Consider the following 230,686-nt stretch of genomic DNA (forward strand, 5'->3'; position numbering starts at 1 on the left):
GGCACCAGATGTGGGGCATAAACCTGCTTCTGACCCAGCTCAAAACCTCTGCGTTCGGCATCTTAAGCCACCTCCTTGATCTTGCGGCCTATCTCTGAGGGCTTGAAGAGTTCGCCGTTCACGAGATTCAACGGCTGAACGTCGCTCCTGCCGTGGAACACGCGGTCCACCTCCAGGACGAGCTGCCCGCAGTTCAACTCCGGGACGATGACGGTCTTCGCCCCCAGGGAGGCCTGCAGCAGCTCCTCGTCCGGGAAGGGCCAGAGCGTGATGGGGCGGAAGAAGCCCGCTGCGATGCCGGCTTTGCGGGCGTCGCGCACGGCGCGCAGGGCGGACCGGGCCACACTGCCGTAGGCCACCACCACGACGTCAGCGCCGTCCATGTACTCCGCCTCGTACTCCACGATCTCGGAGCGGGCGCGGGAAACCTTGCTCATCATCCGCAGGATCTTCTTCTCGATCTCCGCGTTGTCGTTCGTCGGGAACCCCCAGTCGTTCGTCGTCAAGCCCGTCACGTGCCAGGAGTAGCCGTCGCCGAAGGAGGCCATGGGAGGGATTCCCGTCACCGGGTCCGGAAGGTAGGGCGTGAACTTCGCCGGATCGCAGGTCGGCCGGACGCGGTTCACGATCTTGACCTCCCCGGGGGCCTTCTTCACGACCTTCTCCCTCATGTGCCCCACGACCTCATCCCCCAGGATCAGGACCGGCTGACGGAAGCGTTCCGCCGCGTTGAAGGCCTTGATCGCCAGGTCGTAGCACTCCTGCACCGATGACGGCGAGTAGCAGATCGTCGCGTGGTCGCCGTGGGTGCCCCAACGCGCCTGCATCACGTCCTGCTGAGCCACCTTGGTGGGCGTCCCCGTGGAGGGACCGCCCCGCATGACGTCCACCGCCACGAGGGGAATCTCCGCAATATAGGCCAGGCCGAGGTTCTCCTGCTTCAGCGAGAAGCCGGGGCCGGAGGTGGCCGTAAGCGCCTTGGCGCCTGCGATGGAGGCTCCGATGGCGGCTGCGATCCCGGCCAGCTCGTCCTCCATCTGGATGAAGTGCCCGCCAAGCTTCGGCAGCTCTTCTGCCATCACTTCCGCGATCTCCGTCGAGGGCGTGATGGGATATCCCCCGAAGAAGTTGCACCCCGCGGCAAGGGCCCCATGGGCCAGCGCAGTGTTTCCCTGCCAGAAAGCGACGTCAGCCATTTGCCTTATCCTCCTTCACCGTGATAGCGAGATCGGGACAAATGTTCTCGCACTGACGACAGCCGATGCACTCCTCCTGCTTCGTCGCCTCCGACTTCAGGCGATCGCTGAGGCTTAAAACGGACTTGGGGCAGACCCCGATACAAAGGGAGCACCCCTTACACCACGCGTTGTTGACCTCGACCTTAAAGCGCTTCTTTTCCGCCAACAAGACACACCCCCCACTTATTTAAACGCGGGCCGCAGACCGCAGCCGCGCGCAACACCCCACTATTTTTGGATTTATATATATCATCTCTAATATATCATCCGTTCATGAAAAGCCAGCACGTCAGAAACCGATCTTGTCGTTCGCCTGAAGGGAACGCACGACGAGCAGCCCGGAGTCGGCCCCCGTCTGGACGATCGTCTTGTCCGTCACGGGCTTCCCAAAGCGATCGTAGCGGAGCGCCACCTGAGGGTGCACCACGTCTGCTCCTGTGGTACCGATGACCGCTCCCACGCTCCCGTCCGACAGCTCGACCAGCATCCCCGATGGGTAGATGCCAACGGCCAGCAACAGCACGCGCATGACCGCAGGGTCAAAGTGGGCGGCCATCGCCCCCGTCATCAGCGCGATCGCCTCGCGCCCCGGCATGGGGTCCTTATAAACGCGCTTGGCCGTCAGCGCGTCAAAGACGTCCGCTACGGCCGCGATCCTGGCCTCAATGGGGAGGTCCTTCCTGTCCAGGCTGTCGGGGTATCCTCCGCCGCCATAGCGCTCATGGTGCCCCCGGATCACCGTGAGCGTGCGCTCATCCGTCACCCCGCTCTCCACCGCCAGCTGGACGCCCAGGGCCGGGTGCTGCTTCATGACGGCGAACTCCTCGTCCGTAAGCTTTGCCGGCTTGTTCAGTATCTCGTGAGGAACCTTCGCCTTGCCCAGGTCATGCAAGATGCCCCCGATCGCCATAAACTCCGCAAACTCCGGACGATCGGGAAACATGCGATCTGCGAGAAAACTCGACAGGAGCGAGACGTTCAGGGAGTGTACGCTGGTGTACTCGTCCCAGTCCCGCACGTGCCCCAGGCAGAACATCAGCTGCGGGGCCTTCGCGATCTGGCTGGCCAGGACTCTGCCGCGGTCCGCCAGGTTTTGGACGTTCTCTGGCGTACAGTTCCCCGACTGAATCCGCTCCAGAACGTCCTCGACCTGACTCACCGTTTGGTGCGCCAGCTCGGCGTCGATGGGGGCGATGCCCGGCTTGATGCCGCGGACGAGGGACTCGATCTCCTCCCTGGTCCCCCCGCTGGGGAGGAACAGGCGAACCCTGCGGACGTTGGCGTTGCGCAGCTGCTTCTGCAGGCTGGCGATGGATGAGGCGACGCTCATCAGAGAAGTTCCCCTGGAGATGAGGATGCTTCCGGTCGCTCCGGCGATGTCGTTTGCGATCACGGCCTGTCCCTCGCAAAACTGTCCCAGGTCCTCGACGGCGACCTCTCGCACAACGCCGTCCTGTCCCGCGGCGTTACCGGGCCTTTTATTCTCTATAGCTCCCACCCTCGCTCTCCAGAACCGTGATTTTTTGGGGATTTGCCGTTTTGCCCACTACGATCATTAAGGAAACACTGATTAAGTCGTTAAGAACTGCCAACCGCATGGGCTCCCTTCAGTGCATGAAACTTCATCAGGCCGCGCGAAGCGCGTGGGGATTGGGACTGACGGCCCGTGAGCAAGGGCGAACGGCTGCCGGAAGGCTCCCCGAAGCGGGGAGCGTAGCCCCATTTTAAAACTTAAGGAAGCGCTGAAGGATACCCTCCGTTTGATGCTCCTTGATCGCTTTCAACAACTTTTGAAGATTAATCAGCGCTTCCTTAAAAAAACTAAGGACGACCTCTATCCCTGCCCCTTGTAGAGCTGGAACTTGATTCCCCTCTCGTACTCCTGCCCAAAGTCCCCGGCACGCTCCGCAGCGGGGAACTCTCCGCGCCTGAGAAACTGTTCCGTCACCAGGAAGGCACGCCCAAGCTCATTCAGGGCAAGGCGCAGCCTGAAGCGCGCGATCTCTCCCGCCTCTACGGTCCAGGGAGAGAGGCCCTCGACCTTCCGGTCGTCCCCCAGCCTCTCGCGGTAAAAGGCCCGGTCCGGCTCGATGTGGGCCCAGGGGAACAGGGAGGGCAGGCGAAACACGTGGGGCATGTCGGGATCGGTCTGGAAGGGCCACTCGAAGACGAGCTCCCGGGCGGAGTTGTCCTCCGCCATCACGGACAGGCGCAGATTGCCCCGGGCAGAGGGCTGGTTCAGCCACTCGTCCATCTCGAGCAGGATGCCGCGCCCGGACTCGATCAGCTGCATCCACGGGCGATCCAGCGCGAGGCGCGCCAGGTAGGGGCTGTAGCAGGGCAGGTCCGCGATGCGGTCTCCCGTCTCCACGCCATACGCCTGGTCGTAGGGGACGAGCAGCTTCCACTGCGCCCCGGATATCTCGATCGTCTCCGCGGAGACGGCCTCCCACACGAGGCGGTCCCGCTCCCGCTCATGGACCATGAGGATTACCGGCAGCGAGTGCTGGAGCCAATAGGCAAAATGAAGCATCTCGCCGCGGCAGACGTACCCCCGCGCCGTGCGCTCCACGCCCTCGTCCTCGTCGGAACGGATCTGAAGGCCGACGACCTTTCCCAGCCTGGGGTATGCCTCAACGGTCTCCAGGTGCGCGTTCAGCCCCGTGTCCCCGCTGCGCTGCCCGCGAAAGATCAACCCCGGCAGCTGCGCGGAAAGGCGGCTCGCCGCGTAAATTCCAATTCGATCGGCCAACTCGTTCAATAGCCTCCACCTCACCTGATATGGCGCTTTTCTAAAAAATCCGCCCCTATTTTACCCCATCGCAGACGCCCTGCCACAGGGAAAAAATGCCCCGTTCTGTTGAAGCGCCGAATATATTACATTATAATCAATTTAACCGTAAGGGCAATGCGCACCCGCGGTCGACGCGGGCTTCGGCGCACAAAAAACACAGGAGGGCCATAGCACCCGCAGGAGGACGCCTCATGGAAAAAGAACGTGCTCCACTCATAAAGGAAGGGGTCGCCAATCCCACGGACGAAACGACGGCCCAGGGGAGGATATCCGCACGCGCCGCGGCGCTGATCGCGGACCTGGCCCTCCTGCTCTGCGCCCTCCTCTGGGGGGGCAGCTTCACCGTCGTCAAGGTGCTGCTCGACCTCTACCCGCCGAACTGGCTCCTGTTCCTGCGCTTCTCCTGCGGCAGCGCCCTGCTGCTCCTCTTCTTCCACAGGCGGATCGGCAGAATGTCCCGTCAGGCGGTGGCGGGAGGCGTCGTGATCGGCGTCGCCCTGTTCGGCGCCATCCTCTGCCAGACCCTCGGGCTCCTGTTCATGGCCCCAGGCAGGCAGGCCTTTCTGGTGTCGACCTACGTGCTGTTCGTCCCGCTGCTCCTCTGGCTCTTCCGCGGCCTGTTCCCCGGATGGCACACCCTCGCGGCCACCTGCACGTGCCTCATCGGCATGGCCCTCCTCACCTCGGACCTATCGGGCCCCCTCGGCAGAGGGGAGGCCCTGACGGTCCTGTGCGCCCTGTTCTTCGCCCTTCAGATCATCGCCATCAGCCGCTATTCCGCTCAATGCGACCCCATCAGCCTCACCTTCGTGCAATTTACGGTCCTCTCGCTGCTGACGCTGGCCGCCGCGCTCCTGTTCGAGAGGCCGCTCCAGTTCCACTGGCGGCGCGGGCTGCCGGAGCTGGCCTTCGCGATCGTGTTCTGCACCTTCCTCTGCTACCTGGTGCAGATCTGCGCTCAAAGGTACACCAAGGCCAGCCACGCGGCGATCCTGATGAGCCTCGAATCCGTGTTCGGCCTGCTCTGGAGCGTCATCTTCCTGGGCGAACCCACCTCCCTCAGGATGCTGTTCGGCTGCCTTTTGATCTTCCTTTCCGTCCTGCTCGTCGAGTTGGAGCCGCTCCTGAAGCGGGGACGGTGTCCTGGCGGCCCCTCCGCTCGTCCGGATACAGCTTCGCCGCGCAGTCCATCCGCCCCTTCCTCCGGAGGACCTCAAGGACCAGGCACCTGTTCTGCGGCATCCGGTGCTGAAGGAGCGCCCGCTGCTCCCGCCGCTCCGACTCCCGCCGCACCACGCGGACGGGAACGCCCGTGAAGGGGTCCAGCCCCGTGTAGTACATGCAGGTCGCCAGGCTGCCGGGCGTGGGGATAAAATCCTGCGCCTGTTCGGGACAGAAGGAGAGCTCCGCGGCGAACTCCGCCAGCTCGATGGCCTCGTCCACGCCGGCGCCCGGATGCGACGTCATGAAGTAGGGAACGAGGTACTGCCTCTTCCCCAGCTTCCGGTTGCACTCCTCATAGAGCTCCACGAACCTGCGGTACTGTTCGACGCTCCCCTTGCGCATGACGCGCAGGACGGCGGGCGAAGCGTGCTCCGGAGCCACCTTCAGCTGGCCGCTGACGTGGTGCTCGCACAGCTCGCGCAGAAAGGCCTTCCCGTGCGCGCCGTCCAACAGCAGGTAGTCGTACCGAAGTCCGGAGCGCACGAACACCTTCTTCACGCCCGGTACGGCGCGGCACTTCCGAAGCAGCGCCAGGTAGTCCTCGTGGCTCGCGTCAAGCCGTCGGCAGGGCGTTGGAAAGAGGCACTCCTTCCCGCGGCAGACGCCGCGCTCCAGCTGGTCTTTGCAGGACGGGTGACGAAAGTTGGCCGTCGGCCCACCGACGTCGTGGATGTAGCCCTTGAAGTCCGGGAGCCTCGTCAAGGCCCGGACCTCCCGCAGGATGGACTCGTGGCTCCTGGCCTGAATGATCCGCCCCTGATGGGCGTGGATGGCGCAAAAGGCGCAGCTGCCGAAGCAGCCCCTGTGGCTCGTGACGCTGAACTTCACCTCGGCAAGCGCCGGCACCCCTCCCAGCGCGTCGTACTTCGGGTGCCACCGGCGCAGGTACGGCATGTCGTAGACGCCGTCCATCTCCGCCTCCGTCAGAGGCAGCGCGGGGGGAAGCTGGACGAGGGTCCCCTTCTCGTGCCCCTGAAGGAGCGTGCGGCCCCGCAACGCGTCCTGCTCCAGCGAGGAGAGGCGAAAGGCCTCCGCGAACTTCCGTCGGTCCCGGACGATCTCGTCCCAGGAGGGAAGCGGCACCGAGCCCGCGGGCTCCTGGCCGCGTTCAGCCACATAGCAGGTGCCCCGGACGTCCCGCACCTCCCCCACCGGGACGCCCCTCTTCAGTGCCGCCGCGATCTCCAGTAATTGCCGTTCCCCCATGCCGTAGATCAGGAGGTCCGCCTGGCTGTCCAGGAGGATGGATCGCCGCAGGGAGTCCGACCAGTAATCGTAGTGGACGAGGCGTCGGAGGCTGGCCTCGATGCCGCCGATGACCAGCGGGATGTCCCCAAAGATCCGGCGGACCTGTTGACAGTAGACGATCGTCGCGCGATCCGGCCGCAGCCCCACGGCGCCTCCCGGCGAGTAGGCGTCCGTCCGTCGGGCCTTTTTCCCTGCGGTCAGCTTTCCCAGCATGGAGTCCAGGTTCCCCGCGCCCACCAGCACCCCCAGCCGGGGGCGCCCCATGCAGGTGAAGTCCTCGTCCCCACGCCAGTTGGGCTGGGCAGCGACGCCGACCCGATACCCCTCGCGCTCCAGGAGGCGGGAGATCAGGCCGACGGCAAAGGAGGGGTGATCCACGTAGGCGTCGCCGTTCACGAACAAGAAGTCAAGCTCGCTCCACCCGCGCGCCTCCATGTCCGCGCGGCAGACAGGAAGGAAGCCCCCTCCCGCCTGCCGCTGCGTGGAACCGCCCACCGCCATTGCCCCCACCCCTTTCAAAGATTCCGGGACGGGCCGCGTCCCAACCCGCCGCCCCGAAGCAAAATCCAGGCCGATCGAGGCCCACAAAAAAGGAGGCTGGGAAACCCCAACCTCCACGTGCTGCTCAATGGTCGGGGCGAGAGGATTCGAACCTCCGACCTCTTGGACCCGAACCAAGCGCGCTAGCCAGACTGCGCTACGCCCCGAAAAGCGTCCCCGCCGCCTCGAACCGCCAAACGACCGGAACCCCTATCAACAACGGCGAGTATATTACCATCTTTCGAGGCGGACGTCAAATGCTGTCGTTGATTGGTGATCATGTCATATCAATTTGCGTCTAAAGGGAAAGAAAGGCCCCCCTGCAAGGGGGGCTGCCCCGAAGGGGCTGGGGGGTGTTGAGCCTGAGAAACAACCCCTCCGGTTCGCTGACGCGAACCACCTCCCCTTTCAGGGGAGGCAATCCGTATTAAACGCGAATTGATATCATCCCCCGCCGCGGCAGGCAGGTCTTTCGGTGATACTTTCGGATATGGAGCAGTCGCTCCTCGGCGTGGGCATCCCTGACACTCTCCGCAAGAGCGGCATCGTACAGCCAGTCCGCTAAAACCTTTGCTATAATGACGTCAAGGCTGGACGGGGGCGATGAAGACGAGCGACAAAAGTGCGGCGCATAAGGCGCAATGCAATGAAATGAACGAAATCGGAGAGAGCTCAGCGCTCTTTTACTCACCCTCCCACAGGTCCAGGGAGCAGATCGATCTGGACGTGAGCCAGGGGCGGGTCTACCCACTGGCAGACGTCCTCTTCAAATTCCTCTTCGGCAGGCCGGAGAGAGCGGAGCTTTTCCTCGACCTGCTGAACGCCCTGATGTTCCCCAATGGGGAGCGGGCCTTTACCCAGGTCGCTTTCATCGACCGGGAGTTTTCGCCCGTTCGGGCTTCGGGGAGGGGGAGCCGCCTGGACCTCGCCGCCCGGCTTGACGGCGAGCTGGTCAACCTGGAGGTCCAAATCCGCCGCGAACCGGGCTACCTGAAACGGACCCTGTATTACTGGTCTCTGCTCTACGCGACATCCCTGGAGCGTCGGGGGAAGTACCTCGACACGGTGCGCACGATCTCCCTGAACCTGCTGGACTTCGAGCTGCTCCCGGAGGAGCGGGAGTGCCGCAACAGCTACTCCATCCGCAACGACGCGAGCGGACGGCTTCTCTGCGACGACCTTCAGATCGTTTACTTTGAACTGCCGAAGGATCGCAGGGAACGGAAGGCGGGCCGACGCCCTCGGAACAGGCTGGAGCGCTGGCTGTGTTACCTGGACGGAATGCGAGGTGACGAGATGGAACGGATAGCGGCAATGGAGCCGGGAATCGGCGCGGCGCTGGATTTGGAGCGCGAATTTTTTCAGAACCGGGATCAGCGCCTGGCGTACATTGTGAACCTGATGGAGTTCTGGGACGAGGAGGACATCTCGGGCCGACGCGAGGAGGCCGCGTTGGCCAGGGGCAGGGTCGAGGGCGAGGCCAAAGGTAGGGCCGAGGGCGAGGCTAAGGGCAGGGCTGATGCGGCACGAAACCTGCTGCGGATGGGGCTTGAGCTCTCCAAAATCTCGGAGGCAACCGGCCTGTCCCTGGACGAAATAGAGGCATTGAGGGAGCGGCTGAGTTAAGGAAGCGCTGACTTGGATTGTCAAGCTAAGCGCGATAGCCCAAATCCACAGGTTGCGATGGCTTTATCGGCGCTCAAGCCCGTCGTTGTACAGGTTAAGCCGATACTGACCTTTCACCCGTCAGGTGCAGCAGAAAATGTGCAAAACCGGTTTCCGACGCACGTTAAAAACTTTGCCTGTGGTTTGGGGGATAGGCAATTAAAAAAGCCGGAATATAGTCACCTCTGGATGAAGGACGGACGGGCGGCTGTTGCGAAGAACAAGCTATAATGTTATCTCCTGCGGAAGACGTTGAGAAATTTCCTGCTCGGAGCCGGCAGGGAGAGCGCGTCGGCCTCCGGCAGCGAAGCGAGGCGCCAGTCGTCAGGGCACGGAGACGGCTCATCGAGGTCGCACGCCACCACCCAGGCGCGGACGCGGTGGACGGTGAAGGAGAAGCTCACCGCCCCCAACTCCCGCACATCGCCCTTCAGGCTCCAGCCATTCTCCCCCGTCCAGTTCCGAAAGTCCGCAGCGAAGCCCGCAGCGGTTCGGGGGAACCAGGGGACCTCCCACATGGAGGCCCACACCCCCCGGTCCGGGCGCCGGCGCAGCAGGAGGCGGTCCTGAAAGAGGGCGACCAGCCCCCAGGCCTCCTCCCGGACCACCAGGGGGCGGACGCGCGGCAGGGGACGCTCATTCACGACATCGTAACGGCGGGCGAGACACGACACCGCCAGCGGGCAGGCGCCGCAGTCCGCGCCTCGTGGGGTGCAGACCAGTGCGCCCAGGTCCATCAACGCCTGATTCAGGAGCCGTGGGCTGACGGTCCGCAGCATGTCGGACGCGAAAGCCGCGACGCGGCTGCGGAGCGGCGTACTCCCCGCAGGAGCCGCGATGTCGCAGAGGCGTGCGATGACGCGCTCCGCGTTGCCGTCGATGGCCGGCACGGGAAGGTCGTAGGCCACGCTGGCCACGGCTCCGGCCGTGTACTCCCCTATTCCGGGGTAGGTCCTGAGCTTCACTGCATCGGGGGGCGGCACCCGATAGCCCGCCTCCACCATGGACCGGGCCGCCTTCAGAAGGTTCCGACACCGGGAGTAATACCCCAGCCCCTCCCAGAGCTTCAGAACCTCGGACTCGTCCGCCCCAGCCAGAGCGGAGAGGTCCGGCCAGCGCTCCATCCAGCGCGTAAAGTAGGGGACCGCGGTGCTCATCTGGGTCTGCTGGAGCATGAACTCCGAGACGAGCACCCTGTAGGGGTCGTAACCCTCGCGCCAGGGCAGGGAGCGGGCGTGGTCCCTGAACCATGCGACGAGGGCCTTTGCGGAGAGCCCGGCGTTCACGGAGGGTTCGCCGGCAGCGGCGCAACAACTCCCCTCAGCTCGCGGGCTGGCCTCCGCGCAACCGGCAATCCCCGCCACCTCATCCCCTCCTTCGTTCAGACAGCTTGCAGAGCGGGCAAGCGCCAAAACGGCCCGCTTGAGTTTTTATTATACAGGACGGGGGCGCGCGCAGCGACCTTGCCCCTCGAAGGGAAGCTCATCCCCGCTGCGAGTCCCCCACAAATCTCTATGGACTTTATTTATGGCGGGGCGGCCGTTTTCAAGCTACACTTTTAAATGGGTTTGGTGTATAGTTAAGTCAAGGACCCGATGGTCCGCACCCTGTGACCTTGCACACTCGCCAGAAAAGACGACACGACCCGGAGGGGGATTTCTTTATAAATGAAGTGGCATAACACGAAGTTCATGCTGAGGCACATGAAGATCATCGTCGGGCTCATGACCATCCTGACTGCGGTCGCGCTCGGCTTCGTCCTCCACCTGGCCAGCGGGGTGTTCATCCCCCTGGTGATCGCGTGGTTTCTATTGCAGATCTTCCGTCCGGTCCTCAAGCTGGGGGATCAGCTCAAGCTGCCCCCTTTCCTCAAGATCGCGCTGGTGTTCGTCCTGCTGTTCTGCATGACCCTCATAGGGGTGCGCTTCGTCGCGTCTCAGGCCGTGGAATTCGGCGAGGTCTATCAGCGGTTCTACCCCGACCTCGAACCCACCATCGAAAAGTTCACCAACACCCTGATGACCCTGGGCTTCCTCCCCAACTCGCGCCCCTCCGTCCGAAGCGAAGAACAGGAGGAGGAAGACGTGCCCAGGAACACGTTCATCCTGACGGCCGCCGCCTCCGCCGACAGCGCTCCCCCCGCCCTGTCGGGGGGCAGCATCCTCATGGGGGAGTTGACGAAGAAGCTCCGCACCGATTGGACGTCCTACGTGCGCTACATCTCGGAGATGGCCATCACCCTCCTGAGCAAGCTGGTCCTCTCTCTGGTCTTCCTGATGTTCATGCTCCTCGAGGCCCCCTACGTCGTCGATAAGATCGACGAGGCCTTTCGCGGCCCCAGCGCCCGAACCGGCGAGACGGTCAAGAGCATCCTGGCGACGATCTCCTCCCAGATCAGCAGCTACCTCGGTGCGCTGACCCTCATCAGCGTCGCGACCGGGCTCTGCGCCTGGGTCATCTTGACGAGCTGCAACGTGGAGCTGGCGACTGGCTGGGCCGTGCTGACCATCCTCCTGAACTTCATTCCAACCGTCGGGTCCATCATCGCGACGGTGCCGCCGGTGGTCATGGCGATCCTCCAGTCCCCCACCAGCCTCACCATGCCGCTCCTCGTCCTCGTCCTGCTGACCGCCGTGCAGGTCTCCATCGGCAACATCCTGACCCCAAAGATCATGGGAGACCGCCTCGGCCTGAGCCCCGTCATCATCCTCCTCTCCCTCCTCCTGTGGGGCGTCATCTGGGGCATTCCGGGGGCGATCCTCTCCACCCCCATCGCCTCGATCCTTCAGATCATCTGCGCCAGCACCCACTCGCTGAAGCCCATCGCCATCCTCATGGGCAGCGGGGAGAACGCACGCAAGGCGCGAATGAAGAGTGACCGGGAGGCGGAGGCCGCCAGGCAGCAAAGGGGTGAGAAGGGCCAGGGGGAGAACGCCTGACGCAGGAAACGCCGCCCCTGACGGAGTGCCTCTACGGCCTGAAGCGGCTCCGATCGACATCCAGCCTCAAGGCCCCCTTGCGCTCAGGGATTCGAGAGCGCTTTCCCTTTCCCCTTCGGCAGGCCCCCCCACCGGCTCCGACGGGCCTCGTCGCCTGCCACACCGGGGCGGGGACTGGCAGCTTCGCCTCTCTCCATCGATGTCGCCGCGCCCTTCCTCGCCGCGGCATCCCAATAAAATCCCGCACCTCACGGCACACGCCCCAAAGGAGCACGCCCCACAGAAACAGCAGCACGTATTGCTGAACTCCCAGCACCCCGCCCAACGCATTCGTCATCTCACAACCTCCTCGCCAGACCATCCACGCCTCTGCGCGGGCTCAAGCGGTCGGTACGGCCTCTCTAACGCTCCGGCCCGTAGGCCCAACCGTGCCTTTACGTCGTTCATTATGCTACGTATTATGTAGCATAATTGGAATAAATGCAAGATCCGTTGTAAAATGACTTGCGGGGTTGAAGAGGCAGGATCGCGCTCAGGGCACGGAAGGGGATGACTGAAATGACGGAAGGAGCGGAGGCGGGCATTGGCGCCCGCATCATGGCGCGGCGGAAGGCGCTTGGGATGAAGCGCCCGGAGCTGGCGGAACGGCTTGGAGTGAAGCCCAACACGCTGTATCGCTACGAGATCGGAAGCATTGGCATCCGGGACTCCATGAAGTCCAGGATCGCAAAGGAGCTGGGGGTATCCCTGGCCTACCTGGTGTCCGGCACAGCGGAGGTGGGGCGGGAACGAGGCTCTGAGGAGACGCCGGAGCCCGTCGTCCCGCCCCAGGTATACCTCCCCATCCTGGACCAGGAGGCCTGCGCCGGGAGCGGGTTCAATTGGTCCGACGTGAGGGCCGGGGCGCGGAAGTGGATGCCCTGGCCCACGCTTGAGACGGGGGGCCCCGTCGGCCCCACCAAGCCCTACTTCGTCAAGGTCGAGGGGGACAGCATGATCGGCGCCAACATCCAGGACGGCTGCCTGATCCTGGTCAACCCCAACACCGAGGTGCGGAGCGGGGACATCGCCTACGTCCGGTGGAACGACCGGTGCTCCGTCAAGGGGATTATCTTCTATAACGACGGGCGCGTCGAGCTGCGCCCGGCCAACAAGGACTTCAGCTCCATCTGGATTCAGCGGGACGAGGTCGAGTTTCTGACGATCCTCGGCAAGGTGGTGCGCTGGCTCAACATGGGGGTGCCGAACCGCATCTTTTAGGCTTCGCTCCAGGGGGAGCGCGCCCTGAAAATTTAAAGGGCCTGCCGCCTCAAGTGCGGCAGGCCCTGATGTACGCCTGAATGCCGGCCCTAATTCCCGTCCCCGGAATCGTCGCCTCCAAAGAGCCCCAGCATGTCCGAGAGGTCCACGCTGTCCTCCTCGTTGCGCGCCTTGATGGACTCCACCTCGGTCTCCAGCTTCCTCTTGGCGTCAAGAACCTTCAACGCCTGTTCCAGGCTTTGAAATGCGGCGTCCTGATAGCCCCGATCGTAGAGCTCCATCGCCGCGTTGGTGATAAAGCCGCCCAAGAACGCCTCGAACTTCCTGGCCGTGGCAGCGGCAGCCTCGTCCCCCTCGCCCTGGTACTTGCCGGTGAACTTCTCGACCTCCCAGCTCAGCATATCCTTGCTGATCCGCGAGAGCTCGTCCAGCATCCTGTCGAACTCCGTCTTCTGCGATGTGGAGTCCACGTAGCGCTCCCTGGAGTTCACGTCGTACTGAAGGGTGAAATCGTCCTTTGTCTCGACAGACTGTCCGTCAGGAACGGCCGCCTCCGGCTTCGGCGCCTTCGTCCGCTTCCGCGTCGAGGCCGACGCTCCGGACTTTGCCTGCTTCCGCGTTTCCTTTTCAGCGCCTGCGGCGTCAAGCGCACCCTTATCCTGCTTTTTGATGATGTCCACCCCCGTGTGTCCCAGACCCGTACCCCGACTGCCTTACAGGGCGCTTATCCCGCTTCAGCGCGACGTTGGCGGCATGAAGCCGCTCCCCACCGCTCGTTGAAGTATACCAGAAAAACGAGAAACGGGGGGAAAGATTCCCCAACCCACAGGCTGCGACAGCTTTATCGGAGCTCAGGCCAGTCCTCGCACAGGCTGGCTCTCCCCTTGCACCCGTCTGGTGCGGCAGGAAACGCATGAACCCGCCTCCGCCGCACGCTAAAAAATGTGCTTGTAGTTTTCGGGATCGTCCGCCGCCTTCGTCCAAGGCCCGCCGCAGGGTCGCCCTACGCCTTGAGCAGGCGGGCCATGACCTCGTTGACCCTCCTGACGAACGACGCGGGGTCCTCCACCGGCACCCCCTCCAGGATCAGGGACTGGTCGTAGAAGATGGAGAGGAGGTCTGCAGTCTCCGGGGCCTTCTGTTTCGCCAGCTCCATCAGGCGCTTGATCAATGGATGGCCGACGTTCAGCTCCAGGACCCGCTTCTGCGCCGGAGGGGTCTGCCCCATGGCGCGCATGAGCTGCTCCATCTGAAACGAGAGCCCGTTCGCATCCCGAAGGCACGCGGGGGAGTTCGTCAAGCTCAGGGAGGGGCGCACCTCCTGAAGTCGATCGGACATCGCCGCCATCGCCTGGTCCTTCAGGGGCGCAAAATCGGCCTCCATCCCCTTGAGCTCCTCTTCGCGCCGCTCCTTCTCCTCGCCGCTCTCCGGCACATCGGCGTCGAGGCCGGCGTTCAGGAGCTTCACCGAGTCCGTTTCAGCCCCCTCCGCAAGGATGACCTCATCGACAGGGTCCGTCATCAGGAGGACCTCGAGGCCCTTCGCGGCAAAGGGCTCAAGCTTTGGGGAGGCCTTCAGCGCCGATAGGCTGCGACCGGTGAGGCAGTAGATCCCCTTCTGCTCCGGCTGCATACGCTTCCGGTACTCCTCGAGCGTCGTCGCGCCCTCCTGGGCCGTGGTGTGGAAGAGCGCCAGGTCCAGGATCGTCGCCGCGTGCTCGTGATCCTGAATGACGCCCTCCTTCAGGATGCGGCCAAAGGCGTTCCAGAACCGCTCGTACTTCTCCCGGTCGCTCTCAAGCATCTTCTTCAGCTCGCTGAACACCTTTCGCTGCGTGCTGCGGCGGATGATGCGGGTGATGGGGTCCTCCTGAAGGATCTCGCGCGAGATGTTCAGGGGGAGGTCGTCCGAGTCCACGACGCCCCTCATGAAGCGCATGTACTCCGGGATCAGCGCCTGACAGTCGTTCATGATAAAGACCCGATTGATGTAAAGGCTGATTCCGCCAGCCTTCGGGTTCATAAAGAGGTCCAGCGGAGCCTCCGCCGGGACGAAGAGCAGCCCCTTGAAGCTGGTGGCCCCCTCCGCGTTCAGGCGCATGTGCGCCAGCGGCTCCTTCCAGTCGTGGGTCAGGTGGCGGTAGAACTCGCGGTACTCCTCCTCCGTCACCTCCCCCTCCTCCCGGCGCCAGATCGCCTTTTGGGAGTTCAGGACCTCGTCCTCGACGGTTTCCTTTCCGTCCTTTTTCCGAACGACCGGCATCACGACGGGCCAGGCGATGAAGTCCGAGTACTGCCGGATGACGTCGCGGACCGTCCACTCCTCGGAGTAGTCCTTCTCGCCCTCCTTCACCGGGCGCAGCCAGAGCGTCACGGACGTCCCGCACTCGTCGCGGCTGGCGTCCGCCACCGAGAACTCCCCCTCCCCGGCGGAGTTGAAGCGGCAGGCAGCAGACTCGCCCAGTTTGCGCGTCACGACCTCAACGCGGTCCGCCGCCATGAAGGCGGAGTAGAAGCCAACCCCAAACTGTCCGATCATCCGCTCCCCCGCAGCCGAATCCTCCTTCGCCGCCGCCAGGAACTCGCGCGTTCCAGACTTTGCGATCGTCCCCAGGTAGCGGACCACCTCGTCGCGGGTCATTCCGATGCCGTTATCCGCCACGGTCAGGGTGCGCTTCTCCCTGTCCAGAATCACGCGGATCTCGCCCTTGAAGTCCGCCAGCTCGCTGTCCTTCAGCCGCTCGATACGTCGCTTGTCCAGCGCGTCGGACGCGTTCGAGATCAGCTCGCGCAGGAAGATATCCCGGTTGGAGTAGACCGAGTGGATCATCATCCTCAAAAGCTCGGCGGCCTCCGATTGAAATTGAAACGTCTCCTCAGCCATGTACGACCGTCCCCTCCGGGGCGGGGCGTCAACCCGCCGCGCCCCCATAAATCACAAAGCCGAGGACAATCTGCCCTCGGCCTCTCTCTGCAAAGCACTTCGGCGCAAACGCGAACTAGTTGGCCGCCTCTTCCTCCCCCACAGTCAGGACCTTGCGCCCGCGATAGTAGCCGCAGGCCGCGCAGGCGCGGTAGGCTTGCACCTTCTCCCCACAGCGGGGACAGCTCTGGAACTCCGGCGCGGAGAGCGCGCCAAGCCACTGGGCCTTGCGCTGTGCCGTACGGGAGTGGGATGTCTTTCTCTTCGGTGTTGCCATGTTACTACCTCCTAAGCGACCAATAATATTCTAAAGGCTCAAAACTTCTCCGTGCCGGAGGGGAAACGGTTCAGGCCTTCTCGTCCGGCGAGAAAAAGCGGAGGGCCTCAAGGCGCGGGTCCCCTTCTCCCCCAACGCAGGAACAACGCCCCTCGTTGAGGTCGGCCCCGCAGTGTGGACACAGCCCTGCGCAGTCTTCACGGCACAGGACCTTCGTCGGCAGGAGGAGCAACAGACTCTCCTCAACCTGGGGCCCTACGTCCAAGACGCGGTCAAGGTAATCGACCTCCACCGGCATAAAGCCATCATCGGACGCAAGCTCCGTGTCTCGGCCCAATTCCAGCCCACGCGAATAATAAAGATACATCAAAACGTCCGATATTTCAAGAGGCGTCTCCTTCAAACAACGCGCACAGGGGGCCGTGACCTTCGCGCTGACGGAGATGGAAACGGAGAGGAGAGAGGGTTCAAGCCACTGAGCGGTGGCACAGGCCGCCCCTCCCTCCGGCGCGTCAAAATGCTGCCCCTCGAAGTCGATCCCCTCCTCGATGGGCAGGCGCCAGCTCTCCTCCATCCGGGACTCGCAGTCGCCCCGGGGCGGCAGGGCGATCAGGCAGCGCAGCGTCTGGTTCTTCTTTTGGGCCATGTCCCAGGGCCTCCTTTCCGCAGTGCTGAAGCACGCAGACAAACGGCGCGTCCGCCGCAGGGTGTGCAGCGGACGCAGGATTTCGTCACGGGGCCGTCCTTTAAAAGGCCAGGCGCTTCGTGTCGCGGGCGATCATGAGCTCCTCGTTCGTGGGGATCACCAGGACGCGCACCCTGGAGTCGGCGGCGCTGATGTCCGCCTCCTTGCCACGAACGTCGTTCTTTTCAGGGTCGATCTTGATCCCCAGAAAGTCAAGCCCCTCGCAGACCGCGGCCCGGGTGGGGATGCTGTTCTCTCCCACGCCCGCCGTGAAGACGAGGACGTCCACTCCGCCCATGGCGGCGGCATAGGCGCCGACGAACTTCTTGATGTCGTAGTTCAACATGTTCACGGCCAACTGCGCGCGCTTGTCGCCCTTCAAGGCAGCGTCCTCCACGTCACGGAGGTCACTGCTGGTGCCGGAGATCCCCAGAAGGCCGCTCTTCTTGTTGAGCAGCATGTCGATCTCGTCCATGCCCATCTTCTCCGTCTTGGCGATGAAGGGGAGCAGCGCGGGGTCCACGTCACCGCTGCGCGTGCCCATCAGGACACCCGCAAGCGGCGTGAAGCCCATCGAGGTATCGACGGACTTGCCGCCGTTCACCGCGGTGATGGAGCTTCCGTTGCCCAGGTGGCACGTGATGATCTTCAGCTTCTCGATGGGCTGCCCCACCATCTCCGCCGCGCGGCGGGAGACGAAGTAGTGGCTCGTGCCGTGGAAGCCGTAACGGCGCACCTTGTACTTCTCATAGTAGCCGTAAGGGACGCCGTACATGAAGGCGTGCTGCGGCATGGTCTGGTGGAAGGCGGTGTCGAACACGCCCACCTGCGGGACGTTGGGCAGGGCCTCCAGGACCGCCTCGATCCCCATGATGTTGGCCGGGTTGTGCAGTGGCGCCAGGGGCACGCAGCGCTTCACGGCCTCCAGGACCTTCGCGTCGATCTTGACGGAGGACGCGAAGTCCTCGCCCCCGTGAACGATGCGGTGGCCGACAGCGGAGAGCTCGTCGAGCGAGGTGAGCACGCCGTGGCTGCTCCCCTGCAGCGTGTCCAGCACCAGCTTGATCGCGACCTTGTGGTCCGGGATGGGCGTCTGCTTGACCAGCGTTTCCAACCCCGTCTTCGTGTGCTTGATCTGGGAGCCGTCGATACCGATCCTCTCCACCAGCCCCTTGGCCAGCACGGACTCGTGGTCCATGTCGAAGAGCTGATACTTCAGGGAGGAACTGCCGCAGTTGATGACGAGAATTTTCATTTTTGCGCTACCTGCCTTTCAAAATATTGCGGGAGGGGACGCCGCGCACCCCGGCCCGTCCTCGTCCGCCCACAGACGCCGGGACCCTCCGGTCAAAGACGCCCCGAAAAAACGCGATCCTTAAGGATTATCGTTTATACTTATACCATGAAAGACATCACAGGTCCAGCCGTCGGCATCGTCGCCGAGTACAATCCGCTGCACAACGGGCACCGCCTGCACCTGGCCGCAGCCCTTGCGCGCTGCGGCGACGCGCCCTGCGTCGCGGTGCTGTCGTCCAACTTCACGCAGCGCGGCGAACCTGCCGTCGTCGACAAGTGGACCCGGACGAGGATGGCGCTCGCCTGCGGCGCGGACCTGGTGATCGAGTTGCCCTTCGTCTTCGCGGTCAGCGCCGCGCCGTTCTTCAGCGCGGGCGCCGTGGACCTCCTGGTGCGGACGCGCCTTGCGACGCACATCGCCTTCGGCATGGAGGATTCCACGCGCGACGTGAGCCCAATCCTCGACATTCTAATCCACGAACCCGCCTCTTTCAAGCAACGCCTGAAGGATGAGTTGTTCCGCGGCGCTTCCTACGCCAGGGCCGCCGCCGGGGCGCTGGAATCCCTCCTGCCGGGCAGCGGAGTGTTCCTCTCCTCCCCCAACAACCTGCTGGCGGTCTCCTACCTGCTGCGCGTTCAGGAGCTCGGCGGCTCCCTGACGCCCCTCCCCATCCAGCGGCTGGGGGCGGGACACGGAGACGCGGCCCCCGGCCCGCTGACCAGCAGCCTCGCCATCCGCGCGGCGCTTCGCCGGGGAAAAACCTCCATGGAAGATGGGGGACCGGTAGCCTCCGCCGTGCCGCGAACCTCCCTGTCCCTCCTCCGCCAGGCGAAGGAGGAGGGACGCCTCTGCGCGTCGGGCGAGGGCCTGTGGCCCATGCTGCAGGCCATTCTCATCCGCAGCGGGCCGGAGGACCTCAGAGGCTTTGACGGGATGGACGAGGGGATGGAGAACCTCTTCCTGAAGCGGAGGGCGGACTCGGCCGGCATGGAGGACTTCATGGCCCGGTGCGCGTCCGGACGCTACACGCGGGCCCGAATCCGGCGGACGGCCCTGCGCCTGCTGGCCGGCGTCGACCGTTGGTCGTGGCAGGCCGCGGCTCGGGTGGGCGTGCCCTACGCGCGGGTCCTCGGCGCAAACGAGACGGGGCGGGCCCTCCTCCGCCTGCGCGCCGCCTCATCCTCCCTGCCCCTCATCACGCGCCTGGCCGCAGCGCGGGACCCCGTCGGGCGCTTCGCCGCACGGATGGAGTTTCGGGCCTCATCGCTCTACGAGGCGCTGCTCCCCGCGCCGGACCCGCGGCACGAGGAGCGCCAGCGCCCCATCATGACGTGATACCAATTCGCGTTTAAAGAAGAGCAAGGAAGGCCCCCCTGCAAGGGGGGCTGCCCCGTAAGGGGCTGGGGGGGTGTTTTTCATAAGACGCGCCTGTCTGACATTCCCCGTCAACGCCTCCACAAGGCAATCAATTGCCTTGCTTCGGCACAGCCGACCGACACGACGCCGACCGCCTGTCGGCGTCCGTAAGTCGTGTCGTCTGACTGAGCTGTGGAAGTCCCCCGGACTTCCTTCGCCCTCAGCCGACCAACCGGCCGCCGCAATCCTCCCGAAAGATCGGCTTGCGTGAGGCCGGTCGTCTGGCCGAACCCCTCCGCCTCACTTCGTTCGGCACCTCCCCTTTCAGGGGAGGCAATCCACACTAGACGCGATTTGGTATGAGCCGTTCATGACGGCAGAAAAAGGCCGGAGGGCACCCTCAGGTGCCCCCAAAACTGCATAAGAATTTGCATAACAAAAGCCCCCGCCTTGAAGCGGGGGCTTTAGGTTTCGGTCCTCGATGGGGATAAAAAAATGGCGGAGACGTAGAGATTCGAACTCTAGGAGCATTGCTGCTCAGACGCTCTCCAAGCGCCCGCCTTCGACCACTCGGCCACGTCTCCGCAAAGCGAACACGAGGGACATTATACACGAGATGCACCCTTTATAAAAGGGGGCGGGCAACTTTTTCCAGGATCAAAAAATAGATGCGATAGATGCGGTCGAAAAGTCAATGCGTCCCTCTCCGGTCAGCCGAATTTTCAAGTCCACCCCCCGCAGCCCTCCGCTGCCGCCCGGCGCCGTCACTCCGCCCAGACGGTCACCGAGGGGAAGCGCAACCTTGAACGTCCGATGGCAAAGCGCGGCGCCAGGGCCCGCGCGACGGGCTCCGGGGACGAGGCGTTCACCCACAGCGGAGAGCCGGGCTCCCCCGGATCCATGACGAAGAGCCCCGCGTCCTCCAGGGCACGGAGGGCCTCGGCACGGTCCTCCCCCTCCGGCAGGTCGATCTGGATCATCAGCCCGACGGGCGGCAGAGCCAGCTCCGAGCGAAGCGCCAGTTCACTGCGCCAGAAGCGCTCCCAGCCTCCGGAGAGGATCGCGCGCCACTCCGCGCCGAAGCGACGGCCCTGGATCAGCACCGTCCGCCCTGCGGCCTCATCCCCGCCGCGGCGGCCGCGCCAGTAGGACTCCCACACCATGCTGAACGCCTGAAACCGCGCGCTATACTCCGGCCGGCGCAGTTCCGCGTCCAGGTCCAGCCACGCGGCAAGCCCCACGTCCAGCCGGTCGCAGAGCGCCAGCGCGCCCCGGGTCCCCAGAAGGAGGGACGGGACCTCCGGAGCCCTGATCCTCCCCTCCTCATGAAGGAGGACGGGACACTCCGGCATCAGCCTGCCGGCCATGGAGGCCAGCGCCTCAAGCCCAGGACGCCGGCCCGACCAGAGGCCTCCTCCGCAGTCCGGACAGCGTTCGGGAAGGGCCTCCCTCCGGCCGCAGCGAATGCAGCGCAGCGCCTGCCCCGAGGACTCGCTGCGCATCACGCCGCCGCAGCGGGGGCAGCGGGGCGAGTGCCCGCACTCCACGCAGAAGACCTCAGCCGCCTCCCCCCTGCGGTCCAGCATCCAGAGGACGTGCCGCCCCCGCCCCAGTTCCCTCCGCGTTCGGGCCAGGAGTGAGACGGTCAGGGGCAGGTCCCCCTCCACGCCCCGCTCCCTCCCCTTCAGGGAGCGCCGGACGTCCGCGAAGACCATCCGGTCGCGGTCCGGCAGGACCTCGCAGGCGGGGTGAGCGCGCAGGAAGGTCTTGGACGACGGCATACGACCGCCCAAGATCAGGCGCGCACCCAGCAGGGACGCGCGCCGCCCTGCGATGCTTCGGGCCGAGACGCGGGGGGCCCGCTGGGGGACGTAGGCGGGGCTCGCCTCATCGTCCACCACGACCTGTCCGGGGGCCATCGGGGCGTAGACCCCCCCGGGAGGCGCCACCACGATGCGCGCGTTGCCTGATCGGACCTCCCTCCAGGCGTCCCAGAGCTTCTTTCCTCCGGAGGAGGGCCAGAGCACGGCTTCGGCCTTCAGATGGGCCGGGAGCGACGCAAAGAAACGCCGCGCCGTCGCCGCCTCGGAGAAGAGGACCAGCGTCCGGCACGGCCGTTCCAGCGCGGCCCGGTAAAAGGCCGCGCGTTCCTCATCCCACGGGATAAAGCAGTGCTCCTCGCAAAAGGCGCTCCTTTCGGCGCCCCCCTTCCGTTCTCCGCCGAAGGGGCTGTCGAGCGTGGCCCCTTCCAAAAACTTTGCGGGGCAGGCCGTCTTCAAGACCATGCCCGTCCCGCAGAGGAAGGTCCGTCCCACCCAGCACATCAGCTCCCACAGCTCGGCGCCCAGAGGCCCCCTCTCGTCCAGCACCTCATGGACGCTGCGCAGCGCAGCCTTCGGCCTCTCGCGCGCGGGGCCCGCCACGAACCCGATGCGCTCCCCCCGCCCCACCGGGACCCTGACGCGGGAGCCGGGTTCGGGCACAAAGGGCGCCTCGTAGGTCAGGGCGTTCCACCATGGCCCGGGGACGACGACCTCGATGAGCTGCGAGGACACTTTTAAAGCTGCAGCCGCCCCGCCAGAGAGCTCCAGACGGCGTCGGCGACGTCCTCCTTCCTCCCGGACAGGAGCTCCTCATCGTCCGGAGCGATCAGGCGCAGCGCGTTCGTCTCCGAGGCAAAGCCGCTGCCGGGCGCCAGGACGTCGTTGGCCAGGATGAAGTTCAGCCCCTTGCGCTCCATCTTGGCGCGGGCGTTCCTTCGGACGTCGTCCGTCTCCGCCGCAAAGCCGATCAGGATTTGAGCCGGCCTCTTCTTCGCCCCCACCTCCGCCGCGATGTCGGGGTTCTGCACCAGGTCGAGGGACAGCGCCTCGCGCCCCTCGCGCTTCATCTTGTGCGGCTTCCGCTCCCTTGCGCGGTAATCCCCCACGGCCGCAGCCTTGACGATCACCCTGGCCCAATCGAGGTTTGCCATGACCGCATCCCTCATCTCAAGGGCGGACACGACGCGCGTCACCTCAAGCCCATACAGGGAACAGGGCGCCGGGTCAACGGGGCCCAGGATCACCCGAACCTCCGCGCCCCGATGCCAGGCGGCGCGGGCCATAGCCAAGCCCATGCGCCCCGTGCTGGGGTTGGAAATGTAGCGTACCGGGTCCAGGTATTCGTGGGTCGGCCCGGCGGTGACCAGGACGTGAACGCCCTGAAGGTCGTGGACTGGGGCCAGCGCGCGGAAGACCTCCTCCGCGATCTCGACGGGTTCGGGCATCCGTCCGGGCCCCTCCTCCCCGCAGGCGAGGGCTCCTGCCGAAGGCTCGACCACCCGCACCCCACGCCGGGCCAGGGTCGAGAGGTTCTCCTGCACCGCAACGTTCCCGTACATGTGAGCGTTCATGGCCGGGAAGACCAGCACGGGCGCCTCGGCAGCCAGAAGCGTCGCGGCCAGCAGCCCCTCCCCACGACCGTACGCCAGGTCCGACGCCGCGTCCGCCGTGCAGGGGGCGACGGCCACGGCCTCCGCCCACTCCGCCAGGCGGATGTGGGGGATGGAGGCACCCCGCTCCTCCGACAAGAGGTCCTCCTGACGCCAGACGCGCCGGCCGGAGAGGGTGGCAAGCACGAGAGGGCTGACGAAGTGCTCCGCGGCGCGCGTCATGACGACCTCCACCTCGCAGCCCTCCCTCCGCAGGCGCCGCACCAGCTCCGGGATCTTGTAGGCGGCGATGCCCCCCGTGACGCCGAGCAGCACCCTCCGGCCCCTCTTCCAGGAGGTCATTGCTCGGCCGGCTGTGACAGGATCGACGGGTCCCCCGGCGCGGGGATGCCGTTCCCCTTCTCCACCTCCAGAAGCGCCATGGAGAGGTAGCGCTCGTTCGTCATCAAATCGTTCTCGATGGTCTTGTGTTCGCCAAGCCAGCGCGCCCTCGCCGCAATGCTCGCCGTGATCTCGTACTTGTTGTCCGTCCCACACTTCTTTGCCAGGCCCTCAAGGTCGTAGAACTTCATCTTCTCACTCCACGTTCCGGGGAAAGGTCCCCTTCATATACCTTCATAAATAAAAAGCGCCAAGCGCCGATTCACCCTAAAACGTTGTGGAAAGCCATCGAGGAACGTCAAACCGGGGGGTCCTTCGGCGCTTCCCCGAATTTCAGCATGGGGCTGCGTCCCCCTCCGGGGAGATCGCCGTCGTCGTTCACTCCCGATAGCTCAGGATCAACCTCCGCAGCTCGGCCGAGGCGTCGTCGAGGTCGTCGTTGACCAGAATCCGGTCGTAAGTTCCCTCCTGCTCCATCTCCATCTCGGCGTTCGCCAGGCGGTGCCTCAGCTCATCGTCGCTCTCCGTCTGGCGATTCCGCAGGCGCCGCTCCAGCTCCTCCAGGGAGGGGGGCGCCACGAAGATGGAGATCGCGTCCGGCAGGCGGCTGCGGACCTGCTTCGCACCCTGGACGTCGATCTCAAGCAGCACGTCGTTCCCCGCGTCCAGCTCGCGCTCCACGTCCGCGCGCAGCGTCCCGTAACACGCGTCGTGTACGCGGGCGTGCTCCAGGAACAGCCCCTCCTGCACCCTTCGTTTGAAGTCCGCCTCGGAGACGAAGCGATACTCGACGCCGTCCCGCTCCCCCGGTCGCGGGCTGCGGGTCGTGCAGGAAATGGAGTAGATCAGGCCCTCCACGTCCTTCAGGGCGCGCTCGCGAAGCGTTCCCTTGCCGACGCCGCTCGGCCCGGACAGGATGAACAGCCTCCCCCGCCTCATGCCCAGCCCCCCTACTCGACGTTTTGAATCTGCTCACGGATGCGTTCGAGGCAGGACTTCGCCTCGACGACCCCCCAGCGGAACTCCGCGTCCGCCACCTTGGAGCCCATCGTGTTGACCTCCCGGTTCATCTCCTGGATCAGGAAGTCCAGCCGACGCCCCGCCAGCCCCCCTCCGTCCATCGTCTCCTGAAACCGCTCGACGTGGGCCGCCAGGCGAGCCAGCTCCTCGGAGACGTCCCACCGGTCGGAGAGAAGGGATATCTCCTGAGCGACCCGTGCCTCATCCACCTCAAGCTCAAAGTGCTCCGCCACACGCTCTATCCTCGCCCTCAGGGACTCCAGGGCCGCCGCAGCGGCGGTCCGCCAGCGCTCCTCAAGGCCTCGGACGATGTCCTCGAAGGCCTCCAGGTCCCCGGCAACGACGGAGCGCATCTTCTCCCCCTCCGTCCGCTTCATCTCCATGAGGGAATCCAGCGCGGCGCGCAGCAGGTCGTCCCAAACCTCAGGAGCCTCCTGAACTTCGGCGGCGGCCGCACCGCCCAGCTCGCAGATCCCCGGCAGGACGAGGAACGGCGTCAGGTCCGCGGGGGCCGTCAGCCCCTGCCCGCGGGCTAGGGACTGAACCCGTCGGAAGAACTGGAGCAACCCCTCCTCATCCAGCGTCGGCGTGCGAACCCCCGGAGCCCAGGCGACCTCCGCGGAGAGGCGGACCTTCCCGCGGTTCAGTCCGGCGCGCAGGATGGAGAGGAAACGCCACTCCATGGACGCAAACTCCCTGGGGAGCCGCGTCGAAAAATCCTGATACCGATGATTCACCGACGTCAGCTCAAACGTCACCGATCCCCAGGGGAAATCCCGCGAGGCGCGCCCAAATCCGGTCATGCTCAAGAACATGAAAGCCCTCCCCAAACGTCTGTCACGGCCGCGGCGCCCCCTAGAGGCCGGAGGGACGGGTGAACCAGGGGTTCCTCTCCGTCAGGAAGCGCTCGATCTCCTGCCGCAATTCCAAGAGCCCATCGCCGCGAAGGGCGCTCACCCTCACGACGTTCTCCCCCGCGTTCTCCAGCGCCGCCGCCAGCACCTCCGCCTCCGTCCGCTGAACCGCGTCCAGCTTGTTGAGCACCAGAAAGCGGGGCAGCTCATGACAGCGAATCGCCAGGAGGGTGTCGAAGATGACCTGACAGGTCTCCATCGCCCTGGCGTCGGACGCATCCAGGACCAGCAGAAGGAGCTCCGCCTCCTGAATTTCCTCGAGTGTGGCGCGGAACGCCGCCACCAGCTCCGGCGGAAGGCTGCGGATGAAGCCCACCGTGTCCGACAGGAGAAAGGCGCCGCCCCCCGGCAGCGGGATGCGGCGCACCGACGTGTCCAGGGTGGAGAAGAGGCGGTCCTGCGCGACGATGGTCCCGTCGCCCGAAAGGGCGCGCAGGAGGGTCGATTTGCCGCTGTTCGTGTACCCCACCAGCGAGACGGTGGGGAGCCCGCGCTTGCGGCGCCTGTCCCGCACGAGACGCCGCTGTCTGCGGACGTTCTCCAGCTTTTTCGCCATGTCGCGCACCTGGCGCTCCAGCCGTCGGCGGTGGCGCTCGAACTCCGTCTCGCCGGGACCACGGGTCCCGATGCCCCCTCCGGTCCTGGACATCTGCAGCCCCAGCCCCTTCAGGTGCGGGATCTCGTAGCGCGCCATGGCCATCTGGACCTGGAGGCGCGCCTCCGCCGTCAACGCGCGCCGCTCGAAGATCTTCATGATGACGAAGGGACGATCCCACACCGTCACCTTCGTCAGGGCCTCCAGGTTGGCCCTCTGCACGGGGGAGAGGGCCTCGTCGAACACGAGGTAGCGCGCCCGCAGGGAGCTGCAGAAGAGCCTCAGCTCCTCCGCCTTGCCGCGCCCCACCAGGGTCGCGGGGCTTGGCTCACCCCTGCCCTGGGCCGCGGAGCCAAGCGTCTCGATGCCCAGGGACGTAAGGAGAAGGGAGAGCTCCGCAAGGCGTTCCTCCGGACCCTCCCTCTGATCCGGGAGCGAGAGGGCCGCCACGACGGCGCCGCTCCGGCTCTCAGAGCGCTCAGGACGCCTGCGACTCAAGCGACTTCATGACGTCCGTCAGCCGCTGCATGATGACGTCCCTCCCGTCCTTTCCGGAGTAGACCTCATCCGGGAAGCGCAGCGGCTTCGCAAACGTTATCGTGATCTTGTGGGGCTTGATGAAATGCGCGCCGGTCGGCATGGCCTCATAGGCGCCGTGGATGAATACCGGCAGAATGGGCGCCCTCTCGTGGGCGGCGATCAGGGCCACGCCGCCTTCGAGAGGCTTCAGCCTGCCGTCCGGGGAACGGCCGCCCTCCGGAAAGATCAGGACGTCGCTGCCGTCCCGGTAGAGCTTCATGAACCCCCGCAGGGCACCCGCCGCCGAGGCGTTGTCCGAACGGGAGACGGGCACGGCGCCAAGGGCGCGGATGACGGTACCCAAAAACCAGGACCGAAACAGCTCCTCCTTGGCGAAGTAGCGCAGCTGCCGCTTGAAAAAACACCCCACGACCACAGGGTCCAGGTTGCTCGTGTGGTTGCAGGCGACGATCATCCTCTCGTCGGGGTCCAACGGCTCCTCCCAGCGCACGGAGCACCGGTTGTACACCCGAAGCGCCATGCGGAGCAGACCGCTGACGATCGCATAAAAAACCGGGTTCGGCTTCACTCCTCCACGTCCCCCCTTCGCACGGCATCGCGGACAAGGCCCTCGAAGCATTCCACCACTTCGTCCTCGCTCATGTCCGACGTATCCAGCAGGACGGCCCCCTCCGGCCGCCTCAGGGGAGCCGTCTCCCGGCTGCTGTCGAAGCGATCCCGCTCCCGGATCGCCGAAAGCGTCTCCTCGTAGGAGACGTCCTCCCCCTTCGCCTCCCGCTCGAGACAGCGGCGCCTGGCGCGCGCCTCGGGCGAGGCCGTCAGAAAAAACTTCAAGGGCGCATCGGGGAAGACCACGCTTCCCGCGTCGCGCCCCTCCACCACCAGGGAGCCGTACTTCGCCTGATCTCGCTGCAGGCCCAGAAGTGCAGAACGCACGCAGGGCAAGGCTGAATAGGCCGAGACGACCCGGTCGATGCGCGGCGTGCGTATCTTTCGGCTGACGTCCAGCCCGTTGAGCAGAACCCCCTCGTCGCGCAGCTCGACGCGGGCGTCGGCCAGCGCCCGCCGGACCGCGTCCTCCTCGGAGGGTTGAATCCCCGCCTCGTCAAGCAGGAGCGCCACAGCGCGGTAGATGGCGCCGGTATCGAGGTAGCGAACGCCGAGGCGACGGGCCAGCCTCCGCGCCGTGGAGCTCTTGCCGGCGCCCGCCGGACCGTCGATCGTCAGGACGTAGGTCAAGGGGCGTCCTCCCTACAGGCCCTTCATGTCCACCATCTCCTGGGCGATGCGTCCCGCGAAGTCCACCAGGTCCGCCATCAGGTCCTCGAAGTTCGTTATCCCCAGGCGCTCCAGGGGCTCCGGGAACATGTAGGTCTGAAGTCCGTCCGCCCCAAGCCCGATCCCCAACATCAGGCAGATGGAGTTCGCCACGCTGACGACGTCCAGGATCGGCTGGTACTGCAGCTTGTCCTCCGGAAGCTCGTTGGGCTTGTGGTGATAGGCCACCGCCATCTGATACGCCTCGGGCAGGTCCCAGCGCTCGGTCAGAAGGGCGCCCACCATGGCGTGATCGAACCCCAGCACGCGAAACTCCGCCTCGGGGAACGGGATGTGTTCCTCCTCGACCATCTTCACGATGAGCCCGTAGCCAAAGCGGACGTAGTCGTTCAGCACCACCTTGCCGATGTCGTGAAGGAGGCCGCCGACGTAGGCGTCCTCGGTCTGCACCTTGCCCGTCACCTGGGCGATGTAGCGCGACGCATAGGCCACCGTCAGGGAATGGCGCCACAGCTCGCCCCTGTCCAGCGCGTAGCCCGACAGGCCCTTGTCCATAACGGAGTAGACCGTTGCGGCAAGGACGATGTTGCTGACGCTCTTGTACCCCAGAAGAGCGATCGCCTCCGAGATGTTGGAGATGTTGCGGGTCATGCCGTAAGCGGCCGAGTTGGCCAGCTTCAGCACCCTCAGCACCAGCCCCTCATCCCTGGACAGGCTCTGAGCGACGTCCGACGCGTTGCTTGTGGGATCGTTCAGCTTACGCAGCGTCTCCAACACAAACTGGGGGAAGGACTTGATGTCCTTCAGCTTGCTGATAATGCGCGTCTTGATCAGTTCCTTTGAACGTTCGTCTACCTCACTCACGAACTCGTCCCCCTTGCATGCAGGTTATACTACTCCACCCTCGAATATTTTAGTGTACAGTTCGGAAAAAGACAAATCCACAAACTCACCCGGACGAAGTTTCTCAAGGACCATCTTTCCAAGCCGCCTCCGGACCAGGCGCTCCACCGAAAAGCCCGCCAGGTTCGCCATCACGCGAACCTCCCGCTTGAGCCCCTCGCCGATGACAACGGACACCCACCGCCCCTCTGGCTCCCGGTCCATGAGGGTCACGGAGATCGGGACGGCCCTCCGCCCCTCGATCTCAAATCCCCCGCGCCATCGCGCAAGCTGGCGCTCGTTGATGGGGACGTTCAGGAGCGCCTCGTACTCCTTGTGGAGCCCCTTCGAGGGGTGCATGACCTCCTGGGTGAGGGCGCCGTCGTTCGTGAGGATCAGAAGCCCCTCGCTCTCCCGGTCCAGCCGCCCCGCGGGATAGACCCGGCGCGACTTCACGGCCTCCGGGAGCAGATCGACCACCACGGGGTCGTACTTGTCGCTTACGGCGCACACCACGCCCCCCGGCTTGTTCATGACCACGTACACGGGCTCCGTCGCCTTCAGGGTTCGGCCGTCGCAGGTCACCTCGTCCACCTCGGGATCGACCTGAAAGAAGGGAGCCAGGACGATCCTGTCCCCCACCCGCACGCGCCCGGCGCGGATAACTTCCTCCGCCCGCCGGCGCGAGGCGACGCCGCAGGCGGCGAGAAATGCGTTAAGCCTCGTCCCTCTCACCTCCATCCCTCACGTCGTCCTCCCCACCCCGTCCGTCGTCGTCCAGGGGCCCCGCGCCCAGTTCGCCCAGCTCCTCCAGGCTCGGCAGGTCCGCGATCGCCTCCAGGCCGAAGACCTCGAGGAACCTCGGCGTGGTCCTGTAGAGCAGGGGGGAACCGCTGGCCTTCTTGCGCCCCGCGATGCGGATGAGCTCGTGGCCCAGGAGCGTCTCGATGACCCGCTCGGAGCGGAAGCCGCCGCGCAGCTCCTCGACCTCGCTCCGCGTGACCGGCTGGTTGTAGGCGATGATCGCGGCCGTCTCAACCGCCGCGCGGCTCAGGCGGACGCGGCCCCTCTGGGCGGTGTCCCGAAAGCGCGACAGGACCTCCGCGAAGTGGGGGTTCGTCCCCAGGACCCACCCTCCGGCCATGGCCTTCAAAACCAGCCCGTGCCCGCTCTTCAAGTGTTCGCCCAGCTCCTCGATGGCCCGCGCCAGCTCCGCGCCGGACACCTCGAAGACCCCTCTCAGCTCTGCCTCGGACACGGGCGAGGACGCCAGGAAGAGGACGGCCTCGATCTGGGCCGCCAGCACGGAGAGGCCCTCCCCGGCCTCAGGCTGCCGACCCGGCAAGGACCTTGACATCGGCGAAGAGCTCCTCCTGCTCTATGCGCACCCTGCCCATGCGGCACATCTCAAGGAGCGCCAGGAGCGTGACCACCAGCAGCTTGACCGAGTGCGCGGCGCGGCACAGGGCGCTCAGGAAGAGTGTCCCCTCCCGCGCCAGCCGACCGTCCAGCTCCGCGATTCGGTCCTCGATCAACGCCTCGTCCGGCGCCGCCTCGGCGAACCCGTCCCAGTCGGCGGCCTCCTCCTCCAGCAGGCGTTCCCGCTCGCGGCTCCGTTCACGGTCGTGGCGTTCAAAGACCCCCCACCAGACGCGGGCCAGGAAGTAGAGGTCCCCAATGTCGTATTCGAGGTCCAAAGCCTCCCCTCCTCCGTCCTCCGCCGCGCCCTGAGCGGGTCGCCTGAAGCAGCGCGACTGCTCCTCAAGCCGCCCCCACAGCCAGTGGGACGCCACACGGTAGGGGCGGTAGCGGACCAGGGTCTCCATAAGGGCCTCCTCGTCGACCTCGACCTCCTCCTCCGGCCCGGGCTCCGCGCCGGGCAGGAGGGAGCGGGTCTTGGAGAGGATGAGCCCCGCCGCCATGTAGAAGAACTCCGCGATCGTCTCGACGGAAGCGCGCTTCGTGCGCGCCAAGTACACCCCGTAGATGCGCACCAGCTGCCGCACTTTGATGCGGGACGCCTCCATCTGCCGGCTCTCCACGAGGCTGCAAAGGAGGTCCAGGGGGCCGGAGAACCCCTCGACGGAGATGTCAAAAGCCTCCATAGGCATTCCCCTGCCGGGCTACCTTGCGGGGTTCACCAGCAGCCCCATGGCGGGATAGATCGACCCCATCGTCTCCCGCGCGACGGCCTCGGCGCGGCGCGCCCCATCGGTCAGGATATCGTCCAGGAGCTTTCTGTTCCCCTCATAGCGGGCGCGGCGCTCGCGCACCGGGGCCATCATCTCCTGAATGTGCGCGTTCAGCCGCTTCTTGCAGTCGACGCAGCCGATCCCCGCCGTGCGGCAGCCCTCGGCGATCTCTTTTTTCTCCTCATCGTCGGGGTTGAAGACCTTGTGGAGGTCCCACACGGGGCAGATGTCCGGGTTCCCCGGATCCGTCCTCTTGATGCGCGCGGGGTCCGTCACCATGCCCCGAAGCTTTTGCCACATGGACTCCGCCGACTCCGATATCTGCAAGGCGTTGCCGTAGGACTTGCTCATCTTTCGCCCGTCGATGCCCGGAACCTTGGGCGTCGCCGTGAAGAGCGGCTGAGGCTCCACCAGCAGCCCCTCTCCGAAGAAGTTGTTGAAGCGCCGCACCGTCTCCCTGCTCAACTCCAGGTGCGCGCTCTGGTCCTCCCCCACCGGCACGAGGCTCGCCCTGTATAGCAGGATATCCGCCGCCATCAGTACGGGATAGCCCAGAAAGGCGTAGGTGCTCAGGTCCTTGTTCTTGATGTTGTCGATCTGCTCCTTATACGTGGGGTTGCGGTAGAGCCAGCCCAGGGGGGTGATCATCCCCAGGGCCAGAGCCAGTTCCGCGTGCTGCGGCACGTGCGACTGGACAAAGATCGGGCTCTTCTCCGGGTCCAGCCCCACCGCCAGCCAGTCCAGCAGGGCCGTGTAGCAGTACTCCCCCGTCTCCGCCGATTCAGCGTAATTGGACATCAGGGCGTGCCAGTCCGCCAAACTGTAAAAGCAATCGTACTGCTCGTCCTGCTGCAGTTTGACAAAATTGCTCAACGCCCCGGCCATGTGTCCCAGGTGCAGAGGCCCCGTGGGCCTCATCGCGCTGAAAACCCGCTTCTTCAAAACAGACCAATCCTTTCGTTCCTGTCCGTACACGTGCGGCCGGCCCTCTACCCGATCGGGGACGGGCTACCTGATTCAATCAGCGTTTGTCCGACTCCAGCATTTTATAAGCGAATGGGGGCGCTCAATCCCCTCACGTCGATCAACACCGTCTCGATGCCGCCCCCCGCGCCGATCCGTCGGGCCAGCTCCGGGAGGGAGACGCACTCCATCTCCCCATGGTCCGCGACGGCGACGGCCAGTCCTGCGCGGGTCGCGTCCATCAACTCGTGATACTTGACGTCCGCCGTGAGGTAGATATCCGCGCCCCAGGCCCCGGCGGCAGGCCAGAACTCCGCGCCCGCACCGCCGCAGAGGGCCACGTGCAGTATACTACAGTTTGCAGGCGCGTAACAGTCGAGGCGGGTCAAATTCCACGCCTCCCTGACCCTCTCGATGAAGCGGTCGAGCGCCTCCGCCTCCGGGAGGTGGCCCTTCGCCCCCAGTCCCGTGTTCAGGTCGAGGGGCGTTATCCCCATCAGGCCCAGGCGGCCGGCCAGCTCCCAGCTGACGCCCCCTTCCGCGCAGTCCCAGTTCGTGTGCGCCGCCAGGACGGCCACGTCGCGCTTGATCGCCTCCCGCACGGCGCGCCCGGGGTCGGAGTTGAGGTCCAGCTTCTTCAAGGGGCGAAACAGGAGCGGATGATGGCACAGGAGCGCCTGACACCCCTGCTCCGCTGCCGCCGCGACCGCCTCGCCGACGGGGTCAAGGGCTATGCCGACGCGGCTGACCTCCGCGTCCAGATCCCCGACCATCAAGCCCACGTTGTCCCACTCCTCAGCCAGGCTGAACGGCGCGACACGGTCCACCCGTTGCAGCAGATCGCGAACTTTCATCGCCTGTCACTCCCCTATTAAGGAAACACTGATTAAGTCGTTGAGAACTGTCAACCGCATAGACTCCCTTCAGTGCCTGAAACTTCACCAGGCCGCGCGAAGCGCGTGGGGATTGGGGCGTAGCCCCATTTTAAAATTTCAGGGAAGCGCTGAAGGATACCCCTTGTTTGATGCTCCTTGATTGCTCTCAACAACTTTTGAAGATTAATCAGCGCTTCCTTAAATTTACAGCCGCAGGGCCCGAAGTGCCGCCTTGAAGCGACTTGAAGCGAAAGGAGCTCGCGAAATCGGCCCCCACCGCCTCCGTCCTCAAGCGCGGCCCGTCCTCCCCTCGACGCTCCTTTCTGAACGACGAAACCCCGCCTCGCGGCGGGGGTTGTCATAGACCGGACGTTTTGCCGGATATTTCGTCATGGTGGGCCCACCTGGGCTCGAACCAGGAACCTTCCGGTTATGAGCCGGTGGCTCTAACCACTTGAGCTATAGGCCCGTATCTTGAAATTATAACCGTTATTCAACCCGAATGCAACCGACGGGGCAGCTGGATTCAGCCTCCCTTGCAGATTCATCCTCCGTCTCCGCCTTGACGACCTTTGCCGTCCCCTTCCCCTCGTCCAGGGCGAAATTTTCGGGGCTGATCTGTACGCAGAGCCCACAGCCTATGCACGCTGTCTGATCCAGGGAGATCTTCATTGTCCTGTCTCTCGCCTCCGTCCAAAGAGCACGCACGCCTTCCATACTCTTTACAGCCCATTTTAATATGAGCGCGCCCCTCCGTCAAACTGCGTGGAGCACACCACAGTGCACGGCCTCCCGCGCTGCGCGGGAGACGGGCGTTTTTGGGTTTTGTACAAGGGGGAAAACTTTCGCCTCTACGAAAAAACCGCCTCCCCAAATCCATTTTTTTCTGCAATAATGAGCTCCACTGAAATGAAACGGCATAGAGGGGCGGTTTTGAAATGTCCACCAATCGAAAAAGAAAACGAGGGCTCTTCCTCGCAGGGGCGCTGTACGCCGCAGCCGCGCTGCTGGTACTCCTGACCTGCTGCGTCAGGGAGGCCTGCGCGGCCAGGTGGGAGAGCCTGACCCTCTCCGACGACGTCGCAGGAGGCCTCGAGAGCCTCGACAAGTTCTGCCTCCTCCACGACCTGTCCTCAGCCGACGTCCTGTGGGCGAACAACTGCACGGTGAGCGACCTCGCTCCAGGGAAGGTGCTCTACCTTCCGAAATCCAGGACGGACGTGTTGTCCCTGTGGCAGCACCAGGGCGCTTGGCAGCCGAAAGCGCTGGTCAAGACGACGTCCGCCGCAGTCGCGGAGCGGGCGCGGGGGGCCAGCGGCGTCCCTCCCGTCTCGGCCTCGCTCAGGCCCACGCCGCCCGCCCCCCAGGCAACGGGCACAAAGCCCGCTCCACCCCCCGAAGGCGGCAAAACGTCTCCAGTCGCCCCGCAGGGCGCCCCCAACAAGGCCCCCGCACCGCCAAGCCTCAAGGACGCCGTCGCAGGGCGCCCGGCACAGGACGGCAAGCGCGAGACTCCGGCGACGGGCAAGGTGACGAAGGACAAAAACGCCGACGGCAAGGACGGAAGCGGGAAAAAGCAGGCGAAGGCCGCCCCGCTCCTCCTCCTCTCGCCGGACGGCGACTCGGGCACCGGCCCCATGAGGCTTGTGATCTCAGGCGATTCGGTCGCCATCGTGCGCCTGCCCAAGAGTGCAGCGCCCAGGACGCCATCCATGGCGGACCTGAACCGCTCGTTCCTGTTCCCCACGTTTCCGGAGACGCCCCCCTCCGAGGACGCCCATCCCTCCGTCGGCCTCCGAGGCAAAAAGATGCTTTGGCCTGTCAACGGCGCGGTCAGCTCCGGGTTCGGAAAGCGCGGCTCAAGGAAGCACGATGGAATCGACATCCCCATGCCGGCCGGCACCGTCATCCGCGTGGCGAAGGACGGCGTCGTCGCCCGGACGGGAACCAACAAAACGCCGTGCTACAGCGGGTACGGAAACTTCGTCCTCGTCAACCACGGCAACGGGCTTCAGACGCTCTACGCGCACTGCCAGAAGGTCACCGTAAAGGTCGGCCAGAAACTGCAAGAGGGTCAGATCATCGCCAACGTCGGACGCACGGGGCGCGCCACGACGAACCACCTCCACTTCGAGGTCCGCGTCAACGGCAAGCCCGTGAACCCCGTCCTCTACCTTCGCTGACGCACTGTGCAGAGCGCAGCCTGAAAACGGAAGCCCGCCCGCATTCTCCTCCCGCTGTTTCGCGGCGAAGCCCGATCACTTCTCCCCTTCGTCCGCATTCCCTGCGGGAGCGGCGCCCGATTGCGGGGGTGTCGCGTCTGCGCCCTCCGCTCCATTCGGCGCACCGACCGACAGACGCGTCACCAGGATCTGTCCGATTCGGTAGCTCTCCAGGTCCATGACCTCAAACTTATGCCCTCCGTAGGTGACGAAGTCCATGCGGTGCGGGATGCGCCGAAGCATGTACGTCATAAAGCCGCCGATCGTCTCGTAGTTCTCCTCATCGGGAAAGGCGTCGAGCCTCAGGACGTGTTTGACGTCCTCGATGGGGGTGGCCCCTTCCAGCAGCCACGACGTATCGTCCCGCTTCGTGATCTGCTCCTCCTCCCCGACGAGCCGCCCCATCAGCATCAGCATGATGTCCTGCAGCGTGATGATCCCCACGACGAGCGCGTACTCGTTCAGCACGACGGCCAGGGTCTCCCCCCTTCCCTTGAAGTGGTCCATCGCCTCCGCCAGCGTCAGCGTGTCGGGAAGGATGAGCGGCGGACGAATCTCAAGCCCGTCATCAAGGGCCAGACGCTGTCCCTTGATGACGCGCTCCAGGAGCTCCTTTGAGTCCACGTAGCCGATGATGTGATCGATGTCCTTATCGCACACCAGGTAGGTGGAGTGGGCCTCCTGGGCAATCTTGTCCTTGATGCTGATCTCGTCCTCGTGCAGGTCGAAGTAGACGATGCTCTCCCTTGCGGTCATGGCGGACGGAACCGTGCGCACGTCCAGTTCAAAGACGTTGCCGATCAGGTCCTTTTCCTGCTTGCGGAGCACCCCGGCCACCGTTCCCGCCTCCACCATGGCGTAGAGGTCGTCGGAGGTGATGTCGTCCTTCCTCTTCTCCGGGAAGCCCATCAAGCTGTAGATGGCGCTACTCACGGCGTTGAGCATACGGGCGATCGGGCCGCAGAAGAAGATGAGACGCCTCATGCCGTCGATCGTCCTGACCGAGGTCCCCTCCGGAATGGCCATGGCGATGCGCTTCGGGATCTGGTCCGCGAACACGACGAAGAAGATCGTGACCCCAAAGAAGGGGAGCGCTGAGGCGATCTGGGCACGAACGGGACCGGGGATGGCTTCGGGAAGGCGCTCCAGGATCAGGGGCGCAAAGGATGCGTCCCCCACGATGCCCGCCAGGATCGCCACGAAGTTCAGCCCGATCTGCACCGTCGTGAAAAAGAGCCCCGGCTGGTCCTGAAACGACAGGACCCTTGCGGCCTGGAGGCTGCCCTTCTCCGCAAGCGGCCGCAGCTTAACCCGGCTCGAAGCCGCCAGCGATATCTCCGACAGGGAAAGAAAAGCGCTCGCCGCAGCCAGGAGCATCACGGCAATCAATCCAAACAACATCTTTCATGCCTCCTCACTGCACGTGACAGCTCCCCACGGCTAAAGCCTGGGGCTTCCTGCTTCGCAGACCACAGCCTTTCGCAGTTGAAAGGTCTTACACAATCTCCACAGGCGTAGGAGTTCTGCAACTCCGGTTTGGGCGCGTCCCGCCCTACCAGCTCAAATTTTATACTACCGACAGGAGGCGACAGCCCTCTATCAGAATATTTTTAGCGGCATTGACATCTCTGTTGTGGTGCGTTCCACACCTTGGACAAGTCCATTCCCTGACGGACAAATCTTTCACCTCTGCGTTCTGGTACCCGCAGAAGGAACACAACTGGCTGGAGGGGTAAAACGAGTCTATCTCCACGATACGCCGCCCATACCAAGCCGCCTTATACCGCAGTTCCCGTTTCAATTCGAAGAAGGACGCATCAGCAACAGCGAGAGCGAGACGATGATTTTTCATCATACCCTTGACGTTCAGATTCTCAACGCAGATAATGGCGTTGTTTTTGATGAGTTCGGTCGTTGTCTTCTGCATTGTGTCGCGACGCTGGTTGGCAATCTTTTGGTGGAGTTTTGCCACTCGCACTCGTGCTTTGTCGCGGTTTTTGCTGCCCTTTGTTTTTCGAGTCAGCCTCCGCATCGCACGTTTCAGCCGCTTTTCCGTTTTCTTCAGATACTGCGGATTTTGGTACTTCTCTCCATTGCTGGTGACCGCCAGCTCCTTCACGCCTAAATCCACGCCGAGGGCACCGTGTGTCGCAGGCAAAGAGCGAGAGGGCACATCAGAGCAGCACAGCGAGACGTAATATTCCCCTGCCGGATTTTGAGAGATGACAGCAGAAAGGATATGCCCGAGGGGTATGCGATGTACACGGCACTTCACAAGACCGAGCTTGGGAAGCTGAACAGCGCTGTCCAGAACCTTGATATTGCTGTTCGTGCGATAAGACCTGTGGTTATCGTGCTTTCGCTTAAATTTCGGGTAGCCGCAGGGTTTTACGCCCTGTTTTACACGCCGAAAAAAATTCTTATAGGCATTATCCAGGTCTTTAAGAGCGTTTTGCAGGGAACATTTATCAGGTTCTCTGAGCCAGTCCAGACCCTGCTTAAGAACTGTGAGAGATTTGTCCTGTTGGAAGCGTGATGGGGCTTTGCCCGTCTTCTCATACGCTTCTTTGCGCTCCGCAAGGAAGTAGTTATAGACGTATCGTACACAGCCAAATGTGCGCTGTATCAAGTCTTCTTGTGCCTTATTGGGATAGAGACGAAACTTATACGCGCACTCCACGCACATTCACCACCGTTTCAGACGTTTTTCTGATTCTCGATATACTGCTTAATAACTGCCAACGGCGCCCCACCAACCGTTGATACGAAGTAGGAATTTGTCCAGAGCGTAGGGAGACGTGATTTCAACGATGGAAATTCACTTCGCAATGTATGAGAGGAAACGCCCTTGATGTGGCGCACCGCTCTATTAATCCCATATTGCGGGTCTACCTCAATCAGCAAATGGACGTGGTCGGGCATAATCTCCAATTCCAGAATGTCTGCGCTGATGCCTTCAGCAATACTATATATCAGTTCCTTCAATCTCGTTTCTATCTCACCAACCAGAACCTTACGCCTGTACTTAGGACACCAGACAACATGATATTTACAGGAATAGACAACATTCCTATTCGATTTATATTTCATGAAAAACAGTATACCAAAACGATAAAACTAATGCAAGATATTTTATGTTTTCAGCGGCTCACCCCAGCCCTGAAGGGCGGGGCTTGCGCCGCTTGTTCGGTCAAGGCCGCGGGCAGCCTGGGCTGTGCGTCGCGATGAAGTGGTCGATCAGCCGTCTGGAGATGCTGGCGGAGTTGGGAATGCCCTTCGGGATGTCCTGCGGCGCAAACCAGCCGGCCTCCCCGATCTCCACCCCGTCGGGACGCAGCTCCCCTCCCTTCCAGCGGGCCGTGAACCCCAGCATCAGCGAACACGGAAAGGGCCAGGACTGGCTGCCGAAGTAGCGGATGTCCTGCACCTCGATGGACACCTCTTCCATCACCTCGCGGGACACCGTCTCTTCCAGCGTCTCACCGGGTTCCACAAAGCCGGCAAGGACGCTGAAGCGCCCCGCAGGCATGTTCAGGTTGTGAGCCAGAAGGAGCTTCCCCTCCCGCTCGATGGCCGTGATGATCGCCGGGGAGAGCGGCGCGTAAAACGTGCGCCCGCACTCGGCGCAGCGCCGTCCCCTGTCCTTCTGACGGGGCACGAGGGGCGCGCCACAGAAGGAACAGAGGCGGACATTCCGCCACCAGCTCATGTACTGCCACGCGGCCCCCGCCCGCGCGAAGGGGCCGTCGCCGAACTTTCCCCAGACCTGGCGCAGCCCCAGCCACTCCGACCCCACCGGAGGCTGAAACGCCTCGTCCACCTCGCACCAGGGCGTCAGCTCCTGCCACGGACGGGGAAAGTCCAGCGAGCAGCGAAGCGCAGACGACGGGCGCTCCCCCGGATCGGCCAGGCCGTCCCGCGCCGCCAACACCTCGTCGCCTCGAAAGATCAGCACAGCTACTGTCCTTTTACGACGCGGACGTCCCCGACGCGCCGGGTGTACCCCTTCGAGTCGAAGTACTCCAGCACGGGAAGGATAAACTTGCGGGAGCTCTGCGTCCTGTCCCTCACGGCAGCCAGGGTCACGTTTCCGCCGATCTCCCGCAGGATGCCCAGCATGGCCCGCTCCAGCTCCGCCGTCAAGACGTAGCCCCCCGGCAGGAGGGCCAGCTCACGCGAGTTCCTGAGGCTTTGGATGAGCGCGCCGAACACAGGCTGCGAGAGCTTCATCTCGTCCCGCAGCTCGTCCAGCGTGAGGAGTTGCCACCCCTGTCGGCGGCAGATCTCCGCCAGCCTCTGGCTGTTCTTCAGAAACTCCCCCTCGCTCCTCGGGGCGAAGTCCGGCGTGCGGACCTTATTTTCGTCCAGCGTCAGGGCGCCGTCCTCGATCATCAGGGCGATCAGGGAGCGGAGCGCACGGGCGTCCGGAAGGGGAACCTGCCGCAGCGCCTCGTCCAGGGGAAGGCCCGCCTCAGCGGGGAAAGACTTCTGGTAGGCCAGGACGGCGTCCTTCAGGTCCGTCTTCAGCTCCGCGCAGCGGGCAAGCGAGAGGTAGAGCGGCTTATCCCCCTTCAGCTCCACGATCCTGCCGGAGGCGGCGAGGTTCTTCGCGATGTCGGCGCAGTTGGCGAGGGTCTCCTGCATCGCCACCGCCGCGCTCTGGGCGTCCATCGCCCTGGCGTCGTCGATGAGCCGCTCCAGGCGAACCGAGGGCGTTCCGGCGGACAGGAGTGCCCTCATCCGGGCGAGTACCCGCGCCCTCGCCTCGGCCCCTCTGGGCTTTCGGGAGTAGGGAAAGACCACGCCCCCCCCGCCAATCGTGATCAGCGGGCTGTAAAAGCGGATGATGAACCGCTGGTTCAAGGTGCAGACCACCGGCTCTTCAAGGACGAGTTGGGCAGGCTCCTCGGTCCCCGGCCGTATCTGCTTCGACTGCAAAAGCGCCACCCGCGCCAGGACCTCGGACGTCCCAATGCAGAGGTGAACGCGCTGCCAGTGCCGCAGCGGCTCGCGGACGGAGGGCAGGAGACGGATCGTGGCGTCGAAGCAGGCCGTCGGAGCGTAGATCCCCCTCTGGCAGACGACGTCGCCGCGCTCGATCTGATCCACGGCGACGTTCGTCAGGTTGGCCGCCACGCGCTGCCCCGCGCAGGCCTCGTCAACCGGATGGCCGTGGACCTGAAGGCTGCGGATCTTTCCCTGCCTCCCGGTGGGGAGCACCTCCACCTCCGTGCCGGGGCGCGCCATCCCCCGGTAGGCGGTCCCCGTGATCACCGTGCCGAAGCCGGAGATGGGGAAGGCCCGGTCGATGGGCAGGAACAGGGCACCGCTGCGGGGACGCGGCCTCACCCGATCCACCAAAGCCACGATCTCCCGCCTCAAGACGTCCAAATTGGCGCCGGACAGGGCCGAAACGGGGACGATGGGTTTTCCGTCCAGGAACGTGCCGCGCACGAACTCCTTCACGTCCTCCCGAACCAGCTCCACCATTCCCTCCTCCACCCGGTCGGCCTTCGTGATGGCGACGAGGCCGTCGTGCACTCCGAGGAGCTCCATGATGGCCAGGTGCTCCCTGGTCTGGGGCATGACCCCTTCGTCCGCAGCCACCACGAGGAGCGCCGCGTCGATACCGGAGGCCCCGGCCACCATCTGCCGGATGAAACGCTCGTGCCCCGGCACGTCGATGACGCTCACGACGCGCCCATCCTGGAGGTGCAGCGGGGCAAAGCCCAGTTCTATCGTGATCCCGCGCTTTTTCTCCTCGAGCAGACGATCGCAGTCCACCCCGGTGAGGGCGGAGATCAGGGTCGTCTTTCCATGGTCGATGTGTCCCGCCGTCCCGATGACGAGACAAATCTCCTTCTCCTCATTCACAGGCACATTCCCCCTTCCCCGCAAGCGGGCCGGCCTCCGGCTGGAGGGCTGCAAGGGCGTTCACCACGACCTCCTCGTCCCCCGGTTGGAGGGTCCTGACGTGCAGCACCAGCGCGTCGTCCCTGGCGCCGGCGATGACGGGACGCTCTCCCTCCCTCAATAGGGCCTGAAGGCGCCCCGCACCCCCCGCCGGATGTCCGCTGACGGCGACCCCCCAGCCCGCGAGAGGCTTTTCGGGGTAGGACCCTCCGCCCACGGCGTCCTCCACGGAGACCACCTCCACCTGCGCGGCAACCCGCCCCTTCAGGGCGGCGGCCAGGCCCTCGGCACGCTCCCTAAGGGTCTCCGCAGGAATCCGGATCATGGCCGGCGTCGGGATGTCGTCCAGCGCCCCGCGCCTGTAGAGGCGCAGGGTTGCCTCGAAGGCGGACAGGGTGATCTTGTCCACGCGCAGCGTCCTGAGGATGGGGTGCTTCCTCAGCCCGTTCACGACGGCACGACGTCCGGCGATGACGCCGATCTGGGGACCGCCCAACATCTTGTCCCCGGAGAAGGTGATGAGGTCCACGCCCTGCTGCAGGGAGGTCCGAACGTCCATCTCCCCCCGCAGGCCCAGCAGCTCGCCGTCAACGAGGAGGCCGCTTCCGGCGTCCTCCATGAAGACCACCCCGCGCTCATGGGCCAGCGCGGCCAGGTCCTTCCGCTCCGGGGCCGCGGTGAAGCCCTCGATGCGGAAGTTGGAGGGGTGCACCTTCAGGAGCATCGCCGTGTTCTCCCCCAGGCCGGCCCTGTAGTCCTCGATGTGCGTTCGGTTCGTCGTGCCCACCTCCACCAGCTTCGCGCCGGAGAACTCCATGATGTCCGGCACGCGGAAGGAGCCGCCGATCTCCACCAGCTCGCCCCGCGAGACGACGACCTCCCTGCCCCGGGCCAGGGCGATGAGGCAGAGGAGGACGGCCCCGGCGTTGTTGTTCACGACGAGCGCCGCCTCGGCGCCGGTCAGGTCGCAGACCAACCCCTCGACGTGGACGTTGCGCTGCCCCCGAACCCCCTGCGCCAGGTTGTACTCCAGGTTCGAGTACCCTCGCGCCGCGCGCTCCATCGCCCGCACGGCCTCCGCGGCCATGAGGGAGCGGCCCAGGTTGGTGTGGATGACCACCCCGGTCGCGTTGACGACGCGGCGCAGGTTCGGCCTCTCCGCCTCGGTCAGGGCGCCGAGGCACGCCTCCCGGATGCGCTCCGGGGAGACGTCCTCTTCCTGCCCCGTGAGCATCCGGCGCCGGACGGCCGTCAACTCGCCGTTGATGACCCGCTTCACCGTCTCCCTGCCCGCCCTCTCGATCCAGGGCCGTGCCCAATCCTGCGCCAGCAGGACGTCCATGCCAGGGATCGCCCGAAGTTTTTGCTTGATGTCCTCAACCGTCATCTTTGTCCCCACTCCTGAAACGTCTTTAAAATTCTCCCGGCGGCGCGCGCCGCCTGCTGGATAGTTTTCTTCAATCATTCTATAATATCAACCATTCTATAATAATTGAGTTCAGTGCTCAAGCTCTTATAGACGCAGGAGGATGCTCTCGATGGTCACAGTGAACGCGTTCGGTAAGTCCGGCCCGGAACCGGCCGCAATGACGAAGGAGGCGCTGGAGAAGGGGGCGGACGAGGTTCGCGTGATCGTTGACAGCCCAACGGCAGCCGCGAGCGTCAGAGATTTTTTGATCGGGGCGGGCCTCCGCGTCCAGCTCCAGGACGACGAGGGACAGCTGATCGTCGTCGGCGAGAAAAAAAAGGACGCCGCCGCCGACGGACCGAAGGGAGAGACGCCTCCTCCCACCGCGCAGGAGGCCAAGCCACTCGAAGGGTCGCCGCGCCGCGAGCCGCATCGGGCGGAAGAGCCGACTCAGACGGAGGGGCCACACCCAAAGCCCCAGGTCCCCTTCCGGCAGCCCCCAATGGAGGGAGCGCCGGGCAGCCGCCGTGGGAAACGCTCCCGCTCAAAACAGAAAAAGGAGCCGGAAGCCGTCCCCCAGAAGGGACAGGAGCTTGCCCCCCCGCGCGACGACACGTCCCTTGCCGTCCTCATCACGGGGGATACCTTCGGGCGTGGCAGCGAGGAGCTTGGAGGGGTGCTCGTGAAGAGCTTCCTGAAGACGCTGGCGGGCCTTGAGACTCCGCCGACCGTTCTGGCCCTGATGAACGGAGGGGTGAAGCTGGCCCTCTTCGACTCCTCCACCTGCGACCGCCTGAAGGACCTGGAAAGGCGGGGGACCAGGGTCCTCGTGTGCGGCACCTGCACCAATTTTTACGGCGTAACGGACAGCGTCGGCGTCGGCATCATCTCCAACATGTACGAGATCGTGGAGACGATCGCCAGGGCGGGCAGGATCCTGAGCCTCTGACCCCAAGGCGGGCTCAGGGAAAAAGGGGCTGAAGGGACCGCATCGCGAAAGGGGAGGAGAACCGTGAACTCGGATTGGAAGTCCGGGGCCGAACGGCCCGTCATGGAAGGGGACCTGCAGTACCACATCCGCTGCCGAAGGGGCGACGTGAACCGCTACGTCCTCCTTCCGGGGGACCCGGCCCGCGTCGAGGCCATCGCCCAGGGCTGGGGAAGCTCGCGTTTCATCGCCGACAACCGCGAGCACCGGACGTGGAGCGGTGAGTTGGACGGCATCCCCGTCACCGCGTGTTCCACCGGCATGGGAGGACCGTCGACCTCCATCGCGCTGGAGGAGCTGGCCGCGCTGGGGGCCGACACCTTCATTCGCGTCGGGTCCTGCGGGGCCATCCAGGAGGGAGTCGAGTGCGGCGACCTCGTCATCTGTTCGGGAGCCATGCGGCAGGACGGGACCAGCCAGGATTACATCGACCTGTCCTACCCCGCGGCGGCCAGTTACGAGGTGACCGCCGCCCTCGTGGAGTCGTGCGAGCGCCTCAAGGTGCGCTACCACGTAGGCGTCAGCTGCACGACGGCGTCCTTTTACTGCGGCCAGGCCCGGCCGGGGCTGAAGGGCTACTCCCCATCCTCCCAGGCCCATAAGGTCGAGGACCTGAACCGCGCGGGCGTCATGAACTTTGAGATGGAAGCCGCCACGGTCCTCACGCTTGCCGGACTCTACGGCCTGCGCGCGGGGGCCGTCTTCGCCGTCGTCGCCCACCGCCTGAAGGACTCGTTTCAATACGTGGGCATCGATCACAGCATCCGGGCAGCCAACGAAGCCCTGAAGGTCCTGGCCGCCTGGGACAGGGCCAAGGAGGCCAGAGGGAAGCCCTTCTGGTTCCCCGGCCTCCTGGCCTGACGGAAGGCGACGCAAGGACACAAAAGTCCCCTCAGGCCCGCGTTTCGACGGGCTCGAGGGGACCGAAGGCGGCAGGCTTTACGCGAAGTCGCGGCGCTCCTTGATGCGCGCGGCCTTTCCGCTCAACTTGCGCAGGTAGTACAGCTTCGCGCGGCGGACGCGCCCCTTGCGTTGGACCTCGATCTTATCGATGGAGGGGCAGTGCAGGGGAAAGACCCGCTCCACCCCGATTCCGCTCGATACCTTGCGCACGGTAAAGGTCTCGTCCAACCCGCCGTGCTGGCGCGCGATAACCACGCCCTCAAAGACCTGAATTCGCTCGCGGGCGCCCTCCTTGATCTTCACGTGGACGCGAAGGGTGTCGCCCGGCCGAAAATCGGGCGCAGGGTCCGCCTTAAGATAATTCTTCTGGACAAGGTTCAATACGTTCACTGGTGCTTCCTCCTAAATAAAAATCAGCGCTTTCCTAAAAATCGATCCAGTGCAATTCCCGCCCTGACCGCCAGGGGCAGCGTCTCCGCCTCCTGAGCCACCGAGGCGTAAACCGCAGGGCCTTCCGCGATCTCCCCCGCCTCCACTCCGTCGGGGAACAGAAAGAGCAGCGGCCCGTCGTGCTCGAGGCAACGGCGCTTCGCCTCCAGCGTATGAAGGCTGCCGCTTCGGGGCTGAGCCTCTACAACGACGGTCAGCGTCGGCCGTCCTTTCCCGTGGGACCGGGCCCAATCCCAAACGCGGGACAGGCTCCCCAGGACCCTGGGGACGCCGGAGGCCCCCGCCGAGAGCGCGTCGAACGAACGCCGCTCATCGGGGCGAAGGATGACGAAAAAAGGCCTCCCCAGCCCGTAAAAACGGCAGAGGGAGGAGAGGGCCTCCGCCCCTTCCGGCGTCGGCCCGTCGGCCGTGAGGAGCGCCAAGCGGGCCCCTCCGGAGAGGTAGTCCCCTATCGCCGCCCTTGCCAGGAGGTCGGGACGGCGGATCAGCGTTCGCTCCACCGCCCTGGCCCGACGCCAGGTCCGAACCTCCGCCTCGTTGCCGCTCAAAAGCACCTCCGGGACGTCCATTCCCCTCCAGGAGGCTGGCCGGGTGTAGTGCGGATGATCCAACATCCCGCGGTAAAAGGAGTCTTCCTCCACCGCCTCCCCTCGACCGACAACCCCCGGAACGAGGCGCGCCATCGCGTCGATGACAGCCATGGCGGGGATCTCGCCCCCGGTGAGGACGCAGTCGCCCACCCTCACCTCAAGGTCCACCTCGCGCTCGACAAAGCGCTCGTCAATCCCTTCATAATGACCGCAGAGGATAACGACGTGTTCCTGGCGCGAGAGCGTCTCAACGATCTCCTGGGTCAGGAGCGTCCCCTGCGGAGAGGGATACACCACACAGGCCTCACCCTCGCCGCGGGCCGCATTCAGCGCGTCCTCCAGCTGAGGCGCCGCGAGGACCATGCCCCCCGCGCCAAAGGCGTAATCGTCGATTTGACGATACCCGCCCCGACCGAACTCGCGAAGGTCCACCAAATCCACCCGCAGCAGGTTCCTTTTGACGGCGCGGCCGACGATGCTCGTCGAGAGAAAATCGCGAAAGAACTCCGGAAACGCCGTGACGATCGTTACGTGCATCAGTCCCAGAGCCCCTCGATCAAAGCGATCCTGAGACGGCCTCCCTCGAGGTCGATGTCGCGAACGAACTCCCGGACGGCAGGGATGTAGTGCAGGCCCCCTGCGGCGTCGCGTATCTCGTACAGCTCGTTGGCGCCCGTGAGGAAATCCGTCACCGTTCCCAGAGGGCGCCCCTCCAGGTCTTCGACAGCGAGGCCGATCAGGTCGTCAACCCAGAAGCTGCCCCGCGGAAGCTCGACCCGCTCCTCCCGATCGATGAGGATGGACGCCCCCACACAGGCCTCCGCCTCATCCCGCGTCGAAAGGTCTGTCCGCAGCGTGAGGAGGTTGCGTCCCTCGTCGAAGCGGACGCCGCGCACCTCGAGCGTGCGGAGGACGTTCCCTCCACGATAGAGGGCGATCGTGCTCATCGCCTGGAAGCGCTCCGGGAAGTCCGTCAGAGGGACCACCGTCAGCGCTCCCTGAAGGCCGTGCGCGGAGGCTACACGTCCGATCTGGATTTTTTCAGACGCCTGGACGCCCTTCGAGGCCGCTCTGGAAATCGTGCTTCACTACTCCTCTACGATATCGACGTCCACACGCTCGCCGGCTTTGACGGCAGCCGCTTTGGCCAAAAGCCGGATGGCGTTGATCGTGGCGCCGCGCTTTCCGATGATGCGTCCCACGTCCTCGTGGGCAACACGAATCATAACCTTGAGCCCGCTCTCCTCTTCGCCGCTCTCCACGCTGATGGCATCCGGCTGAGTGACAAGATGTCTAACGATGAACTCGACAAGTTCCTTGTAATTGACCATTGTGGCACCTCCTGTTTTTTTGCGGTGACGTGCTGAGGATGAACTCCAAAAAGTCCCTACTGGGCCTTTTTGCTCTCGAACTTCTCCCAAATGCCCTGCTTCTTCAAAAGCCCGCGCGCCGTGTCCGAGGGCAGGGCCCCGACGCTCAGCCAGTACAGAGCGCGATCCTCGTTGATGGCCACGGCCGCCGGATCGGTCATGGGGTTGTAGGTCCCGATCAGCTCGATGAACTTCCCGTCCCTAGGGGAATGGGAGTCCGCAACCACCAACCTGTAGTAAGGGGCTTTCTTTTTGCCCAAGCGCGACAAACGAATCCTCACTGCCATTACAACAAGACACCTCCTGAAAAATCTGAGGGAAGAAAACTTCCCAACGGACACCTGAAGCGATCTCTCCCTGCGGGGCAGGGCCTCAGCGAATGCCACCCATCCTGCCGAAGAGGGAGCGGAGCTTGAACTTGCTGTCCCCTGCTGCGGAAAAGGTCTTGAAGAGCTTTCGCATCTGCTCGTACTGCGCCAGCAGCTGGTTCACCATCTGCACGGACGTCCCCGAGCCCAGCGCGATCCTACGCCGGCGCGACCCCTTGATGATCCGGGGGTTACGGCGTTCAGCCGGCGTCATGGACTGGATGATCGCCTTGCTCCGACGGATGGCGGCGTTGTCCGCCTCATCGACGTTTATCCCCTTCAGGCGGCTGAAGCCGGGGATCATCTCCATCACCTTGCCGAGGGGCCCCATCTTCTCGATCTGCTGAAACTGGAGCAGAAGGGTTTCCAGCGTGAACTGCTTTCCCTTCAGGCTGTTTGCGATCTTCTGGGCGTCGCCGGCGTCCGCGGCCTGAACCTTTTCCACGAGGCCCTGGATGTCCCCCATGCCCATGATGCGCCCTGCCATCCGCCGGGAGTCAAAGACCTCGAGGGCATCCGTCCGCTCCCCCACCCCGGCGAACTTCACGGGCACGTCGGTCACCGCACGGACCGCCAGCGCGCTTCCGCCTCGGGCGTCGCCGTCGAGCTTCGTCAGGATCAGCCCCGTCAGCGCCAGGCGCTCATGGAACGCCCTCGCGACGTTGACTGCCTCCTGCCCCATCATCGCGTCCAGCACCAGGAGCTTCTCGTGGGGCGGGAGCGCCGAGGCGATGGCCGAGAGCTCCTCCATCAGTTCCTGGTCCAGGTGCAGGCGTCCCGCCGTGTCCAGCAGGATGACGTCGTTCATGCGGTCCGCCGCACGCTGTCGGGCCCCGCGCACCACTTCCAGGACGTCCGTCCCTCCGGCGTCGGGCCCGTAGAAGGCGACCCTGGCCTCCTCCGCCAGCACCCTCAGCTGGTCGACGGCCGCAGGTCGCCGCAGGTCACACGCCACGACGAGGGGATTGTGGGAACCCTGAAGCCGTCGCGCCAGCTTGACCGTCGTCGTCGTCTTTCCGCTTCCCTGAAGCCCCACCATGAGGATCACCGTGGGGGGCATCGAGGCGATGGCAAGCGGAGCGGGGTCCCCCATCAGGGAGACGAGCTCCTCGTACACCACCGTCGCGATGTGCTGCGCGGCGCTGATCGACTCGATGACGTCGAGTTGCAGCGCCCTCTCCCTTATCCTGGCGACGAGGCTGCGGGCCACCTTGAAATCGACGTCCGCCTCCAGCAGGGATTTGCGTATCTCGCGAAGCGCGGCGTCGACGTCCGCCTCCGAGAGCTTTCCCCTGCTTCGCAAACGCGAAAATGCGGCCTCCAGCTTCTCCCTCAGTGCGTCAAACATTCCCTGCTCTACTCCTTAAAGACGGAGGACGATAAAACGCTCACACGCCTCCATTCGTTTCGTTCAAGCGCAAGGCTTCGTTCCTCGCCTCAAGCTCGTGAATCCGCTCCTCCAGCCGTCGGGTCGTCTCGGAGAAGTGAAGCTCTCCCTCGATCGCCTCGAGGCGCTCCATGACGCGCCGCTCCAGGATGTGGACGGCCTGACGGCTGACCCCCAGCGAACGGGCGACCTCCGTCGGGGCCAGGTCAGCAAAGTAGAGCATCTCGTAGACGTCCCGCTGACGCTCCGTCAAAAGGGGGGAGTAAAAGTCGTAGAGCGAATTGAGATAGACCCTTCGCTCCAGGCGCTCCCCATCGTTCAAAGCGGCCACATCGCATCCACTCCTGAGCTTCGGATCGGCGGTGATACAGCACACTCCTCGAGTCGGGACTAATTATAAGGAGCCTGCGACATCTTGTCAAGCATTTTTGTTTTACGCCTGTCGTTGTTCTGTGATCATGTCATCCTAAGTAGTCAGAGAAAATGTCACCCCTCTCCGCGGAAGGCAGGTCTCAGGAAAAAGCACACGACTCACGGCGAAATGGGCCTCATTCACGGCAACCGGGACAGACGTCCCCAGCACAGGATAGGTGAAGAGATACGCCTCGACGCGCTCCGTCTTTACCGGGACAAGTATCATGACTTCAACTTTTCCCATTTTGCCGACAGTCTGAAGGAGGCTGAGAGGTCGCAGTGTGCCGTTCCGAGCAATGCGACAAAAGAAAATGAGGGCGAACCTGCAAAAACTCACACGACCGCCCCCAACCATCCCTGAAAGCGCTCTTTCAGGAAAAACGGTCACCCTGGCTCAGAGCTGCCTCAGTCCAAGGTGACTCAAAAGTGACTTTTTTCTGGCTATTGACATCATTTATACGTGAGGACGGGGTGCTACAAGGCGTCCGTAAAGCGTTCCAGGGCGTCCATGGCCCTCATGAGGCTATCCATGGCCTGGGTGCAGGCGATGCGGACGTAGCCCTCCCCGCTCTCCCCAAAGGCGTCGCCCGGCAGGAGGCCCACCCTCGCTTCCCGCAGGGCGCGCAGGGAGAACTCCTCGCTGGAGAGCCCCGTCCCGCTGATGTCCGGGAAGAGGTAGAAAGCCCCTGCCGCCGGCCGGCATCGGACGCCCTTCATCGCGTTCAGCCTGGCCTCCACCGCCCTGAGCCTGTCCCCGAAGGCGGCCCTTCGTTCCTCGACCTTCGCATCCTGCGTGTTGAGGGCGTAGGCGGCGCCCTTCTGAGCGAGCGTACACACGCCGTAGGTTCGAGAGGAGGAGAGGAGGCACATCATGGAGGCCACGTCGGGCGGCGTCATGGCGTAGCCCAGGCGCCACCCCGTCATGCAGTGGCTCTTGGACACGCCGCCGATCGTGATCGTCCTCTCCCGCATCCCCGGAAGGGAAGCGAAACAGACGTGTTCGCCGCGAAAGACCAGGGACTCGTAGATCTCGTCGCTGATCACCAGCAGGTCCCTCTCCACGGCAAAAGCCGCAATCACCTCCAGCTGCTCGCGGGAGTACACGCTGCCGGAGGGGTTTCCGGGCGAGTTGACCACGATCCCGCGCGTCCTGGACGTCACGGCCGCCCTCAGGTCCTCCGCGGTGGGGGCAAAGTTGTTCTCCTCCCTGGTGGGGACCCCGACGGGGACGCCCCCGCAGTCCCGAACCTGCACCGCGTACACCGTGAAGTAGGGCTCCAGCAGCAGGACCTCGTCGCCGGGGTCCAGCAGCGCCTCAAAGAGCAGCTGCGTCGCCTGAAGGGCCCCGTTTGCGATGACGACCTCCTCCGGGCTCAGGCTGAGGCCATGACGCCGCTCCCAGTAGCCGCACACCGCCTCGCGCAGGTCGCGAAAGCCCTGAAGCGGGGGATAGTGCGTGCTGCCCGCCCGCGCGGCCCGTGCCGCGGCATCGATGACGTCCGGCTCCGTCGTGAAGTCCGGCTCGCCGATGCTGAGGTTCAGGACGCCCTCCATCTGGGCGATGGCCCGGAACATGCGCATCATGCCAGACGGCTTAAACTTGCTGAAACGCTCCGCCACTCTCATTCAAAATCCACTTCCCTTCACAAAGGCTGCACTGCTGGAGGACCCCTCATTGTCGATGGTCCTTGATCGCTTCCAACAACTTCTTAAGGTCAATCGCACTCCCTTAGACAAAAGGGGCGGAGAAGCCCCCGCCCCAACGCAAACCGACATCCTTCGGAAAGAAAAGCGCTCCGTTATTTCTTCGCCAGGTACTCGTTGATGTTGGCGGCCGCCTTGCGTCCCTCACCCATGGCCAGAATGACGGTCGCCGCGCCGAGGACGATATCGCCGCCCGCCCAGACCTTGTCCAGGCTGGTCCTCTGCGTCTCCTCCTCGACGATGATGTTGCCGCGCTTGTTGACGTTCAGCCCTGCGGTCGTCTTCGCCATCAGGGGGTTCGACATGTTGCCCAGCGCGACGACTGCGGCGTCGATCTCCAGCACGTGCTCCGTGCCGGGCTTCACCACCGGGCTGCGGCGGCCCGACGCATCGGGCTCCCCCAGCTCGTAATCCAAGAGCTCGACCCCTGCGACGCGCCCCTTCAGGGCCCTGTCCTCCGTCTCGAGGGGAATGAAGCGGGTGGGGTTCTGCAGGAAGAGGAACTCGACGCCCTCTTCGAAGGCGTGCGCCACCTCCTCGGCGCGGGCCGGCATCTCCGCACGGGTGCGGCGGTAGATGCAGTAGACCTTCTCCGCCCCAAGGCGGTAGGCCATGCGGGCCGCGTCCATCGCGACGTTGCCGCCGCCGAAGACGGCCACGCGCTTCGCCTGATAGAGCGGGGTGTCCGCCTCCTCCGTGTCGTAGGCCTTCATCAGGTTGGCGCGGGTGAGGTACTCGTTGGCGCTGAAGACGCCGGTCAGGTTCTCTCCCTCGATGTTCAGGAACTTGGGGAGGCCTGCGCCCGTCCCGATGAACACGGCATCGTACCCATCGGTTTCGAGGAGCTGCTCCAGGGTCTCTGTGCGCCCCACAAGGAAGCTCGTCTCGAACTTCACGCCCATCTTCCTGAGGTTCTCGACCTCTTTCGCCACGATCTCCTTGGGAAGACGGAACTCAGGGATGCCGTAGACCATCACGCCGCCCTGCTTCTGAAGCGCCTCGAAGACCGTGACGTCGTGTCCCGCCCTGCGGATGTCCGCCGCCACGGTCAGCCCGGCCGGGCCGGAACCGATGACGGCGACCCTCTTGCCCGTCGGAGCAGCCGGCGTGGGGACGGTGGTCTTATTGTTGTTTCGCTCCCAGTCCGCCACGAAGCGCTCCAGGCGCCCAATGGCCACGGCCTTCTCCGTGGACTTCAGCATCTTGCCCACCGTGCAGAAGCTCTGGCACTGCTTCTCCTGGGGGCAGACGCGACCGCAGATCGCCGGAAGGAGGTTCGTCTCCTTGATGGTGTCCACGGCAGCCTTAAAATCGCCCTTCTGAATGTGCGCGATGAAGTCCGGAATGTGGACCCCCACGGGACAGCCCTTCACGCAGGGCTGATTTTTGCAGTTCAGGCAGCGCTCCGCTTCGACCCTGGCCTGCTCCTCCGTGTAGCCCAGCGCCACCTCCCCCATCTCGCGGGCCCTCTTGACCGGGTCCCGCGACGGCATCTCCTGCTGCGGGATGGCCGCCCTGTCCTTGGGGGTCAGCGTCTTGCCCTGAATCTCGCCCCAGAGTTTCTCGGCCTCCTGGGCCAACATTTCGGTCGTCTTGTGTTCCATCGTCATGCCCCCGCCTTCGCGTCCAAGCCGATGCGGCACTTGTGATACTCTTCCTGCTCCCTGGCGCGAAACGCCCCCATGCGCGTCATCATGTTGTCGAAGTCCACCTTGTAGCCGTCAAACTCCGGGCCGTCGACGCAGACGAACTTCGTCTCGCCCCCGACGGAGACGCGGCAGCCGCCGCACATGCCCGTGCCGTCGATCATGATCGTGTTCAGGGACACGGTGATGGGGACGCCGAAGGGCTTCGCGGTGGCCACGCAGAACTTCATCATGATGGGAGGCCCGATGGCGACCACCTCGTTGGGCATGTCGTGCCCGTCCTTGCCCTCGCAGATCTCCTTCAGCGGCTCGGTCACCAGGCCCTTGCGCCCGTAGGTGCCGTCGTCCGTGACGACGATCACCTCGTCCGCGATGGCCCTCATCTCGTCCTCGAAGATGACCAGGTCCTTAGAGCGGGCCCCGATGATGGTGATGACCTTGTTGCCCGCCTTCTTGTGGGCCTGCACGATGGGGTACATGGGCGCGACGCCGATGCCGCCACCCACGCAGACCACCGTCCCCACCTTCTCGATGTGGGTGGGGCTGCCGAGGGGCCCAAGGATGACGGGGATCTCGTCGCCCACCTCGAGCTGCGACAGCTTGAGCGTCGTCGCCCCCACCGTCTGGAACACGAGGGCGATCCAGCCCTCCTCCGCGTTGGCGTCCGCAATGGTCAAGGGCACCCTCTCCCCCAGGTCCCGATCGATCTGGAAGATGATAAACTGCCCCGCCTTCCGGTTCCGCGCGATCTCCGGCGCCGTCACCTTGAAGTAGTAGACGCTCTGACCCCTCTCAAGGTCATGAGAGAGCTGCCTCTTCTCCAGTATCTTATGCAAATGACCTTCCCCCTCCAAGATAATATGCACTGCTGAACTGCGAAAAGCTCCGTCGGAGCCTCCACAGCAAAGAGCTCTCTAAAAACAGGACCTGCTACGACAAAAGACAGGACGACGTCCTGCACACTATAATAATAAGCCATTCTTCCACATAAAACAAGAATCCAGATGCATTTATGCATTAAAAAGCCTTAAATTCTTGAAATTACAACAACTATTCGGGGTGTTCCAACTCGCGGCCACACCCTTTCGATCCCCCTCATTGCTTTGCCGCTGCTGTATTTCTGTTCCTAAATATGTTAAGATACGCGCAGGATGGGGCCGCGTCTCCTAGTCTGGACCCTGAACGCGGCATAGACGCTTTGAGTGCTTATGTTTCAGGAGGGGTTAACGATGAGTGAAAAGACCTTGCTGTCGCTTGCTTATGGAGCCGCGTTCCCGGAGAAGAAAGGGGCCGTCGCCTTCACGGACCTGGCTTCTCTTGCGCCCAGATTCCAGGCCGGAGATGCGTGGCTGCGCGAGAACGCGGCTGCGGGCAAAGAGGGATTCGGGTGGATGAACCTCGCCAGGCGCAACGTTGACGACGTGCAGACGATGGCGCGTTGGCTCTCCACCCGCGAGTCCGTCATTCAGGTGGGGATCGGCGGCTCCGCCCTGGGCAATCAGATGCTGCACAACGCGCTCCTGCCCCCCTTCTGGAACGAGATCCCCCAGGCCAAGCGCGGCGGTCCCCGCTTCTTCATGTCCGACAACGTAGACCCGTCGGAGAATCGCGCGATCTGGGACCTCATCGACCCAGAGAGCACGGCCGTCGTCGTCGTCAGCAAGTCGGGCAGCACGGCGGAAACGGCGTCGAACTTCCTCTTCTTCTGGGAGAAGCTGCGGGACACGCTGGGCGAGGCCGGGGCCCGTGAGCGCGTCATCGCCATCACGGACAAGGAGCAGGGCGTCCTGCGTCCCTTCGTGGACGAGACGGGCTGCAAGAGCCTGATCCTGCCAGGCGACGTGGGCGGGCGCTTCTCCGTGCTCACCTGCGTCGGCCTCCTGACGGGCTGGGCCCTCGGCATCGACGGCGCGGAGCTCCTGAAGGGCGCGGGAGAAATGGACGGACGGATCGCCGGCGCCCAGTCCGTGCTGGAGAACCCGGCCTGGGTCCTCTCCGGGCTGAACTACCTGCACATGAACGCAGGACGCGGCATCAGCGTCCTGATGCCCTATTCCGATCACCTCGAAAAGTTTGGCGAGTGGTTCGCCCAGCTGTGGGGCGAGTCCCTCGGCAAGGAGGGCAAGGGCTCCACGCCGGTTCGTGCGCTGGGCGCCATCGACCAGCACTCCCAGATCCAGCTCTACACGTCGGGGCCCGACGACAAGCTCTACACCATCCTCACCGTGGAGCAGGACAAGCGCGACATCGCCCTACCCGCCGCTCCGGAGAAGGCCCTGAAGAAGCTCTCCTACCTCTACGGAAAGTCCATGGATAAGCTGCGCAACTTCGAGGCCCAGGCCACGGCAGCCGCGCTTCACAAGGTGGGGCGCCCCGTCGCCGTGCTCTCGATCCCCGCGCTGGACGCACGCTGCTTGGGCGCGCTCATCCACTTCTACGAGTACGTGACGGCCATGACGGGGTGGTTGCTGAACGTCAACCCCTTTGACCAGCCGGGGGTCGAGCAGGGAAAGAAGTACACCTACGGCCTGATGGGTCGGGAAGGCTTCGAGGCCGACGCAGAGGAGGTCCGCACCCTCTCCGCCAGGACGACCGAGCGCGTGGCGGGCCTATAGGGGCGTCCGTCGGGCGTACTGCCGCTCAGAAGCACAAAGGACGGGGGGCCGGCGGCCCCCCGTCCTTTGTGCTCATCGATGCGGCCTAGTCTCCGCCGAGGTAAGCCCTCTTGATCTCCGGGGAATCGAGGAGTTCCTGCCCCGTGCCCGTGGTGACGATCTTCCCCGTCTCCAGCACGTAGCCTCGGCTCGCGATGGAGAGCGCCATCCGCGCGTTCTGCTCCACCAGCAGGATCGTGGAGCCGTGTTCGTTCAGGTTTCTGATGATGTCGAAGATCTGCTCCACCAGAAGGGGAGCGAGGCCCATGGAGGGCTCGTCCAGCATCAGGAGCCTGGGGCGGCTCATCAGCGCCCTGCCCATGGCCAGCATCTGCTGTTCGCCGCCGGAGAGCGTGCCCGCCACCTGGCGGCGGCGCTCCCTGAGCCGCGGAAAGAGCCCGTAGACCATCTCCAGGTCCTCCGCGACGCTGCCCCCCCCGGCCCTCATCCGAACGTAAGCTCCCATCTCCAGGTTCTCCTTCACGGTCATCTGCAGGAAGATGCGCCGCCCCTCCGGCACCTGGGCCAGTCCCCGTTCCACCACTTTATGTGGCGCGGTGTGCGCCAGGCCCTGCCCCAGGAAGGACACGCTGCCGCTTTTGGGGTGCAGCAGGCCCGATATCGTGTTCAGGGTCGTGGACTTGCCCGCGCCGTTCGCGCCGATCAGCGTGACGATCTCCCCCTCCCTCACGTCGAAGGATATCCCCTTGATCGCGTGGATGCTGCCGTAGTAGACGTGAAGGCCCTCCACCTTCAAAATGGGGTCCATGGCTACGCCCCCTCCTGCCGGCCCAGGTAGGCCTCGATAACCGCCGGATCGGACTGAATCTCCTCCGGCGTGCCCTTGGCGATAACGTGCCCGAAGTTCAACACGCAGATGCCCTCACAGATGTTCATGACCAGGTTCATGTCGTGCTCGATGAGCATGATGGCGATCTGAAACATGTCGTGTACCTTGCGGATGCTCTCCATCAACTCCACCGTCTCCGAGGGGTTCATCCCCGCCGCGGGCTCGTCCAACAGGAGAAGGGACGGGTTCGTGGCCAGCGCGCGGACGATCTCAAGCCGCCTCTGAGCGCCGTAGGGCAAAGACCCCGCCCGGACGTCCGCCATGTCCTGCATGTCGAAGATCGAGAGCAGCTTCAGGGCGCGGCGGTGAGCGGCGCGCTCCTCCCGGCGGAACTTCGGCAGGCGCAGCACGGCGCTCCACATGCCGTAGTGCATGTCGTTGTTCATGGCGACCTTCACGTTGTCCGCGACGCTGAGGTTCCCGAAGAGGCGAATGTTCTGGAACGTGCGCGCGATGCCCGCCCGGTTCACCTGCACGGTGCTCATGCTGTTGGTGTCCTGCCCGTCCAGCAGGATGGTGCCCGCCGTGGGTTGGTACACCTTCGTCAGCAGGTTGAAGACCGTGGTCTTGCCCGCGCCGTTGGGTCCGATGAGCCCGGCGATCTCCGTCCGCCCGATGGTCAGGTTGAAGTTCTCCACCGCCTTTAGCCCCCCCAGCGTGATCCCCAGGTTGACGCACTCCAGGATCGGGGCGCGGCCCGCGTCCCGGTCCGGGATCACGGCATTGGATGGGACGGGGACCAGCCGCGTCTTCCTCCGCTTAAACTGCATGTTCGTCCTCCTCCCTCGCCCGCCTCAGAAAGGGGTTGAAGCGCGTCAAAAATCCCTTCACCGCGGCGTTGTTCGTGGCCAGCATCACCGCGATCAGCACGACGGCGTAGAGCAGCATCCGGTAGTCCGCGAACTGGCGCAGCTTCTCCGGCAGGATCGTCAGGGCCGCGGCCGCGACGATGGACCCCAGGATGTTCCCCTGGCCACCCAGCACCACGAACACCAGCACCAGGATGGAGGTGTTGAAGTCAAACTTGTTGGCGACGATCGTGGAGTAGTTCATGGCGAAGAGGGCCCCTGCTGCCCCGGCCAGCGCCGCGGAGGTGACGAAGGCCATCATCTTGTAGCGCGTGATGTTGATCCCGACGCTCTCCGCCGCTATGCGGTCGTCCCGGATGGCCATGAACGCGCGTCCGGCACGGCTGTTCATCAGGTTGTACATCACAGCCAGCGCGATCATCACCAGGATGAAGCCCACCGTGAAGGTGGATATCTTCTGGATGCCACCGATGCCCATGGGCCCCGCAATGATGAGGCGTCCGCCGGGCAAAAGGCGCGTTTTGTCGCTCAGCATACTGAAGCTGATGCCGCCAGAGTCCATGCCCAGGTAAAAGTTGTTGAAGACGCTCTTGATGATCTCTCCGAACGCCAGCGTCACGATGGCCAGATAATCCCCTTTCAGCCGCAGCACGGGGATGCCGATGAGGAACCCCGCGGCGGCGGCAAAGCCCGACCCGACCAGCATGGCGACAGCCAGCCTCGCGGGGGCGAAGGGGATGAGGTTTTGCAGCATGATGGCCGAGGCGACGCCGGTGAAGGCCCCGACGGACATGAAGCCGGCGTGTCCCAGGGAGAGCTCTCCCAGGATGCCCACCACGAGGTTCAGGGCAATCGCCATGACCATGTAGGCGCAGACGGGGACCAGCATCCCCCTCATGGTGGAGCTCAGGAGCCCCGTTGCGCTCAGAATCTGCATGAAGCCGTAGGCCGCCGTGACGACGGCGTAGGTGGCGAAGATCCGCCGCGCCTCCGCCCGTTTCAGGTTGACAAACCTCTTTATCGTCATCGCGCTACACCTTCTCCTGAACCTGCACGCCGAGGAGCCCTGCCGGCTTCACCAGGAGCACCACGATCAGCACGGCGAACACCACGGCGTCCGAGAGCTGCGTCGAGATGTAGGCCTTCGCGAAGATCTCGATGACGCCCAGCAGCAGGCCTCCAAACAGGGCTCCTGGGATGGAGCCGATGCCGCCGAAGACCGCCGCCGTGAAGGCCTTGATGCCGGGCATGGAACCCGTCGTCGGCATCAGGGTCGGGTAGGCGGAGCAGAGCAGCGCCCCCGCCACGGCAGCCAGCCCCGAGCCGATGGCGAAGGTCATGGAGATCGTGGCATCGACGTTGATCCCCATCAGCTGCGCGGCCCCCTTGTCCTCCGAGCAGGCGCGCATGGCCTTGCCCATGCGGGTCCTGCCCGTAAACCAGGTCAGGGCCAGCATGATGACCACGCAGGTGACGACGGTGACGATGGTGACGTAGGAGATGGAGAGCTGCCCGCCGAAAAACTTCAGGGTCCCCTTTCCCACCACCGAGGGAAAGATCTTGGGGTTCGACGTCCAGAGCAGGAGCGCCGAGTTCTGCAGAAAGTAGCTGACGCCAATGGCCGTGATGAGCACCGCCAGGGACGGCGCCTGACGCAGGGGCTTGTAGGCCAGGCGCTCCACGACGATGCCCAGAATCGTGCAGACGAACATGGCAAGCGCCACCCCCGCCACGGCCGGAAGCTGATAACGGGCGACAGCGTAGAAGCAGACGTAAGCCCCCACCATGATGACATCTCCATGGGCGAAGTTCAGCATCTTCGCGATGCCGTACACCATGGTGTAGCCCAGGGCGATGATGGCGTAGATGCTGCCCAGGCTGATCCCGCTGATGATAAAGCTTAAAAAGATCATGAACGCACCTCTCAAAACCGAAACCGCGCAACGGCAGTCGCCGTCGCCCCCGAATCCTCTCCTCCGGCAGGGCGCGTCCAACAGGTCGGGACATGCCGGCGCACTGGACGCACCCCCCAAAAGGAGCGCGGGGAGGGCGGACACCCTCCCCCGCTGACGGTTGAGGCTAGTCGAGCCCCACGTAAGCGCCATCCTTGATGACCATGCCCTTCGGGTCCTTCGTCACCTCGCCGGCCTTGTTCCAGGTCATGTTGGTCCCCGTCAGTCCGGAGAAGGTCATGGAGGTGAACTGCTCGATCATGAGGCCGCAGAGCGTCTGGGCGTCCATGTCGGGCGTTGCCTTGGCGTTCTCAAGGGCCATCTTGAAGGCGTAGACGCAGTCATAAGCGTCGGCCGCAAACTGGTTCGGCACGTCCTTGCAACGCTTCTTATACTCCGCCACGAACTTTGCCGTGCGCTCGTCTTCCGAATCCGCGTTGAAGGGGGTCAGGAGCATCACTCCCTCGGCCAGTTTCGTGTCGAAGCCCTCCATCGTCAGAATGCCGTCCATGCCGTCCACGCCGAACCACCGGGGCGTGTACCCCATGCCGGCCGCCTGAGCCAGGATCAGGGATGCGTGCTGATAGTACATGGGGAGGAACACCAGCTCCGCTCCGTTCTTCTGCGCATCGGTGAGCTGCACGGAGAAGTCCGTGTCGTTGCCGTCCGCAAAGGTCGTGTCACTGACGACCTCGATGCCCAGCTCCTTCGCCTTGGCGACGAAGGTATCGTGGATGCCCTTGGAGTACACGTCGTCGTTCTTCCAGATGACGGCGACCTTCCGGGGCAGGCCCTTGTTGACCATGTACTGCGCGGAGGCAGAGCCCTGGTTGGGGTCCACGAAGCACATCTGAAACATGTTGTCCTTATTGGTCGTGACGGCTTTCGCGGAAGCGGAGGGCGTCAGCGCAAAGATGCGGTCGTTAAAGGTCTCTGCAGCCGTGGCCTCGCAGGGCTTTGAGGTGACGGCCCCCATGGAGAGCTGCATCCCCCAGTCCTTCAGGAGATTGTAGGCGTTCACGGCCTTCTCGGCGTCGTGGACGTCGTCCTCGTAGCGAAGCTCAAACTGCACCCCGCCCATGGCGTTGATCTCGTCCACCGCGATCTGAGCGCCGTTCTTCACCGCGTTGCCGTAGATGGCCGCGCCGCCCGTCAGGGGCGCCGTGCCGCCCAGCTTAAAGGCCTCGGCTCCAAAGGCGCAGCCCGCCGCCATGACGACGCTCAGGGCAAGGCCCGCCGCAAGGGTAAAAGCTCTCCTGGTCCTTTTTCTCATCGTTTTCCTCTCCTTAAATTCAATCTCACAGAAGTTCTATGCCGTATCCCCCTGCCCGCCAACGGCCGTTCGGCGATTCTGGGGACCTGTGGCCAAAAAAAAGGCGGCTGCCCTTCTTTAAGAGTGCAGCCGCGCGATGGAGCGTCTTGAAAAAATTTTTGGCTTCCCCTTAAGTATTCTTTTTTTCGTCCCCTACGACGACCGCCAGGACCACGGCAACGACCGATAGGACGACGGCACGCTGCCCGCAAATCATGACGATAAGGGCAAGAATGGCAAGAATAATAATGGACGCCACAAGAAGGGCGTCCACCGGGAAATCGACAACGTAACGGGAAGCGCGCGCGAAAGAGGCCGCCGCGTCACAGGAGGACGCGCCCGTAGGGCGTGACATCGCGAACTTAACGGCAAGGCTGCGGTTCATTTGCGAAACGTCCTCCTTCGCTGAAATTTTGTGACATTATAAAGTGCCGTCGGACGAATGTCAATCTGTTTTCTGAGGTTTTGTCGTTTTGCTCGTCGCCCGGTGACGGGGGCGGGCCGGTGCCCCCCCACCGCCCCGCTCCCGGAGGTGCGGGTTTCAGGAACGCCACTGAGGCGCCGCAGCGCGTTGCGCACTTCCCGTCACTTTTTCGCGTCGAAGAGGGGGAGGCACTGCCTCGCGTTCTTGAGCACGGCGTAGCTCAGGGCGCTGCGCCCCGTACGGTCCGTCCGGGACGGGTCTGCACCCGACGCGAGAAGCGTCTTCACGACCTCCGGGTTGTCGCTGGCTGCGGCCACCATCAGAGGGGTCGTGCCCCCGTCGTCCGGGACGTCCGTCGCGGCACCGGCGGCGATCAGGGCCTCCGCACACTTCGCCCCGCGCCCCTTCGCCGCGAAGTGCAGCGGGGTCCAGCCGATGAAGTCCCGCGCCCTCACGTCCGCCCCGGCCTCGAGGAGCGCCTTCACGGCCCAGTCGCTGCCCCGGAGGGAGGCGTCCATCAGGGGCGTCATCTCCCGCGCCATGCGTACGTCCACGCTGGCGCCGGCCTCGACGAGGAGGGCCAGCACCTCACGCGCGCTTTCGGGGCCCTGGACGGCGTGGGAGAGCGGCGTCATGCCGTCCCGGTCCTGAAGGGAGACGTCCGCGCCCAACCGCAGGAGCTCCTCCGCCGCCGGCAGGACGGGCGTCGCGGCGGCGACCATCAGGGCGGTCATGCCGTACCGGCTCCTTTCATCGATGGAGGCTCCGGCCTCGGCCAGAGCTCTGACGCCCTCCGGGCTCCCCTTTCGGACGGCCACCATCAGGGGCGTCAGACCGTCCCAGGTCGTCAGATTGGGGTCCGCTCCCCCCTTCAGCAGAGCCTCGAGCACCGCGGCCCTCTCCGCTTCCCCCGCCTGCCTCGCGCCGTCGCCACCCCCCGCAACCGCGATCATCAGCGGCGTGAGGTCCTGAAGGTTCCGATGGTTGGGGTCCGCCCCCAGCGACAGCAGGGCCTCGACGGCCTCCGGCCTCGCTCCGGCCCCCAGGGCGACCGTCAAAGGGGTGTCGCCCTGCGGCGTCTCGTCCCGCAGTGAGGCCCCGCGCTCCACCAGAAAGCGGATCGTCGCCGGTGACGCGCTGGCGGCCGCAAACATCAGAGGCGTCCACCCGTTCCTGTCCCTCACCGAAAGGGAGGCTCCCAGGTCCAGCAGCACCGAGGCGGCGGGCAGGTTGTCCGAGCGGCACGCCTCCATCAGCGGCGTCATCAGTCGGCTCTCCCGCAGGTCCACCTCCCCGTCGGCGGCCAGCAGCGCCAGGGCATCGGCGGAGATCAGGGGGTTCGAGGCCGCCAGAAAGAGCGCCCCACGGTTCAGGTCGTCCTCGGCCGCCAGGTCCGCCCGCCCCTGCACCAGGGCCGACAGCGCCGCCGCGTTCGCCCCCGCGGCCACGGCCCGCATCACGGGGGTCCGGCGGCTCTCGTCGCGCCGGTTCACGTCGGCCCCCGCCTCCACCAGGAGGCGCAGCACCTCCGCGTCGGGGCGCTCGCACGCCGCCTGCAGGGGGGTGACGCCCGCCTCGTTCGCCTCATCCACGGGGGCCCCCGCGTCCAACAGGAGCTCCAGGACCTGCGGATCGGCGCGGGAGGCCGCCAGCCACAGGGGCGTCCTGCCCTCCCCGTCCCGGACCCTGGCCGAGGCCCCCGCCCTCAGGAGCGCCGCGGCGACTTGAGGGGAGCCGTTCGTCGCCACAGCCAGGTGCAGGGGCGTCCTGCCCTTCTCGTCCCGGACGTCCGTCGACGCGCCTGCCGCCAGGAGCGCCTCCGCCACGGCAGGGTTGGGGTTGTACGCCGCGGCCAGCATCAGCGGGGTCAACCCCTCCAACCCCACCGAGGTGAGGGACGCGCCGTGTTTCAACAGCAACCGGACGACCTCCGGGGTCCGGGCGTACTCGGCGGCGACGTGCAGCGGTCGGCTGCCGCCGGGTAAAAGCTCGTCCGCAGAGCTCGTCCGGAGCGCCTCTTCGACCTCCACAGGCGTTCCGAACTCGCAGAGTCTCCGCCAGTCCGCCGCCAGGGCGCCGGCGGGCGCACCCACCAGGAGAGCGCACAGCAGGGACAGAGCCAGGAGGGACGTCCAGCGTCCCCTCTCAAAAAGGGAAATTTTCACGTCATAAGACCTCCTTGCAAAAATAAACGCCAAGTCTTAAAATCTTACCCCTTTTAACGCACAATTTCCTTCAAACGTGATATGCTAGGGGGGTATGCATCACGCGCAACCAAATGGAGGGGTGCGTTTTGTGGAGGGGTATTCGTTGGAGCAGAACATGGCCGACAGGGAAAAACGTCGCTGCACGAGAGTGAGATATCAATCTTCCGCGGAGTTTCAGCTGCCCCTTCTGGGGGACGTCTGGTTCGCCGCCGAGGTGCTGGACCTGAGCGTCACCGGCGTCCGGCTCCGCTTCAGCCCGCATCAGGCGGCGGGGGTCCTGAAGGAAAGCGATGTCGAATGGCAAGACGTCCGCCTCAAGTTCAAGGACGTCGAGGAGGACCTCGTCCTGAGCGGGCACTTCCTCATGGTCTACGACCGGGAGGGCGGCCTCTTCACCACGGGCCTGGAGTTCACGGACGTCACCATGGAACAGCAGTTCAAGCTCGTGATGCTCTACGCGCGGTATCGAAAGGACGCGGAGCGGTAGCGCCCGACGGCGCAGCTCCGCGCCCTTTTTCAAGGCGTCCTTCCTCACCTCAGGGGCAGGACTTGGTGCCGAACCCCGCCGAACTCGACGTCGCGGAACCTGGCCTCCAGGGCCTTGACGTCCGCGGAGGCCAGGGCCCTGGGCGAGATGTCCTCCCCCTGAAAGAACCCCACCGGCCGCACGTCGTTCTGCCTGACCTTCAGGACGACCCCGATCCCCTTGAGGATCATCAACAGGTCCTCCCCCGCACCCTCCGGGTCGTCCGTCACCCTCTGAAACACGAAGGCGACCTCCGTGCTGTGCCGGACGCTCCGCAGCATGGATTCCTCATCTTCCCAAATTTGGACCAGACAATCCTTCAATGGTTTTGAGAGGCTGCGCCCTTGCGGGTAGACCCTCGCGTTGTTGAGGATCTCGCGCCGCTGCGACGTGGGGGCGACGCTGCTCTCCAGGTCCCGCAGGTACTCCTCCGGGTCCACGGCCATCGCGGCGACGATCCGCTTCCGGATCGAGTCGGCCCGCGGCCCGCGGCTCTCCCTGAGGCGTTCCAGCGCGTAATTGCCGTACCGCCCCAGGCTGAAGCGCATGTAGAGATAATCGAAGTCCTCCGGGGCGATGCGTCCGCCCAGGAGCCGGTCGGCCTGGTTGTTCGCCGCCAGCCGGTAGGGGTCCAGCAGGGGGGAGTTCATGGCCGCGACGAGAAGCGTCATCATCAGGGCTGCCGCGACGTTGACCCGTCCGATGGCGGAGGGCCACTGGCGCATCAGGACGGCCCCCGCGTAGCCGACGCCCCATATCCCCGTCACCACCGCCAGGAACGCCGCCTGGATCCGGTCCACCGAGAGGCCGTACTGCTCCACCCGAAGCCCTAGAGAGTAGAGGCAGATCACCGTGTAGAAGGGGAGGCACAGGAGCGATATCTGCGACAGCGCGTTGACGGCCTTGCCGGTGAAGGGGCTCCGCGTTCCGTCCAGCCAGGCGGCGTTCGCCAGCAGGATCGTCCCCAGTTCCAGGAGCAGGATGAGGGAGCTGGCCTGCCCCGTGCTCCACAGCGTCCGCAGCCCCGAATAGGGCAGGCAGGCGACAAACACGACGGAGAGCAGGGAGAAGGGGGGCAGGAGCCAGGCCAGGATGGAGAGGATCCACCGCCCCAGGGAGTCGATGCCGGGGTGCTTCAGCGCGACGAATATGGAGACGGCGATCGTGAGCGTGGAGAGGGGGACGGCCACCATGGGGTGGAACAGGACGTAGGGGACGAAGTTCAGCCCCACGATGTCGAAGAGCAGGCTGGCCGTCAGCAGCAGCCCCCAGAAGACGGCCATGACGATGACGGCCTGAAAGAGCAGGAACAGGTTGCGACACAGCTGAAAGAATATCTCCGAGTAGGGCATTCTCCAGCTCCACGTGGCGATGCGGCACTGAAAGAAGGGGATCAGCAGGAAGACGGCCATGCAGGCCCGGATCACGTCCATCCTCTGAGACGGGACGAGGAAAAAGCCGTCGTTCACCGGCCAGACGGACCACAGCCGATAGGCGTAGAAGACGGCGAGCACCAGGGACAACCCCATCAGGAAGCGCCGAAGCCGCCTGCCCCAGTGCTCCTGCGCCAGCCAGAAGACGAAGGGGACGATGACCACCAGCGTCAGCGGAACGCAGAGGAAGGGGCCGCTTCGGGTGACGGAATACGCCCCCAACAGGAGGCCCTGAGCGAGCGCCGAGACGACGACCCAGAGGCAGCGTTTGCGGTCGATGCTGTTCATCGACGCCTACCGCGCGGTGTAATGATAGGTGACGCCGCGCTCCATCGGCTCCGGCAGCACGCGGGTGGAGAGGATGGCGCGGCCCTCCTCCAATTCGACCTTGTGCAGGCTCATCGGCAGGGGGAAGCGGTTGAGGTCCAGCAGGGGCTGAATCTGGGACAGGGCCTGATTCGTGATGTAGTCCGGCAGGTCGAGGCGATTGATCTTCACCTGCGGGTCCTTCAGCCACAGCTCCTTGTTCCCCACGATCTTGAGTCCGCTGTCGATCTCGATCAGAATGTCCAGCGTGACGAAGAGCACCTTCGCCATGTAATAGCCCCGGCCCTTCAGCCCCTCCGGCGCGATGGTCATGGCGACATGGCGCCAGTGGTCGTCCTCGCCGAAGGTCCTGGCCTCCAGGCTGCGGTTGATGTCGTCCTGGAGGATGCGCCCATAGGCGTAGATTCGGAGCGCGCTCCTGCACTCCACGTCGCCCGACGCCCAATTCTCCGGCGCGTTGAACTGCACGTCCAGCATACGGAACGTCAGTTTGTCCAGCCTCACGCCCTCGATCATGACGCCCGTCAGGTCCATGTACAGGTCCCGGTAGCGACCCGAGGCGTCCGGCTCTCCGTCGATGGTAAGCGTGAGCTCCTCCGGCGTGAAGCGGTTGACGTAAAAGGCCAGGAGGCGCGACGTCGGGTCCTTCGGCTCGATCCCGCCCCTGAACTCGAAATCCGACGCGGCAGCCGCGCCCTCCCACGCGAAGCACAACAGCGCGAGCGCACAAAGCCACGATTTAAAAGACGCCCTCATGATCGACGACCCCCTCAAAGATTTACGGAACCGGACGTTCCATCCCCTGTATTATAGACCATCGGAGACCATCGGACGGTCGTGGCGCGAAAGCCCCTGAAGCGACCACGCCGCGCGGGCAAAGCCAAAGAGGCGGGTCCGGGGCGATGCGCCCCGGACCCGCCTGGTCGCCTGTATTCAGCCGGCGGATGTTTACGCCTTGACGGGCACCGGGCCCATCTCCGCCATCGCCTTGTAGGTTTCGTAGCGCTCGCGCGCCTCCTGCGCGGCCTGCTCGAAGAGCTTGTCCGCGATGTCCGGGAAGCCCAGCTTCAGGGAGGCGTAGCGCACCTCGCTCATCAGGAACTCCTTGTAGTCCTTCGTCGGCGCCTTGGAGTCCAGGATGAAGGGGTTCTTACCCTCCGCGGCAAGGCTCGGATTGCAACGGTACAGGTGCCAGTAGCCCGCCTCGACGGCGTTCTTGGACTGAGCCTGGGTCTTGCCCATGCCCGCCTTGATGCCGTGGTTGATGCAGGGGGCATAGGCGATGATCAGGGAGGGCCCCTTATGGGCTTCGGCCTCCTTCAGCGCCTTGAGCAGCTGGTTCTTGTCGGCGCCCATGGCCACCTGCGCCACGTACACGTGTCCGTAGGTCATGGCCATGCGGCCCAGGTCCTTTTTGCGCACGCGCTTGCCGCTCGCAGCGAACTGCGCGATCGCCGCGGTGGGCGTGGACTTGGAGGCCTGACCGCCCGTGTTGGAGTAGACCTCGGTGTCCAGCACGAGGACGTTGATGTCCTCTCCGCTGCCCAGGACGTGATCCAGGCCGCCGTAGCCGATGTCGTAGCCCCAGCCGTCGCCGCCGAAGATCCAGACGGACTTCTTCACCAGGTAATCGTGGTACTCCGCGATCTTCGAGAACTCCGCCATGGCCTCGTCGCCGAGGTCCGCGTGCTCGTGCTCGTGACCGCCGCAGCAGCAGAACACCTCGTCCAGGAGCTCCTCCACCTTCGCCGCGGACGCCTTGGACTTCTCGCCGTCCAGGTGCGTGTCCAGCCACTCCTGAAGGACCTTCTTGTACTCCTCCGGGACGCACTCCATCTTGATCAGGCTCGTCACAGCCTCCACCAGGTAGTTCGTCTTGACGTTGACGGAGAGCTTCATGCCGTACCCGTACTCGGCGTTGTCCTCGAACAGCGAGTTCGCCCAGGCCGGGCCGCGGCCCTCGGCGTTGACCGTGTAGGGCATGTTGGGCGCGGAGCCGCCCCAGATGGAGGAGCAGCCCGTGGCGTTGGCGATGATCATGCGGTCGCCGAAGAGCTGGGTGATCAGCTTGGCGTAGGGCGTCTCGCCGCAGCCGGCGCAGGCGCCGCTGAACTCCAGGAGCGGGCGCTGGAACTGGCTGCCCTGGACGGTGAACTTGTCGACGACCTTGTCCTTGTCCGCCACGCCCTCGACGGCGTAGGTCCAGTTGTCGATCTCCCCCTCCTGAGAGGCCGTGGGCTTCATCTCGAGGGCCTTCACCGGGCAGATGTCCGCGCAGTTGCCGCAGCCCAGGCAGTCCAGGGTGTCCACCTGGATCTTGTACCGGTAGCCCGCCTCCTTGAGCGCCTTGGCCTTGGGGTCGACGGCGCCGAAGTCCTTCGGCGCGGCCTCCTGCTCGGCGGCGTCCAGGAGGAACGGCCGGATGGCCGCGTGGGGACAGACCATGGAGCACTGGTTGCACTGGATGCACTTCTCGCCGTTCCACTCCGGCACGTTGACCGCCACGCCCCGCTTCTCGTAGGCTGCGGTGCCGGAGGGGAAGCGGCCGTCCACGTACTCGCCCGTGAAGGCGCTGGCGGGCAGATCGTTGCCCTTCTGGGCGTTGATCACCTGGCATTGCCCGGTCACGAACTCCGGGATCTCGTCCGGCACACCGCGCTTCTGCACGACCTGGTCCGGCGCGGCGCTCCAGCCCTCCGGGATCTTGATCTCGATGAGGCTCTTCAGGCCCGCGTCCACGGCGTCGTGGTTCATCTTGACGACCTTCTCGCCCTTGCGGCCGTAGGTATCGACGATGGCCTGCTTCATGTACTGCACCGCGTCGTCGATGGGGATGACGTTCGCCAGCTTGAAGAACGCGGCCTGCATGATGGAGTTCGTGCGGTTGCCCAGGCCGATCTTCTGGGCCTCGTCCACGGCGTTGATGACGTAGAACTTCGCGCCCAGGTTCGCCAGCTTGCGCTTCAGGTCGGAGGGCAGGTGCTCCTCGAGGGCCTCCGGCGTCGTCCACTGCGTGTTGAGGAGGAACGTTCCGCCCTTCTTCAGGCCGGCCGTCAGGTCGTACTGGTTGACGTACTCCTGCTTGTGGCAGGCGATGAAGTCCGCGGAGTCGATGAGGTAGGTGGACTTGATGGGGGACTTGCCGAAGCGCAGGTGGGACACCGTGATGCCGCCCGACTTCTTGGAGTCGTAGTCGAAGTAGCCCTGCGCGTACATGTCGGTGTGGTCGCCGATGATCTTGATGGAGTTCTTGTTGGCGCCCACCGTGCCGTCGGAGCCGAGGCCCCAGAACTTGCAGCAGACCGTGCCCTCCGCCGCGGTGTCGATGTGGTCCTGCATCGGCAGGGAGCTGTCGTTCACGTCGTCCACGATGCCGATGGTGAAGTCGTTGCGGGGCTCGTAGAGCTTCAGGTTGTCGAACACCGTCTTGATGCAGCTCGGCGTCGTGTCCTTGGAGCCCAGGCCGTAGCGGCCGCCCACGACCTTCGGGGCGTTGGGGCCGTAGTCGAAGAACATGGAACGGACGTCCTCGTAGAGAGGGCCGCCCAGGGCGCCCGTCTCCTTGCAGCGGTCCAGCACGGCGATGGCCTTGACCGTGGAGGGGAGCGCCCGGAAGAAGTACTTCGGGGAGAACGGGCGGTAGAGGTGCACCTCGATGAGGCCCACCTTCTCGCCCCTGGCGTTCATCCAGTCCACGACCTCCTCCGTCGCCTGGCAGACGGAGCCGATGGCGACGACGACGCGCTCCGCGTCCGGCGCGCCGTAGTACTGGAACGGGTAGTACTCCCGGCCGTGGAGCTTCGACACCTGGCGCATGTACTCCGCCACCACGTCGGGCACGCGGTCGAAGTAGGGCTGCGACGCCTCCTTGGCCTGGAAGAAGATGTCCGGGTTCTGGGCCGTGCCCTTGACGAAGGGGTTCTCCGGGCGCATGGCGCGCTCGCGGAACGCCTCGATGGCGTCGTAGTCCACCAGCTTCGCCAGGTCCGCGTAGTCGTAGACGTCGATCTTCTGGATCTCGTGGGACGTGCGGAAGCCGTCGAAGAAGTTCAGCACGGGCACGCTCGTCTCGATGGCCGTCAGGTGGGCCACCGCGGCCAGGTCCGCCGCCTCCTGCACGCTGCCGGCGGCCAGCATCGTGAAGCCCGTCATGCGGCAGGTCATGACGTCGCTGTGGTCCCCGAAGATGGAGAGCGCGTGGGTCGCCAGGGCACGGGCGGAGACGTGGAACACTCCCGGCAGGAGCTCTCCCGCGATCTTGAACATGTTCGGCAGCATCAGGAGGAGCCCCTGGGACGCCGTGAAGGTGCTGGCCAGGGCGCCGGCGGAGAGCGCGCCGTGGATCGCGCCGGCCGCGCCGCCCTCGGACTGCATCTCCGTCACCTTGACGGTCTTGCCGAAGATGTTCTTGCGGCCGTGGGCCGCCCACTCGTCGATGTGCTCCGGCATGGGCGACGAGGGCGTGATCGGGTAGATCGTCGCCATCTCGGAGAACGCATAGGCGACGTGAGCGACCGCCTCGTTTCCGTCCATCGTTTTCCAGTTACGCTTCATGAAAAGATAACCCCCCTCAAAATGAATCCGACGGGAAGCCCAAAGGCTCCCTACGGCAAAGAAGACCGGCCCTCCCGCGCACTGCGCGTCGCCCGCGCCCCCTTTCGGAAGAGCCCAACGCAAAAAAATCCAGAAGGACACAATCCAAGACTTCTTCAACTCTTATTGTACTACAATCCGCGCAATTTTGAGCGCCCCCCGCGCATCCGCCGTGCCCGCGCCGCCGCGGAGAAAAATCGAGGTCCGATGCGCTGCGGCGTGCGCAAAGACGTTTTTCCGTGTAAAATTAAGGAAGTCTTTCGACAGGCGGGCTCCGCCGGGCACGCGGCGGCGCCAATTTGCAGGAAACTGCGGAAAGAAGAGGTCATGATACCATGAAGAGAGCACATTCCGTCCTGACGCTGGCGCTTCTGGCGTGCCTTGCGGCAGGCCCGGCAAGCGCGGCGACGTTCACGGTGACGACCGAGGCCGACGGCGGCCCGGGCTCCCTGCGTCAGGCCGTCGCCAGCGCCAACGCCAACGGCGAGTCCAACGTCATCAACGTCGCCCAGGGGGTCCGGACCATTCGGACCTCCTCCGAGATGCCCATCACCTCGAACCTCGAGCTCGACGGACGGGGCGTCACCATCGAGGGCAACTCCACCCGCATCTTCAACGTCTCCGGGGGCACGGTCGCCTTCCGTCGGATCACCTTCACCAAGGGTACGGCGCCCTCTCTCCAGAGCGGCGGCGCCGTGCTGGTGAGCGGGAACGCGAACGCGCAGTTCACGAACTGCACGTTCTTCGGCAACACTGCAAGCGTGGCGGGCGGCGCGGTCTGCGTGGACAGCGGCAGCCTGAACAGCACGACGTTCCAGTTCTGCACCATCGCGGGCAACAGCGCCGCCAGCGGCGGAGGCGTGGCCGTGGCGAACGGCGTGGCCAGCTTCCTGGGCGTCATCGCCGTGGGCAACCGCTCGACGGGGAGCGGCGCGGGCGACGACCTCCGCTTCGAGGGAACGGGCGCCATCTCCTCCGTGCGCTACAACGTCCTTGGGACCTCAAACGCCAGCGCCGGACCGGGAAGCCTGACGAACCAGAAAGCGGAGGACGTCTTCCTGACGGCTCCCCTCAAGCTCGAAAGCGTGAAGGACGTCCAGGTCCTGAAGCTCGCCGGCGCCTCCCCCGCGCGCGACCTGGTCCCCACCGCAGCAGCCGGCGTCGTCTCCATCGACGAGTGCGGCACGCCGCGTCCTCAGCTCGGCGGTTACGACGCGGGAGCCTTCGAGGCCACCCCGGTGGCCCTCGTCAGCGCGGACCTCACCGGGGCGCCCTACGTCCAGCTGGGGCACAGCGCGTCCTACGACGTCAGGTTCTTCCCCGTGGACGCCTCCCTGGACGGCAGCGTCCATCCGGGGGGCGTCGAATGGGTCGTTGGCGACGCCACCGTGCTCAGCGTGGACCGATACGGGCGCGTCACGGCCCTCCGCGAGGGCGTGACCACCCTGACCGCCGTCGTTCACGGCTGGACGGCCTCGGGCGCAAAGGCCTCCGCGTCGTCCCGTCCCCTCACCGTCCGGGTCGGAAGGGACGCCCCCATCGTGCTTCTCGACATGGCCCCCATCCCGGATCAGACGCTGACCCCGAACCAGGTCCGCGTCGTCACCCCGACGGTGCGGACGACACTGAACGGCGAGACCCTCGCCGTGCCCTACACGCTTCAGGTCACCTCGTCCAGCACTGCCGGCGTCGTGGACGCGGCCGTGCTGGACGGCAGGACGATCCAGCTGACGGGTCGCGCCCTGGGCACGACCTCCGTCGCCGTCACCGCCTCCGCGAACCTCAGCGGCAGCGGCTACTCCACCGCCACCACGACCAGCAGGTCGTTCGTCGTCACGGTGCGGGAGCAGAAGTCCGGGAAGGGCGGCGGCTGCAACGCGGCATCGAGCGGCCTGGCCATGGCCCTGGCAGCGGCGTTCCTCCTGAGGCGCAGGGCGTAAGGCCCCCGGTCAAAAACAGTCGGGACGGCGAGGCTGGAAGGTCAACACACCTCCCCCTCGCCGTCCCGAATTTATCCCTATCCCACACGATGGAGAAACGCTGAATGCTTACCCTTGTCTTCGCCGTCTTCGCAGCCCTGATGGCCGGATCGCTGGCTTGCGGCTACTCCATGCTCTGGGCGCTGGCCGCGGGGTTTGCCGGCTTCATGGGCGTGGGGCTGCGCCGGGGCTTCGCGCTCCCCTCGCTCCTCCGCATGGCCTGGAGGGGCGTGCGGGAGTCCCTCATCGTCGTCCGCGTCATGCTGACGATCGGGGTCCTGACGGGGCTGTGGCGCGCTGCCGGGACCTTCGCCCTCCTCACCGCCTGGGGGCTCAGGCTGCTCTCGCCCTCGACGTTCATCCTGTCGGCCTTCCTCCTCTCCTGCACCCTCTCCTACGCCCTGGGGTCCTCCTTCGCCACGGCGGGGACCCTCGGCGTGGCGCTCATGACGGTGGCCCGCAGCGGGGGCGTGAACGAGTTGGCGGCTGCGGGGGCCATCCTGTCGGGCATCTACTTCGGCGACCGGGCCTCTCCCGCCTCCTCCTGCGCCAACCTCGTCGCCGCCCTCACCTCCATGGACCTCTACGACAACGTCAAGCTCATGATGCGGACCGCGTTCCTGCCCCTCCTCCTCGCGCTCGGCCTCCACGCGTGGCTCTCCTTCAAAAACCCCATGCTGGGCGGGGAGGGCGCGGTGCTGACGTCCCTGAACCTGGACTTCCACCTCAGCCCCTGGTGCGCCCTTCCGGCCCTCGTGATGCTGGTCCTGCCCCTCTTCAAGGTCAAGGTGCTCCACTCGTTCGGCGTCAGCATCCTCTGCGCGTTCCTCTGCGCCGTCCTCCTGCAGAGGACGGGGACGGCGGGGGCCCTGCGCTTCGCCCTCATGGGCTTCCACGCGCCGGAGGGCAGCGTCCGCGCGATCTTCAACGGAGGGGGCCTCGTCTCGATGCTGGAGATCAGCGCCGCCCTCATGATATCGGGCACCTTCGCCGGAATCTTCGACGGGACGGGAATCCTGAAGGGCCTTCAGTCCCGCCTCGTGCGCGCGATGGACGCGCTGGGGGCCTACCCCGTCACCCTGACCCTGGGGACCCTGGCGAACGCCGTCTTCTGCAATCAGACCGTCGCCGTCATGATGACGGTCCACGTCGTCCGGCACCCCTACGGGGAGCGGGGCCTGCCCCCCGCGGAACTCGCCCAGGACCTCGCGAACTCCGCGGTGATCACGGCAGGGATGGTGCCCTGGTGCATCGGCTGCTCCGTGCCCCTGACGATGATGGGCGCAGGAGCGGGGGCCGTCCCCTACGCCGCCTACGTCTACCTGCTGCCCCTCTGCTACCTCCTGACCCGCCGCCGCTGGTTCAAAGGCTGAGGGCGGGGAGAGGCCCCGTCCCCTCCCCCGGCCCGATCACCAGGCCGCGACGCAGCCGTCCGTGCGCGGCTCCGTGGCTCCAACCAGCGAGCCGTCCTCCGTCCGCCAGATGCTCTGTCCCCGCCCGAAGCCGTTCGAGGACACCTCGGGCACGACCTCGTGCCCCATGGCCTCCAGGGCCTGAGCCTCCGACGCGGGGAAGCCCGGCTCCACGGCGACCTTCATCCCGCCGGTCCACTGCCAGCGCGGTGCGTCCAGCGCCTCCTGCGGGTTCATGCCGAAGTCAACGACGTTCATCACCACCTGGACGTGCCCCTGTGGCTGCATGAAGCCGCCCATCACGCCGAAGGGCCCGACGGGCCTCCCCTCCCGCGTCAGAAAGGCCGGAATGATGGTGTTGTAGGGCCGCTTGCGCCCGGCGATGACGTTGGGGTGATCCGGGTCCAGGGAGAAGCAGTGTCCGCGGTTGTTGAGCCCGATGCCCGTCCCGGGGACGACCACGCCCGAACCGAAGCCCATGTAGTTGCTCTGGATGAAGGAGACCATGCAGCCCTCGCCGTCGGCCGTCGCGAAGTACACCGTGCCGCCCGGCATGGGGTCCCCCGCGCTGCGGTCCTCGGCCCGGCCCTCGATCAGCCGGCTGCGGGCCGCGCCGTAGGCGTCTGCCAGAAGCTCCTTCACGGGGACGGGGCTGAAGCGCTGGTCCGCCACGTAGCGATGGGCGTCGGCAAACCCCAGCTTGATGGCCTCGATCTGGCGGTGGAAGGTTTCGGCGTCGTCCCGCGCCCGGAAGTCGAAGTTCTTCAGGATGCTGAGGGCCATGAGGGCGCAGATGCCCTGCCCGTTGGGCGGGATCTCCCACACGTCGTAGCCCCGGTAGCTCACGGACACGGGGTCCACCCACTCCGGCTCGAAGGCGGCGAGGTCCTCCAGGGTGTAGAAGCCGTCCGTCACCCGCGAGAAGGCCACGATCCCCGCCGCGAGCGCACCCCGGTAGAAGTCCTCCCCCCCGCTTTCGGCGATGCCCTCCAGGGTCTTCGCGTGGTCCTCCAGCCGCACCACCTCCCCCGCACGGGGCGCCCGCCCCAGGGGGCAGAAGGTGGGGAGCCAGGCGAAGAACTCCGGCGAGCGGAGGACCTTGAACCGCTCAAAGGCCCTGGCCCAGTTGAAGGCCACGTTGGCAGAAACGGCGTACCCGCCCCGAGCGTACTCGATGGAGGGGGCAAGGACCCTCGCCAGGGGCAGGCGCCCCATCCTGCGGGAGAGCTCGCACCAGACCGCTACCGCTCCGGGCACCGTAGCCGCCCCCCAGCCGTTCACGGGGTTCCTCTTCCAGCCCCGTTCCCGCCAGGCGTCCAGCGACCAGGCCAGGGGGGCGAAGCCGCTGCCGTTGATGCCATGGAGCCGACCGTCCTTCCAGACGAGGGCGAAGGCGTCGCTGCCGAGGCCGTTGCTGGTGGGCTCCACCACCGTCAGGGACGCCGCCGTGGCGATGGCGGCGTCCACGGCGTTGCCCCCCTCCTTCAGGACGGCCAGCCCCGCCTGGGCCGCAAGGGGCTGAGAGGCGGCGACCATCCCGCGGGAGCCGTAGACCACGTTACGGCGCGACGCATAGCGATAGCGCTGCGGGTCAAAGCGCAGGACGTTGGACGTACAGGACAAGGCGATCACTCCTTGGCAAAAGATAAGGAAGGAGCCCTCCGACGAAGGGCAACGGGGCCTATTGGGCTGCCAAAAGCCCCCTCAGGAGCAGCCCCATCAGGGCGGCGAAGAGGATCAGGAGCTGGGGGTAGGCCTTGAAGGGCCTGAGCCTGGAGAGCGCAAGGCAGAGGAAGGCCAGGGCGATCAGGGCCAGCCTGGGCAGCATGGCGCGGAGGGAGGAGGGTGCGGGCAGCAGGGGGCGGGCCAGCGTGCAGAAGGCAACGAACAGGAGCCCGGCCACCGCGGGGCGCAGGCCCTTTTCAAAGGCGGCGATCCGCCCCTGCGCCCTCTGGGAGGCGCGGGAGATTAGCCACAGCAGGAGGGCGATGGCCAGGAGCGGCGCCCCCACCACCGCCGCGCTGGCCCCCAGGGAGCCCCAGAACCCCGCCATGCGGTAGCCGACGAACGTCGCGGAGTTCAAGGCCACGGGGCCAGGCGTCATCTGCGCCAGAGCCACCGTCTGGCCGAACATCTCCTCCGTCAGCCACGGGTGCAGCTCCACCAGCTCTCGGTGAATGAAGGGGATCGTCGCGAGGCCACCGCCGAAGGCGCCCAGGGCCACCTTGGCAAAGACGCCCATCAAGAGCAGGACCGTGCTCATGACGCCCGCCCTCCTCCGGGGAGGAAGCGCCCGCCCAGGATCGAGACCAGCCCTCCCGCGGCCAGGGCGATGAAAGGATTGACGTCCCAGACGAACAGGAGCCCCACCGTCGTCGCGAAGGCAAGCGCCTGGGGGACGCCCTTCAGCACGGAGGAGCGGATCATCTTCCACAGGGAATTCCACACCACCACGACCACCCCCGCCGTCGCCCCAAGGAAGAAGGAGATCATCCAGGGGTTCTTCAGGTGTTCGATGATGAGGGAGGACAGGAAAAGGATGCTGAGGAACGGGGCCGTCGCCGTCCCCAGGACGGCCGTGACGGCGGCGGGAAGGCCGCCCATGGCCCTGCCCGCGACGAAGGAGAGGTTCGTGGCGATGGGGCCGGGCACCGCCGTCGCCAGGACGATCATGTCCGCGATCTCCTCGTCGGTGAACTCGCCCGTGGCCCGGACCTCGGCCTCGATCACGCCCAGCATCACGATGCCCCCGCCTATGGTAAACGCGCCGATCCGAAAGAACCTCACGTAGATGGACCACAGCCTTTTAAACATCGAAGAACCTCGCCCTCCCGAAGGCCCTGCCCCGCGGCCGGACGCCGGAGGGCCGAAAGAATTTCGTGCCGCGACGGCACCCGGCTCCGCCCCTGCCTCCCTGCAGACGGAGCCAGTATATCCCACTAAACCGTCTCCCCGTGCAGGCACCAGGACTCCGCCTCCGTGATCCGCACGTCGACGAAGCGTCCCAGGAGCGCCTCGTCGCCGGGGAAGATCACGACCTTGTCCGTGGGCGTTCGGCCCTGGAGCAGGCCCGTGCCCCGCGGCGCACGGCCGTCCGCCAGGACGCGGTACGTGCGGCCCTGGAGAGCCCGGTTGATGGAGAGCGTGATCCCGTCCTGCAGCTCGTTGAGCCGCGTCAGGCGATCGAGTCGCACCTCCTGGGGCAGGGCTCCGGGCATCGTGGCGGCCGGCGTGCCCTCCCGCTCGGAGTAGGCCGCGCTGTGCACCAGGTCGAATCGGATCTCGGAGAGCGCGCTCAGCGAGTCCTCGAAATCCTCCTCCGTCTCCCCGGGAAAGCCGACGATCAGGTCCGTGGTCAGCCCCAGCTCGGGCAGGGCCCCGCGCACCATCTCCACCTTCTCGACGAACTCCTGGCGCGCGTACCTGCGGTTCATCCTCTTCAGGACCCTGTCGCTCCCCGACTGGATGGGCAGGTTGAGCGAGGGGCACACCGCCGGCTCCTCCGCCATCACGTCCACGATGTCCCGCGTGAAGTCCTGGGGCAGGGAGGTGACGAAGCGCACCCGATCCAGCCCCGGCGTCCGCGCCACGCTCCGCAAGAGCTCCGCGAAGGTCGGCCCGCCGCTCAGGTCCCTACCGTAGCTGTTGACGTTTTGGCCCAGCAGCGTGACCTCCCGCACGCCGTCCTCCACCAGCGCCCGGACCTCGTTCAGGACGTCCGGGGCGGGGCGGGACAGGAAGCGCCCCCGCACGTAGGGCACGATGCAGTAGGTGCAGAAGTTGTCGCAGCCGTAGGCGATGGTCACGTAGGCCCGCCAGGGGTTCTCGCGGCGCGCCGTCACCTCGTCCAGCTCGAAGAACTCCCGCGGGTCCACGTCCAGCAGGTCCAGCTTCACGTCCTCCGCCACGACGCGCTCCAGCCCGTCCGGCAGCATGCCGATGTGCCGCGGCCCCGACACGAGGCGCACCCAGGGGAAGCGCGACAGCGCGCGTTTCCCCAGGCTCTGCGCGATGCAGCCCGTCAGCGCCAGGACGGGGCGGCGGCCGGCCCTCCAGGACGCCTCGTAGCGCCCCAGGTCGCTCCACACCTTCTGTTCGGCCTTGGCGCGGACGCTGCAGCCCGTGATGACCACCAGGTCCGCGTCCTCCTCCTCCGCCTCCCGCCAGCCCCGCCGCATGAGCGCCGTGCGGACCCGGTCGCTGTCGTAGACGTTCATCTGACAGCCGTAGACCTTCATGCAAAAACGATGCAAGGCCGCCTCCCGCGTCAATCCCCGTCGAAGCGGGCGAAGATGTCGTCCACCCAGCGCGCGTAGAAGTCGCTCTCGAAGAGGGCCTCGATGCGCTCCGGCGCCACGAGGCCCTGGATGCGCCCGTCGCGCAGCAGGAGGTCCAGGAAGCGTCCCTCCCCCGCCGCCGTCCTCATGGCGTTCTCCTGCACGACGGCGTAGGCCGCCTCCCGCGACAGGTTGAGCTCGTCCAGCAGGAAGGTCAGGACGCGCTGGCTGTAGACCAGCCCGCCCGTCATGTCGATGTCCTCCCTCACGCGGGCCTCGTCCACCACGAGGCCCGTGAGGATACCGGTCATGCTTCGCGCCATGAAGGCGGCGATGTTGAGGGCGTCCGGCCAGATCACGCGCTCCGCCGAGGAGTGGCTGATGTCGCGCTCGTGCCAGAGCGCCACGTTCTCCATGGCCGTCAGGGCATAGCCGCGCAGGAGGCGCGACATCCCGCAGACGCGCTCGCACTTGATGGGGTTTCGCTTGTGGGGCATGGCGCTCGACCCCTTCTGGCCCGCGCCGAAGGGCTCGAAGGCCTCCCGGACCTCCGTGCGCTGCAGGTTGCGGACCTCGAGGGCCATGCGCTCCAGGGTGCAGCCGAAGACCGCGAGGGCGTTCATCATCTCGGCGTGGCGGTCCCGCTGCAGGATCTGGTTCGAGATGCGCGCCGGCTCAAGCCCCAGCAGTTCGCACACGCGAGCCTCGAGAGCAGGGGAGCTCATCGCGTAGGTGCCCACCGCGCCCGATATCTTGCCGCTCGACACGTGCCGCTTCGCCAGCTCGAGCCGCTCGCGGTCGCGCTGCAGCTCCGCGTGCCAGTTCAGAAACTTCAGGCCCAGGGTCATCGGCTCCGCGTGGATCCCGTGGGTGCGCCCGACGCAGGGCAGGCGCTTGTAGCGGCGGGCCAGGCTCATCACCGCGCCGTCCAGCTCGTCCAGCGCCTTCAGGATGATGTCCATGGAGTCGCGCAGCATGATGGAGCTCGCCGTGTCCAGCACGTCGCTGCTCGTCATGCCCAGGTGCAGGTAGCGCCCGTTCTCGCCCACGTTTTCCGCCACGGCGCTGACGAAGGCCACGACGTCGTGCTGCGTCACCCGCTCGATCTCGTGGACGCGCTCCACGGAAAAGCGCGCGTTGGCCTCGATGTCCAAAAGCGCCTCCTCCGGGACGCGCCCCATCTCGCACCACGCCCGCGCCGCCGCAAGCTCCACCTTCAGCATCACGTTCAGGCGGTTCTCCTCAGTCCAGAGCGCGTCAACGTCCCGCTCCGCATACCGTTCGATCACTCTAAAACATCCTCCTCACAGGGGGCGCCGAATCCGCCGGGTGCCCGCCCTCCGACGCAAAGACGCGGCAGAGGACGCGCTCAGGCGTTTCATCGCGCTCCCTCAAAACTCAGGCGATGGGCTTCGCCCGGCCTCGCCTGCCCCGCGCGCTCCCCCCTCCAGCCGGCGGTACGACGGGGCGCGGCAGGGCCGCTCCGCCAGCCACCTCTCCCGGACGGCGCCGAGGAACCCGTCGTAGGCGCCGCTCTTGAAGTCGGGAAACGTGTAGTCGAAGCTCGTCCACCGTCCGAACCGGAAGCGCATCGTCACCTCGGCGTAGACGCCGTCCCGAAGCCAGATGCGGTGCGCGTGGTCCTTGGTGGAGGCCAGGACGAGGCGCGCGCCGTCCACGTAGCCGGGATCGACGTTGACGGCCCGCGGGGTCCGGCTCCGGGCCTCGACGGCGCAGGACTGACGCTTCCAGTCCGCCAGCCCTCCCGCCCCCACGAGGCCGGGGAAGCAGAGGAAGGTCCGCACGAGGCGCGGCGCGATGTCACGATAGTAGTCCGTCAAGGTGAAGGGGACAGGCTCCCCCACGAGGTCCGGCACGCCCCAGAGCTCCGACAGGGCCTCCAGGGTCCACCGCAGCCGCCCCTCGTCGCCATCGGGCCAGAGGACGCCTGCGATGCGCTTCACCGGCGGCCCGTCCCGACGATCGGCGTCAGGCATCGAGCCCGCCCCGCTCCGCTTCCGGTCCATCGGGCCGCACCTGTCCCGGCGTCAGGAGGGCCATCGTCTGGGGGCCTATGGCCTTCAGGACCTCGTCCTCCTTCTTCGGGGCGTCGGTCTTCCTGCGCCCGCGCCTCCTGGGCGCCTCCGGCTCCCCGTCGTCCTTCGTCCTCCTGCGCCGCTTGGGCTCGGCGGCCGGCGGCAGCCCCTCCACGCAGAGGTAGCCCAGGAAGCGCCCCTGCCACTCGCAGGGCCAGGACTGCCCCTTGAAGCCCTCCGGCGGGGCGTCCACGCGGCGCCACGAGGCCCCCCCGGACTCCAGGACGGTCGTCCAGCGGCGGCCCACGGCGGCCCACCAGGAGATGTCCTGCGCCTCCGCCAGGTCCCCGGTGCAGTCGTCCACGATGAAGACGTCCCGATCGACGCGGCGAAAGGTCAAGTAGCAGGGCCGTTCCCTGCCCTCCAGCTCCACGATGAACTCGTCCTTCTCAGGGAGGTCCGCCACGCTGAGCCGCTCCAGGTCCGACCCGAACGCCTCCGCCGCCGCCCGGTTCAGCTTCACGCCCGTCCGGGCGCACAGGGCAAAGGGGACGGGGGCCTCCCACCACTCCGGATACTCCGGCTCCGTCCGGCTGACGGCTTCGCTTATCGTCGCCGTGCGGGCGCCGCGCCGCTCCAGGACCAGGGCTTGGAGCACGTCCGGGTTCGGCAGGCCCTCCGGCTCCAGGGGGCGGAACAGTCCGTCCCTCGCCAGGGCCGGCAGGTCGCGCACCGGCGCCTCCGCCTTTCCCCGCTCCACGAGGAGCACCAGCTGCTCCTTCGAGAGGACGATGGGGTCCGCGCCGTCGGGCAGGTAGACGCCATAGTCCAACATCAGGCCGTACATCGCCCTGAGGAAGACCAAAAGCGGCGAGCTTCGCGACAGCGACCGAAGCCGCTCCGCCTCCGCCTCCCGCGCCGCGGTCATCGCCCCGCCTCGCCTTCCATCAGCGCCGCCGCGAACTCGGCCGGGTCAAAGGGGCTGAGGTCCTCCGGGGCCTCGCCCAGGCCGATGCAGCGCACGGGGATGCGGAGTCTGCGGGCGATGGCCAGCACCACGCCCCCCTTCGCCGTGTTGTCGTACTTCGTGAGCACGATGGAGGAGACGGGGAGGATGGAGTTGAAGGTCTCCGCCTGCGCGACGGAGTTCTGCCCCAACACCGCGTCCAGCACCAGGACCGTCTGAACCCGGTCCTCTCCCGCCTCCCGCACCAGCACCCGCTGGATCTTCCGCAGCTCTTCCATCAGGTTGTGCTTGTCGTGGAGGCGGCCCGCCGTGTCCACGATGAGGAGGTCCGCGCCCGCGCTTCGCGCGGCCTGCCAGGCGTCGAAGGCCACCGCCGCGGGGTCGCTGCCCTGTCCCTGGGCGACGACGCGCACCCCCACCCGCTCGCCCCATATCTGCAGCTGCTCCACCGCCGCCGCCCGAAAGGTGTCCGCCGCGGCCAGCACGACGCCCTTCCCCTGCCCCTTGAACTGCAGAGCCAGCTTCCCGGCCGAGGTGGTCTTGCCGCTGCCGTTGACCCCCACCATCAGGAGCACCTGGGGGGCGGGCTCCGTCTCGAAGGGCTTCCCCATCCCGGGGACGGACAGGAGCTCCGCCGTGATCCTCTCGACGAAGACGTCCCGCAACGCCTCCGGCGAAGCGATGCCGCGGGCCCGAACCTCCCCCTTCAGGGATTCCACCAGCTCCTCGGACAACTCGACCCCGACGTCCCCGGCGATCAGCCGGTCCTCCAGCTCCTCCCAGAAGGCATCGTCAAAGGAGCTCCCTGAGAACAGCCTCGCAATGCCGCCGCTCCAGCGCTCCTTGACGCCCTTCAGCCCCTCCTTCAGACGCGCAAAAAACGCCATTTAGACCTCCTCCTTCCCCTGGGTCCCATCGGGGCCGGAGCTCCGGGGACCCCGTGGCCGCCTTGGGCGATCCGGCCTGCGGCGTGGCCTCGGGCGGCGTTCTTCCTCACCACGCCGGGCCCCATCCGCCGCCGCGCTCTGGGTCGGGGCCGGGGCGTCCTGCCCTGGGCGCGGAGGGCGTTCCCCCTCCTGCCGTCGGGGGGGACGACCGCCCCTGCGTCGGGGCGCCCCCTCCTCCTCCCTGCGAGGGGCCCGCGCCACGCCGGGTCGGGCCTCCTGTTCACGCCGCCCGGGCCGACGCTCCTCCGGGGCCGGGGGCACGTCCCTCCGCCTGCCGTCCCCTCCGCGGGCGGGAGCCGGGTCGATCCGACGCCCTGCCACAGGGGAACGGCGCCCCGCGCCTCCGGGACGCGGGGGGGCCTCCTCGTCGCCCCACTCCTCGCCGCGCAGCACGGCCGCGCGGAAGTCCGGGAAGTCCGCTACGGGGATAGCGGCGACGCGCCCCGACGGGGTGCGCACCTGCACCCGTTCCGTGGCGAGGTCCACGCTCTCCAGGACGTAGTTGCCACTCTCCGTCCTGATCTTGCTCCCCGGCCCGGGAAGCCCCTTCCACAGCGCGCCGTAGGTCTCGTGTTCGTAGGCCATACAGCACATCAGCCGACCGCAGATGCCGGATATCTTGGTGGGGTTCAGCGCCAGCTTCTGCTCCTTCACCATGCGGATGCAGATGGGGGTGAAGTCGTGCAGCCAGTAGCTGCAACAGCAGGGACGCCCGCAGGGCCCGATCCCCTTGACGACGCGGGCCTCGTCCCGTACCCCGATCTGCCGCATCTCGATGCGGGTGTGGAAGTCCCGCGCCAGGTCTCGGACGTAGGCGCGGAAGTCCACGCGCTGCTCGGACGTGAAGTAGAAGAAGAGCTTCCGGCGGTCCAGCATGTACTCGACGTCCACCAGCTTCATCCGCAGCCCGTCCTGCTCCAGCAGGATCTCCCGCGCGCGGACCAGCGCGCGCTCCTCGTCGCTGCGGCAGCGGCGGTAGTTCTCCATGTCCTCCGGTCCGGCGTTCGCGACGAATTCCACCTCCTGCAGCATGGGCTCCGGACCACGCGCCTGCTCGCCGTTCTCCCCAAGGCAGGACGCGCGGTACTTCGCCTCCTGCTCCTGGGAGAGGTGACCGCCGAGGCGGCCCATCTCAAGCCCCCGGACCGTCCTCAGCAGCACCCACCCGGACTCCGTCAGGGCCTCGTCCGCTATCTCCGCCAGGCCAAGGTAGCGGAGCTTACCGAAAGTTGCCAAATAAATGCTCAAAAGGAAGTTCCTCCCTGAGTGCTAAGATCAAAAGATCGCAGAGCATGGGGACGGAGAGGTTCTTCGTCTCCGCAATCGTCCTGAGCCTGTCGAGTTTTGCGGCCTGCGGGGCGTCCCCGCGGCGCAGGGCCCAGGTCGCCCAGGACGCCAGCGCCGCAGCGACCGGCACGTCCCCACCTCGCGCCCCCTCCACCCAGGCGAGCCATTCCCCGTCGCTCGACGGGGGCGCCGCGCCCTCCGCCGCGGCGGGCGCGGCGAGCACCGTGAACCGGGCACGGCTCCTGAGGGTGGGCAGGATCACGCCGCCCTCCAGGAGGAAGAGCAGGCAGGCGTGGGAGGGAGGCTCCTCCGCCAGCTTCAGGAGGCTGTTCGCCGCTGACGGCAGCAGCTGGTCCGCGGACAGGACGACGCCCAGGCGCCGGACGGAAGCGGCGGGCTTCAGGGCAAGGTCCTGGATCAGCGCCCTGCACGCGGCGACGTCCGGCGCCCGCCCGACCTCCCCCGCCACGACCAGGTCCGGGTGCCCCTCCCGCACCGGGGAGGGGGCGTCGGGCCCGACGTTCAGCGTCAGGCGCGCAAGGCGCTCCAGGAGCGCCGGGTGCCAGGCGAGGGGCGCCGAGACGGCCCGGCAGTGGGGGACGTCCCCCGCCGCGAACTCCTCCTCCAGCGTCCGCCAGGCGCGAAGGGCCTCAAAGGGCTCCGCGCTCACATCAGGAGAGAAATCAGACAACCCTTGATCTCCTCCATCAGGGCCAGCGCCCTCGTGCGGTCCCCCTCGTAGAGGAAGGCCTCCTCCAGCTCGTCCATGGCCGCCTCCGTCCTCTCGATCGTGACGTACATCTTCTTGTCCGTCTTGCGCCAGCGCAGGTCGCGCTTGATGCGCAGCCCCTGCATGGCGCGGCGCAGGAGCTCCGTCAGCACCGAACGGTACTCCGCCAGAAGCCGCCCCGACGGAAAGACGCTCAACCGGTCGGAGATGTCGTAGAGCCGGTCAAGGAGCTGTTCCAGCTCCGACGACTCGAGCGCAGCCTCAAAGGAGTTCGCTGCGGAGACGGCGCCCGCGGGCGCAGCGTGCCGTCCGCCGCCTCCGCCCGCCCCGACGGGGGCCTTGGTCGCGGACCCGCCGCCCAGTCCCTGCTTCACCCGGAGCGAGTTCAAAGCAGCACCCCAAGGTGCCTCCGCACCCCGCGCCGGACCTCCCGCGCCACGTCCTCCGGAGCGCCCGCGGCCGGGACCTCCAGGACCCTCCGGGGCTCGCGCCGCGCGATCTCCGCATAGGCCCGCGCGACCCTCTCCATGAAGTCAAGCCCCTCGGCCTCGAAGCGGTCCCCGCCGCCCCGGTCCGCCAGGCGCTTCGCAGCCGTCCGCGGGGGGAGGTCCAGGAGGATCGTCAGGTCGGGCACCGGAAAGTCGCAGGCCGCCACCAAACGTTCCAGAAACGCCGGGTCCGCCCCGTGCCCTCCGGCCTGGTAGGCTCTGGTGGAGTCCGTGTAGCGCTCGCACAGGACGACCTGTCCCGCGGCGAGGGCCGGCAGCACGACCTCCGCCAGGTGCCCCTTCCGGTCCGCCAGAAACAGCAGGAGCTCCGTGGCCGCGTCCGGGATGCGGCCGTGCAGGATCAGGTCCCGAAGGGCCTGACCCGCCTCCCAGCCGCCCGGCTCGAACGTGCGGAGCACGGGCCGCCCCGTCTCCGCCTCCAGCCACTCGGCCAGGAGCGCGGCCTGGGTGCTCTTGCCCGAACCGTCGATGCCCTCCAGCGTAATGAAGGGGGGGCACCAGGACGTCCTGTGCAGGGCGTCGCCCGCAATCGTCGCACCCATGGGGTCAGAACCGGGCCTTGCCGGCGCCGCTCCCGTCAGAGTCCTCATCGGAGTCGTCCGTCACCGTCACCAGCCGCCGCATCAGGCCGTCCACAAAGCGGTCCGACCGGAGGACGCGAAGGCTCCCCTCCCGGATGCGGCGCTCCTTCGTCTCGCTCAGGTACTCCGTCTCCTCGGGCAGGAGCTCAGGGGGGACCCCCTCCTTCTCTCCGTCTCCGCGGCCCTGCGGCTTTTCCCTGGGGTCCTTTTTGCCGCCACCCCGGTTGATCTCCCCCGCGTCCTTTCCCTTTCCGACCTTCTTCAGGGCCGTCGCCATGGAGTCGCTGAGCAGCTCCACCACGAGTTCGTCGTTCGCGTCGAAGGCGGCGATCTCCTCCAGCATACGGTTCAGGCTGTCGATGGACTTCCAGCCGCCCTCGAGGCTCAACTGGGGCAGGGGCTGCGCGCCCCCGCCGCGGACCAGGAGCTCGCAGACGCCCGATGCGTCCTCCGGCACCTTCAGCTTGAAGCTGCGCTTCACGGGGCGCCCCCGCCAGGGCCGAAGCGTCACCGTCACCGGCAGGTCCGCGCCGGGCCGGGCCTCGGACGGCGCGTCCACCCCTTCGATGACCAGCACCCGCGGCTCCTCCGTCGCCTCGACCTCCAGCCGGAAGGCCAGGGGCATGACCGCCTCGAAGGGCTGCAGCAGAAACGCATCCATGATCTGGGCGGACTGCTTGAGGGCAACGCCGCCGACGTCCTCGTCGGAGACGAAGACGTCGCTCCGGGTCCAGCCGTTACGGACCCCCTTGCCCTCGATCCGCAGGGTTACGCTCATCGTGCCCTGCCCGACGCGCCCCCAGAGGTCCTCCAGCAGGCCCGCATAGATCGACTCCAGGAGCTTCGCGCTCAGGAACGCATCCGACACGACGCGGAAGCTGCGCTCGATGCAGTGCCCCCGATCCCGGTCCTTCAGCACCAGCGTCGCGGAGATGGAGGCGGGGAACTGCCCCGCACGGCCTCCGATGCCGGCCGCTCGGTCCTGGGTGACGGTCCCCACGACGTCCAGGGGGCTCGCCAGCTTGAAAGGAAAGGCCTGGTTCAAAACGACCTCGTGGACGTAGGCCCGCGCCGCCGGGTAGGCGGCCCTGCCGCGCTTCAGAAAGGGATGTCCGAAAGCGATGAAGCGGCCGTCCCGCGACACGGCCGTCACGGCGCCCGTCGCAGCGACGTCGACGTCGCCCCAGGCCAGCATGGCGGCGATGGAGTCCCCCGGCTTGAAGCGGAAGTCGCCCTCCGCCACCTTCAGGCGACCTCCGGAGGAACCCGGCGTCTCCGAGAGCGTCGCCCCCAGGGCACGGCCAAGCCGCCGGGCCGACCTCTGGGAGAGGCCGGAGACCGACAGGGGGGCCGCCAGCCGGGCCCTGCCCTCCGGCGCCGCTCCCGACGCGACCGCCTTCTCCCCGTGGGCGAAGATGGCGCACATGACGTCGATCGGCGTCACGAGGGCCAGCCGGTGATCGCCGAACTCCCAACCGCTCCCGACGGCCCCGATGAGCTTCCCTCGAACGTAGACGGGGGAGCCGCTCATCCCCTGGGCCAACCTCCCCGCCCGTTCATCCGAGTTCGGCAGAAAGCGGATGAGGACGACGTTCTCCACCTCCCCCTTCTGGGGGATGACGCTGACCACCTCGACGGGGATGTCCGTCGGCTGGGTCCCCTTGAGGACCGTCTTCAGGACCCCGCGCTCGCCCGGCTTCAGGGAGGCCGCGGAGAGCGTGGGGGCCTCCGGCACGAAGGGGCGCACGGCCCCCTCCCCCAGGCCGGCGGCCAGGAGAAGGATCGCAAGGGCGGCGGCTGCCCGCCGCAGGGACGTCCAGGGTAATGAACTCAACGAAAAACACCTCGATACCGGGGGAGCGCCTCCGAAAGCTGAAACCGGGTCCCTTCAGGCCGGGGCGTCCAACCGCCGCCTCAGGGGGCCCCGCAGACGCTCGCCCGAAGATGATCTAAAAAGGGCTCAAGAAAATCGCTGACGCACTCGCAAAACCGTCAGAAAGGAACCGCAGCCGCCAAATGAAGTGAGCCGACGGCGCTCCCATAAATGGAGTGACGCCCGCCCCATCGGGGGCAGGCCCCCGCCCGGCGCCCTACAGCTCCCTGCGGGCGCGAAAGCGCAGGTACTCCATGATAAAGTCGTCGATATCCCCGTCCAGCACCGCCTGGGCGTTGCCCTTTTCCAGCCCCGTCCGGTGGTCCTTCACCAGCGTGTAGGGGTGCAGGACGTAGGAGCGGATCTGGCTGCCCCACGTCGTCTCCTTCTTGTCGCCCACCACGGAGGCCAGCTCGTCCTGCCTCTCCTGAAGGGCGCGCTCGTAGAGCTTGCTCCTCAGGACGTGCATCGCCACCTGGCGGTTCATGTGCTGAGAGCGCTCGTTCTGGCACGTGACGACGATGCCCGTCGGCAGGTGGGTGATGCGGATGGCGGAGTCCGTCCGGTTGACGTACTGCCCCCCCGCGCCGCTGGCCCGGTAGGTGTCCACCTTCAGGTCCTCCGGGCGGATGTCGACGTCCACGTCGTCCGAGAACTCCGGCGTGACGAGGACCGACGCGAAGCTCGTGTGCCGGCGGTGGGCGGAGTCGAACGGCGAGATGCGCACCAGACGATGCACCCCCCGCTCCGCCTTCAGGAACCCGTAGGCGTTGTCGCCCTCCATCATCACCGTGGCACTCTTGATGCCCGCCTCCTCGTCGTTCGTCGCCTCCAGCACCGTCGCCTTGAGGCCATCGCGCTCCGCATAGCGCAGGTACATGCGCAGCAGCATCTCCGCCCAGTCCTGGGAGTCCAGCCCCCCCGACCCGGCGTGTACCGTCAGGATCGCGTTGGACGAGTCGTATTCCTCGTTCAGGAGCAGGAGCAGGCTGCTGTGCTCCATCGTGCGGCGGACCTCCGCCGCCCTTCGCTCGAACTCCCCCTGGAGCTCGGCATCCTCCGCGTCCCGCAGCATGTCCTCCAGGACGGACAGGTCGTCCATCTCGCAGCAAAGATGGCGCCAGCCTTCAATGCGCGCGTTCACGCCCGACAGGTCCTTCAGCACGGCCTCGTGCCCGTCCCGCGTCCAGAAGTCCGGCGCCGCGCTCTCCTGGGTCAGGGCCTTTGAGCGCGCCTCCAGGGCAGGCAGGTCAAAGGCTGTCCTGCAGCGTCCGCTTCAGGGCGCGCAGTTCCTCCAATACCGAAATGTTTGCAGCGATCATCCCAACAACACTCCTCCAGTCGGGCGAAGGCCCGATACTTTTCCACAGTTATATTATCATAAGCGTAACGCGAAACAGGGCCAAGGGGCAAAGTGCGCCCTAAAATTTTAAAATGGGGCTACGCCCCAATCCCCACGCGCTTCGCGCGGCCTGATGAAGTTTCAGCCACTGAAGGAAGCCCATACGGTTGACAGTTCTCAACGACTTAATCAGTGTTTCCTCAGGGAAGCGCGGGGGCAGGGACGTGCCGGACGAAGCTGCCGCCCCTCCGGCGCGGCTGAGGGACGGCAGCCCTGAGGTTCTGCGGCGGGGTCAGGCCCTGGCGCCGGCCTTTTTCTCGATGGCCTCCAGGAGGGATCGGAAGGCGCCGTTGAAGGACTCGATGCCGTCGGCCAGAAGCTTTGCGCAGATGGCCTTCCGGTCGATGCCCAGTTCCTCCAGGCGCCTCAGCCGCGCCCTGGCGCCGGCCAGGTCGTCCTCGATGGACGCGGCGGCGCGCCCATGGTCCAGGAAGGCCGTGATGGTCTTCGGGGGCACGGTGTTGACCGTATTCGGCCCGATGAGTTCCTGGACGTACTTCACGTCGGAGTAGGCGGGGTTCTTCGTCCCCGTGCTGGCCCAGAGCGGCCGCTGGACCCGTGCCCCCTTCGCCGCCAGCTCCTTCCACTCCGCACCCGCGAAGGACTCTTTCTTGAAGTGCTGATACATCATGCGGGCCCCGTCCACGGCGATCCTGCCGCAGAGGGATTCCTCCCCCTTCGCCGCCAGTTCCTTATCCACCGCCGTGTCCACGCGGCTGATGAAGACGGAGGCCACGGAGGCAGGGAACGTCGCGCTGATACAGGACCTGAGCCCACAGAGGTAGGCGTTCGCCACCCTCGCGTACTGCTCCTCCGAGAAGATCAGCGTCGCGTTGACGTTCACCCCCACGGCGGTGGCCCCCGCCACGGCCAGGATGCCCTCCGGCGTCGCCGGGATCTTGATCATAACGTTGGGGCGGCCCAGCAGTCCGAAGAGGCGCTCCGCCTCGTCCACCGTGCTGTCGGTGTCCGACGCCAGAAGGGGGTTCACCTCCAGGCTGACGTAGCCGTCCAGGCCCTGTGTCCTGTCGTAGACGGGCCGCAGGATGTCCGCGGCGGCCCCCACCTCCCGAAGCGTCAGGGCCTCGTACACCCCGGCCGCGTCCTTCCCCTGAGCGAACAGGTCCGTGATCTCCCGGTCGTAGTCCTCCGTTTTTGCGATGGCCTGCTCAAAGATCGCGGGGTTCGTCGTCACGCCGACGACGCCCTGCTCGATCCAACGTTCAAGTCCCCCGGACGCGATCAGATCCCGGCCGATCGTGTCCAGCCAGACGCTCTGCCCCAGATCATGCACCTCATGCAGCACCGTTCGAACCAATGCCTTCGCCTCCAAAATTCAAAAATAGTATCGATGGGTGATTTGATGACGACGTCGACGATTTCGGCAGCAACGACGCCCATCATTATATACTATGACGACGCCGTATGCCGGGCGCGCAGCGCGGGGCCTGTGATAAGGCGGTGCAAAAAATCCAGGGGGCTATGGGATAATAAAAAACAGAGGGCATTTGTCCCTCCGCCGAGGCCGGGCCACCTCCGGACTCAACGGCCTTTTTTACCTTTAAGACGAACGGGAGGCGCCTCCCTTGCGGAGATCGAATAAGGACCGAATGGATCAGGAGCCCTGGGCGTGGCGGGCCGGGATGGCCGCCTATCGCCTGGGCATCAACGCATTTTTCGGGGCCGGCGGCCTGAGCTGGCTCCGCCGGAAGTACAGGGGGATCGGCATCGAGGAGCGCATGGGGCGCTTCTCGGACGTGCCCGCGGGCGGTGTGTGGGTCCACGCCGTCTCCGTCGGAGAGGTGCAGTCCGCCAGCGCCGTCATCCGCCGCATGAGGGAGGAGACGGCCCGTCCCATCCTCCTCTCCACCGTCACGACGACGGGGCAGGACATGGCCCGCCGCCTGCTGGACGGGCGGGTGGACCGGATGATCTACAGCCCCTGGGACGTCGGACGCTACGTGCGGAGCGCCCTCGACGCCGTCCGGCCGGCAGCCTATGTCGCCATGGAGACGGAGCGTTGGCCTGAGATGCTGTCTCAGCTCAAGGCGCGGCGCATCCCGACGTTCCTGGCCAACGGACGCCTGTCGAGCGAGAGCTTCGCCAGGCTGAGGCGCGAGGCCCCCTTCTGGCGCGGGGTTCTGTCGTGCTTCACGCGCCTTCTGGTGCGCTTCGAGGAGGACCTCGAGAACTTCTCGGCCCTGGGCGTGCCCCGCGAGAAGATCACCGTGACGGGCGACTGCAAGGTGGACGCCCTGCTGGACCGCCTGGACGGGGCCAGGAAGGAAGTCTGGTCCGACCTGCGGCGGGGGAGCGCGCCGCTCTTCGTGGCGGGCAGCACCCACCAGGGGGAGGAGGAGGCCGTCATCTCGGCCTTCCGCATCGTGCGCCAACGGCATCCGGAGGCCCGGCTCGTCATCGTGCCGCGCCACCCGGAGCGGGCCCTCCTGGTCGTCGCCGCGGCACTGCCCTACCCGGACCTCAAGGCCGACCTCCTGTCCCGCCTCTCCGACGGGTGGGACATCGCCGTGGTCGATCGCATCGGAATCCTCTTCGACCTCTACGCGGCAGCCGACGCCGCCTTCGTCGGGGGAAGCCTGGTGCCGAAGGGCGGACAGAACCCCATCGAGCCCGCGCTGTTCGGCATCACGACCGCCCACGGCCCCAGCATGACGGACTTCCCCGACACGAAGCGAATGGACGCTTTGGGGGTTGCGCGCTGCGTGCACGGCCCCCAGGAGCTGGCCAGCGTCTGGACGGCCGCCCTCGACCCGGCGACGCGGGAGGCGGTGCGGCAGGCGTCCCGCGCCTACTTCGACACGCTGGGCGGCGCGTCGGCGCGGACCTGGGAGGTCATCCGCGAGTACGTGAAGGACGTGAAGGCTCAGTGAACGGACCCGCACGCCGTCAAGGATTGCGTCATATCGATCGCTATACCGATCAGGAGGACGAGGACAAACGATGAACACGCTTTTTGGAGCGCCGCAGGTCGAAGGGTTCAGGGCCTCTCTGGACGATCGTTCCCGCGAGGCCCTGAACGAGGCCGTCCGCCGCATCGTCGCGGCGAAGAGGCAGGGCGGGAAGGTCATGGTCGTCACGGGGAGCGGCCCCAACATTCACGAGGGGGTCACGACGCTCCTCGCGGAGCTCATCCGCGCGGGGCTGGTGGACGCGGTGTCCACCAGCTCGGCCGTCGTCTCGCACGAGATGGGCGGCGCGCTGGATCGTGTCTTTCGCGTGGACGCCGCCGCGCTTGGCCTGGAGGAACGCTTCCTGCCGAGGGGAGGCCTCTTCGAGTTCACGCGCATGACGGAGGCGGAGCTGGAGGAGCTCCGGCGAGAAATGCCGCTGGACGAGGACCTGCTGAGGCGTGGCGGGGACCTCCCCGTACACAGCGACATCATCAAGGCGGCGGGCAACATGGCCTACCCCATGGGGCTCCGAGGCGAGCGGCTGGCGGGGGAGATCATGAACCTGGCCCGGATATACGGGCTCCCCTTCGAGGAGGTCGCCGGCTGGGGATGCGACCCCATGACCATGCTGGGCGCGGCGTCACAACGCGGCGTGCCCGTGCTGGTCACCATCCCCCAGCTCATCGGCGGCGGCGCGGTGGGCATGTCCATCGGGGACAGCATTCCGATCTCCCAGCGTTCCATGCGCCTGTCCCGAATGCTGGCCGCCTGCGACGTCATCATCGAGTCCGCCGTGGCCCTGACGCAGGAGGTCCACGACGGCCCCTTCGAGTGCTACACGGGGCACGGCATCTGGGCCAGCTGGTCCGGCCAGGCCACCTACAGCCTTCGGGACAAGACGCTGGTGCGCATCGACCTGGACGAGAACCTGCGGCGCGCCGTGGAGCTGTCCCGGACGGTCCAGGAGGCCATCGACAGGGGCCTGCCCAAGACGAAGGCCGCAAGGATCCCCTTCCGCATGGAGATGTCCGCCTTTGCGCGCCACGAGGGCAGCCTGCCCATCATCGGCGACATCGGCCGCGTCTGGCCCGTGTTGGCTCACGACGCGGCGCGGGAGCTCGGCATCGATCTGAAGTTCCTCTCCTCGTCCCAGGAGACGCCGGAGGGCGCGGCGATGCGCGACTGGATCGTGCAGAACGTGCGCCCACTGGACCGAGGCAGGATGCTCGAGCGCGCGGCGGAGGAAGGGCTGCGACCGTGAGCGGCGGGACGGCGGATCGGACGAACGCCATGCGCCGGCTCGAGGCGTGCGGGGCAAGCTACACCCCCCTCACGGTGCCCCTGAGCGGGGCCGCCGCCGTCAGCGCCGTGGAGGCAGCGCGCCTTTTGCAGCGCGGGACGGACGAGGTCTTCAAAACCCTCGTCACCGTGGGGAGGAGCCACGAACACTACGTGTTCGTGGTGCCCGGAGGGCGTGAGCTGGACCTGCGCAAGGCAGCCCGCGCCGTGGGCGAGAAGTCCGTCGAGATGGTCCGATCAAAGGAGCTTCTGCCCCTCACCGGCTACGTACACGGGGGCTGCTCTCCCGTGGGGATGAAGAAAACGTTTCGGACCGTCGTGGACGCCTCGGCAGAGGGACTCGCGACGATCATCGTCAGCGCCGGAAAAATAGGCCGGATGATGGAGCTCTCGCTGGAGGACCTGCGTCGTGCCGTGGACTTCACGACGGAGGACCTGACCGCAGAACGGGCCGCTGCGCCCTCGTGACCCACCTCTAATATGGATTGCCTCCCCTGAAAGGGGAGGTGGTTCGGAGGACTGGAGGGGGTCGTTTCTCATGCTCAACGACAACCCCTCAGCCCCTACGGGGCAGCCCCCCTTCCAGGGGGGCCTGAAAAACCGGGGGCCTAAAGCGCGCCGCTTCTTTTTGCCTCCCCTGAAAGGGGAGGTGGTCCGGAGGACCGGAGGGGTCGTTTCTCATGCTCAACGACACCCCCCCTTCGGGGAAGCCTTCCGGCTGCCGTTCGCTACCGCTCACGGGCCGTCAGTCCCCCACTTCGGGGAGCCTTCCGGCAGCCGTTCACTGACGCTCACGGGCCGTCAGTCCCCCACTTCGGGGAGCCTTCCGGCAGCCGTTCACTGACGCTCACGGGCCGTCAGTCCCAGCCCCTTCGGGGCAGCCCCCCTTGCAGGGGGGCCTTTCTTGCCCTTTAGACGCAAATTGGTATTAAAACGGGAGAGGTCCTCCGGCTTTCTTCGCCAGAGGACCTCTCCCGTTTTTTCCCAAAAGTTCGTCTACGCTCGCTGCGTGCAGCGGGCCTCTAGCCGTGCAGGGCCTTGCGGCTGCGGCGCCCCCTGTCCTCCGAGTCCGCCACCTTGAAGACGGAGATGGCGTCCTTCACGTGCTGCACCAGATCGGCTTGAGCGTCCGACTCCTTCGTGGTGCTGGTGGACACGGCCGTCGTCTCGTCCATGGCCTCCGCGATCTTCTCGAGGTGCTCCAGGATCTCGGAGCTGGACTTCGTCACGTTGTCGATGCCCGCCGCGATCTCCTTGCTGGAGGCCGCCTGCTCCTCGGCCACCGCCGCGATGTTCTGGATTCGGTCGTTGGCCTTGTCGATCTGCTCCATCGCCTCGGACAGGGAGTCCTTTGCCGACGTCCCCTTCTCCATCGTCTGGCTCAGCAGCGTCGCCGTCTCGTCGCTGGCAGACTTCGTCTCCCTTGCGCTGCCCTGCAGCGTCTCGATGAGGGCCCGAACGTTCCCCGCCGCGCGGTTCGACTCCTCCGCCAGCTTCCGCACGGACTCCGCCACCACCGCAAAGCCGCGCCCCGCTTCGCCGGCGCGTGCCGCCTCGATGGCCGCGTTCAGCGCCAGGAGGTTCGTCTGGTCCGCGATGGAGGTGATGACGCCCACGAACTCGCTGATCTTGTCCACGGAATCCACCAGGTCCTGGAGCTTCTGTCCGCTCTCCTGGGTCTTCTTCTGCAGCTCGCCCATGTCCTTGATGGTGCCCTGCACCGTATCGACCGCCTTGTTCGTCACCGTCGTCATGTTGGAGATGAACTCCGCGCAGTCCGTCGCCGCCTGAGCGGAGGTCATGGACGCGGCGGACATCTCCTCCGTCCCCGCGTTGCTCTCCTGAAGCGAGGAGGAGTTATTCTCCATCAGGGCGACCGCCTTCTGCACGGCGTCCTTCACCCTGGTCGCGGAGTCCAGGCTCCTCTTGCAGTTGTCCAGGATGTCGACGGACTTCGCCGCAGCCTGGTCCGCCGTGGTCAGGACCTCGCTTACGGCCGTGCGCTGGGCCGCGATCATCTTCATGAGGGCCTCGCCCAGCGCGCCCAGCTCGTCGCGGCCGTCGTAGGGGAAGTCCTCCCGCTTCAGCGTGAGGTCGCCGCCCTCGGCCCGCGCGGTGAGGTCCACCACGATCCCGAGGGGCTTCGAGATGCCGCGGGCGATCGCCCAGGCGATGAACGCGCCGAGGACGATGGACAGGACCACCAGGGACAGGAGCAGCGTCAGGGCGCTGCTGAGGGCGCTGTAGCTCCCCATCATGAGCTCGTTGACCCTCCGGTCGGTCAGGCTGTAGATGCTCAGGGCACAGTCCTTGATCCCGCTGGCGTTCTTCAGGCAGTCCTCCATGGCGGACCGGGCTTCGCGGTACGCCTTCAGGATGCTCTCCATGTCCCCTCTGGTGGAGCGCACCAGGCCATCGTTCGAGGCCGTAAGGTCCTTCAGCCAGTCCTCGGAGGCGGAGCTTCGGAAGGCTTCGTAGTCCGCGGCCCACTTGTCGAAGTCCGTCGCCGCGCCCTCCAGAAGCGCCACATCCCGCTTGTACAGGGCATAGACGTACTGCCTGCGGAAGAGCGTCAACTTGTACCGCAGGTCCTCCGCAGTCCCCACCTCGTTCGTCTCGCTGCGGACGACGCCCGCCGCGTCGTAGGCCGTCGTCTCCGACTTCGGAGCGGAGAGCTTCTCGATGATCGTGCCTATGACCGCCGTCGTCTTTTCAAGGTCGTCCGTGAGGGAGGCCATGGCCGCCTGCTGCGAGCGCAGCGTCGTCTCGTAGGCGGCCACGCTTCTGCCGAACGCATCGATGTAGCCCTCCAGCTCGGGAAGCGTCCTGACCTGCACCGAAGTTGACGTTCCTCCCCTCAGCACCTGCATCCTCGGCTCCGACGCCACCAGATCGTTGACCTTCCTGGGATGGGCCCTCAGGGCGTCCAGGGAGCTCTTCAGTGCATCGAGGTCCTCCTTGGACTCCGAAAGGCGCAGCGCGCTCAGGTTGTTCGTCACGATCTTCAACGCGTCGTCCAGGTCGCTGATCAGGGTCGAAAGGTCCGTGAGCTTGTTCAGGTAGCGCATCTCCTCCTGCACGTGCGAGATGCTGCTCCAGCTGAAGATCGCGGCCACCGCGAACATGGAGAGCACCAGCCCGAACCCCAAAGCAAGCTTTGCAGATATCCTCAAGTTCTTCAACATTCCATAACGCTCCTTACATCAAGATATTCGCCCGGCTTCGGGCCGCCGAAGCCCGATGCCGGACGCCGTACCGCAGGGCCCCCACGCCGCAGTCACCGGACCCTGGGCGGTATTCCCTCCCTCGCCATGAGCCAGGCCAGCGCGGCGAACGTCTTGGAGTCCCTGAAGGCGCCGTCCGCCATCATTCCTGGGACCTCCCCGTAGGGGACCTCGACAGCGCTCACGTTCTCGTCCTCGTCCTGGGGCAGTCGCGAGTTCTGGAGGTCGTCGGCCAGAAACAGCGTGAGGTACTCCGTGCAGAAGCCCGGCGACGAGAAGAACCCGCCCACCTCCTGGAGCCTTCCGGGCTTCACTCCCAGCTCCTCCTGCAGCTCGCGCTCAGCGGCCACACGAGGGTCCTCCCCCGGTTCGATCAGCCCGGCGCACACCTCAAGCGTCTCCTCCCCGACCGCATAGCGGTACTGACGCGCCAGCAACACGCTGTCCCGCCCCGTCAGCGCGAGGATACCTACAGCCGACCGATGCTCCACCACCTCGCGCTCCGCCGTGCGGCCGCTCGGCATCGTCACCTCATCGACCCTCAGGTTCAGGATCCTGCCCTCGTAAATGCGCCGTCCGGACGCACGCCGCTCCTGGCCCTCCCATGAGCTCTGCGCCATTCCCGCGCCTCCCCTGCTAAAAATCTGTGCTTCAGCTTATTATACATTATGTAGAAGCCGTAGTTCGGGCTCTCCTGAGAAAAAGCTCCCGAAAAAGATCACAGGACGTCCCCCGGCGCGAGCCTCAGCCCGCGGGCCCAGTCCGTGGCCGGGACCCTGCGCTTGCCCTCCGCCTGCACCTCCTCCAGGCGCAGCGCGCCGGAGGCACAGGCCACGACGAGAGCACCGTCCTGGAGGGCCAGCACGGTTCCCGGCCCTTCGCTCCCTCCATCCGCCAGGGTGACGCGCCAGACCTTGAGGCGCTTTCCGCGGACCAGGACGAAGGCGCCGCCGGAGGCCTCGAGCGCGCGGACCTTCCTGTCCGCGCGCTCCGCGGTCTGCTGCCAGGAGAGCTCAAACTCCGACCTCTCGAGCTTCGCCGCGTAGGAGGCCGCAGCGTCGTCCTGCGGGGTGAACAGGTCGGCGAAGTCGTCTCCGGCGGACTCCAGCGCTGACAGCCCCTCCGCAGCGATCTCCGCGCCCAGGGCGCTCAGCCTGTCGTAGAGCTCCGTCGCCGTCTCCCCTACCCCGACCTCCACCGCAGCCTGACGCAGGATGGGCCCCGCGTCCATCGCGGGCGTCAGGCGAAAGACGGTCACCCCCGTCCGGGCGTCGCCGCCCATCAGCGATCGGGGAACGGGCGCCGCCCCGCGCCAGCGCGGCAGGAGGGAGGGGTGGACGTTCAGGCACCCCCAGCGCGGCGCGCTCAGGAGGGGCTCGCGGATCAGCTGGGCGAAGTCCACCACCAGGACCGCGTCGGGTGGTTCCGTCGCCAGGGCCGTCAGGAGCGGTTCGTTTTTGCCGAGGGGCCCCGTGCGCTCAAGGGGAAGGCCCAACGCCAGGGCGCGCTCCTCCACCCGCGAGGGGATCTCCGCCATGCCGCGGCCGCCCCGGGTTGGGGTCCCGGTGACCACGCGCTCAACGGGGAGGCGTCGGACGAGGGCCTCGAGGCAGCGCGCGGCAAAGGGGCCGCCGCCGATGAACCACAGCCGCACCTCAGCCCTCCTTTTTCTTCATCATCTTGCGGCGAATCGCCCCGCGCTTCAGGGGGGACAGGTAATCGATGAAGAGCTTTCCGTTCAAGTGGTCCATCTCGTGCAGAAAGGCCCGCGCGAGGAACCCCGACGCCTCGTGCACGTGGACCTCCCCCCGCACGTCCTGCGCCTCGACGCGCACCCACTCCGGGCGCCGCACCATCGCGTAGATGCCGGGGAAGCTGAGGCAGCCCTCCTCCCCTTCCTGCTCGCCCCCCTGCTCCAGAACGCGGGGGTTGATGAGGTCGTAGGCCTCCTCCTTATAATCGACAACCGCGATCTGCCGGAGCACTCCCACCTGCGGCGCGGCCAGCCCCACCCCGTCGCTGACGCGCATCACCGTGCGCATCTTGCCGACGAAGTCAGCCAGCTCGTCGTCAAAGACCGTAACCGGCTCCGCAACCTTCTTCAGCACCGGGTCGGGATACCGGCGAACCTCCAATTCAACGCCGAGGAGCTCTCCCCTCGACGGCCTCGTCTTTTCCTGAGCGATAGTCATGTACCCAATCATAACCCTTCCGCCCCTGTGTGGGGCCGGTTCTCATTATAGTATATTTAAGGAACACCATCGAACCGTGCCAGCGATTGCTCGGAAATGGGGCACTGGAACAAGCTTTCATACCAATTTGCGTCTAAAGGGAAAGAAAAGCCCCCCTGAAAGGGGGGCTGCCCCGCAGGGGCTGGAACTGACGGCCCGTGAGCAAGGGCGAACGGCTGCCGGAAGGCTCCCCGAAGGGGAGGGGTTGTCGTTGATACCAATTCGCGTTTAATATGCCTTGCCTCCCCTTTCAGGGGAGGCGAAAAGCAGAGGCGCGCTTTTGGGCCCCCTGCAAGAGGCGTTTTGTCTTGTCGCTCCACTGCGTGAGCTCAAGGGACCCTTCCCAACGTCTCCCTGACCCTGAACGCCGGTTGGTACGGGATGTCCACCCCCAGGGCGTGGACCAGGCCGACCTGGGCCGCCGCAATGTCGAACACCGCGTCCACGTAAGCTGCGTGCGTCTGAATCAAGGCCTGTTTTGCGTCGATGACGTCAACGTTAGAGCTCATCTGCAGCGCGTAGCGCTGAAGCACCATGCGATGAGCCTCACGCGCCGCAGCCATCTGCTCCTTCGCCAGCGCAAACCTCGTCTCGGACGCTCGGAGCTGGCTCGATGCCTGTCTTATCTCCTGGTCGATCTGGAAAGTCATGTCCCGAAGCGCGTACAGCATCTCCTGTGCGGCCGCCTTTGCCTTGCGCTTCTGCGCCCGGCCGGTTTGGCCGTCGTAGAGCGTCCACTGCACCTCGAGCTGCGCGTACCACTGGTCGTCCGTCGCTGAGCTGTCGTCCCGCGTCGTGTTCAAACGGCCCGACAGGGTGACGCGTGGAGCCCGTTCTCCCATCGCAGCGCGGAGGAGCTGCTTTGCGCGCTCCACGTAAAATTCGTAGGCCCGCAGTTCCGGCCGCCACGAAGCGGCCCCGTCGCCAGACGCGACATAAACGGGCGGCGTCAACGTTTCCATCGCCTCCTGCGAGAGCGCATCCTGAAGGTCCTTCAAGTTCAAGCCGACCCCGGTCGCGCGCTCAAGCGCCGCAAAGCTCATCTCGAAATCGCACTGTGCCGACGCCAGCTCCTGGCGCCCCTGCGCGATGGAAACCCTGACGCGAAGGACGTCCCCTCGCGGGACCATGCCGCCCTTGAAGAGCTTCTCCGCGTGGCCCAGGTGCTCCTCACCGAGCCGCACTGCCTCCCTCGACACCTGAACGTGTCCCCACGCCCGCAGACAGTCGTAATAGCGCAGCCGAACCTCCTTCAAGGTATCCTGATACCTGCGGATGCCCTCCGCCGCTGCGGCGGAGAGGGCCAGGCGGGCTGCCCGCGCGTTGGCCCTCAGGCTCCCTCCCGCGTAGAGCGTCTGCACGAGGTTCAGGGAGGCGTTGTAGAGCTCCCTGTCCGGCTCACTGCGGGCAATGCCGCCGACGCTCAACGTCGGGCCCAGCGCAGCGGCGCCGAGCCTTGCGTCCTCCTTCGCCTGTTTGATCCTCTCCATCGCCGCGAGGACGCTGGGGTGCCCTTCGGCGGCGAGGCGCAGAAGCCCTTCCAGCCGCTCGTCGCCAAAGCAGATGTAAGCCTCGGCGCACGGCACCTCCTGCTCTGCCGCAGGCGACGCGTGACAGAGCGCAAGCCAAAAGCACAAGGTCAAAACCGTGCGTTTCCAAGGCATATTCATGCTCTTTACCGCCTAACGCTCCCTCAGGGACTCGCTCACATACCGTTTGAAGGTGTCCAGGAAGTATTCGATGATCCGCTTCCGCCGAATTTTTATCTCGCCCGTAACGGACATGCCGGGGAGCAGCGGAACCCTTTCCTCGTCGATGACGTAATGATCCCGCGACGTCGCGATCAGCACCTGGTAGATCAGGCCCCGCTTCTCGTCTTCCTTCGCTTCCGTGGCGACGGACCTGACGACGCCGTCCAGCGTGCCGTACTTCTGAAAGCTGAAGGTCTCGACCTTCACCTCCGCCGTCTGCCCTGCGTATACGAAGCCGATATCCCGATTCTCGAGCCATACCTCGCACTCCACGCCGCTGCCTTCCGGGACGATGAGCATCAGGGGCTGTGCCGGGGTGACGACGGCGCCAAGCGTATGGATCTCAAGCTGCTGCACGATGCCGTCTATCGGCGCGGTGATTCGGCTCAGCCTGTTTTTCTCCTCCGCCTTCACCAACTCCTCTTCCACCGCCTGAAGCTGCTTCTTGTCGTCCACGATCCGCTCGACGACCTCCGCGCGCCATTCGTGTTGGGCTTTTTCCAACTCGATTTCACATTCAAAGACGGCGTTCCCGTTTCGCTCCACCTCCGCCTCCTGCGCGAGGAGGTCCTGACGCGTCTCGATCTCCTTTTGCAGGTAGTTTTGATGCTCCAGGAGCGACACCGTGCCGTCCTGCGCCAACGCCTCCATCCGCTCCCTCTGCCCGGAGACGATGGGCAGCAGCGCCGCGTACTTTTCCCGCGCCCTCTGCGCGCTGCGCAGGGCGGACCTTGCCGCCATGGTCCTCTGCTTCAATGCGCCGATCTGCGACCGAAATTCGCGCCGCCGCGTCTTTGAGAGCTCCTGCTGGTTGAGGAGGATCGCCGGGTCCCACGTCCCCCTGGGGACCTTGAAGTCTTTCCCGTCCCGTTCCGCCTCCAGCCGGGCGAGGTCCAGGCGATAGAAGTCCCTCTCCTTCCGCAGGCGCAGCATGTCGGCCTCCGCCATGACGGCATCCAGCTCGATCAGCACGTCGCCCTTGCGCACCGGCATGCCGTTTGCAGCGTTCAGCCTCCGCACGATGCCGGAGTCGTTCGCCTGAACGACCTTCGTGTACCCTGAGGGTATGACCTTGCCGGGGGCGACGGCTACCTCGTCCACGGTGCCGATGATGGACCACGCCAGAGCGGACAGGAAAAAGAGCACGATGATCCAAAGCAGGGCGCGTCCAAGGGGCGCGGGCGGCGTCTCGACGATCTCCAACGCCGCCGGGAGAAACTCCAGCTCCGTGCGGTCCCACGCTTCCCCGATGCGCTTGAGCTTCTCCTCTCGCTTCTTCAAGCCGAACACGTTTTCCGCCCTCCTTCCCAGGAGCCTTCGTCGCCCAGAAGCGCCTGCTGGCGGTAGAGGAAGCTGTACAGTCCATCCGCGTTGCCCAGAAGCTCGTCGTGCGTGCCGCGTTCAACGATGCGGCCCCGGTCCATGGCGATGATGACGTCCGCCATGCGCACCGTGGAGAGCCTGTGCGCGATGATGAAGACCGTGCGGCCCCTGCATATGTCCTGGAGGTTGTGCTGGATGATGCGCTCGGACTCATAATCCAGCGCGCTGGTGGCCTCGTCGAAGATCAGGATGCGCGGGTTCGTCATGAGCGTCCTGGCGATCGCGATGCGCTGACGCTGCCCTCCCGACAGGGAAGCGCCGCGTTCGCTCACAAGCGTGTCGTAGGCGTCGGGAAGCTCCATGATGAAGTCGTGGGCACCCGCCAGCTTCGCTGCGGCGATGATCCTGTCCAGCGGGGCGGCGGTGTCCACGACGGCGATGTTGTCCCGGATGCTGCGGTTGAACAGAAAGCTCTCCTGAAGCACGACGCCGATCTGCCGTCTCAGCCACGGCGGGTTGACCTGCGCCAGGTCCACGCCGTCCACCAGGACGCGGCCGTTGACCGGAACGTAAAAGCGCTGTACCAACTTCGTCAACGTGCTCTTGCCGGAGCCGGACCGCCCCACGATGCCCACCGTCGTCCCCGGCTCGATCACGAGGTTGACGTCATCCAGGATCGGCGGGCCGTCCATTTTGTAGCGGAATTGTACGTGATCGAACTCGATGCGGCCCCTGACGCGCCCCAGAGAGCTGCGGCCGGGCGTGCTCTCCGGCTCCGCCGGGAAGTTGAGCACCTCGCCCAGGCGCTCGATGGAGACGCGCACCTGCTGAAAATCCTGCCACAGCGTGGCAAGCCGCAGGATGGGTTCCGTCACCCGTCCGGAGAGCATCTGAAAGGCGATGAGCTGGCCGACCGTGAAGTCCCCCTTCATCACCATCCGGGCCCCAAACCAGAGGATGGCCAGCGTGGAGGTCTTCTGGATTAGCTGGGCCACGCCGCCTGCAAGGCTGCTCAGGAACCCCGCCCGAAAGGAGGCACGAACATAATTTGCCAGCATCCCCTCCCACCGGCCGTTCAACTGCGGCTCGATGGCGAGGCTTTTTACCGTTTGAATTCCCGTCACCATCTCGACGAGGTACGACTGATTCTCCGCATTGCGCTCGAATTTCCGGTTCAGCCGCTCGCGGATGGCAGGGGTCGCCATCGCGGAGAGCGCGATGAAAAACGGCAGCGCCGCAAGGGATATCAGCGTCAGCGTGGGGCTGTAGAAAAACATCACCGCGATGAAAACGATGGTGAAGATGAGGTCCAGCACGACAGTCAACGCCGTTCCCGTGATAAAGGACCGGATGGTCTCAAGCTCCCGGATGCGCGCTATGGTGCTCCCCACCGTCCGGGCCTCGAAATAGGGCAGAGGCAGCGCCAGAAGGTGCTTGAAGAGCTTCGCTCCAAGGATGACGTCCACCCTGTTCGTCGTGTGGGAGAAGACGTAGGTGCGGGTCACGTTCAACACCATCTCAAAAACGTTGATGAGGAACAGCCCGATCACGAGCACGTCCAGGGTGGAGAGCCCTTTGTGAACGAGGACCTTATCGATGATGACCTGGCTGAAAAGGGGCGTGATGAGGCCGAACGTCTGAAGGAAAAAGGAGCCGACGAACACCTCGACAAGGTGCCGCTTGAAGCGCAAGATGACGGGGAGAAACCAGCCGATGCCAAACTTCCGCCCCAGCTCCGCGAAGGAGAAGCGGCGGACCAGCGGGATGGCGTCGCCGTGCCAGACCTCTTCAAGCCGGGCGCAGTCCCAGACGAACGGCTGCTTCTCGCCGGGGCGAAGCAACATGACCCGCTTTTTGTCCTTCTTGAAATCTGCCGCGAGGAGGACGAACACCTGTCCATCGGGAAGCAGCAGGAGCGTGGGCTGAGGCATTCGGTCAAGTTTTTCGAGAGACGTCTCGATCCTCTTCGCCTTCAGCCCAAGGCTCCTTGCTGCGCGCAGCAAGGTCAGCGGAAGGGCGCCGGCGTCGCTCGCAGGAAAAGCGCGCCGCAGCCCTTCCGGGTCTGCTGGAAGGCCGGCGATCTGAGCGGCGACGGCAAGCGCCAGGAGGGCGTCGTCAAACAGCCGTAGGTTCTCCCTTTTTATCTCCTCCGGATCGCCGGCTCTATGCGTTGGGTCATGAACTTCGTCGAACATCAATTTGAGCCTCGCTGCTCTCCTTACGGTTCGCCTCCCCTGCAAGGGGAGGTGGTTCGCGTCAGCGAATCGGAGGGTTGTTTCTCACGCTCAACGACAACCCCTCAGCCCCTGCGGGGCAGCCCCCCTTGCAGGAGGCCCAGAAAAGCGCGCCCTTGCTTTGCCTCCCCTGCAAGGGGAGGTGCCGAACGAAGTGAGGCGGAGGGGTTTGCTTTTAGCCTGCTCACACCTCAAAATGCTTTTCCAGACCATTCTCCGACGCCATGGAGACGGTCAGCGCGTTCGCGTTTGTGGAAGATGCAACCGCGGAGAAGTCGATGACCTTGTCCGAGTCCGCCGAATCAAAGGCCAGGCCGGCCACGGCAACGTCCATCCGGAGCTGCGCACCTGCATAATCCTCAGGCCCCATCGCTTCACTCATCGCACTCATCGAAAGAAGGGAGGCTGGCGCAGACGCCCCAAAGTCATCGAGGGCTGCCTGAAGCTGCATGGGCGACATGAACGGCGCGCTGCCGGAGGTCCCGCTTTCCATCGCGTTGACGTCCTCCCTGGTCCACACGGTCCCGTCCGCGAACTCCACCTCGTCCAGCTTGCGGTCATCGTTAGCGTACCAATTTTGCACCAATACGCTCCCCGTTCCGTCCTTCAACGAGAACGTCACGTCGTTACCTCGGCGGATAATCTCGATATCCTCCGAAGTTATCCCCTCGCCGAACTTCAGACGGTCCGTTCCCTTATCGTCGTGATAGTACGTGCTGTTGTCGATCGTGTCGTGACCATCGCCCTTGTTGTACACATACGTGTCGCTGCCGTAGCCGCCCTCGAGGTAGTCGTCGCCCGTCCCGCCGGCAAGAACGTCGTCTCCATTCTGACCATACAAATTGTCGTTGCCGGCCTCACCGTACACCGTGTCGTCGCCATTGCCGGCATAGATCGTGTCGTCTCCGCCGCCCGCACGGATCGTCTCGTTTCCGCCGTAGTTCTCGGCCTTGCCCAGAACTTCGCCCTCGTTCGTTCCGTAGGCCACCGTACGGGACGCCACATCCTCCATGCTCCACTTCGTCCCGTCCGCGAACTCCACCTCGTCCAGCTTACAGTGATCGTTAACGTACCAATTTTGCACCAATACGCTCCCCGTTCCGTCCTTCAACGAGAACGTCACATCGTTACCCCGGCGGATAATCTCGATATCCTCCGAAGTTATCCCCTCGCCGAACTTCAGACGGTCCGTTCCCTTATCGTCGTGATAGTACGTGCTGTTGTCGATCGTGTCGTGACCATCGCCCTTGTTGTACACATACGTGTCGCTGCCGTAGCCTCCCTCGAGGTAGTCGTCGCCCGTCCCGCCGGCAAGAACGTCGTCTCCATTCTGACCATACAAATTGTCGTTGCCGGCCTCACCGTACACCGTGTCGTCGCCATTGCCGGCATAGATCGTGTCGTCTCCGCCGCCCGCACGGATCGTGTCGTTTCCGCCGTAGTTCTCGGCCTTGCCCAGAACTTCGCCCTCGTTCGTTCCGTAGGCCACCGTACGGGACGCCACATCCTCCATGCTCCACTTCGTCCCGTCCGCGAACTCCACCTCGTCCAGCTTACAGTCATCGTTAGCGTACCAATTTTGCACCAATACGCTCCCCGTTCCGTCCTTCAACGAGAACGTCACGTCGTTACCCCGGCGGATAATCTCGATATCCTCCGAAGTTATCCCCTCGCCAAACTTCAGACGGTCCGTCCCACCATCTACGGAATACGTATACTGGTTGATCGTGTCGTGACCATCGCCCTTGTTGTACACATACGTGTCGCTGCCGAGACCACCTTCGAGGTAGTCGTCGCCCGTCCCGCCGGCAAGAACGTCGTCTCCATTCTGACCATACAAATTGTCGTTGCCGGCCTCACCGTACACCGTGTCGTCGCCATTGCCGGCATAGATCGTGTCGTCTCCGCCGCCCGCACGGATCGTCTCGTTTCCGCCGAAGTTCTCGGCCTTGCCCAGAACTTCGCCCTCGTTCGTTCCGTAGGCCACCGTACGGGACGCCACATCCTCCATGCTCCACTTCGTCCCGTCCGCGAACTCCACCTCGTCCAGCTTACAGTGATCGTTAACGTACCAATTTTGCACCAATACGCTCCCCGTTCCGTCCTTCAACGAGAACGTCACATCGTTACCCCGGCGGATAATCTCGATATCCTCCGAAGTTATCCCTTCGCCAAACTTCAGACGGTCCGTTCCCTTATCGTCGTGATAGTACGTGCTGTTGTCGATCGTGTCGTGACCATCGCCCTTGTTGTACACATACGTGTCGCTGCCGTAGCCGCCCTCGAGGTAGTCGTCGCCCGTCCCGCCGGCAAGAACGTCGTCTCCATTCTGACCATACAAATTGTCGTTGCCGGCCTCACCGTACACCGTGTCGTCGCCATTGCCGGCATAGATCGTGTCGTCTCCGCCGCCCGCACGGATCGTCTCGTTTCCGCCGTAGTTCTCGGCCTTGCCCAGAACTTCGCCCTCATCCGTTCCGTAGGCCACCGTACGGGACGCCACATCCTCCATGCTCCACTTCGTCCCGTCCGCGAACTCCACCTCGTCCAGCTTACAGTGATCGTTAGCGTACCAATTTTGCACCAATACGCTCCCCGTTCCGTCCTTCAACGAGAACGTCACGTCGTTACCCCGGCGGATAATCTCGATATCCTCCGAAGTTATCCCTTCGCCGAACTTCAGACGGTCCGTCCCACCATCTACGGAATACGTATACTGGTTGATCGTGTCGTGACCATCGCCCTTGTTGTACACATACGTGTCGCTGCCGTAGCCGCCCTCGAGGTAGTCGTCACCCGCTCCGCCGACAAGGACGTCGTCTCCATTCTGACCATACAGATTGTCGTTGCCGGCCTCGCCGTATGCCTTGTCGTCGCCATTGCCGGCATAGATCGTGTCGTCTCCGCCGCCCGCACGGATCGTGTCGTGGCCTCCATAGTTCTCGACCTTGCCCAGAACTTCGCCCTCATCCGTTCCGTAGGCCACCGCACGAGACGCTACATCCTCGACGCTCCACTTCGTCCCGTCCGCGAACTCCACCTCGTCCAGTTTACAGTGATCGTTAGCGTACCAATTTTGCACCAACACGCTCCCCGTTCCGTCCTTCAACGAGAACGTCACGTCGTTACCCCGGCGGATAATCTCGATATCCTCCGAAGTTATCCCCTCGCCGAACTTCAGACGGTCCGTCCCAGCATCTACGGAATACGTATACTGGTTGATCGTGTCGTGACCATCGCCCTTGTTGTACACATACGTGTCACTGCCGTAGCCTCCCTCGAGGTAGTCGTCCCCGGCTCCGCCGGCAAGAACGTCGTCTCCATTCTGACCATACAGATTGTCGTTGCCGGCCTCACCGTACACCGTGTCGTCGCCATTGCCGGCATAAATCGTGTCGTCTCCGCCGCCCGCACGGATCGTCTCGTTTCCGCCGTAGTTCTCGGCCTTGCCCAGAACTTCGCCCTCGTTCGTTCCGTAGGCCACCGTACGGGACGCCACATCCTCCATGCTCCACTTCGTCCCGTCCGCGAACTCCACCTCGTCCAGCTTACAGTCATCGTTAGCGTACCAATTTTGCACCAATACGCTCCCCGTTCCGTCCTTCAACGAGAACGTCACGTCGTTACCACGGCGGATAATCTCGATATCCTCCGAAGTTATCCCCTCGCCGAACTTCAGACGGTCCGTTCCCTTATCGTCGTGATAGTACGTGCTGTTGTCGATCGTGTCGTGACCATCGCCCTTGTTGTACACATACGTGTCACTGCCGTAGCCGCCCTCGAGGTAGTCGTCACCCGCTCCGCCGACAAGGACGTCGTCTCCATTCTGACCATACAGATTGTCGTTGCCGGCCTCGCCATACAGATACCTCACGCCATCCCGCGTCAGGACGATGGCGCTTCCCTGCCAGGCGATCTCGCCTTCGCAGAGCTCCTTCAGCTCGGCCCCCTGCCCTTTCAGTTCAGCACCCAACTTCTGCCGAAGCTCCAAAAACTCCGCATAGGCCTTCTCGGCCCCAGTCTCCGCCGGCGTCTCCACGCTCAGTCCCAACTTGGCCCGATAGCTGGCCCGCAGTCCCGCCTCCTTCCGGCTGGTCTCCGCGGCCTGCTTCAGGTCCGTCTCCGTGTCCGCCATCATCTTTTTGAGGCCCCAAAGCTGCTCCAGCGCCATCCGCGGGTCCGTCTTCGCCGTCTCCCCAAGCCACGCAAAGGCAGGGTCCATCAGGATATCCAGCTTTCCCGGCTTCACGACGTTCCCCTCCGCGTCCTTCTCCGGCTCCGTCACCTTGTATTCCACGTGCTCGAAGAACGGCTTCAGGTGCGTCTGTGCCAGCAGCCCCGCCTCCATATCACGCACAAGGTCCGCGTAGAGCTCCTTCAGGAGCGGTGCTGCCGTGTTGTTGGGGTTCGGCCCGTCCACGCCGTTGAAGCCCTCGCCGAAGAACTGCTCCAGAAACGCCAGCTGACGCGCGTCCATCTGGCCGCCGCGGCTTCCTGGGTCCACGCCGTCCACCCCGGCCCACTTCTGGAGGAGGGACTCGAAAATCCGACCGCGCTTCGACGGGTCCTTCTCCGCCGCGTACCGCTCCACCAGCCCGCGCAGCGCTCCGCTTCCGTCGCGGACCATGGCCTGGCGCAGGTCGTGCATGTTACCGAAGCCCATCAGGTTGGGCAGCGCCGCAACGTCCTCCGGAACGTCAAGGATTTCGTCCGGGATGGAGTACATCGGAGCACTGTAGGGCAGCACCTCTGCAATCGTGCCCGTACTTCCGTCCTGCCATGTAAAACTTCCCTGATTGCGGACCGATCCGCCCGACTTCCAGAGTGCACGGTCCGCCTCGCGCGCCTGGTCCTTCAGGGCCAACACTCGTTCTTCCCACGTCAACTTCGCGAGATCGTCCTGGGACAGCGTCGGCGACGTGTCTGGGTTCACGGCCTCCGAAGCCACGTTCAGGCTCTTGATCCCCGCGTCGGCCAGGCTCGCCATCCTTCCCTCGCCCGTCAGGACCTTCAGCGAGGCGTATATCTCGTCGGAAGCGTCGATCTTGCCGTCTCCGTTGGAGTCGTACGCCCTCAGGGCGTCGAAGCCCGTGAGGGCCCTGGAACCATCCGGCAGGGTCATGACGTCGCCAAACAGCTCGCTGCCATTGTCCGCCTTGCCGTTGAAGTTCTTATCGAGCACCAGGAACGCGTCTGTCCCGTCGATCCAACGGGTAAACTCATGGAACCCGTTGGCGTTGAGGTCAAAGAACGCCGCGTTCTTCAGCTCCACTTTCCCGTCCCGATTCAGGTCCAGAACCAACGGGTCGACACGGGCAGGGGGAGTGCTGGCTCCACTCCATGGGTCTGGGAGTGGATTACATAAACAGATTGGAGAACATTTACAAGTTGGATTTAAAAAAGAAAAAGAATTAAACCCATACGAAGCTACAATTCCAAGGGCCTCAGCTCCTGCTAATCCTTTCATCGCTCCAACAGCGGCACCAAACAACACACCAAAAGGCCCAGCACTTGCACCAGCCAAACCTCCACATATGGCACCACATATAGAGCCTAGAATCCATGAAAACCGCGTTACAGAAACATCCCCCAAAACTCTTGTTGAATCACAACCACAATGAGACATCAAATCCCAACTCCTTTTTTAATGCACAATGTTTAAAATGCGAACCGAAAAATACAAGGCCATCGTGCAGCAATAAAGGTTAACGAAAAAGATTCCCATCTTGAAACTACTTCTGGCGTAAGGCAAAGCGATATTATCGTTGACACTAAGTAATAATACGCAAGCTCAACACCTAGCATTGTTAACACAGACAATATCCTTATTAGCTTCTTTCGGTGAAAAATACGTTCAAAAACAAACCCATTAAAATAATAACCTGAAATATAGCACATCGACATACCGATAAGCGTGACTAAAAAATACAAAACAAACGTCGGCGCGTTGTTTTCTTTGTAGACATATAATGCTGTAAAATATTCGAAAAAACTAATCATAATTATAAAAAAAAACGATAGCAAACGTTCTTTTGAAAAAATGACTTTATCAGTTACATTGCCTTTGTTATTCATCTTTCCTTCTCCTGTTTCCATCTTGAAAATTACCGAGGCTTATTTAAAAGAGTCTATACCCCACACAGCGCGAAACCTCCCCTCCCCCGGGCCGCTTCGCGCTGTCGTTTTCAGGAATTCGTGGTTGTTCAGGTCTGCGCGTCGCCGCGGCGTTTCCGAGTTACCCTTCCGAGTTGCAACTCTGTACCCAACTGAAGTATAAAAACGATGTATCATTATCTTATCAATGATCTAGCGTCCTATCAAGGGGGAACAAGAAGTTTTTTCTGAAAAGACACTCAAAGCATGGACATCCGTTGCAGCAGGCCCGCAGAAGGGGCATAAGGAAGCCAGCCTCCAATTACGCCGCACAGGCCGGGTCCATCAGGATGTCCAGCCTGCCAGGCTTCACAACGTTGCCCTCCGCGTCCTTCTCCGGCTCCGTCACCTTGTACTCCACGTGCTCGAAGAACGGCTTCAGGTGCGTCTGCGCCAGCAGCCCCGCCTCCATGTCACGCACGAGGTCCGCGTAGAGCTCCTTCAGGAGCGGCGCCGCCGTGTTGTTGGGGTTCGGCCCGTCCACGCCGTTGAAGCCCTCGCCGAAGAACTGCTCCAGAAACGCCAACTGACGCGCGTCCATCTGGCCACCGCGGCTCCCTGGGTCCACGCCGTCCACCCCGGCCCACTTCTGGAGAAGGGACTCGAAAATCCGACCGCGCTTCGACGGGTCCTTCTCCGCCGCGTACTGCTCCACCAGCCCACGCAGCGCACCACTTCCGTCCCGGACCATGGCCTGGCGCAGGCCGTGCATGTTACCGAAGCCCATCAGGTTGGGCAACGCCGCGACGTCCTCAGGGACGTCAAGGATTTCGTCCGGGATGGAGTACATCGGAGCACTGTAGGGCAGCACCTCCGCGATCGTGCCCGTACTTCCGTCCTGCCATGTAAAACTTCCCTGATTGCGGATCGATCCGCCCGACTCCCAGAGTGCACGGTCCGCCTCGCGCGCCTGGTCCTTCAGGGCCAGGACCCGCTCCTCCCACGTCAGCTTCGCGAGATCGTCCTGGGACAGCGTCGGCGACATGTCTGCGTTCACGGCTTCCGAGGCCACGTTCAGGCTCTTGATCCCCGCGTCGGCCAGGTTCGCCATCTTCCCCTCGCCCGTCAGGACCTTCAGCGAGGCATAGATATCGTCGGAGGCGTCGATCTTTCCGTCTCCGTTGGAGTCGTACGCCCTCAGGGCGTCGAAGCCCGTGAGGGCCAGGGACCCGTCCGGCAGGGTCATGACGTCGCCGAACAGCTCGCTGCCATTGTCCGCCTTGCCGTTGAAGTTCTTGTCCAGCACCAGAAAGGCGTCCGTCTTGTCGATCCACCGCGTAAACTCATGGAACCCGTTGGCGTTCAGGTCAAAGAACGCCGCGTTCTTCAGCTCAACCTTCCCATCCCGATTCAGGTCCAGGACCAACGGGTCGCGACGGGCGGGGACAGCTTGACTATCAGGCCACGCTCCACAACTGACAAGATATAATGCATGAGCAAATGCTAATTTGCGCTCGACAAGAATTCCTTTCGTTCGATATAAGAACGTATCTTTACTAACCTTAGAAGCGCTGTAAAGCAAATTTACGCTTGTTAATCCCCAACCTGCACCACTAACCTTCAATTCCATAAGGCCACCGATGAGGTCTGCTCCTTTGTCAATCGCTTCCCCAAGAAAGTCCCCCAGTTGTCTTAACCCGTCAACAAAGAAATCTCCTATCACTTGTTTTCACCCCTCTAACGATACTTTTTATCAATGAAACAATACACGGCGACAATAAACATCGCACCCCACATGACCAGGAATTCCCCGCAGGTTGGAATTTCGCCACTTACGGGAGCCGTTGTACCAAACAAAACAAGCATTTATATCTCCTCTCAATTTTTCAAAACTCCTCCTTCATACCTCTTCAAGTGTTACCTTCAATTACCATTCATTTTGTTTTTCAGAAGGGCCAGTACCAAGGCTTTCCTCGCCTGCCACCGACGCTCTTGAGGTATTCCGCAACCATCGTATTCCTACACATCTCGGCCATGTCGAGCGGCGTTCTCTTTTTACCTTGACTGCTTAGAGCGTTGACCTCTGCCCCGGCCTCGACCAGGGTTTTCGCCACCTTCAGGAAGTCAGCCCCGTTCCTTCCTGTGCGCGTCAGCATCTCGCTGAAGCTCTCCCATTCTCCCGAAGGCCTTTGGTCTGTCAGGATTATTCCCGTCGCCACGTGCAAAGGTGTCACACCCTCCATGCCGACGTCAGGGCTCGCCCCATGGGCTAGCAGTGCAGACACCACTCTGGACCATCCCATAGCGGCAGCGAGGTATATAGGTGTAGCACCTTCGTTGTTGCTGGCGTTGACCTCAGCTCCCGACTGAATCAACAGGAGCGCCACCTCATCATCCGATCCCAATACTGCATCATGCAGCGCCGTATTTCCCTTCTTATCCTTGATATTCGGGTCCGCTCCTGCACTGAGCAGAACCTCCAGCAGCCGTGGAATACCCTTCAAATCCCCCTGCTGGATTTGGTTACGAATTTCCCTGTCACTGTAAAGCAGCGCTGCAATGTGGAGCGGCGTCGTTCCGTCACAATTTCGGGCATTGGCCAGGCTCATATCCTCCAACAACAGAAGGTTCACGATCGCGAGCGTCTTCTCCAGAGGGCGGCCTTTCACTGGGGCGATCATGGCACAGTGCAAAGTGGTCATGTCCCCGTTAGCCCTGTGTCCGGGCTTCGCTGAGGCACGGAGCAGCAGCCGAACGACATCGGGGTCTCCCCTCCTGACGGCTATGAACAGGGGCGTCCAGCCGCTCTCGTTCTCCTGTTCCAAGTCCTGTCCGTTCTGGATCGCCGCCTCGATCTCCGCAATGTCACCGCTCTCGACCAAGGCAAAGAAGTCATCCTTGCCAATAGCGCCAAGGGCCGGCGCTGCCAAGCCCAAGAGCCAAAGGATGGACGCCACAAAAAAACACGCGCTCGCCGCAGATAACTTCCGTCGCAAGGACTTTCGCCTCCCACTTCTTCTGAATTTTCAGCCGTCGTCGTTTTGCCTGAATTTTAAAGAAGAGCGCGAAACCTCCCTTCTCCAGGTCGCTTCGCGCTGTCGATTTCAGGAATTCGTGGTTGTTCAGGTCTGCGCGTCGCCGCGGCTCTCCCGATTGTCCTTCCGAGTTCCAAGTCCCCATTACGTATTGAAACACAAAAACGATGTATTTTTATCCTATCAAGGTTGCCGGGCCGTGTCAAGAGGGGAAACAAGAAGTTTTTCTGAAAAGACGCTCAAAAACACGAAGATCAGCTGATACCAATTCGCGTTTAATATGGATTGCCTCCCCTGAAAGGGGAGGTGGCCCGAAGGGCCGGAGGGGTTTGCTTTTAGCCTGCTCACACCTCAAAATGCTTTTCCAGGCCATTCTCCGACGCCATGGAGACGGTCAGCGCGTTCGCGTTTGCGGAAGATGCAACCGCGGAGAAGTCGATGACCTTGTCCGAGTCCGCCGAATCAAAGGCCAGGCCGGCCACGGCAACGTCCATCCGGAGCTGCGCGCCTGCATAATCCTCAGGCCCCATCGCTTCACTCATCGCACTCATCGAAAGAAGGGAGGCTGGCGCAGACGCCCCAAAGTCATCGAGGGCTGCCTGAAGCTGCATGGGCGACATGAACGGCACGCTGCCGGAGGCCCCGCTTTCCATCGCGTCCACATCCTCCATGCTCCACTTCGTCCCGTCCGCGAACTCCACCTCGTCCAGCTTACGATGATCGTTATCGTACCAATTTTGCACCAATACGCTCCCCGTTCCGTCCTTCAACGAGAACGTCACGTCGTTACCCCGGCGGATAATCTCGATATCCTCCGAAGTTATCCCCTCGCCGAACTTCAGACGGTCCGTCCCCTCATCTATGGAATACGTATACTGGTTGATCGTGTCGTGACCATCGCCCTTGTTGTACACATACGTGTCGCTGCCGTAGCCTCCCTCGAGGTAATCGTCTCCGGCACCACCCACCAGGGTGTCGTCGTCGACATCGCCATACAGCCTGTCGTCACCAGCCTCGCCATACACCTTGTCGTCACCGTAGCCAGCATGAACCTCGTCGTTCCCACCGCCTGCACGGATCGTGTCGTGGCCTCCATAGTTCTCGACCTTGCCCAGAACTTCGCCCTCATCCGTTCCGTAGGCCACCGCACGGGACGCTACATCCTCCATGCTCCACTTCGTCCCGTCCGCGAACTCCACCTCGTCCAGCTTGCGGTCATCGTTAGCGTACCAATTTTGCACCAACACGCTCCCCGTTCCGTCCTTCAACGAGAACGTCACGTCGTTACCCCGGCGGATAATCTCGATATCCTCCGAAGTTATCCCCTCGCCGAACTTCAGACGGTCCGTCCCACCATCTACGGAATACGTATACTGGTTGATCGTGTCGTGACCATCGCCCTTGTTGTACACATACGTGTCGCTGCCGTAGCCTCCCTCGAGGTAGTCGTCTCCGGCACCACCCACCAGGGTGTCGTCGCCGACATCGCCATACAGCCTGTCGTCACCAGCCTCGCCATACACCTTGTCGTCACCGTAGCTAGCATAGACCTCGTCGTTCCCACCGCCTGCACGGATCGTGTCGTGGCCTCCATAGTTCTCGACCTTGCCCAGAACTTCGCCCTCATCCGTTCCGTAGGCCACCGTACGGGACGCCACATCCTCCATGCTCCACTTCGTCCCGTCCGCGAACTCCACTTCGTCCAGCTTGCGGTCATCGTTAGCGTACCAATTTTGCACCAATACGCTCCCCGTTCCGTCCTTCAACGAGAACGTCACGTCGTTACCCCGGCGGATAATCTCGATATCCTCCGAAGTTATCCCCTCGCCGAACTTCAGACGGTCCGTGTCACCATCTACGGAATACGTATACTGGTTGATCGTGTCGTGACCATCGCCCTTGTTGTACACATACGTGTCGCTGCCGTAGCCTCCCTCGAGGTAGTCGTCTCCGGCACCACCCACCAGGGTGTCGTCGCCGACATCGCCATACAGCCTGTCGTCACCAGCCTCGCCATACACCTTGTCGTCACCGTAGCTAGCATAGACCTCGTCGTTCCCACCGCCTGCACGGATCGTGTCGTGGCCTCCATAGTTCTCGACCTTGCCCAGAACTTCGCCCTCATCCGTTCCGTAGGCCACCGCACGAGACGCTACATCCTCGACGCTCCACTTCGTCCCGTCCGCGAACTCCACTTCGTCCAGCTTGCGGTCATCGTTAGCGTACCAATTTTGCACCAACACGCTCCCCGTTCCGTCCTTCAACGAGAACGTCACGTCGTTACCCCGGCGGATAATCTCGATATCCTCCGAAGTTATCCCCTCGCCGAACTTCAGACGGTCCGTGTCACCATCTACGGAATACGTATACTGGTTGATCGTGTCGTGACCATCGCCCTTGTTGTACACATACGTGTCGCTGCCGTAGCCTCCCTCGAGGTAGTCGTCTCCGGCTCCACCCACCAGGGTGTCGTCGCCGACATCGCCATACAGCCTGTCGTCACCAGCCTCGCCATACACCTTGTCGTCACCGTAGCCAGCATAGACCTCGTCGTTCCCACCGCCTGCACGGATCGTGTCGTGGCCTCCATAGTTCTCGACCTTGCCCAGAACTTCGCCCTCATCCGTTCCGTAGGCCACCGCACGAGACGCTACATCCTCGACGCTCCACTTCGTCCCGTCCGCGAACTCCACTTCGTCCAGCTTGCGGTCATCGTTAGCGTACCAATTTTGCACCAACACGCTCCCCGTTCCGTCCTTCAACGAGAACGTCACGTCGTTACCCCGGCGGATAATCTCGATATCCTCCAAAGTTATCCCCTCGCCGAACTTCAGACGGTCCGTGTCACCATCTACGGAATACGTATACTGGTTGATCGTGTCGTGACCATCGCCCTTGTTGTACACATACGTGTCGCTGCCGTAGCCTCCCTCGAGGTAGTCGTCTCCGGCACCACCCACCAGGGTGTCGTCGCCGACATCGCCATACAGCCTGTCGTCACCAGCCTCGCCATACACCTTGTCGTCACCGTAGCCAGCATAGACCTCGTCGTTCCCACCGCCCGCACGGATCGTGTCGTGGCCTCCATAGTTCTCGACCTTGCCCAGAACTTCGCCCTCATCCGTTCCGTAGGCCACCGCACGAGACGCTACATCCTCGACGCTCCACTTCGTCCCGTCCGCGAACTCCACCTCGTCCAGTTTACAGTGATCGTTAGCGTACCAATTTTGCACCAACACGCTCCCCGTTCCGTCCTTCAACGAGAACGTCACGTCGTTACCCCGGCGGATAATCTCGATATCCTCCGAAGTTATCCCCTCGCCGAACTTCAGACGGTCCGTCCCACCATCTACGGAATACGTATACTGGTTGATCGTGTCGTGACCATCGCCCTTGTTGTACACATACGTGTCGCTGCCGTAGCCTCCCTCGAGGTAATCGTCTCCGGCACCACCCACCAGGGTGTCGTCTCCGGCCTGGCCATACAGTTTGTCGTTGCCCCCTCCTCCATGAAGACGGTCGTTCCCCCGGAACTCGTGCGCCTGATTCTGACCGATCACGTCGTCCCCATCCGTATGGGCCGTTATCGCCGCCCCCTCGACCTCCTCGAGGCTCAGTTTCGTGCCGTCGCCAAACTCCACCTCGTCCAGCTTGCAGGAGTCCCTGTAGTACCAGTTCCGGACCCGCACGCTGCCGCTTCCATCCTTCAACCCGAACACCAGATCCGCTCCGTCCTTCAAAATATCGACGCTGCCCTGCTCCAGACCCTCGCCGAACTTCAGACGGTCCGTTCCCTTATCGTCGTGATAGTACGTGCTGTTGTCGATCGTGTCGTGACCATCGCCCTTGTTGTACACATACGTGTCACTGCCGTAGCCTCCCTCGAGGTAGTCGTCACCCGCTCCGCCGACAAGGACGTCGTCTCCATTCTGACCATACAGCTTGTCGTTGCCGGCCTCGCCATACAGATACCTCACGCCATCCCGCGTCAGGACGATGGCGCTTCCCTGCCAGGCGATCTCGCCTTCGCAGAGCTCCTTCAGCTCGGCCCCCTGCCCTTTCAGTTCAGCACCCAACTTCTGCCGAAGCTCCAAAAACTCCGCATAGGCCTTCTCGGCCCCAGTCTCCGCCGGCGTCTCCACGCTCAGTCCCAACTTGGCCCGATAGCTGGCTCTCAGCTCCGCCTCCTTCCGGCTGGTTTCCGCGGCCTGCTTCAAGTCCGTCTCCGTGTCCGCCATCATCTTTTTGAGGCCCCAAAGCTGCTCCAGCGCCATCCGCGGGTCCGTCTTCGCCGTCTCACCAAGCCACGCAAAGGCCGGGTCCATCAGGATGTCCACCTTACCCGGCTTCACGATATTCCCTTGCGCGTCCTTCTCCGGCTCCGTCACCTTGTACTCCACGTGCTCGAAGAACGGCTTCAGGTGCGTCTGCGCCAGCAGCCCCGCCTCCATGTCACGCACAAGGTCCGTGTAGAGCTCCTTCAGGAGCGGTGCCGCCGTGTTGTTCGGGTTCGGCCCGTCCACGCCGTTGAAGCCCTCGCCGAAGAACTGCTCCAGAAACGCCAGTTGCCGTGCGTCCATCTGGCCGCCGCGGCTTCCTGGCTCCACGCCCTCCACCCCGGCCCACTTCTGGAGGAGGGAATCGAAAATCCGCCCGCGCTTCGACGGGTCCTTCTCCGCCGCGTACTGCTCCACCAGGCCGCGCAGCGCCCCGCTCCCGTCGCGGACCATGGCCTGACGCAGGTCGTGCATGTTCCCGAAACCCATCAGGTTGGGCAACGCCGCAACGTCCTCCGGAACGTCCAGGATTTCGTCAGGGATGGAGTACATCGGAGCACTGTAGGGCAGCACCTCCGCAATCGTGCCCGTGCTTCCATCCTGCCATGTAAAACTTCCCTGATTGCGGATCGAACCACCCGACTTCCAGAGTGCACGGTCCGCCTCGCGCGCCTGGTCCTTCAGGGCCAGAACCCGCTCCTCCCACGTCAGCTTCGCGAGGTCGTCCTGGGACAGTGTCGGCGGCGTGCCTGCGTTCACGGCCTCCGAGGCCACGTTCAGGCTCTTGATCCCCGCATCGGCCAGGTTCGCCATCTTCCCCTCGCCCGTCAGAACCTTCAGCGAGGCGTAGATCTCGTCGGAGGCGTCGATCTTCCCGTCTCCGTTGGAGTCGTATGCCCTCAGGGCGTCGAAGCCCGTGAGGGCCAGGGACCCGTCCGGCAGGGTCATGACGTCGCCAAACAGTTCGCTGCCATTGTCCGCCTTGCCGTTGAAGTTCTTGTCCAACACCAGAAAGGCATCCGTCTTGTCAATCCACCGCGTAAACTCGTGGAACCCGTTGGCGTTCAGGTCGAAGAACGCCGCATTCTTCAGCTCAACCTTGCCGTCCTTATTCAGGTCCAGGACCAATGGGTCAACACGGGCAGGGGTAGCACCTGCACCACGCCAAGGAGTAGCATAATCTGGGTAAACATCGCCTCCGACAGGCGATCCTGGGCGAGGTGGAGTAGGATCAATCGGCGGAATCACCCCCGGCAAATAAGGCTTAAAATAATCTAAAAAACCATCAAGAGTTTTTGAGAAAAAGTATCCAGCCACAAACCCAACAAAATGGAAAGCAATGCCAGGATTCATTTACTAAACACTCCTTTTCATCATTTTCAGATAGGCCCTGTAAACTATACAAGTCAACATCATTTCCTCTGCAAGAAGGCTTGCCATCTCAGCGACTGATTGAGTAATCTGACCAGAAAGCACTCCTACAGTCAACAAGGGAGTTATAATAAAGGCGAAAACAAAAAACTCCACCTTTGCCCAAAGCACACTATGAAAAAAATATACTTTAAGAGTAAATAAAAATACTAAAAAAGCGAACACACTCGCGAAAATCTTTGCTCCAAATGAACTTGACGTATTGAATATTGTTTCAAACGGGCGAAAGAAGACATAAAGATGAAAAAAGAAAAATTCAATTTCATGATCGAACATTTTGTTCCACCAATACTTGATAGTCATCATCGAACATTTGACCCTTTCTGTTAAGTTAAAACACACAGCGCGAAACCTCCCTTCCTCCAGGCCGCTTCGCGCTGTCGATTTCAGGAATTCGTGGTTGTTCAGGTCTGTGCGTCGCCGCGGCGTTTCCGAGTTACCCTTCCGAGTTGCAACTCTGTACCCAACTGAATTATAAAAACGATGTATCGCTATCCTATCAATAGATATGGCGTCCTGTCAAGGGGGAACAAGAAGTTTTTTCTGAAAAGACACTCAAAGCATGGACATCCGTTGCAGTAGGCCCGCAGAAGGGGCATAAGGAAGCCAGCCTCCAATTACGCCGCAAAGGCAGGGTCCATCAGGATGTCCAGCCTGCCCGGCTTCACAACGTTGCCCTCCGCGTCCTTCTCCGGCTCCGTCACCTTGTACTCCACGTGCTCGAAGAACGGCTTCAGGTGCGTCTGTGCCAGCAGCCCCGCCTCCATGTCCCGCACGAGGTCCGCGTAGAGCTCCTTCAGGATTGGCGCTGCCGTGTTGTTGGGGTTCGGCCCGTCCACGCCGTTGAAACCCTCGCCGAAAAACTGCTCCAGAAACGCCAGCTGCCGCGCGTCCATCTGACCGCCGCGGCTTCCTGGCTCCACGCCCTCCACTCCGGCCCACTTCTGAAGGAGGGACTCGAAAATCTGTCCGCGCTTCGACGGGTCCTTCTCCGCCGCGTACTGCTCCACCAGCCCGCGCAGCGCACCGCTTCCGTCGCGGACCATGGCCTGGTGCAGGTCGTGCATGTTTCCGAACCCCATGAGGTCGGGCAACGCCGCAACGTCCTTGGGGACATCCAAATACTCTCCGGGAATGGAGTACATCGGGACGCTGTACGGCAGCACCTCCGCGATCGTGCCCGTACTCCCATCCTGCCATGTAAAACTTCCCTGATTGCGGATCGATCCGCCCGACTTCCAGAGTGCACGGTCCGCCTCGCGCGCCTGGTCCTTCAGGGCCAGCACCCGCTCCTCCCACGTCAGAGACGCCCAAGGGTCAGAGGTAGACACCGTGGACGTGTTGCCGCCGCTTCCTCCACCGTTATCGACTACCGTGACCGGGTCTTGGGACTGACCTGACGAATTGGATGGAGGCGGGCAGTTCAGGCTCTTGATCCCGGCGTCGGCCAGGCTCGCCATCTTTCCCTCGCCCGTCAGGACCTTCAACGAGGCGTAGACCTCGTCGGCGGCGTCGATCTTCCCGTCTCCGTTGGAGTCGTACGCCCTCAGGGCGTCGAAGCCCGTGAGGGCCAGGGACCCATCCGGCAGGGTCATGACGTCGCCGAACAGCTCGCTGCCATTGTCCGCCTTACCGTTGAAGTTCTTGTCCAACACCAGAAAGGCATCCGTCTTGTCGATCCACCGCGTAAACTCGTGGAACCCGTTGGCGTTCAGGTCAAAGAACGCCGCGTTCTTCAGCTCTACCTTCCCGTCACGGTTCAGGTCCAAGACTAATGGGTCACGGCGGGTGGGGGTGGCTTGAGGAGCCCGCCAATCCCTTGGAAGGCACAGACACAAAGGAGAGCATCCGCATTGAGAAAACAAAATGTGCCCGGCCCAAGTCGTTGCTGTCCCCCAAATAGATCCTAAAGCCGATCCTAAAGCACTCCCTATGACGCTTCCAACATAGCCACCTACAAATATCCCCACAGGTCCGCCTGCACTCCCGTAACTTCCTCCCAACACCTTACCTTTCCAAGCCCCCGAAACCCCTCCAGTTAGGACTCCCAATTTCCATCCTTGCCAAAGACTGGCTGACAAACCCGCACCACATCCACAATCTGCCATTCTTAGTATCCTCCCTCATCGTTTTCTTTAGTAGCAATACTTCCTCTGAAACCCCAACCACAGACAAATTTTTTAAGCTACGGCAAATACAGGCTTCAAACGATTTTGTTGCACCTGACGGGTGCTAAGCACAACGTTCGTTCGATACCAGGCAATAAGATGATCCGTCATCAGTAAGCGTGTCGTAACCTGTGGATGGGGGGAAAAACCTAAAAACAACCCCTTATTCTTTCAAAATAAAATTCAATGAAAAATACTCAAAACATATCCATCTCATTACAGCAGTACTACGCCAACACAACATCCAATCAGAAAACAATGCAGAAGTAAAAAAATCAGTGGCAAAAACAAACACAGTCCGGAGGACTATCGTATATAGCAATATATCTACAGCAATGATCAAGAAAAGCGATAACCACTTTTTCCTGGTTTGCTGAACCGGACAGCCAAAAATTCTGTACCTCAACCACAATGAACATAGCAAGGAAAGCAATGAGTTTACAAAATAAAACACAAAATATAAAACAAAAATAAAATAAATCCCCCCTTGTTGTTCCCGCATGCCCCGCATGCCTATAATGGAAAAAATTAAACTGGATAATAAAAGTGGTGTTATGGCAACAAGATTTACCATAGAATTTTGAGCCGAGTGATTGAAAATCCTCAAACATAATAAACATAGCAAAGACAAAAACGGAGCTATTAATAATATTAAAAATAAAACAAAAATAAAATAAGGTTCCCATTGCTGATACAGCAGGCCAGAAGTATAATAAATTAAACTGGCACATAAAAGATATTCTATTATCTTCCATCTCCTCAAAGAACGACTTTTTGTTCGAGCATTTTTATTTCCCTCAGAAGCAAAACACACAGCGCGAAACCTCCCTTCTCCGGGCCGCTTCGCGCTGTCGATTTCAGGAATTCGTGATTGTTCAGGTCTGCGCGTCGCCGCGGCGCTCCCATTTACCCTTCCGAGTTCCAAGTCTATATCCATGAAGCATAACAACGATGTGTTTTTATCCTATCAAGGTTGCCAGGCTGTGTCAAGAGGGGGAACAAGAAGTTTTTTCTGAAAAGACACTCAAAAACATGAACATCAGCTGAAACCAATTCGCGTTGTTTAATAGGATTACCTCCCCTGCAAGGGGAGGTGGTTCGCGTCAGCGAATCGGAGGGGTTGTTTCTCAGGCTCAACACCCCTCAGCCCCTGCGGGGCAGCCCCCCTTTCAGGGGGTCCTTTCTTGCCCTTTAGACGCAAATTGGTATGAAACAGACCCGAAGAAAGGGGATAAAGAAGCCAATCTCTAATTACGCCGCAAAGGCAGGGTCCATCAGGATGTCCAGCTTTCCCGGCTTCACGACGTTGCCCTCCGCGTCCTTCTCCGGCTCCGTCACCTTGTACTCCACGTGCTCGAAGAACGGCTTCAGGTGCGTCTGCGCCAGCAGCCCCGCCTCCATGTCCCGCACGAGGTCCGCGTAGAGCTCCTTCAGGATCGGTGCTGCCGTGTTGTTGGGGTTCGGCCCGTCCACGCCGTTGAACCCCTCGCCGAAAAACTGCTCCAGAAACGCCAGTTGCCGCGCGTCCATCTGGCTGCCGCGGCTCCCTGGCTCCACGCCCTCTACTCCGGCCCACTTCTGGAGGAGGGACTCGAAAATCTGCCCGCGCTTCGACGGGTCCTTCTCCGCCGCGTACTGCTCCACCAGCCCGCGCAGCGCCCCGCCCCCGTCGCGGACCATGGCCTGACGCAGGTCATACATATTTCCGAAGCCCATCAGGTTGGGCAACGCCGCAATGTCCTCAGGGACTTCCAAGATTTCGTCCGGGATGGAGTACATCGGGATGCGGTACGGCAACGCCTCCGCCATCGTGCCCGTGCTTCCATCCTGCCATGTAAAACTTCCCTGATTGCGGATCGAACCACCCGATTTCCAGAGCGCACGGTCCGCCTCGCGCGCCTGGTCCTTCAGGGCCAGCACCCGTTCCTCCCACGTCAGCTTCGCGAGATCGTCCTGGGACAGCGTCGGCGACATGTCTGCGTTCACGGCCTCCGAGGCCACGTTCAGGCTCTTGATCCCCGCGTCGGCCAGGCTCGCCATCTTTCCTTCGCCCGTCAGGACCTTCAACGAGGCATAGATATCGTCGGAGGCGTCGATCTTCCCGTCTCCGTTGGAATCATACGCTTTGAGGGCGTCGAAGCCCGTGAGGGCCAGGGACCCATCCGGCAGGGTCATGACGTCGCCGAACAGCTCGCTGCCATTGTCCGCCTTGCCGTTGAAGTTCTTATCGAGCACCAGAAACGCGTCCGTCTTGTCGATCCACCGCGTAAACTCATGGAACCCGTTGGCGTTCAGGTCAAAGAACGCCGCGTTCTTCAGCTCCACCTTGCCATCCCGGTTCAGGTCCAGGACCAACGGGTCGCGGCGGGTGAGGACAGCTTGACTATCAGGCCACGCTCCATATTTCTCATGATATAATAGACGGTAGAATTCCCAATTTCTTTTATCGCCCAATTCCTTCATTCGAGGCAGGGCGTCTTTATTCATTTTATAAGCCTGATGAATAAGATTTATCCCAGACAAACCCCAACTTGCCCCATTAACAACTAAATCCATAAGACCTCCAATAAAAACTTCTCCTTTATCAATAACTTCCCAAAGAAAATCCCCTAAATTTTTTAGCCCGTCAATCAAAAAAGTCCCTATCATTTACCTTCACCTCTCTAACGGATTTTTCTGTCAATATATAAAACAACGACAATAAACATCGCACCCCACATGACCAGGAATTCTCCGCAGGTTGGTATTTTGTCACCAATGGGAGTTATGGAATACATAACGAACATCGTACTTCACTCCCTTTTCTCCAGAAACACCCCAAAAATCTATCCAAGACTGCCTATCCTGAAGATAATTCGCTCACCGTTCATTTCAGAACGGCCAGTACCAAGGCTTCCACCTCTTGCCACCGACGCTCTTGAGGTATTCCGCAACCATCGTATTCCTACACATCTCGGCCATGTCGAGCGGCGTTCTCTTTTTACCTTGACTGCGTAGAGCGTTGACCTCAGCCCCGGCCTCGACCAGGGCTTTCGCCACCTTCAGGAAGTCGGTTCCATCCCTTCCCGTGCGCTTCAGCATCTCGCTGAAGCTCTCCCATTCTCCCGAAGGTCTTTGGTCTGTCAGGGTTATTCCCGTTGCCATATGTAAAGGCGTTACACCCTCCATGCGGACATTTGGATTGGCCCCACGCTCCAGCAGAGCGGACACCACCCGCGGCAGCCCCATGCCGGAAGCGAAACAAAGAGGCGTCACTCCTTCGTTGTTGCTGGCGTTGACCTCAGCTCCCGACTGAATCAACAGGAGCGCCACCTCATCATCCGATCCCAATACTGCATCATGCAGCGCCGTATTTCCTTTCTTATCCTTGATATTTGGGTCCGCACCTGCACTGAGCAGAACCTCCAGCAGCCGTGGAATATCCTTCAAATCCCCCTGCTGGATTTGGTTGCGGATTTCCCTGTCACTGCAAAGCAGCGCTGCAATGTGCAGCGACGTCGTTCCGTCACAATTCCGGGCATTGGCCAGGCTCATATCCTCCAACAACAGAAGGTTCACGATCTCAAGCGTCTTCTCCAGAGGGCAGCCCTTCATCGGGCCAATCATGGCACAGTGCAAAGCGGTCATATCCCCGTTAGCCCTGTGTCCGGGGTTCGCCGAGGCACGGAGCAGCAGGCGGACAACATCAGGGTCTCCCCTCTTGACGGCTATGAACAGGGGCGTCCACCCGTAAGAATTCTCCTGCTCAATATCCTGCCCTTTCTGAATCGCAGCCTCTATCTCCGCAATGTCGCCGCTCTCGACCAAGGTAAAAAAGTCATCCTTGCCAATAGCGCCAAGGGCCGGCGCTGCCAAGCCCAAGAGCCAAAGGATGGACGCCACAAAAAAACACGCGCTCGCTGCAGATAACTTCCGTCGCAAGGACTTTCGCCTCCCGCTTCTTCTGAATTTTTCAGCCGTTCGTCGTTTTTGCATTTTAAAAGAGAGGATAAAGAGGCTCGTATCCCCTAAGATTTTCAAAAAGGAACATCGTAATTTTCAAGAAGCCAAAACCTACCACCATCAATAAACCAGTTACTCATTGTGATTTTTCCTCCCTTTTACGAGCATCGAGTACGGCCCGGAAAAAAATGATGTTTACTATAAATAGCCACAAGACCATAGAAATATCATAAAGAAAATCCCCTTTCCGTTCGATACAAAAATAGTAAATTGCAATGGGAAGTGAAAGACAAAAAACATGACCCCAAAAAATCCCTCTTAATATAACATAGTCATTAAACAACACACCTTTAAGCAGTATTACAAAAATCAATAAAGCTAATATTGAAATTATAGCTTTATACAAAAAGTGTATTTCCCTTCCAGAGTTTAATAAAAAATGCAACATTGGAACAAGGTAAGAAAAATAGATTAAAAATAACTCTATTTTGTAGTTGAATATTTTCATCATCTTTAACCACTCCTTTATTTATAGAAAGCCAAAGCATGTATTAAAGAAAAACTCAACTTCATACTCAAATGTGCCCACACAGAATAACGCGGAACCTATTTATTATTCTAAAATGACCCTTCCTGAAAAATAATAAAGCAATATCCACCTCATTGAACCACGCCATAAAAACCTCCATTGAGAGAAAAACGCAGATATAAAAAAATCAGGGGCACAAATACGCGTAACCTCAACAACGATTTTATAAAATAAAATATCCACAACAGCGATCAAGAAAAATAACAATATTTTTTTACGGGTTTGCTGAATAGGATGACCAAACAACCCATATCTAAACCATAGTGAACAGAGCAGAGAAAGCAAAGAAGCGACTAAAAAAAACATGAAATACCACGTAAATATCAGGTAAGGATCACCCTTCACAAGTATAACGGCAGCAAAATAATCCGCTAAAGGGCATAACGTTATTCCTTTCCACCTTCTCAAAGAACGATTTTTTGTCCAAGTATTTTTATTTTCCTCAGAAGCGAAACACACAATGCGAAACCTCCCTTCTCCGGGGGCGCTTCGCGCTGTCGTTTTCAGGAATTCGTGGTTGTTCAGGTCTGCGCGTCGCCGCGGCGCTCCCGTTTGCCCTTCCGAGTTCCAAGTCTATATCCATGAAGCATAACAACGATATATTTTTATCCTATCAAGGTTGCCGGGCCGTGTCAAGAGGGGGAACAAGAAGTTGTCGTTGATTTTCTGAAAAGAAGATCAGAGGTATGAACATCGACTGAGGTTTATAAAGAAGGGCTGCCAGCTCCTGAAGGGGCACGACCGAGCAATCCCTCCGGCCCGTTGGGCCACCTCCCCTTGCAGGGGAGGCAAAGCAAGCGGCGCGTTTTTAGGACCCCAGTTTATTAGGCTCCCCGAAAGGGAGGGGTAGGGGCGGCGAGTGTTTTTCATAAGACGCGTCTGTCTGACATTCCCCGCCAACGCCTCCACAAGGCAATCCATTGCCTTGTTTCGGCACAGCCGATCAACGCAGCTCCGCAATCGCTGACGCGATTGCATAAGCTGCGTCGTCTGGCTGAACTGCGGAAGTCCCCCGGACTTCCTTCGCCCTCAGCCGACCGACACGACGTCGACCGCCTGTCGGCGTCCGTAAGTCGTGTCGTCTGGCTGAGCTTCGGAAGTCCCCCGGACTTCCTTCGCCCTCAGCCGACCGACACGACGTCGACCGCCTGTCGGCGTCCGTAAGTCGTGTCGTCTGGCTGAACCCCTCCGCCGCCTGCGGCGGCACCTCCCCTTGCAGGGGAGGCGTCGGCTGCCTCCACCATGAATTCTATCGTTGCAATATTTGTTTAATATAAAATAGCTTCCTACAGCATCGGTTGCTGTTCCAACAACACCTATACTAAAAGCTCCCGGCACTGTACCTCCAGGAATTATACCCTCACCGATAAAAGCTCCAACTACAACTCCTCCTAAAAACCCTGCTATTTTTCCCCCATAGCCATGATCCTGCATAAACAGTAGCACCACCAATGAGTAATCCAGCTAATATCCCTAATAACGTCATTTTTCCTCATCTCTTTTCTTCAAACTTATATTTAAAATGTGAACCCCTTCCGCCGAATCATAAAATGAAAGCTCGTAGTTCTAAGCTTGTCATCATACATACAGGACAAGGTAATCTCAAGTTCACCATGCCGCCAGTAAGCTATAAAATCTTTTACATCCCCCATAAATTCCAACTGAGGTCGGATATTCCCCTCTAAGGCGACATCCTCAGGGCCAATTAGGGAACTCAACTCATCCTTGGCTTTCTGATAACGATCAAACATTTCGCGCGACATTTCCTTAAATGAATCTACAATCTCGCTATAGGCAGCAAGCATTGGCTGACCATCGCGGACAGCACAACACACAACACCATCCTCCCAACGCCAATAAGGTATTCCGTGTTCAACAAAAAGTGGCTGCCCCCAGCTGTCCAGAACTTTTTCTCCTCCTATCTCAAAAAGAGGGTATACTTTGTCGTACACAGCCAACGCATCAGGTTGAACAGCTCCTGCAATGGACACGAGAACAGATAGCACTTAAAAAAAACGAACCGCTGATTTTTATCAATTCTCAATCACTTCCCTAGAGGGACTTTGAAATTCTTGTTAAATAACACAATGCTCACCACGCCCAGCTCCCGATCTTTAAAAAACATATGGTTTATTCCAAGCTTTTGGTCCCCTTTATACCAGCTTGCAATACCTCTGCTGTCACGGACAGATGTCCCAAATTTTTCTGTCAACGCCTGCAATATTTCGTTATAGCGCACTTCATAACGCTTTGTCCCCTTATGCATTTCCAAATACATTGATGCCATACATCGATCATGGTGGTACATACAATAAAAACGATAAGAGGAGTTATCGGGGAAAATATTCCAGAAGTACATGGGTTCAGCCCCCATTCGCTCAACTCCCTCCGGTTCTCCCATAACCGCATTAACCTCAGTTTCTGACAAGCCATAAAAACGGTTTATCTTTCGGTATATCTCATCGACAGAAGGGGCTTTAGGCAGTGAAAAAACTTTCCATCCCAACACAAACAAGAGCCCCGTCATAAAACTCATCAAAAAAGTTTTTCGCATCGGCATCTTCTCCTCAAACACTTATTTGCTGTTCCAAAATTTATCTTAATGTTCAGACAATACGGTCAGCTTTCCTTTAGCAATCCTAACAGCCTGGTTTTGCCAAGGTACAAAACAACAGCTGACTGATCTTCGATGTCTGTTGTCTTTGAATGCTGTAAAGATAAGCGTTCCCCATAAGACCCCTCCTGCTTGACATCCTGTCCTTCCACCGCGTAAACTCGTTCACTGATGTCTCATGAGAATGAATTGTAATGTAGTCGTCTGCATCTGTTGATTGTAAAAACACAGCCATCCAAACCGTAAACTGTCCTTCATCCAAACTCTACTGATACTATCAACCCCCTGAGCTTTTATTTCCCCCTTCTGATCTATATATCCCTCTCCCAATATGGACGCGAAACCATCCTTAAGGTAGTGATATCGTTCCAATAATTTTGAATCCATTTTTTCGACAGAATCAGCTATTTCCACATAATAAGCGATATTGATACCATCCGTCTCTGAAATATAAGAAAGTTGCCCATTCCCCCACCGCCAAATTGGAATGTCATTCTCTTCAAATATAGGTGAACCCCATGTCGACACATAAACGCTTCCCCCCGAAGAGAATAATGGAATCAGTTTCTGATAGATTTCATTTGCATTTGGCGCAAAAGCCCAACCTGTTTGAGCACAAAATATTAATAATATCATAACAATATTTCTGCTAATTTTCATTTGTCCATCCCATCCTTAGATAAAACGAAATCTTTTTCATTAACTGCAATTCCAACCCCAGCTTGCTCCGTCCCTGGTAAAATCATTCGAATAAGTCCAATTTTTTCCTCTCCCCTAGACCATACAAGAAAACCCTTGTTGTCCCTTACAGGTGTTCCCAGTTTTTTCGACAAACCTTTCAATAACACCTGATATCTTTTATCAGCTTTCTTCGCGCCATAGAAATATTCCATATAAAATACGGCTACGCATTTATTCTCTTCAAAAACACATTCAATAGAATTATCTGAGAAAAAATATTTATCTTTGTTGTCAAACTCCCAGGTATAAAAACCTGATGATGACTTTTCTCCGTGCCGTCCCATTATCCTATTAACATCTTCCAAAGAACGGGCATAAAGGCGATGCACCATTCCATAAATCACCTCTGCATTTGGGGCAGATGGAGAAAATAATTGGAAAATACCCCATAAAGCTGACGCTCCAACAAAAAGAAACAAAAGAATTTTTCGTTTTGACATCTTCAAGTCGCCCTCCCACAGAATCAAACGTCGTCTCTCATATCATCCGGTTTCATCAAAAATTCCTGTTCTCCTTCAATCAAAAGCAGGCTCTAGAGCTTCTAGTGCACCACCACCAATAACAATACTAACATCCTTCATATCGTAAAACGGCATTATTCAATCCTCCCCCGATGTTATTCAAAATTAATTATTAAAATTGACACAGAACACATACCCCACAACATGGCCCAAATCAGTTGTTCCGTAGAAACATGATAAAAAAATGATATCAATACACCCCAGAATATGCCATATAGAGTAACTACAACGAATTTTAGCCATGATGGCCAATGAGATGGCAAAAAATAATAGCGAATATAAGTAAATAGAATCCAGGAAACACTATAAAAAACAATGCCCATTCGAGCATATGGTTCCATTGGAGCATGGTGCCCTATTCCTCGGCAAGATGCGAATGAAGAAAACAACAGAATAAATCCTCGTACAAACATTTCTTCAAAGGACAGCTCTCCCAAAGATGCCCAGAAAATACGCCATAAGTCGCCCCACCTGAAGGGAATTCGATCGCCACTCATTTCAGAACGGCCAATACCAGGGCTTCTTCTTCCTGCCTCCGACGCTTTTCAGGTATTCCGCCACGATTGTATTTCCTCCCTCCTCCGCCATATCAAGCGCCGTCCCCCTTTCGCCCTTCTCAGATTGCTTCAAGTTATTTAAAGCGTTGACCTCTGCCCCGGTCTCGACCAAAGCTTTTGTCATCTTCAGAAAGTCAGTTCCATCCCTTCCTGTACGCTTCAACATCTCGCTGAAGCTCTCCCATTCTCCCGAAGGCTTGCGCCTCAAAAAGCTTATTCCTGTCGCCATGTGCAAAGGTGTCATACCCTCCGTGCGGACATTTGGATTGGCCCCACGCTCCAGCAGAGCGGACACTACCCGCGGCAGTCCCATAGCCGCGGCACCCCAAAGGGGCGTAAGTCCTTCATTATTAACAGCGTTGACGTCAGCTCCAGACTGAATCAACAGGAGCGCCACTTCCTCATCTTCCCCTAACGTCGCCTCATGCAGCGCCGTATTTCCTTCCTTATTCTTGATATTCGGATCCGCTCCTACGCTGAACAGAACCTCCAGCAGTCGTGGAATATCCTTCAAATCCCCCTGCTGGATTTGGTTACGGATTTCCCTGTCACTGTAAAGCAGCGCTGCAATGTGGAGCGGCGTCGTTCCATCACGATTCCGGGCATTGGCCAGGCTCATATCCTCCAACAACAGAAGGTTCACGATCTCCAGCGTCTTCTCCAGAGGGCGGCCTTTCGCTAGGGCGATCATGGCACAGTGCAAAGTGGTCATGTCCCCGTTAGCCCTGTGTCCGGGCTTCGCTGAGGCACGGAGCAGCAGCCGAACGACATCGGGGTCTCCCCTCCTGATGGCCATGAACAGGGGCGTCCAGCCGCTCTCGTTCTCCTGTTCCAAGTCCTGTCCGTTCCGGATCACCGCCTCGATCTCCGCAATGTCGCCGCTCTCGACCAAGGCAAAGAAGTCATCCCTCCCCATAGCGCCAAGGGCCGGCACTGCCAAGCCCAACGACAAAAGGAAGGACGCCACAAAAAAACACGCGCTCGCCGCAGATAACTTCCGTCGCAAGGACTTTCGCCTCCCACTTCTTCTGAATTTTTCAGCCGTTCGTCGTTTTGCCTGAATTTTAAAGAAGAGCGCGAACCCTCCCTTCCTCCGGGTCGCTTCGCGCTGTCGATTTCAGGAATTCGTGGTTGTTCAGGTCTGCGCGTCGTGACGGCGCTCCCGTTTGCCCTTCCGAGTTCCAAGTCTATATCCATGAAGCACAAAAACGATGTATTTTTATCCTATCAAGGTTGCCGGGCCGTGTCAAGAAGGGAAACAAGAAGTTTTTTCTAAAAAGACGCTCAAAAACATGAAGATCAGCTGATACCAATTCGCGTTTAATATGGATTGCCTCCCCTGAAAGGGGAGGTGGTTCGCGTCAGCGAATCGGAGGGGTTGTTTCTCAGGCTCAACACCCCTCAGCCCCTGCGGGGCAGCCCCCCTTTCAGGGGGGCCAGAAAGCGCACTCTTCTTTTCGCCTCCCCTGCAAAGGGAGGTGGCCCAAAGGGCCGGAGGGGTCGTTTCTCACGCCCAACGACAACCCCTCAGCCCCTGCGGGGCAGCCCCCCTTTCAGGGGGGCCAGAAAAGCGCGCTCTTCTTTTTGCCTCCCCTGCAAGGGGAGGCAAAACGCAGCAAGTCTGGAGTTTTTGAGCCCCTTTCTGATCAAACTCTCCTGAGCTCTGCTATACTGGTACAGGGAAAGCCTGAGTGCGCGGCAAATCACGAAACGAGGTGACGTCATGGGCGGGAAGAAAAAAGACCCATCGGAGAAGGCCACCAAAGAACCGCGACGTGATGACTTGCTCTGGAAGGACCTGCTGGCCAGGTTCTTCGTCCCTATGCTTCACTCTTTGCTGCCCGACCTGGCCAGAGACCTCGACGAGAAACGGGACGTCGTTTTCCTCGATAAGGAACTGCGCCGGCTGGCCCGCTTCACCCAAAGGCCGGAGGGCGGCGAGCCGGACGGGAACCGATTCGTGGACCTCCTGGCAAACGTCCCCCTCCGCGCCAAGGAAGACGCCTGGGTCCTCCTTCACGTGGAGGTGCAGGGCCGGGGCGGGAACGAAGACTTCCCCCTGCGGATGCACCGCTACCGCGGCTTGCTGGAGGGCCGTTACCGAAGGCACGTCAGTGCCCTGGCCCTCCTCATCGAGCCCCTGTCGGAGGCGCAGTCCTGCGGGGTCTATTCCTGGGAGGGCTACGGCACGCGGGTGAAGTACGAGTTCCCCATGTTCAAGCTCTATGAGGGGGACGAAGAGGCCCTGAAGGCGAGCGACAACCCCTTCGACTGGGCGCACCTGGCGGGCTTGAGGGCGTGGAAGAGCCGGAGCAGCGAGCCGAGGAAGCTGAGTTACCTGAAGGAGATGCTGAAGCTTCTGGACGAACGGGGCTGGCCCCACGCGGACAAGGCGCAGCTGCTGGTGTTTATGGAAGGCGTGATTCACCTGACGGAGGACGAGAGCTCAAGAGAATACGAAGAGTGGGAAAATACTTTGGAAGAGGCGAAGGAGGCGGGACGGATGTACGTCAGCATCATGGAGCGTAAGGGTATTGAGAAGGGCAGGATAGAGGGCATCCAGCTGGGCGAGGCAAGAGGCATTAAGTTGGGTGAGGCAAGAGGCATTAAGTTGGGTGAGGCAAGGGGCATTAAGTTGGGTGAGGCAAGAGGCGAAGCCAGGGGCATCGCCTCCACGGCGCGGCGGATGCTGGTGCGGGGCGTCCCGTTGGAGCAGGTCGTTGACTTCACCGGGCTGTCCCGTGGTGAGGTGGAGGCGCTGAGGGGGGAGATGGACTGATTGTTGGCCCTCCTGCAAGGGGGACTGCCCCGCAGGGGCTGGGGGGGTATTTTTGAGCGCAAGAAACAACCCCTCCGGCCCTTCGGGCCACCTCCCCTTTCAGGGGAGGCGTCGGCTGCCTCCATTGTCCGCCTTGCCGTTGAAGTGCTTGTCCAGTAGCAGAAAGGCGTACGTCTTGTCGATCCACCGCGTAAACTCGTGGAACCCGTTGGCGTTCAGGTCAAAAACGCCGCGTTCTTCAGCTCAACCTTACCATCCCGGTTCAGGTCCAGGACCAACGGCTCAACACGGGTGGGGGTGGCATCAGATATAAGCCAACGAAAAAATATATCGTCTAGCTCATATCCAAATACTCATCAAAAATATCAAAACCAATCACTCCTAAAGGAATATTCCGCCAAAAAGCCTTATATTTTATTGCCATCTTCTTCCGCCTCTCCACAATTTAAACAAATAATTTTTTTCACCGAGGCCACTAACAAACACATAATGACTAATAAGATTAGTCCAGAAATCACCCCCGAAATAATTCTAACTGCAATAAAATTATCTTCATTTAGAACAAAAATTACTGCAATAAGGTAAAGTAGCATTGATATTGCTATTTTTTTTAAATCCCGAGCCTTGATCAATAAAATATGTCGATACTTTGCTGCGAACACTGATTCTGACTTAGAATTTAAGTAACTATACAGCCCTAAAAGACTTACGACACTAAAATTGATCATTAAAAAGAAAATTGCCAATGTAATAAAAAGAAATGTACTAAATGGTGATTCAATAAACTCGATAGACTTTGCCAATAAGACTATTCGAATCACTATTAACGCATTATTTCCCTCTATTTGGGATAAATCACAAAATACCTATCTCGTAACATTCTTTTGTTTCATATAAAAATAAAGAAACCATGACTCATTCAAAATAACCAAATACCAACACATACTGGTAATACTAAGGAGCGAAGAAATCCCTTTTAATTTTGCAAACAGTATCGTAATGATCCCAATGCTGTAAACAAAAAAGAAGGTCTTAGAAAAATGCGATCGTATTTTTACAACCTCATTATCATGTTCTTTTAACTTCATAATTTCGCCTCCCACTTCTTCTAACTTTTTCAGCCGTTCACCATCCTGTAGGGATTTAGAAAAAAGAGCGCGATACGTCCCTTCTTCCGGGCCGCTTCGCGCTGTCGATTTCAGAAATTCGTGGTTGTTCAGGTCTGCGCGTCGCCGCGGTGCTCCCGATTGCCCTTCCGAGTTCCAAGTCTATATCCATCAAGCATAACAACAATATTTTTTATCCTATCAAGGTTGCCAGGCCGTGTCAAGAGGGGGAACAAGAAGTTGTCGTTGATTTTCTGAAAAGAAGATCAGAAGTATGAACATCGACTGAGGTTCATACAGAAGGGCTGTCAGCTCCTGAAGAGGCACGATCGAGGGGTTGGATTGGAACGCACAAACAAAACACCCCCCTCTCACTCCGTTCGGCCACCTGATGAAGAAACCAGCCGACCTGCACAACTCTCCCCTTCGGGGAATCGCTGGCAGTCTGGCCGTCCCCTTTCAGGGGAGGCGTCGGCTGCCTCCATTGTCCGCCTTGCCGTTGAAGTTCTTATCGAGCACCAGAAACGCGTCCGTCCCGTCGATCCAACGGGTAAACTCATGGAACCCGTTGGCGTTGAGGTCAAAAACGCCGCGTTCTTCAGCTCAACCTTGCCGTCCCGATTCAGGTCCAGGACCAACGGATCAACACGGGCAGGGGAACTTTGGCTGTCAGCCCAAGCAATCATTTTTTTATTAAATTTTGCACGATCAATTATTGGCTTTGCATATAATAAACCCGTACTAGGTCCTCGAGGATTTTTTTATTCCAAAAACATATTCAAAAAAACAAAATATTTCTCCCCCTTCTCTTCCTACTTGTTATTGTCGACGAATAATAAGTTGCAGTGCGGTATTTTGAAAATGTTTGTTGTAAAAACATATCCAGCCAAACTGTAGATTGTCCTTCTTCCACATAGTAGTAAGGCCTTTAATAGGCTGGTTATTCATCTCCAAATTCGCTTCCATTTCCACCCCCTTCATCTTTAAAATGGAGGCAAAACTCTTCTTAAAACGTCTATACTTCGCCAAGAGCCTGGAATCCATTACGTCAATTGAATCTGCCGTCTCTGTGTAAGAGGCAACTTCTGCTTGCCCTTTTTCAACAATACAGCACAATATCCCACCTTCCCATTGCCAGTATGGAATACCCTTCTCTTCAAACGTAGGATTTCCCCAACTTTTTAAGACTTCTGAAACATTTTCCGTTATAAACAAAGAATTCAACTTCTGATAAATTTTCACTGGTTCCACAGCCCAAGCTGACTCATTCCCTAACCACAAAAAAATAAAGAAACACAACTCAAACTTTAATCTAAATGGTTTCATTATAAAAATCCTTTTTCTTTATTACAACAAACACACCTGTCACTTCCTTATCATGAAAAAACAATTGCATGATACCCAGTTTCTTTTCTTCCATAAACCAACTAAGGAAACCCCGGTCATCCCTCACAGCAGAGCCTAATTTTTTTGACAACCCTTTCAGTATTTCGTCATATCGTTTAGCAGCCTGTTTTTTGCTCTCGTAAATTTCTGAATAACTTACAGCCATGCAATAACCATCTTTAAAAACACACACAATACTATTTTTATGAAAAAAATTATTATCTCCAGAGTCAAATAACCAGGCATATCCTTCCTTCGGTACCTTAAGCTTATCACCTGGTTTCCCCATTATTTTATTAACGTCATCTATAGAACGAAAATAAAGGCGGGTTACCATTTTATAAATACTCTCCGCATTTGGGCCAGATGGAGAAAACATCTGGGAAATACCCCACAAAGCCATCACTCCAACAAAAAGAAACAAAAGAATTTTTCTTCCAGACATCTTTAAGCTCCCAACAAAATCAATGCTTTTTTATTTTTCTATAACCACGTAGAAGGATGACGCGGGTCACACATCAGGAAACTCAAGGGCATGATCAGGCCCAGCCCCAAGACAATCGCCGGAATAAAAAAGTAAATCCCGGGAAGATCATGCATCCAAAACCACAGCCCCAGCGAAACGGCAAGGGGAGATAAAAAGGCTATCCGATTTGCCGTATTTATCTCCACCACCCCCAACATTTCCAAGACGAGGCTCAAAAACCACCAAAACGTGATCGACGCAAGGAAGCCCACGGTCCACCAGACACTTTCGGAGGAAAACATCAACGGCCCGCCACCAATCAAAGCCAAAATCAAGCGTATCCATTTTTTCTCAGAGGGAAACACAAGAGCAAGAAAATCCATCATGCATCCTCCTTCCTTAGATAGATATACATAAATAAACAAAAAGCGTAAAGCAACTTTCCTACCTCAATACATTGTGGTAGGCCGCTTCGCGCTGTCGATTTCAGAAATTCGTGGTTGTTCAGGTCTGCGCGTCGCCGCGGCTCTCCCGATTGCCCTTTCGAGTTCCAAGTCTATATCCATGAAGCACAAAAACCATATGTTTTTATCCTATCAAGCTTACAAGGCCGTGTCAAGAGGGGAAACAAGAAGTTGTTGTTAATTTTCTAAAAAGAAGATCAGAATACGAACATCAACTGAGGTTCATAAAGAGGGGATGCCAGCTCCTGATACCAATTCGCGTCTAATGTGGATTGCCTCCCCCGAAAGGGGGGCTGGCGAGCTCCGAAGGGGCTGGGACTGACGGCCCGTGAGCGGTAGCAAACGGCAGCCGGAAGGCTCCCCGAAAGGGAGGGGTAGGGGCGGCGAGTGTTTTTCATAAGACGCGCCTGTCCGACATTCCCCGCCAACGCCTCCACAAGGCAATCCATTGCCTTGTTTCGGCACAGCCGACCAACCGGCCGCCACAATCCTCCCGAAAGATCGGCTTGCGTGAGGCCGGTCGTCTGGCCGAGCTGCGGAAGTCCCCCGGACTTCCTTCGCCCTCAGCCGACCAACCGGCCGCCGCAATCCTCCCGAAAGATCGGCTTGCGTGAGGCCGGTCGTCTGGCCGAACCCCTCCGGCCCGTTGGGCCACCTCCCCTTGCAGGGGAGGCAAGGCAAGCAGGGCGCGCTTTTGCCCCCCTGCAAGGGGGGCTGCCCCGCAGGGGCTGGGGGGTTGTTTTAGGGCGTGAAAGACAACCCCTCCGGTTCGCTAGCGCGAACCACCTCCCCTTGCAGGGGAGGTGAACCCCTCTCCTGGTCTGTCACTCGACACGTAGCCCCAAACGGCCTCTATCGGCATTTTTAGTTATTGATTATCACTGACCATAAGGATAGAATGAGGCCCTGTCGGATCGTCGGCTTTGACTTCGGGATTCGGCCAACCACGGAACGGAGGTAAGGGGTATGCCCAACTTGACCCTGGCCATTGAAAAATACATTCAGGAGCTCTTCGAGACGGAGACGGAACCCTCCGTCTCCCTCCGGCGCAAGGAGCTGGCGGAGTTTTTCGGCTGCGTGCCGAGCCAGATCAACTACGTCCTGCGGAGCCGCTTCACGCCAGAGCGCGGCTTTTTGGTGGAGAGCCAACGGGGCGGGCACGGGTACATCCGCATCCTGCGCATCTCCTGCGAGGAGCCGGAGGAGCGCCTGAAGCACGTCGAGGACATCGTGGGGGACTCCATCTCGGAGCAGGACTGCCGCCGCCTCCTCCAGTCCCTGCAGGAGCGCGGCCTCATTACCGTGCGCGAGCGCCTTCTGATCGAGGTGGCGCTGCGGCACGCCGACGAGATGGGACGCAGCGATTTCGACCTGTCCCAGCACAAACGAAGCGTCATTCAGGCGGAGATGCTGAAGAGGATGCTGCGGGGCCTGATGCTGGCCTGAACGCACGCCGTTTTTTCACACTAAGGAGAGCATGACATGTGGCAATTTTTCACGGAACGAGGCAAGAGAGTCATCCAGCTGGCCCACCACGAAGCGCTTCAGATGGGGCATCCCATGGTGGAGCCGGAGCACCTCCTGGTGGGGCTGGCGCAGGAGGGCGGCGGCATCGCCTGTCGCGCCCTGATCGAGTTGGACGTGTCGCCTGAGAGGCTGTGCACCCACATCCGGGAGATCATGGGGCGATCCCAGCCCGCGTCCAGGCCCATTGACCTGCCGCTCAGTCCGCGCATGAAGAGGGCGCTTGAGCTGTCCATGGTCGAGGCCCGCAAGATGGGCGTCAACTACGTCGATACGGAGCACATCCTGTTGGGCGTCCTGGCGGACGAGAGCAGCATGGTGGTCCAGCACTTCCTGACGATGGGGATCACCAGGGAGGCCGTCCTGAAACAGGTGACCACCATCATCGAAGCCAGCGCAGTGAGCGCCGGGGGGGGCCAGGGGCAGAACGTGGAGCTCCTGACGGACCGGCTGAAGCGGCAGAGCAGGAGCCGCACGCCGACGCTGGATCAGCTGGGAGTGGACTTGACCCGGAAGGCCCGCGACGGCGAGCTCGACCCCGTCATCGGGCGCGAGCGGGAGATCCGCCGCGTCATCCAGGCGCTGTGCCGACGCACGAAGAGCAACCCCGTCCTGATCGGCGACCCCGGCGTCGGCAAGACGGCCATCGTCGAGGGGCTGGCCCAAAAGATCGCGTCGGGCGCCGCGCCGGACCCCCTGAGGGAGAAGCGCATCATCCAGCTCAACACGGCGAACCTCGTGGCGGGCACCAAGTACCGGGGGGAGTTCGAGGAGCGGCTGCGCCGCATCGTGAAGGAGCTCTCCGACTCCGGCGAGGTCATCCTCTTCGTGGACGAGGTGCACACCATCGTCGGCGCCGGCAGCGCCGAGGGGGCAATGGACGCGGCCAACATCCTGAAGCCCAGCCTCTCGCGCGGGAAGTTCCAGATGATCGGCGCGACGACCCAGGCGGAGTACCACAAGTACGTGGAGCGCGACAGCGCCCTGGAGCGCCGCTTCCAGCCCATCCTGATCGAGGAGCCCGGCATCGAGGACTCCGTCAGCATCCTGCGTGGGCTCCGGGACCGTTACGAGGAACACCACCAGGTCACCTTCACGAACGACGCCCTCCAGGCTGCAGCGAGCCTCTCCTCGCGCTACGTGCAGGACCGCTTCCTGCCGGACAAGGGCATCGACCTCATCGACGAGGCCGGGGCACGGACCCGGCTTCGGTCGCTGGACCCGCCGGAGTCCGTCCGGGAGCTGGAGCGCCGCCTCGCGGACACTCAGCGCCAGAAGGAGGAAGCCGTGCTGAATCAGCAGTTCGAGCGCGCGGCGCAGCTGCGCGACGAGGAGCACGCCCTGGCGGACCAGCTCGAGGCTGCGATGGAGGAGTGGCGCAGCGGACGGAGCGAGGCGCGCGTCGAGGTCACGGGCGAGGACATCGCCGAGGTGGTGGCGGAGATGACGGGCATCCCGGTGAAGCAGCTCACGGAGACGGAGACGGAGCGACTCCTGCGCATGGAGGACGAGATATCCTCCCGCCTGATCGGACAGGACGAGGCGGTCAGCGCCGTGGCGCGGGCCATCCGCCGCGCGCGCACGGGCCTCCACGACCCGCGGCGGCCCATCGGCAGCTTCCTGTTCATGGGCCCCACCGGCGTGGGCAAGACGGAGCTGGCCCGTTGCCTGGCCCGATTTCTCTTCGGACGCGAGGACGCCATGATCCGCATCGACATGAGCGAGTTCATGGAGAAGCACGAGGTCTCGAAGCTCCTGGGCGCCCCCCCCGGCTACGTGGGGCATGAGAGCGGGGGGAAGCTGACGGAGGCCGTCCGGCGACGGCCCTACTCCGTCATCCTGTTCGACGAGATCGAGAAGGCCCACGCGGAGGTCTACAACGTCCTGCTGCAGATCCTGGACGACGGGCACCTGACCGACGGCCAGGGACGCAGGGTCGACTTCCGCAACACGGTCATCATCATGACGAGCAACGTCGGCGCGAAGGAGGCCCAGCAGGGCAGCGCACTGGGCTTCGGCTCCGCGGAGGCGTCGGAACAGCGAAACTGGGAGCACCAGAAGGCCGTCATCATGGAAGAAGCTCAGCGCACCTTCCGGCCGGAGTTCCTGAACCGCATCGACGAGATGGCCGTCTTCCGTCCCCTGTCGCGGGACAGCCTGCTGCGCATCGTCGACGCCATGCTGGCGGAGCTGGACGGTCGGCTGAAGGGACAGGGACTCTCCCTGGACGTCAGCGTGGGGGCGAAGGAGAAGATCCTGGAGAAGGGCTTCAAGCCGAAGTACGGCGCCCGCCCCCTGCGCCGAGCCATCCAATCCCTGCTGGAGGACCGACTGGCCGACTCCCTACTGGCGCGGAAGTTCGCGGACGGCACGCGCATCGACGTCGACGTCGAGGACGGGGAGCTTCGCCTGGCCCCTCACGGCGCGAAGGACTGACCGGTGCCGACAACCCGGGACGCGGCCTCCGTCGAGGCACAGCTCGCCGCCGCGCGGAAGCTGAGGGCGGAGGTGGACGCCATGAGCTTCGTCCCGCCTGCGGCGGCCGTCTACGACCCCCTGGACTACGCCTGGGACGCCTTCTCGGCCTACGTGAGGCGTTTCGGACGGGGGCGGAAGCGCGTGGTGTTCCTGGGGATGAACCCCGGCCCCTGGGGCATGGCTCAGACGGGAGTGCCCTTCGGCGAGGCCGCCGTCGTCCGGGACTGGCTGAAGCTCGACGTCCCCTTGAACGGCAGGCCGGCCCGTCCGCACCCCGCCTATCCCGTGGAGGGCACCGCCTGCAGGCGTTCCGAGGTCAGCGGCCGCCGCCTTTGGGGACTCTTCTCCGGGCGCTTCGGGACCCCGGAGGGCTTCTTCGCAGAGCACTTCGTCGTCAACTTCTGCCCGCTGCTCTTCATCGCCCCCTCCCCGCGCAAAAACGGGACGGAGGGAGGGCGCAATCTCACGCCGGACCGCCTGCCTCCGGAGCTCCGGACGGCCCTCTATGCAGCGTGCGGCGAGCACCTGCGCGCCGCGGTCCACGCCCTCTCCCCCAGGTGGGTCGTCGGCGTGGGGGCCTTCGCCGAGGCCCGTGCGCGGGAGGCGCTCTGCGGCACAGACGTCCAGGTCCTGCGCATCCTTCACCCCAGCCCGGCCTCCCCCGCCAGCAATCGGGACTGGGCGGGGACGGTCACCCGCCAGCTCTCGGAGGCGGGGGTCTGGCAGGCCTGAGCGAGACGTTTGGCGCTGAAGTTCCGTTTTTGAATTACCGAGCTCGAACGGAATAGAAAGCTGAAACAAGGGAAACACTGATTAAGTTGTTGAGAACTGTCAACCGTATGGGCTCCCTCAGTGCCTGAAACTTCATCAGGTCGTGCGAAGCGCGTGGGGATTGGGACTGACGGCCCGTGAGCAAGGGCGAACGGCTGCCGGAAGGCTCCCCGAAGGGGGGGCGTAGCCCCATTTTAAAATTTCAGGGAAACGCTGAAGGATACCCTTTGTTTGATGCTCCTTGATTGCTTTCAACAACTTTTGAAGATTAATCAGCGCTTCCCAAGGGAAAGGGGGTAGAGGCAGCGCGTCCTTCGCCTCTACGGGGGCGACGGATCGCTTGCGGCGCGGATGGGCACGACGTCACGCTGGTGGAAGCGCGATGAGGATGGGCGCGTCGCCTGTGGCCTGTGTTTTCGCGGGTGCCGCATCACAGACGGGGCCGCAGGGGCTTGTGGCGTCCGCCTCAACCACGGGGGGACGCTCCTCTCGCCCTGGCTCGGACGGTTCTGCGCGCGGGCCGTGGACCCCATCGAGAAGAAGCCCCTCGCCCACTGGCGGCCCGGCAGCCTCATCTACTCGCTGGGAAGCCTGGGCTGCACGATGGACTGTCCCTTCTGCCAGAACTGGCGCATCGCCCGACCGGCAAAAAGCGTCTACGGCGCCTACGCCTCCGTCCCGTTCCTGCCGCCGGAGGCGCTGGCGAGGGAGGTCCGGGGCCTGGGGCTGGACGCTCTGGCCCTCACCTACAACGAGCCCACCCTTCAGGCGGAGTACCTCCTGGAGGCCGCTCCCCTGCTGAGGGAGGCGGGGATCGCGACGGTCCTCGTCACGAACGGGGCGATGTCGGAGGAGGCGGCGCGGGACCTCCTGCCATGGATCAGCGCGGCGAACGTGGACCTCAAGGCGTTCACGCCGGAGGGGTACCGACGGCTCGGCGGGGACCTGGAGGCCGTGAAGCGGACCGTCGCCCTATGGGTGCGGGGCGGCGTCCACGTGGAGCTGACGCACCTCGCCGTTCCCGGACTGAACGACGACATGGCGGCCTTCGCGGCGATGGTGGGCTGGATCGCCTCCCTGTCGCGAGACATCCCCCTGCACATCACGCGCTGTTTTCCCGCGCGGCGCCACGACGCACCGCCCACGTCCCGCGCCCTCCTGCGCCGCATGGAGGACGCAGCCCTCGCAGAGCTCGCGCACGTACACCTCGGAAACGTGTGAGCCCTCAGGTAGCTACAGCCTGAGCAACATCCCACTGGCCGCCGCCTGGACGGTGCCGCGGCGCAACCCCTTATCGGCGATCCGAACCTTTTTGCCGTGGCGCGCCAACTCCGCCGTCACAAAGACGCCTGCGGGGCCTGCGCCAACGATCGCGGCGTCACAGGTCCTTACGGCTGTGCGGCCCCCGCAAAGCGCTCCGGGAAGAAGGCCTTCACGTCGTCCAGGAACCTCTCCACGCGCTCCGGCGTTTTGATGAAGGCCGGGTCCGCCAGGTCCAGCTCCAGGACGTTCGGGATCTGCATCTCCTTGCGCACGAATTCGAGGAACGGCTGATAGGCGTCGAAGAGCAGGCGCCAGTACTCCACCCCGGCGTCGATCTCGTCCTGACGGCCCCGTGCCCGAATGCGGCGCAGGATCTCCTCAAAGGGGCAGCGCACCAGGACCAGGAGCCGCGGGGACGCCGTGTTCCGCAGGAGGGAGTCGTAGAGCGTCAGGTAACAGCCGAACTGGCTGTCCGTGAAGTAGTGCTGCTTGTAGTAGAGCGTGGCGTAGACCTTGTCGCCGAAGATGCTGCGGTCCATGATGTAATCGTTTTCCTCCGACGCGCAGAGGTACTGCGCAAAGCGCGTCACCAGGAAGTTCAGCTGCATGGGGAACGCCCACCGCCTGTCGTGGTGGAAGCGGCTCAAAAGGTCGTGCTGGTCGCGAAACTCCTCCGGCATCACCTTGAACCCCAGGCGCTCCGCCAGCAGGTCCACCACCGTGGACTTGCCACTCGCCGTCATGCCCTCAACGATGATCTGAATCTGTCCCAAATCCACACACCATCCTAAATAAGGGAAGCGCTGATCAACTCGAAAAGTTGTTGAAAGCAACCAAGGATCATCAAAGTAAGGTATCCTTTAGCGCTTCCCTAAAATTTTAAAATGGGGCTACGCCCCAATCCCCACGCGCTTCGCGCGGCCTGATGAAGTTTCAGGCACTGAAGGGAGCCCATATGGTTGACAGTTCTCAACAACTTAATCAGTGTTTTCTAAAGATCGCCTACGGCCGGGTCAGCCCAACCGTCTATCGGCCCTCTCCGTCCTCCGCCGTCACGGCGCGGTTCCCGCCGTTCCGCTTGGCCCTGACCATCGCGTCGTAGGCCGCGCCCACCAGGCTGGAGAGGTCCATCTCCGCGCGGAACTGTGCGATGCCGACGCTGAGCGTCAGGGCGCCCTCCACACCCAGGGAGCTGCTGTGCGCCACGTCCCGCATCGAGTCCGCCAGGAGCCGCGCCGCCTCGGAAGAGCGGGGCGTCAGCACCATGAACTCGTCCCCTCCCCACCGCCCGATGACGTCCTCCACGGCGAGGAGCCCCTGACAGAGGGCGATCAGCGTCTTCAGGATGAGCTCTGCCGCCACGTACCCCCGGCTCTCGTTCAGGCGCCGGAAGCCGTCGATGTCCATGATCATCAGGCTGAGGGGCGTCTTGTCGCGGACGGCGCGCTCCATCTCTCGTGACAGGACGCGCTCCATACCCTGGCGGTTCAGGACGCCGGTGGAGCGGTCCGTCACGGCGGCACGCTGCAGCTGCTCCTGCGTCCGGCGCAGGAGCGTCACGTCCTCACACGTCAGGAGCGCAGCGCGAAACCCGGCCCATTCCAGAGGCCGAACGCTGACCTCAAGCCACGTCAGGTCCCCGTCCCGGGACGAGAGGCGGCAGGAGAGGCGCCCTTCGCGGGCCTGCAGCACGCTGGGGAACTTCTCGTGAAAGTCCTCGTTGGGGGGGCCGTCCCTCGGGATCAGGCCGAGGAGACGGCAGCCGACCACCTTCTCCCTGGCGTCCAGCGCGAGGATGAAGGGCGCGTTGGCCGCAAGGCATACCCCCCGCTCGTTCACCACGGCCGCCGGGACGGCGAAGGCGTTCAGTATCCCCGCCCGCTCGGACGGCTCCACCGGAGGTTCGGCGGCAGGGGTCGGCGGCTCCGGGGCGTCCGACGGCTGCGCGGGCTGCCGGAGCTGCGGCACCTGCACGGGGAGGACGCGCACCACCACCCCCGCCAGGCCGCCGTTCCGCTCAAGGGGCGCCGCAGTGAAGCTCCACAGCCGGTCCCCCTCGCTGTGGCGCTCTTCGATCTCCACGCCGCTGGTCTGACCCAGTGCGGCCGCCGCCAGGACGTCGTGGAGGGACTTGTCCGTCTCTGACCGAAGCGGGGGGTAGTGTGCCCCGACCTCGCAGCGATGGCCCAGGACCCGCAGGGCGAGGGCGCTGTACCCCTGAGAGGCGTAGATCAGCGTGCCCTCCCGATCCACAACGCAACAGAGCAGCCCCGGACAGCAGTCCAGAACGCGGCTCCACTCGCCGCGCTCCCATCCGTCCTCCGGCTGCTCCCGGAGGTTCACCCACTCCGTCACGTCCACGCCGACGACCTGGAGGGCGGGTTCGCCCCGGACGTCCATCGCGGAAAACTCCGTGTCCATCCAGATTCCGGTCCCATCCGGGCGCGCCAGGGGCACCACCGCGGCCACGGGCTCTTTCATGGCGTCGCGCAGCAGGCCGCGCATCGTCTCGATCTGTCCCAGGGGGCAGCGCGACAGAAGGCTTACCGGCGCGCCCCCTTCGGGGTCCCGCCCCAGAAAGATCTGCATCCCGCGGTTCATGAACAGAAACGCGCCCCTCACGTCCACGAAGGCGTACAAAAAGGCTCCGCTGTCCGCCAGTCCCCGGTAGAGTCGATCCAGGTCCTCAAACGCTGCGGCGTCGAGTTCGTACCGCTCCCTCATCCGCTCCAACTCCTGAACGCGGCGGTGGAGACCACGGTCGTCGTCCGACGCCAGGTTCGCCGGACCCTTCGCCGCCCTCGATCGGGCGGGGTCGATCCCTCTGTCTGCCATGAGAGCACCCTTCCTTCCCGTCGGGACCGCCCGCGCGGGCGGTCCCGCTCACGCGATTCCTGATGCCGGAGCCTGCGCTCCCGGCCGTCAACCCCTTGCCGAGGACAGGGCCGACAGCGCCCGAAGCAGGGCCTCGCGGCGCGGCCCGTCCAGCTCGCGCCCGCCGTAGAACACGGCGGAGAGGCCCAGGGCGAAGTCGAGAGCGTTCGCCCTCAGCGGCTCCGGCAGGGCCCATGCAAACTCCAGGAGCCCCACGCAGGGGGAGCGCACGAAGCCGCGACGGGCCATGAGGCGATCAAACCGGCGGAGCAGGGCGGTCCGCTCGTCGCGGTGCGCGTAGCGCCATACCCCCCAGCCGCCGGCCAACGCCAGGACCGCCGCCCCCAGCGCGAAGGCTGCGCGAGAGGCCCCCCGCCCCGCACCGTCCGCAAAGCCTCCCATGGAGGGGAGGGCAGCGCGCGGGTTCCTCAGGAGGGAGCGCAGCGCCCCAACCCATTGCGCCTGCTGGCTGCCGCCATAGGCCACGAAATAACGGTTCCACTGATAGTCCAGGTAGTCCCAGAACTCGCCCCAACCGCCGCCCGAGACGAGGACCGCCGCGTCCGCTTCATCCTCCAGCGCCGTCGGCGTCGGGTCCAGGCGAATCCAGGCGCGGCTCGACCGATCCCAGGCCTCCACCCAGACGTGAGCGTTCAGGTCCCTCACCGAGTAGAAGCCGCCGGTGCGGTTGTAGTCGCCGCCGCGGTAGCCCCCCACCAGTCGGGCGGGGACGCCCAGCATCCGCAGCATCACACCGGCTGCCGACGCGAAGTACTCGCAGTTGCCGCGCTTCAGACGGAGCAGAAAGTCCTCGAGCGCGTTCCGTCCCTGCGCCAGGCTCCTCAGCGTCCACCGGTACTCTCCGCCCGACAGCCGCGCAATGACGGCCTCCATCTTCTCCCGATCCTCCTCCGCCCCACCCGCGATCTCCTCCGCAAGGCGGCGAACGGCCGGGGAATACCCCTCCGGCAGCTGAAGGTAGAGGGCCTCGTCCCGCGGCGTCAAGCTGCCGCCGCCCGCCGGATCGAGGGCGGACTCCGCCTCGTAGCGCGCTCCATTGAAGGAGCGACGCGCGTAGGTCCCGTTGCCCAGGTCCAGGGCCTCAGTCCCCCAAAGGGCCACCGGCCGGTCCAAAGTGAACAGCCAGCGGTGTCCGCCGGGCTCCAGCTGGATCGAGTAGCGCAGGTTCCCCCCGCCGGAGGTCGGGACGTCCCAGCCGCCGCGGCGCCCCGCCAGGTTGACAGTCCAGGTGTCCCCGGTGAACAGGGACAGCACCACGCCGCGCCAGTAGGGCGTTCGAGGCGCGATGTCCCGCACCTCCGCCCGAAAGGCCAGGCGTCCGCTCTCCTGAATTTGGCCCACGTCCCCCAGGGTGAGCTGATCCGAGAAACCCGTCGTCGCGCCGAGCCCGCCCTGCGCGATGCGAAAGGGGCTTCGAAAGCGCGGCGCCGCGAAGAAGAGCAGGAGGCACAGGGGCAGCATCACGAGGAACATGCCCAGGGCGCGGACGAAAAGGCCTTTCACGTCGCTCCAGCCGAGGCGCGCATCCGGCTCCCGGCGCATCCAGGCCGACAGCATCAGGATCATGGAGCCCGCAAGCCCCATGCCGACGCAGACCGTCATGAAGACGCGCTCGATGGACAGGACGGCGTAGATGACGACGGCGGCCAGCAGGATGATGACCACCTGGACGTACTCGCGCGGCCCGCGCTTCTCGTACACGCGGAGGAGGAACAGGAGAAGGGTCGCCTCGAGCAGCGGCTCCGCCGCATAGCGCAGCGATATCTGCCCCAGGATGGGGATCAGCAGCAGGAGCGTCGCCGTGAAGATGACGAAGCCCGGCGGCCGGGGCAGGTCCAGAAAGGAGGCGGCTCCCACTGTCGCCAGGCCCAGCAGGAAGGCCCAGCCCGCAGCTGCGCTGACGCCGTCCCGCGCCATCGCGAAGCACATCAGCCCGCAGACTGGAAGCAGGAGGTCCAGATAGAACCGGATGGGGCGCGTCCGGGGGACGCCAACCGCGGCAGGGCTCGTCATCGCGCCGCCCCCTCGTAGAGGGCCAGCCGCCGCAGGAGGGCGAGGCGGTTCTGCCGGCCTGCGGCCGGCGGAAAAAGCGTCCCCCGATCCATCATACCGATGGGTGCGCTTTCGCGCTCCGCCTGCAGGATCCGTCCCGCCGCCGCGGACAGGCCGTGCTCCAGCCCGTCCCGCACCAACCCGTCCAGGTCGATCACCAGGCCCACGGGCGCCTCCCCCTCAAGGAGGCGCGTGCTCAGCTTCCCCGTGCGGGCCGTGATCTTCCAGTGCACGCGGTTTACGGGGTCTCCCGTCTGATACGGCCTAACCCCCGCTGCGTCGGAGGCGTCGTCGCTCCGGGAGGAACCGGCGGAGGACGCCTCCCCCTGCTCTTCCGCCTCGCCGACCGCGGCCACTGGCGCGTCGGGAGCCGGAGTGGGAAAGGCCAGCGCCGCCATCCAGCTCCGGTCCCAGGCGAAGCGGGTGAAGAAGTCGAAGGGAAACACGGAGGAGACCTCCAGCGCCACACGGGCCGTTCCGCGGCGCGGCAGGGTCAGCACGATGCCCCGGCTCGACGCCCCGCGCGGAGGGACCACGCCGAAGAAGGCGCGGGGGGCCGCGCCCTCCCCCTCCTCCAGGCGCACCGCCGCCTCGATCATGTGGAGGGGAGCGGAGCGCGGGTTCTCGATGCGGATGGAGGCCTCGAAGGGAATGCCCGCGTAGATCTCGTCCGGCAATTCCAGCGCGGCCCGCGCCCCCATGACGTTGCGCCGTCCCGCGACGCCAGAGGCCAGCATGTACCCCAGGAGGAGGGCCGTCAGCAGGTACAGCAGGTTGTTTCCGCTGTTGACGGCCACCACGCCCAGCACGATCGTCAGGAGCGTGTAGACCGTCCCGGCGGTTCGCAACCGAATGATCGGAGAGCCGGTCCAGGGCCTGTTTTTCCCCGGACGGCGGCGCCCCCTGAAGGCGGAGAGCACGGACATCAGGGGATGGGCGTCTCGCTCAATATCTGGCTCAGAACGCCCGCGCCCGACGCCCCCTTCCGGGGCTGAAGACGATGGGCCCAGGTTTCGAGGGCCAGGAAGCGAACGTCCTCCGGGATGGCGTAGTCCCGTCCTTCCAGCCAGGCCAGCGTGCGGGCCACCCGCAGGATCATCATCCCGCCCCGCGGGGAAATCCCGCCCTCCAGAAGGGGGTGCGTCCTCGTCCGCTGCTCCAGGTCCAGGACGTAGTCCAGGAGCCTGTCGTCCACGCGGATGCCGCGCTCGATCTGCCCCTGAAGCGCCACGATCTCGTCCGGCGTGAACAGGGGCTGAAAGGACGCGAAGTCGTTCTTCTGAGGGCCGAGGCGAAGGATCCGGCGCTCGTCCTCCCGGGACGGGTAGCCGATGGACGTCTTGATCATGAAGCGGTCCATCTGGGACTCCGGCAGGGGGAAGGTTCCCGCGTTCTCGACGGGGTTCTGCGTCGCGATGACGAAGAAGGGCCTGGGCAGGGCGTAGCTTCGCCCGTCCACGGTCACCTGCTCCTCCCCCATGGCCTCCAGAAGGGCGCTCTGGGTCTTGGGCGTCGCGCGGTTGATCTCGTCCACCAGCAGCAGGTGGTGAAACACCGGCCCCGCGTAGAACTGGAACTGACCGCTGTCCGCCCGGTAGACGCTCACGCCCGTGACGTCCGTGGGCAGGAGGTCGTTCGTACACTGCACGCGACCGAAGCTCAGGCCCAGCAGGCGCGAAGCCGCCAAGGCCAGCGTCGTCTTGCCGAGGCCGGGCATGTCCTCCAACAGGAGGTGTCCACCCGCAAACACGCAAACCAGAAGCCGAAGCAGCACGGCGTCCTTGCCGTGCAGGACGGGCGCAAGGCGATCCAGGGCCTCCCGCGCCCTGGGATTTTTGATCTCGATGGAATATCCGCTCAATGCAAGACCTCCTGAAGCTACGCCGGCTCGTCGCCGGGAAGCACCTTCGTCAGCAGCGGGTCGAGGGACAGGGACACGCGCTCCCCCTCGGCCCACACCCTCCTGGTGTCCGGGGCGTCGATCTGGACCAGCACGTCGCCCAGGTCCGTCTTCACCCAGGACTCCATGCTGTTGCCCAGGTAGACGTTGGCCGTCAAGACGCCGTCCTCCACGCCCGTTCCGGGCTCGCCGAGCGACAGCGACTCCGGGCGGGCCATCAGGAGTGCCCCGTCTCCGGCCCTCAGCGAGGGGTCCCATCGCGGGGCCTCGAAGGTGTGCCCCTTCACCTCGACGACGCAGGCGGTCCCCGAAACGCCCAGCACTCTGCAGGGGAAGAAGGTCGCCCTGCCCACGAAGCCCGCCACGAAGGAGTTCGCCGGGTCGCGGTAGATCTCGCTCGGCGTACCCACCTGCACAATTCGACCGTTCCTCATGACGATGATGCGGTCCGAGAGGCTCATGGCCTCGACGCGGTCGTGCGTCACGTACATGGCCGTGATGCCGAGGGACTTCTGCAGCCGGCGGATCTCGACGCGCATCTGCTCGCGCAGGACGGCGTCCAGGTTCGAGAGCGGCTCGTCCAGCAGGAGCACCGACGGCTCCACGATGAGGGCCCGCGCCAGGGCCACGCGCTGCTGCTGTCCGCCCGACAGGCGGGACGGGGACCGCTTCGACAGCGCTCCGAGGCCCACCATGTCCAGGAAGCGCGCCACCTTCTTCGCCGCCTCCGCGCGGGGGACCCTGCGGAGCTTCAGGCCATAGGCCACGTTGTCGAAGACGCTCATGTGGGGGAACAGGCCGTAGCTCTGGAACACCATCGCCGTATCCCGTCCGTTGGCCGGCACGTCCGTGACGTCCGCCTCCCCGATCAGGATGCGCCCCGACGTGGGCTGCTCAAACCCGGAGAGAATCCGCAGCACCGTAGTCTTGCCACACCCCGACGGCCCCAGGAGCGTGACGAGTTCCCCCGGCTCCAGGCGAAAGGACACGCTCTCCACGGCCCGGACGTCCTGCCCGGACTGAGGGTCGCGGAAGACCTTCGTGATCCCGTTGAGGGTGACGGACCTGGGGGTCTTCCTCCCCGCGTTGACTGTATCTGACATCGATCATTCCTCCAGCTTGGGTTCCCCCGTCCCCCGAAGGGGCCGGGGGATCAGACGACGTTCTTCAGCAGGTTCTCGTTGCGCCGCACCAGGAGGCGCATGATCCCAAAGGCCCCGAAGACGATGACGATGAGCACGGTGGACAGCACGCTGGCCAGGCCGAAGCGCAGGTTCTCCGAGAAGTTGTAGATCAGGATCGTCATGTGGTACCAGCGCGCGGAGATGAGGAAGATGACCGCGCTCACGGCCGTCATGGAGCGCACGAACGTGTAGGAGAGGCTCGACAGGAACGCGGGGCGCACCAGCGGCAGGACGATGGTGCGAAAGACCGTGGCGGAGTCCGCCCCCAGGTCCATGGCCGCCTCCTCGATGGAGGGGTCGATCTGCCGCAGCGAGGCGACCCCGCCCTCGATGCCCACGGGCAGCTCGCGCACCACGTAGTTGATGACGATGATGGCCGCCGTCCCCACCAGGACGAGGGGCGCCCGGTTGAACGCCAGGATGTAGCTGATGCCCACCAGCGTGCCCGGCAGGGCGAAGGGCGTCATGAGCAGGGCTTCCAGCAGCCGCTTGCCGCGGAAGCGCCGCCGCACGATGAGCAGCGCCGCGATCATGGCGATGACGCCCGCGATGGGCGTGGCGACGGCCGAGAGGGTCACGGTGTCGAACAGGGCATCCCGCGACCGGGTCAGGGCCTCTCGGATGTTCTCAAGGCTGAAGGTGTAGTCGATGCCCCAGTTCTTCACGAAGCAGCCCGCGACGATCGTCCCGTAGAGCAGGATCAAAAAGAGGATGATCAGGTAGATGACGCAGGCCAGGACGCGGCGCAGGCCGGGCGTCGCGAGTTCCGCGATGCGGCCCGACGGCTTCCCCGTGACGGTGACGTAGGACCGCTTCGCCACCCAGAAGCGCTGCGCCAAAAAGGCCGCAAGCGTCGGCAGGAGCAGGAGGAGCGACAGCGCCGCCCCGTGCCCCAGCCGGTTCATCCCCGTCACCTCGATGTAGGACTCGACGGACAGGACCTTGAGGTCCCCCGCCAGGAGCAGCGGGTTGGCGAAGTCCGCCAGCGAGGTGGTGAAGACCAGAAGCCACGCACTGAGCAGGCCCGGCGCGGCCAGGGGCAGCGTGATGGACGCAAAGGTCTTGAGCCGGCTGGCCGAGAGGTTCAGGGCCGCCTCCTCGAACGTGGAGTCGATGGCCTCCAGCACCCCGGAGAGCGTCAGGAACGCGATGGGGAACATGCACATCGTCTGGACCATCGTCAGCCCCGGAAGGCCGTAGATGGAAAAGCCCGTGAGGCCCAGCCAGCGCGTGATCAGGCCGTTGTTCCCCAGGAGCAGGATGATGGAGAGCGTGAGGGAGAAGGGGGGCGAGATCACGGGCAGGACGCCCATCATAGCGATGAACCTCTTGAACCGGACGTTGGTGCGCGTGCACGTGAACGCGAAGAGGAAGCCGATGAGGGTGGAGAGCGTCGCCGTGCAGCAGCCCAGCTTCAGGCTGCCCTTCAGGGCGTCGATGTAGCTGCTGTTGGTCAGGATCGTTCGCCAGATGCCGAGGGAGAAGCGCCCCTCCTCCAGGAAGGAGAGGCGCACCGCCTCGAAGAGGGGGTAGGCCACGAAGACCAGGGCCATCAGGAAGAGGCCGGCCAGGGCGAAGCCGACGACGGGGTCCCGGCTCATCATCACCTGCCAGACCACAACGGTGAAGAGCAGCAGGACCACTGCGAAGAGCATCCGGAGCATCCGGATAAAGCCCCGCTCCCCCTCCCTGCTGAAGGCGAAGATCAGCGCCCCCTGAACGTCGCCGGTCCGGGCGTCCACCGCCGGCGCGAAGAAGAGCGTCTGCTCCGTCCCCGCCAGGTCCCAGCCGTGTTCGCTGCGGTAGATTTCCTCGTAGGCGGCGTTGTCAAAGCCCTTCGCGAACTGGGGAGACGCGGCGGAGGCCCGGCACAGCTCCGCCAGGTCCGGGTCCCCCCGCACGGCGAAAGAGGCGCCGGGGGCCGGGAGCCCCTCCGTCAGCGCAACGCGATAGCTCTGCGAGCTGCCGGCCAGGCGGGCCAGCCACCCCTCGGCCTCATCCCCTCCGGGATACCCCAGGGAGACGGTCTGCACCGTGCGCCGCTGGCCGTCGTGGGAGACCTCCAGGAACCCCGTGAGGACGCTGTCGTACACCCACCAGCCCACCAGCGCGACGAAGGCCATCATCAGGGCGAAGTGGACCGCCCGCCTCTGCCTCATCTCCCAGGCCCCCGCATCCCGCGGGCCCCTACTTCTTCTCCGGGGCCATCGCGATCTCCCGGTTCCAACGCTCGATCAGGCGCTCCTTGTTGGCGGCGTCCCACTGGTCGTCCTTCAGCATCTTCATCTTGTCGAGCGAGAAGCCCGTCTCGGAGGGGGTGGCCAGGCTGGAGAGTGGGATGACGTACCAGCTGGCGATGACGTCCATGGCCTTCTGACCGAGGATCCAGTCGTAGAGCTTCTTGGCGTTCAAAGCGTCCGGGCCGCCCTTCAGGATGGACATGGAGGCCGTCTCCGCGCCCGTGCCGTCCGACGGGATCACGATCTCGATGGGGGCGCCCTCCTTCTGCAGCTTCACCTGGTCGTGGAGGTAGCCGATGGCGATGGGGATCTCGCCGATGGCGCAGCTCTTGCCGGGGGCGGAGCCGGAGCGGGTGAACTGCTCGACGGACGCGGAGAGCTTCTTGAAGTAGTCGAACGCCTTGTCCTCGTCGCCGTCGTAGATGCGGATGAGCGTGGTCAGCATGTTGTAGGCCGTGCCGGACGTAGCGGGGTGCGCCATGCGGACGCTCTTGGCGTACTCCGGCTTCAGGAGGTCCATCCAGGTCTTCGGCATGTCGAGCTTCAGCTCCTTCGCCCGCTCCGTGTTCATGCAGAAGGCGATGGGGCCGACGTAAAGGCCCGTCCAATAGTTCTCCGGGTCGCGGTAGTCCGCCGGGATGCTGTCCGCCACGCGGGAGCGGTAGGGCGCCGTCAGGCCGCGAAGCTTCGCCTCGATGTGCTGGGTGCCCACACCGCCGACCCAGATGGAGGCCTGGGGGTTGGCCTTCTCCGCCTCGATGCGGGCCACCGCCTCGCCGCCCGACAGGCGCACCCACTGCACCTTGATGCCGCTCTCCGCCTCAAAGGCGTCGAACAGCGCCTTGGCCAGCGGCTCCTCCATCGTCGTGTAGGCGTTGACGGCCTCGGCCGCCCACGCTCCACCCGCCACAACAGCCAGCATCGCGCACGCAAGGAAGAACGCGCACTTTCCAGACCTCATGAGAAAACCCTCCTTCAAAAACTCTAAAACTCTCTGTGTCAATCGTTTTGCCACGACGAATCGAACCCCAAACGAGCGCCGCGTTAAAATTATCTCATAACATGATAAAATGTCCAGAATCCTCGTTTCACTCGTGTTTCACCCGGCGCGTTTCCCCGACGCCGCAAGCCCTTGTCGAAGGGGGCGCGCCGAAGGCAAAAAAACGAAGCTGGGAAGGAGCTGCGGCACGATTATGGAAAAGAAGTTCAGGGTCGGGGTCCTCGGCGGGACCGGGATGGTCGGTCAGAGGTTCGTTCAGCTGCTCGCGGCGCACCCGTGGTTTGAGACGGCGGCCATCGCCGCCAGCCCGCAGAGCGCCGGTCGAACCTACGCGGAGGCCGTGGAGGGCCGCTGGCTCCTCGACGGCGCCGTGCCCGATTCCGCGCGGGACCTCGTGCTGCGGGACGTGAGCGACGTGGCGGGCATGGCCGATCGCGTGGACTTTCTGTTCAGCGCCGTCAACATGCCCTCGGACGAGCTCCGGAGGCTGGAGGAGGACTACGCCCGCGCCGAGACGCCCGTGGTGTCCAACAACAGCGCCCACCGCTGGACGCCGGACGTCCCGATGATCATCCCGGAGATCAACCCCACCCACGCAGAGGTCATCGAGGCCCAGAGGCGCAGGCTGGGCACGTCGTGCGGCTTCATCGCGGTGAAGCCCAACTGTTCGATCCAGAGCTACGTCCCGGCCCTCGCCGCCTGGCGCGACCTCGAGCCGCTGGAGGTCGTCGCGGCGACGTACCAGGCCATATCGGGGGCGGGAAAGAACTTCGACACGTGGCCCGAAATGCGCGGCAACGTCATCCCCTTCATCGAGGGCGAGGAGGAGAAAAGCGAGCGCGAGCCCCTGAAGGTGCTGGGGCGGCTGCGGGGCGGAGAGATCGTCCAGGCGGACGGGCCGCGCATCACCTGTCATTGCCTCCGCGTCCCCGTCCTCTACGGCCACACGGCCGCGGTCCTCGTGAGGTTCGGCAGGGAGCCCGCCTCCGTGGACGAGCTGATCGCGCTCCTGAGGGACTTTCGGGGCGTCCCCCAGGAGCTGGGCCTCCCCAGCGCTCCGAAGCAGTTCATCCACTACCTTGAGGCGGAGGACCGCCCCCAGCCGGCCCTCGACGCCCAGTGCGAGGGGGGCATGGCGATCTCCATCGGCCGCCTGCGGCGGGATCCCCTCTTCGGCTGGAAGTTCGTCGGCCTCTCCCACAACACGCTGCGCGGCGCGGCGGGGGGCGCCGTCCTCTGCGCGGAGCTCCTGGCGAGCCGCGGCTACCTCACGAAAAAATAGGGCATCCCCCAGACCGACACGCAAGATGGCGAGGCGAATCAGATGATCAACGTTGCGATCCTTGGCTTTGGAACGGTGGGCGGCGGCGTCGCCGAGCTGCTGGAGGCGAACCGGGACCGGGTGGCACAAGCGGCGGGCGACCGGGTGCGGGTCAAGCATATCCTCGTCCGGCGCGACCTTCCGGGTTCCCGCTACGCGGAGCTCATGACCCGCGACGTCGGGACGATCCTGAACGACCCGGAGGTGAGCGTGGTCTGCGAGGCCATGGGGGGGCTGGACCCAGCCCTCCCCTACGTCCGCTCCACCCTCGAGCACGGCAAGTCCGTCGCGACCTCCAACAAGGAGCTGATCGACGCCCACGGCCCGGAGCTGGCCGCCATCGCGCGGGCCCACGGCCTGAGCCTGCTCTTCGAGGGCAGCGTGGCCGGGGGCATCCCCATCCTGAGCACGATCCGGGACGCCTGCGCCCACGAGCGCTTCGACTCCGCCGTCGGGATCTTGAACGGGACCTGCAACTACGTCCTGACGAGGATGGAGCGCGAGGGGCTGTCCCTGGAGGAGGCGCTGCGCCAGGCCCAGGAGAACGGCTACGCGGAGCGGAACCCGGACGCGGACGTCCAGGGGCACGACACGGCCCGCAAGCTGGCCATCCTGGCGTCGCTCCTGTCGGGGACCCGCGTGAGCTCGGACCAGGTCCCCTGCGAGGGCATCATGGGGCTTGAGGCCGCCGACCTGCGCCTCGCCCGCGCGCTCCGCTGCTCGCTCAAACTCCTGGGCGTCTGCCGGCTGGCCCCCACAGGGCTCTCCCTCAGGACGGCCCCCTACCTCGTCCCTGCCGCCTCCCCGCTCTACGGGGTCAGCGACGTGTACAACGGCGTCCTGCTCCACGGCTCCACGCTCGGCGACCTGACGCTCTGCGGCCGGGGCGCGGGACGCTTCCCCACGGCCAGCGCCGTGGTGTCCGACGTGGTGCAGTGCGCGCGAAACCGGGGGCGGACCGTCGAGTGCGGGCTGACCGGCCGGGACGCGAAGCTCGCCGACGCCTCTGCAGCGGAGGTGCGGAACCTGATCCGCGTCGCGCCCTCCGAGGCGTCCCTGGCGCGGGAGGTCTTCGCCGGCGCGGAGGAGGTCGCCCTCGACGGCGATCCGCAGGACTCCGCCTTCGTCACGCGCCCCATGACGGAGCGCCGGTGCGGCGAGGCCCTTGCGAAGCTCTCGACGCTGCGAAGCCGCATCCGGCTTTTGGAGGCAGGCGCATGAAAAAGGTCGTCAAGTTCGGCGGCACGTCCCTGGCGGACTCGGCGCAGTTCAGGAAGGTTCGGGACATCGTTCTGGAGGACGAGGCGCGCACGATCGTCGTCCCCTCGGCGCCCGGCAGGCGCTCTGCCAACGACGTCAAGGTCACGGACCTGCTCTATCAATGCTACGGGCTCGCCGCGGCGGGGAAGGACTTCCGCAGGCCCCTCCAGGCGGTGCGGGACCGCTACGCCGAGATCGTTCAGGGGCTTGCGCTGTCCCTGCCGCTGGACGAGGAGTTCCGGAAGATAGAGGAGAACCTGACCAGCGCGCCGGAGAGGGACTACACGGCCTCCCGCGGCGAGTACCTGAACGGGCTCGTGCTGGCCGAGTACCTGGGCTTTGCCTTTATCGACGCCGCGGCGCTCTTCTTCTTCGACGATGCGGGAAACTTCGACGCCGCGCGCTCCCACGGCGTCCTGACCGCACGGCTCGATGAGGCGCCAAGGGCCGTCGTCCCCGGCTTCTACGGGACGGACCCGGCCGGGCGGGTGCGCACCTTCCCCCGCGGCGGCTCCGACATCACGGGGGCCATCATCGCGGGCGCCTGCGGGGCCTCCGTGTACGAGAACTGGACGGACGTCTCAGGCCTGTTGATGGCGGACCCACGCATCGTGAAGAATCCCAGGGTCATTCGGGACATCACCTACAGCGAGCTCAGGGAGCTTGCCTACATGGGAGCGACGGTCCTGCACGAGGACGCCATCCTGTTCGTTCGGAGGGCGGGCGTCCCCATCAACATACGGAACACCAACCAGCCGGAGGACCCCGGCACCTGGATCGTCGGACACACGGCCAAGCAATCGAGCCACACCATCACCGGCATCACGGGCAAGAAGGACTTCTGTTCCATCATCCTGGCGAAGGACCGCCTGCACTCCGACCCCGGCTTTCACAGCCGGGTCGTCAGGTGCTTCGAGGAGAGCGACGTCCCGCTGGAGCACCTCCCCTCGGGGATCGACACCATGACCGTGGTGGTCCACGCCTCCCACTTTCTGGATCGGGAGCAGGAGGTGCTGGCCCGCCTGGCCCGCGTCGCCAGGCCGGACACCCTGGACATCGAGCCGGGGCTGGCCCTGATCGCCGTCGTGGGGCGCGGCATGAAGTCCCGCAGCGGGACGGCCGCCAGGATATTCACGGCCCTCGCAAAAGTGCGCGTCAATGTGCGCATGATCGACCAGGGGGCCTCCGAGCTCAACGTGATCGTCGGGGTGCTGAACGAGGACTTCGAGCGGGCGATCCGCTCCATTTACGGCGCGTTCGTGGAGGAGGACCCGCCGGACTGAGGCCTCCGCCGCCTGAAGAAGGCGGGTGAAAACCCGCGTTGACGTTCGGCAAGGAGCACGACCAACATAGAGCCAGCGAGTCGGAGGCATGAGGCATACTTTGAAGAGAGGACCTCCCAGAGCCATACCCGACACTATCAAAAAGTCTCGTGATAGCGTAATGAAACAGCTCGATGATCCTGTTTCATTACGCTTAACCCTCATCCGCTATATGTCGTTTGTCTCATTCAGCAGGGGAAGGGGCTGAATCGAATGGGTTTCAGTTTTCAGCGTTCCTTCCATCAATTCGATGTACTGCTTCATGGTTAAGGTGGGACGAAATTCATTGATAATCTTCCGAGCACGTTCCGACTGATTACGCAAAAGCTTCCACGCAGTTAACGCAAAAATTTTAGCGGGGACCACATATGCTTCGTAGGGATCATCCACGAAAACATCGGGACTGTGAAAGACACCTCGAAAACCTCCTGTGTTAAATTGCAGAAGTGGCATAAGACAACTGACGTCCCCATAATCCCCCGAACTTGTGGAGTGAAACTCAGGGCCAGTACAAGTTACAGGCGTATCCCCGCAGACCTCCGCCAGCGCCTCGCCAACAACACTGGCGTCTTTAACGGGAACAATTGGCAGGTTCCCTGGAAGCGTTGTAATGGTCAGGCCACACCCTGCAGCGATAGCGCCCCCCCTCATAGATCGATCGACCTTCCTGGCCGCATCGAGATAAGCCTCTATGGTCTTACCTCTGACGGAGTATTCCAAACGGACGTCATCAGCGATGATATTTGCTGCAGTCCCTCCCTTGGTCAAGACACCATGCACCCGGATGGTGTCCTGATCGCGGAAACTCTCCCTCTGAATATTAACGGCGTGCATGGCAATCTCCGCAGCATTCATCGCATCAATGCCGTTTTCCGGCGCGCCGGCAGCGTGGGCAGCACGTCCATGAAATTGTATAATTTTCGTTAGAAATCCGTTACAGGATCGATTGGCAATGAGATATTTTTTCACAGTTCCGGCATGGTGTCCCACAACCAGAGAGATATCGTTAAGAGCCCCGATGCGCAGCAGTTCACATTTTCCACATCCATAACGAATCATGCCCTTTTCGCGCATTTCGTTACGTTTCTCAACCTCTACGTATTCCTCTGCCGGAACGCCGAAAAAGGCTACATCACCACAAAGGCCAGCGCGAACATCAGGTGCACTGAGAGCAATAGCGGCGCCAAACACACCGGTGAGTTGAGCGTTGTGACCGCAACAGTGTGCGGCTCCGGTCTCTGGATTGGCAGCGGCAGAGGCCGGTATCGGCAGTGCGTCAAGTTCTCCCATCAAACAGATAGTTGGCCCGTCAAAAAAACCATGAAGGTAGCTTTTAACACCTGTGACGGCCAGGTGCTCCTGCGTCTCCAGTCCCAGCGCCCTCATTTTTTCTGCAAACTTGCCCGCCGTCCGATGTTCCTGAAAGCCCAGTTCAGCATGGCGCCAGAGGTCATCTCCAAAAGAAATAAGTTCATCGCTATGGCCATCGATAATCTCACAAATCCTTTTTTCTATTTCTTCCATGTTTACCCCTCCTAAAAGACGCCTGATAAATATGCTGAAAATTTCGGATAATGCCTGAATTAGGTTCAGGTGGATCGAACACAATTCAACGACTGAACATCCTCCAAAGGTAAATACAGATAAGGCCTAGGAGGATAATCCACAAAGCAAAGTCTAAAATGCTGTTTTTGCCAACCAATGAGACACCATATAGCGTCACTTCCATGCCCCTCCCTCGCCAATAATCACTCCAGCGTGCTCGTCTCAGCAGTCCCCCTTACGCTTTTATGTGTAATAATACGTCCATTGGGATAAAATGAGCAACTAGATATATAACTTTAATATATAGCTTCTAATCCATCTGGGTTATATCACGCAATAAATAATTGCTCAACATCGAGACGAAGTTTTTGGCCACTTGGGAAATGGACGTACTCTCGTCAATCAGCCAACCTATTTCGGAGTAGATGGTGCAGTTCTCAAGCGGAAGGAAACGCCAGCGACGATTATGCTTCGTCTCATACGGCCCTGCACCGGATTCAAGATTTCGTGAATCCAGAACGTAGCCATTCGTTACATCCAGGAGTTCGTACATCGTAGCGCGGGAATCCACGATAAAGCGATTGCGTGGCACCGGGAGTCCAAGTCTTGACAGGATGTCAGCATAGGGACCGTTATGCAGACTCTCGTGAAGAATCATGGGGTAATTCCTCAGAAGATCTGGCGTGATGTTCTGCCCCTCATAACCATAAAGAGGATTATTCTCACTTATATTTACGCCAATTTGAAGCATAGCGATGGGGCGGTAGAGCAAACTCATTGTAGAAAACTGCTCAAGGTTGTTATTGCGATAACAACTCCACAAACGAACGACACCAAGATCGGCCGAGTTGTTATGAATCATCTCAAGCATATTTCCGCCATAGTCTTCCAAAATAGCGAGGTTGATGCCGCTTGAGCGATAGCGGCGTTCCAGCGCAGCGATGATGTCACTGATGTAGAAAAAGCCGTTGCTGATTACAGTAAATGTCAAAGGAGCCGTGCTTCCGTTTGCATTGCGCATGGCGTAGAGTTGCATGAGTTGTCTGTTGATGGGGGTGATATAAGCGATAAACAATTTCCCAAATGAAGTCAAGGTAACCCCCTTGGAAGTCCTGTTGAATATCTTGTTGTTAAACTCATCCTCAACGCTCATGATGGCGTTGGAAAGCGCAGACTGAGATATAAAAAGGTTTCTTGCTGCCATGTTTATCGAGCCCGCTTGCGCCGTTTCAATAATGTACCGAATCTGGTTGTTTGTCATAAATTCCGCCCCCCATTACAACTTGGACATATTAAGAACATCTATAAACCATATTACCACATCCACAACGGCATGTGCTACTATGATGACATCTTGCAGGATATGCTAATTTATGTCAGCTGACGAAAATCAAAGGGGGCGTGTAAAATGACGAATTCTATAGTCACACGTATTGCAGGGAATTGTCAGAAAAGACTTATGCAAAGATTAGCTGTGTGTGCAACGGCTGTTCTGTCCATCTTCTACTTCCATCCCCACGTCTGTACCGCAGCTGAGGATACCATTGTTGTGGCTTTGACCAACGAACCCAATTCTTTAACATCCTGTGAACACGACTCTCTGATGGGGGTGCAGATGAACCTTCTTACGTACAATGGGTTAACCCGTATCGACATGAAAACGCTTCAGCCTGTATGCGATTTGGCTCAAAGTTATACACAGGAAAGTGATACGGTCTGGGTTTTTAAATTGAGGGAAGGTGTGCTTTTCCACAATGGGGATAAAATGACCGCGGATGACGTTATGGCTACAATCCAGTACGCCAAGAAGTTTCCCAACAGCAAGAACTACACAGCTTCCATGCAGAAGATCGAGGCTGTTGATCCGCTCACGGTAAGAATTACAACTTTTGCCCCCAATCCCAACCTCCTCAACGACCTAGCGTACCACTTCAACTTTATCCTGCCCAAGTCGTTGATTGACTCAGGGAATGATTTCAACGTAAATCCTGTGGGAACTGGTCCTTACAAATTCACAAGATGGAACAAGGGAAATTCCATCGCCTTCGAGGCCTTTGACGAGTACTTCGACGCTGAAAGAAGGGCCTCCATCAAGACGTTGCGCTTCGTCATGATTCCTGAGGGCACGACGCGCACGATGTCCCTTGAGTCGGGCGAGGTCGATTTCGTCTATGACATTGCACCCAACGACATCGCGCGCTTGCTCGCGACGGATGGTATTGCTGTGGCTAACGTAACGAGTGTCGAAAATTTCTTTCTGCATCTCAATTGCGTCTCCACACCCTTTAAGGACGTCAATTTAAGGAAGGCCATCGCCTATGCCATCAATCGTGAGGAAATCATCGCCGGCGCTCTCAGCGGTCACGGTACGCCAAGTTATTCCTGCGTCTCCATGGGCTACAAGGAATCCTCCCTGGAGAACGCTTACAGCTTCAATCTGAATAAGGCTAAGGAATATATGGGCGCCTGGGGCGGCGATCCTGCTTCCGTAACGCTTGACGTCATCTGCAGCAATGAGACGAAAAAGGCGATTGCCACCATCATGCAGGATGAACTCTCGCAGATAGGCATCAAGGTCACCGTAAACGAGATGGATGCAGCCTCCTACCAAGCTGCAATGACGACGTTGAACTTAACTGCGGCAATCGTATCCTGGTCACCGTCCAATGCCATGACGTACATTCAACGTTTTCAGACCTCTCGTCGCGATGCCGTTCCAAGCAGTTTCGCCGATCCTAAAACAGACGAGGTCCTGTCAAAAATCAACGTATGCATGGACGAAAAGAAGCGGACAGCGATGATCCACGATGCTATCGGCCTCATCAATGACATGTGTCCGTTTGTTCCAATTTATCAGGTCGATTACTTCCGAGCGCACAACGCCAATTTGAAGAACGTCGTATGCAGTGCTACGGGATACGTAGATTTCAGCGTCATGTCCTGGTAGTCCTGTCTCGTAGAACGGGCGCGATTTTCGCCTGCTATGGTGAAAAGCCTCAGCTGCCGCTTGAGCCGAGGCTTTTCCCTCAAAAATGGCTGCAGCACGGAGGGAGCACTACGATGGGGCAATACGTTCTTAAACGAATGATCTGTATGGTTCCTGTGGTTCTTGGCGTGACGCTGCTGGTTTTCCTCATCATGCACCTTGCCCCTGGGAATCCCGCTCATTTGATTCTTGGAGAAAATGCGTCACAGGAACAAATTGTTCAGCTTGAGGAGCAAATGGGCTTGAATAAACCTCTGACGATACAATATTTCAATTACCTCACAAAGCTTCTTCGTGGCGATTTGGGCATCTCATACGCCAATGGAACATCGGTAACAAGCGAGATCATGGCGCGATTCCCCTATACGTTGGCTCTAACGCTTGTAGCGGCAATCACGTCCTTGATCCTGGCCTTGCCGCTGGGAATATTGGCCGCTGTCAAACAGAATACATGGGTTGACAACACAAGCATGATTGTCTCCTTGATTGGCATATCGATGCCAATTTTCTGGCTGGCACTGATGTTGATTCTGCTCTTTTCGCTAAAACTCGGATGGTTCCCCGTGTATGGGGCCAACTCCTGGCGGAGTATTGTCCTGCCGGCAATCTCTCTTGGTTTTATGAACATGGCCTCCATTTCCAGGACAACTCGTTCTTCCATGGTGGAGACACTTCGTCAGGATTATATCCGCACGGCCTACGCCAAAGGCCTTTCAAATCGCACCATCGTTATGCGCCATGCATTCCGGAACGGTATGCTTCCTACAATTACGGTTATCGGCCTGCAAATAGGCGAAATGTTGGGTGGATCTGTACTTACCGAGACCGTCTTCGCATGGCCCGGCGTGGGCCGATTGATGATTCAGTCAATCAGCGCAAGGGACACGCCGATGGTCATGGGGTGTATCGTCCTGATGACGGTCTGCTTCTCCTTTGTCAATTTGACCGTTGATCTGATCTATGGCGCTGTCGATCCCAGGGTTCGGACGATGTATCGATAGGAGGCACTGTTATGAGGAGCGTTCACGAAAAAATTACAGAGGAAGATCAGGCGCCGCTTCCTCCTCGGAATAGCCTTGCCAAGGACGCCTTTTTGCGGTTATGTCAGAACAGGGCGGCCCTTGCAGGACTTATTTTCCTGGTTTTTCTGACTTTAACAGCCGTCTTTGCCGACACTCTCTTTGATTACCAGGCCACATGCGTAAAACAGAATATTCTCGCCAGGCTTCAGTGGCCATCTCTGCAGCATTGGTTCGGGACTGATGAATATGGGAGGGATTTTTTGGCTCGCATCGTGCATGGCAGCAGAGTCTCTCTTTCGATAAGCTTTATCGCTGTCGCTTTCGGCCTTCTGCTTGGAGGACTCCTTGGCGCTGTTGCCGGTTACTTTGGCAGAACGATTGATAATCTCATCATGCGTCTCTGTGATGTTTTCCTGGCAGTCCCCATGATGTTAATGGCTATCGTCATCGTGGCGGCGCTGGGCGCCAGTATCAGAAACCTCGTTATTGCACTCGCGGTCGCCTCGGTGCCAACCTTCGCGCGTATTGTGCGCAGCGCTGTTTTGACCGTGCGTGATATGGATTATGTCGAGGCGGCGCGCGCCGTTGGAGTCAAAACGCGGCGCATGCTCCTTCGCCATATTCTGCCGAATTGCATTGGCCCCATTATCGTTCAAACGACGTTGCGAGTTGCAGCAACGATTTCCAACACAGCTGCCTTAAGTTTCTTGGGACTTGGCGTCGCCGTTCCCCGCCCGGAGTGGGGGGCGCTCCTCGCCAGCGGAAGGAATTTCATACGTGATAACAGCTATCTTGCCTGCATTCCTGGAATCTGCATTATGTTAACAATTCTTGCCATGAATCTGTTGGGCGACGGGCTGCGCGATGCACTTGATCCGAGAATGAAATAGAGGAGGGACACAATGCGAGAGGACAAGTCTGAATACGCATTGGAAATTCAGGACCTTACGGTAGAATATCGCACTCGTGGGCAGACTGTATATGCCGTGAATGGCTTGAATTTGAAGGTGCGCCATAGACAAACGCTGGGGTTCGTCGGGGAAACTGGAGCAGGCAAAACGACGACAGGATTATCCATCCTGAATCTTTTGCCACAGCCTGCTGGTCATATCACGCACGGAAATATCTTTCTTCATGGCAAAAACGTCCTTGAGATGAGTGAGACGCAGCTTCAGGAGATGCGTGGAAAGGAGGTCTCCATGATCTTCCAGGATCCTATGACCTCTTTGAATCCTGTGCTCCGCGTCAATCTTCAAATTGCAGAGGTGATCGAAAAGCACGAGCACATCTCTTCAGAACGAGCCTTTCAACGAGCTGGCGATATGTTGGAGCTGGTCGGCATCCCACGGGAGCGCGGTGATGAGTATCCACACCAGTTTTCCGGAGGAATGCGTCAACGGGTGGTCATTGCCATGGCGCTCGCCTGTGACCCTGAACTCCTTATCGCAGATGAACCTACAACAGCACTGGACGTTACCATTCAGGCTCAGATCCTGGAGCTGATGAAAAAACTGCGCGACCACAACAACACTTCCATGCTGATGATCACCCATGACCTGGGCATTGTAGCCGAGATATGCGACTGCGTATCCATAGTCTATGCCGGACGAATTGTGGAGTATGGAGCTTTGGCCGATATTTTTGATCATACAATGCACCCATACACCAAGGGATTATTCGATTCCCTTCCGGACATGACGAATCGACAGGCAAAGTTAAAGCCTATAAGGGGATTGATGCCGGACCCCAGCAAACTCCCCAAAGGTTGTTCGTTCGCTGACCGATGTGATTACGCAATGAAACAATGTTATACCGAAGCACCATTAACGTTCTATCGTACGGAAGAGCATTACGTGAGCTGTCACCTCTACAATGCTGAAAATGTTTTGAAGGGCAGTGTGCTGTGATATGAGTAGAAAACTCGTTAAAGCAGAACGTCTGAAGAAATACTTCCCGAGTTCGCGCGGCACGGTTCATGCAGTTGATGACGTCTCCTTCACCATTGGGGTGGGCGAGACATTGGGCGTGGTTGGAGAATCCGGTTGTGGAAAGTCTACACTGGGGCGTACGCTTATTCGTCTTCAGGACCCAACCGCAGGGACGATCTATTTTGACGGAGAGGATATTACGACACTGGATGATAGACAGCTGTGGGGAAAACGGCGAGAGATGCAGATGATCTTTCAGGATCCCTTCTCCTCTCTGAACCCTCGCATGACGATAAGCCAGACGATTGAAGAACCTCTCGTCCTTTACAATATCTGCCACGGTCGCATGGAGAGGCAAAAGATGGTGACTGAATTAATGGACACGGTGGGATTGGCTCGACGACTTTACAACGCGTATCCCCACGAGCTTGACGGCGGACGCCGTCAGCGAATTGGTATAGCCCGTTCTCTAGCCCTAAGTCCGAAACTTATCGTCTGTGACGAACCGGTATCCGCCTTGGACGTCTCCATCCAGGCGCAAATTTTGAACCTGATGCAGGAACTCCAGGAACAGTTTCACTTGACCTACATGTTTATAACCCATGACCTCAGCGTTGTGCATCACATCTCAAACGACATCATGGTTATGTACCTCGGACAAACCGTTGAGAAGGCTCCGGCAGAAATACTGTTCAAAAACCCAAGGCATCCCTATACTAAGGCTCTGCTCTCTGCTATACCTATTCCAAGTCTACACAACAGAAGAAAGCCCATCCCGATGCGTGGGGAAATCACCTCACCCATTGATCCGCCACGGGAGTGTCGTTTTGCGAAGCGCTGTGATCTTTCGGAGGAACGCTGCCACCATAATATCCCAGAACTCAGGGAAATAGAACCGGAACATTTTGCGGCGTGTTTCCTATTGTAAGCAGAGGCGAGAAGGAGAATTAAGAGAGCGAGATGTACACGTATGAAGAGATCAAGCCGCAAAACAAACAAGATGCTTTTGCAGCCATGTACCTGTGTATCACCAGGAGCATCAGGGATTTGTGTGGACAAAAGATTGGCGAACGGATCATCCGCGAGGCTGTCCGCCGCGCTGGGCATGACAGCGGAATGGCTCAACGTCAACGACTGTTAAAGGATGGATTGAAAACCAATATCCAAAATCTTTATCATTGTGACTGTGACGTTGTGGCCGACCCACGCTTCCGAGAAAACGAAATTTTTAACGAGGAAGAGCGCCAGATATGGGAAGTGTACACCTGCCCATTGGCGGATTATTGGACCCGTCGAGACGGCTGGAAAGAGGGCAGCTTTTACTGTGAAGAATATCAACATGCCCGTGTCCTCGCTTTCACTGACGGCGTCGGCCAGGTGAATCTTTCCACACTGCTGACATGTCCAAGAGACAACTGCTGCCGTTTCTCCGTTTATTTCAGGGAGGCAAACATGTCCCCTGAAAGGGCAAAAGAAGCCTTCGCTCATTGTGATCCTTCATACTGCGCCCCCGCCTCAATTCCAAGTAACACCAACCTTGATGAAAGCATCTGTCGCATGACCATTGCGCTCTATTGCCGATTAATGGAAACTGCCGAAGACTTATGTGGGCAAGATGGCGTCTGCGCGGCGGCAGAAGGGTTGAAGCGCTGGGCGCTAGTGGCCCTCCAAACTTTGCATCTTCAGGCAGAGCACACCCTGCTTCCCATGAACATGGACTTTGTAAGGCTGAATTTTCCACTTGCATTGGACCCCGATGTTGATGGCGCTATCTGGGGAAAGCATAAGACGGGTCAGGCCATGGAGATCATGAAGAAGTTGGTTTTATATCCCATAGCAAAAGCCTGTAAGGCATAGAAGATATACCGACAGAACTCTTAAGAAAGACAGGTGCAAAAATGTGTACTTATGAAGAACAATGCGTCATGGATCTTTCTGATAATTACACTCTTCTCTACTCATTTATCGGCCGAGAGCTATTGGACGCCTTTGGAAAGGATGGAGAACGGGTATTGCGTGAGGGAACACGCCGTTATGGTCACGACCGCGGCGAGCATTCCCGAAAGCGCCATATTGATCTTGGAGTTAAAATTAATATGAAAAGTCTTTTTTCAATTGGAGGCGACCTGCCGCCCGACCCACGCTTTCGTCGTGATCTTCAGGAATTGAACTCGGAAGAGCGCGTTTCGCATACATTGGTCTGCCCCATGGCAGATATCTGGAAAGCTTATGGAGAGCGTGATATTGGCAGAATATATTGCGAGGAATTTCACCCGGCGTGCTATAACCATTATGCCTACGATTATGCTCACACAAATCTAGCTAAAACCCTTACCCAGGAGAAAGACGAATACTGCGCGTTCAACGTCGTGCTCCGAGCCGAGAACCTGCCGGATCACTTAAAACCTATGTGCTTCGAAGAATATGATCCCGGCTACGTCGCTCCCGAGATTACCTCTAAAAAAGCCTATGGAAAGTCCGGCTTTGAGGCCCTCAGCATTAAGCTGTATTATTACCTCCTGGAATGTGCCGAGGAATCCTTTGACGATCGAGGGTGCGTTGCAGTTGAATCCGCGTTGAGGAAGATCGCGAATGATGCAGTGGGCAGGGCAAAGAAAACGGCCGACAAGTATGGCAAACCACTCGATAAAGCAATTGTTAATGACACCTACCCTATCTCCCTTGAGCCTACAAAACTCTGGGATGAATATTCTGGTCATATGGCAAAAGGACGCTTTCTCAAAGTTTTTGTTCCCGAAGTGCTTCGACTCCTTTCGGCCTATGTCAATAACAGCTAGGGCGTGTCATCAATGCACCCTCTTGTCATAACGCCTTGCTATCACCCGGCTCCAAACCCAATGTAGGGGTGAGGGAAGATAAAAAGCCTACAGACGTCAGTTTATTCGCGGCAGATGAGCTTTACAGCACAAAAAGCAAAAGAGACTGTCAGATATGGATTGTCATCAACTTGGAGCAACGGAACGAGAAAGTGTAGCGCCTTCGCACACGGGGATGCGGAAAGCCGCAAGATTGCCGGTGTCCTGAACCGAAGTCCATCGACGATCGGCAGGGTACGCCGGCATAATCTCGCAAGAGGAGGCCTGCAGCGCCCACGAGGCAGGCAAGTTCCATCGCCTGCACCGCAAACGCTGCAAGGGGTTTGTCGTGTTTTGGTTACACATCCTGCGCGATCACAGTCCAAGGTAACGTTGAAGTCCGATGCTGACCAATGTAATTGTAATCCAGCATGTAAAACCAAGGAAAATGGGCTTGCCACCCCTTTTCAAAAGGTCAATGAGGTTTGCATTTAGGCCTATTGCAGCCATAGACATGACTATAAAAAATTTGCTGAGACCTTTCAGCACTCCAAACATCCCATTGATATACTCCAGCGCTACACCAGAGCAGCTCTGCAATAGAACGGTAGTCACAACTGAAGCCAGGACAAAATACACAACAAACATTGGCAGGATGGAGCTCAACTTGAAAGAACGCACGGCTTCGTTGGCATGACTACGTTTTCTGAAGTAAACGATGGAGAGCACAAGGGTTATTGGAATTATTGCCAGCGTTCTCGTTAATTTAACCACCGTGGCATACTCCAACACGCTGCCGCCCGTCTCATGCAATGTGTCCCAGGTGGAAGCCACAGCAGTAACAGAAGAAGTGTCATTAACCGCCGTACCTGCAAAAAGTCCAAAACTTTCATTGGACATTCCCAACTCAGCTCCGATACTGGGAAATATCAGTGCAGCAATAACGTTAAACAAGAAGATAACAGAAACAGCCTGCGCAATTTCACCGTCATTAGCATCAATAACAGGAGCGGTAGCCGCTATAGCAGAGCCCCCACAAATTGAGGAGCCCACGCCGATAAGCGTCGCTGTTTTTGCGGGAATCTTCAGGAGCCTTTGTAGAACAAACGCGACAATCAGCGACGTTGCAATTGTAAACACAATCACAGGCAAGGAGGTGACACCAATCTTTCCAAGGGTTGACAGATTGAGGCCAAACCCCAACAGTACAACCGCAAGTTGAAGCACTTTTTTAGAAGTAAACGCAACGCCATATTTCAAGTCAGCCCTAAGCGGAACCCCCAGGACCAAAATCATACTCATAAGAATCGCCAGGACAGGTGCTCCCATAAGGGCAAAAACGTCCGTTTGTTTTACAATAAAACAAGCTATCACTGCTATCACCAGGCACAAGGTGACGCCAGGAATTATTTTTTTGATGTCCTTCATCAATAGTACTCCCTTTTGCACGTTGCTAACGATAGAACAATTTCGTGCCAATGTTATCTGCCGTAGCCTTCTCAAAATACAATTGGCCAAGTGCAATATCGCTAGTGGAAAGCCCACGGTGCCAGAAGAGAATCTTTTCGTCATCTGACTCACGTCCGGGCTTTTTACCTGAAACGATCTCGCCAAGTTCTGCGTACAGAGTCTTTTGCGTCAATTTTCCCGCACGGACATGAGGGCTGAGACTCCCCAGTTTCCCACCTTCTTTGCATTGGTTCCAGTCGTCCACCACAACCTTATCCATTACATCGGTTAAGGATATCTCATTCGCACAGATTGTACCATAAGGAACAACCAAGTTGCCAGGTCGAACCCACTCAGTCTTCAAAAGCGGTTGTGGCTCGGTCAGGCGTGTGGCCTCCACCATAATGTCAGCCCCTTCCAAACACTCTTGACTGCTGTGGGTTAACGTTATTTTTTTATGAATACGTTCTTCCAGCTGCGCTGCAAAAGCCTCCATAGATTCCTGACGTTTGCTGTTAATGCGTATCTCATCGAAATCAAAAAGATGATCCAACAGGACAACGTTCCAAAATGCAGTACCGCGACTGCCGAGATGCCCCAGGATTTTGTTCTTTTTCTTCGCCAGATATTTTGCGCCAACGGCTGTAACAGCTCCGGTTCGCATAGAAGTGATCGCTGTCGCATCGATAACGGCATACGGCGCTCCCGTCTCGGGGTCAAAAAGATTCAACAACGCCATCTCTGAGGGAAGGTTCTTCTTGTAGTTATACACATAATCGCCAACGACCTTGACCCCCACTGCCCGTTTAGGTTCAATGTACCCCCGCAGAACATTAAAATGTCCGTTATACTCCGAGTTGGGATTGATATGCACCCTGGGCTCTATAGAGGTCTTGCCCTCCCCCTGCGCTGCCAGGCTTTCTTCTATAGCTTGAATGATTTCTTCGTCGTCCAAGTGGATGCTCTCTATGTCCTTTGAACTTAAATATAAAATTTCCATAACCATCACCCTCAATCTATATTGGCACCACTAATATTTGTCCCTGTATTCGCCTTGGATTTCACGATTGAAGAACGTTTTCAAGAACGCGCACAGTTGTAGAACAAACACGCTCAAAACAACAAACGCACCTACAGCAGAGAGTTGTCTTGCGCCATCAACCCCACGGACACCGCCCGCGAAAGCTCCCATGATAACGGAAACCGCCCCGATGATGATACCCCAAACCAATTTCAGGGAGCCGGGGGCCTCGTCCGATGTGCGGTCGCTTGAAACGCACAGAGAGGCCAGGGTATGCGTGATAGAATCGGCAGCCGTGCTAAACGACAGGAGAAGTGTCACCATAACAACCGGAATCAGAACGATGCCGAGATTCATCGGCAAGTGTTGCAAAAATCCCCATACCGCCGCAGTCGCTCCGTTTTCTTTGAGGATGCTCACCAGGTCAACAACACCGTTCATCTGCCAATTCAGCGCTGTGCCGCCCCAGACTGAAAACCACACCAAGCCAAATATTGACGGAAGTATCCAGTTGATGATCATGAACTCCCGAATCGTCCTTCCATAGGAAATTTTTGCCAAGAACAATCCCATCACTGGCGCATAAGCGATCCATACCGTCCAATCAAACAGCGTCCACCAGGCAGTCAAGGCCTCTCCTCCAATATCTATGGGATCAAGTCCCCAAAGCCAAAAATTGTTCAGCCATTCCCCAAGCCCAATAGGAAGCGTTTTGCATATCTCGACGATAGGCCCCGTGAAGAACAGGACAATGAGAAGGGCATAGAATATTTTGCTGTTAAGCGTTGCCAACTTCTTGATACCTTTATCAAGGCCCGTATAAGCGGCCCCCGTGAAAATAGTCGTTGTGATAATCCCCAACACAATCCAGGTCATGGTCCCGGTCTCCATGCCGTAGGCCACCTTGAAGCCGTTAATGACAAATGCCAGCCCCGTCCCCAAGCCACATGCCATGCCAAGAACGATACCAATCGTGCAGAGTGTGTCCACAAGGCTGGCGACCGCAGGACTGTCCGCCCAATGGCCAATAACAGGTTTAATTGTGGCAACGACCGAGAAATTCTCCTTCTTGTTAAAAAACAGATACGCGATCAAAAGGCCGGTAATACAATAAAATGCATAGGGGACAAAGGTCCAGTTGTAGAAGCACCTTCCCATGGCAAAACGGGCTGCCTCCACCGTCTGCGGCTGAATGCCCAATGTATCCAGTTCACCGTAGACGTTGCCAAAATAAACCATTGGCTCATTGATTCCCCAGTTGACGATACCGACGGAGATGCCACCGGTCAAAGCCATGGCAAACCACGTCCTGAATGGATACTTAGGCTGAGCGTCCGGTCCACCGATGCGTATGTTTCCAATCCTGCCAAACGTGACGAGGACAATGGCAAACAGGCAAATGACTGCGATAATTTGATAAAGCCAGCCGAAATTCAAAAGTGAAAAGCGGAAAACAGCCCTGCACGCCGACTTCAGCCAATCATTTTTTAAAATCCCGACAATAATAGCGAGGGTCATAAACAGAAACGAAGGATAAAAGACCCCCTTGCGAAGAGTACGTTTCACTCGCATTTCTTTTTGCTCCAACATTTATTTCCCCTCCTGTATTCATCAAAATATGTTCAACTGTTTTTCAGACCTAATAGTCCGCCAGAACGCAGAAACTCGTGCGTGCGTTCAATATGGCTATGGTCGCACGTACTTCCTCAACCGTCGCATAATTCCCTACAGCGACAGAATGAGAATGGAGCATGTTGTCGTTGAAGCGCGTTATAGACTCCTTCGTAACTTTCTTATCCTTATTCCAACCGACCCCACGATTACAACCATAAATTGGCACACCTCTCGCAGACAGCTCAAAGACCAGCTTCCGCCCTTCAATCAAGCGCGACATGACTTCGTCAGGAACCGAAACTGTCCACATATCGCAGCTGATTCGCTTGACGTCATTCACGGTCAATCTCGAGCCAGTGAGTTTCACTTCCCTGTTCAAACTCTCACTCCCTTCCCTGCGGATTGCTTATGAAATTCGTTATTTTACCAGTAAGTTTAGTTTATCTCGTGAACTACTTATTGTAAAATAGTAATTAATGGATGTATCATAAGGTAAAGCAAATACATCTAAAATCTTGTAGGAATTATTTTAACTTTAGGATTCTCGAAGGGAGAAACGCTCAAGATGACTCTTCGTGAAATGCATATCTTCATAGAGGTTTGTAAAACCGGCAGCATGACCGAGGCAGGACGACGCCTTTTTATCTCTCAGTCCACTGTCAGCCAGGTCATTCTGGCCCTTGAAAAGCAGTATCACTTGAAGCTTTTTGAGCGAAACAAGAAAAGGTTGATCATTACCGAACAGGGCAAAATAATGCAAAATAGTTGCATAAAAATTTTATCCGAGGTCGAAGAATTGGAATATAGTCTGAGTCATATGGGACAAAAGCATATACGCGTTGGTACAACGCTGATTTCCTCCAGCAGTGTTCTGGATCAAATCTGGAGTGCATACCACCTCGCCTGTCCCGATGTTCGTACTCAAATTATCGTCGAAGACAATGAATCCTTGGTGTACAAGCTTCAAAATCATGATTTAGATGTTGTCATTACCGAGCAAAACGTTGAAGCCAGAGATATGTTTTGCAGGAAGTTTGCGGAGGACGTATTCGTCCTTATCTGTGCGGAAGGAAACGAGTTTTTTAACAGGGACAGGATTCAGCTCAATGAATTGCACGGGAAGCAGCTCATTACCCGCGAGAGAGGGAATCCTACGAGGGAATTAATTGAGCAAGTCATGGCTGAACAGAACATTCTTATTCATCTCATTGAATTTAATAACATTGACATCATCAAGGCAGAGGTCATAAAAAAGCATGGCATCGCCATCATGGCACGTCGTCTTCTCGTTCAGGAACTGCAGCGTAGACTTCTACGGGCAATTCCAATCGCAGACCTCAAGAAAAAACGCTCCTTCTACGTTCTCTCACAAATTCATTCGCTCTCGAATCCCATCATCGAACAATTCATCAAAATTTGCCAGTCTATCGCATAGAGCCCATTTCTCGCCTGGCACCAACGGAAAATGTCATAACGCTTGAATCTTTGGTGGTTATTCACCAGCTGAGTGAACATCCACCTTAAATATTGAATGCTATGCGTGTAAGTTCTTATCCTAAAGACATTCTGATACCAAATCGCGTTTAATATGGATTGCCTCCCCTGAAAGGGGAGGTGGTTCGCGTCAGCGAACCGGAGGGGTTCGGCCAGACGACCGGCCTCACGCAAGCCGATCTTTCGGGAGGATTGCGGCGGCCGGTCGGTCGGCTGAGGGCGAAGGAAGTCCGGGGGACTTCCGCAGCTCGGTCAGACGACGCAGCTTATGCAATCGCGTCAGCGATTGCAGCACTGCGTTGGTCGGCTGTGCCGAAGCAAGGCAATTGATTGCCTTGTGGAGGCGTTGGCGGGGAATGTCAGACAGGCGCGTCTTATGAAAAACACCCCTCCCCTTCGGGGAGCCTTCCGGCTGCCGTTCGCTGACGCTCACGGGCCGTCAGTCCCAGCCCCTTCGGGGCAGCCCCCCTTGCAGGGGGGCCTTTCTTGCCCTTTAGACGCAAATTGGTATGAAAAAGCATTAGGCGCTCCGTTTCTCGGCTCAGGATTGTTTCTACCTGCACAAGCCCGACCTTCCGGAGCCACTTCCACAGGGGTGCTGAACGAGGACTTCAAACGGGCGATCCGCTCCATTTACGGCGCGTTCGTGGAAGAGGACCCGCCGGACTGAGGCATCCAAACGGAAAACGGTCTATAATAACTTTACGGGACCTGTGCCCATGGCGTCCCGAAAGCGCCTTCGGCACAGACGCCAAGACGCCGGAACAGAACGGAGAGGATTATTTTTGGACGCTGTTTTCGACAAGGACAAGTACAGGATCGGAAACTTCTCCATCGGCGGAGAGCTTGCCGTCGCGGCGGGCCCCTGCTCCCTGGAGAGCCTTGAACTCGGCCTCGAGGTGGCCCAGACCATGAAGCGCCTGTGCCGCGAGCGGGGCCTTCCCTACGTCTTCAAGGCGTCCTTCGACAAGGCCAACCGCACCTCCATCCACGCATGGCGGGGGCCGGGTCTGGAGAAGGGACTCGAACAGCTCGAGACGATCAAGGAGACTGCGGCCGTGCCCATCCTTACGGATATCCACGAGAGCCATCAGGCCGAGCCCGTCGGGCAGGTGGCGGACGTCATTCAAATCCCCGCCTTCCTGTGCCGCCAGACGGACCTGCTGGTGGCCGCTGCGAGGACCGGAAAGATCATCAACCTCAAAAAGGCCCAGTTTCTGGCCCCGGAAGACATGGAGTACGCCGCGGCGAAGTGCCGCGAGGCGGGGAACGATCGCGTCATCCTGTGCGAGCGCGGCACCGTGATGGGCTACCACCACCTCGTCGTCGACATGACGGCCCTCGTGACCATGCGGAACCTGGGGTATCCCGTCATGTTCGACGCCACGCACAGCGTGCAGCGGCCCGGCGGCATGGGCGGCATGAGCGGCGGGGACAGTGCGCTGGCCCTGCCCCTGGCGCGGGCGGCGGCGGCCGTCGGAATCGACGTCCTGTTCGCCGAGACGCATCCCGATCCCAAAAAGGCTCGAAGCGACGGGCCCAACATGATCCCCCTGAACGAGATGGGCGCTTTCCTGGATCAGGTGCTGGCCATCCACAGGGCGCGACGGGCGCTGCCCGATGGGCTGAGGCAGGGCGAGGACGCCCCGGGACGTGGAAGGGAAGGGGGCGAGGCGAGATGACGTCGGCACTTCCGTGCGAGAGACCCGGAGAGCGGCGTTCGGACCAGGAGCTCCTGGAGGCGGGACGCCGGCTCATGAGGACCGAGGCCGCTGAGATCCTGCGGGCAGCGGACCGGGTCGGGCCGGAGTTGACGCGCGCGGCCCACGCCGTCCACGAGTGCAGCGGTCGGGTCGTCGTCGTTGGGCTCGGCAAGTCCGGACACGTGGGGCGCAAGATATCGGCCACGCTGGCGTCGCTTGGGACGCCGTCCTTCTTCCTGCACGCCGCCGAGGCCTCCCACGGGGATCTGGGCATGGTGCGGCGGGAAGACGTGGGGCTCTTCATCAGCAACAGCGGGACCTCCATGGAGATCGTGGCGCTGCTCCCCCACTTCCGCCGGCTGGGGGCGATGATGATCGCCATCACGGGGGGGCTTGAATCCCCCCTGGCGCAGCATGCGGACATCGTCCTCAATTCGCGCGTCGAGAAGGAGGGCGATCCGCTGCAGCTGGCCCCCATGAGCAGCACCACGCTGCAACTGGCCCTGGGCGACGCGCTGGCGGCGATGGTGACGCTGCTGCGGGGACTGAAGCGCGAGGACTTCGCCCTGTTTCATCCGGGCGGGGCCCTAGGGCGACGGCTCCTGACGCGCGTCCGCGACGTGATGGGCGGCCCCGGCCAGCTGCCCGCGGTGCCGTGCGGCGTCTCCGTACAGGACGCGCTGTTCTCCATCACCAGCAAGGGGTACGGCGCCACCTGCGTCGTGGACGAGGACGGGAGGCTGTGCGGCATCTTCACGGACGGCGACCTGCGCCGCCTGATCGGGCGGCGGGGAACGGACGCCTTTCTCGTGAGGATCGAGGACGCGATGACGAAGAACCCCAAGGGCATCAGCCCGGACGCGCTGGCAGCGGAGGCCATGCGCGTCATGGAGCGGGAGGAGATCAGCGTGCTCGTGGCCCTGGAGGACGGACGCCCCGTGGGGATGCTGCACGTCCACGACCTCCTGAAGTCCGGCATCGCGTGAGGCCCATCCCATGAACGTCAAAAAAATCCTGGGGGTCATCCCGGCCCGGTACGCCTCCTCCCGCCTGCCGGGCAAGCCCCTGGCCGACATCTGCGGCAAACCCATGATCCAGCACGTCTATGAGCGCACCATGGCGGCCCGACGCCTTACGTCCGTCGCCGTAGCGACGGACGACGAGCGCATCGCGTCCGCCGTGAGGGCCTTCGGCGGGTGCGCCGTCATGACCTCGCCGGATCACCCCAACGGAACGAGCCGTGCGGAGGAGGCCCTCCGCATCCTGGCCCCGGACGCGGACGCCGTCGTCAACGTCCAGGGGGACGAGCCTCTGCTGGACCCGGCCACGATCGACGAGGTCGCAGCGCTCCTGGACGAGCCGGGCGTCTCCTTCGCCACGCTGTGCCGCCCCATGGCGGACGCCGACCGGGACAACCCCAACGCGGTGAAGGTCGTCATGGACCAAAACGGGGATGCGCTCTACTTCAGCCGCTCCCTCATCCCCTACCCGCGGAACAAGCCGCGCCTCCCCGTCTACTGCCACATCGGCCTCTACGCCTACACCGCGGATTTCCTTCGGCACTACGCCGTGCTCCCCATGACGCCGCTGGCGGAGGCAGAATCCCTGGAGCAGCTCAAAGCCCTGGAGCACGGACACCGGCTCCGCGTCAAGGTCACGGCCTCCAGCGCCGAGGGCGTCGGAGTGGACACGCAGGAGGACCTTGAGCGGGTGAGGACGATCCTGAGGGAGAGGTCCGGGGCATGAGGGGCGGCGCGACGAGGACGGAGGGGCCGATCCACGCCGCCCTAGCGCTGTACGACCCCAGGGGGACGTACAGCCAACACGCGGGCGTCGTGATGGCCTCCATCTTCGAGAACACGGAGAGCCCCGTCGTCGTACACGTGCTGCACGACAGCACGCTGACGGAGGAGGCCCGCGGAAAGTTCCTTCGCACGGCCGCGAAGTACGCGCAGGAGGTCCGCCTCATCGACGTCACCCCCTATCGAGACCAGCTGGACGCTCGGACGGTGGCCCTCGTTCAAGACGCCTGTTCCGTTGGGACGCTCTACCGCCTTCTCATCCCCGACCTGCTTCCCGTCGGCCGGGTCGTCTACCTGGACTGCGACACCCTGGTGAACCTGGACCTGCGGGAGCTCTGGGAGGTAAGCCTGGACGGGAACTGCCTTGCCGGTGCATTAGACCACCCTGGAAGAGGGCTTCGCCGCCTCTCCGCCGAGGCCCTTCGCGTGCGTCTGAACGGCGGAGACCCTGCCTCCTACGTCAACGCCGGCGTCCTGCTGATGGACCTGGACCGTATCCGAGAGCGGGGCAGCCTGTTTCAGGCCTCCATGGACTGGCTCGCCCACAGAGGACACACCGCCCGACTGGCCGACCAGGACATCCTCAACTCCCTGTTCAGAGGCTCCATCAAACTGCTCGACGACAGGTTCAACAACCGTCGTCTGGAGGAGGACCCCTCCAACTCCATCCTCCACATGATCAACGAGTCGAAGCCATGGCTGGGGCTGACGGGCCTTCTCTCCGAAAGGCTCTACTGGAGGGCGTACCTGCGCAGCGCCTGGGGCGAGAACACGACCCGCGACGAGCTGATCGACCTTCTGAGCCGCACCGCCTCCCACACGCCCTCCCTGCACCGCCACACGGCCCAATGCTGGCGGCGGATCGGTCTCAGGCTCCGGCGCGACATCCTCTGTGGCGAGCCGGTCCTCGCGGTTGGCCTCCTCGTTCGGGAGTTCCTTCATCGCCTCGCCGCAGGACTTCGCGGCGGGGCCCGTTAGGCATGGACGCCGGGCTGCCGCCCGTTGCGTTCCTGCTGCGCGACGCGGGAACGGGAGGGGCGGAACGGTCGTCCCTGCGGTTGGCGAACGCCCTGTCTCGCCGCGGGCTCTCCGTCTCCGTGCTGTTCCTGCACGCGCGCGGCCCCATGCTCGCGAGCCTCGTCCCCGAGGTCCGGGTCGTTGACCTCCACGGGTCCTTCCTGCGCCTCCTGAGCGAGGTTCGGCGCGGCGGGTTCGGCTTCCTGCTCCCCGTCTACACCGCCATGCGCGCCCTGCTGACGAAGGTCATCTTGCGAGGCCCCCTCCAGGTCATCCTGTCCCAGCGCAGCATGTTCACGATGGAGCGCGGCCCCCTCCAGACGCGCCTCCGCACCCTGCGCTACCGCCTGCTGGCGCCCCGCGCCGCCGCCTGCGTCTGCATCTCCCGCGGCGTAGCGGACGAGATGCGGTCCCTTGGTTTCCTCCCGCCCGAAAAAATCCACGTCATCTACAACGCCGTCGTCACGCCGGAGCTTCTCGCACAAATTCGTGCCGCGGCGAAGGCGTCCGCGCCACATCCATGGCTTGAGGCCGGACAGCCGCCCGTAGTCCTCGGTGCCGGACGCCTCGGGGACCAGAAGGACTTCTCGACGCTCCTGCGGGCCTTTGCCCGCCTTGCCCGGCGGAGGCCGGAGGTCCGGCTCATCGTCCTTGGAGAGGGGAAGGAACGCCCCCTGCTGGAACGCCGGATCGCGGAGATGGGGCTCTCGGACCGCACTGCGCTTCCGGGCTACGACCCCAACCCCTACGCCTGGATAGCGCGGGCCTCCGTCTTCGCCATCAGCTCCCGCTGGGAGGGGTTCGGCAACGTCGCTGCGGAGGCGCTGGCCTGCGGCTGCAGCGTCGTCTCGACGGACTGCCCCAGCGGCCCCGGCGAAATCCTGGCTCACGGGAAGTACGGCTGGCTCGTGCCTGTCGGGGACGACGAGGCCATGGCCGATGCACTGAACGACGCCCTGGCGAACCCCATGCCGGCCCCATCTCTGAGGGAACGAGCGTCGTACTTCTCGGAGGACCGCGCTGCAGAGGGGTGGCTCGCGCTGATGCGGCGCCTTAGCCGCTGACCTCCGGCTCCGTCCCAGAGCATACGGACCGTCCCGCCAAGGGACTGCCAGCCCGATAAAAACGTCTGGACCGATGATAAAAGTTGCTTTTTTCATACTCCGGTGGTATATGTCATGTAGGGTCCGAAAAAATATCCTTGATAGCTCTGCGTTTCCATTCTCCGGTTCCAGACAGCAGGCGGACACGGAGAAATTTAAATCCTACAGGAGGTCAGTCATGCCGTTCACAACCACCAACGATAACGTTTCCATTCACTATGAGGTGCATGGTCAGGGGAAACCACTGCTGTTCCTTCCAGGCTGGACCTGCACGACGCATTTTTTCTGCAAAAACGTGGAACCCCTGTCGAAGGACCATAAAGTCGTCCTTATGGATTTCCGCGGTCATGGGGAATCCGAGAAGGTGCTGTACGGACACCGCATTGCCCGCTACGCGATGGACGTCCTCAATTTGATTGAGGCGCTGGACCTGGATGAGGTGACCCTCGTCGGGTGGTCCATGGGAGCAGCCATCGCCTGGAGTTACCTTGAACTGTTCGGGCCGCGTCACGTCGAAAAGCTCGTCTGTATCGATCAGGCTCCGGCGCAGTATATCGGTCCGGACTGGACCTGGGGCCAGACGAGTTGCTACGATGCGGAGACGTTCGTGCGTACCTGCTGCGCCGCGGAGTTTTTGCCGCGTACCTCGGCCGAGGGTCTCGTTCACGGCTGCCTTCATCGGGAGCCGACCGTCGATGAGGTTACCACGCTTGCGGACGAGATATCCAAGTGCCCTCCCAGGGTACGCATCGAGATCATGCGTGACCATACGCATATCGACTGGAGAGACTTTCTGCCGAGGATAACGGTCCCCTCGCTCGTGCTCGTCGCCCGGAACAGCAAGGTCTTTCCCTGGCAGGGAAGCGCCTATGTGGGCGAGGCCATTCCCGGGGCGAAGACGGTCTTTTTCGAGAGTTCGGGGCACATGCTCTTCTGGGAGGAGCCGGACAGGTTCAACGAGGTGCTGTCGAACTTTTTGAACGCCTGACCACATATCCTGCAGGAAACGCCCGTGCTCTGCAACCAGTTCCTTAAGGACGGGAAGAACTGACGCGCTCCGCGGCTGAATCATTGAAAAAAAACGCGGCATCCTGTATACTGAAGTCGGTCCCCCGGCGCGGGGGCTCAGTCCTGTGCGGCAAAGGCCCGTGAACCCTGTCAGGCCCGGAAGGGAGCAGCAGTAAGCGGTGTCCTTTGGGTGCCACGGGGTCGCTGAGTTCCCGCGACGGGGGACCCTCGTCCTCCGTAAAGGAAACTCGTTCGCCACGTCCTACGCCCCTTCCCTTCTCCCCACATTTTTCGCGTCTTATCGTATAATAAATCACTATAAACCTTACATTTCGAGGGGCCGGCTGCGCCCTCAGGAGGAGGGGCTTACCTTGCCCGAGAGATTAAACGACGTACTGGACGAACGTCTTCGCAAGGAGCCGGAGGCGCGGTGTCTCTGGTGGAAAGGGGCCTGGGGCAACCGCAGGGAGTTCCAGTCCCTCGCCGACGGCTGCACGAGATCGCTGGAGGACGCAGGATTCGGCTCGGGGCAGAGGCTTGCCGTGATGATGCCCAACAGCCCCATGACGGAAGCCCTGGCCCTGGCTGCATGGCGGCTTGGCGGTTCCTTCTGCCCGTTGAACGAGAAGGCCGGCGCAGCGTCCCTGCTCAAGACGCTGAACCTGCTTCAGCCCTTCGCCGTCGTCGTTTCCGAGGGCGTGAGCGGAAGCCTGACGGAGGCCATCCGCGACGCGGGCCTGTCCTGCGCCACGTTCCCCACCGAGGGGACGCCCCCCGCCCTCACCGGCCGGCCGGCCGAGCCTGAGGCCGAGGACCTGGCCGTCATCTTCTCCACCTCCGGCACCACCGGCGACCCCAAGGCCGTGCCCATCACCCACGCGAACCTGCTGGACCAGTGCCGCGGAATCTCCGAGGCCATCCCCACGCTGTCGGACAGGGACTCGTTCCTGACCGTCCTGCCGAACTTCCACGCCTTCGGCTTCACCGTCAGCATGTTGGCGTCCCTCCACGTCGGCGCCTCGCAGGTCGTCGTCCCCGGCTTCATGCCACCTCAGAACACCCTGCGGGCCATCCAGGAGGCCCGCCCCTCCATCCTGCCCCTGGTGCCCACGATGCTGAGCTTCATCCTCGCCCTCCTGGAGCGCGGCGGGCAAAAGGCGGAGGGCGTGCGCCTCCTCATCACAGGCGGAGATCGCTACAACCCCCAGATGGACGAGCGCGTGAAGGCCGCCTTCGGCGTCGGCGTCCTGGAGGGGTACGGCATCACGGAGTGCTCCCCCGTGTTGGCGGCAAACCGCGTCGAGGAGGGCTTCAGGCTGGGGACCGTCGGACGGCCCCTGCCCCGCTTCGAGCTTCAGCTTCGGACGGAGGCGGGCATGCCGGCGGAGGCGGACGAAGGCGTGCTGTGGGTGCGGGGCCCGTCGGTGACCGAGGGCTACTATCATGCGCCGGAGCTCAACCGCGAGCGGTTCGACCACGGCTGGTTCAACACGGGAGACTACGTGCTCATCGAGGACGGATACATCACGATCCTGGACCGCGTGACGGACATCCTCATCGTCGGGGGCTTCAACGTCTACCCCCAGGAGGTCGAGGCCATGCTCTCCCAGCACCCCGCCGTGCAGACGGCCATCGTCGTGGGGATGCCGAACGACATCAGCGGGGAGGTACCCAAGGCCTTCGTCATCAAGGACAAGGACGCGCAGGTCTCGGCGTCGGAGCTGATCCGCTTCTGCAAGGCCCGCCTCGCCCACTACAAGGTTCCGCGGGAGGTGGAGTTCGTCGAGGAGCTTCCCCTCTCCAGCACGGGCAAGGTACTGCGCCGCGTGCTGCGCCAGCGGGAGCGCGACCGCGCTCAACGCTGAGGCCCACCTTCGCGCTCGCGCTTGTCATCGGCCGTCGATCGGCCTGAAAGCAACGATCCCGCAGAGCGTTCACGCCCGCGGGGCACGCAAACGGCAACGCCGTTTTCAACCCTTAGGACAGCAGGAGGAACACATTGATCATGCCTCAGAGACTGGAAGAGATCATCACCGAGAGCCTGAATCGCCACAGGGACGAGCCCTGTTACTGGTGGGAGGGGACGTGGCGCACGGGCGCCGACCTCCTGAAGCTCACGGCAGACTGTGAAGCGACGCTCAGGGACTCCGGGTTCGGCCGGGGGCAGCGCCTCGTCGTCATGATGAAGAACTGCCCGATGGTCCTGGCGCTCTCGATAGCCGTCTGGCGGCTGGAGGGAACGTTCTGTCCCCTGAACGTCGCGGCGGGCATCCCCGCGCTGAAGGGGACCCTGGAGCTGATCGAGCCCGCGGGCGCCGTCGTCGCCCCCGACGTGCAGGACGACGTGATCGCGGTCCTGGACGAGGCGGGGTGGCCCCACGCCGTCTGCCCGCCGGAGGGGCCGTTGCCGGCCTTCAAATGCAGGCCCGGCAAGCCGGAGGACAACGACCTGGCCGTGATCTTCGCCACCTCGGGTACCACGGGAGCCCCCAAGGCCGTACCCCTCACCCACGGGAACCTCATCGACAACTGCAAGTGCCTCCGCGATGTCGTCCCCGCCCTTCAGGAGGGACGCGTCTTCCTGACGGTGCTGCCCAACTTCCACTCCTTCGGCTACACCGTCGCCACGATCCTGCCCCTGACGATGAACGCCCGCCTGGCCATCGTGCCCGCCTTCCTGCCTCCGCAGCCGGCGATGCGCGCCATCCTGGAGGCTCCGGTGGACGTCACCTTCGCCGTGCCCGCCATCTACGCCTACCTGCTCATGGCCGTCGAGCACGGAAAGTTCCCCAAGGAGGGGTTGGCGCGTCAGAAGCTCCTGATCTCCGGGGGCGACCGTCTGAACCCCAACCTGCACGAGCAGGCCCTGCACCTGACGGGTCGGGACATCATGGAGGGCTACGGCCTGACGGAGACCTCTCCCGTCGTCACGATAAACCGCAGCTATGAGACCCATCGATCGGGCTCCGTCGGTCCCTTTCTCGACAGCTACGAGCACAAACTCCGCACGCGGGAAGGGCAGGACACCCAGGAGAACGAGGGGGTCCTGTGGGTGCGGGGCCCCTCGGTCACGCGGGGGTACTTCCGCGCGCCGGAGCTCACGGCGGAGCGATTCGAGGACGGCTGGTTCAACACGGGCGACTACGTGCGCATCGAGGACGGGTTCGTCCGGATCCTGGACCGCGTGACGGACATCCTCATCGTCGGCGGCTTCAACGTCTACCCCCAGGAGGTGGAGAAGGTCCTCGCCGGGCACCCCGCGGTGCAGACGGCCATCGTGGTGGGCATCCCCCACGACATCAACGGAGAGGTCCCCAAGGCCTACATCCAGCGGAAGGATGGCGCGACCGTCACGGAGCGCGAGCTGATCCGTTACGCGAAGGAGCACCTGGCCCACTTCAAGGCACCGCGCAGCATCGAGTTCGTCGATGAGTTCCCCCTCTCCGGGACGGGCAAGATCCTCCGCCGCATCCTGCGCGAGCGGGCCGGAAAGAAGAGCCTCTGACCGATGGACGGGCTTCGCCTCGCGACGTTCAACGTCAACTCCGTGCGCAGCCGTATGCCCATCCTGGAGCGCTGGCTGCCGGAAAGCGGCGTGGACGTCCTGATGCTTCAGGAGACCAAGGCCACGGACGAGGACTTCCCCGAGGCCGCCTTCGCCGCGATGGGATACCGCGCCCGCTTCTGCGGCGAGAAGGCCTACAACGGCGTGGCGGCCCTGGTTCGGGAGACGTTCTCCGCGGAGACGTCCTTCGGCTTCGGCGACGGGGAGGAGCCGGACTTCCCCACCCGGGTGGGACTGACGCGCCTGGCGGGCATGACGGTGCTCAACACCTACGTGCCCCAGGGCAAGTCCGTCGATCACCCGGACTACGAGGTCAAGAAGCGCTTCCTGGAGCGCGTGAGGGGCCTCGTCCTGCGGGAGATGGAGGGGCCCTTTCTCTGGGTCGGCGACCTCAACGTGGCGCCGACGGACGCGGACGTCACGCACCCGGAGAACAAGCGCGACCACGTCTGTTTCTGCCGCGACATCCAGGAGCGGTTCGCCAGGACCTCCGAAGGGCTGACGGACCTGCTGCGCACCTTTCACCCGGACCCTGGAGAGTTCACGTTCTTCGACTATCGCGTGAAGGACGCGCTGGCCCGCAACATCGGCTGGCGCATCGACCACGCCCTCGCCTCCCCCTCCCTGGCTCCCCTCGCCACGGACTGCTTTGTGGAGCGCGAGCCCCGCGGTTGGGAGCGGCCCTCAGACCACACCCCCCTGGTGGCGGACTTCGCGCTCCCATGAGGGCGCCGAAGTTCCAGAACAACCTGAGAATACATTACACCGGAGGTATAAAGCCTCAACAAGGAGGGAAGGTAATTATGTACGCTATAGCGTTTGACCTCGAACAGGATACGCTTTCAAAAACCTACGGCAATCCAAGTTATACGAACGCCTACAACGACATCAAAAAAGTTTTGGAATCCTACGGGTTCACACGCCAGCAAGGGGGCGTCTATTTTGGAGATTCTAAAGTGGATGCTGTACGTTGCGTTTTAGCCGTCCAGGACCTTGCAAAAAAATTTTCATGGTTTTCTGCTTCAGTGGAAGACATCCGAATGCTACGGATTGAGGACAACAATGACCTCATGCCTGCAATTTCCAACGACTGAATTCTTTCTATGATGCTATGAGGAAGTCAATGCAATCGTTGACTACAAACTGAATCGCCCTACGCTTGAAGGCAAAGTTCGTCGATTTCGTCGCTGCTCTCCTGCGGCTGCAGCGACGGCGCGCACGTAACCACACGTCGGACAGGGCAGGAAAAAACGACGAAACGGCGGCGGGACCGCACACGATCGGGAAGTCGACAGGAGGTCGATGAGGATGCAGCTTGAGAGGATGGGACGGCCCCTGGGCAGCGCGGCGGTTCTGCTCGCCGCGTTTCTGGTGGCGACGACCGTCGCCCCGGCCTGGGCCAGGATCGACAGGGCCGTCGTGCAGAGGGCGTGGGAGCGCGTAGCGGCGGCGGACGACTTCAAGAGGATCCCCGTCACCTTCGAGAAGTCCGACAAGCCCAACGCATGGGTGAAGTACGAGTCCGCAGAGGACTTCAGCGTCCACGTGACCCAGGGGCTGATGGACCTCCTGAACGCGGAGGACGAGATCGCGGGCGTGCTGGGACACGAGATCGGGCACGTCCGCCGCGGGCACTACAGCGATCAGGTGAGCCGCAACGTCGGCTGGGCCATCCTGGGATCGCTCCTGGGTAAGGCGGGGGACCTGGCTCAGACCGCCGGGGCGATCGGCATGAGCCTTGCGGAGAGCGGTTTCAGCCGTGAGCAGGAGGTGGAAGCCGACGACTACGGGACGGACCTCCTGGCCAAGGCGGGGTACGATCCCCACGCCCTCTATCGGGCCATGAAGCGCTTCAAGGACGCGGGCCTTGGAACCGAGCCCAACGGATTCAACTCCCACCCGCCGACGGACCGCCGCCTGAAGCACCTGAAGGAGCGGGCGGACCGGATCGCCGCGTCGTCGGGCAAGACGTCCCGAATCCCGGACGCCGCCGCACCCCCCGCCTATAAGGCCAGGGCAGCGCACGACGGCGAGATCGTCCCCTCCGCCGCGGCCGTCGCCGCAAGCGTGAGGAACGCCGCCGGATACGTGGCGAACGCCGAAATGGGCCGGACGCACCGCAGGACGCGGCGAAGCCAATAGGGCAGCCCCAAACGGCGCGATCCGCCTCATACCAAATCGCGTTTAATATGGATTGCCTCCCCTGAAAGGGGAGGTGGTTCGCGTCAGCGAACCGGAGGGGTTCGGCCAGACGACCGGCCTCACGCAAGCCGATCTTTCGGGAGGATTGCGGCGGCCGGTCGGTCGGCTGAGGGCGAAGGAAGTCCGGGGGACTTCCGCAGCTCAGCCAGACGACACGACTTACGGACGTCGACAGGCGGTCGGCGTCGTGTCGGTCGGCTGTGCCGAAGCAAGGCAATGGATTGCTTTGTGGAGGCGTTGGCGGGGAATGTCAGACAGGCGCGTCTTATGAAAAACACTCGCTGCCCCTACACCCCTCCCCTTCGGGGAGCCTTCCGGCTGCCGTTCGCTGACGCTCACGGGCCGTCAGTCCCAGGCCCTTCGGGGCAGCCCCCCTTGCAGGGGGGCCTTTCTTTCCCTTTAGACGCAAATTGGTATCAAAACCGGCAAGGCCTTTAGGAAAACGAGTGGGCCCGCTTCCTCCCCTGCCGCGGGAGGGAAGCGGGCCCATTCCCATGACGCGCCCCCAACAACGTAAGGATATGGATGGGGAATTGGAATCACGCGAGCCCCATCAGCCTCAGGATCGCGCCGACGTCCAAATGCCGTTCCGCCGCACGAGCCAGGGCGTCGTAGGCGTGCTCCTTCATGGCCCTCGTGTCCGTGACGGCCCGCTCCTCCAGGCCGCGCGAACGCCGCACCGCGTTGAGCCACAGCGCCCGGAAGGCGTCGGCGTCGAAGATGCCGTGCAGGTACGTGCCCGCCACGGAGAGGTCCGGACGGGCCAGCCCCTCGACGCCGCCTCCCGCGACGTCCAGCAGCGCGGGGCAGGAGCTCCCCTCCACGGGGTGGGTGACGCCGAAGTGGATCTCGTAGCCCGCCACGGGGACCTCGCCAGCGGAGAGCTGGCGCCGCACCCGGCCCTCGGTGCGGACTGTGCGCTTCTCCCCCGCGCCGAAGGCCGTCACGGAGGGCAGGAGCCCCAGCCCCTCGATCTCCCGAATCTCCGAGTTCTCCTTCAGGTCCGGGTCCAACAGGCGCTCCCCCAGCATCTGGTAGCCGCCGCAGAGCCCGAAGACGCATCTCCCTGCGCGGCTGAGTTCGCGGACGGCTCGGGCCAGCCCCGTCCTCTCGAGCCACGCCATGTCGCGCATCGTGTTCTTGGAGCCGGGCAGGAGCACGGCGTCCAGGGAACGAAGCGTCCGTTCGGGCGTGTCCGCATCCAGGCCGACAAGCTCCACGTCCGGCTCCAGCTCAAAGGGGTCGAGGTCCGTGAAGTTCGACAGCCCCGGAAAGCGCACGACCCCGATGGAGAGGCCCTCGCCTCCCGTCCGGCCCCAGTGGACGTTCAGGGAGTCCTCGCCCGCGATGGCCGCGCCCTCCACCCAGGGCATCACCCCAAGGACCGGCACTCCCGTGCGCCGCTCGATCCAGACGACGGCAGGGTCAAAGAGGCTCCTGTCGCCGCGGAACTTGTTGAAGATCAGGCCCTTCACCCGACCGCGGTCCTCCCCCAGAAGCTCCAGCGTGCCGACGATGGAGGCCAGGGACCCGCCGCGGTCCACGTCCGTCACCAGCACCACCGGGACGTCCGCCTCGCGCGCCACGCGCATGTTCACGATCTCGAACTCGTTCAGGTTGACCTCCGCCGGGCTGCCCGCCCCCTCGATGACCACCGCGTCGAATCGCTCCTCGATGCGGCGCAGGGCGCGGCGCACGGCCTCGATGCCCAGCGTCCGGGTGAAGGTGCGGTAGTAGCCGCGTTCCGCCGGCGTGTCCAGCGCGCGGCCCTCCAGCACGATCTCCGAGGACACGTCCCGCCGCGGCTTCAGGAGGATGGGGTTCATGAACGTCTCGGGCTCAAGCCGCGCGGCCTCCGCCTGCACCGCCTGGGCGCGGCTCATCTCGCGCCCGTCCCGCGTGACGCAGGCGTTGTTCGACATGTTCTGGGACTTGAACGGACAGACGCGAAAGCCCCGGTCGGAGAGCAGTCGGCAGAGCGCCGTGACCAGAAAGCTCTTCCCCGAATCGCTGGAGGTCCCCTGCACCATGATCCCCTTCATCGACAAACGCCCCTTTCCCTCAGTTCTCTCAGCGCGCCGGCGAGCCGCCGGTCCTCCTGGCACGTCCGCGTGGCGATGCGGACGCACCGCCCCTCGATGCCGGGGAAGTTCCGCGTGTGGCGCACCACGATGCCCCGCTCCATCAGGCCCCGAATCAGGGCCTCGTCGTCCTCCGTCTCCATCAGAAAGTAGTGTACGCAGGACGGCCGCACGCGAAAGCCCGCCGCCTCCACCGCGCGGACCAGGCGGGGCGTCTCCTCGGCGTAGTGAGTTCGGAGCCTCGCCAGGAAGCCCTCGTCCTCCATGAAGGCCAGGGCCAGCGCCTGGGCGAAGGCGTTGACGCTCCAGGTCGGCTGACGGCTCCCCAGGCGCCGGATCCACCCCTCCCCCGCCAGCACGTAGCCGATGCGCGCCCCGCTCAGGTGGTACGTCTTGGTCAGGGAGCGCAGCAGGAGGACGTTCGGCAGCGCGCGCACGTCGAGCCTCTCTCCCTTCCGCGTCAGGAGGAAGTCGATGTACGCCTCGTCAACGGCGAGGGTCGCGTCCGGGTGGTCCGCCGCAAAGCGGGCCAGCTCATCGGGCGGGAGGTAGGCCCCCGTCGGGTTGCAGGGGTTGGACAGGATCAAGAGGTCGGCGCCGCCTGCCGCATCGAGGCTGAAGACGTCCTCCACCTCCGCCCCGAAGGCGCGAAGCGCGCGGGCGTACTCCCCGTAGGAGGGCTGGAGCACCGCCGTGCGGCGCCCGGCGAAGAAGGAGGCCAGAAGGTACAGCGCCTCGTTGGAGCCGTTCGAGACGAGGACGTTCTCCAGGGCGAGGCCCTCGCGGGCGGCGATGAGGCGGCGCAGCGCCAGGCACTCGTCGTCCGGGTACGCGGACGCCAAACGCGCCGTGTCGATCGCCCGGCCCACCGCCTCGTCGGGCCAGGGGAGCGCGCAGGCGTTCGTACTGAAGTCGATGACGTCCGCCGGCATGGGGATGCCGAGCGCGGCGTAGAGCTTCTCCGGGTTCGCCCCGTGCGCCCGCAGCGCGCGGAGGGTTCCGCCCGGGGAAGGCTGGCTCATGCCCTTTTCCGCAGTCATAGCCGTCACAGGGGGAAGGGCTCAGGCGAGCCGGAAGGGCAGCGCGCAGAGCAGGGCGAAGAGGGCCGACGCCGCATCCAGCAGCCTGTGGGCCCGCAGGACGTCCGCCGCCTCGGGCGTCCGGGTCCCGTCCCCCAGGCAGGGGCGGGATTCGGGGACGCCGCCGTAGAGGGCGTCACCCCCCAGCCTCAGCCCCAGAAGCCCCGCAAAGGCGCTCTCCCCGTGGGCGCTGTTGGGGCTCTTGTGCTTTCTCCTGTCGCGCAGGAAGACCCGCATCCCCTCCCCTGCGTCCATGCCGAGGCACGCGCCGGCCGCCAGGATGGCGAGGCCGCCGAGTCGGGCGGGGATGAAGTTCAGCGCGTCGTCCAGCCGCGCCGCAGCGCGTCCAAACTCATGGTAGCGCGCGTTTTCGTAGCCCACCATGGAGTCCATGGTACTGGCCGCCTTGAAGCCCCAGACGGCGAGGACCATGCCGGCGCCCTCTCCGACGGCCCAGCCCAGCGCCGCGAAGAACAGGACGGACATCACGCCGTCCACGGAGTTCTCCGCGACGGTCTCGACGGCCCCGCGCACGATGGAGGGCTCGTTCAGGTTCTCCGTGTCCCGTCCCACGACGCGGGACAGCGCCGCCCGCGCCCCAGGCAGGTTCCGGCGGAACAGCGCCAGCGCGACGGGCATCGTCTCATCCTTCAGGGAGCGCCACGCCAAGGCCGCGTAGAGCAGGTACACCTCGACCGCCGCCGCGAGGCCGCCGTCCCAGCCCGCCGCCCACAGCAGGCCGGCGGCGGCCACGAGCGTCGAGAGCAGCACGAGGGCGCAGAGGCCTGCGCCCCGGACGACGGCGCAGGGGGCACCCGCCCCCGGGTAGAGCCGCCCCTCCCAGAAGCGGATGAGGCGGCCGACCCCGACGACGGGATGCGGCAGGGCGTGGGGGTCGCCCAGCAGGACGTCCAGCAGGAGGGCAAAGCACAGCACGGTTGGGAAGGTCATGACACATCCTCTTTTCGACGAAAGAACTCGAGGGGGCCACACAGGTTCGCCGCCCGTCGATTTTTATTATACAATGTATACGGGCTGCGTCAGGAAGCTTTGCCTGAAGCTTTGATTGAAGCTTTGCTCTAGGGAAAACACTGATTAAGTCGTTGAGAGCTGTCAACCGTATGGGCTCCCTTCAGTGTCTGAAACTTCATCGGGCCGCGCGAAGCGCGTGGGGATTGGGACTGACAGCCCGTGAGCAGGGGCTAACGGCAGCCGGAAGGCTCCCCGAAGGGGGGACGTTGAGCATGAGAAACAACCCCTCCGGTCCTCCGGACCACCTCCCCTTTCAGGGGAGGCGAAAAGAAGAAGCGCGTTTCTCAGCCCCCCTAAAAGGGGCGAAATTCATGACCTTCGGAGGAATTTTTGAACATGCAGGAACACTTGACGATCGAGCAAGCGGTGGCGCGCATCGCGCCCCTGGACGCGGCGGCCGTGAGGGCCGCCGAGGAGCGCCAAAAGGGCCTGCTGAAGCCCGTGGGGAGCCTTGGGGAGCTGGAGGCGCTCTCCATTCGCCTCGCGGGCATCACGGGAAAGGTGAAGAACTCCATCGACCGGCGGGTACACCTGCTCTTCGGGTCGGACCACGGCGTCTACGACGAGGGCGTATCGGGCTCACCGCAATACTTCACCAGGGTGCTGATGGAGTTCTACGCGGCGGACGTGGGCTGCGGCATCAACGTGCTGTGCCGCAGGGCCGGGGTGGACCTCCGCCTCTTTGACCTGGGCGTCCGGGACCTGGGCCCGACGCCCAGGGTGGACGCAAGCTGCAAGCTCATGCCAAGGGGGACGGAGAACTTCGCTAGGGGACGGGCCATGACGCCCGAAACGGCGCGGCGGGCCGTCGAGTTCGGCATCGAGTGCGCGGGGCGGGCGCGGGAGGAGGGCTATCAGATCCTGGGGGCAGGCGAGGTGGGCATGGGCAACACGACGCCGGCCGCGGCTTGCATCATGGCCGCGCTGGACTCGCGGGACAGCGCCCTCGTCGGGCGCGGAGGCGGCCTGACGGACGCGGCCTTCGAGACGAAGAAGCGCGTGATCCTCGGAGCGCTGGACCGACACCGTCCCGACCCGCAGGACGCCCTCGATATCCTGTCCTGCGTCGGAGGACTCGACCTCGCGGCCATGACGGGCGTCTTCCTGGGCTCGGCGGCCTACCGCGTCCCGGCGGTGGTCGATGGGGTGATCGCCATCGCGGCGGCGCTCCTGGCCTCCCGCATCGCCCCGCTCTCCAGGGAGTTCCTGATCGCGTCCCACCGGTCGGTGGAGCCGGCCTACGCGGCCGTGGCGGAGGCCATGGGGCTGCACCCCCTGGTCACGCTGGGCATGAGGCTGGGAGAGGGGACGGGCTGCCCCATCGCCATGCAGATCGTGGACGACGCGCTGACCGTCATGAACGAGATGGGGACCTTTGCGGAGGTGTCGCTGGAGTCGGAGTACCGGGAGGTGCTGAAGCAATAGCACACACAAACGCACAAATTGAAAAATCCGCCTCTTTCTGATATTCTTGAGCCATACATCAGAAAGGATTTTTTTGCGTCCTTCGCGCGGACGACGCGGCCGTGCCGCGGAAGGATTCTTCAAACTTGAGGGGAGGCCTTTTCAGTGTACGAGATCGTCCTGATACGTCACGGCGAGAGCGCATGGAACAGGGAGAACCGCTTCACGGGCTGGACGGACGTGCCGCTGTCCGAGAAGGGCGTTCAGGAGGCCAGGGTCGCAGGGCAGCTCCTGAAGGAGGAGGGCTGCGCTTTCGACCTGGCCTTCACCTCGGTCCTGAAGCGGGCCGTCAAGACGCTGTGGTTGGTCCTGGAGGAGATGGACCTCATGTGGATTCCCATCCGGAACTCGTGGAAGCTGAACGAGCGCCACTACGGCGCCCTCCAGGGGCTGAACAAGGCGGACACCGCGGCGAAGTACGGCGACGCGCAGGTGAAGATCTGGCGCCGCAGCTACGACGTGCGCCCGCCGTTCCTGAAGGAGGACGACGAACGCTATCCGGGGAAGGACCCGCGCTACGCGAACCTCACGAAATCGGAACTCCCCGCGGGCGAGTGCCTGGCGGACACCGTGGCCCGCGTGGTCCCCTACTGGCAGGAGGCCATCGTCCCGGAGGTCCGCGCCGGACGCAGGGTCATCATCGCGGCCCACGGCAACAGCCTGAGGGCTCTCGTGAAGTACCTGGACAACATCTCCGACAAGGACATCCTGGAGCTCAACATCCCGACGGGCGTCCCGCTCCTCTACCGGCTGAACGACGACATGACGCCCGAATCCCACCGCTACCTCGGCGACGCCGACGCCATCGCCACGGCTCAGGCTGCCGTCGCGAACCAGGGCAAGGCGAAGTGATCCCAAAGCGCGGAGGACGCGCGCAATCCAAACCCGCGGTCCTGTCCTCCGAGCACGACATCGTTCATTGACTCATTTAAAACGTTAAGGAGGTCATCGTCATGCGTTTTTCCGAACGAATCAAAGCGCTGTCCGCATCCCCCATTCGCCGCCTCATCCCCTACGCCGACGAGGCGAAGGCCAAGGGCAAGAAGGTCTTTCACCTCAACATCGGCCAGCCGGACATCAAGACGCCCCAGGGGTATTTTGACGCCATCCGCAGCTTCAAGGTGGACACCATCGCCTACGCCGCCTCGCAGGGGCGCAACGAGCTGCGCGACGCCATCAGCGCCTACTACCACGCCTGGGACATCCCCTACGACCGGGACGACATCTACATCACCAACGGCGGCAGCGAAGCCCTCTCCTTCGCCGTGCAAGCCATCTGCGACCCCGGCGACGAGATCCTGCTGCCGGAGCCCTTCTACGCGAACTACAACACCTTCGCCAACTCCGCGCTGGCGAAGATCGTCCCCATCCCCACGAGGGCCGAGGAGGGCTTCCACCTGCCCCCCATGGAGGTGATCGAGAAGCTCGTCACGCCCCGAACGAGGGCCCTCTGGTTCTCGAACCCCGGCAACCCGACGGGCGCCGTCTACACCCAGAAGGAGCTGGAGGCTGCGGCCCAGCTGGCGAAGAAGCACGACCTCTACATCATCGCGGACGAGGTCTACCGCGAGTTCACCTACGACGGCGACAAGTTCACGAGCTTCGCCAGCTTCCCGGACATCCGGGACCGGGTCATCATGATCGACTCCGTGTCCAAGCGATTCAGCGCGTGCGGCGCGCGCATCGGCTGCATCGCCATCAAGAACAAGGACTTCATGGCGCAGGTCCTGAAGCTCTGCCAGGCCCGCCTCTGCGTCTCCACGCTGGAGCAGGTGGGCGCCACGGCCCTCTACGCCACGCCCAAGAGCTACCTGGAGGAGGTCAACCGGGAGTACAAGACGCGCCGCGACACGCTCTACAAGGCGTTGAAGGAGATCGACGGCGTCATCTGCGAGGAGCCCAAGGGCGCATTCTACATCATGGTGAAGTTCCCCGTGGACGACTGCGAGAAGTTCATCATCTGGATGCTTCAGAACTTCGACGTCAACGGCGAGACGACCATGGGCGCGCCGGGCAGCGGCTTCTACGCCACGCCGGGGCGCGGAAAGGACGAGATGCGGCTGGCCTACGTCCTGAAGACGGAGGACCTGATCAAGTCGGGGAACATCCTGAAGCAGGCCGTAGCGGCCTACCCCGGACGCATTGAGGCCATCCGGGCATAGCGTCGGCCCAACGCAGGGGCTGGCGGGGGGCACCCTGCCGGCCTTTTTTTTCAAGCCCGGGCAAAAAGCCAAAGATTAAGGAGCTGCGTCATTCCATGGAATTTTTAAGCGGGGTCCCCGCCGGGGGAACGCTCTTCAACGTCGCTGCCATCGCCCTCGGCGGCTCACTGGGCCTCGCCCTAGGGCGTTTCATCCCCGAACGCCTGAACGACACGATCTTCCACTGCATCGGGCTCTTCACGCTCTGCCTCGGCGTGGGCATGGGCCTGAAGATGCAGGACGCCGTCGCCGTCCTGGCGAGCCTCGTCCTGGGCGCACTCATCGGGGACTGGCTTCGGCTGGACGACCGGCTGAACGGGCTGGGCGACCTCCTGAAGGCGCGGTTTCACCTTGCGGAAGGCCCCTTCACACAGGGGTTTGTCACGGCGACGCTGCTCTTCTGCATCGGCTCCATGGCCATCATCGGCGCCATCGACGACGGCCTGCGCCACGACCCCACGTTGCTCGTGACAAAGGGCGTCATAGACGGCGTCGCGTCCGTCTTCCTGGCCGGGTCCTTAGGACCGGGGGTCCTGTTCTCCGTCCTGCCGATAGCCCTCTATCAGGGCGGGCTGACCCTTCTGGCGGTCCACATGGCGCCCTTCCTCACGGAGCGGCTGTACACCAACCTGTCGGCCCTGGGAGGGCTCATGATCCTCGGCATCGGGCTGAACCTCCTGGGGCTCACGAAGCTCAAGCTCTGCGACCTGCTGCCCGGCCTGGCGCTGGTCGTCCTCATCACGGTGCTGCTGTAACCGGCCTGGGACCGTCGCCGTGCGTGCGCTCCCGGAGCGCAAGGCCACACAGCGAGTTTCTGCCAATCGTGGTTTTGTCCTCCAAATCCACAGGTTGTGGCAACCTTATCGGGGATCAAGGCCGTTATTGTTCAAGTCAAGCTGACTCAGGCCTTGCCCCATCAGGTGCGGCAGAAAACGCACGAACCCCGTTTCTGCCGCACGTTAAAAACTTTGCCTGCGAATTGGGGATCAATCTTGAACTACAATTTTCACCCAAGGCGTTTCCTTCGTTCTTCCTCTGCTATGAAAGTAGCTCATACTCCATTCAAAAACGCCGTTTCTTGGAGGAATCCACTCCGCATAGTTTTCAGTGCCTATTCGAAGGTCGGCTACAATACGTTTACCACCAGCTTCACGAACCTGCCAGAAACTCGAACTCATAACGTCGCCCATCGAACTGTCAAAAGAGGTGACGCTTAAAGTAATCTTTTCTCCTTTTGAAAAGACGCTTCCCCAAACCGGGTTCAAAGGAACAGGTGTTTGCGGTTGAATCGGTTGTTTTAGACGAACAACCGATTCCTGGGGAGGGACGAGTTTCGGCGTGATTAAAACTGGTATGGAGGCCTTTTGCCCTCGGAAATTTGCATGCATAACCGTCCTGCCCGGTTTTATCCCTTCAATAAATCCCTCTTCCGTTACCCTTGCCATTGACGGATCTTCAAAGCTGTAGTACGTTCCAAACAGAGCGGGTGAGGATACTTCCCAATCCTCAGCCTTACCCTGCGCTATCAGCAAAGGCAATACATCCTTCCCCTCTTCGCTGACGATAACCATCGTATCACGAAAGTAAAGGAGAGAAACAGCGCCTACGTGCGGCGTCACATCAAGTTTTATAGCCCGGGAAGCAAGCCATTGTTTTGTCGTCGGGTCAATCATTCGCGCAAACAAAGTGTATCTTCCAGGTTTATCAACAGCTGATCGAATCATGAAATGACCCTCTTCGTCAAGATCAGTTTCAATCAGGCGTTCACCTCCGGAGAACAGACTCATTAAAGAGGGCAAACCATCAAATACCTCAATGATTATCTCTCCGCCAACACCAGACGAGTTGGGGCTTACATTACCATGAAGGACAAATTCCTCCCCGACCTTGATTGGGTTTTTCACCAGGGACACATCAATTTTTTTCTCGGGAAACAGGCGTTTGGTTGCTGAGCTTTTTTTATCGGAATATGGATAGTTATGCAATAATATCCTCGGCGTTTCCAGAATTCTTCTATCTTCTGCCGGCGTACCCTCTTCCGTCAATACAGCGTATTTTGTAAAACTCCCCAAACCAACGACCCCGGAATTAAACTCACACTCTATATGGTTTTCACTGATTACATTTTTTTTCGCTTCCTGTTGACAATCGTTTCCAAACAAAACAATATTTACAGCATATTTATCGTAACGCCCCTTTTTTCTCCAATCAAATTCAGGGGAAGGCAGGTTGTGCGCTCCTGTTTTTTTCCATTCAAGCTCTTTGCCCAGCTTCAAAGGAGGCATATTTTTAAGCAAAATAGGCAAGTCCCCTGAAGCTGTAACTCTTTCAGGATATTTTACTTCGGCAGCAACACTTCCACCCGAAAATCCGGGAAAAATCATTATCGTAAATATGCATAACAACAAGTTCTTTTTCATCTCGCACTTCCTCCTCCCGGAATAAGTTACTGAACGATATCCACACCCATAATAATACCAAATCGCGTTTAATATGGATTGCCTCCCCTGATGAAGCTCCTAAGTTCGACGACGCAAATCAAAGATTTGCTGTCTCACTTATGAAAGGGGAGGTGGTTCGCGTCAGCGAACCGGAGGGGGTCAGCCATACGACACGACTTACGGACGCCGACAGGCGGTCGGCGTCGTGTCGGTCGGCTGAGGGCGAAGGAAGTCCGGGGGACTTCCGTAGCTCGGCCAGACGACGCAGCTTATGCAATCGCGTCAGCGATTGCGGCACAAAGTTTAAAGCAGGGGCGGCGGGATCAATCCCGCCGCCCCTGCTTTTACGCTTTACACCTCTGCGTGCCCCTCCGCCAGTTGGCCCCTGCGCCCCTGTGCCTCCCCAGGAACAGCCGGATGCGCCAGGTGAGCTTGTACGCCGACGGGATGAAGACCATCGCCAAAGAGCCGCCCGCCAGCAGCCCGCCGATGGCGACCACCGCGATGGGAAGCTTCATCTCGGCCCCGCGTCCCGTCGAGAGCAGGGGGATCAGGGAGACGACAGACGTGACGACCGCCATGACCAGGGACTTGAAGCGCACCACGCAGGCCTCCTCGATGGCCTCGTAGGGGTGCTTGCCCTGCCCCCTCAGGACCTCGGCGTAGTCCACGATGACGATGGCGTTGTTGACCACCATGCCCACCAGCATGATCATGCCGATGATGGCGAAGATCGAGATGTTGACGCCCGTGACGATCAGGGCCGGCACCACGCCGATGGCCGCCATGGGCACCGTGAAGAGGATAATCGCCGCGTAGGTCCAGGACTCCAGGATGGCCGCCACCACCAGGTAGGTGATGACGATGGCGATGACGAGGGTGCGGATCAGCTCGGCGAACTCCTCCGCCATGTCCTCGGCCTCGCCGCCGAAGGAGATCGTGACGCCCTCGGGCAGGGTCATGGCGTCCGTTATCTCCTTCATGCGCGCGTTGCCCTCGCCCGTCGTGATGTAGCGCACGCGGCCCGTCACGGGCACGATGCGGACGCGGTCCTTGCGCTGAATCTCCGTCGGCGCGTCGCCCCAGACGACGTTCGCCATCTCGTCGAGGGGCACCAGGCCGTTGCCCGTCATGACGGGCAGCTCATGCACCTTGAAGATGTCCCCGGCCTTCTCCCGGCTGAGCCGCGCCTTGATATCGTACTCGTAGCCGTCCTGGCGGAACTTTCCCGAATTCATGCCGATGAGGTAGCCGCGGACGATGCGCGCCAGATCCGCAATGTTGAGCCCCAGGGGCGAGAGGCGCCAGCGGATGGGCTCCACCCGAAGCTCCGGCTTGCCCAGCTCCATTCCGATCGCGAGGTCGCGCACGCCCGGCACCTTGCGCCCGCGGGCGCGAATCTCCTCCGCCACCGAGTACAGCACGTTCAGGTCCGTCCCCCTGACCTCGATGGAGATGGGGTCGCTGAAGCCGGCGCGGGTTGCCGAAACGGAGTACTCCACGCCGGGAAGCGTCGCAAGGAAGGGACGGATGCGGTCCGCGATCTCCTGGGTGGAGGGCCGCCCCTCCTCCGCGTTGACGAGGTAGAGGCTGACGTTCGCCTCGTTCAAGGCCTGGCTGCGCATGGACCCCGCCACGCTCGAGACGACGCTGCGAATCCACTTGCGGTCCTCCATCCCCTCGATGAAGGCCTCGACCTGCTCCAGGACGTCCCGCGTCCGGGTGATGGAGGCGTTGTTGTCAAGCGTCACCAAGATGCGGATCGTTCCGTCGTCCGACTCCGGCATGAACTGGGTTCCGACGAAGCCGCCCAGCTTCAGCGAGCCCCAGGTCATCAGGAGCACCAGGAGGACTGTGGAGGCCGGGAACCGCATGGCCCCCTTCAGCAGGAGGACGAAGAGGTCGCGGAACCCGTCGAAGAGCCAATTCCACCACCCCGTCAGGATGCGGCCCATGAGGGGCAGCTCCGCGTCACCCTCCTGGCGCCTGATGCGCGCCGCCATGCAGGGCGTGACGGCCATCGTCACCCACAGCGAGAAGATCGTGGCGTAGACGATCGTGACGGCGTAGGGCCTCAGGAACTGGCCCGAAATCGTGTTCATCATGGCCACGGGCATGAACACGCCGAGGTTCGTCAGGACGCCCGCCAGGACGGAGACCGATATCTCCACCGTCCCGTCCTCCGCCGCCTTGAAGGGGTCGCAGCCCATGTCGCGGTAGCGGTAGATGTTCTGGATGATGAGGATGGCGTTCATCACCAGCGTGCCCATGGAGAGAGCCAACCCCAGGGTGCTCATCAGGTTCAGCGTGTAGCCGTACATCTGGAGCGGCACGAAGGTGGCCGCGAAGGCCACGGGCATGGAGCAGGCCACGATGAAGGTGGCCGACAGGCGCCCAAGGAAGAGGTAGATCACCAGGGCCGTCAGCAGGATGCCGATGCCCGTGTCCCGCACGATGTTCTTGACGGCGGACTCCACGTAGGAGGTGTCGTCCTGGGTGTACTCGTAGGTGAAGGCGGGGTAGTCCCTCATCAGGCGCGCCAGCTGGCGCTTGATCTCCGCGCCGGCCTTCACGACGTCCGCGTTGGAGCTGGGGCTGACGCGCAGCAGCACCACGGGGCTGCCGTTGGCGCGGGCGAGGCTGCGCTGGTCCACCTCCGCATCCACCACCTGCCCCAGCATGGAGAGCCGCACCGGCTCTCCCCTGGAGGTGGGGATCAGGATGTTCTCCAGCTGCTCCACGTCGTTGAACTCGCCCACCAGGCGCAGGGATATCTCGTCCTGCCTCTGGGTGACGTAGCCGGTGGGCGTGGTCTGGTTGTTGGCCGCCACCACGTTGCAGACCTGGAGGTAGTTGATGCCGTACTCGTTGAGCGCCGAGGGGTCCAGCAGTATCTGGATCTGGCGGTCCCGGCCTCCGGAGACGTAGGCCTGCCCCACGCCCTCGACGCGCGACACGATGGGCTGGATGCGGTCCTCGATGATTTTCTTCGCCGCCTTCTCCGGCATGGAGTCCGCGGCAAAGGCGACGGTGAGGAAGGGCTGAGAGCTGATGTCGAACTTCATGCAGACGGGCTCGTCCGCGCCGTCCGGGAGGTCCGGGATTGCCGCCTTGACCTCGTTGTTGACGTTCAAGAGCGCCAGGTCCTGATTCGTCCCGGACTCCATCTCCACGGCGATCATGGACACGCCGTCCTGGGAGTAGCTGGTGAGGGACTTCAGGTTGTCCACGTCGGCCAACTCGTCCTCGATCCTCTTGGTCACCAGCTGTTCGATCTCGTTGGGGCCTGCGCCGTCGTAGGTGGTCCGCACCAGGACGAAGGGCAGCTCCACGTCCGGGTAGAGCGTCACGCCTAGCGTGAAGTAGCTGCTGACGCCCAGCAGGACCCAGACGACCACCGAACAGGCCGTGAAAACGGGGTGGTAGATGCAGAAGCGGACAAAACTTCTCATGGTGTGAGCCTCGTCCCCCCTACATCTTCTGAGCCCCGCCGGGCGCGTCCCGCGTGATGGCGGCGCCCTCGTAAAGCACGCGGCTGCCGCTGACGATCAGTTCGTCGCCCGCCTTGAGCCCCGAGGTGACCACCACGCGGCCCTCGCGCCCGTCGCCCGTGGTGATGGGGACGCTGTGGGCCACGTCGCCCGACGCCAGGTACACGGCCTGGCCGCCGCTGCGGTAGATCACGACGTTGGAGGGGATGACGATGACGCCCGGCTGATGGTCCACCAAAAAGCGCCCCTCGAGGTAGGAGCCCGGCAGGATGCCGCTCTTCTCCGGCAGGCCGACGACGACGGGGTACAGGCCCGACCCCGTCTGGGCTTCGGGGCTCGTGCGCTTCACCCAGCCCGCGCTCCGCACGCCATCGACGTAGACGTCCACGGAGGTGTTCCTGTTGATCTTGAAGATGTCCTTCTTGGAAACCATGAGCTCGGCCTCCATCTCCCGCGGGTCCACGATGGCGATGAGGGTCATCCCCGCCTCCGCCACCTCGCCCGGCTCCACGTTGCGCGCGGCCACGATGCCCTCGATGCTGGCCTTCAGCTCCGTGCGCTGCAGGGTGGACTGGGAGCTCTTCAGCTGCGCCTCGGCGGACTTCAGCGTCGCGTAGGCGGAGTCCACCTCGGACTGCGAGATTCCGCCCTTGGCGTGCAGCTCCTTCAGCCGGTTGTAGTTCAGCTTCGCCTCGTCGTAACCCGTGAGCTGCGCCTGCACCCTGGCCCCACGGTCCGCCACCATGAGGGTGACCACCGTCTGCCCCGGCTTGACGCGATCCCCCACCTGCACGTGGACCGCGCGCACGATCTCGCGTTCGTAGGCCGTCACGTTCTGGGTGTGGGCCGACTTGCCCTGCCCGTAGTAGCTCCGCCACGTGTTCCAGTCGGAGGTCTTCAGGACCTCCGTCGTGACGGGATAGACGGTCTCCGTCTCGCGCTCCAGGGAGCGCAGGTTCGCCTCCGCCTGTTCCATCTTCGCCATGACCTGGACGGTCACCAGCGTCCCCACCATCGCCAGGGCCCCGACCCACAGCAGCACCCGCACCTTATTCAGAACGCCCATCAAGTTCCTCCACATACGCGCAATCACTCCTTATCCTGCAAAGCTCATGGAGCCCGACCGGAGCGACAGAACCGCCCCTTCCTCCGCCGCTCTCCAGCGCTCGACGACTCCGCCCGCCCCGACCTCGCCCGCGCTCAACACCCGCAGCGCCAGGTCCTGCATGAGGGCAAGGTAGCGGTGGGACCGCTCCACCCGCTCCGCGGCGGGAAGCGCCATGAACGACCGGACGTCGGCCCCTAAGATCGAAACGCAGAGGGCCTTGCCGATCGACCGCATCACGTTCATGAGAGGGCCTACGCCGAGGTCGCTTCGCACGAGGCCCAGCTCCTGTCCCCGCCGGATCAGCGCCTCTTTGCGCCGGAACAGGTGAAGCAGGGAGCCGTGGAGCATCCGTCCCTCGCCGTCCCCGATCCCACACTCCCCCAGGGAGAGCATCATGATCTGCCCAAGCTCCGGGTTGTCCGCGAAGAAGTCGAACTCGCGCTCCTGCTCCTCCCACAGGGCCGGCCAGTACTCGTCCTCCGTCTCCGGCAGCGGCCGCTCCGGCAGCGCCCGCAGGGCGCGCTCCCCAATGTCCTGAAGCACCATGTCCAGCAGCGCGCCCTTGTTCTCGAAGTAATAGTAAACGGTTCCCTTGCTGACGCCGGACCGTTCGATGATCCGGTTGAACGAAGCGTTCTCAAGCCCGTGCTCGTTGAACTCGCCGACGGCTGCATCGATCAGCGCCTGGCGTTTCTCCTCACTCAACCCGTCGCGCCTCGAAATAGCCTCCACCTCCCCCACTCCACTCGCCGAAGAACGGCATCCTAATCAAAAGCGGTCTCACCACTCTCACCCTTCCCGTCCCAACCCAAGGCCCATCGGCCCAACCGGTCGTTTCGACCGAGTGGTCCAACCACTGGGTTGTACGATTATACTGTTTTTCGATCAAAGGTCAACGGGTCCTGAGGCCCATATGGGGACAGCGGCTGCGCGCTCCGCACGGCAGCGTCGCCGGCGCCCGGTTCACGAAGGGCAAGGGCAGCGCGGTGGTGCGACCGCTCCGGGCGGGGGGAGGACCGACATCGACCGCCAGTTCCTTGCTGCGACTGATGTTTTGCTATACAATAACGGGCGGATGAAGCGGCCGTTCAGGTTTCGGAGGACCAGGGACTTTATGTCCCCTCCAGACCGCCGGCCGCACAAAACGTCAGGAGGCAGACCAATGCAGGAAAAGGACGTCAAACAAACGGGAGCGGCCGTCTTTCCGCTGACTGCGACGGAGGCGGACGACCTCGCCGCGATCGTCGAGCGCATCGGGGCCGACCCCCGATCGCTGCGCTACCTTGGCCCCAAGCGGCGGGTGCTGCACCTCTTCGTGCCCGAGGCGGACTACCGCGCCGCGGCGTTCCTCAAGCAGGAGCTTCTGGCCCGCGGGGGCGACGCCGTCGTCGCGCGGGGCGTCATCGACGGGACGTGTAAGACCAGCGGGGTCCTCTTGATGGGGACGGACTCTCAGATCGACCGGCTGCTGCAAAAACTCGAATCCCTGGACTGCTGGGGGCTTCCGGAGCTCCGGGCGGCGCTGTCCTCCGCCGTCCGGGGGCTGAGGGCCGACCGATGGCGCCTCGCCCTGCCCGGCGGGCGCAGCCTCGAACTGAACCGCGAGACGAAGGTCATGGGCATCCTGAACCTCACGCCGGACTCCTTCCACCCGGCAAGCCGCGTCGACGGCACGGAGGACCTGCTGCGCCGGGGCCAGGAGATGCTCGCGGACGGCGCGGACGTCCTGGACCTGGGGGCGGAGTCCACCCGCCCTGGCTCCCTTCCCGTCTCCGAGAAGGATGAGCTGGAGCGCCTCCTGCCCGCGCTTCGGGTGCTGCGGCGCGCCTGCCCGGACGCCGTGATCTCTGTGGATACCTACAAGGGGGCCGTGGCCCGCGCGGCGGCGGAGGAGGGAGCGGACGTCATCAACGACGTGGGCGGCTTCCTCCTGGACGAGGCCATGCTGCCCTGCGCGGCCGCTACGGGCCTGCCCTACATCCTCTCCCACATCAAGGGGCGTCCCTCCACCATGCAGGACGTCCCGCCCAGCGAGGACCTGATGACGGAGCTCCACCTCTACTTCGAGGAGCGGCTTCGCGCCGCGGAAGCGGCGGGCCTGAGCCGGGACCGCATCATCCTGGACCCCGGCATCGGGTTCGGCAAGGGCGGTCAGGAGAACCTGACCCTCCTCAAGGAACTCGAGGCCCTGAGGGTCCACGGCCTCCCCATCCTGATCGGGCACTCCCGAAAGCGCTTCACGTCCTCCGGGGAGGACCGGCCGGGGGACCGCCTGCAGAGGACGGCCGCCGTCTCCGCGCTGCTGGAGGGGAGGGTCGAGATGATCCGGGTGCACGACGTGAGGGAGAACCGCCAGGCGCTCTCGATGGCGCGGGCCATGCGAGGGGCGGCGCCATGGAGCCGTTAGCCCTCGCCCTGGGGGCCAACCTGGGGAACCGTCTGGCCAACCTGCGTCAGGCCCTCCACCGCCTCGAGGGGCTGGGCGCCGTCCTCAAGAGGAGCGACGTCTTCGAGACGGAGCCCTGGGGCATTACGGAGCAGCCCCGCTTTCTCAACGCCTGCCTCTTGCTGAAGACCGACCTCGACCCCGAGGCCCTGCTGGCCGCCGTAAAGGGAATCGAGCGCGACATGGGGCGCAGGGAGACCGTGCGGTGGGGGGCGCGGAACATCGACGTCGACATCCTCCTCTGCGGTTCGCTTCTCTACGAGTCCCCGCACCTTCGGATTCCCCACGCCCACCTGGGGGACCGGGAGTTCGTCCTGGTCCCCCTGGCGCAAATTTTGCCCGACTGGCGCCACCCGGCGCTGGGACGAACGGTTGCGGACATGGCCCGGTCTCAGGCCTCGGACTGCCCGCCGCTCCGGATCGCGGCCCTGTGACCTGCCGGAGGTTCCCGAAAAAACGCCATTGACCAAAGGCGGCCTTTTGCCTATGATTATAGAGGCAGTTCGCAGGAGAGGGGCTCCGTCCGGGCGCGGGGGGCGGCGGCGGGAAGCGAAGGCCCTGAGACGCGGCGCCCCAATTCAAACCGAGGTGAGGAGGGATTCTCAATGGCAAAGTTCAGGTGTCTTGAATGCAAAAAGGAGTTTGAGGCGGAGGCCAACGACTCGTCGAAGCGCTGCCCCGAATGTCTGGGCCGCTACCTTGAGCTGATATCGGGCGAGATGAAGCGCGGGAAATCCTGGAGCGCCAAGAGCTACTCCGTCCGTTGAAGGAGCTGATCCGATTGCCAGCGGATATGCTGTCAAACGACCCTGCGGCCCACCCGCAGCCCTCCGCGGCGGAGACGCCGGAGGCGTCACTGCCGCACACGCCAGAGGTCGCGCCCGGCCTGGTGGAGGACGCACTCACGCAGGCGGCAGGGGGCGAACCGCCTGCCGCTGGAGCGCAGGAGGGCGACGCCCCAGGCTACGTAGCGCTGAAGTACACCTTCTTCACTCCAAAGCACGGGGACCTTTGCGGTGCCTTCTGTCTGATCTACGACGGACACAGCACGAAGACCGTCAACCAGACCCTGTGGCTGACGCGCGCGGACACCGAGATCACCTTCAAGCCCAGCGAGCCCTGGAGGTCCTTCATGAGGCTCCTCTCGCAGCTGGGGCCCTACGACGCGATATGGGGCGAAAAGCTCAACGCCATCCTGCCGGACCTCTTTCAGGAAGCCGACCGCGCGGAGCTCTTCGAGGAGGGCCGCCTCGACGCCAAGCGGGTGCTGCTCCGCATCGAAAACGATATCCGCCACGGGTTCGAGCGCGCCACGCACAACTTCTTCAACGTGGCCAGCGACGTGGAGTTTCTGACGCGGAAGGAGCTGGAGGAAGCGGGGCTGCTGACGCCCATGGAGAGCCCGTCCGGGGAGTCCGACGAGGCCGGGGGCGATGAGGAAAGGGCGGAAAAGCCCTTCGAGGAGACGATCGTTCAGTGCCTGCCCATCATCGATCCCGTCTGGGGAAAGGCGGCTTCGGAGCTCGCCCCCAACGACGTGGTGGAGGTCACCATCAAGAACAACGCGGGGACGGGCGGCCTGGTGCAGAAGTTTCTGGAGAGCACGAACCAGTCCCCAACCTTCCCCGTGGAGGAGATCGACCGTCGGAAGGACAAGACCTACATCTACCTGCGCATCAGTCCGGAGATCCTTGGACTGCTGACGCTGACAAAGGACCTGCGGCTGAAGACGAAGCGGGCCGTCGTCGAAAAGGAGCGGAAGGTGGTGGCCCTGGACGACCTCTTCTTCTTCGCCATGCTGGGGGTTTCGGTGGTGGGGCTCCTGCTGGCCGTTCGCTACCTCTTCATGTGACCTGCCCGCAGAGGCCCGATTTCCCAGCCCAATATCAAAGGCCCCCGGCGATGGTCGGGGGCCTTTGATATTTTAACTGTCTTTTCCTCGTGCGCTTCGGTCCGATCCGCAGGGAGGCCTCCGCTATCCGCGCTTCCGGCGCCTCACCAGTCCAAGGGCCGGGAGCGCCAAGAGCGCCGTGCCAAGCCCAAGGGCATCGCAGCTTCCGCCGCCGTTGTCGCCGCCGGCACCACCCTGGTCGCGGGGGCGCACCGTGAAGTTCAACAGCGGCGTCTGGGGCAGGATTCCTTTGTTGACGACATCGCCCGAGACGACCGACACCCCACCGCTGCGTTCATGAGAGAACTCGTAAGTCAGCGTGGCGTACTGTTCCGGGAACTTGGCGTTATCGTCCCCCCCCTGCTGCGTGGCCGTGACAGTAATGGGCGACGACGTCAGACGGTAGGGATAGGCGGTCAGGTCCAATTTGCCGTTAGGCATGCTGAGCGTGATGGCGTCTTTATTGGCCCCGCCGATCGTGGAAGTCCATACGTACACTCCGCGCCGATAATTGAGCTGGAGTTCTTCCGCCTTCTTAGCCCAGTCCTCCTTCACCTTCTTCGCTTTCTCCGGGAGGTAGTATTGCAGATCGCTGAAGTTGTCCAGGCTGCTCGCGGTCAGGCCTGGGAAATCCGCCGAGACGGCAGCCAAATCCGCAGGCGTGATGTCGATGGACACGGTGACCATCGCCTGGTTCCTGTAGGTGATCTCCGAGTAGTCGCCCGCGTCGATCCTGCCGTCCCTGTCGGTGTCTGTCACGTCGACGAAGAGATTCGCCCTCGTCTCAAGGATGAGGCCATCTCCCGTAAGGTCCCGGCCCGATTCCGTCGCGAAGTGGATGGCCTTCGGCATCGTGACGGAGTAGGAGAGGTCCACAGGATTGGGAGCGGTGTAGCCCTTCAAGACGGCCAACGCCTGACCCGACGGGGCGAGGACGCCCGCAACAAACGCCAAGAGAAACAGTACCGCATTGAACCTATTACGATACAATTCAATATCCCTCCAAGATTAAAGATAGACTGCTTAAACTTTACTACTAAAAAAGCAAAAAAACAACCTCTCTCTACACCAGGCGATCCGGAATCTCGTCCCCCGCCAGCAGGTCCTCCGGCGTCTCGCGCCGCACGATGAGGTCCGCCCGCCCGTCGCGGACGAGGACGACGGCGGGGCGGCAGAGCCGATTGTAGTTGCTGGCCATGGAGAAGGTGTAGGCCCCCGTGTTGAAGACCGCCAGCACCTCCCCCCGCCTGAGGGCGGGCAGGCGTGCGTCCTCGATCAGAACATCGCCGGACTCGCAGCACCTGCCCACGACGGAGACGCGGCTGCCGCTCCGGTCCGCCACCGCGTCGGGCCGCTCCGCCGAGACCGCCTCGTACACCGCGCCATAGAGCGGACGACGCGGGTTGTCCGCCATGCCGCCATCCACCGCCACGTAGGTGAGGCCCGGCAGCTCCTTGACGACCTCCACGCGGTAGAGGGTGATCCCTGCCTCCGAGACGATCCAGCGCCCCGCCTCGATGGACGCGACAGGACGCTTCAGTCCACGGGTCGCGCACTCCCGCTCCAGAGCCCCCATCATGGCGTCGGTGAAGAGGGCGATGGGGACGTGGGACTCCGACGGGTTGCTCCGCGCCCCATAGCCGCCCCCGAAGTTCAGCTCACGCAGCTCAAAGCCCAACCTGGCCCTCAGCTCCGCCGCCGCCTCCAGGACGCGGACCAGGGAGCGCAGGTGAGCGTCCGGCTCGAAGAGCTGCGAGCCCACGTGGAAGTGCAGGCCCAAAAGGTCCAGCCCACTCCGCGCCATCCCCCGCCGAACGGCCTCGAAAAGAAGGTCCCCCTCCAGGGGCAGGCCAAACTTGCTCCCAACCCGCCCCGTGTCGATGAAGGCGTGCGTGTTGGCGGAAACCCCCGGCGCGACGCGCAGCAGGATCCGCGCCCGCCGGCCCATCTCCTCCGCGAGGTCCGCCAGCACGTCGAGTTCCATCAGGCTGTCCACGACGATCCGCCCCACGCCGACCTCGAGGGCCGTCCGGAGCTCCACCTCGCTTTTCGCGTTGCCGTGAAGCTCGATGCGCTCCGGCGGGAAGCCCGCAGAGAGGGCCGTGCGGAGCTCCCCCAGCGACACGACGTCGAGGCCCAGCCCCTCCTGATCGACGATGCGGGCCATCGCGCGGGTGACGAAGGCCTTGCTGGCGTAGCAGGCGTCGGTCCCCGGCCAGCGCGACAGAAAATCCCGCCGAACCTCCGCGCACCGGGCACGGATCACGGCCTCGTCCAGGACGTAGAGGGGCGTTCCGAAGCTCCGCGCAAGCTCCACGCAGTCCGCCCCGCCCCAGAGAAGATGAGCCATCCAAACCCCTCCCGCTGCCGTTTTGAAGGCACTGCATCAACAAGAACACGCCGCTTGAGGGCGGTTGACCCCGCACCTAGAGCCTGAAGTCCCGAACGAGCTGCTGCGACCCGTCCGCCGTGGGGTTCGAGAGCCCCTCGGGGATGGGGAACTCGCCGAAGTTGTCCGACACCCCGACGCGCAGGGAGAGCAACGACTGCACGGCGCTCAGCTCCTGCAGGACGTGGGTGTCGCCCCTCCGGTTGTCCATCAGCCTCGACGAGTTCGTGACCCTGAAGGGTTCCTCGCCGAAGAAATCCATCCAGAAGGCGATCCGCCGGTTCACCTTGCCCAGGAGGAGCAGCCACCGCAGGAGCTCCATCTGAGAGAGTCCCCCCAGGGAGAAGAGCATGTGGACGAACAGGGACTTTGAGATCACCCCCTGAGCAGAGAGGTCGCGGGGCAGGGGCTTCTCCAGGTATTCCTCGACGCAGGCGAAGTCCGACGGGGTCTGAAAGGCCGACTTCTTGCTCATGCAGGCCAGGTACGCCGTCAGGAGCGCGGGCGACGCCTCCCGCGCGTTCTTCATCTTCGTGCGGATGTAGTGCCAGACGGTGAGCCCCGAGTCGATTTCGCAGGTCAGCGCCTTGGATGAGAACGGCAGGTACTGGTTCCGAAACATGGCGTCCACCAGCTTCTCGTCCACGATGTTCCTGTAGTGGACGCCCTCCGGGACCACGGGCACGAGGCACAGGGGAAACATGGGGTTGTAGGGCACGGTCCTGCGGCTCAGAACGCAGTCCCTGAAGTTGTCCAGCAGCGGCTGAAACGGGATGTTCCCCGTGTTGTAAAGGTAGAAGCGCGCCCCGGTGGTCAGGCCGGAGAGGAGCTTGTAGGTGAAATCCGTCTCGTTGGAGGCGTTGACCTCCATCGGGTTCGCCTTGTGCTTCAGAAGCCTCCTCATGATGTTCGGGTCGCAGGCAGCCATCAGCGCCGTGGAATCCCCATAACCCCGCGTATTGTAGTCCGCGTCCGCCCCAATGGAGAGGAGGCAGTCCACCGTCTGAGCGAACCCGCGGCGGGCCATCTCCATCAAAAACGTGTCCCGGCGTCCCGTCCCGAAGGAGGCCGAGTCGCACTTCCAGCCGTTTCGGGCCAGCTCGCCCACGACGCCCGCAAAGATGCGGTCCTTCAGGCCGTGAACCTCCCTGGGCTGCCAGCGGGAGACGCCGAAAATCTGAAGGAGCCGCGCGTCCGGCATGACGAGGAGGTCCGCCAGGAGCTCCCGCGTCTCGGACAGCTCCCGTGCCCGGATGATACGGGGTTTGATGGTTTCAAAATGAAGTTTTACAGCCGGCAAGGCAAACTCCCCCTCACGATGAAACGTCCTCCAGTACTCCGGCTCGCCCTCGAAGTTCCGCTGCGGCAAAAAAACGATCCGCGCCCCGCACAACTTCGATCGTCATGACGCCTGCCGGCACGGCCCTCAGATGTTATACTCAATGATAACACATTCCCCCCGCGCCGGCTCAAAAAGGCGCGGAGGATTGAGGAGAAATTATCGTTCCCGCAGCGATGCCGCACGGCCCACGAAACCTCCGCTGCGGCACGGGACACGACGCAAAGAGGGGCATTCCATGACGTTCACCCTGATCGACGAACCCGTTACACCATCGGCCGGAGCCCTGCGATGACGCCGCTCTGGGAGGACTTCATGCGCCTTGGGCCACTCGCCACCCTGCTCGTCAGGTTCCCCGCCGGGGACGTGGACATGTCTCCGGCGCTCCTCGCCGCGCTGCGCCTCACCCCCGACGCGAGGCCTCGAAGTCTCGAACAGTGGTGCGAGCTCTGCCATCCGGAGGATCACGGGCAGGCGCGGGAGCTGAACGCGGCCCTCCTGCGCAGAGCGGAGACGGCCCTGTCCCTGGCCCGGCGCCTGTACTGCGGGGACGGGGTCTACCGCGCCTTTCGACTGGACGCCTGCATCCGGCGCGGGGGAGATGGCGCTCCGCTCCTCCTGATGGGCGTCGAGACGGCGCTCGGCGGGACCTCGCCCGGGGAGCCCTCCGAGGACAGCTGGGAGCGCAGGATGCAGGAGGCCGCGCGCCGCATCGCCGAGGGGCAGAGGCGCTTCGAGGAGCTCCTGGACGAGGCGAGGGTGGAGGAGGCCTCCCGTCAGGACCTCGCGCTGTCCGCCCTGGTCGGGGCGATGCCCTTCCCCGTCAGCGTCCGCTCGACGCGGGACGGGCGCGTCCTGAACAGCCCTTCCTTCGCCCGCCTCGCCGACGCCTCCCCGCACCTCCGCGCCACGGCCGCCGCCCTGAGCGACGGAGAACGCCTGGAGGTCCGGGACCGCCACGGGCGCACCCGAACGCTCGAGGCGCAGACCGCACCGCTCGAGGCGAGGACCGACTGGAGCGCCGTCGCCCTCTCCGACGTCACGGAGGTCGAGGCCCTGGAGGAGGAGAACCTTCGCCTGCGGGGCCGCCTGCAGCGCATCGGCCTCCGCGCCGCGGCCGGCGTCCCGAAGCCGCCGGCGCCCAACCCCATCCGACTGACGGGCCCGGACGCCACCCCGGAAGCGGAGGGACTTCGCACTGCCCTGTCCGACCGGCTGTCCTCCGCCGTGCGCGCCATCTCGGAGAGCGCCCTCCATCCCGCCTTTCTGGCGGTGACGGCCCACCTCCAGGGCCTGCTTCAGTCCCTGCGGGAGACGGAGCTCACCGTCGGAGCGGTGGGCCTCACGGGAAGCGGCAAATCGACGTTCATCAACGCCATGATGGGCGAGCGGCTGCTGCCCGAGGAGACCCGGGCCACGACGAACGCGATCGTGCTCTGCCGCCGGGGCGGGGTCCGAGCGGCGGACGTGTTCTACCTCGACGGAAGGATCGAGCGCACGACGGGCCCCGACCTGACCCCGGACTGGATGGAGGAGCGCACCTCCGAACGCTGGAACCCCGGGAACGAACGGGGCATCGACCACATCGAGTGGAACAGTCCGGACGCGGCGATCCCCTCCGGGCTCGTGCTGGCGGACACTCCGGGGCTTGACGCCTGCGACCTGCCCCGGTACGGCGAGTTGACGCTGCGGCGCCTCCTGCCCAGCCTAGACATCGCCCTCTACCTCGCGCCGCTGCGCGCCCGCTTCAAGTCCGCGGACGTGGAGCTGATGCACTCGCTCCTGACGGGCGGCCGACAGGTCGTCCTGCTGCTGTCACAAATCGACCTCGAACGGGACGAGGTGGAGGCGGGCAGCATCCTCCTGTCCCGCCGCCAGAGGCTGGAGCGGGCCGTGGCGGAGCTGCGGGAGGACCTGCAGGAGGCCGGCGCCACTTCCTGTCCCATCATCCCCATCTCGTCGAGGCTTGCGCTCGACGGCTTTTTCCGACGCACGTCCCCGGAATGGGAGGGGTCGAACTTCGACCCGCTCATTCGTCAACTCACCCAGCTCCGCCGCCACCTCATCCGGTGCGGAACGGTCCTGCGCGGCCGGCGGGCCCTCTGCCTGCTGGAACGGACCGAGGCCCGCTTGGCGCAGGGGATGGCGGGGAGGCCCGGCGGAGAGCGGCAGGACGCGCGCTGCCGGGAACTGCGGGACGCTCAGCGCTGGCTCAACGCGGAGCTGTCCACGGTCCGCAACGAGTGGAGCCGATCGATGTCCCGTGAGCTGGACGTCGCCCGTTTCGCGTCCGACGTCCGGGACGCCGCCTCCGTCGGGGCGCTGCGCGACGCCTGCCTGCGCTGGGAATCGAGGTGGAGCGACGTCATCCGTCGAATGACGGAACGCATGGACTGGGCCAGGGAGGCGTGCCGCAAGGCGCTCCTGCGGCACGGTGTCTTCTCCGAGGCCCTCTCCGGCAGCCCCTCCCCCACCGCGCTCCCCGGCCTGGACCGGCACCTGCGCCGCCAGGAGACGGAGCTGCGCTCCCAGGTCCACGTGGAGCGGATCATCGCCGCCACTCGGGGAGAGGACCGGCCCCTGGAGGAGGCCAGGGCCGCCCTGATCCAGGACGGGGCCCCCGCCCTCGCCAGGCGGCTGGACCTGCTGCGGGACCACCTCAACTGGTGGGAGAACCACATGCGGGAGGCCTGCTGCGACCCCGTCTACCTGGAGCTGGAGCAGGAGGAGAAGGCCGCGGCCGAAGCGAATGCCCTCGCGGGGGAGGCTTCCGCATCGAGGGCCGAAATGACCGCCCTCCGCCTGCGCCTGATGGAGGAGGGCTCCAGGATCCGCGAGCTCCTGGCGGCGATCCCTCCCGTCCCGGAGCTATCCGACCTGCCCCTGCCGGTGAGGGATGAGCCCGTCCGGGACGCGCGGGGGGCGGGGATCCTGGCGTCCCTGTTGCAGGCCATGGGGGAGCAGAGGCTTCAGGCGAAGTTCTTCGCGCTGCCCGCCCTGGCCGGCGGACGGCAGCTCGTCCTGCTGGGGCTTCGGCGACAGGAAGGGCTCCGCCTGGCATCCCGGTTGATGCACGACGCCCGCCTCATGGAGGCACGAACGCAGGAGCTGGACCTGGAGGGGCGGAGCTGGCTCCTCCTGGGCGAGGGGGCCCCTCCCTTCCCCTGCCTGCACGTGCCGGACGCCCCCCTGCCCGGCGGTCTTCGGCTCCTGTCCGCGCCCGCCGACGCGCTGGCCGCCCCGCCCGACGGCCTCTCGTGGGAGGAGCTCCTGGCGGGATGGACGCCCATCGTCCACCTGGACCTGGCGCGCGTGGACTCAGGGCTCTCCGACCTGGCACGAGCCCCTTATGCGGCGGCCCTGGCATCCGCGCCACGCTGGGTCCTCGCCTTCGCCCACGGCGGGATCTTTGACCGAAAGCTCGCAGACCTCGTCGCGGACGTGCCGGAGCGCGTGGCGGCCTTCAGGGAGCGCAGGGGTTTTCGGGGCAGGATGGACTGGTTCGTCTACGAGAACTACGACGCCCGCTACACGGACTTCATCGAGTTTGGGCAGCAGGTCTCCGTAGCCTCCGACGCGGTGGACTTCGACGCCCTGGCCGCGCTGTGGCGCGAGAGCGGGATCGGCTTTGAACCGCCGTTCGACGAACCGGGCCTGCGGGCCGCGCTGGCCGAGGGCAGGGACAAGCTGAGGCACGACGTCGATCGCCCCATCCCCCGCACCGTCCGCGGAGGCTCGAGGGCGACGGAAGGAACAGGACAGGAGGGACTCTTCAATGCAGACAATGCAGGATCATGACCGGACGACCGGGTCCCCGCAGGCGGATCTGCCGCCGCTCGACCCGACGACCGAGCGGCTCGTCTCCGAGCTTGCGGCCCGGCTCCTTCCTCCGTTGACCCAGGCTCTGGCCCGGTCGGCGGCTCCGAGGGACCGGGAGGACGCGGCACAGGAGGTCAAGGCGGCGCTGAAGGACGGCCTCGATGGGCTGTCCCGCGCCCTGCAGGAGGACTTGCGGAGGGAGGCCGAGCGCCGTCAAGCTCTGCTTCAGCCCCTGGCCGCCGCCGTAGACGAGATCGCCTCCCTCAGGGTGTTCTTCGGCGAGGCCACAGGGTCCATCCGTTCTGCCCGAGAGGACGCCCAGGCCCTCGCCCGGATGCGCGAGGCGTTGTCCCGGCTGGAGGGTGCCGTCAAGGAAGGGAGCGAGGAAGGGCGGTCGTGCCGGCAGGCCTTGATCGCGCCCCTCGGCACGATCCTCGATGAGCTGTCCGCGCTCCGCGGGGAGGTCCGAAACGCGGGGGAGGCCCTGAGGGGCGTGAGCGCGCAGGGGAAGGGCGCGGGGGAACTCCATGATGAGGCCGCCAGGCTCCGGGGCCTGCTGGAGCGGAGCGAGGAGCGGGACCTCGAACGCCGGGAAGAGCTTAAGACCACAGCAGAAGCGGTGGCCCGCGCCGCGGAGGGCCTGCGAAGGGGCCTTGAGGCAGAGCGGGAGGCGGCACGGGAGGCCACAGGCGACACCCCTGGCGCCGAGGCCCTGAAACGGCTCATGGACGTCACCATCCCCAGCTGGGAGGGGATGCTGAGGGCCCACAGGCAGGCCCAGACCCGTGAGCTCGACGCCTTATCGAAAGAGCTCTCCAACCTGGAGAGCCAGACGAGCGCGGCCATGGGGCAGACGATTCAGGAGACCCTTCGGCGGGAGCTCGCCGCCCGCGAGGAGGAATGGTCCCGGCGCCTCTCGGCGGAACGCGCCGAGACGGCGGAAAGGACGCGAAAGCTCATCTGGATCCTGCTGGGCCTGGCGGGCCTCAGCGGGCTTTCGGTCCTGTGTGCCGTCGCGGCGTTGCTCCGCTGAGGCGGGGGCGATGGGCACCCCGGAGAGCGTACACGGCAAAGCGTGCCCCGATTCACAAAACGGGCCCGTTTTTTCTGCCCCCGCCCCTTGACAAAAGCTGACAAAGACGGTAATCTTAGTGCACACCGCCTTTGAGGGTTGGTAATTCTCTTTGTTTTAGGAGGCACTTTTTAATGGCTCAGGGTACCGTCAAATGGTTTAACGAGAGCAAGGGGTATGGGTTCATCACCGCGGATGAGGGGAAGGATGTGTTCGTCCACTACAGCGCAATTCAGGGCGATGGCTTCAAGACTCTTGCCGAAGGCCAGAAGGTCTCGTTCGAGATCGTGAATGGCGAGAAAGGCCCTCAGGCTGCTAACGTCGAGAAACTGTAGTAAGCCTCCTAGTATCCTTTCACAAACCGTAAGACCAGAAATGAGGCCCCTTGGAGGCCTCGTTTTTTTGCCTTTTATGCACCGAATCGCGTTTATACCAATTTGCGTCTAAAGGGAAAGAAAGGCCCCCCTGCAAGGGGGGCTGCCCCGAAGGGGCTGGGACTGACGGCCCGTGAGCGGCGGCGAACGGTAGCCGGAAGGCTCCCCGAAGGGGGGGGTAGGGGCGGCGAGTGTTTTTCATAAGACGCGCCTGTCTGACATTCCCCGTCAACGCCTCCACAAGGCAATCCATTGCCTTGCTTCGGCACAGCCGACCAACCGGCCGCCGCAATCCTCCCGAAAGATCGGCTTGCGTGAGGCCGGTCGTCTAGCCGAACCCCTCCGGTTCGCTGACGCGAACCACCTCCCCTTTCAGGGGAGGCAATCCATATTAAACGCGATTTGCTATAAGAGGGAGCGCCCCGGTTCGGGAGCGCTCCCTTTTGTCCGTGCTTTACAACTCGCTCCTACGGCGTAGCCGCATCGCAACTCCAACTCACTCGTCAAACGGGGCGGAGGACACGCCCTCCTCCTGAGGGATCGCCTCCGACGCCTCCTCCGCCCCGGTCTCGATGGGAACGGGGGCCGATTCCTCCTCAGCCTCGGCGGCCGATGCAATGCCGCGGAAGGGCTCCGCCCCGGTCCCTGCCGGGATCAGGTGCCCGATAATGACGTTTTCCTTCAGGCCGTGCAGCGGATCGATCTGCCCGCGCACCGCCGCACCCGCCAGGATCTGGGCCGTCTGCTGGAAGGAGGCGGCGCTCAGGAAGCTGTCCGTGGCCAGCGCGGCCTTCGTGATGCCGTGGATAAAGGGTTTGCATTCCGGGCTCTCCCTCAGCTTCCTCACGAAGGTGACCTCACGGATCAGCGGGTACTCGTCCGCCTTGCCCGCCGCCGAACGCACGTAGATATCCGTCGGGCCCGCTGCAGCGAACTCCTTCAGCTTGGCCGCGGAAAGCTCCTTTCCAAACTCCGGCGCCTTCGCGCCGTCCTTCGCGAAAGAGGCGTCCAGCAGTATCTTTCCCCTGAGCTTTTCCGCGAGGAACCTCTCGAACAGGGCCTCCCTGGTCTGCACCTCCGAATCCGTCTCGAGCGCCGATATCTCCCCCTGAGCGAGGCCCTGGATCACGCTGGCATCAACGAACTGCGGCACCTTTTCGATCAGCTTGCCGTCGGCATCCGAAGCGCTCAACAGGTTGCAGCCCCACACCCTGTCGTCCTCCATCAGCGCGGTGCGGAACGTATCCGTCACGTTGATGTGATCCACGTTGTGCCACACCCTGAGCCGCTCCACGTTTTTCTCGGCCGCCAGCGCCGCGGCCTCCGGGGTGAGCTGGGTGTCCATCGGAGCCAGGACCTGGCCGTCGCACACCACGTCCTCCGCAAGCCACGCGGTGCCGGCCTGCTTCTCCAGGAGGTCCCTGTTCCGAACCAGGATGACGTGGGGGTCCCGTGCAGTGATCGTGCGGAGCTCAGCCTTGCCGAGTCGGGTCCCCCTATCCAGCCCCTCCTCGCCGTCCTGAAAGTCCGAGACGAGCTCCAGGCCCTCCATCTGCTTGCGGAAGGCGGCCTCGCCGATGACGACCTCGATGCTGCGCCCCTCGTGGGACAGCGTCAGGGAGGTGAGCATCATGCCCGGCGTCAGGAGCGTGCGGAGCGCGTCCTCGTCCAGGGGCTTGTTCAAAAGCGGCTCCACTTCCTCGCACATCTTCTCGGCGCCGGTCAGCACGTCGCCGGAGAAGATTCGCACGGCCTCCGCAACGTAGCGCTCGTTGTCCTCCCGAATCTCCCTCTCCGCCGCCTCGACCTCGTCCAGCCACACCATGTCCCCCGCCACGAAGGAGGTGTCCCCCTCCTCGAGGACCCGCACCCGATTGAGGGGCGCCACCTTGCGAAGGATCACCTCGATGTGTTTGTTGTTGATGGAGACGCCCTGGGAGTGGTAGACGTACTGGATCTCATCCACCAGCATGCGCTGCACCGCAGAGATGCCGCTGACGTCCAGCAGCTGCTGCGGGTCGATGCTTCCCTCCGTCAGGGGGGTCGTGCGGGTCACCGCCTTCCCCTCCGCGATGTCGTCGCGCAGGTCCTGGGAGGACGGGATCGCGTGCGTGATCTTCTCCGAACCGTCAAGCGTCGAGACGATGACCCGGCGCTTGCCGTCGGCGTTTCGGATCTCCTCGACGACGCCATCCAGGCCCGCCAGCAGCGAGACCTTGCGCGGACGGCGCACCTCGAAGAGCTGCTCGATGCGCGGCAGGCCCTGGGTGATGTCCTCGGCCTGACGAACGCCGCCCGTGTGGAACGTGCGCATCGTGAGCTGCGTCCCCGGCTCGCCGATGGACTGGGCCGCCACGACGCCCACCGCCTCTCCGATCGGGATGAGGTAGCGCGAGGAGAGGTCCAGCCCGTAGCACTTCTGGCAGATCCCGCGCTTCAACCCGCAGGCCAGCGGGCTGCGGACCCAGACCTCCTCGAGGCCCGCGGCGTCGATCGCGCTGGCCTTTTCGTAGGAGATGATCTCCCCCTTGCGGACCAGGACCTCCTGGGTCTCCGGGGCACGGATGTCGTCCAGCGCGGTCCGCCCGGCGATGCGCTCGCTGATGGGGATCATCACCTTCCCCTCGCTCATCAGGGGCCGGATGCAGATCCCCTTGTCCGTGCCGCAGTCGTGCTCCGTGATGATCAGGTCCTGGGCCACGTCCACAAGGCGCCGCGTCAGGTAGCCGGACTTCGCCGTCCTCAGGGCGGTGTCCGCCAGGCCCTTCCGGGCCCCATGGGTGGAGATGAAGTACTCCAGCATGTTCATCCCCTCGCGGAAGTTGGCCGTGATGGGGTAGTCGATCGTCTTTCCGGTCGGGTCCGACATCAGCCCGCGGATGCCGGCCATCTGCCCCATCTGCCCCAGGCTTCCACGGGCGCCGCTCTCCACCATCATGAGGACGGAGTTCCCCGGAACCATGTGTTCGGTGATCTTGTTGGCGATGTCCTTCGTGGCCCTGGCCCAGAGCTCGCCCTTCTGGTCCAGGTACTCGTCGTGGGTCAAAAGCCCCATCTCGTAATTGTCCTTGGCGGCATCGTCCTCGATCTGGGTCGCCTTTGTGATCTCGGCCTTCTCAGGAGGGATGATGATCGATTTGACGCCGAAACTGATGCCGCTCTTCGCCGCCCAACGGTATCCCAGCGCCTTGATAGCGTCCAGCATCTCGACGACCCCCGCCCGATCGATTTTGTCGTAGGCCTCGTCCAGCAAGCTGCCGATCTTCTTCTTGCCCAGCTGGTAGTTCACGTAGCACAGGTCGCGGGCGATGATGCTGTTGAACAGCGCCCGCCCCGGCGACGTCTCGAAGAAGACGCTGGCCCCCTCCGGCGCCGCGACGTCCTCGGCCCTGTCCACGACGATCGCCTCTCCGTCCGGGCCACCGTACTGGTGGCGCCCCATGGGCTGGCGCCTCCACGTCGGGTCCTTCCTCAGCCAGATGCGGGCGTTGATGTGGACCATGCCGTGATCGTGGGCGGACAGCACGTCCTCGATGCTGGAGAAGTGCATCCCCTCGCCCTTCATCCCCGGCTTCATGTCCGTCAGGTAGTAGACGCCGAGGACGATATCCTGCGTCGGCGTCACGACGGGCCGCCCGCTGGCCGGCGAAAGCAGGTTGTTGGCGGAGAGCATCAAAAGTCGTGCCTCCGCCTGAGCCTCCAGGGAGAGGGGGACGTGTACGGCCATCTGGTCTCCGTCGAAGTCCGCGTTGAAAGCCGTGCAGACCATCGGGTGCAGCCGGATGGCCTTTCCCTCCATCAAGACGGGCTCGAAGGCCTGAATGCCCAGGCGGTGAAGGGTCGGCGCACGGTTCAGCATCACGGGATGGTCCTTGATGATCTCCTCCAGGATGCCCCAGATCTCCTCGCGTCCGCGCTCGATGACGCGCTTTGCACTTTTCACGTTCGGCGCGATGCCCCGATCCACCAGCTGACGCACGACAAAGGGCTTGAACAGCTCAAGCGCCATCTGTTTGGGCAGGCCGCACTGATAGATCTTGAGCTGAGGGCCGATGACGATGACGGACCTTCCGGAGTAGTCCACGCGCTTGCCCAGGAGGTTCTGACGGAAGCGTCCCTTCTTGCCCCTCAGGAGGTCCGTCAGGCTCTTCAGGGGGCGGTTGCTGGCCCCCGTCACCGCCTTGCCGATGCGGCCGTTGTCGATCAGGGCGTCCACGCACTCCTGAAGCATCCGCTTCTCGTTGCGGATGATGATCTCCGGCGCGTGGAGCTCCTGCAGCTTCCGAAGGCGGTTGTTGCGGTTGATGACGCGCCGGTAGAGGTCGTTCAGGTCCGACGTCGCGAAGCGTCCGCCGTCGAGCTGCACCAGCGGGCGCAGGTCCGGCGGGATGACGGGCAGGACGTTCAGGATCATGGACTGCGGCTGCGAGGCGCTCTTGCGAAAGTCCTCCGCAACCTGAAGGCGCTTCACCAGCTTGCGCTTCTTCTGCCCGCTGCTCTCGGCGATCTCCTCGCGGAGGGAGGCCGTGAGCAGGTCCAGGTCCAGCCGGTTGACCAGCGTCTGCACGCCGTCCGCGCCGATCCCCGCCTCGAACTTCTTGTCGTATTCGGCACAGAGCAGCTCCTGGCGCTCATAGATGACGTCCGCCTGGCTGAAGGGCGAGTTTCCCGACTCGACCACCAGGTAGCAGGGGTCGTCGACCGTGACGCCGAGGCGCACGGCATTGAAGCGCCTGGGATACCTCTGCTCGAACATGTCCTTCTCGGACTTCGAGAGGATGCTGCCCCTGGAGAAGGGCAGCTTCAAGGCCGCCGTGACGATGAAGGCGTCGCTCCCGGCGACCTTCGCCCTGACGAAGGGAGCCTCGGCCTCCGCGGAGCACTCCTCCATCCTGGACGCGGGGACGATCTCCCCCACGTTCAGGTCCAGCCCTTCGATCGCCTCGATGAGCTCGAAGGCGGGCTCCACCTTGAAGGTGTCGTCCCCGTAGTCCGCCTTGAAGCGTGCCACCTGCTGCGCGGACAGGACGTCCCCCTCGTCGACGGGGACATCGTCCACGCTCTCGAGGGAGAACGCTTCCTCGGCCCGAAACTTGGGGTCGTAGTGCGAGTGGACCTTCAGCTCGCTCTCCGAGATGACGGAGTCCTTGTGCACCAGGTCCGGACGGCTGCCGACGGCCGTGACCTTCCAGGCGTTCTCGGTCTTGCGCGTGGGGGCGAAGTAGACCACCTTCTCCAGGTCCTTCGCGCTGGTCCCCAGGAGCAGGCTGAGGCGGCTCGGAATCCCCCGGAGGTACCAGATGTGCACCACGGGAACGGCCAGCTCGATGTGCCCCATGCGCTCCCGGCGCACGCGGTTGTCGGTCACCTCGACGCCGCACCGGTCGCAGATCACGCCGCGGAACTTCGGTCCGCTGCGCTTGTACTTCCCGCAGGTGCACTCGTAGCTGCGCGTGGGGCCGAAGATCCGCTCGCAGAAGAGCCCGTCCTTCTCAGGGCGCAGCGTGCGGTAGTTGATCGTCTCGGGCTTCTTCACCTCTCCGCTCGATATCTCGCGGATGCGCTCCGGCGTCGCCAGCTTGATCCTGACCCCGACAATTTCCTTTCTGGCCATCCCGTCAGTCCCCTTCTTCCTCATCCGAGATCAGAGATATATCCCCGGCAAGCGAATCGTCCGGATCGTCCTTTGGCATATCCGCATCCTCCTCGAAGATGTCCTGCGCCTTGAAGAGCTCCCCTTCGTCCGGCTCCTCGTCCTCAAGGAAGCCGCTCTCCTGTTCCTGCGCCCCCTGTCCGTCGGCATCTGCCGGGGATTCGTCCTCAAAGGCGTCGGGCAGCATCTCCGGAAGGCCGGGCTCAGGCAGCTTTTCCTCGTCCTCGTCGAGGGGTATGCCGCCGATGGTGCCGTCGTCGTACTCCACCTCCACGTCCAGCCCCAGGCCCTGGAGCTCTTTGACCAGGACGCGGAAGCTCTCGGGCATCCCCGGCTTCACCAGGCTCTGCCCCTTGACGATGCGCTCGTAGGTCTTGTCGCGCCCGCGGATGTCGTCGGACTTCACGGTCAGCATCTCCTGAAGGACGTTCGCGGCGCCGTATCCCTCGAGGGCCCAGACCTCCATCTCCCCGAAGCGCTGGCCTCCGAACTGCGCCTTGCCGCCCAGCGGCTGCTGCGTGATCAGGCTGTAGGGGCCGGTGGAACGCGCGTGGATCTTGTCGTCCACCAGGTGGTTGAGCTTCAGCATGTACATGCAGCCGATCGTGACCTTCTTCTCCATCGGCTCCCCGGTGCGCCCGTCGCGCAGGACGATCATGCCGTCCTCGGTGAGGTCCGGATACTTTTCATCGGCCAGCTCCTTCATGCGCTCGAAGATCTCGGTCTCCTGAGCGCCCTCGAAGACCGGCGTGGCCACGTGCCATCCGTTGTTCACCGCCACAAAGCCCATGATGGTCTCAAGCACCTGTCCGAGGTTCATGCGGCTCGGCACGCCCAGGGGGTTCAGCACGACGTCCACCGGGGTCCCGTCGGGAAGGTAGGGCATGTCCTCGACCGGAAGGATGCGGCTGACCACTCCCTTGTTGCCGTGTCGGCCGGCCATCTTGTCCCCCACGGTGATCTTTCGCCACTGCGCCACGTACACCTTTACGGTGCGGATGATGCCGGCGCTCATAGTATTCGGGGCGTCATTGCGCTCCATGTGCTTTATGGCGACCACCTTGCCGCGGGAGCCGTGAGGAAGCTTCAGGGAGTTGTCGCGCACCTCGCGGGCCTTCTCGCCGAAGATGGCCCGCAGGAGCTTCTCCTCCGGGGTCTGGTCGGACTCCCCCTTGGGCGTCACCTTCCCCACCAGGATGTCCCCCGCGTTGACCTCCGCGCCGATGCGGATGATCCCGGAGTCGTCCAGGTTGCGGAGCATGTCCTCGCCCACGTTGGGGATGTCCCGGGTGATCTCCTCCGGCCCCAGCTTCGTCTCGCGGGCGTCGATCTCGTACTCCTCGATGTGAATGGAGGAGAACTTGTCCTCCTTCACCAGGTTCTCGCTCAGCAGGATGGCGTCCTCGAAGTTGTAGCCCTCCCAGGGGACGAAGGCGACGAGGACGTTCTGGCCCAGAGCCAGCTCCCCGTTCTCGATGGACTGCCCGTCGGCGATGATCTCCCCCTTGTCCACCCGGTCGCCCTTGGCGACGGTCGGTCGCTGGTGGATCACCGTGCCCTGGTTGGAGCGGCGAAACTTGATCAGGGGGTACTTTCTCTCACCCCTCCTGGACCGGATGCGGATCTCGCGGGAGTCGACGTACACCACCTCGCCCGCGTCGACGGCGACCACGCAGGAGCCGGAGTCCCTGGCGACGCGATGCTCGATCCCCGTCCCCACCATGGGGGCCTCGGGCATGATCAGAGGCACGGCCTGCCGCTGCATGTTGGAACCCATCAGCGCCCGGTTGGCGTCGTCGTGCTCCAGGAAGGGGATCAGGGCCGTCGAGGGGGAGACGATCTGCTTGGGGGAGACGTCCATGTAGTTCACCTTCTCCACCGGGATCGTGTCGATGTCGTCCTGGTGCCGCGTCGGGCAGGAGTCCCCCGCAATGGTCACTCCGTCCTCTTCCAGGGGAGTGTTCGCCATCGCCACGTAGTACTGGTCCTCCTCGTCGGCGGAGAGGAATTCGATCTTGTCGGTCAGCTTGCCGTTCGTCACCTTGCGCCGCGGGGTGATGAGGAATCCGTGCTCGTTGAGCCGCGCGTAGGTCGTCAGGGAGGAGACCAGGCCGATGTTGGGACCCTCCGGGGTCTCGATGGGACACACGCGCCCGTAGTGCGTGTAGTGCACGTCACGCGCCTCGAAGCCGGCCCGCTCTCGGCTCAGGCCGCCCGGCCCCAGCGCGGAGAGGCGGCGGCGATGCGTCACCTCCGCCAGGGGGTTCGTCTGGTCCATGAACTGGGACAGCTGGCCCGATCCGTAGAACTCGCGCAGGGCGGCCGCAATGGGACGGACGTTGATCAGATCGGGCGGCGTCACCTTGTTGAGGTCGGGCGTCGTCGTCATTCGCTCGCGCACGATGCGCTCCATGCGGAGCAGTCCGATGCGGATCTGGTTCTGCAGCAGCTCCCCGATGGAGCGAATGCGCCGATTGCCGAGGTGGTCGATATCGTCGCTCTTCTTTCCCTCGGCCCTCATGGCGAACATCTCCCGGATGATCGCCACGATATCGTCCAGCGTGAGGAGCCGAACGTCCTCCGAAAGGTTCATCCCCAGGCGGCGGTTCAGCTTATAGCGCCCGACCCGCCCCAGGGTGTAGCGCCTCGAGTCGAAGAAGAGGCTTCGGATGTAGTCGCGGGCGTTCTCAACGCGCGCCGGCTCGTTGGGGCGCAGGCGGCGAAAGATCTCCTGCATCGCCTCGTCGGGGCTGCGCGTGCCGTCCCTCTCGAGCGTCAGGGCCAGGGACAAGTCCAGCCCGATGACCTCGATCCCGCCGCGTCCGCCGGGGTTCTTGTGGTAGAGCTCGTCCAGAAGTTCGCGGGTGATGGGGCGGCCGCGACGGACGATGGCGGCACCATCCGGCCCCGTCACGTCCTCGGCCGCCAGCTTCCCTCGCATCTCATCGCTGTATTCCATGAAGTAGGGGGCGGCGGCGAACATCGAGAGGATCTCATCGTTGTCGGCGACGCCGAAGGCCTTCAGCAGGAGCGTCACGGGGAGCTTCCGACGGTTGTCGATGTTGACGGAGACGATATCCCCCGAAGCCATGGAAAAGTCCAGCCACGCGCCGCGGTCCGGGATCAGTTTTGCGGAGCAGCTGTCGCTGCCCGGAACGCCGCTGTAGGTGAAGTAGACCCCGGCGGAGCGCGCCAGCTGATTGATGACGACGCGCTCCGTCCCGTTGACGATGAACGTGCCCCGATCCGTCATCACGGGGAACTCGCCGAGGAAGATATCCTTCTCCTTGCTCTCCCCCGTCTTCGTGTTGGTCAGGCCGATCGTGGCGCGAATGGGACGCGACCAGGTCAGGTCCTTCTGCCGGGCCTCCTCCTCGCTGCGCTCCGGAGGGTCGATATAATAGCGCACGAACTCCAGCGAGAACTGCCCATCGTAACTCTCAATGGGAAAAATCTCCTGAAGAAGCTCCTGCAAGCCCTGCGCCCTGCGCGCATCCGGTTCCACGTCGTCCTGATAGAACCACTGATAAGAATCCCTTTGCACCTCTATCATGTCGGGCATATCGATCAGGTCGTGAGCCCGGCCAAAAGTGTAGCGCTGCCGCGTCCTGCTTACCGGAACAAATTCAGGCATCTATTGAAAGACCTCCTTGACAGGCTGGAAAAATACGCCGAATCCCAATGATAACAAAAGGATATAGTCCTGTCAATAGACAAGACCATATCCTTTTAATTTCATGGTGCCCGAGAGAGGACTCGAACCTCCACAGCCTTAGCGACTACTAGAACCTGAATCTAGCGCGTCTACCAATTCCGCCACCCGGGCTTGACAACGAAAAGTATTCTAGCAGGGGTTTCCGCGTTTTGCAAGAGGGAATTTTGCCCCCAAATCCATGGGTTGCGATGGCTTTATCGGGGATCGAGCCCGTCGTTGTAGAGGTTCAGCCGACTCCGATCTTTCACCCGTCCGGTGCGGCAGAAAACGCAAAAAACCTGCCCCTGCCGCACGTTAAAAACTTTGGATTTGGATTGCCCCCGTCCACGCCCCCGGTCCGAGGCGGGTTACTTCAGCTCGGAGAAGTACTTGATCGTGCGCACCATCTGGCTCGTGTAGGAGTTCTCGTTGTCGTACCAGGAGACGACCTGCACCAGCGTGTTGCCGTCCTCCATCGCGATGACCCTCGTCTGGGTGGCGTCGAAGATGGAGCCCGCCGTGCTGTCGATGATGTCGGAGGAGACGATCTCGTCCGTGTTGTACTCGAAGGACTCCGAGGCCTCCTTCTTCATCTGGGCGTTGACCTGGTCGGCCGTGAAGGACCCCTTGATGACCGCGTCCAGGATCGTGGTGGAACCCGTGGCGACGGGCACGCGCTGGGCGGCGCCGTTCAGCTTGCCACTCAGCTCGGGGATCACCAGGCCGATGGCCTTTGCGGCACCGGAGGACGCGGGGACGATGTTCTCCGCTGCGGCCCGGGCGCGGCGCAGGTCGCCCTTGCGGTGGGGACCGTCCAGAACCATCTGATCTCCGGTGTAGGCGTGGACGGTGGTCATGAAGCCGGAGACGATGGGCGAAAGGTCGTTCAGCGCCTTGGCCATGGGGGCCAGGCAGTTCGTGGTGCAGGAGGCTGCGGAGATGATCGTGTCCGACGGCGTGAGCGTCTTGTGGTTGACGTTGAAGACGATCGTGGGCAGGTCGTCGCCTGCGGGGGCGGAGATGACCACCTTGCGTGCGCCGGCCTTGACGTGGGCGCCCGCCTTGTCCTTTGAGGTGTAGAAGCCCGTGCACTCGAGGACCACGTCGATCTTCAGGTCCTTCCACGGCAGGTTCGCGGCGTCCTTCTCCGCATAGATCGTGATCTTCTTGCCGTTGACGGTGATGGAGTTCTCGTCCGCCTCGACGACCCCATGATAGCGGCCGTGCGTCGTATCGTACTTCAGAAGGTGCGCCAGGACCTCGGGGCTCGTCAGGTCGTTGATCGCGACCACCTCATACCCCTCGGCCTGAAACATCTGACGAAAGGCAAGACGCCCAATACGGCCAAAACCATTGATTGCAACTCTCACTGCCATTTTTACTTCCTCCCCTGGCCCTCGGCCCAATCCATTTCAAGCCACAACACATCGTGACCGCCGCAATTTTGTTCGCGCAATTTCAACGCAATTTCATATACATATACTAAAGAAGGGAACCGCCCGCCTCTTCATTATATAACAAAGGACGGCGAAAAGGGCATCGAACCGGACGCTCCTGCGGCTCCCCTACGCCGACAGGGAGAGCAGGTTTCGGTAGATCGGATAGGGCCAGATGTCCGCGGCGATGGTCAGCTCCGCCGCGTCGCTTTGGGCGCGAATGGACTCCATCAGCGGCACGACGCTACCTGCCAGGAAGTCCGCCCGATCCCGCAGCGCCATGCCCGCGAGGCGTCCCTTCATCTCGTGCAGGCGCGCCGCATCCGATATCAGGGCGGCCTTAGTGCGCCCCAAATTGCCAATGTATTCGAGCCACGGGGCGCCCTCCTCGAAGTCCATGCCGTCCAGGGCCGCAAGGGAGCTCCTCTCTAAGACCATCTGCTTCGAGAGCGCCGGCAGGACCCCCTCCCACAACATGTCGTACAGCACCGCCGCCTCGATCTCCAGCCCCCTGGCAAACTCCTCCATGCGTATGTCGTGCAGGACCTCCAGCTCGCGCCCACGGTAGACGCCAAGGTCCTCGAGCATCCGCTTGTTCTCCGGGAGCAGGAGAAGGTCGATCTTCTCCGGCATGGTCTCCGCCTGAAGGAGGCCCCGGCGCTTCGCCTCCGCGTGCCACTCCGGCGAGTAGGCATCCCCCTCGAAGAGGACGTTCTGCCCCTCACGGACGGCCTCCTTGACCGCGTCCAGAGCCACGTCCATCGGGTCCCTCCCATCGACGCTCCTGGCCTCGATCATCCCCGTCAACTGCTCGACGCCCCAGGCCCAGATGGAGGCGAACATCGTGATGGGCAGAGCGATGGACTGCGACGCCCCCGGAGAGCGGAACTCGAACTTGTTCCCCGTAAAGGCCACGGGCGAGGTCCTGTTCCTGTCGTTGTCGAAGGGGATGATGGAGGGCAGCTTCATCAGTCCAAGGTCCATCAGGCCCCTCTCCGGCAGCGAGGCGTCCGCCTGGTTCAGCCGCTTCAAGAGGTCCGTCAAGGCGGAGCCAAGGTAGACGCTCGTGATGGACGGAGGCGCCTCGTGCCCCCCGAGGCGAAAGAGGTTGCCCGCCGTGGCCGCGGTCGCCTGGAGCAGGATATGGAACTTCGAGATGCCCAGCACGGCCGCGGCCAGGAACGAGAGGAAGACGACGTTGCGGCGCTGTCCGCTCGACGGTGTCAGGAGGTTGCGCCCCTCGCTGTCCATCAGGGAGAGGTTGACGTGTTTTCCGCTGCCGTTCATCCCATGGAAGGGCTTCTCGTGAAAGAGCAGCCGCAGCTCGTGCTGGCGCGCCAGCTTTCTCATCGTCTCCATCAAGATCTGATTCTGGTCGCAGGCCGTGTTCGCATCGGAGAAGAGGTGGGCGAACTCGAACTGGCACCGGGCCGCCTCGTTGTGCCGCGTTATGATGGAGACGCCGATGCGCGCCAAATCGCGCTCCACGTCCTCCATGTAGCTCAGGACCCGAGGGGGGATCGACCCCATGTAGTGATGGTCCAGCTTCTGATCCTTGGCCGGCTGGGCGCCGAGCAGGGTGCGCCCGCAGAAGCGGATGTCCGGCCGCATCTGGGCGCGCGGACGATCCAGGAGGAAGAACTCCTGCTCCGCGCCTGCCGTCACCCTCACGCTGCGAACCCCCCGCTGCCCAAAGAGCTTGAGCAGCTTCAGCGACCGCGTCTCCAGGGCGTCCAGCGCGCGCAGGAGGGGGGTCTTAAAGTCGAGAGGCGTCCCGTCGAAGGAGAGGAAGACGCAGGGGATGCAGAGCGTCCCCCCCTTGGGGGACTTCACGATAAAGGCGGGGCTGCTGATGTCCCACGCGCTGTATCCGCGCGCCTCAAACGTCGAGCGCGTCCCCGCCGACGGGAAGGATGAGGCGTCCGGCTCCCCCTGAATCAGGTCGTGCCCGCAAAACACGTCAACGGGCATCCCATCGGCACCCCCCAGGGTGAAGGCCATGTGCTTCTCCGCCGTCATCTCCGTCTGGGGCTGAAACCAGTGGGTCCAGTGGGTCGCTCCCTGCGCGATGGCCCAGTCGCGCATCGCCATCGCCACCACGTCCGCCGCAGCGGCATCCAGCCGCTGCCTTCCCTCCATCGCAGCGACCACCTGCTCATAGACCCCCGAAGTCAGCTTCTCCTTCATCACCCTGCGATCGAAGACCATGGACCCGTAGATCTCCCGAACCGTCGGATACTCGCGCGCCCTCTCCACCATACCCACCTCCGGAATGAATTCTTAAGCGGATGAAAAGCGTTTTTTGTCGCTTAAGATTGAGAGAGTATAGGCTTAAATCCGAAAAAGGTCAACGTTAAGCATGGCGAAAGGTCGCTGTACGCCATCGCAGGGTGCGGCGTCGTTTTTCATCTCCCGCCCGGCGCCCCCTCGGGCAGGACGATCCGCCCGTCAACGGCCCCTCCGACCGCAAAATCGAGGGACGCGCTCTTTCCGAAACGGCTCGTGAGGTACACGGGACCGGAACCCGCCCGCTTCGGGATTGATATCTCCAAAAAATCGGCGGCTCCATTGGCGTTGTCCACCGTCGCGACGTCCCCCGCAAACACGACCTGCAGGGCCTCGTCCAGGTTCTCTCCCCACACGCGCAGCCTATCCGTCCCAACGCGCTCGATGGAGTGCAGGACCGGCACGCGGGAGCGAAGCCCCCGGAGCTCCACGCCGTAGACCCTGCGCCCTCCGATCGACAGGGAAACGCCCCAGGCCCCCTCGGAGACCTCGTCCGGGCAAAGAAAAACGGCCCTGTCGCCGCCCAGAAGGCGCGGCCTCACGTTCAGAGGATCGGAGCGTTCCTTCAGCGATTCGCGCAGTATGATCCACGTGTCTTCCGCGCTGGCCTCGTTCAGGGCCTTGCACCGCACCTCGATCTCCTCTCCCGGCGCGATGACGTCCGGGACTTTCCGAACCCGGTTGAAGAACGACACGCGCGGCATCCGGCGCTCGTCCCACAGCTCCATCGGCTCCAGGCGGTCGGGGTCGTTCACATCCAGAAGGCCGTCCTGGTCGTCGTCCCTGTCCTTGTAATCAAAAATCCCATCCCCGTCCGTGTCCACGGGCACTCTGCCCCTGAAAACCCCCTCCACCCTGTCCGGTATCCCGTTCCCGTCGCTGTCCGTGTCCAGAAAGTTGGGGATGCCGTCGCCGTCCGTATCGTTGCGGGGAAAAAATTGCTCGAAGGGCAGGTTGAACGCCTCGATCCTGTCGAAGGGGTAGTATTCGATGTAATCCGGGATGCCGTCGCCGTCCGCGTCGGAGTTCCGGTCCAGCCACACGGCGCCCTTCCGGGAGTTGCCGGGATTGACCGCCTCCTGCCAGACGGAGTCGGAAAAGGTGCCGGCCCTGCGGTACGGCTCGAGGCGGCGCAGGACGGTCAGCAGCTCCAGGAGGTCGGGCAGGCTGTCGTCGTCCGTGTCCTCGTCGCCCCTGTCCATGCCCAGAACGTCGTGCAACTCGTCCGGGATGCCGTCGGCGTACTCGTCCTCGAAGATCAGCGCGCGGTACTGCCACGTTCGGGCTGACTCCGCCATCGTCGTTATGGTGAACCAGTAGACCCCGGCCCGGGGGATGCTGCACTGGGCCCAGGTGTGGTCGTCAGCCAGGAGGGTCGGGAGGTTGAACACGAACCGGGGCTCCGCGTTCTTTCCCGTCTCGACGCCCATGATGGGATTCATGAGCGGCGTGTGGGAGACCAGGATCGAATAGGCCCCCGCCTTGTCGAAGCGGACCGCGAAACAGTCGCTGTCCCAGCCGCCGCGGTTGTCCAGCACCCCCGAGAGCGCGGCGGGCATCACGGCGGGAGCGTCCTTGAACTCTGCGGTGTCGATGCCGCTGTTCGAAGCACAACCCGTCTCGCTCTCGGCGTACTCCGGATAGGCCCCCTGTGCCGGGTCGAGCGGAGAGGCGTCCCAGACGTCGGGCACTCCGTCGCCGTCCGTGTCGCTTTTCAGGACCTTCGACGGGGTCGGGTCGGGAAGTAGAGGGGTCGAAGGCTCGGCGCTCGAGCCGGGGTCCTGCAGATCGGGCGAGGGCGCCGGAAGCGCAGGGGCGGGAGAGGGGGCCGGAGACGTTCGATGTGCGAACTTGTCGAAAGTTCTTCCGCAGCCTCCCAGGGAGAAGCGCAACCAGAATAAGAGTACGCACAAAAAGACCGCGCAGAGAAAACGCCTTTTCATCAACCTCGTCCTCCAATCAGTCGGTCGTCCTTTGCCCCGATGGGGCATTCCGTCGTTATCCCCCCTCCCGAATTATACCGGACGAGGGGCTGCCGAAGCAGCCCCTCGTCCGTCGTGCCAATCTACCGATCGTGGACAAACCGTCCTGGCATCAGAGCCCGAAGTCGCTGAGACAGGAGCGCCGCCGCAAAACAGGAAAGGAGATCGCCCGGCAGGGGCAACACGAGAAAGGACCAGAAGAGCGCAGGGACCGTGAGCTCCCGCCCGATGTAATAGCGGGCGACGAGGTAGTACCACGTGGCGCCGACAATATAGATCAGCGCTATCGCCACGGCGCCGGCCAGCGTCTCGCGCCAGAGCCCCCGCCCCCAGAGCCGGACGGCACGCCCCGCCACCCAGGCCCCGGCGATGAAGCTCAGGATGTAGCCAAACGTCGGGTTCAGGAGGTATCCGATGCCGCCTCCGGCGGCAAAGACGGGGAGCCCCATCAGCCCCGCTGCGGCGTATATCCCCGCGGCGACGGCGCCGAGCTTCTCCCCCAGGACCAGCCCGGCCAGGACGACGAACAGCGTTTGAAGCGTCAGCGGCAGGAGCGGCGTCGGTATCTTGACGAACGTTCCCACAGCGATCAGAGCCGCAAAGAGCGCGCAGGACACCAGGTCCCGGACGCTCGCCTTTCCCTTCACTGCCTGAGACAAAGGACTTTCCTCCTCATTATATTACAACTATGAATGGCTATGATGACTGCGCCCCGTCAAACGGACGCACCTCATAGACCTCCCCGGAGCGCAGGGACCTGCGCGCTCCGTCCTCGTCCTCCACCACCAATCCCCCAAGCTCATCCACGTCCACCGCGCGGCCGAGGCAGCCCCTCCCGTCCTGCATCCACCGCACCCTCCGCCCCAGAAGCAGAGAGCGCTCCCGGTAGGCCCGAAGCAGCTCCGGGTCCTCAAGCCTCGTCGAAAAGTCCATGAGGCGCTCCGCGATCCTCGCTGCGAGCTGGTTGCGGCTTACCCCCTCCGGGAAGATGGACCCCGCCCGATCGTTGAGGTCCCGACCGAAGTCCCGTGTGGTCACGTTGAGCCCGATGCCGACCACCACGTTCTCGACGGTCCCACTCTCGACGTCGCTCACCGCCTCGCTCAGGATGCCGCAGACCTTGCGCTCCACGCCGTCCCGGCCGTGCAGGTACACGTCGTTCACCCACTTGACCAGGGGACGAAGGGGAGTCAGCTCCTCGACGGCAAGGCAGACCGCCGTCCCCGCCGCGATGGTGATCATCTGAAAGCGCTCCATGGAGCTCGATGGACGCAGGAGGAGCGTCATGTACAACCCCGTCCCCGCCGGGGAGAGGAAGGAACGCCCCCTGCGTCCCCTGCCCACCGTCTGCTGGTTCGCCGCGATCAGCGTCCCGCTCTCCGCACCTGCAAGGGCCAGGCGCTTCGCATGGGTGTTTGTGGAGTCCACCGTGTCGAGGCAGACGACCCGTCGGACCCCGCACGCCTCGGAAAGGTGCGAGCGAATCCCCTCCTCCGTCAGCACGTCACTTTCGCGCTCAAGCAGGTAGCCCCTACGGGGGGCGGAGCCCACGAGGTGCCCTTCCGCCCGAAGCGAAGCCACCGCCTTGCAGACCGCAGCGCGGGAGACGCCCAGAGCCTGAGCCATCGCCTCCCCCGATATTGCCGTGCCGCGACGCTCCTCCAACATCCTCAGCACGTCGCTCTTGATCATCCCGCTCACCTCCCCTACTGCTTATAGATATACCACAGGGCCGCAAAAATGTAAACTTATATAAATCAAAAAGTTTACATAATGCCCTGCCGCCCCGTCGTCTTCCGTCAGGACTCATACCAATTCGCGTTTAATTATGGATTGCCTCCCCTGAAAGGGGAGGTGGTTCGCGTCAGCGAACCGGAGGGGTTGTTTCTCAGGTTCAACACCTCCCAGCCCCTTCGGGGCAGCCTCCTTGCAGGGGGGCCTTTCTTGCCCTTTAGACGCAAATTGGTGTCACGCCAAAAGGAAAACGAAACGAGGGACGCACTCGGCAGGCGCACAACAAAAAAAAGCGGCTGGCCCCCGCGTCAGGGGCCAGCCGCTGTAAGTGGTACTTTCGCCAAAGGGCTTGCTTTCGCCTCCCCTGAAATGGGGAGGTGCCGAACGAAGTGAGGCGGAGGGGTTCGGCCAGACGACCGGCCTCACGCAAGCCGATCTTTCGGGAGGATTGCGGCGGCCGGTCGGTCGGCTGTGCCGAAGCAAGGCAATGGATTGCCTTGTGGAGGCGTTAGCGGGGAATGTGAATGTCAGACAGGCGCGTCTTATGAAACACTCGCTGCCCCTACCCCCCTACGGGGCAGGCCCCCTTAGGGGGCCAACGATCAGTTGTCCATCCCCCGCCTCAGCGCCGCAATCTCGCCACAGGACAGGCCGGTGAAGTCGGCAACCTGTTCGGGCGAGACGCCCCGGTCCAGCATCCGCTGCGCCGTGGCGGCGATACCTTTGGCCTCACCCTCGGCGATGCCTTCAGCCTTACCCCTGGCCTCTCCCCTGGCCTCACCCTCGGCAAGCCCTTCGGCCCTGGCAGCCCGGCGGATCGTCTCCTCGATCGTCAGATCGTCCACCATCGCTTTGTAGCTCAGAATGTAGCGCAGACGTTCTTCGTGGTTCTGCAAAAACAGCCTCTCCAAATCCAGTGCCTCGCCGATCATCGGGTCCTGCACCATCGCCTCAGGCATCTTCTTCGCCTCCATTCCCGCAAGATACATCAGCCAGTACTCCAGACGGTTCCGTGGCGTCCCCTGACGGATGTACTTCGGCACCTCCAGGTAGACCAGCCTCAAATCCTCGCACAGCCTCTCCCCCGTCTCCTCGTCGCACAGGCTGAACGCCCGGCGGAAACGATCTCCCGCAAACAGGCTGAACGCCAGAATGTGGATCGAGATCGTCTTTTTCAGGTCCAGGTAGGAATCGCCAGCCCTCAACTGAGAGGCGTGCAACGCGCTCAGGTAATAAGTGGAGCGCTGGGGGTAGTCGTTTCGGTTCCTCACCTGCACCTCGACCTCCACCTGCGTGCCGTCCGCCATGCAGGCCACGATATCGAGGTAGACACTCTTTCCAGCCTCCCGAGTGGCGGAGAGCTCTCGATCGGCGTACTCCAGGCCCGTGAAGCCCGCACTCTCGTCCGGGAACACGAGGGAGTTCACGAGGTCCAGAAACAGGTGCTTACGCTCCTCGCGGCCAAACAAAAACTTGAAGAATCGGTCGTTGAGGCGGTAGATTTTTCCCCGCGCCAGGTCCGCCTCGATTTGCCCTTCCGTCACAGGCCCCGACGCCGGACCGATCAGCCCACCGTCGCGCTCCCGCTCTGCGTCCTTCATGTCCCCGCCTCCTCGCTAAACGTCCTCTCACTGCCTGACTTTATTATACAATTTGCCCGTTGCGTTCTTTGCCTCCCCTGCAAGGGGAGGTGGTTCGCGCCAGCGAACCGGAGGGGTTCGGCCAGACGACACGACTTACGGACGCCGACAGGCGGCCGGCGTCGTGTCGGTCGGCTGAGGGCGAAGGAAGTCCGGGGGACTTCCGCAGCTCGGCCAGACGACACGACTTACGGACGCCGACAGGCGGCCGGCGTCGTGTCGGTCGGCTGTGCCGAAGCAAGGCAATGGATTGCCTTGTGGAGGCGTTGGCGGGGAATGTCAGACAGGCGCGTCTTATGAAAAACACTCGCTGCTCCTACACCCCCCTTCGGGGAGCCTTCGGGGAGCTTTCCGGCTGCCGTTCGCTACCGCTCACGGGCCGTCAGTCCCAGCCCCTCCGCGGCCAAAACAACCCCCCAGCCCCTACGGGGCAGCCC

At 62.8% G+C, this 230,686-nt stretch carries 183 protein-coding genes, 4 tRNA genes, 1 other RNA gene and 1 pseudogene (1 of these 189 cut by a window edge); 55 read left to right on the forward strand and 134 right to left on the reverse strand.

What is annotated here, in order from left to right:
• The 5 genes from ACK28C_RS11095 to ACK28C_RS11115 form a co-directional block, all read right to left on the reverse strand.
• Positions 1 to 61: the 5' portion of a 2-oxoacid:ferredoxin oxidoreductase subunit beta gene (locus ACK28C_RS11095; protein ID WP_015556580.1), read on the reverse strand. Its footprint begins 758 nt before the window's first position; only the first 61 of its 819 coding nucleotides appear in the window; the start codon lies at positions 59 to 61; its stop codon lies beyond the left edge, outside the window.
• A 1-nt stretch (position 62) separates the two neighbouring features.
• Complete coding sequence (locus tag ACK28C_RS11100) at positions 63 to 1,196, reverse strand: 2-oxoacid:acceptor oxidoreductase subunit alpha (protein ID WP_015556579.1); 1,134 nt, start codon at positions 1,194 to 1,196, stop codon at positions 63 to 65.
• A complete protein-coding gene (locus tag ACK28C_RS11105; protein ID WP_208873179.1) occupies positions 1,189 to 1,407 on the reverse strand; it encodes a ferredoxin family protein in 219 nt (72 codons plus the stop codon). The genes ACK28C_RS11100 and ACK28C_RS11105 overlap by 8 nt, the downstream gene beginning before the upstream one ends.
• A 120-nt stretch (positions 1,408 to 1,527) precedes the next feature.
• Positions 1,528 to 2,682, reverse strand: a complete 1,155-nt coding sequence (locus tag ACK28C_RS11110; protein WP_208873177.1) for an HD-GYP domain-containing protein — start codon at positions 2,680 to 2,682, stop codon at positions 1,528 to 1,530.
• 390 nt (positions 2,683 to 3,072) lie between these two features.
• Positions 3,073 to 3,990: a DUF4365 domain-containing protein gene (locus ACK28C_RS11115; protein WP_208873175.1), complete on the reverse strand. Its 918-nt coding sequence runs from the start codon at positions 3,988 to 3,990 to the stop codon at positions 3,073 to 3,075.
• Positions 3,991 to 4,223: 233 nt separating this feature from the next.
• On the opposite strand from ACK28C_RS11115, the pseudogene ACK28C_RS11120 reads away from it, so the two are divergent.
• Positions 4,224 to 5,081, forward strand: a pseudogene (locus ACK28C_RS11120) (DMT family transporter); the annotation flags it as partial.
• Between the two features lie 10 nt (positions 5,082 to 5,091).
• On the opposite strand, the gene ACK28C_RS11125 reads toward ACK28C_RS11120, so the two are convergent.
• Together ACK28C_RS11125 and ACK28C_RS11130 are read right to left on the reverse strand one after the other, a co-directional pair.
• Positions 5,092 to 7,005: a YgiQ family radical SAM protein gene (locus ACK28C_RS11125; RefSeq protein WP_409152183.1), complete on the reverse strand. Its 1,914-nt coding sequence runs from the start codon at positions 7,003 to 7,005 to the stop codon at positions 5,092 to 5,094.
• A 128-nt stretch (positions 7,006 to 7,133) separates the two neighbouring features.
• A tRNA-Pro gene (locus ACK28C_RS11130) sits at positions 7,134 to 7,211 on the reverse strand.
• 484 nt (positions 7,212 to 7,695) lie between these two features.
• Here ACK28C_RS11130 and ACK28C_RS11135 point away from each other — a divergent pair.
• Together ACK28C_RS11135 and ACK28C_RS11140 are read left to right on the forward strand one after the other, a co-directional pair.
• Entirely contained in the window at positions 7,696 to 8,670 is a 975-nt protein-coding gene (locus tag ACK28C_RS11135; RefSeq protein WP_015556575.1) for an Rpn family recombination-promoting nuclease/putative transposase, read from the forward strand.
• Positions 8,671 to 8,682: 12 nt separating this feature from the next.
• On the forward strand, positions 8,683 to 8,940 hold the full coding sequence (locus ACK28C_RS11140) for a hypothetical protein (RefSeq protein WP_409152184.1): 258 nt from the start codon (positions 8,683 to 8,685) through the stop codon (positions 8,938 to 8,940).
• 2 nt (positions 8,941 to 8,942) lie between these two features.
• Here ACK28C_RS11140 and ACK28C_RS11145 read toward each other — a convergent pair whose 3' ends face one another.
• The gene (locus tag ACK28C_RS11145; RefSeq protein ID WP_208873171.1) at positions 8,943 to 10,073 is read right to left on the reverse strand and encodes an A/G-specific adenine glycosylase; all 1,131 of its coding nucleotides are present in this window, start codon (positions 10,071 to 10,073) and stop codon (positions 8,943 to 8,945) included.
• Between the two features lie 303 nt (positions 10,074 to 10,376).
• Between ACK28C_RS11145 and ACK28C_RS11150 the strand changes: the two genes are divergently transcribed.
• Entirely contained in the window at positions 10,377 to 11,648 is a 1,272-nt protein-coding gene (locus ACK28C_RS11150; protein WP_015556574.1) for an AI-2E family transporter, read from the forward strand.
• Positions 11,649 to 11,679: 31 nt separating this feature from the next.
• On the opposite strand, the gene ACK28C_RS11155 is transcribed toward ACK28C_RS11150, so the two are convergent.
• A complete protein-coding gene (locus tag ACK28C_RS11155) occupies positions 11,680 to 11,985 on the reverse strand; it encodes a hypothetical protein (protein ID WP_015556573.1) in 306 nt (101 codons plus the stop codon).
• Between the two features lie 221 nt (positions 11,986 to 12,206).
• Between ACK28C_RS11155 and ACK28C_RS11160 the strand changes: the two genes are divergently transcribed.
• Positions 12,207 to 12,908 carry a LexA family transcriptional regulator gene (locus ACK28C_RS11160; RefSeq protein ID WP_015556572.1) on the forward strand — a complete coding sequence of 234 codons (702 nt, stop codon included), beginning with the start codon at positions 12,207 to 12,209 and terminating at the stop codon, positions 12,906 to 12,908.
• Between the two features lie 89 nt (positions 12,909 to 12,997).
• Here the strand turns inward: ACK28C_RS11160 and ACK28C_RS11165 are convergent, their stop codons facing one another.
• The 5 genes from ACK28C_RS11165 to ACK28C_RS11185 all read right to left on the reverse strand — a co-directional run bounded on the left by ACK28C_RS11165 (position 12,998) and on the right by ACK28C_RS11185 (position 18,048).
• A complete protein-coding gene (locus ACK28C_RS11165) occupies positions 12,998 to 13,588 on the reverse strand; it encodes a hypothetical protein (RefSeq protein ID WP_208873162.1) in 591 nt (196 codons plus the stop codon).
• A 323-nt stretch (positions 13,589 to 13,911) separates the two neighbouring features.
• Positions 13,912 to 15,792, reverse strand: coding sequence for a molecular chaperone HtpG (htpG, locus tag ACK28C_RS11170; protein ID WP_015556571.1), 1,881 nt, complete (start codon positions 15,790 to 15,792; stop codon positions 13,912 to 13,914).
• 115 nt (positions 15,793 to 15,907) lie between these two features.
• On the reverse strand, positions 15,908 to 16,108 hold the full coding sequence (rpmF, locus tag ACK28C_RS11175) for a 50S ribosomal protein L32 (RefSeq protein ID WP_015556570.1): 201 nt from the start codon (positions 16,106 to 16,108) through the stop codon (positions 15,908 to 15,910).
• 70 nt (positions 16,109 to 16,178) lie between these two features.
• Positions 16,179 to 16,754, reverse strand: a complete 576-nt coding sequence (locus ACK28C_RS11180) for a DUF177 domain-containing protein (RefSeq protein WP_015556569.1) — start codon at positions 16,752 to 16,754, stop codon at positions 16,179 to 16,181.
• Positions 16,755 to 16,854: 100 nt separating this feature from the next.
• Positions 16,855 to 18,048 carry an acetate/propionate family kinase gene (locus ACK28C_RS11185; RefSeq protein WP_015556568.1) on the reverse strand — a complete coding sequence of 398 codons (1,194 nt, stop codon included), beginning with the start codon at positions 18,046 to 18,048 and terminating at the stop codon, positions 16,855 to 16,857.
• A 147-nt stretch (positions 18,049 to 18,195) separates the two neighbouring features.
• On the opposite strand from ACK28C_RS11185, the gene ACK28C_RS11190 reads away from it, so the two are divergent.
• A complete protein-coding gene (locus ACK28C_RS11190; RefSeq protein ID WP_015556567.1) occupies positions 18,196 to 19,425 on the forward strand; it encodes a nucleotidyltransferase family protein in 1,230 nt (409 codons plus the stop codon).
• Positions 19,426 to 19,942: 517 nt separating this feature from the next.
• Here the strand turns inward: ACK28C_RS11190 and ACK28C_RS11195 are convergent.
• The 17 genes from ACK28C_RS11195 to ACK28C_RS11275 form a co-directional block, all read right to left on the reverse strand.
• A tRNA-Ser gene (locus tag ACK28C_RS11195) sits at positions 19,943 to 20,030 on the reverse strand.
• A 180-nt stretch (positions 20,031 to 20,210) separates the two neighbouring features.
• Entirely contained in the window at positions 20,211 to 22,001 is a 1,791-nt protein-coding gene (locus tag ACK28C_RS11200; protein ID WP_208873161.1) for a hypothetical protein, read from the reverse strand.
• 2 nt (positions 22,002 to 22,003) lie between these two features.
• Positions 22,004 to 23,194, reverse strand: coding sequence for a bifunctional phosphopantothenoylcysteine decarboxylase/phosphopantothenate--cysteine ligase CoaBC (gene coaBC, locus ACK28C_RS11205; RefSeq protein ID WP_243440611.1), 1,191 nt, complete (start codon positions 23,192 to 23,194; stop codon positions 22,004 to 22,006).
• A gap of 23 nt (positions 23,195 to 23,217) precedes the next feature.
• Complete coding sequence (locus tag ACK28C_RS11210; RefSeq protein WP_015556566.1) at positions 23,218 to 23,451, reverse strand: DNA-directed RNA polymerase subunit omega; 234 nt, start codon at positions 23,449 to 23,451, stop codon at positions 23,218 to 23,220.
• A 187-nt stretch (positions 23,452 to 23,638) separates the two neighbouring features.
• Entirely contained in the window at positions 23,639 to 24,199 is a 561-nt protein-coding gene (gene gmk / locus ACK28C_RS11215; protein WP_015556565.1) for a guanylate kinase, read from the reverse strand.
• Between the two features lie 11 nt (positions 24,200 to 24,210).
• Positions 24,211 to 25,095, reverse strand: coding sequence for a YicC/YloC family endoribonuclease (locus tag ACK28C_RS11220; protein WP_015556564.1), 885 nt, complete (start codon positions 25,093 to 25,095; stop codon positions 24,211 to 24,213).
• Positions 25,096 to 25,135: 40 nt separating this feature from the next.
• Positions 25,136 to 26,287: a GTPase HflX gene (hflX, locus tag ACK28C_RS11225; RefSeq protein ID WP_409152185.1), complete on the reverse strand. Its 1,152-nt coding sequence runs from the start codon at positions 26,285 to 26,287 to the stop codon at positions 25,136 to 25,138.
• Positions 26,268 to 26,897: a lysophospholipid acyltransferase family protein gene (locus ACK28C_RS11230; RefSeq protein ID WP_409152186.1), complete on the reverse strand. Its 630-nt coding sequence runs from the start codon at positions 26,895 to 26,897 to the stop codon at positions 26,268 to 26,270. The genes hflX and ACK28C_RS11230 overlap by 20 nt, the downstream gene beginning before the upstream one ends.
• Positions 26,894 to 27,568, reverse strand: a complete 675-nt coding sequence (gene cmk / locus ACK28C_RS11235; protein ID WP_409152187.1) for a (d)CMP kinase — start codon at positions 27,566 to 27,568, stop codon at positions 26,894 to 26,896. The genes ACK28C_RS11230 and cmk overlap by 4 nt, the downstream gene beginning before the upstream one ends.
• 12 nt (positions 27,569 to 27,580) lie before the next feature.
• Positions 27,581 to 28,471, reverse strand: coding sequence for an HDOD domain-containing protein (locus tag ACK28C_RS11240; protein WP_208873149.1), 891 nt, complete (start codon positions 28,469 to 28,471; stop codon positions 27,581 to 27,583).
• 24 nt (positions 28,472 to 28,495) lie between these two features.
• Positions 28,496 to 29,230 carry a pseudouridine synthase gene (locus ACK28C_RS11245; protein ID WP_015556563.1) on the reverse strand — a complete coding sequence of 245 codons (735 nt, stop codon included), beginning with the start codon at positions 29,228 to 29,230 and terminating at the stop codon, positions 28,496 to 28,498.
• Complete coding sequence (gene scpB, locus ACK28C_RS11250) at positions 29,205 to 29,846, reverse strand: SMC-Scp complex subunit ScpB (protein ID WP_015556562.1); 642 nt, start codon at positions 29,844 to 29,846, stop codon at positions 29,205 to 29,207. The genes ACK28C_RS11245 and scpB overlap by 26 nt, the downstream gene beginning before the upstream one ends.
• Positions 29,815 to 30,594, reverse strand: coding sequence for a ScpA family protein (locus ACK28C_RS11255; protein WP_015556561.1), 780 nt, complete (start codon positions 30,592 to 30,594; stop codon positions 29,815 to 29,817). Before ACK28C_RS11255 ends, scpB begins: the two co-directional genes overlap by 32 nt.
• Positions 30,595 to 30,612: 18 nt before the next feature.
• The gene (gene trpS / locus ACK28C_RS11260) at positions 30,613 to 31,623 is read right to left on the reverse strand and encodes a tryptophan--tRNA ligase (RefSeq protein WP_208873146.1); all 1,011 of its coding nucleotides are present in this window, start codon (positions 31,621 to 31,623) and stop codon (positions 30,613 to 30,615) included.
• Between the two features lie 104 nt (positions 31,624 to 31,727).
• On the reverse strand, positions 31,728 to 32,498 hold the full coding sequence (locus ACK28C_RS11265) for a Nif3-like dinuclear metal center hexameric protein (RefSeq protein ID WP_015556560.1): 771 nt from the start codon (positions 32,496 to 32,498) through the stop codon (positions 31,728 to 31,730).
• Positions 32,499 to 32,911: 413 nt separating this feature from the next.
• Positions 32,912 to 32,988 (reverse strand) — tRNA-Ile (locus ACK28C_RS11270).
• A gap of 20 nt (positions 32,989 to 33,008) precedes the next feature.
• Complete coding sequence (locus tag ACK28C_RS11275; protein WP_409152188.1) at positions 33,009 to 33,236, reverse strand: ferredoxin; 228 nt, start codon at positions 33,234 to 33,236, stop codon at positions 33,009 to 33,011.
• Positions 33,237 to 33,457: 221 nt separating this feature from the next.
• On the opposite strand from ACK28C_RS11275, the gene ACK28C_RS11280 reads away from it, so the two are divergent.
• On the forward strand, positions 33,458 to 34,702 hold the full coding sequence (locus ACK28C_RS11280) for a M23 family metallopeptidase (protein ID WP_015556558.1): 1,245 nt from the start codon (positions 33,458 to 33,460) through the stop codon (positions 34,700 to 34,702).
• A gap of 75 nt (positions 34,703 to 34,777) precedes the next feature.
• Here the strand turns inward: ACK28C_RS11280 and ACK28C_RS11285 are convergent, their stop codons facing one another.
• The 6 genes from ACK28C_RS11285 to selA form a co-directional block, all read right to left on the reverse strand.
• On the reverse strand, positions 34,778 to 36,142 hold the full coding sequence (locus ACK28C_RS11285; protein WP_409152189.1) for a hemolysin family protein: 1,365 nt from the start codon (positions 36,140 to 36,142) through the stop codon (positions 34,778 to 34,780).
• Positions 36,143 to 36,308: 166 nt separating this feature from the next.
• Positions 36,309 to 37,421 (reverse strand): IS200/IS605 family element RNA-guided endonuclease TnpB, encoded by a 1,113-nt coding sequence (gene tnpB, locus ACK28C_RS11290; RefSeq protein ID WP_208873139.1) that lies wholly within the window; start codon positions 37,419 to 37,421, stop codon positions 36,309 to 36,311.
• Between the two features lie 17 nt (positions 37,422 to 37,438).
• Positions 37,439 to 37,831, reverse strand: coding sequence for an IS200/IS605 family transposase (tnpA, locus tag ACK28C_RS11295; RefSeq protein WP_208873137.1), 393 nt, complete (start codon positions 37,829 to 37,831; stop codon positions 37,439 to 37,441).
• A 100-nt stretch (positions 37,832 to 37,931) separates the two neighbouring features.
• Positions 37,932 to 38,696 carry an NAD(+) diphosphatase gene (gene nudC, locus ACK28C_RS11300; RefSeq protein WP_208873135.1) on the reverse strand — a complete coding sequence of 255 codons (765 nt, stop codon included), beginning with the start codon at positions 38,694 to 38,696 and terminating at the stop codon, positions 37,932 to 37,934.
• Between the two features lie 2 nt (positions 38,697 to 38,698).
• Positions 38,699 to 40,615 carry a selenocysteine-specific translation elongation factor gene (gene selB, locus ACK28C_RS11305; protein ID WP_208873133.1) on the reverse strand — a complete coding sequence of 639 codons (1,917 nt, stop codon included), beginning with the start codon at positions 40,613 to 40,615 and terminating at the stop codon, positions 38,699 to 38,701.
• Positions 40,608 to 42,041, reverse strand: coding sequence for an L-seryl-tRNA(Sec) selenium transferase (gene selA / locus ACK28C_RS11310; protein ID WP_015556556.1), 1,434 nt, complete (start codon positions 42,039 to 42,041; stop codon positions 40,608 to 40,610). The genes selB and selA overlap by 8 nt, the downstream gene beginning before the upstream one ends.
• A gap of 151 nt (positions 42,042 to 42,192) precedes the next feature.
• On the opposite strand from selA, the gene yedF reads away from it, so the two are divergent.
• Both yedF and ACK28C_RS11320 read left to right on the forward strand, forming a co-directional pair.
• Entirely contained in the window at positions 42,193 to 43,011 is an 819-nt protein-coding gene (gene yedF, locus ACK28C_RS11315; protein ID WP_015556555.1) for a sulfurtransferase-like selenium metabolism protein YedF, read from the forward strand.
• Positions 43,012 to 43,074: 63 nt separating this feature from the next.
• Positions 43,075 to 43,911 carry a nucleoside phosphorylase gene (locus ACK28C_RS11320; protein ID WP_243440610.1) on the forward strand — a complete coding sequence of 279 codons (837 nt, stop codon included), beginning with the start codon at positions 43,075 to 43,077 and terminating at the stop codon, positions 43,909 to 43,911.
• Positions 43,912 to 43,989: 78 nt separating this feature from the next.
• On the opposite strand, the gene rplS is transcribed toward ACK28C_RS11320, so the two are convergent.
• The 10 genes from rplS to ACK28C_RS11370 form a co-directional block, all read right to left on the reverse strand.
• Positions 43,990 to 44,343 (reverse strand): 50S ribosomal protein L19, encoded by a 354-nt coding sequence (gene rplS, locus ACK28C_RS11325; RefSeq protein ID WP_208873131.1) that lies wholly within the window; start codon positions 44,341 to 44,343, stop codon positions 43,990 to 43,992.
• A gap of 23 nt (positions 44,344 to 44,366) precedes the next feature.
• The gene (gene trmD / locus ACK28C_RS11330; RefSeq protein WP_015556554.1) at positions 44,367 to 45,530 is read right to left on the reverse strand and encodes a tRNA (guanosine(37)-N1)-methyltransferase TrmD; all 1,164 of its coding nucleotides are present in this window, start codon (positions 45,528 to 45,530) and stop codon (positions 44,367 to 44,369) included.
• Complete coding sequence (gene rimM, locus ACK28C_RS11335) at positions 45,530 to 46,072, reverse strand: ribosome maturation factor RimM (RefSeq protein WP_208874012.1); 543 nt, start codon at positions 46,070 to 46,072, stop codon at positions 45,530 to 45,532. Before rimM ends, trmD begins: the two co-directional genes overlap by 1 nt.
• A 9-nt stretch (positions 46,073 to 46,081) precedes the next feature.
• Positions 46,082 to 46,324 carry a KH domain-containing protein gene (locus ACK28C_RS11340; protein ID WP_015556553.1) on the reverse strand — a complete coding sequence of 81 codons (243 nt, stop codon included), beginning with the start codon at positions 46,322 to 46,324 and terminating at the stop codon, positions 46,082 to 46,084.
• A gap of 56 nt (positions 46,325 to 46,380) precedes the next feature.
• Positions 46,381 to 46,650, reverse strand: a complete 270-nt coding sequence (gene rpsP, locus ACK28C_RS11345; protein ID WP_015556552.1) for a 30S ribosomal protein S16 — start codon at positions 46,648 to 46,650, stop codon at positions 46,381 to 46,383.
• 85 nt (positions 46,651 to 46,735) lie between these two features.
• Complete coding sequence (ffh, locus tag ACK28C_RS11350) at positions 46,736 to 48,079, reverse strand: signal recognition particle protein (protein ID WP_015556551.1); 1,344 nt, start codon at positions 48,077 to 48,079, stop codon at positions 46,736 to 46,738.
• 40 nt (positions 48,080 to 48,119) lie between these two features.
• Positions 48,120 to 48,449 carry a sigma factor-like helix-turn-helix DNA-binding protein gene (locus ACK28C_RS11355; protein ID WP_208873129.1) on the reverse strand — a complete coding sequence of 110 codons (330 nt, stop codon included), beginning with the start codon at positions 48,447 to 48,449 and terminating at the stop codon, positions 48,120 to 48,122.
• Positions 48,450 to 49,006: 557 nt separating this feature from the next.
• A complete protein-coding gene (locus ACK28C_RS11360) occupies positions 49,007 to 50,116 on the reverse strand; it encodes a pyridoxal phosphate-dependent aminotransferase (RefSeq protein ID WP_208873128.1) in 1,110 nt (369 codons plus the stop codon).
• 215 nt (positions 50,117 to 50,331) lie between these two features.
• Positions 50,332 to 51,840 carry an NADPH-dependent glutamate synthase gene (gltA, locus tag ACK28C_RS11365; protein WP_208873127.1) on the reverse strand — a complete coding sequence of 503 codons (1,509 nt, stop codon included), beginning with the start codon at positions 51,838 to 51,840 and terminating at the stop codon, positions 50,332 to 50,334.
• A 2-nt stretch (positions 51,841 to 51,842) separates the two neighbouring features.
• Positions 51,843 to 52,718 carry a sulfide/dihydroorotate dehydrogenase-like FAD/NAD-binding protein gene (locus ACK28C_RS11370; protein ID WP_243440608.1) on the reverse strand — a complete coding sequence of 292 codons (876 nt, stop codon included), beginning with the start codon at positions 52,716 to 52,718 and terminating at the stop codon, positions 51,843 to 51,845.
• A gap of 393 nt (positions 52,719 to 53,111) precedes the next feature.
• Between ACK28C_RS11370 and ACK28C_RS11375 the strand changes: the two genes are divergently transcribed.
• Positions 53,112 to 54,497, forward strand: coding sequence for a glucose-6-phosphate isomerase (locus tag ACK28C_RS11375; RefSeq protein ID WP_409152190.1), 1,386 nt, complete (start codon positions 53,112 to 53,114; stop codon positions 54,495 to 54,497).
• Positions 54,498 to 54,582: 85 nt separating this feature from the next.
• Here ACK28C_RS11375 and ACK28C_RS11380 read toward each other — a convergent pair whose 3' ends face one another.
• From ACK28C_RS11380 to ACK28C_RS11410, 7 genes are all read right to left on the reverse strand, one after another.
• Complete coding sequence (locus ACK28C_RS11380) at positions 54,583 to 55,305, reverse strand: ABC transporter ATP-binding protein (protein WP_015556547.1); 723 nt, start codon at positions 55,303 to 55,305, stop codon at positions 54,583 to 54,585.
• A 2-nt stretch (positions 55,306 to 55,307) separates the two neighbouring features.
• Positions 55,308 to 56,156: an ABC transporter ATP-binding protein gene (locus ACK28C_RS11385; RefSeq protein ID WP_015556546.1), complete on the reverse strand. Its 849-nt coding sequence runs from the start codon at positions 56,154 to 56,156 to the stop codon at positions 55,308 to 55,310.
• Entirely contained in the window at positions 56,146 to 57,222 is a 1,077-nt protein-coding gene (locus ACK28C_RS11390; protein WP_409152191.1) for a branched-chain amino acid ABC transporter permease, read from the reverse strand. The genes ACK28C_RS11385 and ACK28C_RS11390 overlap by 11 nt, the downstream gene beginning before the upstream one ends.
• A gap of 4 nt (positions 57,223 to 57,226) precedes the next feature.
• The gene (locus ACK28C_RS11395; RefSeq protein WP_015556544.1) at positions 57,227 to 58,108 is read right to left on the reverse strand and encodes a branched-chain amino acid ABC transporter permease; all 882 of its coding nucleotides are present in this window, start codon (positions 58,106 to 58,108) and stop codon (positions 57,227 to 57,229) included.
• Positions 58,109 to 58,274: 166 nt separating this feature from the next.
• Complete coding sequence (locus ACK28C_RS11400) at positions 58,275 to 59,420, reverse strand: ABC transporter substrate-binding protein (RefSeq protein WP_409152192.1); 1,146 nt, start codon at positions 59,418 to 59,420, stop codon at positions 58,275 to 58,277.
• Between the two features lie 169 nt (positions 59,421 to 59,589).
• A complete protein-coding gene (locus ACK28C_RS11405; RefSeq protein WP_015556543.1) occupies positions 59,590 to 59,844 on the reverse strand; it encodes a hypothetical protein in 255 nt (84 codons plus the stop codon).
• Positions 59,845 to 60,044: 200 nt separating this feature from the next.
• Positions 60,045 to 62,048, reverse strand: a complete 2,004-nt coding sequence (locus ACK28C_RS11410) for an ankyrin repeat domain-containing protein (RefSeq protein ID WP_409152193.1) — start codon at positions 62,046 to 62,048, stop codon at positions 60,045 to 60,047.
• Positions 62,049 to 62,193: 145 nt separating this feature from the next.
• On the opposite strand from ACK28C_RS11410, the gene ACK28C_RS11415 reads away from it, so the two are divergent.
• Positions 62,194 to 62,577, forward strand: a complete 384-nt coding sequence (locus tag ACK28C_RS11415; protein WP_409152194.1) for a PilZ domain-containing protein — start codon at positions 62,194 to 62,196, stop codon at positions 62,575 to 62,577.
• 44 nt (positions 62,578 to 62,621) lie between these two features.
• Here ACK28C_RS11415 and ACK28C_RS11420 read toward each other — a convergent pair whose 3' ends face one another.
• The 3 genes from ACK28C_RS11420 to nifJ all read right to left on the reverse strand — a co-directional run bounded on the left by ACK28C_RS11420 (position 62,622) and on the right by nifJ (position 68,930).
• Positions 62,622 to 64,337: a hypothetical protein gene (locus tag ACK28C_RS11420; RefSeq protein ID WP_409152195.1), complete on the reverse strand. Its 1,716-nt coding sequence runs from the start codon at positions 64,335 to 64,337 to the stop codon at positions 62,622 to 62,624.
• A gap of 6 nt (positions 64,338 to 64,343) precedes the next feature.
• Complete coding sequence (locus tag ACK28C_RS11425; RefSeq protein ID WP_015556542.1) at positions 64,344 to 65,132, reverse strand: DUF2993 domain-containing protein; 789 nt, start codon at positions 65,130 to 65,132, stop codon at positions 64,344 to 64,346.
• A gap of 192 nt (positions 65,133 to 65,324) precedes the next feature.
• A complete protein-coding gene (gene nifJ / locus ACK28C_RS11430; protein ID WP_015556541.1) occupies positions 65,325 to 68,930 on the reverse strand; it encodes a pyruvate:ferredoxin (flavodoxin) oxidoreductase in 3,606 nt (1,201 codons plus the stop codon).
• Between the two features lie 374 nt (positions 68,931 to 69,304).
• Between nifJ and ACK28C_RS11435 the strand changes: the two genes are divergently transcribed.
• Positions 69,305 to 70,909 carry a choice-of-anchor Q domain-containing protein gene (locus ACK28C_RS11435; protein ID WP_409152196.1) on the forward strand — a complete coding sequence of 535 codons (1,605 nt, stop codon included), beginning with the start codon at positions 69,305 to 69,307 and terminating at the stop codon, positions 70,907 to 70,909.
• 104 nt (positions 70,910 to 71,013) lie between these two features.
• Positions 71,014 to 72,321 carry a Na+/H+ antiporter NhaC family protein gene (locus ACK28C_RS11440; RefSeq protein ID WP_015556540.1) on the forward strand — a complete coding sequence of 436 codons (1,308 nt, stop codon included), beginning with the start codon at positions 71,014 to 71,016 and terminating at the stop codon, positions 72,319 to 72,321.
• Between the two features lie 36 nt (positions 72,322 to 72,357).
• On the opposite strand, the gene ACK28C_RS11445 is transcribed toward ACK28C_RS11440, so the two are convergent.
• The 15 genes from ACK28C_RS11445 to tal all read right to left on the reverse strand — a co-directional run bounded on the left by ACK28C_RS11445 (position 72,358) and on the right by tal (position 88,287).
• On the reverse strand, positions 72,358 to 73,992 hold the full coding sequence (locus ACK28C_RS11445; RefSeq protein WP_409152197.1) for a gamma-glutamyltransferase family protein: 1,635 nt from the start codon (positions 73,990 to 73,992) through the stop codon (positions 72,358 to 72,360).
• A 49-nt stretch (positions 73,993 to 74,041) separates the two neighbouring features.
• Entirely contained in the window at positions 74,042 to 74,623 is a 582-nt protein-coding gene (locus ACK28C_RS11450; RefSeq protein ID WP_015556539.1) for a chromate transporter, read from the reverse strand.
• On the reverse strand, positions 74,620 to 75,174 hold the full coding sequence (locus ACK28C_RS11455) for a chromate transporter (RefSeq protein WP_015556538.1): 555 nt from the start codon (positions 75,172 to 75,174) through the stop codon (positions 74,620 to 74,622). Before ACK28C_RS11455 ends, ACK28C_RS11450 begins: the two co-directional genes overlap by 4 nt.
• 125 nt (positions 75,175 to 75,299) lie before the next feature.
• Positions 75,300 to 76,613 carry a tRNA (N6-isopentenyl adenosine(37)-C2)-methylthiotransferase MiaB gene (gene miaB / locus ACK28C_RS11460; protein ID WP_409152198.1) on the reverse strand — a complete coding sequence of 438 codons (1,314 nt, stop codon included), beginning with the start codon at positions 76,611 to 76,613 and terminating at the stop codon, positions 75,300 to 75,302.
• Between the two features lie 14 nt (positions 76,614 to 76,627).
• On the reverse strand, positions 76,628 to 77,926 hold the full coding sequence (gene purB, locus ACK28C_RS11465) for an adenylosuccinate lyase (RefSeq protein WP_409152199.1): 1,299 nt from the start codon (positions 77,924 to 77,926) through the stop codon (positions 76,628 to 76,630).
• Between the two features lie 102 nt (positions 77,927 to 78,028).
• Positions 78,029 to 78,634: a DUF4416 family protein gene (locus ACK28C_RS11470; protein WP_409152200.1), complete on the reverse strand. Its 606-nt coding sequence runs from the start codon at positions 78,632 to 78,634 to the stop codon at positions 78,029 to 78,031.
• Entirely contained in the window at positions 78,627 to 79,601 is a 975-nt protein-coding gene (locus tag ACK28C_RS11475; protein ID WP_409152201.1) for a hypothetical protein, read from the reverse strand. The genes ACK28C_RS11470 and ACK28C_RS11475 overlap by 8 nt, the downstream gene beginning before the upstream one ends.
• Positions 79,598 to 80,527 (reverse strand): signal recognition particle-docking protein FtsY, encoded by a 930-nt coding sequence (ftsY, locus tag ACK28C_RS11480; RefSeq protein WP_015556537.1) that lies wholly within the window; start codon positions 80,525 to 80,527, stop codon positions 79,598 to 79,600. Before ftsY ends, ACK28C_RS11475 begins: the two co-directional genes overlap by 4 nt.
• Positions 80,528 to 81,835: a regulatory iron-sulfur-containing complex subunit RicT gene (gene ricT, locus ACK28C_RS11485; RefSeq protein ID WP_409152203.1), complete on the reverse strand. Its 1,308-nt coding sequence runs from the start codon at positions 81,833 to 81,835 to the stop codon at positions 80,528 to 80,530.
• Complete coding sequence (locus tag ACK28C_RS11490) at positions 81,807 to 82,565, reverse strand: hypothetical protein (RefSeq protein ID WP_409152204.1); 759 nt, start codon at positions 82,563 to 82,565, stop codon at positions 81,807 to 81,809. The genes ricT and ACK28C_RS11490 overlap by 29 nt, the downstream gene beginning before the upstream one ends.
• Entirely contained in the window at positions 82,541 to 82,978 is a 438-nt protein-coding gene (locus ACK28C_RS11495; RefSeq protein ID WP_409152205.1) for a DUF327 family protein, read from the reverse strand. The genes ACK28C_RS11490 and ACK28C_RS11495 overlap by 25 nt, the downstream gene beginning before the upstream one ends.
• Before the next feature lie 11 nt (positions 82,979 to 82,989).
• The gene (tmk, locus tag ACK28C_RS11500) at positions 82,990 to 83,655 is read right to left on the reverse strand and encodes a dTMP kinase (protein ID WP_409152206.1); all 666 of its coding nucleotides are present in this window, start codon (positions 83,653 to 83,655) and stop codon (positions 82,990 to 82,992) included.
• A 4-nt stretch (positions 83,656 to 83,659) separates the two neighbouring features.
• Positions 83,660 to 85,528 (reverse strand): hypothetical protein, encoded by a 1,869-nt coding sequence (locus tag ACK28C_RS11505; protein WP_409152207.1) that lies wholly within the window; start codon positions 85,526 to 85,528, stop codon positions 83,660 to 83,662.
• Positions 85,529 to 85,784: 256 nt separating this feature from the next.
• Positions 85,785 to 86,889, reverse strand: a protein-coding gene (gene prfB, locus ACK28C_RS11510) for a peptide chain release factor 2 (RefSeq protein ID WP_409152208.1) whose coding sequence is annotated in 2 segments (ribosomal slippage) — positions 85,785 to 86,819 and positions 86,821 to 86,889 — 1,104 coding nt in all. Because the reading frame shifts where the segments join, the coding sequence is not laid out codon by codon here.
• A gap of 312 nt (positions 86,890 to 87,201) precedes the next feature.
• Entirely contained in the window at positions 87,202 to 88,287 is a 1,086-nt protein-coding gene (gene tal / locus ACK28C_RS11515; protein ID WP_409152209.1) for a transaldolase, read from the reverse strand.
• A gap of 268 nt (positions 88,288 to 88,555) precedes the next feature.
• Between tal and ACK28C_RS11520 the strand changes: the two genes are divergently transcribed.
• The 3 genes from ACK28C_RS11520 (at position 88,556) to ACK28C_RS11530 (ending at position 91,648) form a co-directional block, all read left to right on the forward strand.
• Positions 88,556 to 89,860: a 3-deoxy-D-manno-octulosonic acid transferase gene (locus tag ACK28C_RS11520; protein ID WP_409152210.1), complete on the forward strand. Its 1,305-nt coding sequence runs from the start codon at positions 88,556 to 88,558 to the stop codon at positions 89,858 to 89,860.
• Between the two features lie 70 nt (positions 89,861 to 89,930).
• On the forward strand, positions 89,931 to 91,142 hold the full coding sequence (locus ACK28C_RS11525; protein WP_409152212.1) for a hypothetical protein: 1,212 nt from the start codon (positions 89,931 to 89,933) through the stop codon (positions 91,140 to 91,142).
• Positions 91,139 to 91,648: an aminoacyl-tRNA deacylase gene (locus tag ACK28C_RS11530; RefSeq protein WP_208873111.1), complete on the forward strand. Its 510-nt coding sequence runs from the start codon at positions 91,139 to 91,141 to the stop codon at positions 91,646 to 91,648. The genes ACK28C_RS11525 and ACK28C_RS11530 overlap by 4 nt, the downstream gene beginning before the upstream one ends.
• A gap of 554 nt (positions 91,649 to 92,202) precedes the next feature.
• Here the strand turns inward: ACK28C_RS11530 and ACK28C_RS11535 are convergent.
• From ACK28C_RS11535 to ACK28C_RS11650, 24 genes are all read right to left on the reverse strand, one after another.
• Positions 92,203 to 94,365 (reverse strand): methyl-accepting chemotaxis protein, encoded by a 2,163-nt coding sequence (locus tag ACK28C_RS11535; protein ID WP_015556534.1) that lies wholly within the window; start codon positions 94,363 to 94,365, stop codon positions 92,203 to 92,205.
• Positions 94,366 to 94,457: 92 nt separating this feature from the next.
• Complete coding sequence (locus ACK28C_RS11540) at positions 94,458 to 95,024, reverse strand: NUDIX hydrolase (protein WP_015556533.1); 567 nt, start codon at positions 95,022 to 95,024, stop codon at positions 94,458 to 94,460.
• 98 nt (positions 95,025 to 95,122) lie between these two features.
• Entirely contained in the window at positions 95,123 to 96,058 is a 936-nt protein-coding gene (locus ACK28C_RS11545; protein WP_409152213.1) for a methionyl-tRNA formyltransferase, read from the reverse strand.
• Between the two features lies 1 nt (position 96,059).
• The gene (def, locus tag ACK28C_RS11550) at positions 96,060 to 96,596 is read right to left on the reverse strand and encodes a peptide deformylase (RefSeq protein WP_208873103.1); all 537 of its coding nucleotides are present in this window, start codon (positions 96,594 to 96,596) and stop codon (positions 96,060 to 96,062) included.
• 368 nt (positions 96,597 to 96,964) lie between these two features.
• Positions 96,965 to 98,221, reverse strand: coding sequence for a TolC family protein (locus tag ACK28C_RS11555; protein WP_208873101.1), 1,257 nt, complete (start codon positions 98,219 to 98,221; stop codon positions 96,965 to 96,967).
• Between the two features lie 96 nt (positions 98,222 to 98,317).
• Positions 98,318 to 99,676, reverse strand: a complete 1,359-nt coding sequence (locus ACK28C_RS11560; protein ID WP_208873099.1) for an HlyD family type I secretion periplasmic adaptor subunit — start codon at positions 99,674 to 99,676, stop codon at positions 98,318 to 98,320.
• Entirely contained in the window at positions 99,664 to 101,904 is a 2,241-nt protein-coding gene (locus ACK28C_RS11565; RefSeq protein ID WP_015556531.1) for a type I secretion system permease/ATPase, read from the reverse strand. Before ACK28C_RS11565 ends, ACK28C_RS11560 begins: the two co-directional genes overlap by 13 nt.
• Before the next feature lie 223 nt (positions 101,905 to 102,127).
• Positions 102,128 to 107,245 carry a calcium-binding protein gene (locus ACK28C_RS11570; RefSeq protein ID WP_409152214.1) on the reverse strand — a complete coding sequence of 1,706 codons (5,118 nt, stop codon included), beginning with the start codon at positions 107,243 to 107,245 and terminating at the stop codon, positions 102,128 to 102,130.
• A gap of 1,113 nt (positions 107,246 to 108,358) precedes the next feature.
• On the reverse strand, positions 108,359 to 109,462 hold the full coding sequence (locus tag ACK28C_RS11575) for a hypothetical protein (protein ID WP_409152215.1): 1,104 nt from the start codon (positions 109,460 to 109,462) through the stop codon (positions 108,359 to 108,361).
• A 520-nt stretch (positions 109,463 to 109,982) separates the two neighbouring features.
• Entirely contained in the window at positions 109,983 to 110,918 is a 936-nt protein-coding gene (locus tag ACK28C_RS11580; protein ID WP_208873917.1) for an ankyrin repeat domain-containing protein, read from the reverse strand.
• A gap of 10 nt (positions 110,919 to 110,928) precedes the next feature.
• A complete protein-coding gene (locus ACK28C_RS11585) occupies positions 110,929 to 111,231 on the reverse strand; it encodes a hypothetical protein (RefSeq protein ID WP_409152216.1) in 303 nt (100 codons plus the stop codon).
• Between the two features lie 184 nt (positions 111,232 to 111,415).
• Entirely contained in the window at positions 111,416 to 116,476 is a 5,061-nt protein-coding gene (locus ACK28C_RS11590) for a calcium-binding protein (RefSeq protein ID WP_409152217.1), read from the reverse strand.
• Between the two features lie 228 nt (positions 116,477 to 116,704).
• Positions 116,705 to 117,085, reverse strand: coding sequence for a hypothetical protein (locus tag ACK28C_RS11595; protein ID WP_015557201.1), 381 nt, complete (start codon positions 117,083 to 117,085; stop codon positions 116,705 to 116,707).
• Positions 117,086 to 117,396: 311 nt separating this feature from the next.
• On the reverse strand, positions 117,397 to 118,548 hold the full coding sequence (locus ACK28C_RS11600) for a hypothetical protein (RefSeq protein WP_208873914.1): 1,152 nt from the start codon (positions 118,546 to 118,548) through the stop codon (positions 117,397 to 117,399).
• Between the two features lie 562 nt (positions 118,549 to 119,110).
• Positions 119,111 to 119,884, reverse strand: a complete 774-nt coding sequence (locus ACK28C_RS11605; protein ID WP_208873913.1) for a hypothetical protein — start codon at positions 119,882 to 119,884, stop codon at positions 119,111 to 119,113.
• A 314-nt stretch (positions 119,885 to 120,198) separates the two neighbouring features.
• Positions 120,199 to 121,410 (reverse strand): hypothetical protein, encoded by a 1,212-nt coding sequence (locus ACK28C_RS11610; RefSeq protein ID WP_409152218.1) that lies wholly within the window; start codon positions 121,408 to 121,410, stop codon positions 120,199 to 120,201.
• A 408-nt stretch (positions 121,411 to 121,818) separates the two neighbouring features.
• Positions 121,819 to 122,829 (reverse strand): ankyrin repeat domain-containing protein, encoded by a 1,011-nt coding sequence (locus ACK28C_RS11615; RefSeq protein WP_409152219.1) that lies wholly within the window; start codon positions 122,827 to 122,829, stop codon positions 121,819 to 121,821.
• A gap of 196 nt (positions 122,830 to 123,025) precedes the next feature.
• A complete protein-coding gene (locus ACK28C_RS11620; RefSeq protein WP_208873910.1) occupies positions 123,026 to 123,400 on the reverse strand; it encodes a hypothetical protein in 375 nt (124 codons plus the stop codon).
• Between the two features lie 102 nt (positions 123,401 to 123,502).
• Positions 123,503 to 123,937 carry a hypothetical protein gene (locus tag ACK28C_RS11625; RefSeq protein WP_208873909.1) on the reverse strand — a complete coding sequence of 145 codons (435 nt, stop codon included), beginning with the start codon at positions 123,935 to 123,937 and terminating at the stop codon, positions 123,503 to 123,505.
• Positions 123,938 to 124,995: 1,058 nt separating this feature from the next.
• Positions 124,996 to 125,469 (reverse strand): hypothetical protein, encoded by a 474-nt coding sequence (locus ACK28C_RS11630; protein WP_409152220.1) that lies wholly within the window; start codon positions 125,467 to 125,469, stop codon positions 124,996 to 124,998.
• Between the two features lie 53 nt (positions 125,470 to 125,522).
• A complete protein-coding gene (locus ACK28C_RS11635; protein WP_409152221.1) occupies positions 125,523 to 126,032 on the reverse strand; it encodes a hypothetical protein in 510 nt (169 codons plus the stop codon).
• A gap of 225 nt (positions 126,033 to 126,257) precedes the next feature.
• A complete protein-coding gene (locus tag ACK28C_RS11640) occupies positions 126,258 to 126,752 on the reverse strand; it encodes a hypothetical protein (RefSeq protein WP_208873908.1) in 495 nt (164 codons plus the stop codon).
• The gene (locus ACK28C_RS11645; RefSeq protein ID WP_208873907.1) at positions 126,749 to 127,273 is read right to left on the reverse strand and encodes a hypothetical protein; all 525 of its coding nucleotides are present in this window, start codon (positions 127,271 to 127,273) and stop codon (positions 126,749 to 126,751) included. The genes ACK28C_RS11640 and ACK28C_RS11645 overlap by 4 nt, the downstream gene beginning before the upstream one ends.
• Before the next feature lie 579 nt (positions 127,274 to 127,852).
• Complete coding sequence (locus ACK28C_RS11650) at positions 127,853 to 128,827, reverse strand: ankyrin repeat domain-containing protein (protein ID WP_279369755.1); 975 nt, start codon at positions 128,825 to 128,827, stop codon at positions 127,853 to 127,855.
• Between the two features lie 807 nt (positions 128,828 to 129,634).
• On the opposite strand from ACK28C_RS11650, the gene ACK28C_RS11655 reads away from it, so the two are divergent.
• Entirely contained in the window at positions 129,635 to 130,690 is a 1,056-nt protein-coding gene (locus tag ACK28C_RS11655) for a hypothetical protein (protein ID WP_243440739.1), read from the forward strand.
• Positions 130,691 to 131,097: 407 nt separating this feature from the next.
• On the opposite strand, the gene ACK28C_RS11660 is transcribed toward ACK28C_RS11655, so the two are convergent.
• The 4 genes from ACK28C_RS11660 to ACK28C_RS11675 form a co-directional block, all read right to left on the reverse strand.
• Positions 131,098 to 131,352 carry a hypothetical protein gene (locus ACK28C_RS11660; protein ID WP_208873905.1) on the reverse strand — a complete coding sequence of 85 codons (255 nt, stop codon included), beginning with the start codon at positions 131,350 to 131,352 and terminating at the stop codon, positions 131,098 to 131,100.
• A gap of 1,263 nt (positions 131,353 to 132,615) precedes the next feature.
• Positions 132,616 to 133,122 carry a hypothetical protein gene (locus tag ACK28C_RS11665; protein WP_208873904.1) on the reverse strand — a complete coding sequence of 169 codons (507 nt, stop codon included), beginning with the start codon at positions 133,120 to 133,122 and terminating at the stop codon, positions 132,616 to 132,618.
• Positions 133,109 to 133,627 (reverse strand): hypothetical protein, encoded by a 519-nt coding sequence (locus ACK28C_RS11670; RefSeq protein WP_208873903.1) that lies wholly within the window; start codon positions 133,625 to 133,627, stop codon positions 133,109 to 133,111. Before ACK28C_RS11670 ends, ACK28C_RS11665 begins: the two co-directional genes overlap by 14 nt.
• Positions 133,628 to 133,665: 38 nt before the next feature.
• Positions 133,666 to 134,034 (reverse strand): hypothetical protein, encoded by a 369-nt coding sequence (locus ACK28C_RS11675; protein WP_015557199.1) that lies wholly within the window; start codon positions 134,032 to 134,034, stop codon positions 133,666 to 133,668.
• Between the two features lie 1,044 nt (positions 134,035 to 135,078).
• Here ACK28C_RS11675 and ACK28C_RS11680 point away from each other — a divergent pair.
• The 4 genes from ACK28C_RS11680 to ACK28C_RS11695 all read left to right on the forward strand — a co-directional run bounded on the left by ACK28C_RS11680 (position 135,079) and on the right by ACK28C_RS11695 (position 140,106).
• Complete coding sequence (locus ACK28C_RS11680) at positions 135,079 to 135,558, forward strand: CtsR family transcriptional regulator (RefSeq protein WP_015557198.1); 480 nt, start codon at positions 135,079 to 135,081, stop codon at positions 135,556 to 135,558.
• A 36-nt stretch (positions 135,559 to 135,594) separates the two neighbouring features.
• The gene (locus tag ACK28C_RS11685; RefSeq protein WP_015557197.1) at positions 135,595 to 138,072 is read left to right on the forward strand and encodes an ATP-dependent Clp protease ATP-binding subunit; all 2,478 of its coding nucleotides are present in this window, start codon (positions 135,595 to 135,597) and stop codon (positions 138,070 to 138,072) included.
• Between the two features lie 3 nt (positions 138,073 to 138,075).
• The gene (locus ACK28C_RS11690; RefSeq protein ID WP_208873902.1) at positions 138,076 to 138,846 is read left to right on the forward strand and encodes a uracil-DNA glycosylase family protein; all 771 of its coding nucleotides are present in this window, start codon (positions 138,076 to 138,078) and stop codon (positions 138,844 to 138,846) included.
• A 390-nt stretch (positions 138,847 to 139,236) separates the two neighbouring features.
• Positions 139,237 to 140,106 carry a radical SAM protein gene (locus ACK28C_RS11695; protein ID WP_015557196.1) on the forward strand — a complete coding sequence of 290 codons (870 nt, stop codon included), beginning with the start codon at positions 139,237 to 139,239 and terminating at the stop codon, positions 140,104 to 140,106.
• Between the two features lie 12 nt (positions 140,107 to 140,118).
• Here the strand turns inward: ACK28C_RS11695 and ACK28C_RS11700 are convergent, their stop codons facing one another.
• From ACK28C_RS11700 to ACK28C_RS11740, 9 genes are all read right to left on the reverse strand, one after another.
• Complete coding sequence (locus ACK28C_RS11700) at positions 140,119 to 140,256, reverse strand: FAD-binding protein (RefSeq protein WP_208874074.1); 138 nt, start codon at positions 140,254 to 140,256, stop codon at positions 140,119 to 140,121.
• Positions 140,257 to 140,273: 17 nt separating this feature from the next.
• Complete coding sequence (locus tag ACK28C_RS11705) at positions 140,274 to 140,921, reverse strand: deoxynucleoside kinase (protein WP_208873901.1); 648 nt, start codon at positions 140,919 to 140,921, stop codon at positions 140,274 to 140,276.
• Positions 140,922 to 141,174: 253 nt separating this feature from the next.
• Positions 141,175 to 142,983, reverse strand: a complete 1,809-nt coding sequence (locus tag ACK28C_RS11710) for a diguanylate cyclase (RefSeq protein WP_409152222.1) — start codon at positions 142,981 to 142,983, stop codon at positions 141,175 to 141,177.
• Between the two features lie 87 nt (positions 142,984 to 143,070).
• Positions 143,071 to 145,056, reverse strand: a complete 1,986-nt coding sequence (locus tag ACK28C_RS11715; protein ID WP_015557195.1) for a DUF3488 and transglutaminase-like domain-containing protein — start codon at positions 145,054 to 145,056, stop codon at positions 143,071 to 143,073.
• The gene (locus ACK28C_RS11720) at positions 145,053 to 145,943 is read right to left on the reverse strand and encodes a DUF58 domain-containing protein (RefSeq protein WP_409152223.1); all 891 of its coding nucleotides are present in this window, start codon (positions 145,941 to 145,943) and stop codon (positions 145,053 to 145,055) included. Before ACK28C_RS11720 ends, ACK28C_RS11715 begins: the two co-directional genes overlap by 4 nt.
• Positions 145,944 to 146,020: 77 nt before the next feature.
• Positions 146,021 to 146,956: a MoxR family ATPase gene (locus ACK28C_RS11725; protein ID WP_208873896.1), complete on the reverse strand. Its 936-nt coding sequence runs from the start codon at positions 146,954 to 146,956 to the stop codon at positions 146,021 to 146,023.
• Positions 146,957 to 146,973: 17 nt separating this feature from the next.
• Positions 146,974 to 148,098 carry an ABC transporter ATP-binding protein gene (locus tag ACK28C_RS11730; RefSeq protein WP_015557194.1) on the reverse strand — a complete coding sequence of 375 codons (1,125 nt, stop codon included), beginning with the start codon at positions 148,096 to 148,098 and terminating at the stop codon, positions 146,974 to 146,976.
• Positions 148,099 to 148,148: 50 nt separating this feature from the next.
• On the reverse strand, positions 148,149 to 150,338 hold the full coding sequence (locus ACK28C_RS11735; protein WP_015557193.1) for an iron ABC transporter permease: 2,190 nt from the start codon (positions 150,336 to 150,338) through the stop codon (positions 148,149 to 148,151).
• Positions 150,339 to 150,366: 28 nt separating this feature from the next.
• Positions 150,367 to 151,380: an ABC transporter substrate-binding protein gene (locus ACK28C_RS11740; RefSeq protein ID WP_015557192.1), complete on the reverse strand. Its 1,014-nt coding sequence runs from the start codon at positions 151,378 to 151,380 to the stop codon at positions 150,367 to 150,369.
• A gap of 232 nt (positions 151,381 to 151,612) precedes the next feature.
• Between ACK28C_RS11740 and asd the strand changes: the two genes are divergently transcribed.
• The 3 genes from asd to ACK28C_RS11755 are packed head-to-tail and all read left to right on the forward strand — an operon-like array spanning position 151,613 to position 155,283.
• Positions 151,613 to 152,701, forward strand: a complete 1,089-nt coding sequence (asd, locus tag ACK28C_RS11745) for an aspartate-semialdehyde dehydrogenase (RefSeq protein WP_015557191.1) — start codon at positions 151,613 to 151,615, stop codon at positions 152,699 to 152,701.
• A gap of 42 nt (positions 152,702 to 152,743) precedes the next feature.
• A complete protein-coding gene (locus ACK28C_RS11750) occupies positions 152,744 to 153,961 on the forward strand; it encodes a homoserine dehydrogenase (protein WP_015557190.1) in 1,218 nt (405 codons plus the stop codon).
• Positions 153,958 to 155,283 (forward strand): aspartate kinase, encoded by a 1,326-nt coding sequence (locus tag ACK28C_RS11755; protein ID WP_015557189.1) that lies wholly within the window; start codon positions 153,958 to 153,960, stop codon positions 155,281 to 155,283. Before ACK28C_RS11750 ends, ACK28C_RS11755 begins: the two co-directional genes overlap by 4 nt.
• Before the next feature lie 207 nt (positions 155,284 to 155,490).
• Here the strand turns inward: ACK28C_RS11755 and ACK28C_RS11760 are convergent, their stop codons facing one another.
• Positions 155,491 to 156,846, reverse strand: coding sequence for an amidohydrolase (locus ACK28C_RS11760; RefSeq protein ID WP_208873895.1), 1,356 nt, complete (start codon positions 156,844 to 156,846; stop codon positions 155,491 to 155,493).
• Between the two features lie 331 nt (positions 156,847 to 157,177).
• Positions 157,178 to 158,128, reverse strand: coding sequence for a LysR family transcriptional regulator (locus ACK28C_RS11765; protein ID WP_015557186.1), 951 nt, complete (start codon positions 158,126 to 158,128; stop codon positions 157,178 to 157,180).
• A 147-nt stretch (positions 158,129 to 158,275) separates the two neighbouring features.
• On the opposite strand from ACK28C_RS11765, the gene ACK28C_RS11770 reads away from it, so the two are divergent.
• From ACK28C_RS11770 to ACK28C_RS11800, 7 genes are all read left to right on the forward strand, one after another.
• On the forward strand, positions 158,276 to 159,814 hold the full coding sequence (locus ACK28C_RS11770) for an ABC transporter substrate-binding protein (protein ID WP_409152224.1): 1,539 nt from the start codon (positions 158,276 to 158,278) through the stop codon (positions 159,812 to 159,814).
• 113 nt (positions 159,815 to 159,927) lie between these two features.
• Entirely contained in the window at positions 159,928 to 160,854 is a 927-nt protein-coding gene (locus ACK28C_RS11775) for an ABC transporter permease (RefSeq protein ID WP_015557184.1), read from the forward strand.
• Positions 160,855 to 160,865: 11 nt separating this feature from the next.
• Complete coding sequence (locus ACK28C_RS11780; protein WP_015557183.1) at positions 160,866 to 161,765, forward strand: ABC transporter permease; 900 nt, start codon at positions 160,866 to 160,868, stop codon at positions 161,763 to 161,765.
• Positions 161,766 to 161,777: 12 nt separating this feature from the next.
• Positions 161,778 to 162,782, forward strand: a complete 1,005-nt coding sequence (locus ACK28C_RS11785; RefSeq protein WP_015557182.1) for an ABC transporter ATP-binding protein — start codon at positions 161,778 to 161,780, stop codon at positions 162,780 to 162,782.
• A 1-nt stretch (position 162,783) separates the two neighbouring features.
• Positions 162,784 to 163,731, forward strand: coding sequence for an ABC transporter ATP-binding protein (locus ACK28C_RS11790; protein ID WP_409152226.1), 948 nt, complete (start codon positions 162,784 to 162,786; stop codon positions 163,729 to 163,731).
• 32 nt (positions 163,732 to 163,763) lie between these two features.
• Complete coding sequence (locus ACK28C_RS11795) at positions 163,764 to 164,660, forward strand: hypothetical protein (RefSeq protein WP_208873892.1); 897 nt, start codon at positions 163,764 to 163,766, stop codon at positions 164,658 to 164,660.
• A 68-nt stretch (positions 164,661 to 164,728) separates the two neighbouring features.
• Entirely contained in the window at positions 164,729 to 165,601 is an 873-nt protein-coding gene (locus ACK28C_RS11800) for an L-2-amino-thiazoline-4-carboxylic acid hydrolase (protein ID WP_409152227.1), read from the forward strand.
• 393 nt (positions 165,602 to 165,994) lie between these two features.
• Here the strand turns inward: ACK28C_RS11800 and ACK28C_RS11805 are convergent, their stop codons facing one another.
• Genes ACK28C_RS11805 through ACK28C_RS11820 form a run of 4 tightly spaced genes read right to left on the reverse strand, consistent with a single transcriptional unit; the run spans position 165,995 to position 170,043 of the window.
• Complete coding sequence (locus tag ACK28C_RS11805; RefSeq protein WP_409152228.1) at positions 165,995 to 167,047, reverse strand: YeiH family protein; 1,053 nt, start codon at positions 167,045 to 167,047, stop codon at positions 165,995 to 165,997.
• Positions 167,048 to 167,072: 25 nt separating this feature from the next.
• Positions 167,073 to 168,068 carry an ornithine cyclodeaminase family protein gene (locus tag ACK28C_RS11810; protein WP_015557178.1) on the reverse strand — a complete coding sequence of 332 codons (996 nt, stop codon included), beginning with the start codon at positions 168,066 to 168,068 and terminating at the stop codon, positions 167,073 to 167,075.
• A 30-nt stretch (positions 168,069 to 168,098) separates the two neighbouring features.
• On the reverse strand, positions 168,099 to 169,679 hold the full coding sequence (locus ACK28C_RS11815; RefSeq protein WP_015557177.1) for a BCCT family transporter: 1,581 nt from the start codon (positions 169,677 to 169,679) through the stop codon (positions 168,099 to 168,101).
• 49 nt (positions 169,680 to 169,728) lie between these two features.
• Positions 169,729 to 170,043 carry an aromatic amino acid lyase gene (locus tag ACK28C_RS11820; protein ID WP_409152229.1) on the reverse strand — a complete coding sequence of 105 codons (315 nt, stop codon included), beginning with the start codon at positions 170,041 to 170,043 and terminating at the stop codon, positions 169,729 to 169,731.
• A gap of 225 nt (positions 170,044 to 170,268) precedes the next feature.
• Between ACK28C_RS11820 and ACK28C_RS11825 the strand changes: the two genes are divergently transcribed.
• From ACK28C_RS11825 to ACK28C_RS11885, 13 genes are all read left to right on the forward strand, one after another.
• Positions 170,269 to 171,138, forward strand: coding sequence for a LysR family transcriptional regulator (locus tag ACK28C_RS11825; RefSeq protein ID WP_015557176.1), 870 nt, complete (start codon positions 170,269 to 170,271; stop codon positions 171,136 to 171,138).
• A gap of 844 nt (positions 171,139 to 171,982) precedes the next feature.
• Positions 171,983 to 172,879, forward strand: a complete 897-nt coding sequence (kdsA, locus tag ACK28C_RS11830) for a 3-deoxy-8-phosphooctulonate synthase (RefSeq protein ID WP_243440689.1) — start codon at positions 171,983 to 171,985, stop codon at positions 172,877 to 172,879.
• Positions 172,876 to 173,886 (forward strand): SIS domain-containing protein, encoded by a 1,011-nt coding sequence (locus ACK28C_RS11835; RefSeq protein ID WP_015557175.1) that lies wholly within the window; start codon positions 172,876 to 172,878, stop codon positions 173,884 to 173,886. The genes kdsA and ACK28C_RS11835 overlap by 4 nt, the downstream gene beginning before the upstream one ends.
• A gap of 10 nt (positions 173,887 to 173,896) precedes the next feature.
• Positions 173,897 to 174,646 (forward strand): 3-deoxy-manno-octulosonate cytidylyltransferase, encoded by a 750-nt coding sequence (gene kdsB, locus ACK28C_RS11840; RefSeq protein ID WP_015557174.1) that lies wholly within the window; start codon positions 173,897 to 173,899, stop codon positions 174,644 to 174,646.
• Positions 174,643 to 175,680: a glycosyltransferase family 8 protein gene (locus ACK28C_RS11845; protein ID WP_015557173.1), complete on the forward strand. Its 1,038-nt coding sequence runs from the start codon at positions 174,643 to 174,645 to the stop codon at positions 175,678 to 175,680. Before kdsB ends, ACK28C_RS11845 begins: the two co-directional genes overlap by 4 nt.
• Positions 175,681 to 175,682: 2 nt before the next feature.
• Entirely contained in the window at positions 175,683 to 176,783 is a 1,101-nt protein-coding gene (locus ACK28C_RS11850; RefSeq protein ID WP_409152230.1) for a glycosyltransferase, read from the forward strand.
• A 217-nt stretch (positions 176,784 to 177,000) separates the two neighbouring features.
• Positions 177,001 to 177,810 carry an alpha/beta fold hydrolase gene (locus ACK28C_RS11855; RefSeq protein WP_015557172.1) on the forward strand — a complete coding sequence of 270 codons (810 nt, stop codon included), beginning with the start codon at positions 177,001 to 177,003 and terminating at the stop codon, positions 177,808 to 177,810.
• 134 nt (positions 177,811 to 177,944) lie between these two features.
• Positions 177,945 to 178,043, forward strand: an RNA gene (ffs, locus tag ACK28C_RS11860) — signal recognition particle sRNA small type.
• A gap of 158 nt (positions 178,044 to 178,201) precedes the next feature.
• Entirely contained in the window at positions 178,202 to 179,695 is a 1,494-nt protein-coding gene (locus ACK28C_RS11865; protein ID WP_409152231.1) for an AMP-binding protein, read from the forward strand.
• A gap of 140 nt (positions 179,696 to 179,835) precedes the next feature.
• The gene (locus ACK28C_RS11870) at positions 179,836 to 181,335 is read left to right on the forward strand and encodes an AMP-binding protein (protein WP_409152232.1); all 1,500 of its coding nucleotides are present in this window, start codon (positions 179,836 to 179,838) and stop codon (positions 181,333 to 181,335) included.
• 3 nt (positions 181,336 to 181,338) lie between these two features.
• Complete coding sequence (xth, locus tag ACK28C_RS11875; protein ID WP_409152233.1) at positions 181,339 to 182,121, forward strand: exodeoxyribonuclease III; 783 nt, start codon at positions 181,339 to 181,341, stop codon at positions 182,119 to 182,121.
• Between the two features lie 77 nt (positions 182,122 to 182,198).
• On the forward strand, positions 182,199 to 182,489 hold the full coding sequence (locus ACK28C_RS11880) for a virulence-associated protein D (RefSeq protein ID WP_015557171.1): 291 nt from the start codon (positions 182,199 to 182,201) through the stop codon (positions 182,487 to 182,489).
• Between the two features lie 214 nt (positions 182,490 to 182,703).
• Positions 182,704 to 183,537 carry a M48 family metallopeptidase gene (locus ACK28C_RS11885; protein ID WP_409152234.1) on the forward strand — a complete coding sequence of 278 codons (834 nt, stop codon included), beginning with the start codon at positions 182,704 to 182,706 and terminating at the stop codon, positions 183,535 to 183,537.
• Positions 183,538 to 184,136: 599 nt separating this feature from the next.
• Here ACK28C_RS11885 and ACK28C_RS11890 read toward each other — a convergent pair.
• The 3 genes from ACK28C_RS11890 to cbiB are packed head-to-tail and all read right to left on the reverse strand — an operon-like array spanning position 184,137 to position 187,708.
• Complete coding sequence (locus ACK28C_RS11890; protein ID WP_015557169.1) at positions 184,137 to 185,639, reverse strand: cobyric acid synthase; 1,503 nt, start codon at positions 185,637 to 185,639, stop codon at positions 184,137 to 184,139.
• Positions 185,636 to 186,700: a histidinol-phosphate transaminase gene (locus ACK28C_RS11895; RefSeq protein ID WP_015557168.1), complete on the reverse strand. Its 1,065-nt coding sequence runs from the start codon at positions 186,698 to 186,700 to the stop codon at positions 185,636 to 185,638. Before ACK28C_RS11895 ends, ACK28C_RS11890 begins: the two co-directional genes overlap by 4 nt.
• A gap of 39 nt (positions 186,701 to 186,739) precedes the next feature.
• Positions 186,740 to 187,708, reverse strand: coding sequence for an adenosylcobinamide-phosphate synthase CbiB (cbiB, locus tag ACK28C_RS11900; RefSeq protein ID WP_015557167.1), 969 nt, complete (start codon positions 187,706 to 187,708; stop codon positions 186,740 to 186,742).
• Between the two features lie 417 nt (positions 187,709 to 188,125).
• Here cbiB and cobT point away from each other — a divergent pair, with 417 nt between their 5' ends.
• The 4 genes from cobT (at position 188,126) to ACK28C_RS11920 (ending at position 192,209) form a co-directional block, all read left to right on the forward strand.
• Complete coding sequence (cobT, locus tag ACK28C_RS11905) at positions 188,126 to 189,214, forward strand: nicotinate-nucleotide--dimethylbenzimidazole phosphoribosyltransferase (protein ID WP_015557166.1); 1,089 nt, start codon at positions 188,126 to 188,128, stop codon at positions 189,212 to 189,214.
• A 144-nt stretch (positions 189,215 to 189,358) separates the two neighbouring features.
• Complete coding sequence (gene gpmA, locus ACK28C_RS11910; protein WP_208873883.1) at positions 189,359 to 190,105, forward strand: 2,3-diphosphoglycerate-dependent phosphoglycerate mutase; 747 nt, start codon at positions 189,359 to 189,361, stop codon at positions 190,103 to 190,105.
• A 101-nt stretch (positions 190,106 to 190,206) separates the two neighbouring features.
• Entirely contained in the window at positions 190,207 to 191,415 is a 1,209-nt protein-coding gene (locus ACK28C_RS11915) for a pyridoxal phosphate-dependent aminotransferase (RefSeq protein ID WP_409152235.1), read from the forward strand.
• 95 nt (positions 191,416 to 191,510) lie between these two features.
• Entirely contained in the window at positions 191,511 to 192,209 is a 699-nt protein-coding gene (locus ACK28C_RS11920; RefSeq protein WP_015557165.1) for a DUF554 domain-containing protein, read from the forward strand.
• Positions 192,210 to 192,440: 231 nt separating this feature from the next.
• Here ACK28C_RS11920 and ACK28C_RS11925 read toward each other — a convergent pair whose 3' ends face one another.
• The 4 genes from ACK28C_RS11925 to ACK28C_RS11940 all read right to left on the reverse strand — a co-directional run bounded on the left by ACK28C_RS11925 (position 192,441) and on the right by ACK28C_RS11940 (position 199,199).
• A complete protein-coding gene (locus ACK28C_RS11925) occupies positions 192,441 to 193,874 on the reverse strand; it encodes a hypothetical protein (RefSeq protein ID WP_208873881.1) in 1,434 nt (477 codons plus the stop codon).
• Between the two features lie 365 nt (positions 193,875 to 194,239).
• Positions 194,240 to 197,347, reverse strand: coding sequence for an efflux RND transporter permease subunit (locus ACK28C_RS11930; RefSeq protein WP_015557164.1), 3,108 nt, complete (start codon positions 197,345 to 197,347; stop codon positions 194,240 to 194,242).
• Between the two features lie 19 nt (positions 197,348 to 197,366).
• On the reverse strand, positions 197,367 to 198,452 hold the full coding sequence (locus tag ACK28C_RS11935) for an efflux RND transporter periplasmic adaptor subunit (protein WP_409152236.1): 1,086 nt from the start codon (positions 198,450 to 198,452) through the stop codon (positions 197,367 to 197,369).
• A 30-nt stretch (positions 198,453 to 198,482) separates the two neighbouring features.
• The gene (locus ACK28C_RS11940) at positions 198,483 to 199,199 is read right to left on the reverse strand and encodes a TetR/AcrR family transcriptional regulator (RefSeq protein WP_208873879.1); all 717 of its coding nucleotides are present in this window, start codon (positions 199,197 to 199,199) and stop codon (positions 198,483 to 198,485) included.
• 457 nt (positions 199,200 to 199,656) lie between these two features.
• Here ACK28C_RS11940 and folP point away from each other — a divergent pair, with 457 nt between their 5' ends.
• The 4 genes from folP (at position 199,657) to ACK28C_RS11960 (ending at position 202,792) form a co-directional block, all read left to right on the forward strand.
• The gene (folP, locus tag ACK28C_RS11945) at positions 199,657 to 200,901 is read left to right on the forward strand and encodes a dihydropteroate synthase (RefSeq protein WP_409152237.1); all 1,245 of its coding nucleotides are present in this window, start codon (positions 199,657 to 199,659) and stop codon (positions 200,899 to 200,901) included.
• The gene (folK, locus tag ACK28C_RS11950) at positions 200,889 to 201,374 is read left to right on the forward strand and encodes a 2-amino-4-hydroxy-6-hydroxymethyldihydropteridine diphosphokinase (protein WP_409152238.1); all 486 of its coding nucleotides are present in this window, start codon (positions 200,889 to 200,891) and stop codon (positions 201,372 to 201,374) included. The genes folP and folK overlap by 13 nt, the downstream gene beginning before the upstream one ends.
• Positions 201,375 to 201,545: 171 nt before the next feature.
• On the forward strand, positions 201,546 to 201,707 hold the full coding sequence (locus ACK28C_RS11955) for a hypothetical protein (protein ID WP_015557162.1): 162 nt from the start codon (positions 201,546 to 201,548) through the stop codon (positions 201,705 to 201,707).
• Between the two features lie 26 nt (positions 201,708 to 201,733).
• Positions 201,734 to 202,792, forward strand: a complete 1,059-nt coding sequence (locus tag ACK28C_RS11960) for a hypothetical protein (protein WP_208873877.1) — start codon at positions 201,734 to 201,736, stop codon at positions 202,790 to 202,792.
• A 123-nt stretch (positions 202,793 to 202,915) separates the two neighbouring features.
• Here the strand turns inward: ACK28C_RS11960 and ACK28C_RS11965 are convergent, their stop codons facing one another.
• The 3 genes from ACK28C_RS11965 to ACK28C_RS11975 all read right to left on the reverse strand — a co-directional run bounded on the left by ACK28C_RS11965 (position 202,916) and on the right by ACK28C_RS11975 (position 206,520).
• Entirely contained in the window at positions 202,916 to 203,821 is a 906-nt protein-coding gene (locus ACK28C_RS11965) for a hypothetical protein (protein WP_208873876.1), read from the reverse strand.
• A gap of 73 nt (positions 203,822 to 203,894) precedes the next feature.
• Positions 203,895 to 205,181 carry a diaminopimelate decarboxylase gene (lysA, locus tag ACK28C_RS11970; protein ID WP_409152239.1) on the reverse strand — a complete coding sequence of 429 codons (1,287 nt, stop codon included), beginning with the start codon at positions 205,179 to 205,181 and terminating at the stop codon, positions 203,895 to 203,897.
• A gap of 76 nt (positions 205,182 to 205,257) precedes the next feature.
• Positions 205,258 to 206,520, reverse strand: a complete 1,263-nt coding sequence (locus tag ACK28C_RS11975; RefSeq protein WP_409152240.1) for a hypothetical protein — start codon at positions 206,518 to 206,520, stop codon at positions 205,258 to 205,260.
• A gap of 330 nt (positions 206,521 to 206,850) precedes the next feature.
• Between ACK28C_RS11975 and ACK28C_RS11980 the strand changes: the two genes are divergently transcribed.
• From ACK28C_RS11980 to ACK28C_RS11990, 3 genes are all read left to right on the forward strand, one after another.
• A complete protein-coding gene (locus tag ACK28C_RS11980; protein WP_409152241.1) occupies positions 206,851 to 210,357 on the forward strand; it encodes a dynamin family protein in 3,507 nt (1,168 codons plus the stop codon).
• Positions 210,335 to 211,411 (forward strand): hypothetical protein, encoded by a 1,077-nt coding sequence (locus ACK28C_RS11985; RefSeq protein WP_208873873.1) that lies wholly within the window; start codon positions 210,335 to 210,337, stop codon positions 211,409 to 211,411. The genes ACK28C_RS11980 and ACK28C_RS11985 overlap by 23 nt, the downstream gene beginning before the upstream one ends.
• 173 nt (positions 211,412 to 211,584) lie before the next feature.
• A complete protein-coding gene (locus ACK28C_RS11990; RefSeq protein WP_015557159.1) occupies positions 211,585 to 211,785 on the forward strand; it encodes a cold-shock protein in 201 nt (66 codons plus the stop codon).
• Between the two features lie 535 nt (positions 211,786 to 212,320).
• Here the strand turns inward: ACK28C_RS11990 and rpoC are convergent.
• The 9 genes from rpoC to ACK28C_RS12035 all read right to left on the reverse strand — a co-directional run bounded on the left by rpoC (position 212,321) and on the right by ACK28C_RS12035 (position 230,210).
• Positions 212,321 to 217,438, reverse strand: coding sequence for a DNA-directed RNA polymerase subunit beta' (gene rpoC / locus ACK28C_RS11995; RefSeq protein WP_015557158.1), 5,118 nt, complete (start codon positions 217,436 to 217,438; stop codon positions 212,321 to 212,323).
• A 4-nt stretch (positions 217,439 to 217,442) separates the two neighbouring features.
• On the reverse strand, positions 217,443 to 221,111 hold the full coding sequence (gene rpoB, locus ACK28C_RS12000; protein ID WP_015557157.1) for a DNA-directed RNA polymerase subunit beta: 3,669 nt from the start codon (positions 221,109 to 221,111) through the stop codon (positions 217,443 to 217,445).
• 104 nt (positions 221,112 to 221,215) lie between these two features.
• A tRNA-Leu gene (locus tag ACK28C_RS12005) sits at positions 221,216 to 221,303 on the reverse strand.
• A gap of 236 nt (positions 221,304 to 221,539) precedes the next feature.
• Positions 221,540 to 222,547 carry a type I glyceraldehyde-3-phosphate dehydrogenase gene (gene gap, locus ACK28C_RS12010; RefSeq protein WP_208873872.1) on the reverse strand — a complete coding sequence of 336 codons (1,008 nt, stop codon included), beginning with the start codon at positions 222,545 to 222,547 and terminating at the stop codon, positions 221,540 to 221,542.
• 189 nt (positions 222,548 to 222,736) lie between these two features.
• Complete coding sequence (locus ACK28C_RS12015; RefSeq protein WP_015557155.1) at positions 222,737 to 224,866, reverse strand: glutamine synthetase III; 2,130 nt, start codon at positions 224,864 to 224,866, stop codon at positions 222,737 to 222,739.
• A 146-nt stretch (positions 224,867 to 225,012) separates the two neighbouring features.
• On the reverse strand, positions 225,013 to 226,836 hold the full coding sequence (locus tag ACK28C_RS12020; RefSeq protein ID WP_208873871.1) for a hypothetical protein: 1,824 nt from the start codon (positions 226,834 to 226,836) through the stop codon (positions 225,013 to 225,015).
• A 122-nt stretch (positions 226,837 to 226,958) separates the two neighbouring features.
• Positions 226,959 to 227,534 carry a biotin transporter BioY gene (locus ACK28C_RS12025; protein WP_208873870.1) on the reverse strand — a complete coding sequence of 192 codons (576 nt, stop codon included), beginning with the start codon at positions 227,532 to 227,534 and terminating at the stop codon, positions 226,959 to 226,961.
• A gap of 37 nt (positions 227,535 to 227,571) precedes the next feature.
• The gene (locus ACK28C_RS12030) at positions 227,572 to 228,567 is read right to left on the reverse strand and encodes a biotin--[acetyl-CoA-carboxylase] ligase (RefSeq protein WP_015557154.1); all 996 of its coding nucleotides are present in this window, start codon (positions 228,565 to 228,567) and stop codon (positions 227,572 to 227,574) included.
• 644 nt (positions 228,568 to 229,211) lie between these two features.
• On the reverse strand, positions 229,212 to 230,210 hold the full coding sequence (locus ACK28C_RS12035; protein ID WP_409152243.1) for an Rpn family recombination-promoting nuclease/putative transposase: 999 nt from the start codon (positions 230,208 to 230,210) through the stop codon (positions 229,212 to 229,214).
• Positions 230,211 to 230,686: the final 476 nt, after the last annotated feature.

It is taken from the genome of Fretibacterium fastidiosum (assembly GCF_964642095.1).
In the GTDB taxonomy this organism is placed as follows: Bacteria; Synergistota; Synergistia; order Synergistales; family Aminobacteriaceae; genus Fretibacterium; species Fretibacterium fastidiosum.

Excerpts from the sequence above, each read along its gene's own strand:
- ACK28C_RS11100 (WP_015556579.1), bottom strand. The coding sequence starts at position 1,196 with ATGGCTGACGTCGCTTTCTGGCAGGGAAACACTGCGCTGGCCCATGGG.
- ACK28C_RS11125 (WP_409152183.1), bottom strand. The coding sequence starts at position 7,005 with ATGGCGGTGGGCGGTTCCACGCAGCGGCAGGCGGGAGGGGGCTTCCTT.
- ACK28C_RS11135 (WP_015556575.1), top strand. The coding sequence starts at position 7,696 with ATGAACGAAATCGGAGAGAGCTCAGCGCTCTTTTACTCACCCTCCCAC.
- ACK28C_RS11150 (WP_015556574.1), top strand. The coding sequence starts at position 10,377 with ATGAAGTGGCATAACACGAAGTTCATGCTGAGGCACATGAAGATCATC.
- ACK28C_RS11155 (WP_015556573.1), bottom strand. The coding sequence starts at position 11,985 with ATGACGAATGCGTTGGGCGGGGTGCTGGGAGTTCAGCAATACGTGCTG.
- ACK28C_RS11160 (WP_015556572.1), top strand. The coding sequence starts at position 12,207 with ATGACGGAAGGAGCGGAGGCGGGCATTGGCGCCCGCATCATGGCGCGG.
- htpG (WP_015556571.1), bottom strand. The coding sequence starts at position 15,792 with ATGGCTGAGGAGACGTTTCAATTTCAATCGGAGGCCGCCGAGCTTTTG.
- rpmF (WP_015556570.1), bottom strand. The coding sequence starts at position 16,108 with ATGGCAACACCGAAGAGAAAGACATCCCACTCCCGTACGGCACAGCGC.
- ACK28C_RS11180 (WP_015556569.1), bottom strand. The coding sequence starts at position 16,754 with ATGGCCCAAAAGAAGAACCAGACGCTGCGCTGCCTGATCGCCCTGCCG.
- ACK28C_RS11185 (WP_015556568.1), bottom strand. The coding sequence starts at position 18,048 with ATGAAAATTCTCGTCATCAACTGCGGCAGTTCCTCCCTGAAGTATCAG.
- ACK28C_RS11190 (WP_015556567.1), top strand. The coding sequence starts at position 18,196 with ATGAAAGACATCACAGGTCCAGCCGTCGGCATCGTCGCCGAGTACAAT.
- ACK28C_RS11210 (WP_015556566.1), bottom strand. The coding sequence starts at position 23,451 with ATGAAGTTCTACGACCTTGAGGGCCTGGCAAAGAAGTGTGGGACGGAC.
- gmk (WP_015556565.1), bottom strand. The coding sequence starts at position 24,199 with ATGAGGCGGGGGAGGCTGTTCATCCTGTCCGGGCCGAGCGGCGTCGGC.
- ACK28C_RS11220 (WP_015556564.1), bottom strand. The coding sequence starts at position 25,095 with ATGTTCTTGAGCATGACCGGATTTGGGCGCGCCTCGCGGGATTTCCCC.
- ACK28C_RS11245 (WP_015556563.1), bottom strand. The coding sequence starts at position 29,230 with ATGGAGGTGAGAGGGACGAGGCTTAACGCATTTCTCGCCGCCTGCGGC.
- scpB (WP_015556562.1), bottom strand. The coding sequence starts at position 29,846 with ATGTCAAGGTCCTTGCCGGGTCGGCAGCCTGAGGCCGGGGAGGGCCTC.
- ACK28C_RS11255 (WP_015556561.1), bottom strand. The coding sequence starts at position 30,594 with ATGGAGGCTTTTGACATCTCCGTCGAGGGGTTCTCCGGCCCCCTGGAC.
- ACK28C_RS11265 (WP_015556560.1), bottom strand. The coding sequence starts at position 32,498 with ATGAAAGTTCGCGATCTGCTGCAACGGGTGGACCGTGTCGCGCCGTTC.
- ACK28C_RS11275 (WP_409152188.1), bottom strand. The coding sequence starts at position 33,236 with ATGGAAGGCGTGCGTGCTCTTTGGACGGAGGCGAGAGACAGGACAATG.
- ACK28C_RS11280 (WP_015556558.1), top strand. The coding sequence starts at position 33,458 with ATGTCCACCAATCGAAAAAGAAAACGAGGGCTCTTCCTCGCAGGGGCG.
- ACK28C_RS11285 (WP_409152189.1), bottom strand. The coding sequence starts at position 36,142 with ATGTTGTTTGGATTGATTGCCGTGATGCTCCTGGCTGCGGCGAGCGCT.
- tnpA (WP_208873137.1), bottom strand. The coding sequence starts at position 37,831 with ATGAAATATAAATCGAATAGGAATGTTGTCTATTCCTGTAAATATCAT.
- selA (WP_015556556.1), bottom strand. The coding sequence starts at position 42,041 with ATGACGGTTGAGGACATCAAGCAAAAACTTCGGGCGATCCCTGGCATG.
- yedF (WP_015556555.1), top strand. The coding sequence starts at position 42,193 with ATGGTCACAGTGAACGCGTTCGGTAAGTCCGGCCCGGAACCGGCCGCA.
- trmD (WP_015556554.1), bottom strand. The coding sequence starts at position 45,530 with ATGCACGTAACGATCGTCACGGCGTTTCCGGAGTTCTTTCGCGATTTT.
- ACK28C_RS11340 (WP_015556553.1), bottom strand. The coding sequence starts at position 46,324 with ATGGTCAATTACAAGGAACTTGTCGAGTTCATCGTTAGACATCTTGTC.
- rpsP (WP_015556552.1), bottom strand. The coding sequence starts at position 46,650 with ATGGCAGTGAGGATTCGTTTGTCGCGCTTGGGCAAAAAGAAAGCCCCT.
- ffh (WP_015556551.1), bottom strand. The coding sequence starts at position 48,079 with ATGTTTGACGCACTGAGGGAGAAGCTGGAGGCCGCATTTTCGCGTTTG.
- ACK28C_RS11360 (WP_208873128.1), bottom strand. The coding sequence starts at position 50,116 with ATGATGCGCATGTTCCGGGCCATCGCCCAGATGGAGGGCGTCCTGAAC.
- gltA (WP_208873127.1), bottom strand. The coding sequence starts at position 51,840 with ATGGAACACAAGACGACCGAAATGTTGGCCCAGGAGGCCGAGAAACTC.
- ACK28C_RS11375 (WP_409152190.1), top strand. The coding sequence starts at position 53,112 with ATGAGTGAAAAGACCTTGCTGTCGCTTGCTTATGGAGCCGCGTTCCCG.
- ACK28C_RS11380 (WP_015556547.1), bottom strand. The coding sequence starts at position 55,305 with ATGGACCCCATTTTGAAGGTGGAGGGCCTTCACGTCTACTACGGCAGC.
- ACK28C_RS11385 (WP_015556546.1), bottom strand. The coding sequence starts at position 56,156 with ATGCAGTTTAAGCGGAGGAAGACGCGGCTGGTCCCCGTCCCATCCAAT.
- ACK28C_RS11390 (WP_409152191.1), bottom strand. The coding sequence starts at position 57,222 with ATGACGATAAAGAGGTTTGTCAACCTGAAACGGGCGGAGGCGCGGCGG.
- ACK28C_RS11395 (WP_015556544.1), bottom strand. The coding sequence starts at position 58,108 with ATGATCTTTTTAAGCTTTATCATCAGCGGGATCAGCCTGGGCAGCATC.
- ACK28C_RS11400 (WP_409152192.1), bottom strand. The coding sequence starts at position 59,420 with ATGAGAAAAAGGACCAGGAGAGCTTTTACCCTTGCGGCGGGCCTTGCC.
- ACK28C_RS11405 (WP_015556543.1), bottom strand. The coding sequence starts at position 59,844 with ATGAACCGCAGCCTTGCCGTTAAGTTCGCGATGTCACGCCCTACGGGC.
- ACK28C_RS11420 (WP_409152195.1), bottom strand. The coding sequence starts at position 64,337 with ATGAACAGCATCGACCGCAAACGCTGCCTCTGGGTCGTCGTCTCGGCG.
- ACK28C_RS11425 (WP_015556542.1), bottom strand. The coding sequence starts at position 65,132 with ATGAGGGCGTCTTTTAAATCGTGGCTTTGTGCGCTCGCGCTGTTGTGC.
- nifJ (WP_015556541.1), bottom strand. The coding sequence starts at position 68,930 with ATGAAGCGTAACTGGAAAACGATGGACGGAAACGAGGCGGTCGCTCAC.
- ACK28C_RS11435 (WP_409152196.1), top strand. The coding sequence starts at position 69,305 with ATGAAGAGAGCACATTCCGTCCTGACGCTGGCGCTTCTGGCGTGCCTT.
- ACK28C_RS11440 (WP_015556540.1), top strand. The coding sequence starts at position 71,014 with ATGCTTACCCTTGTCTTCGCCGTCTTCGCAGCCCTGATGGCCGGATCG.
- ACK28C_RS11450 (WP_015556539.1), bottom strand. The coding sequence starts at position 74,623 with ATGAGCACGGTCCTGCTCTTGATGGGCGTCTTTGCCAAGGTGGCCCTG.
- ACK28C_RS11455 (WP_015556538.1), bottom strand. The coding sequence starts at position 75,174 with ATGTTTAAAAGGCTGTGGTCCATCTACGTGAGGTTCTTTCGGATCGGC.
- ACK28C_RS11470 (WP_409152200.1), bottom strand. The coding sequence starts at position 78,634 with ATGCCTGACGCCGATCGTCGGGACGGGCCGCCGGTGAAGCGCATCGCA.
- ACK28C_RS11475 (WP_409152201.1), bottom strand. The coding sequence starts at position 79,601 with ATGACCGCGGCGCGGGAGGCGGAGGCGGAGCGGCTTCGGTCGCTGTCG.
- ftsY (WP_015556537.1), bottom strand. The coding sequence starts at position 80,527 with ATGGCGTTTTTTGCGCGTCTGAAGGAGGGGCTGAAGGGCGTCAAGGAG.
- tmk (WP_409152206.1), bottom strand. The coding sequence starts at position 83,655 with ATGGGTGCGACGATTGCGGGCGACGCCCTGCACAGGACGTCCTGGTGC.
- ACK28C_RS11525 (WP_409152212.1), top strand. The coding sequence starts at position 89,931 with ATGAACACGCTTTTTGGAGCGCCGCAGGTCGAAGGGTTCAGGGCCTCT.
- ACK28C_RS11535 (WP_015556534.1), bottom strand. The coding sequence starts at position 94,365 with ATGTTGAAGAACTTGAGGATATCTGCAAAGCTTGCTTTGGGGTTCGGG.
- ACK28C_RS11540 (WP_015556533.1), bottom strand. The coding sequence starts at position 95,024 with ATGGCGCAGAGCTCATGGGAGGGCCAGGAGCGGCGTGCGTCCGGACGG.
- def (WP_208873103.1), bottom strand. The coding sequence starts at position 96,596 with ATGACTATCGCTCAGGAAAAGACGAGGCCGTCGAGGGGAGAGCTCCTC.
- ACK28C_RS11565 (WP_015556531.1), bottom strand. The coding sequence starts at position 101,904 with ATGTTCGACGAAGTTCATGACCCAACGCATAGAGCCGGCGATCCGGAG.
- ACK28C_RS11595 (WP_015557201.1), bottom strand. The coding sequence starts at position 117,085 with ATGATGACTATCAAGTATTGGTGGAACAAAATGTTCGATCATGAAATT.
- ACK28C_RS11605 (WP_208873913.1), bottom strand. The coding sequence starts at position 119,884 with ATGGATATAGACTTGGAACTCGGAAGGGTAAATGGGAGCGCCGCGGCG.
- ACK28C_RS11610 (WP_409152218.1), bottom strand. The coding sequence starts at position 121,410 with ATGAAGGAATTGGGCGATAAAAGAAATTGGGAATTCTACCGTCTATTA.
- ACK28C_RS11620 (WP_208873910.1), bottom strand. The coding sequence starts at position 123,400 with ATGATGAAAATATTCAACTACAAAATAGAGTTATTTTTAATCTATTTT.
- ACK28C_RS11635 (WP_409152221.1), bottom strand. The coding sequence starts at position 126,032 with ATGCGAAAAACTTTTTTGATGAGTTTTATGACGGGGCTCTTGTTTGTG.
- ACK28C_RS11640 (WP_208873908.1), bottom strand. The coding sequence starts at position 126,752 with ATGAAAATTAGCAGAAATATTGTTATGATATTATTAATATTTTGTGCT.
- ACK28C_RS11645 (WP_208873907.1), bottom strand. The coding sequence starts at position 127,273 with ATGTCAAAACGAAAAATTCTTTTGTTTCTTTTTGTTGGAGCGTCAGCT.
- ACK28C_RS11650 (WP_279369755.1), bottom strand. The coding sequence starts at position 128,827 with ATGGGGAGGGATGACTTCTTTGCCTTGGTCGAGAGCGGCGACATTGCG.
- ACK28C_RS11655 (WP_243440739.1), top strand. The coding sequence starts at position 129,635 with ATGGGCGGGAAGAAAAAAGACCCATCGGAGAAGGCCACCAAAGAACCG.
- ACK28C_RS11665 (WP_208873904.1), bottom strand. The coding sequence starts at position 133,122 with ATGAAACCATTTAGATTAAAGTTTGAGTTGTGTTTCTTTATTTTTTTG.
- ACK28C_RS11670 (WP_208873903.1), bottom strand. The coding sequence starts at position 133,627 with ATGTCTGGAAGAAAAATTCTTTTGTTTCTTTTTGTTGGAGTGATGGCT.
- ACK28C_RS11675 (WP_015557199.1), bottom strand. The coding sequence starts at position 134,034 with ATGATGGATTTTCTTGCTCTTGTGTTTCCCTCTGAGAAAAAATGGATA.
- ACK28C_RS11680 (WP_015557198.1), top strand. The coding sequence starts at position 135,079 with ATGCCCAACTTGACCCTGGCCATTGAAAAATACATTCAGGAGCTCTTC.
- ACK28C_RS11685 (WP_015557197.1), top strand. The coding sequence starts at position 135,595 with ATGTGGCAATTTTTCACGGAACGAGGCAAGAGAGTCATCCAGCTGGCC.
- ACK28C_RS11695 (WP_015557196.1), top strand. The coding sequence starts at position 139,237 with ATGGGCACGACGTCACGCTGGTGGAAGCGCGATGAGGATGGGCGCGTC.
- ACK28C_RS11710 (WP_409152222.1), bottom strand. The coding sequence starts at position 142,983 with ATGGCAGACAGAGGGATCGACCCCGCCCGATCGAGGGCGGCGAAGGGT.
- ACK28C_RS11715 (WP_015557195.1), bottom strand. The coding sequence starts at position 145,056 with ATGACGAGCCCTGCCGCGGTTGGCGTCCCCCGGACGCGCCCCATCCGG.
- ACK28C_RS11730 (WP_015557194.1), bottom strand. The coding sequence starts at position 148,098 with ATGTCAGATACAGTCAACGCGGGGAGGAAGACCCCCAGGTCCGTCACC.
- ACK28C_RS11735 (WP_015557193.1), bottom strand. The coding sequence starts at position 150,338 with ATGAGGCAGAGGCGGGCGGTCCACTTCGCCCTGATGATGGCCTTCGTC.
- ACK28C_RS11740 (WP_015557192.1), bottom strand. The coding sequence starts at position 151,380 with ATGAGGTCTGGAAAGTGCGCGTTCTTCCTTGCGTGCGCGATGCTGGCT.
- asd (WP_015557191.1), top strand. The coding sequence starts at position 151,613 with ATGGAAAAGAAGTTCAGGGTCGGGGTCCTCGGCGGGACCGGGATGGTC.
- ACK28C_RS11750 (WP_015557190.1), top strand. The coding sequence starts at position 152,744 with ATGATCAACGTTGCGATCCTTGGCTTTGGAACGGTGGGCGGCGGCGTC.
- ACK28C_RS11755 (WP_015557189.1), top strand. The coding sequence starts at position 153,958 with ATGAAAAAGGTCGTCAAGTTCGGCGGCACGTCCCTGGCGGACTCGGCG.
- ACK28C_RS11760 (WP_208873895.1), bottom strand. The coding sequence starts at position 156,846 with ATGGAAGAAATAGAAAAAAGGATTTGTGAGATTATCGATGGCCATAGC.
- ACK28C_RS11765 (WP_015557186.1), bottom strand. The coding sequence starts at position 158,128 with ATGACAAACAACCAGATTCGGTACATTATTGAAACGGCGCAAGCGGGC.
- ACK28C_RS11770 (WP_409152224.1), top strand. The coding sequence starts at position 158,276 with ATGACGAATTCTATAGTCACACGTATTGCAGGGAATTGTCAGAAAAGA.
- ACK28C_RS11775 (WP_015557184.1), top strand. The coding sequence starts at position 159,928 with ATGGGGCAATACGTTCTTAAACGAATGATCTGTATGGTTCCTGTGGTT.
- ACK28C_RS11780 (WP_015557183.1), top strand. The coding sequence starts at position 160,866 with ATGAGGAGCGTTCACGAAAAAATTACAGAGGAAGATCAGGCGCCGCTT.
- ACK28C_RS11785 (WP_015557182.1), top strand. The coding sequence starts at position 161,778 with ATGCGAGAGGACAAGTCTGAATACGCATTGGAAATTCAGGACCTTACG.
- ACK28C_RS11790 (WP_409152226.1), top strand. The coding sequence starts at position 162,784 with ATGAGTAGAAAACTCGTTAAAGCAGAACGTCTGAAGAAATACTTCCCG.
- ACK28C_RS11795 (WP_208873892.1), top strand. The coding sequence starts at position 163,764 with ATGTACACGTATGAAGAGATCAAGCCGCAAAACAAACAAGATGCTTTT.
- ACK28C_RS11800 (WP_409152227.1), top strand. The coding sequence starts at position 164,729 with ATGGATCTTTCTGATAATTACACTCTTCTCTACTCATTTATCGGCCGA.
- ACK28C_RS11805 (WP_409152228.1), bottom strand. The coding sequence starts at position 167,047 with ATGAAGGACATCAAAAAAATAATTCCTGGCGTCACCTTGTGCCTGGTG.
- ACK28C_RS11810 (WP_015557178.1), bottom strand. The coding sequence starts at position 168,068 with ATGGAAATTTTATATTTAAGTTCAAAGGACATAGAGAGCATCCACTTG.
- ACK28C_RS11815 (WP_015557177.1), bottom strand. The coding sequence starts at position 169,679 with ATGTTGGAGCAAAAAGAAATGCGAGTGAAACGTACTCTTCGCAAGGGG.
- ACK28C_RS11825 (WP_015557176.1), top strand. The coding sequence starts at position 170,269 with ATGACTCTTCGTGAAATGCATATCTTCATAGAGGTTTGTAAAACCGGC.
- ACK28C_RS11835 (WP_015557175.1), top strand. The coding sequence starts at position 172,876 with ATGACGTCGGCACTTCCGTGCGAGAGACCCGGAGAGCGGCGTTCGGAC.
- kdsB (WP_015557174.1), top strand. The coding sequence starts at position 173,897 with ATGAACGTCAAAAAAATCCTGGGGGTCATCCCGGCCCGGTACGCCTCC.
- ACK28C_RS11845 (WP_015557173.1), top strand. The coding sequence starts at position 174,643 with ATGAGGGGCGGCGCGACGAGGACGGAGGGGCCGATCCACGCCGCCCTA.
- ACK28C_RS11850 (WP_409152230.1), top strand. The coding sequence starts at position 175,683 with ATGGACGCCGGGCTGCCGCCCGTTGCGTTCCTGCTGCGCGACGCGGGA.
- ACK28C_RS11855 (WP_015557172.1), top strand. The coding sequence starts at position 177,001 with ATGCCGTTCACAACCACCAACGATAACGTTTCCATTCACTATGAGGTG.
- ACK28C_RS11870 (WP_409152232.1), top strand. The coding sequence starts at position 179,836 with ATGCCTCAGAGACTGGAAGAGATCATCACCGAGAGCCTGAATCGCCAC.
- xth (WP_409152233.1), top strand. The coding sequence starts at position 181,339 with ATGGACGGGCTTCGCCTCGCGACGTTCAACGTCAACTCCGTGCGCAGC.
- ACK28C_RS11880 (WP_015557171.1), top strand. The coding sequence starts at position 182,199 with ATGTACGCTATAGCGTTTGACCTCGAACAGGATACGCTTTCAAAAACC.
- ACK28C_RS11885 (WP_409152234.1), top strand. The coding sequence starts at position 182,704 with ATGCAGCTTGAGAGGATGGGACGGCCCCTGGGCAGCGCGGCGGTTCTG.
- ACK28C_RS11890 (WP_015557169.1), bottom strand. The coding sequence starts at position 185,639 with ATGAAGGGGATCATGGTGCAGGGGACCTCCAGCGATTCGGGGAAGAGC.
- ACK28C_RS11895 (WP_015557168.1), bottom strand. The coding sequence starts at position 186,700 with ATGAGCCAGCCTTCCCCGGGCGGAACCCTCCGCGCGCTGCGGGCGCAC.
- cbiB (WP_015557167.1), bottom strand. The coding sequence starts at position 187,708 with ATGACCTTCCCAACCGTGCTGTGCTTTGCCCTCCTGCTGGACGTCCTG.
- cobT (WP_015557166.1), top strand. The coding sequence starts at position 188,126 with ATGCAGGAACACTTGACGATCGAGCAAGCGGTGGCGCGCATCGCGCCC.
- ACK28C_RS11915 (WP_409152235.1), top strand. The coding sequence starts at position 190,207 with ATGCGTTTTTCCGAACGAATCAAAGCGCTGTCCGCATCCCCCATTCGC.
- ACK28C_RS11920 (WP_015557165.1), top strand. The coding sequence starts at position 191,511 with ATGGAATTTTTAAGCGGGGTCCCCGCCGGGGGAACGCTCTTCAACGTC.
- ACK28C_RS11925 (WP_208873881.1), bottom strand. The coding sequence starts at position 193,874 with ATGAAAAAGAACTTGTTGTTATGCATATTTACGATAATGATTTTTCCC.
- ACK28C_RS11930 (WP_015557164.1), bottom strand. The coding sequence starts at position 197,347 with ATGAGAAGTTTTGTCCGCTTCTGCATCTACCACCCCGTTTTCACGGCC.
- ACK28C_RS11935 (WP_409152236.1), bottom strand. The coding sequence starts at position 198,452 with ATGGGCGTTCTGAATAAGGTGCGGGTGCTGCTGTGGGTCGGGGCCCTG.
- folP (WP_409152237.1), top strand. The coding sequence starts at position 199,657 with ATGCAGGAAAAGGACGTCAAACAAACGGGAGCGGCCGTCTTTCCGCTG.
- folK (WP_409152238.1), top strand. The coding sequence starts at position 200,889 with ATGGAGCCGTTAGCCCTCGCCCTGGGGGCCAACCTGGGGAACCGTCTG.
- ACK28C_RS11955 (WP_015557162.1), top strand. The coding sequence starts at position 201,546 with ATGGCAAAGTTCAGGTGTCTTGAATGCAAAAAGGAGTTTGAGGCGGAG.
- ACK28C_RS11960 (WP_208873877.1), top strand. The coding sequence starts at position 201,734 with ATGCTGTCAAACGACCCTGCGGCCCACCCGCAGCCCTCCGCGGCGGAG.
- lysA (WP_409152239.1), bottom strand. The coding sequence starts at position 205,181 with ATGGCTCATCTTCTCTGGGGCGGGGCGGACTGCGTGGAGCTTGCGCGG.
- ACK28C_RS11980 (WP_409152241.1), top strand. The coding sequence starts at position 206,851 with ATGACGCCGCTCTGGGAGGACTTCATGCGCCTTGGGCCACTCGCCACC.
- ACK28C_RS11985 (WP_208873873.1), top strand. The coding sequence starts at position 210,335 with ATGCAGACAATGCAGGATCATGACCGGACGACCGGGTCCCCGCAGGCG.
- ACK28C_RS11990 (WP_015557159.1), top strand. The coding sequence starts at position 211,585 with ATGGCTCAGGGTACCGTCAAATGGTTTAACGAGAGCAAGGGGTATGGG.
- rpoC (WP_015557158.1), bottom strand. The coding sequence starts at position 217,438 with ATGGCCAGAAAGGAAATTGTCGGGGTCAGGATCAAGCTGGCGACGCCG.
- rpoB (WP_015557157.1), bottom strand. The coding sequence starts at position 221,111 with ATGCCTGAATTTGTTCCGGTAAGCAGGACGCGGCAGCGCTACACTTTT.
- gap (WP_208873872.1), bottom strand. The coding sequence starts at position 222,547 with ATGGCAGTGAGAGTTGCAATCAATGGTTTTGGCCGTATTGGGCGTCTT.
- ACK28C_RS12015 (WP_015557155.1), bottom strand. The coding sequence starts at position 224,866 with ATGGTGGAGAGGGCGCGCGAGTATCCGACGGTTCGGGAGATCTACGGG.
- ACK28C_RS12020 (WP_208873871.1), bottom strand. The coding sequence starts at position 226,836 with ATGAAAAGGCGTTTTCTCTGCGCGGTCTTTTTGTGCGTACTCTTATTC.
- ACK28C_RS12030 (WP_015557154.1), bottom strand. The coding sequence starts at position 228,567 with ATGATCAAGAGCGACGTGCTGAGGATGTTGGAGGAGCGTCGCGGCACG.
- ACK28C_RS12035 (WP_409152243.1), bottom strand. The coding sequence starts at position 230,210 with ATGAAGGACGCAGAGCGGGAGCGCGACGGTGGGCTGATCGGTCCGGCG.